Below are 191,502 nucleotides of genomic sequence, written 5' to 3'. Positions count from 1 at the left end.
TTTAGCAAAAACATAGGTCTCTGCTAAATCGAAAGATGATGTATAGGGGCTGACGCCTGCCCGGTGCTGGAAGGTTAAGAGGAGTGCTTAGCGCAAGCGAAGGTGCAAATTTAAGCCCCAGTAAACGGCGGCCGTAACTATAACGGTCCTAAGGTAGCGAAATTCCTTGTCAGGTAAGTTCTGACCCGCACGAAAGGCGTAACGATTTGAGCGCTGTCTCGACAACACACCCGGTGAAATTGTAGTACTCGTGAAGATGCGAGTTACCCGCGACAGGACGGAAAGACCCCGTAGAGCTTTACTGCAATCTGGCATTGAGTTTTGATCGTGCACGTACAGGATAGGTGGGAGACAAAGAATTTGGGACGCTAGTTTCGAAGGAGTTGCCCTTGGGATACCACCCTTGTACGATTGGAATTCTAACGAGTGGCCGTAATCCGGTCATCGGACAGTGTCAGACGGGCAGTTTGACTGGGGCGGTCGCCTCCTAAAAAGTATCGGAGGCGCCCAAAGTTACCTTCAGGATGGTTGGAAACCATCTCTTAGAGTGCAAAGGCAAAAAGGTGATTGACTGCGAGAGAGACATCTCGAGCAGAGACGAAAGTCGGGCTTAGTGATCCGGTGGTTCCGAGTGGAAGGGCCATCGCTCAACGGATAAAAGCTACCTCGGGGATAACAGGCTTATCTCCCCCAAGAGTCCACATCGACGGGGAGGTTTGGCACCTCGATGTCGGCTCGTCTCATCCTGGGGCTGAAGCAGGTCCCAAGGGTTGGGCTGTTCGCCCATTAAAGAGGCACGCGAGCTGGGTTCAGAACGTCGTGAGACAGTTCGGTCCCTATCCGTCGTGGGCGTTAGATATTTGAGAAGAGCTGTTCCTAGTACGAGAGGACCGGAACGGACAAACCACTGGTGCACCAGTTGTTCCGCCAGGAGCATAGCTGGGTAGCTAAGTTTGGAAAGGATAAGTGCTGAAGGCATCTAAGCACGAAGCCCCCTTCAAGATAAGATATCTCACCGAAAGGTTAAGGTCCCTGATAGACGATCAGGTAGATAGGCTGGATGTGGAAGTATGGCAACATATGGAGCTGACCAGTACTAATCGACCGAGGTCTTGATCCAAGATTTTATACACTATGCTGTTTCGAGTGATCGATGATCACCGAAAAGCAATTCATATAAATGCAATTATAATTAAATAGTTTTTAACTAGTCTAACTAGTTCCGTAATGATGGCGGAAGGGCCACACCTGTTCCCATACCGAACACAGAAGTAAAGTCTTCCAGCGCCGAAAGTACTTGGTGGGCAACTGCCTGGGATCCCATACCGAACACAGAAGTAAAGTCTTCCAGCGCCGAAAGTACTTGGTGGGCAACTGCCTGGGATCCCATACCGAACACAGAAGTAAAGTCTTCCAGCGCCGAAAGTACTTGGTGGGCAACTGCCTGGGAGGATAGGACATTGCGGGACTTTTGAATTTTTTGCCCAAATTTTGTAAAAATTTGGTATGCAGCTGAGCAGAGCGAAGCAAAGGTGCAAAAAAGAACGCAGTTGACGAGGGTTTGATCCGGACTAAGGATTAAACAAACCCGAGGAAACTACGATCAGTTAAACCGAAGCCGTGCAAAAAAATAGATATATGAATATTGATTCAAGTTTACTTGAAAATCAATGTTCATATATCTATTTTTTTATGGGGCGAAGCCCCAAACGCAGGCGTAGCACAGCGGAGACGGAGTTGCACGGATTCATTTCACGGCAGTAATTTTTAGAGCGTTTTGGAGATAAATGTATTTTCCAAGTTAGTATCGCCATCTTCGACTAGATGCTTAGCGGCGAGCTAGTTTCAGTAATTTCAAACAACCATACAGGCAATTGTCGTGTTGCAATTACCTGTACAATAATATTTCTATTAAGCTTATTCTACCTGATATTTTGTATTACAGGTTTTACAGCTGATTTCATATTTATATGAAGCAAGGTTCTTTTCCAGAATTGTTGCTAACGGAGATTTGTCTTCAGGACAACATAGACGATTCTTTATGGTAATCAATGATTGTTCACTACTGGTTTGCTCCGTACTTTGACGTTCAAATACGAGATGGACACTTCCGCAGTTTCCGCATTTGCATCGATAGTCGAATCGAAAAAGGTCATAAGTTACATAACACAGATAACCAATCGTCTTGTTGCAACCCTCACAATAGATCCAGCCACCGTAAGTATTGGCCAGTCGTGTGTTTATCAACTCTTTATATGCTGGTATTCTTGCCATAACGGTGTTCCATTATGCCTGACCCATGATGGTCGCCATGTTTTCAGAGAATAGTATATTTTGCAGAAAATCCTTGGTATTCTGGGGAGAACGATAGCTGGGCAATTTGGCAAAGATTGCCGATTCCATATCCATTTCTTCCATAGCTGCCAAATAATCTAACGCGACATCTTCATCCACTTTTTCAAGTTGATGGTACTCTAAATTGGCTGGATTTAAGCGGTGATTTGTGATGGCATAGCCGATTCGCTTTTGACAATTGCATTTTTCTGGTGAAGCAAGACCGCAATACTGCTTCAGAAAACCAGCCATTTTTTGACGAATTCGGGATAAACGCTGGCGGTATGCTTCCGGGGTAATTCTCAGAATCTCCCCACAAACCTTGCTGTCCACTTTAAACATGATGCCCAGGACATAGATCAGACGACTTTCCGGGTCAAAACACTGGAGCATCACGTTAGTACAGGACATTTTAAGTTCATGGGTTAAAATTTCCTCATCGACGCCATTCATCATACCCGGATTATTTCTCAAAAATCCGGCCTCAATGTCCGCCCCATAAAACTCAAAGCTAAGTGGTGGTTGTTTTGCAAAAAATGAATTTTTGTAGTTCAGCAGGTAATTGGTTGCGATGCGATACACCCAAGTAGAAAACGCACTCTCTTTCCGGAAAGAGGACAAGCCCGTCATTGTCTTGATTAAGATTTCCTGGGTGGCGTCCTCCGCATCATGGGGATTGCCGAGCATCCGTAATGACAGATTATACACCATGTCCTGCACACTGCCGAGCAGGAGTTCCAATGCCTGTTTGTCACCATTAAGGGCTAATTCAATTTTCTCATTTGCGTCATCGGTTTTGTTATTCATATTAATCTCCATTCTATGTAATTTTGCATTATACTAAATTAGACAATAGTTGATCATGGGTTGTGACAGAAATTTTTAACTTTTTTTATTCGCCTGGATTTAATTATAGGCTTTTATTTTAATGATTTTTTACTTCATTTGCAAGGAAAAAGCTAAGGGTTACCCTCAATAAAAGAACCGCTTGCATCCAAGCGAATACCGAAATATACTGTAAGAGGATAATTTAGTTTGCGTGGTTCGTGCTCACCAAACCTAAAGCAAAAATTAATAAAGGTTTTTAAATTCATAAATACATCGCTAAAAGAGAGGGACAATCATGAATAATATTCTACTGGTGGAGGATGATTTAAGTCTGATTGACGGACTAGTGTTTTCTTTAAATAAAAACGGATTTCAGGTTGAGGTTGTCAGAACTGTCAAAGCGGCGCTAGTCCAACTATCAACAACTCAATATGATCTTTTGCTGCTTGATCTGACATTACCGGATGGAACCGGATTTGAGATATGCAGGCACGTCAGGCAAGCGTCAACGGTTCCCATTATCTTTCTGACTGCATCAGATGAAGAAGTGAATGTTGTAATGGCCCTCGATATGGGTGGGGATGATTACATCACCAAACCCTTTAAATTGAATGAACTTATTTCTCGAATCAATGCCTTGTTTCGGCGGGCAAAACTATCAGCGACTTCCGGTAAAGAGTTAAAATCCAATGGCATCGTCATAAAACTCGATGAAAACAAGGTTATGAAAGAAAATCGGCTGGTTGAACTCACAGGTTCTGAATACCGGCTGTTATGCTTATTGATGCAAAACCCAAATATGATTTTAACCAGAACGCTAATGCTGGATCGACTTTGGGATGAAAGTGGCAGTTTTGTAGATGATAACACATTATCCGTCTATGTTCGCAGATTACGGAACAAAATTGAAGATAATCCTCAAAAACCGGTATGCTTATTAACGGTGAGAGGTATCGGATACAAATGGAATCACCAGAAGTGAGGAATGAAAATGTTAGGTTCAAACGATAATAATTTAAAGCAACAGGCAGTCATTACCATACTTATTTTGTTGGGAATGATCATAACGATGCAGATTGTCGTTATGCAGATGACAGAATCGTATAAAGAAAACATGATGACACACGATGCTGAGATAGCTGGACATTTGCTTAGCCATGGCGTGAATACGCATCAAATTAGGATGGCGTTCACTGACCAGAAAGTCGATGAAGCGGTAATTAATGGGGCAGCACTGTTAAAAACAGCCGGCTACCAAGAAGGTATGGCTAACAGCTTATTGCCGAAAGTCGATCAATTTTATCAAAAATATGCGGTCATTATGTTGGTTTTTACTTCAGTGTTTTCCTTGTTTCTACTGGCGGTATTTTATTTTTTTGCATTCCAACGAAATAAAAAGCTTGAAGATGCCGGTAAGAAAATTCAACGTTTTATGGATGGTGATGCATCGATTCGTCTGAACGATGGCGGCGAAGACGAGCTTTCTGTTTTTTTTTCTAAAGTGAATACGATGGCAACAGCTCTGACAGTCCACATTGAAAAAGAAAAGCATCACCGGATTTTCTTAAAAGAAACAATTTCTGATATTTCTCATCAATTAAAGACACCACTGGCGGCATTACAAATGTACAACGAGATTATTCTGGATGAAAAAACGGGCAACAAGGTAGTTGAAGATTTTGTGCAAAAAAGTCAGCGTGAACTGTTACGGATGGAGAACCTGATTCAAAATCTGTTGAAGCTGGCAAAGATTGATGCCGGCACTATTGTTCTGGAAAAAAACAGTCGCGAATTAAAGCCATTTTTGGAGGAATGCAGAATTGTGTTAATGACTCGAGCGGAACGTGAAAATAAAAAGATAAATCTTGTCTGTGACCCATCCATCAGGATGAGCTTTGACGAAATCTGGCTGGGCGAGGCACTGGAGAATATCATTAAGAATGCCCTTGACCATACCAAAGAAACCGATCAAATTGAAATATGCGGTGTGGAAAACAGTCTGTTAATTGAAATTACGATTAAAGATAATGGTGCTGGCATCGATCCGGAAGATATTCATCATATTTTTGAACGTTTTTATCGAAGTCGTTACTCAAAAGACCATCAGGGGATTGGCATCGGCCTGGCGCTTTCAAAAACGATTATTGAAAAGCATGGTGGCACCATCACCGTCTACAGCGAATTGGGCAAAGGCACAGTGTTTCATGTGATCTTTCCGAAACTTACAAATTTGTAAGAATGGATTCACGTGGGAGTCATGTGAGCATGCTATCATTTCAATAAAGAAAGGTGAGGTGTGAATAGTGAATATTTTATCAACGCTTAATTTGTGCAAAACATATGGTAAAGGTGATACAAAGGTAGCGGCATTGAATAATGTGTCGATTTCCGTGTCAAAAGGGGAGTTTGTATCGGTCATTGGACCATCGGGCTCAGGGAAGAGTACGCTGCTTAATATGGTTGGAGCCCTGGATCAGCCTACAACCGGAACGGTGACGATTGATGGCAAAGAGATTCATAAAATGAAGGAAGAGGAGCTTTCGATATTTCGGCGTCGCAACATTGGCTTTATTTTTCAGGCGTTTAATCTGATTCCTGAATTAAATGTCGAAGAAAATATGGTGTTGCCGATCTTGCTGGATTATCAAAAACCTGACAAGCACTACATTAATGAATTATTGGGCATCTTGGGGCTAGCAGAAAGAAAACAGCATCTGCCCAGCCAACTTTCGGGCGGTCAGCAACAACGGGTGGCAATCGGCCGGGCACTTGCTACCAAACCGGCGATTATTCTGGCTGATGAGCCAACCGGTAACTTGGACAGTAAAAATAGTCAGGATGTGATGAATTTACTCAAGTTGTCGGTAGACCAGTATAACCAGACGGTGATTATGATTACCCATAATCACAATTATGCATCCTTTGCGGATCGTGTATTTCAGGTAAATGATGGAATGGTCAGAGAACTTGGTGAGGGCAAAAGATGAGAAATTATCTTGATTTAGCACCCAAGTATTTGGCTGGATATAAAAATAAAACCCGGTTAACGATTTTTAGCGTCGTCATGGCGGTGGCACTGGTCGTTGGAATATTCTCGATGCTGGATGCCCTGGTAAAGTTTGAAACAGCACAGGTATTAAAAAGCGAAGGCAATTATCATATTCTCGTTCGTGATCCGACGCAAAATGAGATGGATATCATTGGAAGTCGAATCGACGTGGAAAATTCAGGGCTTTTAAAAGATCTGGGAGAGGGCAAAACTAATGATGAGATTTGTGCCTTGGGATATATAAGTGAAAATTTCGCCAGCAATTTAAATATCGACCTGATTGAAGGTAAGATGCCAAGAAATGATCATGAAGTCGTGCTTGAAAAATGGTACCTGGATCAACAGGTCTTAAATAGCGGCGACACGATAAAGATCACCCGATCTGACGGGACGGCCGAAGATTATGTGATCAGCGGTGTCATTAACGACTGGGGTGCCACCAAGGCCGCTGCGATTCCTTTTGTTTTTGTCTCAACGGAAACGGCAGAGAAACTGACTGTGGTAACCAGTCAATATTTTGTGCTGTTTAAGGCGGGGGTGAATATTTCGAATGCCGAAAAAGAAATAGTCACCGTTTTGAATATTCCCGAAGAGCGGATGGGTTACAATGAAGGTCTTCTGGCGCTGATGCTGGAAACTAAAAACAACCGGGTCTTAACCTTTTACCTCATTGGAGCGGTACTGTTCGGTTTGGTACTGGTTACCGCAGTCGTGATGATCTACAATACCTTTAATATATCGGTGATTGATCGGGTTCGACAATTTGGATTACTGCGGTGTATTGGTGCTTCAAAAAAACAAATCAGGCGAATGGTAAGAAGAGAAAGCTTGATTATTTCGCTGAAGGCCATCCCTTTAGGGGTACTGGCTGGAATGCTGCTAACCTTTGTCTGCTCGGCGGTACTAAAAATTTACAACCCTCAGCTCTTTGGTGATATTTCAATTATAAATATCAGTGCCATTGGCATCGGAGCAGGGACATTGACCGGTTTTCTGACGGTTTTTATGGCTTCCATGTTGCCTGCCAAAAAAGCTGCAAAGGTTTCGCCAGTCAATGCCGTTACCGGAAGTGCCGATCTGAAAATTTCGATCAGGCAGAAATGTGGTTTGCTCACCAGACTATTACCAGTTGAAATTGCAATGGGTGTGAACAACGCGGTGAGTAAAAAACGAACGCTAATCCTGATGACCAGCTCGATTGCCATCAGTATTATTTTATTCTTGGGATTCAGTGTTCTGGTCAATCCTGTTTTTATGGGGATAAAAACGGACAACCATGATACCGCGGATCTGACCCTAACATCGGAGCAGAGGATTTCGCCTGAATTATGGCAAGAATTATCCCAGTTGGACGGCCTTGAAATTATCGGGAATCCAACTGAGCATGCGATTGATCTCCAGCTGCGTGACAAAAATGACAACCAGAAAGTGGATGAAGTTAAGACAATGATTGATGAGACGATTACCCTGCACGATAAACGACAGATGAATGCCGAAGCAAACAATGCCTTTATGACCATCGCCGTTTTTATTTATGGATTTGTGACAGTCATCGCATTAATCAGTATTTTAAACATGATCAATACTATGAATACCAGTGTCGTGTCAAGAACCAAATATCTGGCGATGCTCCGGGCCGTGGGTATGTCAGATAAGCAACTTAATAAAATGATTCTGACGCAGTCAATTGCCTATAGCGTGACTGGTTGTATCATGGGTTGTATTTGTGGTGTGCTACTTCAAAAGAAACTGCTTGATTTTCTTGCTGCGGACTGGTCTTTTCCGTTATATCAGATCGTTGGGATAGCAGTCATTTGTATCATGACGGCAGCTTTATCAGTCATTGGTCCACTAAAGAAAATTAAGAAGCTGGGGATTTCAGAAGCGATGGCATCGATATAAGCTTTAAAAGCTGATGATAACGACTACGAATCCAATAACAAAGGAAACCCTCAATTTGATTTAACCGAAATCATGTAGATCCGCGGCAACAGAAACTTCATCATATCCCCTGGCATGTAATTGTCATTTTGAAACAACCCACTGCAGTAAAGTTTATTTCTAACTGATACAATAACACAAGTTTTCGCTGTGAACTGTATCTGCGGATACAGTTCACGACAATTAAAAAAATGTGACAGAAATTTTGGCATTGTACCGCTCAGAAGGATTATCGTTTAATTAAGTTTTGATAATTTGCGCGAAGCGTGGAGAGTTTTTCTAAATGCTCCAGTGAATGCTCAGAATGCGATGCGATTTCAAGGATTAAGGCATCGACGACAGACATTGGGGCAGTCATGGAGTGATACTCAGTGGGATCACCGCGATGACTATATAAAAAAGCCTGACATTGATAATGAAGATGCATCGATAAAAGATCGGTAAAGAGAATCAGATCAAAATTGATTCGTTCTTTTTCACTAAAAATAATATCGGTTTCGGCAAGGACACGACCATAGGAAAAAACAATGACTAAGTCAGTGGGCTCAAAATTATTGATGGTTTCATAAATTGCCGAACCACCATCGATGAGAATGAACTCAATATTCAGACGCTTTAATCGATAGCGGAGAATATAAGCGATACCAAGCGAAGCATCAGGGGCAAAGACATAAATGCGGTCATGGTAAAGGAACAGCTCAGCCGCAGCTTCAATGGCTTCATCCGTGAGTTGAAACAAGGTATGTTCAATCGATTCAATATTCTTTAAAAAAACGTTTTGGACGTTGCTATCGGTTTCTTTCATTTTTTCCAGGGTGGTCCGTACCTTTGAAGCCGGTGTTTGACCGGTCTGCTGAAGCATCGTTTTCTGAAAATGACGAATATTTTTAAAACCGATTTTTTTCCAGAAGCGACTAATGGTGGCGTTACTCACACTAATTTTTTTTGCGATCGCTTCAGAGCTTTCATAATAAACATTAGGGCTGCTTTTTAATAAGTAGTCCAGGATTAAATGGTCTTTTTTTGACAATAATTGTCGATCGATTTGACTGAGTTCAATCATACGATTCCTCCAGAATTTTTCTTTATTATAACATTTAAAATCAAAAATGCAATATAATTTTCAATAAATGCAGCATGAAAATAAATTAACATATTGTTAATTCGCATTTAACGGGTTGTTAATATAATTAAGATAGACTTGCTTTGAAATAGGAAAGGAGGTCGGTATGAAGAATCTCTATGTATCGTCGAATTTTTTCTTTAATACTGATTTAGAAACGATGATGAATAAGACGAAGCGCTATGGTTTTTCCGGCATTGAAGTTTGGGCCCAACAATTTGATTTGTCGCGATATTCACGAAAAGAATGCCGCACATTATCAGATCAATACGGATTAAAGAATTTTGTTCATGCCAAGAGTTGGGATCTTAACTTTGCTTCATTAAATCAGAACATCCGGAACACATCCATTGAAGAAATCAAACGATCGATTGATTTAGCGGATGCATTGGCGATATCAGAAGTCACGGTGCATCCGCCCCAAATGACCTTGGTGGGAGATCGTGATCGAAGTTTGCGATTGGGTAGAAATAGCTTGGCAGAAATTGTATCGTATGGTGAAAGCAAGAATATTGATGTTTCCATTGAGCTAATGGAAAAATTGCCCCATGAGCTGGTGACTTCTTATGAAGAATTTACTGAGCTTGCGGATGGTTTTATTGATCAGCTGAAAGTCACCATTGACATTGCACATTGTGACAGCCTGGAGGAGTTTGAGCACTACTTTGATGTATTTGATAATATCTCAAAAATTCATCTTAGCAATCGCAAAGGAAACGTCTTGCATACACCACTATATGAGGGTGATTATGATTTCAGTAGTTGCTTTGATACGATTTTAAAAAAGAACCTTCCAATTGTTCTGGAAGGGTTTGACGCTAGACCGGGTTTAATGCAGGTAAAGAAAGAAGTATCCTATATAAAAAAAATTATGGAGGAAAACAATGGTTTTTAAACGAAGAATAATGGTGATGGCACTGGTTTTAATTAGTTTGATGACTTTAACAGGGTGTCAGGAAAGTGTGGCAAAAACTGAGACGATCAAACAAGAGGGAAGCTTAACGATTTATACGTCGATGCCGGATGCCGATATTCAGGTATTATCCGAAGCCTTTAATAAAACGTATCCAGATGTCGAAGTCAGTGTTTTTAGAAGCGGAACGGAAGAAGTGGTCAGTAAAATAATGGCGGAAAAAGAAGTTGGTAACATCAGCGCCGATGTGCTTTTAATTGCCGATGCCGGAACCTTTGAAACCCTAAAAAATGAAGATCTTTTAATGAGCTATAAATCTAAAGAATTACAGGGCATCAGTAAGGAATACTATGATGAAGCGAACACCTACACCGGAACAAAGATTATTTCTACGGGTATTATTATCAATACGGATTTAGTTAAGCAAGAGGTGAAGGGATATCAGGATCTTTTAGCCCCATCATTTAAGGATCAGCTAATCATGCCGAGCCCATTGTATTCAGGCGCCGCGGCTTATAATCTGGGGGTTTTGACTCGGACAGATGGCATTGGCTGGGCATACTATGAAGGACTAAAAGATAATGGCGTGACTGTCGATAAAGGAAACGGAGCGGTTCAAAAGGCCGTCGTTGGGGGAGAGAAAAGTGCCGGTATTATTGTTGATTATATGGCCATTCGCTCCAAGGCTGATGGTGCACCGGTTGAATTTGTCTATCCCGAAGATGGATCACTTATTATTACCGAGCCAATCGGGATTTTAAAAGCGAGCAAAAATCCGGAAATAGCAAAGTTATTTGTCGACTATGCATTATCGGAGGCTGGCCAGGAAGTGGTATCACAAATTGGTTATACACCGATAAAAGAAGGTGTTTCAGCTCCGGAAGGATTTAAAACAGTGGGTGAATTGACCAATCTGACTTATGATTTGAGTGTGCTGGCAGAGAATCGAGATGCCGATAAAGAAAAATTTACAGCATTGTTTCAATAAAGCTTTTAACTTTAAAACTTCAACGTCGCGAATCCGGCGTTGAAGTTTTTATCAGAATGGAGTCAACATGCATACAAAAAAAACTACGTATCAAAGAATTGGAACGGCTCTTTTTTTTGGTGGGCTGGGCTTTTTATTGATACTACCCTTAATGCTGTTATTTTTACGCAGCTTTTCGACAGAAAGCAGTTCAATTTTTTTAAACTACGTGAGTCTGTTAGCTGAGCCGCGAACAGTAAGTGCGATCAAAAATACGATTATTATTGGGATCGGTGCCACGATTATTTCGGTAGGTTTAGGTGGTATACTCGCATTTTTGATGGCATATACAAATATTAAGCGTAAGAAATTGATCCAAACAATGATTATGGCCCAGTTTATCATTCCATCCTATGTGATTACTCTGGCTTGGAGCCAGCTCTTTCAAAAAACCGGAGTGATTAATCAATTTCTTGAAAAGATACGGCTTCCGATGGTTGATATTTATACCATTGGTGGAATTGTTTTTGTCTTGGGACTTTGCAATTTACCGCTTGTATATACTCTAACACTCAGTATGTTTCGAAAAGTACCAAGAGATTTGGAATGGGCCGGACGAATATCTGGATGTACCCAATGGCAGACAATGATAAAGATTAATCTGCCGCAGGTGTTGCCAGCATTAATTGGGGGAGGGATTTTAGCGTTTTTGGCCGCACTGGATAATTTTTCGGTGCCCGCTTTTCTGGGGATCTCCTCAGGAATTCCGGTTTTGAGTACCTATATTTATGAAAAAGCCATTAGCTTTGGTCCCAGTGCCTTTACACAAGCAGCAACCTTAGCCGTGATGCTGGCAATTATTTCAATGGTCGGCACCATTATTCAAGGAAGGTTGATTAAAAAAAGTTCAGGAATGGACAGCATTAAAGAAGATTTTAGTGAGCGAATCCTTTTTACTAAAACAAAGCGCCGCATTTTAGAATGGACAATTATTTCTGTTTTAGGGATGATCACAGTTATTCCGCTGGTTAGCATGATGATTTCGTCGGTGCAAAAATACTATGGGGCCAGTTTTGAAATCAAAAATTTTACCTTCAGCGCCTTTGAATTTGTGTTTACCAATGCGGCAGTGGCCTCAGCCGTAAAAAATAGTATTGTCTTTGCCGGTGTGGCCTGTTTGATCTGCGTTTTCCTGGGCACCGCCATCGGCTATTTAAAAGCCCGAAATAATGCTTTGTCAGTGAAACTAGTTGAGCTGGGAGCGACACTCAATTATGCGGTACCAGGTATCGTGTTGGCACTGGCTATGATCTTTTGCTTTGGTAAATTTCCAAATGTGTATAATACATCAAAAATTATTATTATTGCCTATGTATTTAGGTATCTGATTATCCAGATTAAAGGCAGTGCGACTGCTGTTCTGACAGTGGAGGCGTCCCTTGAGGAAGCGGCATTGATTTCCGGCACAGGAATTATAAGAAGATGGACGGACGTTTTGATCCCGCTGATTCGCCAACCGATTTTAATGAGTTCGTTTTTTATTTTTAACTCGGCTCTCACTGAATTGACGTTGTCCTCAATGCTGTCAGCAGCAGGGACGAAGACGATTGGCTTGACTATTTTTAATTTACAGCAGGCGGGGTCTTATAATCTGGCCGCAACAATGTCAACGGTTCTGGTTTTATTGATACTGGCAGGCTATTTATTGATTTGGATGATGCAGCGAGCCAGTCGTAAAAAGGCAGCAAAACAAGTCGCTGCTGAAAAAGTACTAACAAAGATAATTAACCCCTGTCTGGAGGAATAGAAGATGAGCTTGACTATACAAAATTTAAGTAAAACATACGGTAAAAATAAGGCCCTGGATAATATCAACCTTGACATCAATAAAGGCGAATTTATCGCCATACTCGGGCCATCAGGCTGTGGTAAAACCACATTACTTCGGATTATAGCCGGTTTTATTTCGCCGGATCAGGGAAAAATTTGCCTGGATCAAACCGTATTGACGGAAAATCAATGGAGTTTACCCGTTGAAAAAAGAAATTTGGGCATGGTGTTTCAGTCCTTTGCCTTATGGCCGCACTTGACGGTTCGGGAACATATTAAATTTCCCTTGCAAAGCCGGCGCAACAAGGCCCTTTCGGCGGACAAAAAAAAGGAATTATTCAAAAAAGCTGTACAGAGCACCGGGTTAGAGCCATATATTAATCGGCTTCCCGGCGAACTGTCAGGGGGACAGAAACAAAGAGTCGCGCTGGCCAGGGCGATTGTTGAATTACCGCCTGTATTACTGATGGATGAGCCGCTCAGTTCTTTAGATGCGGAATTAAAAATCAATATGCGCAGAGAAATAAAAGAAATCCATCAATTAACCGGTTCAACCATTGTCTATGTGACCCATGATCAAAACGAAGCCCTGGCGATGGCTGATCGGATTATTATTATGAAAGATGGAAAAATTGAGCAAATGGATACACCGGAAAAGATTTATAATCAGCCGAAAACAGAGTTTGTTGCGCGTTTTGTCAGTAAAAGCAATATCTTAAGTGGAAAATGGGATAGTGGTCGTTTTTATTGTACGGATCATGATTGTGAATTTGAAGGAGATGGGGTGGATCATTATTTTGTGACCCATAATATTTATCCGATTCGCCCTGAAGAAATGGAAATTAAACCCATCCATCAAAAAAACGAAGGCATCATCGGAACGATTCAGGATAAACAATATAATGGGCGCGAGATTCATTATATCGTAAAAAGCGTATCAGGATTTTTAAATGTTTACGCAAATAAGGATGAAGGTTTTAAAATAAATGATCAGGTATGTCTGATTAAGAAGGAAACGACTCAATGAAACTGCTAATGGATTTACATACCCATACAATTGCCAGCGGTCACGCTTACAGTACCTTAAAAGAAAATATTGATGAAGCGAAAAATAAAGGTCTAAAGATCCTTGGAACCAGTGATCATTCTTATACCATGCCGGGGGCTCCAGAACCTTTTTTTTTCGAAAATTATAAAACAATCAATCAAGAGATAAATGGTCTTCGAATTCTAAAAGGAGTTGAAGCGAATATCCTGGATTACGATGGAAAAATTGATGTCTCAGATAAAATGATACATAATGTGGATTATGTGATTGCCAGTCTTCACTCCCACTGTATAAAGTCAGGCTCAAAAGAAGAAAATACCGATGCGATAATTGGAGCAATGCATAATCCGGCGGTAAAAATCATTGGTCATCCTGATGATGGGCGGTTTCCGCTAAATTATTGGCGGCTAGTACAGGCGGCAAAAAAATCAGGTGTGATTCTGGAGCTGAACAATGCTTCGTTAATGAAAACGTCAGCTCGAACAAATACGGAGATCAATATGATAGCGTTAATAAAATTAATTAAAAAAAACAACATACCGGTGATTCTTGGTAGTGATAGTCATATTTATTATAATGTGGGACGTTTTAATGAAATAATAAAACTGATTCAGGAGCAGGGATTACCGGAAGAATTAATCATTAATTGCAGTATCAAACAACTCGAAGAAAAGCTGCAAAAATAACCGTTTGCAAAATAGAAAACCCGTAATAATGAAAGCCCGGCCGGATTTAACCCGGACCGGGCTTTCATTAAAAGGAGGGTGTGTTATCTACAGTGTCTTCCAAATATTTTTCTGATAGTCCAGAATCGCACGATCGCTGGAAAATAGACCGGAGTAGGCCACGTTGCTAAGGGACATTTCAAACCATTTGTTTTGGTCTTTAAATAGTTCATTGATACGGTCTTGTGCTTTTGTATACGCGTCAAAGTCTTTTAAGACGAAGTAGGTATCGTTATACAAAAGCAGCGCGTCATAGATACTTTGAAAATTGTCTAAATGGCCAAAGGTGCCATCGATGAGCTGACGCATTATTTTTTGTATGCGAGGATCGTTTTCATGAATCTGAACAGAACTGTAACCACCATATTTTTGGTAATGCGTGACCTCGTCAGCGGAGAGTCCAAAGGTAATAATATTGTGCTTGCCGACGGCTTCATGGATTTCAATGTTGGCGCCGTCCATGGTTCCCAAGGTAATGGCACCATTCATCATAAACTTCATATTACCAGTACCAGAAGCTTCTTTGCCGGCGGTTGAGATCTGCTCGGAAATATTGGCAGCAGGATAGATAATCTCACCCAGGGTTACGTTAAAGTTGGCCAGAAAGACCACTTTGATCTGATCACGGATACCGTTATCTTTATTGATGAGATCGGCAATATAATTAATCAGCTTAATAACTTCTTTGGCAAAATAGTATCCCGGAGCCGCTTTACCGGCAAAGATAAAGGTTCGCGGAACAATATCAATATGGGGGTTTGCTTTTAAGTAATTGTATAAGTGGAGAATCTGCAAGGCATTCAGGAGCTGCCGTTTGTATTCGTGGATTCGCTTAACTTGAATGTCGAAAATGGAATCCGGGTTGATCGTGATATGATTATGCTCCTTAATATAATTTGACAAATTGATTTTATTATCCAATTTGATTTGATTAAACTGATCGATAAACGGCGGATCATTCTGATAATCCATTAGCTTCTCAAGAGCAAAAAGGTTGTTGATCCAATCCGTGCCAATGGATTCAGTGATTAAGTCTCTTAAACCGGTGTTGTTATTAATCAGAAAGCGCCGGGGAGTGACCCCATTTGTGACGGAATGGAAACGTTCTGGGAATAATTGATAATAGCCATTGAAGGTTTCTTCTTTTAAAATTTTGCTATGGAGCTCGGCCACGCCATTAACCGAGTGGCTACAGATAATGGCCAGATTAGCCATGTTAACTTGGTTATCCTGAATGATTGATAAGGCATTTATTTGCAGTTCATTGAGTCCCGGTTCTAATCGCAAGTCTTCCTGAAATTGTCGGTTGATTTCTTCGATAATCATGTAGATTCGCGGCAACAGAAACTTCATCATATCCGCCGGCCATTTTTCCAGCGCTTCCGGAAGAACAGTATGGTTGGTAAAAGTCAGGGAGTTAATGGTGATTTTCCAGGCATCGCCCCAGCTTAAACCTTCTTCATCCATAAAAATACGCATCATCTCAGGGCCACACAGGGCGGGATGGGTATCGTTGATATGGATACATATCTTGTCGGCAAATTCATCCAGACAATCGTTGTTATAGCGCTTGAAGCGGGTAATCATTCGTTTTAAACCGGCACAGACAAAAAAATATTCCTGTTTCAGGCGCAGTTGCTTGCCATCGAATTGACTATCATTGGGATATAAAATCTGGGTAATCGCCTCGGCCTCGGATTTATGTCGAACGGCGTCGAGAAACTGGCCCTCATTGAAGCTGGGCAAATCAAATTCTTCGACGGGTTCGGCGCTCCATAGCCTTAGTGAATTCACGGTATTGTTGTGATAGCCTTTTACGGGAATATCATAGGGCACCGCTAAAATCGGTTCATAATCCTCAAGAACAAAGGTCAGTACGCCATCTATTCGCTCAGAACGAAGATGACCGTAAAACTTAACGACAACCGATTCGTGGGGTTTTTTAATTTCAAAGGGATAGCCATGGCGCAACCAGTTGTCGGCGACTTCAACCTGTTCGCCGTTAATAATTTTCTGTTCAAAAAGACCATGCTTATAATGGATACCATTGCCATGAAAGGGCAGTCCCAGGGTGGCAGAAGACTCTAAAAAACAGGCCATTAGCCGTCCCAAACCGCCATTGCCCAGGCCGGGATCAGCTTCCTGACTGAGAATAGTCTGATAATTCAAACCTAACTCAGCCATGGCAATTCTGACGGTTTCCTCCATCCCCAGACTATTGACATAGGATTTTAACAGCCGACCAATTAAAAATTCGATCGAGAACAGGTAGACCCGCTTGTGGGGAACCTCGTCGTATTGAGATCTTGTTTTAGCCCATTGGGAAGCTGTTTTATCCATAACGATTTCAGCGAGAGCCTGGTACTGATCGAGCACCGATGACTCAGCAAGATATTCACCAGAAACTTCCTGGATTTTTTTTATATATGAAGATTTGAAATCTTCAATTTCTTGTAGGCGTTGTGATGGTTTCATGAGGCTTCCTTTCAACAAACTTGTTTTAAAGAATCAGAAAATAAATTATAGTAGTGGTCACAACTTTTTTACCCCATATTTCCAAGATAAAACAAAAAAGATTGCGGATAACCGCAATCCTTTGAGATAGAGCGTCTAAACAGTTTGACAGGTGTCAGGAGTGATCATCACAATGGCGTAAGAAAGTGGTGGAAGAACAATGGGGTTTAGTGAGATCGCTTCCTCTGAGATTAAATCAAAACCCTTGCATCCGCTAAAATCCGGATGTTTAAACAGGTGAACCGCTCGGGCATTCCGGTTAAACAGGCAAAAACAGAGCGTGTCTTCATTCCGTCTTTCAAACACGAAAAGATCGTCACTGGCTTCGTAGGGTTGCCAGGAGCCGTTCTGAAAAACCGCATAATCAGCCCGAAGTTTTGTGATCTGGCGGTACCACGAAAGGAGATCCTGATCCTCATTGCCCCAGGGATAGGTACGTCGGTTGTAGGGATCTTCAAAACCCTGGACCCCAGCCTCATCGCCATAGTATAAGCAGGGGACACCTGGGAAGGTAAACTGAATCAGGCTGAGCAGTTTTAATCGTTTTACAGCGAGTGCGTAGTGGCTGTCATCCAGGCGATAGTTTTTTTGGCTATTCTTTCCCTGATGTTTATAGGCTTCCCCCAGGACGTTAAGAATCCGCCGCCGATCATGGCTGCCAATCAGGTTCATGTTTCCCATAAATTGGTCTTTGGGATAGTGCTCGTAAAGTGACATCATAATCCGGGCGGCCAGCCCGGAGCTTTTATCGCTAAGAACAAAATCGATAAAGGTTTCCCGGAACGGGTAGTTCATCACGGCATCCAGTTCATAACCGGAAAAATAGCTGCGCAGTTCCTCATAGGCTACTTTACGGGAGGCATCTTCCCAGACTTCGCCGATTAAGATACTGTCCGGGTTTTCTTCGATCATCGTCTCCTTAAGACCCATAATAAAAGGGTCTGGCAGTTCATCAGCGACATCCAGCCGCCAGCCGGAAGCCCCGGATTTCATCCAGTGACGAATGACACTATCCTTGCTTTTATAAATAAAGGCCTGAAAATTAGGATGCATTTCATTCGTGTTCGGCATGGCGTCAACCCCCCACCAACAGGTATAGGTTTTGGGATAGTCGGTGAAGGTGTACCAGGGATAGTATTTAGAATCTTTCGATTGATAGGCACCAACCTCCGGATAATTTCCATAACGATTAAAGTAAAGGCTATCGTCACCGGTATGGCTAAAAACCCCATCAAGTATAATCGAAATCCCTCGTTTTTGGCACTCTGAAGCCAGGGTTTCAAAACTTTCCTGGGTGCCCAGGGCCGGGTCGATGGTCATATAATCGCCAGTGTCATAGCGGTGGTTGCTTCGTGCCTTAAAAATAGGGTTCAGATAAAGAATGGTGACGTTTAAACTCTTCAGGTAGTCGAGCTTTTCGGTGATGCCTGCCAGGGTGCCGCCAAAAAAATCCCAGTATTTGATGCCACCATCCTTCTCACGGAAATAGTGGGGGTTATCATTCCAGTTGGGATGGAGGATGGCATTTTTATGAAAATTGGCAAGATCAAAGTCCGCACCCCGATTAAACCGGTCGGGAAAAATCTGGTACATAATTCCCTGGGAGTACCAGGCCGGTGACTGCCGTTTGGGATCATAAATTGTAATTTGGTAGGAGGGCGGTTTTGTTTCATAAATTCGGCCTTCGCCGCCCAAATGATCATGCCGGGTGCCATAGGCATAGGCGCGGCCCCGGGAGCAAAAACTAAAATCATACCAGAGGAGTCCAGGAATGACGGGCATCTCCAGGGTCACTTCCCAATAATCAGTTTCCCGGGATTTGATCATGGGATGCGAAGTTTCCTGGTTATTAAAATAAGTCCGCAACTTTAATTTGTCAATTTCAGTGGCATAAACGCGCAAGGTGACGGTACTGCCAATTGGTAATGCCCCAAAGGGCTTGCGATAGGCCAGCTCCCATGAATGATGACGAAATTTCATAATCTTATCACTCCATCAATTTATTATAATATGAAAGGTACGTATCAGCGGATTGCTTCCAGTCAAAATGGCTGTTGTAAGCATTTCTTACCAGCATTTTAAAAGATGCCGGCGCATCGTGGTAGAGGGCTACGGCATGCTGGATGGTAAAAAGCATATCGTGGGCATTGTAAGTTGCAAAACTTAAGCCATTGCCATTTTTGGTTTTGGGGTTAAAATAAGTGATGGTGTCTTTTAGGCCGCCGGTTTCCCGAACAATGGGGACCGCGCCGTAACGCATGGCAATCATCTGAGAAAGGCCACAGGGCTCAAATTTAGAAGGCATCAGGAAATAATCACTGGCCGCATAAATTTTTCTTGAGAGCGCTTCATCAAAATCGATGATGGCCACCATCTTATCCGGATAGTTGTAGGCAATGCTCCGGAAAAGATTTTCATAAACAGCATCGCCGGTCCCCAGAATAACGAGCTGCAGATTCTGCTGTAAAATCTCATGGATCACGTTGGACACCAGATCCAGACCTTTTTGTTCAACTAACCGGGTGATCATCGATACCATCGGAACATCCTCACGGACCGGCAGATCGAGATATTCCTGTAAGGCTTTTTTATTGTCGGCCTTCTTTTTTTCGGGACTGTCAAAGGGAACAAATAAGGCGGGGTCAGTCTCTGAATTATAAATGGACTCATCGATGCCATTGAGAATCCCCACTACCTGGTGACTGAGATGGCGGATTACCCCGTCCAGGCCTTCGCCATAGTAGGGGTCGGTTAGTTCATTTGCGTAGGTTGGACTGACCGTGGTGATTAGATCAGCCGTATAAAGAGCGCCTTTCATCAGATTAATCTTTCCGTAATACTCCAAGTCTGAGGGTAAGAAGCCCAGATGGAGGTAGGGGCTGATATCGTGAAAACCATAAACCCCCTGATAGCGGATATTATGAATGGTAAAAACCACCTTGGTGTCAGGAAAAGCCCGGCGATATTGATGCTTGATCAGATAGGGAACAGCGGCCGTCTGCCAGTCGTTGCAGTGAATAATGTCCGGAGAAAAATCCAGTAATGGTAGAGAATCCAATACGGCCCGGCAAAAAAAGCAAAACCGTTCGCCGTCATCGAAATAGCCATAAAGTGAGGGGCGCTTAAAAAAAGCTTCATTATCAATAAAATAAAAAGTGACACCTTCGTATTCACAGGTCAACAGGCCGCAATAATGCAGGGTATCCGACATCCATATCTGAAAGTGTTTGAGGGGTTTTATTTGTAGGCGTAATTCTTCTGGGATGGTGCTGTATAAGGGAAGGATAACCCGGGCATCGACATCTTCGGGAAATGATTTTGGCAGGGCGCCAAGGACGTCTCCCAAGCCACCACTTTTTGAAAAAGGGTAAGCTTCTGAAGCAACAAATAGGACATTCAACATTTAAATTACCGTGCCTTTCTTTAAAACAATGGGAGCGTGGGGTTTACCCACTAAGGTGGTATGGTCACTGATTTTAGTATCCTTATCCATGACCACATAGTTTAGATTAACATTTCTCCCAATTTCACACCGCTGCATAATGATACTGTTTTGGATGTGTGAGCCAACATTCATTTGGGTATCTCGAAAAATAATGCTGTGATTAATGGTTCCGTCAATGGTGCAGCCGCTACCGACAATGGAATTGTACACCTCGGCGGGATCGTTATAAAGGGTTGGGTGGTTGTCTTTTATTTTAGTATGAATGGAATTTTTACCCATAAAGAGTTCTTGCATAACGTCATATTCCAATAAATCCATACTGGTTTTCATATAGTTTTCCAGGCAGTTTACCCGTTTGATATAACCGCAATGCTGGGCACCGAAGACCCGGAGGGTGTCGATGTTGTATTTGATGATATCCATTAAGTCAAAGTCTCCGGTCCGCTCACTAAGATCCAGCAATTCCTCCAGAATGGATTTTTTAACAAAAAACATTTCAGCAAAAAAATGCCCAGTGGTATGTTCTCTTTTGTAGTGGAGACCGCTGACCCGATTTTTGGTAAACTCCAGGAAAAGATCATTGTCCCTGAGATGGTACAGGGGATCATCTTTTTTAAAGATCAAGGTAATATCACTGTCATTTTTTAAATGCAGATCATAAGCATTTTTAAAATCAAAGGTGGTAACCAGGTTAGGAGACGCAATCAACACATGTTCAGCAGTGGTGGCGTCCAAAAAGCCCCGGTTATTCTGAAGATTACGCAGATTAACCTTGATCAGACGCCCGATATGGTAATTATTAGAGCCTGAGAGAATCGAAAGATCCTGCGTTTTTCGACTTAGGGACCACTCCTTGCCGGTTCCCAGATGATCCACCAGGGAACTGTATTTATGGGAACCGATGACACCAATTTGAGATAAACCGGAATTAACCATATTGGAGAGGGTAAAGTCGATAAGACGATAACGTCCGCCGAAAGGCAGGGTGCTCAGGCTACGATGGGAAAGAAAATCTTTTAAGGAATCATCCTCACCATCCACATTTAAGATAAGTCCAACAGCATTTTTCATTTTTCCTTACTCCTTTTTAGTTATTGATGACATGTATTTCAGGAGTTGTATCGTCGGGGTCGGTAATGTAGCGGGCATCGCCTTTAATTCTGGCTCGGGCTCCAACGACACAATTTTCTAAAATGGCCCCATCTTCAATGATCGCTCCGGTGTGTACAATCACATTTTTCAAGCTGGTTTTTTTATGAATCACTACATCATGAGACAAAATGGAATTTTCGACGCGACCAAAGATAATGCATCCATCACAGATCAGACTGTTGATGATCCGGGCCTGGGGGCCGATGAATTGCGGATGTTGGCTGGTATTGTTCGAAAAGATGCGAAAGTTTCGATCACTGAGGTCAAAATCACAACTGGTGTCCAAAAGATCCATATTGGCATCATAGTAACTTTGAACCGTACCCACATCGCGCCAGTAGCCGGAGAAAGGATAGGCAAAAATTCGTTTGCCGCTTTCATGAAGCTCGGGAATCACATTATGTCCAAAGTCATGTTCAGATTCCCGGTTTCCGGCATCGTCTAGCAGGGCTTTTTTGAGTTCTTTCCAGGTAAAAATATAAATACCCATCGACGCCTTGTTACTTTTGGGATGTTCGGGTTTTTCCTGGAATTCTTTGATCGAGTGCTCTTCATCAGTGTTAACGATTCCAAACCGATGAGCATCTTCCCAAGGGACATCCATCACCGCAATGGTCAGATCAGCCTCTTTTTCTTTGTGAAAGGCCAACATTTGCGAATAATCCATCTTATAAATGTGATCCCCCGAAAGAATCAGCACATATTCGGGATCAAAACGGTCAATGAAGTCCAAGTTCTGATAAATGGCATCGGCAGTTCCCGAGTACCAGCGGCCCCCTTTTTGGCCCATATAGGGGGGCAGGATATGGACACCGCCCTGGACCTGATCCAGCGCCCAGGCCGATCCATCACCAATATAATTATTCAGGATATAGGGGCGGTATTGGGTCAGTACGCCCACCACATCAATATCCGAGTTCATACAATTGCTAAGCGGAAAATCAATGATCCGATATTTTCCCCCAAATAAAACCGCCGGTTTGGCGTTATTAAAGGTCAGGGAGCCCAAACGACTCCCCTGACCTCCCGCCAGGAGCATTGCGACACATTCAGTATTCAAAGTGATACCTCCTTAAATGATTTTCCAGATTTCCCGTTGATAGTCGGCAATCGAACGATCACTTGAGAAAATACCGGAATTTGCTACGTTGCTGATCGACATTTTGGTCCAAACGGTCGGATTGCGAAAGAGATGATCCACCTGATTTTGAGCATCGGTATAGGCATTAAAATCTTTTAAGACAAAATAGCCATCATTATACAAAAGCAGGGAATCATAGATGGCCTGGAAGCTGAGGCCATGTCCGAGGGTTCCATCAATCAGTTGGTGAAGGACCTGTTGTATTCGGGGGTCCTGCTCAAAAATATCGACCGATCGATAGCCGCCATATTTCTGATAGTGATGGACCTCGTCAGCAGACAGACCAAAGGTGACAATATTACTGGGACCAACGGCGTCCAGAATTTCGATATTGGCGCCGTCCATAGTGCCCAGGGTAATGGCCCCGTTCATCATAAATTTCATGTTTCCGGTTCCCGAAGCTTCTTTTCCGGCGGTTGAAATCTGTTCTGAGATATTGGCCGCCGGATAGATAATCTCGGCCAGTGAAACATTGAAATTGGCCAGAAAAACGACCTTTAGTTTGTCATGGAGGGACGGATCATTGTTAACCAGCTCAGCAATGGCGGTGATCAGCTTAATAACCGCTTTGGCATAGTAATACCCGGGTGCTGCTTTGCCGGCAAAGATAAAGGTACGAGGCGCCATTTCCAGATTGGGGTTTTCTTTAAGCCGATTATACAGATAAAGGACATGGAGAGCGTTTAGTAATTGTCGCTTATATTCATGGATTCGCTTGACCTGGATGTCAAAGATCGAGTCGGGATCAACCTTCACATTGTTATGGTGGGCCATATAATTGGCGAGTCGAACCTTATTGGATCGTTTGACCGCGTCAAACTTTTGATAAAAAACCGGATCATTGATGAAATTGAGCAGTTTTTTAAGATCAAACAGGTTGTGATCCCAATCCGGTCCGATCGACTCATTAATCAGTTCTTTCAGCTCGGGATTGCTGTTCATCAGAAAACGGCGTGGTGAAACCCCATTGGTTACCGAATAAAATCGCTTGGGGAAGACCTGGTAAAAACCATTAAAGGTTTCTTCCCGGAGGATTTTGCTGTGGAGGGTTGCCACGCCATTGATGGAATGACTCGATATAATCGCCAGGCTGGCCATATGGACGTAGTTGTCTTTGATAATCGAAAGGCTGTGGTTGCGGTCCAGATCATGAGGAAATTCGTTATCCAGATCCAGTAGAAAACGGAGGTTGACTTCTTCGATGATCATATAAATCCGGGGCAGCAAATCCTTCATCATATCGACCGGCCACTTTTCCAGAGCTTCTGGTAGCACCGTGTGGTTGGTAAAGCTTAGCGCGGCAACGGTAATTTTCCAGGATTCCTCCCAACCCAAACCTTCTTCATCCATCAGCACCCGCATCAGTTCAGGGCCGCATAGGGCAGGATGGGTGTCATTAATATGAATACAAATTTTATCGCTGAAACCGTCCATGGAGTTATTGTTGGATCGTTTGTAATCCACAATGATCCGCTTAATGCCGGCACAGACAAAAAAGTACTCCTGTTTGAGACGCAAAAGTTTACCGTCAAAACCATTGTCATTGGGATAGAGGATCTGGCTAATCGCTTCGGCTTCGGATTTATGCCTTACCGCATTTAAGAAATGGCCCTGATTAAACGAGGGCAGATCAAAGGCTTCAAGCGGCTCGGCACTCCAAAGGCGCAAGGAATTAACGGTTTCGTTGTGATACCCCTTGATCGGAATATCGTAGGGAACGGCCATAATAGCTTCATAATTCTCGTGAACAAAGGTCAGATTGCCATTGATGTTCTCAGAATGAATCTGACCGTAGTATTTGATAATGACTGACTTATCGGGATTACGGATTTCAAAGGGATAGCCATTTTTAAGCCAGTTATCCGCGACTTCAATTTGTTCGCCATTGATAATCCGTTGTTCAAACAGGCCATATTTATAACGGATGCCGTTACCATGGGCAGGCATTCCCATCGCCGAAGAGGAATCCAGATAGCAGGCCATTAACCGACCCAGGCCGCCATTGCCCAAACCCGGGTCGGATTCCTGGGCGAGAATGGCCTCATAATCCAGCCCCATTTCGGCCGAACATTCCTGAACCAGATCTTCAACCCCCAGATTGCTGAGGTAGGACTTCATCAGGCGTCCGATTAGGAATTCAATGGAAAAAAAGTAGACCTGTTTCGATTCGTTTTTGTTATAGAGCGTGTTGGTTTTTGCCCATTGGGAGGTGATGCTTTCCATTACCATTTCGGCCAGGGCCTGGTATTGCTTAAGCAGTGAGGCATCCGCCAGGCAGTTTCCGGAGACCTCTTCAATTTTTTTGGTAAAGGTGGCCTTATAGGTGGCTTTTAATTTTTCTCGTTCTGAAGAATTCATCGTAGTTCCTTTCAACAAAGCTAGTTTTATAAAGCATTTTTATGGTTATTTAGCAGTGCAGGTTTTATTTTTTAGGTTTCTTAGTTGTCTCTACTTTGGTACTTGTCCGGGGAACAACGCCTTTTAAGACAATGACCGACGAGGGCGGAATATTGAGAGAAACCGAATAGTCCTGGCCATGGAGGGGGATTTTTTGAGCCTTCATGGTCTTTTTCATTTTAAAATCGCTACCGCCATAAAGAGGGGCATCTGAATTAAAGGCCAGACGGTAATTGCCGGGGGCAGGGACGCCAATCTGATAATCGTTATAGGTAAGCGGACAAAAGTTGATGATGGTAATCAGGGTATCCTTTTGTTCGGTACCCAGGCGTTTAAAAATGAGAATACTCTGTTTGCTGTTGTTTGGTTCCAGCCATTCAAAACCGCCCCAGCTATGGTCATCGACCCAGAGCGCTTTTTCTTTTAAATAAAACTTATTCAGGTCTTTAATATAGGTGTGAATCTCGCGATGCTTTTGGTAATCAAGCAAAAACCATTCCAGCGATTCATCTACCCGCCATTCTAGGAAGGGGGCAAATTCGTTGCCCATAAAGGACAGTTTCTTTCCCGGGTGAGTCATCAAATATCCGAAAAGGATGCGAAACTGGTCAAATTTTAGATTGTAATCGCCAAACATCTTGTCGAGGATGGTTCGTTTGCTGTGAACCACTTCGTCATGAGACAGGGGCAGGATGAAATTTTCATTAAAGGCATAGGCCATCGAAAAGGTTAAGAGATTGTGGAAGCGGTTTCGAAACATCGGATCGGTTTTCATATAATCCAGGGTATCGTGCATCCAGCCCATGTCCCATTTCAGATTAAAGCCAAGACCGCCCTTATCCACCGGCCAGGTGACCATCGGGTAGGAGGTGGAGTCTTCTGCTGACATGATCGCAAAGGGAAAATCTCTAAAAATAATGGTGTTCAGTTCCCGCAGGAATGACAGTGCTTCGAGTCGATCGGTACCGCCCTCAATATTTCGAAAGGGTTCACCGTCTAAACCATGGTTAAGTTCAATCATGCTGGCCACCCCATCGATGCGCAGGCCATCGATATGGTAGCGGTTAAACCAGAAGTGGGCATTGGAAATCAAAAAATCAAGGACTTCGGGTTTGCCGTAATCAAAGACCATTGTCCCCCATTGCTGGTGTTCTGAAAACTCGTATTGGCTGGTGCCGTCAAAATGCCGTAGGCCCGGATCGTCTTTACAGAAGTGACCAGGTACCCAATCCAGAATCACACCGATACCGGCCTGGTGGCAGCAATCGATCAGATACATCAGCCCCTGGGGATCGCCGTAGCGGCTGGTGGCAGCGTAATATCCGGTGAGCTGATATCCCCAGGAACCGTCAAAGGGATGTTCCATAATTGGCATCAGTTCAAGGTGGGTGTAATGCATCTCCGTCAGATAAGGAACGAGTTGATCAGCCAGTTCATGGTAGTTCAGATACTCGCCCTTTTCATTGCGCTTCCAACTACCCAGATGGGCTTCATAAATATTAATCGGCATTTTTAGCCAATTGGTGTCGTTTCTTTTTTTGCACCAGCTTTCATCCTGCCAGTCATAACCATCGAGTTCCCAGATAATGGAGGCGGTTTGAGGCTTAACCTCACTGTAAAAACCGTAAGGATCAGCCTTATACGCCAATTCGCCATCCTGTTGGCGAACGGCATACTTGTAAAGCTGGCCTTGGAACAGTTCCGGGATAAAGCGTTCCCAGACACCATGGGTGCCGGAAACGAGTTTCATGGGGTGAGCTTGAATGTTCCAGCCATTGAAATCGCCGACAACGGAAACACTTTGGGCATTGGGGGCCCAGACCCGAAAAGTGGTCCCTTTTTCATTAAGGTGGGCACCAAAATAGTGGTAACTGAGAAAACGCCTGTTACTGGCTAAATCTGCATGGTCATCGATTTTATTCATGATAGTATACGTATCCTTTCAGTTTTGGTTGGAATCAAGTCGCCTTTGCATCTAACATTTTATCACAATCCCTTAATATTGATAGCGCATCTTTTTGAGCAAAGTAAAATCTTTTTAACAATTTCACTTAAAGTGCAACACCGGGCGCTTAAATAAAGAACGCTTTGTCCTGATATAAAGACCAGTACAGGTTGATCTTTCCGCCCAGATTCAGAATCACACAAATAAAGTAAATTGCTACCATCAGGGCAAAAAGTCCCCCCAGACTGCCATAGAGCGTGCTGTATTTGGTCGAATGATTGATAAACAAGGTGAAAATGCGAAAAGCAATATTAAGTCCCAGGGTTGCAAATAGGGCACCGGGAAGACCGCTTTTAAATTTTAGGTGCTGCGCTGGTGCCATGACGTAGATCATATTAAAAATAAAGGTTGATACAATCCATGAAAAAACAACAGCAAAAAAGCTCAGGACGGGATAATAATATGTATATAGCCCGATTTTCTCAAAAATAACAGCACCCACATCAGCACTAAAAAGATAAGCAAAAGCAATCAGTAAAATGGCCACAGTAAACAAAATGGTAAACAGAAATGAATAGAGCCAGATTACCTTTAGCGTCCGGGTTTCTTTCCGGCCATAGGTCTGATTGATACCAACCATGATGGCCCGGGCCGCCAGGGATGAAAAGAAAAAAGCGACCAGAATCAGGCTGTAATGAGAACCGGAAACTTGACTGATGATGCTGTCTAACAAGCTCGTCACGTAGTCATAAGAAAGATTGGGTAAAAAGGCTTCTAAAATTTCGTAAAGATAACTTTCAAAGGGTTTGATAAAACTCCCGATAAATGAAATCAAAAAGAGCAGCAAGGGAAAAAATGCCAGTAGCAGGTAAAATGACATCTGGGTGCAGATCCCTGAAAAATCGGTTTCCTCAAAATCTTCCATCAGAAAGAAAAGCAGCTTGACAATTTTTAGATCAAATAGTTGTTTAATCATTTTTAACCTCCAGGGATGCCTGTCTCAGTGATGATTGTTCAGCTCCGTAAAGATTAACGACGCCACCCAGGCTAAGGGTAAAACAGATCAGATAGACCATAAAAAACAATGAAAAGGGACCTTGAAGATTAAAGAAGAAGGCATTAACATCAAGGGGTGAGCTGGCGAACAGAGTATATAAAAAAATGATCACAAACCAGCTGATACTAACAAAAGCGCCGCCCGGGAGTGCTTCAAAAAAACCAAGATGGTTCTTGGGCGCATACATATAAATTAGGGTAAAAATAAACGTTGGTACGATGATCATATAAATCAGCGTAAAAAGAATGATGAAGACAGCAAAAAACTCAGATAAATTTAAGGTGCTAAAAATAAGGGCTAGCAGTTTCTCTCCGAAAAGATAGAAAAAAACCGTCAAAAAGATAATCAGTAGAAATAAGAATAAATAAAGAACTGCTTGAATCCAGAGCGCAACGATACCCCGGTTTTCTTCCTGTCCGAAGATTCGGTTTAAAGAGGAGATGAGCGAGTGCATGGCGGAAACAGAGACATACAAGATAAAAAAGCCCAGGATTAGGTTGGTTCCCCATGAAAAAGAAATGGTATTGGCGTTTTCCATCGCCAGATTAACATAATCCATAATCGATTGGGGCAATATTTTTGAAAGCACAAAAATAAAAGTTTCGTTCACACTTGCAGAAAACCAGTTGATGAAACTAGATAAAAGCATCAAAAAAGGAATAAAGGCGGCCAGGGTCCGGTAGGACATCTGAGCGGAAAGATTAATGATGTTGTTTTTTCTGCCCTGAACATATAAAAAGCGGCTGAAGCACTTAAGAAAAGTCATGATCCCCTCCAAATCCACTTATAGTAATGGTGTTGATTGAACCACAGTATAACATAGTTTAAATTCAAATTGAAGGGAAACTGCAAAAGTAAAAAAATGGAAAATTCGAAAAAAAAATGGTATAATAAACCAATCATGATTTATAAGGATAATAAAATCACACCGAGAGAATTAGAAAAATTGCAGTTCGGAAAGGAAATATTAAATGGGAAAAACATTAACAGAGAAAATTATTGCGGCACACCTGGTCGTGGGAGAAATGGTAAAAGGCGAGGAAATTGGGATTCGGATCGATCAGACTCTGACCCAGGACTCCACCGGAACGATGGCCTATTTGCAGTTTGAAGCGATGGAGGTACCGCGGGTTAAAACAAAAAAATCGCTGGCCTATATTGATCACAACATGCTCCAGGAAGGCCCGGAAAACATGGACGATCACCGCTATATCCAAAGTGTCGCTAAAAAACACGGTATATACTATTCAAAACCAGGTAATGGCATTTGTCACCAGGTTCAGATTGAGCGCTTTGGCGTGCCAGGCGACACCCTGCTGGGATCAGACAGCCATACCCCCACTGGCGGTGGTATCGGCATGCTGGCCATTGGCGCCGGTGGTTTGGACGTGGCCGTGGCGATGGCCGGAGACCCTTACTATATCACCATGCCTAAAGTCGTTAAGGTTTTATTAACCGGCAAGCTGCGTACCGGGGTATCCTCTAAGGATGTCATTCTGGAAGTGCTGCGTCAATGTACTGTAAAAGGTGGCGTTAACAAGGTCTTTGAATACATTGGCGAAGGGGTCAAAACGCTGACAGTTCCGGAACGGGCTACCATTACGAACATGGGTGCCGAGTTGGGAGCAACTACCTCAATTTTCCCATCGGATGAAATGACCAGGTTATTTTTGGAAGCCCAGGGCCGCGGCGGGGATTATATAGCACTGTCCGCTGATGCTGATGCCGTTTATGATGAAGTAGTCAAGGTTGATATGGATGTGTTAGAACCCTTAACCGCCTGTCCCCATAGTCCTGATAAGGTCGTAAAAATCTCCGAGATCGAAGGCCTGGTGGTCAATCAGGTCGCGATTGGCAGCTGTACCAATTCATCTTGGCTTGATCTGATGAAGGTTGCCGCCATTGTTAAAGGTAAAACCGTGGCTGAAAATGTCTCCCTGGTGATTGCCCCGGGATCAAAGCAGGTTTTAACGATGCTGGCTGAAAATGGCGCTCTGGCCGATCTATTAAACGCTGGTGCCCGGGTGCTGGAATGCGGTTGCGGCCCCTGTATTGGGATGGGGCAGGCGCCTTCTACCGATGCGGTTTCGTTGCGAACCTTTAACCGGAACTTCTTTGGTCGATCAGGAACCCCCTCTGCCGATGTCTATCTGTTAAGCCCGGAAGCAGCGGCGATATCCGCCCTGGAAGGGGTTCTTACCAATCCCTTAGGCAAAATCAGTCTGCCGCAAATTGCGATGCCGGACAGTTTTTTACAAAACGATACCATGGTGATGGCACCAGCCCCGGAAGGTACCGAAGTGGAAGTTATCAAAGGACCAAACATCAAACCGTTTCCGGCCACCAAACCGCTTGAAAACACGGTCGCCGGCAAAGCGCTGATTGTGGTCGAAGATAATATCACCACCGATCATATCATGCCTTCTAATGCAAAACTGTTGCCCTACCGTTCTAATATTCCCTACCTGTCAAACTACTGTCTGGCCCCCTGTGATGCCGAGTTTCCCAAGCGGGCACTGGATAACGGCGGCGGCTTTATTGTCGGCGGCTCCAACTATGGTCAGGGTTCCAGCCGGGAGCATGCGGCGCTGGCGCCGGTTTATCTGGGCATTAAAGGGGTTGCGGTTAAATCCTTTGCCCGGATTCATAAAAACAATTTGATCAATAATGGCATTCTGCCACTGGTATTTGAAAATGAAGCCGATTATGATACCATTGCCTTAAATGATGAACTGATCATTGAAAATGCCCTGGATGCGGTTAAATCGGGCAGGGCCAAGCTGGTGAATAAAACCAAAGGGTTAACCTATGTGATGCTTCTGGAAGTTTCGCAGCGGCAAAAAGAAATGCTACTGGCTGGCGGACTGATCAACCTGATCAAATTAAAAAAATAGTCAAAAAAAAAATAAATCGTCAATTTTGGGATAACTATCCACTAATTGGCGATTTTTTTGCATAATCATAAAATCAGGAGGAAGAAAATGAAGTATGAAATCAAGGGAGGTAATCTCCCGGTGGTAACAGTAAGTTTAAACAGTGGCGAATCGATGTTTACCGAATCCGGGGGGATGTCCTGGATGACTGAAAACATCCGCATGGAAACCAACACCAAAGGTGGCTTAATGAAGGGGCTGCGCCGAACGCTGGCCGGCGATTCGCTGTTTATGACCACCTATACGGCGGAACAGAATAATTGTCAAATTTCTTTTTGTTCCAGCTATCCGGGTGAGATCAAAGCCTTGACTCTACAAAAAGGGCAATCCATTATCTGCCAAAAAAGCAGTTTTCTGGCTGGCGAATCAACCCTGGATGTTGATTTGTACTTTAAAAAGAATATCGGGGTTGGTTTTTTTGGTGGCGAAGGCTTTATCCTGCAAAAACTTTCAGGGCCGGGAACGGCCTTTGTGGAGATGGATGGGGCGATGATTGAGTATGATCTGGCTCCCGGCGAAGTGATGAAAATCGATCAGGGTCATATTGGTATGTTTGAAGAATCGGTAAGCTTTGATATCCAGGCTGTAAAAGGCATGAAGAATATCTTTTTAAGCGGAGAAGGATTATTCCTGGCGACCTTAAAAGGACCGGGAAAGGTCTGGCTGCAAACCATGCCGCTGAGCCGACTGGTGCAACTGGTGGCCTCAAGCCTGCCACCAAGAGGGTAGAATTTTATTTATAGTGCAAATTCAAAATAACGGGATTTCATGGGATCACATTGACATAGTTTTCCGGCAGTTCATCAAAAAACATGATTCCCAGACAATGGGTGCCTATATGAACCGTTAAGGTTGAACCGGCTTTTTCAGGCAGTAAGAAGTTTTTAATCCCCAGTTCTTTTTCAAAATATTTTTTGGCCTTGTCCTGAAGATCCGGTGCGGTGCTCTGGATCATCCCGAGGACCTGTTCCCGGTTTGTCATTTTTTCTTCAATAATAGCAAAGAGCGTCTTTAAGGCTTTTTTCTGACCGCGAATTTTTTCATAAACCAGAATCTCACCATCTTTAAAGTATAAAATCGGGACGATTTTTAGCATATCCCCAAGCATCGCCGCATTACGGCTGATCCGGCCGCCCTGGGCCAGCCATTTGATGTCTCCCACCAGAAAAAAGATCTGGGCGTGATGGGCTAGAAAAGTCATCGTCTCAACGATTTCTTCATAAGGACGGTTAAGCTTGTTGAGTTTTAGACCCTGATAAAGAATCAAGGCCGAACCAGTGGTGGCAGAAAGGGAATCGACGATCGATACTTTCCGATCCGGATACTTTTCCAGTAAATCCTGAGCCAGCAGTCGGGCGGTCTGGTAGGTTCCCGAAAGCTTTGAAGATAGCACCAGATAAATGACATCATCACCGTTTTTAAGATGTTTTTCAATGGTGTTGGTAATATCCAGAGGTTGGATCTGGGCTGTTTTGGGAAAGAGTTTGCTGTTATTACTGACAAAATCGACCACCATCTCGGGGGTGATATTGATGCCATCAAAATAAGTTTTATCGTCAAGGGTTACCGGAAAGGGTAATATATCAAAATCATAGCGATTTAGGGTGTCGCTGTTGGTATCACACATGGAATCCACAATAAATTTTATAGCCATTAAAGTGACGCTCCTTTTTATTTTAGTAAAAAATATTCTACCATGAACCACATCTTATTACAATCATTCGAGGCGTCGGCCTTAAGCATAATAGTGGTTTTGCGGGAATGTTTGTGATTATATCAAAAAAATGTTAAACTAATCTTTGGAAAATAAAAACCAAAGCGATCAATTTAAAAGTGTAAGAAATGGAGAAGTTTGTGGAACAGATAATCAAGCAACTTGCAAAAGAATTTTCAATACGCCCTGAGCAGGTGGAAGATACCATCAATCTAATTGATGGGGGGAATACCATTCCCTTTATCGCCCGTTATCGAAAAGAGGTTACCGGGAACTTAAGTGATGCCCTGCTGCGGGATCTGGATGTGCGTTTAACATATTTACGAAAACTGGAGAAACGGAAAGAAGAGGTTACTGGTAACATTGAGGAACAGGGAAAACTGACCCCAGAACTTAAAAGCGCCATTTTAAAAAGCCAAACCCTTCAGGAAGTGGAAGATCTCTACTTACCCTATAAACAAAAAAAGAAAACCCGGGCATCGGTGGCCCGGGAAAAGGGGTTAGAACCATTGGCATTGCAAATCCTTGCACAAAAACTAACCGAAGTCGAGCTTGGCAAAGCAGCCCTTAATTATATCAACGCCGAAAAAGAAATCAATACCGCCCAGGAAGCCCTGCAATTGGCGATGGATATTATTGCCGAGATCATTTCGGACAATGGCACCTATCGGGGGGTGATCCGGAAATGTACCTACGATAAAGGGCAGATTAAGTCCACGGTGGTCAAGGGTAAAGAAGAGGAAAACCCGGAACTGGAAATGTACTTTGATCACACCGAAACCATTAAGGCCATCAAGGACCACCGGATTTTGGCACTTAACCGGGGCGAGAAGAAAAAGGCCCTGTCGGTTAAATTATTAGCACCTACCGAAGAAATTGAAGCTTACCTAGAAAAAGAGCTGGTAAAAGCCGAGCCCTCCAGCTATTTATTAAGAGCTCTTGGGGACAGTTATACCCGGCTGATTGCACCGGCCATTGAGCGGGAAATCCGGACTGCCTTAAAAGAGCGGGCTGAAGAAGGAGCAATTAAGATGTTTGCTCTTAATCTAAAAAAACTGTTGTTGCAGCCGCCGTTTAAAGAAAAGGTTACGATGGGCTTTGACCCGGCATTTCGAACCGGATGCAAGATTGCTATCCTGGACAAGGTCGGAAAGGTGCTTGATTATACCACCATCTATCCAACCTTTGGCAAGGGTCAGGCGGAGAAAGCGGAAAAAGAATTCCTCCAACTGATTGAACGCCATCAGGTCGATATCATTGCCATCGGCAACGGCACCGCTTCTCGGGAGTCGGAACAGTTTGTGGCTGAAACGATTAAAAAAACCACGGTACCAGTGCAATATATTGTCGTGAATGAGGCTGGCGCTTCGGTTTATTCGGCATCTGAATTGGGGACCGAAGAATACCCGGATATCAATGTTTCGATTCGCGGTGCCATTTCTATTGGCGGGCGGCTTCAGGATCCCCTGTCCGAATTGGTAAAAATTGATCCCAAACACATTGGGGTCGGTCAGTATCAGCATGATGTCAATCAGAAAGAACTGGAACGGGTGCTCGAAGCAACCGTTGAGGATGCGGTTAATAACGTCGGCGTCAATGTTAATCGGGCTTCGGTAGCGCTACTTAAATACGTAGCCGGGGTAAACAAAACCATTGCCAACAATATTTTAGATTACCGCAACAGTGCGGGCGCGATTAAGAGCAGAAAAGAACTCATGAAGGTCAAAGGTTTGGGCGCCAAAGCCTATGAGCAATGTGCCGGTTTTTTACGGATTGATGACGGCGATAACATCCTGGATAATACCGGGGTTCACCCGGAGGCTTACAAAAGTGTGGAAAAGCTCTTAAAACTTAAAAACATCAAAAAGGAACAATTGGGAAACCGCGAACAGCAGGACTTGTTTAACGACATGAACTATGGAGAAATGGCGACGCAGCTGGAAATCGGAATTCCAACCCTTTATGATATTGTCAAAGAACTACAAAAACCGGGCCGTGATCCCCGGGAGAATGCCCCCAAGCCGCATCTGCGCTCTGATGTGCTCTCGATGAGTGATCTGGAAGTGGGGATGGAGCTGATTGGCACCGTCCGAAATGTCATCGATTTTGGCGCTTTTGTGGATATTGGTGTCCATCAGGATGGGCTTGTGCATATCTCACAAATCACCGATCGTTATATCAAACACCCGTCAGAGGCGGTCTCTCTGGGGGATGTGGTAACCGTTAGGGTATTGGCTGTGGATTTGAAACGAAAACGGATCAGTTTGACCATGATTATGTGAAAAGCAAGTATAAATGTCAATTAAAATATGATTTTAAGAATATCTTAAGTTTACAAGAGTTGATTATAAACTTCGTTTGCTGTCATGTAATTAAACATCTTTCGAGGATAATTATTCAACCAATTTTCAACCTGCTTAATATAATCATCTGAATATTGACATATGTCAGATCCTTTAGGAATAAAGCGCCTGATTAAACGATTTGCATTTTCATTGGAACCACGTTCCCAAGAAGAATAAGGATGACAATAATAAGTTGTTGTCCTTTTCTTTTTATAATAAATTGATCGCTCAATACCATCTGTCCATTTAAATTCTGCTCCATTATCCATTGTGAATGATTGAAAAATATTGCTAAAATCTCTTTTCATTTTTATTTCAAGCCCATCTAAAACACGCATAACTTCAAATATTGTTTTACTCTCCAATTTGAATAATAGATTTTTTCGAGAAACCCGTTCTGTCATAACCAATAAAGCTGACGGTTCCTTTTTAGATGATTCAATACAATCCATTTCCCAATGATTTAAAACTTCTCGCTGGTTCACTTCTTCCGGTCTTCTCTCAATACAAAGTCGTTGATCATTCCGAACTCGTTTGGACTGTTGCCTGGATTTTCTAATCTTTCGTTTTTTTTTAACGGCAAATCACTCGATTCAACACCTCGTAATATACCTTTATCAATATAACTATAGATTGTACGAATGCAAACATTAATCTTAAATTGTTTGTTCTCTCGTTTAATTTGTGCCAGAACTGCTTCAGGCGAATACTTTTCATCTAAAATCATATGTGCAATATATTCATGTAATTCCGGATCTTGATATATCTTAGCCCGACTTCCTTTTTTACGCTTATTTTCTTCATACTTCAATTGAGCATGATCTGGACAATAAACATAATATTCCATCAAATGTGTATCGGATAAAAGAATTGTCCCACGCTTAATTTCACGGCGGATCGTGCGCGTTGATTTACCAATTTTTTCTGCTATTTCATCATACGTCAAGCCCATTTTTAAGTATGCTTCAATTTGATACCGTTCTTTTTCCGTTATATACTTTCCACCCATGTTTATACCTCCTAAATGGTAATTAAGGCACGTAGCACAGGCGGTATCATCCCAATTTCATTCCCGCGACAATAATATGTCAAAATACTGAAGTGCGTGAAGAGAAGTAGCACCGGGGGATTCATCCCCCAGACCCCCTATCTAAATGATCCTCCCGTACCGATGCTTCATGCTTAAAATAATTTTCATATTGTTCTTCCAAATACTGCCAATAAACTTTACTAAATCTTATCAATATTGGTACATAGACGATCAGTATTAAAACAACAAGTCCGTACCCATACCACCATTGTTCATATATCATCATTATACTCCTTATAGTATGATTTGAAAAACTCATAATTATCAACAAACTGCGATTTGCTAAACCGACCTTCAAAAGCCATTTCAAAATCAATCGCATCATATAAACATCCTTCTGAGATCAGTTCTGAGGTTTTAAGCCCCCTGGAACAATAATATAATTTTGCGTTTCGTTCAGACACGGAGTGATCTAGATCCTTAGTAATGTACTTTGTAATATACATGGATACCTTGATATCATCTTGAATTCGACCCAAAGAACAAAACCCAAACCTTTTCGCATAACTCACCCAGTTAACATAACCTTTACCCCGTAAACGCTTAATCGGGTGCGGTTCAATGTCTGTATTTACATCTAAACCACTAATCAATCCATGCATATGCCAATTCTTTCCATCTTTGTGCAACTCTGGTATTAAAAGATATTTAACGTCTGTAGTGTGCTTTTTCCGATAATCTCTTATAAACTGCCCCAAGTCTTTAATAAATCGCTTAAGATCATCACGCTCATATTTTTCTGGATCTAGCGTAAGCGTTACAAAAAAATCCCATTGATTACATATTGATTTTTCCAAAACATTTCGTTTTGCCCGGGAAATATTGTTTTCAAGTTTCTTTTCATGCTCCTGTTTTTCAACTTCCTTGATCTTATCTCTCTTACCTGATATAATCGATTTACAGACGGTAATCTTATAATAATCCGTATACTTTCGTACTTGCACCACATTCTTTTTCTGTGTCTGCACGGAAGTTTTCCCGTTAAGTGATACTTATGTGTACTTGCACCACATTCTTTTTCTGTGTCTGCACGGAAGTTTTCCCGTTAAGTGATACTTATGTTTAAGTGATACTTATGTCAAGTAGAGTATCACTCTCAGCATCGGCGGGATCATCCGTCTGAGGGAGGGGCCCCGCCTGCGGCACCCCTTCCGTCTGGCGGGTGATCCGCCCAGTACTGACTTTTTTTAAACTCTTGAAAAACGTATCTTTTTCTTTGAAAATATCCTCTGGTTCATCTCTGATGATTTCTGATTCACTTACTAATTTTTCTAATTCTTCATTACCCTGAAATTTATCAATTCGTGTAAAATCATAAAAGGTATCATAGAGCCTTCCGATTTTGCGACTATATAAGAAAAATTCATGCTCATTCTTTTCTTTTAAAGCTAGATTTTTCTCAACAGCAACAAACAGGGGAAAAGGTAACATCCGAAAATAAGAATAATTATTAAGCTTACGGTGTATAACCTCTATTTCCACGAGATCACGAATCTGTCGGTCTATTTGGCGTAAATTCTGACATACCATAACAATTGCATATCCAAACTTACGATGCTGAGCAAAGAAACTACAAAATTTTAATCGATCACGATCCATGAAGCCACAACAGTTAAATTTAACAGATGCTTCATCGATCATCAATAACGTTTGGTTTTCTTCATCTTCTTCATGGTACATGGTATAAAACTGATACAGATAGTCAACCGTGATTTTTTCATTGGGTACATAAAAATAACGACCAGTATATTTTTCTTCATTAAGTTCATTGATTTTAAGGGGAAAATTGGCAATTACATTTTTACCTTCAGAAAGAAAATCAAGAATCTTTCTGATACTGTGTAAGCTTTTGCCACTCCCTGGGACTCCGGTATAGCATCGAATCATAACTTCATCCTCCTAACAACATTCATTAATCAATTGCCTGGGTAACACGTAAAATAATCGTATAGGCGTAATAAATCAGCACAGCGGTTAACCATGCACCTGTAAATGCCAACATCTGACCAAAGGGCAGAAACCAGTTAATATAACCAAGATAAGGCGTTATAAAGCCGAAATCGGTAGTTGTCAAGATAGTTGGCGGTTTTTCTTGAATTAACCGACTGACTTATTGGTTTCATTGGTTTCATTTGTTTCATTTGATTCATCTTTTTCAGGATTTAACCATACTTCGTTTTCCAGAGCCCACTTGCGAATATTTTTAGTCCAGCGGTTTGGATTATTCTGCCGTGCGGCCTCATAAACAGCTGTGCGGTTTGAAAAAATCTCTTTATCCATTCCGGTATGCCGCTGATTTGGGGTCAGGAAATTAAGCCCACTGTGGCAGTGTTCAAAATTATAGTAATGCGTAAATTCCAGAACCCATTGTCTTGCTTCCGGGATTGATTTAAAGCCCTTGTAAGGGTAATCAGGGCGATATTTGCAGGTTTTGAAGATGGATTCGGCATAGGGATTGTCATTACTGACTCTCGGTCTGCTTTTGGATGAAACAATTCCCAGTTTCTGAAGGGTTTCCATCAACGAAGCTCCTTTCATCGGACTACCGTTATCGGAATGCAGAACCAGCGGCTGTTTAGCGGTTGAAATCGTTTCTGAAAGCGCTGCTTTTCGAACAAGTATGCTGGCATTTTGTGCGGATTCTTCCGGCCAGATTTCCCAGCCAACGATCTTTCGACTGTAAAGATCCAGAATCAGATAAAGATAATAGTGAAAACCCTTTACCGGACCCGGCAGCCACGTGATATCCCACATCCAGACCTGATTCGGCCCTGTTGCTTTGTGGCTTGTGATCGTGCGCTTCTGAGGTTTTGATGAACGACCCCGATGATTATTCATGCCGGCTTCTTTCATCACACGGTATATGGAAGATTCGGATGCAATATAGCGCCCCTCCTCATCTGCCAGACGGGGAACAATCTGACTGGGTGGCAGACTCTGATATTTTTTCGAATTCACGACTTTTATTATCTCTTTCCGTTCTGCTGGTGTCAGTTTATTGGAGGGAGTTGGCCGAATCGCAACGGGACGCTGATCTTCCAGCGGTGTTGCCGGATTTTTCCAGCGTGAAAAAGTACGTTCGCTGATATTCAGCTCACGGCATGCCATAAATTGGCGGGCTCCGTTTTGAATGGCTTCTTCGATTAAAGCAGCAGCGATTTTGCGATCTGAGGTTGGGATCATTCGTCCTCGGGCTCCCCCCAGATCGCTTGTGCCTTTTTTCTGAGCACCAGTAATGCTGCTGTTTCAGCCAATGCTGCTTCCTTTCGCTTCAGTTCGCGATTGAGTTGGGTCACCTGTTTTTTTGATTCGCTTAGATCTTTTTTAAGTCTCTTTGATTCATTGGCAACACTCCCATTGGCATTGATGCAGGCATCACGCCAGGCTTCGATTTGTTCAACATAAAGGCCTTTTTCACGGCTATATTCAGCCAGCTCAGCCTGATTCATACGGGCTGTTTCCAGGACGATCAGAAATTTATCCTCACTGGACCAGTCTTCTGAAGTTCCTGTTCCCGATGGTGCTGCCATTCCGGACGCTTTTGCCTGCTTCTTCCACTTGAAAAGTGTCTGCTCTGAAACACCGGTTTCATTATGCAGCTGACGAACTGATTTGCTGATCGGCGGCAACATCTGCTGTATAATATGTTCTTTGAATTCATCGCTATATTGTGTCATGTGATACTCCTATCCTTTTATATATTTACTATAATATAGTAAATTCAATCACCTGACAACTATCTTAACACATAGTGTATCATCAACCGTTGTAGTCATAGTATAAGATCCTCGATCTACATTAATAACCGTTCCATCTTCATTATAATTTGTTGGATTATCTACATTAGTAGCTAAATAATCCTTAAAATCATTATAAACATCACTTATTCCTATTTTTGCTAATTCGACCGCACCCATGGTTTTTGCTACTCCTCCAGCTAGGTAATCAGCCTGGGCATTCATCCATGCGGCTTTCTTAGTGGCATCAGCTTCTAAAGTTTGAGCAAATTCGTCTTTTAACTCGATTAAATCCGTTTCTGGTATTGTGAACGTACTTGACATATTGCCTTGCATATAGGCGGTAATGCCCATCATAACAAGCATCGCTCTAAAAAAATATGTACTAACAACTGATTCTTCAGCATAAACAACATTAACATTTTGCTTTGTTTCAATAATGGATAACATCGGCATATAAAGAACGGTAACCGCCAATATTAATGCGATGATTTTCTGTTTCTTTAGTTGACACATCTTAAAACCTCCGTTAAGATTAAAATATTATGGAAAGGAGAACAAATTTTATGTCCTCACTATTTCTGGTTCTTATGCTTTTATGGTTTCTATTTGATACAATATTATTTTTAGTAAATCGTGGTATTATCAAAAATAAATCAATTGAAAGTCTATTAGCATATTTTAAAATTAATAATATTCCATTCAATACTATTTCAACAATTATTACAGTTATACTTGTAATAACACTCATGGTTTCCGTAGCCATAAAGTAACCCTTATGAAAAAAACCTACCTATCAAATGCACTTGATAGATAGGCTTTTTTCTTGTCCATATGATTAATTTGTAGATCTCTTGAATGCTTTTGCAGCCAATTTATAAACAGCAAAGATAACAGTAAGGCCAAGTCCAGCAGTCATAATTGCAATTACAGGAGCAGACATGTCTCCAATAGCATCAGTAAATGCTGTTTGAACAGCCGTAATATTTTCAGCAGTCATATTTATCACCTCCTTTCATCGTTCTACTTCATCGAATTTTTAAACGCTCGTACTAATGACAAAAATGAAAATGACATTAACCAAACGCCTAAACCAAATACATAAGATATAATAAAACCTGAAAAAAAAGACTGTAATACCGAAATCATCGCATGGCCTTCATTTCAGATGTAGTTATCAAGGCCATAATTCCACCATATATAATACCTAGAAACAACGATATGTAATCCATATAAAGCGGTAATAAAAGCTTGATTTGATTAATAATACCGTATGTTAAAGACAATTGATCGAGTATAGCCTGATCCATTTTAAACCTCTTTAATAAAGATGGGCTTACCTTTGAGATCACAAAAGATATTAACTTTCTTACCAACAAGCCGATCCAAATCAACTCCCAACTTTGAAAGGGCATCAGCGGGCATGTATTTCTTGTCTGCTTTCATACCTCTGATATTTTCGCCTTTATGTGTAACAAAAATATTGTAGCCATCCATTTGCTTACCATCATCTGTCTTAAAGTCTAGTCTTTGGTAACCTACTAAATCATAGTTCAATACATCTTCCATTTTTTATATTCTCCTTTAAATTAATTTGCCCGTATTAAGCCGATAGCACAGCCGGATTACTATATTGCTTCTCTTACGTCTGTAATCATTTTAATCGCATCATCAAAGGTATCAAGAATATCAATAAAAATACTACATACATCAGCTTGATACTCTTTTCGCGTTCCGGGAACTTCATCACTAAAAGCCCGACGAAGTGAAATCATAATATTTCCATTATCATAATAACGCTGAATAACTGTAAACATTTTAGACCTCCTATATTAAATCATATGCTTTTTCTAATTCTTCAGCTTCTTCTAATGATATGATTTTGATATTGACTGAAAAATTAATAACTGAAGTACATCTTGACGTAATTAAATTAATCATCGTTATATTATTGATTCTCTGTTCTTCAATCAACCTATCACTAAAATACTCCAAATCACGAACTAGCACTGCTTTCATTTCTTCTTTGTTCATTTTCGTTAACCTCTAATCATTTATATTCCGCTATTCTTGCGGTCAATTAATGATACATCTTGCATTTGACCATGATTATCTAAATAAATATTGACAGCGGGATAAGTTTTTTATAAAATAAAAGGCTTATTCTTTTTTTATATGTTATAATGGGAAGAGAATCGATGATAGGAGTGGTTGAAATGTATAAAATTGGGGATAAAATTGTTTATCCGATGCACGGAGCAGGTATCATTGAAGCAATCGAAGAACGAGAAATATTTGAAGAAATAAAACCTTACTACATCATGCAGATAGTATCCGAGGGTTTGCAAATTTTAATTCCCGTTGATAAAGTTGATGATATTGGGGTAAGAACCATTGTGACCCAGCCAGTAATTGATGAGATGATCGAAACACTGAAATTACCAATGGACGAGATGGAAAAAAACTGGAATAGGCGCTATCGGGAACACCTGGAACGATTAAAAACCGGCGATATTTTTGAAGTAGCCAAGGTTGTTAAAAACCTTATCTTATTGGATCGCTTAAAAGGTCTCTCAACCGGAGAAAAGAAAATGTTGAATAATGCCCGAAATTTCATCGTCAGTGAAATGGTTTTAATTCAAGATAAGGACAAACAAGAAATATTAGATTTGATCAATAGTTCGGTACACAGTGAGGCGTGAATTTCACGCCTTTTGTTGTATTTAATAGTTTAATCTTAAGAATCAAGTGCTATAATTACATGGTAATATTATGAAAGGAGGTGAAGATAATGATACAAAAGATACTTCGCGTGTCGTTCGGAATTGTTGGAGTTCTGGTTGGGATGGCTTCAGCCAATGTATTGGTAACCAATACATGGATTTTAAAAACGCTAAGAATTAACCTGACTCCGGAATTGGAAGTTGCCCTTTATGCAGCTCTGATTGTTCTATTTGGACTTATATTTTTCATTCTATTCCCGCTGATGCTCAAGGGCGTAAAAAAACTCTCAAAAGTTGTTGAGACCAGCATGGAAAATGTCCGGCTCATTGACATTGGCCTGGGCATCGGTGGCTTGGTGATTGGCCTGGTGATTGCGATGCTAATCAGCTTTGCATTTTCGCAGATTCCGATTCCCTGGATCGGTGGACTTTTAACCATCACGATTTATATAGTATTAGGCTATATTGGTTTTTCCTTACCGATTAAAAAACGGGAAGACATTCTCCAGTCGCTTCAGAGTGTTAAGCGGGAAAAGGATGGCAATGTGCCAGTTGGTCAAAAGCGACCCACCAAAAAGAAGGGCGCGGCCATTCCCAAGCTACTCGATACCAGCGTGATCATTGATGGACGGATTTTTGATATCTGTAAAACAGGTTTTATTGAAGGTCCCTTAGTGATTCCGGTATTTGTGCTGAATGAACTCCAGTTGATTTCGGACTCAGCCGATGAATTAAAGCGGAATCGGGGTCGTCGCGGTTTGGATATTTTAAATAAAATTCAGACTGATCTGGACATTGAAGTGCAAATTACGGAAGAAGATTTTGAAGATACCCATGAGGTGGATTCAAAATTGGTAAAACTGGGAAAATCAACCAAAGGTAAGATTTTAACCAACGATTATAATCTTAACAAGGTTGCCACGGTTCAAGGGGTGGACGTGCTCAATATTAACGAGTTGGCCAACGCCGTGAAACCAATTGTTCTGCCGGGTGAAGAAATGAAAGTTCTGCTGGTAAAAGGCGGAAAAGAAAACGGCCAGGCCGTTGCCTATCTGGATGATGGAACCATGATTGTTGTTGAAAATGGCAAAAAATATATCGGAACCACCACCACGGTTATTGTTACCAGTATTCTGCAAACAGCAGCTGGACGGATGATTTTTGCAAAACCAAAGAAATAACGAACCAGCAATTATAAGTTCTCGACAAAAACACCAGCGCTTGCGCTGGTGTTTCTATTTCGGCGTTTTTTGACAAATTTATTGTAATTAACAGGGGCTTTACGTATAATGAAATAAGTATTGTTAACAATCGGCGCAGGGTCAGAGATGGCTTTGCAGAAAAATTTGCAGGAAAATGGGGATCATCATGGAACTACCTGAAGCGTTTAAAGAAAAAATGAAAAATCTGATGGGTGAAGCCTATGAGAGCCTGCTGGATTCTTATGATCAACCCGAAAGCAAAGGCATCCGAACCAATACCCTAAAGCTGGAACCTGAGGAATTAGCCAATAAATTACCCTTTAAAACCCAGGGTGTGAACTGGTGCAGAGAAGGATTTTATATTGATCATACGGTGCGGCCGGGTAAAAATCCCCACTATTACGCCGGGCTCTATTATGTCCAGGAACCGACGGCAATGGCGGCAGTTGAAGTACTTGATCCGAAACCCGGGGATTGGGTGCTTGATCTCTGTGCGGCCCCAGGCGGTAAGTCCACCCAAATTGGTGCCCGGCTTCAGGGTACGGGGGTGTTAGTTGCCAATGAGCTGGTTAATACCCGGGCTGGAATCCTGTCCACTAATATCGAACGGATGGGGTTAACCAACGCCATTGTCACCAATGAATTTCCCGAGCGATTGGTGGACTCTTTTTATCAAAGCTTTGATAAGATTCTAGTCGATGCGCCCTGCTCCGGCGAGGGCATGTTTCGTAAAGACCCGGGAGCTCTGGCCGATTGGAGTCTGGAACGGGTTGACCGCTGTATGGGTAAGCAGGAAAAAATATTAGAAAGTGCCCATCGGCTGTTAAAACCCGGCGGGGTGCTGGTCTATTCAACCTGTACCTTTTCGCCGGAAGAAAATGAACAGATGATTGAAGCTTTTATTGAGAAATACCCCTACACCCTGGAAACCATCGAGTTACCCGGGATTATCGATCATGGCCGGGTCGAATGGACCCACAAGCAGCAGCAGGAGATCGCTAAAACACTACGGATTATGCCGATGACGGTTAAAGGCGAAGGACATTTTATTGCCAAACTGATAAAATCAACCGTCGTTACTGATACCATTGAGATTAAACCGGGATACGCTAAATCACGGTTGAAAAAGGCCACCCGCATCGAGCTACAAGACTATAACGATTTTGCCAAAAATAATCTGGCAGCGGAATTTTCTAAAGCATTCGAAGACCGTCTTTATCTGCTGGGTGAACATCTCTATGCCATCCCGGAGGGGGTGGTGCTGGAGCGGATTGCCAATTTAAAACTCTTGCGGACTGGTCTTCATCTGGGAACCTTTAAAAAGAATCGCTTTGAACCTGGCTATGCACTGGCAATGGCGCTTAAGTTGTCGCAGGCTAAAAATGTCTGCGACTTAACCGATGAAGAGCTGGCTTATCAGTATCTAAAGGGTGAGGCATTAAACCTGGAAGCAACCAAAGGCTGGGTTTTGGTTGGCTATGAGGGCTATTCGTTGGGATTTGGAAAAGCCAGTGAGGGTTTGATTAAAAATCACTATCCCAAGGGGCTAAGAATCAGGAAAAAATAGGAGAACAACGGATGGGTAACCAGGCGAATAAAAAGCAGATTCACCCCAGTGCGGTAATTTCTAACGATGCCCTGATTGGAAGTCGAACCATCATTGGTGCCGGGGCAATCATCGGAGCGGGTGTAGTTATTGGTGAAGATTGCCAGATTGGCACCGGCGTAATCATCGAGTCAGACAGCAGGATTGAAAACAAGTGTGTATTGGAGCCCGGTGTGATAATCGGTAAGGCGGTAACGCTCAGTAAAAATACCAAAATTGGGATTGGTGCCCGGATTACCAATGGGGTAAGCGTTGGACCTGATTCGGTCATAAAAATTGGTGAAATCGTCTTAAAAGATATGATTTATAAAATGGTTTTTAAACGGGGTGCCTGGATTTACCGGGAAGACAGTTTAAATGATAAAAACGATGAGTGAGGGAAAAAATGAATCAAAAAGATTTTACTTGTTTAAAAGAAGCTTTGGAAAAGAAAAAGAAGATTTTAGTATCCAGTTGTTTATTGGGAATGAAGATAAACTATGAAGGAAAGGCCCATCCGGTGGATGAGCTGCGACAACTTTTTCTTCAGGGACAGGCGATTCCAATTTGTCCGGAAGTGCTGGCATCAATGCCGATTCCCCGAGATCCGGCTGAAATAGTCATAGTCAATGGAGAACGGAAAGTGTATAATAATAAAGAAGTTGACGTAACCGAAGGATTTCGTCTGGGGGCCCAGCGAAGCCTGGATACTGCCCGGACATCCGGGGCAAAAATTGCAATTATGAAAAGCAGAAGTCCGTCCTGTGGTTGTGGGGAAATTTATAATGGAACCTTTAGTGGAAATTTGGTTGCTGGGGACGGTATCGCCGTAGCCTTATTAAAAGAAAACGGCATTCGCGTCATCACCGAAGATGATTTTTTGGAGTGTTTGAAATAATTAGGCCTTTGCGAAGCAATTGGCAAAGCCGGCGTCAGTTTGTTATCGGTTTTACAAAATCATAACAAGGCGATCTCAAAAGAAAAGTGAGGAATAGTATGAAAAACAAACTCAACATTGGAGTGGTTTTTGGAGGACAGTCGGGCGAGCATGAGGTTTCAAGGGTTTCTGCATACAATGTTTTGGGTGTCATCGATCGGGATAAGTATAATATTGTCACCATCGGGATCTCAAAACAGGGGAAATGGTTTTTATATGCTGGCGATGCCGAGAAGATTAAAGATGGTTCATGGGAACAGGATCAGAAAAACCTTACCGCAGACTTTTCAATCTTTGACCATCCGGAAATATCCAAGATTGACGTTTTTTTTCCGGTTCTTCACGGTCCGATGGGCGAAGATGGGACGATTCAAGGGGTTTTTGAAATGCTGAATAAACCCTATGTCGGGTGTGGTGTGCTAAGCTCAGCAGTGGGAATGGATAAAGTTTTTTCTAAGATTATGTTTCAAAGTGTGGGAATCCCCACCGGGAAGTACATTTATTTCCGGGAAAATGACTGGAAGTGCGATCCCGATGCGAAAATTGCAGAGATTGAAAAGGCATTGGGGTATCCTATTTTTGTTAAGCCAGCGAACATGGGCTCCAGCGTTGGCATCACCAAAGCCCACGACCGAACTGAACTCGTCGCTGCGATTAAAGAAGCCTTTGTTTATGATAATAAACTGATTTTGGAAGACTTTGTCAAAGGGAGAGAAATTGAATGTGCGGTCCTTGAAGTTGGCGACGCTATTCGGGCCTCGATTCCCGGGGAGGTTATCCCTTCTAAAGAGTTTTATGATTATGAGGCCAAATACTCAGCCACAGAAGACTCCAAGGTGGTCATACCGGCAGATCTATCTCCGGAAATCACACAAAAGGTGAGGGATTATGCGATCAAAGCGTTTGAAGCCATTGAAGGCTCTGGGTTAACCCGGGTGGATTTCTTTGTTACCGAAGATGAGCGCATTTTAATTAATGAAGTCAACACGCTGCCAGGATTTACAAATATCAGTATGTACCCAAAAATGTGGGAAGCCACCGGAATTGGGTATATAGAACTTGTAGACCTGATTATTGCGTCAGCAAAGCGGAAACGCACTACTGTAAGCTAAGTCGTCCGGTTTCTTTATGATGCGTAATCCTAATAAAAACTTAAGAGGATAATTTTTCTTGATAAAAGAACCCATCAATGGTTTAATAGTGGAAGAAATTATACCTCTAGGAGGAGACCAATGACTGAAGAAAGAAAAAAAGTATGGTTATCCATTTCGGGAACCGTCAAAGATGAAGATGAAAAGGATAGCCTCGAGTTCCTGACCGAAGGAGACTTATATAAAGAAGCCAATCGATCCTGCGTCACGTATAATGAATCGGAAGTTTCCGGTATGGAAGGAACAATCACCACCGTCTGTGTTGATGCACAAAAAGTGTCAGTCATTCGTTTGGGAACAACCAACTCGATTATGGAGTTTGAACGTGGAAAGAGAAACCTGACCTGGTATTCTACCCCTTACGGGGATGTGACCATGGGGATTTTAACCAAGGATGTATTTGTAAACTATAATGAGGATGAAGAGCCGACCAAGGTCTCGATCGACTATAACATCGAAATTGAAGGCGTTACAAATTCTCAAAATATCCTGAATATAAAAATTACCCAATAGAAAATGGCAGCAATGTCAATCACTGGAGAAGCGCCAAGAGCGCTTCTCCTTTAAATTTCACTTGAGCGGGAATGACAAAAATGCGCAATGATCTGAATATAATCTAAACATAAATAAAAAGAGTGAGAGGAAATTAAGGATGTACATACGCGAAAAGATCACCGAACAACTTAAAAAGATCATCGGAGAAGCCCTTAATCAAACAATTGAATCGGGAGCATTGGCGATAGAAATCAAACCGGATCTTTTTCTGGAAATGCCCAGAGAAAAAGACCATGGTGATTATTCCACCAATATCGCCATGCAGCTTCCCAAACAGACGAAGAAAGCCCCGCGTTTTATTGCTGAAACCCTGGTGGCCAATATGAAAATTGCAGACTCTTATGTTGAGTCAATTGAAATAGCCGGGCCGGGTTTTATTAACTTTAAACTAAAACCCTACTGGCAGTATGCGGTTTTAGCAGAGGTAGCCGAGTTGAAAGCGGATTATGGCCGGAGTCAGAAAAATGCCGGGAAAAAATTCAATCTGGAGTTTATTTCAGCCAATCCCACCGGACCAATGCATATGGGAAACGCCCGAGGTGGGGCCATTGGCGATATTTTAGCGGCGGTGGCCGACTGGACTGGCTATTCTGTTACCCGGGAATTCTATATTAATGACGCTGGAAACCAGATTGTCAAATTTGGCGATTCCCTGGATGCCCGTTACCGACAATTAATGGGCGAAGAGTTCCCCTTTCCTGAGGATGGTTATCAGGGTGAAGACATTACCGAACATATGAAAGTTTTTATTGAAGTAAATGGTGATGTTCACCGAACCATGACCCCGGAAGAACGTAAACCGATATTGATTGATTATGCACTAAATAAAAATCTTACCCAAATGCGAAGTGATCTGGAAGCCTATGGGATCCACTATGATGTCTGGTTTTCAGAACAAAGCCTTTATGACAGCGGTGCTATTGAGAAGACGATTGAGCTGTTGGGAAAAGGCGGATTTACCTACGAACAGGAAGGTGCCTTATGGTTCAAGGCCACCGAATTCGGTTCTGATAAGGACGATGTTTTAATCCGCGCCAACGGACTGCCCACCTATTTTATGGCCGATATTGCCTACCATATGGATAAGTTTATTAACCGGGGCTTCAATCGCTGCATTAACGTCTGGGGCGCCGATCACCACGGCCATGTGGCCCGGCTTAAAGGGGCATTATCGGCGGTCGGTATTGATGCCGCTAATTTTGATGTGGTCATCATGCAACTGGTGCGACTGCTCCGTAATGGCGAAGTGGCAAGAATGTCTAAGCGTCAGGGAAAAGCCATTGCACTGACGGATCTCATCGACGAAGTAGGCGTCGATGCCACCCGCTTCTTCTTTAATCTGCGCTCGCCAGACAGTCATTTTGACTTTGATTTGGATCTGGCCATTGAGCAATCTAATGATAATCCAGTGTTTTATGTGCAGTATGCCCACGCCCGAATTTGCAGCATCATCCGTCAGATGAAAGAAGAATTGGATAATACGATTCCCCTGGATTACGGTCGACTGATCGCAAAAGAAGAATTAAACCTGATGGAAATCCTTTCAAATTTCCCAGATGAAATTGTGACGGCCGAAGATAAATTGGACCCCAGCCGAATTACCCGATATGCCATCGATTTGGCGGCGGCATTCCACAGTTTTTATAATGCCTGCCATGTCCGGGTTTCCGACAAGGCCTTGATGAAAGCTCGCGTTGCACTGATTGAAGCAACTAAGCAGGTGATTCAAAATGCTCTGAGTATTTTGGGCGTATCTGCTCCAGAAAGAATGTAAAATGAAAACAGAAGCAGGTATTTTTGATCGAACTGAGAAACTAATTGGACAATCTGGTTTGGATAGTTTAAAAAACTCACGCGTTATCCTGTTTGGTGTTGGCGGGGTTGGCTCATTTGTCGCTGAGGCGCTAATTCGTAGCGGAGTTGGTTTTTTAACCATTGTCGATAAGGACATCGTCGAGTCCAGCAATCTCAATCGTCAGATCATGGCCAATGTTAAAACCATCGGCAAGAAAAAAGTCGATGTGATGGCCAGAAGGCTGATTGCCATCAATCCGCTGTCCATTGTTCATCCCATGCATCGATGCTATACCCCGGAAAGTTCTCCGGAATTTCATCTCCAGGATTACGACTATGTCATTGACGCAGTGGATATGGTAACCGCAAAAATTGATCTGGTCATCAAAAGTCAGCAAAACAAGGTGCCGATTATCAGTTGCATGGGAACCGGAAACAAGATGGATGCCAGTCGTTTTATTATTACCGATATCTATGAAACCTCAATTTGTCCGCTGGCCAAAGTGATGCGTAAAGAATTGCGGGAACGGGGCGTAAAATCCCTAAAGGTTCTTTATTCCACTGAAGAACCATTAACCAGAGAAAACCCGCCGGGCAGTATTGCCTTTGTTCCCTCGGTGGCCGGACTGCTGATTGCCGGTGAAGTGGTACGGGATCTGCTGAGAAATGGAAATATAGAAGAAAATTAACAACAGATATTTGCTGCCAGATTAAATAGCTTAAAAACCTTTTGAGTTATTTATTTGGTGGCATTTTTTTTGGTTATTTATGTTATAATTCTAATGTAAATTGAAGCGCCCGGAAAATTCAAATCATCAGGGTTTAAGAATACAGCAGCGCAAACGACTAGAGCCTTAGAAAGCGTAAGTAACGTTCCAAAAGGTTTCATGATTTTTCTATTTGTAAAAATAAAATCAGTTGTCAACTGAATTGTTTTTTTGGATCGGAGCAGCTAAATATAAACATGCGCGAACGAAATAATCCTGTACAAATGGCTAAAAATATGGTTAAATCTACTTGTGAAAGGTGGTTGGAGAGGAGCAAGATGATACGGATTGGAAGCGGTTATGACGTCCATCGTTTAGTAAAAAATCGACCACTCATTTTAGGTGGTGTAAAAATAAAACATTCCTTGGGTCTGCTGGGACATTCAGATGCGGATGTGCTTGTGCATGCCATTATGGATGCGCTTTTGGGAGCGTTGGCGCTGGGTGATCTCGGCAAGCACTTTCCGGACACTGATAGCGCCTATAAAGATAGTGACAGTTTATTGCTGCTTGAGAAAGTGGGGCAACTGGTGGCCGAAAAAGGGTATCGGATCAATAACATTGATTCAACCATCATCGCCCAGGCGCCAAAGCTGGCACCTTATATTGACAGCATGGTGGAAAACATAAGCAGAACCCTGGGCTTATCTGGGAATTGTATCAGTGTAAAAGCCACGACCGAAGAAGGCCTGGGCTTTACCGGGAGCGAGCAGGGAATTGCTGCCAACGCAGTAGTGAGTCTTTTGAAAGGAGAAATAAGCAGATGATTGGTATTATTGCAGCCATGGACAGTGAGGTTCGTGACATCAAGTCGGCAATGGAAGATAGCATCAAGATCCACCACGGAGGGATGACTTTTTTTAAGGGAAAACTCAACAAAAAAGAAGTTGTAGCAGTTAAAAGCGGAGTTGGAAAAGTCAATGCTGCTATGTGCACCCAGATTTTGATTGATCTCTTCAAGGTAACAACCATTATCCATGTGGGTGTGGCTGGTGCGGTTCATCCCGATCTGGAAATTGGTGACATCGTCATCTCAGAAGATAGTTGTCAATATGATATGGATGCCCGGGCCTTTGGTCATCCCCGGGGTGAAATACCAAACATGGATATAACCTTTTTTAAAGCAGATCCGACTTTGATCAAGCTAGCTGAGGCCGCCGCCGAAGCGCTCCAGGTTTCCTACCAGACGGGTCGGATTATGACTGCAGATTTGGGGGTAGACTCCAATAAGCTTAAAAAAGAACTGCGGGAAGAATTCGGTGGTTTGTGTGTCGAAATGGAAGGTGCGGCAGTGGGCCAGGTGGCGATGCAAAACCAGGTTCCTTATCTGGTGATTCGCTCCATGTCGGATAAGGCCGATTCCAATTTGACCGATGATTACAAGAAAAACCTGGAAGCGTCGATTAAGAATGGGGTCGCAATGGTGCTTAATATGATTCCGGGAGTCGCGTAACGATGAAAGAATTGGCACTCCGCCCGACCTGGGCAGAAATAGACTTAGATGCACTGATTAGCAATTATGAAGAAATTCGCCGAATCGTCGGGCCTGACGTAAAAATCCTGGGGGTTGTCAAAGCCGATGCCTACGGACATGGTAGTTTGGAATGTGCTAAAACCCTTTGTGAAGCCGGGGTGGACATGCTGGCCGTAGCTTTTATTGATGAAGCCATTGCGCTTCGACAGGGGGGCATCACCGAACCGATTTTACTGCTGGGATATACCTCAAAAGAACATATTCCTGATTTGATCCGCTGGGATGTGATTCCCGGAACCTATCAGTTTGACTTTGCCAAAGCCTTATCAGAACATTGTCAGGAAAGCGGCATTTCTCATCCCGTCCATATTAAAATTGATACCGGTATGGGGCGAATTGGGATTGGCTGGCGCGAGGCCTCACAAGTAATTGACGCGATGAATCAATTGGAGGGCATTGAACTTCAGGGGTTGTATACGCATTTTTCGACCGCAGATGCTGCTGATAAAACCCACACCAAGGAGCAGATCAGGCGTTATCAACAGGTTCTTTCGGAACTGGAAAAGAAGAATATTGTCATTCCCATCAAGCATATGGCAAACAGTGCCGGAATATTTGATGTCGAAGGGGTTCATTTTGATATGGTACGGCCGGGGATTATTCTTTATGGGCTTTATCCATCAGCTGAGGTTGATCGGTCAAAAATTGATTTAAAACCAGTCATGACCTTAAAGTCAACCATTGTACACTTAAAAACCCTTCATCCGGGAGAAACGGTAAGCTACGGCAACCGTTTTGTTGCCGATGACGATCGGATTATCGGTACCTTGCCAATTGGCTATGCCGATGGCTACACGCGGATGTTAAACGGTCTGGCCAAGGTCTTTATTTCCGGCCAGCTCGTACCCGTGGTCGGTAGTATCTGCATGGACCAATGCATGATCGATTTAACCGATGTGGAAGCGGTTTCCCTTTATGATGAGGTGGAGCTTTTTGGTAACAACATTTCAGCCGATGTACTGGCTAATGCATTGGGAACCATCAATTATGAAATTACCTGTATGGTAAACAAACGGGTGCCCCGGGTGTTCATTAAGGACGGGGCTCTTCAGTCCATCAGACGTGACATTTTAGATCGACAAATCAACACAAACAGTGATATTTATTAAAGAGGAGAATTAAATGGCATTTTTAGAAGAAACCGTTAGGGGTATTCGCAAGGATATTGTAAAAATGATTGGTAAGGCCGCTTCAGGTCATCCTGGAGGCTCATTGTCGTCAGCAGAAATTCTGACCCTGCTTTATTTTGAACAAATGAATGTGGATGTAAACAATCCCCGCAAAGAAGATCGGGATCGTTTTGTGTTGTCAAAAGGACACGCTGCTCCGGTGCTTTATGCAACGCTGGCAGCAAAAGGCTTCTTCCCCAGAGCCGAGCTGGAAAACCTGCGACAACTGGGGTCGATCCTTCAGGGACATCCGGATATGAACAAGGTACCCGGGGTTGATATGTCAACCGGCTCTTTGGGACAGGGAATTTCGGTGGCTGCCGGGATGGCATTGGCCGGAAAAATGGACAATAAGGATCATAAGATCTATGCTTTACTGGGTGACGGCGAATTACAAGAAGGTCTGGTTTGGGAAGCTGCTATGGCAGCCAGCCATTACCAGCTTAATAATCTGATTGCCTTTGTGGATAACAATAATCTTCAGATTGATGGCGCTATTTGTGAGGTGATGTCACCATTTCCCATCGATGGCAAGTTTGAGGCCTTTGGTTGGAACGTGATTACAGTGGAAGACGGCCACGATTTTGATGAGTTGCGAACGGCTGTGGAAGTTGCAAAAAAATCAGAGGACAAACCAACCGTGATTATTTGTAAAACGGTCAAGGGTAAATGCGTTTCATTTATGGAAAACAATGCGGGATGGCATGGAAAAGGGCCGAATGCAGATGAAGTGAAACAAGCATTGGCAGAATTGGAGGCTTAATCATGGCAGATAAAAAATCAACACGACAGGCATATGGCGAATATTTAGTGAAGCTGGGCGAAAAAAACAAAAATTTGGTGGTTTTGGATGCCGATCTCTCAGGAGCAACAAAGACCAACGTCTTTAAAAAGGCCTGTCCCGAACGGCATTTCAATGTCGGGATTGCGGAAGCAAACCTGATGGGAATGTCCGCCGGTTTGGCAACCGCAGGAAAGATTCCTTTCGCCAGCACCTTCGCTATTTTTGGCGCTGGACGAGCCTATGAAATTATTCGTAACAGTATCTGTTACCCGAAGCTGAATGTAAAAATTGCCTTAACTCATTCGGGGATCTCAGTAGGTGAAGATGGCGGTTCACACCAGTCGATTGAAGATATTGCGCTGATGCGGGTAATCCCCAATATGACGGTTTTATCACCGGCAGATGCGATCGAAACAGAAAAGATGATGGATGCCGCAATGGAAATTGACGGACCTGTTTATATTCGTTTGGGCCGCAGTGACGTACCCGTTCTTTTCGATGAAAATTATAAATTTGAAGTAGGAAAAGCCGGCTTATTAAAAAGCGGTGATGATGTAACCATTATTGCCACCGGTCTGATGGTGGGACCAGCTCTGGAAGCGGCACAGCTTTTAAAAGCAGAGGATATTTCGGCCAGAGTATTAAATATGGGTTCCATTAAACCCATCGACGTAAATGCCATAAAAGACGCTGCCGTTGTTACCGGTGCTGTTGTTACGGCTGAAGAACACAGCATTATCGGCGGCCTGGGCAGTGCTGTTGCTGAAGTATTATGCGATGTCGCCCCAGTACCTCTGGAACGGGTTGGTGTTAAGGATCTCTTTGGACAATCCGGTAAGGTTACGCCATTGATGGAAAAATACGGTTTAACGGCGAAAGATATTGTAGCGGCTGCTAAAAAAGCCATCGGCCGAAAATAATAGCAAAAACCTAAGCAAAGAAGCAAAAAAACAGGGTCATCAAGACGCTGTTTTTTAGCGTTTTGCAGAAAAATTTGAATTTGTGGGTAATTAAGGTATAATGATTAGTATGAGGTCATACGAACAAATATTTTTTAAATAGAAAAGGAGTACTTACATGCCATTGGATTTTAAAGAAGCAATAGAGCAAAGGCGCTCGATATATGGAATTAGCGATGAAAGTACCATTACTGCGGAAGAAATAATGGAGATCGTCGACCATTCAACGAAGCACGTACCTTCGGCATTTAATTGCCAAAGTCAGCGGGTAGCAGTATTATTTGGAGAGAAACATCTGGAATTCTGGAGTATCGTGATGGAAACACTCAGAAAAAAAATTCTGGCTGATGAATTTCGGTCTACTGAAAATCGGATCAGCAGCTTTGCCGCAGGATGTGGAACATTGCTGTTTTATGATGATACGTCTGTTACTAAAAGTTTGATGGAAAGGTTTTCACCCTACCGGGATCGGATTCCGGATTGGGCTGAGCAGGGCAATGGGATGTTGCAGTTTGCCATTTGGACGCAATTGTCAGCAGCAGGTCTGGGTGCAAGCCTGCAACATTATAATCCGATCATCGATAATGATGTAAAGACTGCTTTTCTGATTCCGTCGGATTGGCGACTGATTGCCCAGATGCCCTTTGGTGTGCCTACCGAAGACCCTATTGAAAAAGTTTTCGAGCCCATTGAACGGCGCGTCATTGTCATTGAATAATCAAAAAAAAATGGGTTATCCGTGGTTTGAGGTTGTCGATAAACGACCGTACCGACCAATTGTTAATTTGTTGTTCGCTGCGGAATCGGACAGGCGAAGCAGTGTCCGCTCCGATGCGTACAACATGATGTAACAATTGTCGGTACGGGGTTATCTTTTTTGATAGTCTGAAAGCACCGGTTATCCGTGCTTTTTTTTGAGGGTAAGGCGATTATTCAAGCAGTAATAAACCATAGTATTTAACAAACTCATTCTTAGAAGCCAGTGTCTTTAAGGTTTCGCCGTTGTTTCTTACGGTTTCGAAGACATCAATGCCGGACCCTTCCATTGAGGGACGGCGATTTTTCGTGTTAAGACACGGTTTATCCAAATCACAGGCGGGGCAGATGTGACAGGGTCCGGACCAGAAGGCAAAGGCCTTGTGAAAACCGCCAATAAAGGCTAAGCGTTCTGCTTCTAAGATCTTTCGTTGAAATTCTCCGGTTCCCGGGGTTCCTTTAATTAGAAAAGCCCTGGTGTAGCGGGAGATTAATCGGCCGGTTTCTTCAAAGGGGATCTCGTTGGCCTGACAATGTTTGAGATTGGCCGATGAGCAACCAAAGGCACATTTGTTTTTGGCAAATTCGGTAACCACCACCGAATCGGTGGTAATTTCTAAGACATCATCAAAGCCGATGTTAAGGATTGGATGCTTGAGGCGTTGCATCGGTGTCAAAGCCAGAGCTTCCACAAATGATGGCGATTTTCCGGAAAAAATGACAGCAGTATCGGTTTCAAGCGGAATCAGAGCAGTGGTGGTGAGACCGGCTGCCTCAAATTTGTGGATGACTTCATTTGCGGAACAAACCTGGCCCTCAAAATGGATCATCCGATTGATTCCAGATAACCTGGCCATCAGGGTTGCATGCTCGTCAAAGGCGTCGTGAAGCATCAGGATACCATCTGGCTTAAGCATCGGTAAACAGGCGAGTACTTGATTTAGAAACAGCGGCTGATCCTTACTGATTGACAAACGGGTGAAGATAATCAGAGCATAGGCCTCATGATTTTTGGCAGAGGCAGCGCGCAGTTTATCAAAGGAACTGGTATCGATCGGCTGTGCTTGGGGATCATTAAAAACAGCAACGTCAATCGGAAAGGGATCATCGTCGCAAAGCAGGGTGATCTCCAGATCGGGAAAGGCATGGAGAAAACAATCTGCCATTGTTTGAGCTCCGGGACCGCCGATTAGAATTTTCCCGGACAAGGCGGGGAAGAATTTAACGCATTCAAGCGCTTTCATGCGAGTCAATTCATGGATTGCCTTAATCTTTAGTTGATTAAGCTGTTTATTGGCTAAATACTCCGGCCCACTATTTTGTTCAGTTGGTGTGTTTTTTAGTAGTGAAGATTTCAACTGACGCCATTTTTGAGATTGTAATTGCCGCAGTTTGATGGTGTCGCCCAGATAATCTGGACTGGATGAAAGCAGATAGCACTTGGTTATGATGGCATTGCTGTAACTGCCCTGATAACAAAAAAGAAGCCCCAGACTTTCCAGTAGCGGCAGAAATGACGACAATGCCGTGGCATCAGTTTCGATTTTTTCTGAAAGTGCTTGGGCATCGGCGCCATTATCTCCGAAGGAATTAAGAATTTCAAAAAGATCCAGTTCCAGGGCGGTAAATAAAGCTTCAGATGCCCAGTTGGCGGTTGAAAGGTTTGCCAGATACTGGCCGCCATGGGTATGGGGGTCATAGCTTTTTAAAGAGAAGTAATGATTTTTTTCTAAATTTTTCATCAGGATTTCCTATTCTTGAAATTTTTAGGGGGTAGAAATAACGAACAATTTTTATGCACATAAATTCCCGACTAAAATGCGGGCGCAGGACCAAAATGTTGATTGTTATTTTGATACTAATGTCATGATGTACATATTTGTAACAGCAACTTGTTTATTTTCAACTAGTGGTTAATGATTCATGCGTTATGATCATAGCAGGGCTTCTATTTGTTTTTTTGACCTTTTATCCAATATCTCTCCTAGTAATGCGTTTTGGATAAAGTTTTCTATTTTATCTGTTCGATGCTCTTTCCTGATAACAAGAAGTACCTTCAAGAGATCAAGCAGTATTGATTTTCGCATGGTTTCCTTAATGGACATGAGATTAAAGGTAATAAGTCTAGAAGCTATTTTATCATGTAAGTCAGGCTTAGATGAAGCTATTTCGCCCAATGACTGAATACATTGGCGTATCGTGATGGGTTTTTCATCGTTTTGGAGTTGTAGATATTTATCAATGGTATCGTCTATTTTGTTTTCGGTATCCCACTTTACATTGTTGGCAATCAAATTCAGTCCGATATTTCTTTGATAAGAATTTTCACTTTTTAGTTTGCTTTTGAAGGTATCCCAATACGGATAAACATCGTCAAAAAAGAATGATCTGTTTTGCAGAATGAGAAATACCTGATATCTAATGGTGTTATCTTTTAAGGAGAGCCATTCTACAAGCTGCGGAATATCATCTTTGTTTAATGTCTTTGACGCTTCTTGTAAGTCGCTTTTTGAAATCGACATAATTTGCTCTAGCGTAATCAATCTTTATCCCTCCAATTGAATATTAAATAAGCTGTTATATTTTTTATTAGCCTTATGATGCAAGAAGTTTTGTGTTAACTATAGCATATTTTACCATATAAAAAAAGATCGAGTACCCGCGGAGGGTACAAAAACAGATAAACCACAGTCAGGAGACCTTCATGCGCGGCTTTATGCTTAAAGAGTTCATTTAGAAATACAATCACGAGGCCATGCAATGAAACCGATCATCCAACTGGATATCAAAGAGCGATCCTTCGCTTTGGAGGATTGCTCTTTTTAGCGGAACTTAGAACAACCGGCTTTATATGAATTACCGGTATTTGGCGGTTTAAGATAAGAGTCTTAAAAAAGGATAAATTTTTGTGCTTTTGCATTTTTTCTAACTATTCCGCTGGGTTTTGTGTTATATTCAAATCATTCTAAATAAACTGACAAAATCGATGCATGGCATTGACAGAAAGGAAAACGAATGAGATTAACACAGGAATTACTAAAACAGGGAATCAGCGAAAAGCTGCTTGACGATATAAAATATTTCAAACACTTTTATAAACTGGAGGAGCGTCTTCAGGATCGGGTTCCCAGTACCGAAACTGTTTTTTATGGCAAGGACATCTGGTCGATGTGTATTACTGCCATTCTAGAGGGCGAGAACATTTTACTCTCCGGTCCCAAGGCCACCGGGAAAAATGTCCTGGCCGATAATATTTGCGAGCTTTTTAACCGTCCTCAGTGGAACACCTCCTTCCATGTCAACACCGACAGCTCCAGCCTGATTGGCACCGATACTTTTATTGATAATGAGGTACGACTGCGACGAGGATCGGTTTATGAGTGTGCCATAAACGGCGGCTTTGGCGTTTTTGACGAAATCAATATGGCAAAAAACGATGCCCTGGTGGTACTCCACTCGGCTCTGGATTATCGAAAGGTGATCGATGTGCCGGGCTATGAGAAAATCAAGCTCCACGACGCCACCCGGTTTATCGGCACCATGAATTATGAATATGCCGGGACTAAGGAGCTAAATGAAGCCCTGGTATCTCGTTTTATGACCATTGATATTCCCCAAATTGAGGAAGAAACCCTGATGCTGATTTTAAAGGATTATTTTCCGGATGCCAACCCGGAAATTCTGGCCCAGTTTGCCGGTGTTTTTTTGGATCTTCAAGCCAAGGCCAGAAATTCGGAAATCTCCACCAAGTCTGTCGATCTGCGGGGGATTATCGGGAGTCTGCGCACCATCCGCCGAGGCTTAAAACCGATGCTGGCGGTCGATATGGGGGTGGTCGGAAAAACCTTCGATCAGTTTGAAAAAGAAATCGTTCTGGATGTCATCAAAACCCGGATCCGGGAAAGCTGGGATTGTGCCGATGTTTTTTCCGGCTAAGGCCAGAATCGGCCCAACACCTGAAGAAGGGAGGAACAGGCCATGAAGGATGCAAAATGGATCTATCAGGACTATGAATTTGACAACCGGGTATCCAATCTGATGTGGACGGTTTCCGGTGATTACGATGAAAACATGGACGTCGGAGAAAAGAGCTTTATTTCAAAAAATGTGGCCCTTTACCATGCCGTAACTGCCGGGGGAAGGCGAAAGTTCATTAACTGGCCCAGTGTCAAGAAATACGTCATCAGTCGTTATCGGGCGGGTTTTAATAAGGATATTCTCCTGAGTCTTATTGCTATGGGGAGTGATGTGGTAGTGGAAGAAAAAATTATTGCCGAACGCCCCGGAGTTTATGATATCCGCAAAGATGCCTACGATGATATTCTTCGCAATTATTATAAGCTTCACACCGACGATCTGATGGAAAAGGTACGTCACGCGATGATCCTAAAAAAGATTGGTAAAGCGCCGATGATGGACACCGAAACCCGAAACATCGCCAGCGATCTGGAAAACCTACAGGATCGGGAGGATACCATTGAGTTATTAAAAGGCATTGAAGAAATCTATGTGAAATATTTTCCGATGTTTGTGGAGGGCGATAGCGGTGATTCCAGTGAATCGGGCCACAATAAAAATCATCTCCGCGGCGATTTTTCTGATTTTATGTTAGAAGAGATGTTTGACGAGCCCGAAGACCTGGACATTGAAGCCTCCATTGAAGACATTGCCGAGGCTCTGCTGGGAGAATCCCAAGGAGATCAGTCCAACGTATCCAATGATGCTGACAACCGGATTTTGCGGGTGCAGGAAGAGGATATCGAAAAAATCTATGAAAAAGTGGCTTACTATTACGGAAAATCGTTTTTGGATATCAGTGAAGTCAAAAAGCTTCAGAACCGGGTATGCAAAGACGCCCATGGCAGCTGCCGGATTCATATGACCGATGGCGTCGTCCGGAGTGACAGTGATAATGAATTTCAACAGAAATATGTGCAACGGCACCAGATTAAAAATACCGATGTGTTTCGCGCTAATTACAAGGTGTTCAAGCGCAACATTAATAAGCTTCGGGAAAGCATGTCCCGAACCCTGGTTCAGGAAGAAATTATCGACGCCATCCCTTCTGATGCCGGGAGGCTGATTCCCAGCAAACTCTGGCGGATTGGTCGTAGCAGTAATAACAAGGTTTTTGTAAAAAATATTGATAATAACAAGGGGAGCTTTGTGGTGGATATCCTTATCGATTCCAGTGGCTCCCAGCGACGTAACCAGTCCAATGTTGCGATTCAAGCCTATATTCTGGCGATGGCATTAACCCAACTGGGGATTCCTAATCGGGTGCTGGGTTTTTCCAGTTTTCTTGACTATACAGTCATCAAACGCTTCCGTGATTACGAATCGCCCCTTTCAGCCAATGACAACATCTTTGAATATTATTGCTCCGGCAACAACCGCGACGGTTTGGCAATTAAGACCACCTGTGAAGATCTCATTAAGCGAGGGGAAGATAATAAGATTTTAATTGTCCTCAGCGACGGCCGCCCCAACGACATTAAGGTGGGAAAGGGTCAGGTTAATAGTTTAACCCAGGCCTATCGGGGTCGGGTGGCTATTTCTGACACCGCCCGGGAAGTTCGAACGGCCCGCCAACAGGGTATTATGGTACTGGGGGTCTTCACCGGAAAAGAGCAGGATCTGATGGCTGAAAAGCTGATCTATGGCAAGGATTTTGCCTATATTAAAGACATTAACCGCTTTGCTGATTTGGTTATTAAGTATTTAAAGCAAATTATTGTAAGTTAAAAAATAAAACCGCTAAGCATCAACTGCTTGATGTCTTAGCGGTTTTTTTGGTACTATTTTGTTATCCTATAATTGTTATCCTCCGCCATAAAAAGATCAAACCGTTTTGTAATAAGATCGATTGACGCTCCTGATTGATAAAACGATGGGAAACGCTTATAGCGTATAGGAAATAATAATATTTTCGTCCAACGCGCGGAAGGTAAAGCTTTCGGTGATAAACAGTTTGACATTTTCTTTATCATAAGATTCAAAACCGATGGCAAAATCCTGTCCGATGGTCAGTTCAAAGTTTGGATTATCATAAGGGATCAGAAAAGCGCCATCAAGAACGGTGCTTAATAGTATTTTTCCACCAATGAGGGCTTCGATCTGTTTAATCAGCGGATACCCATGAGAGCTTATATTGAGACGATTATAAGCCACCTCACCAACAATTAATACAAAGGGACCGGCTTCAAATTTTTCTCTTAGTGTAACCAGGCCTTTTGAGATTGCTTCCATAATTTGGGAGTCTGTTTTACCAAAGGGTATTTTTTCATTAACGGTTACCGATTCCAGACCTTTAATCTGACCAGCTTCAAAGCCTTTATACACGACCGTTTCTTCAAACTCGGCAATTCTTTGGACAGCTTCTTCCAGATTAGTTAAATCAATATCCTTGGCACCACGCGTCAGGTTATCCATCTCCCAACGGTTTAAGGTGAAGCTTATTCTTGCTTCAACAAGTGGTTTGATCTTGAAAACACCGGTTTTAACAAGGTTTTCATCGTCATTAATTAATTCGAGTCGACCTTCCGATACGCTAGTAAAATCAAGACCTTTCGGTCCATTTACCGTGACGGCCTTTCTTGCTGTTAATCGACTTTTTAACACGGCTTCCGCTCGGCCATCAATTTCGCTCCAGGCGAGTTGAGTTAAGGGTGCGATTTCTCTTTTTAACATTTTTTCCTCCTTGATTAATGCGCGTTATTTTTTTAAATCACCGATATGGATACCGGATATATTTACAGACTCGGGTGCCGCTTCATTTTCTTCGGCTTCCAGAATTGAACCATCGACAAACAGGTACGTTCGCAGTTCTTCATCCCATTTGTCCATATTTCGTCTTAACCATTCAATGGCCATGCAGGCGTGTTCAATTTCTTCGTCCCGGTTATGCGCCATAATTCCTTTTAATTCAGGATCACTCGTTGCTGCCACGCGTTGGTTATACCAATCAACAGCTTCTAATTCTTCTTTTAAACTATTGATGGCCCGAGTGATGTTCATCGTTTTTTCATCTAATAATTCAATTGGTTCATGATACTGTGCCATAAAATTTCCTCCTACCTTCTAAATATTGGATATATAATAATTATACCCAAATGATTGTAGACTAACAGGATTTATGTTATCTTTGCAAAAAATTGTTAGTTTAAGTGAAAGCGATTAAGATTTTTAAAGAATCAATGTGTATTGTATCAATGGGTAGATAGCAGGCGCTAATGCTAAAAAAGATCATCCTGATTACGCTCAGGAAATTACTATGATCGGTCAGAATAAACCCTTGCCAAAAAATACGTTTTAGATTAGTATAGAGTCAAACCATGACAGAAGGAATGCGGTGGGAATCCGCAACAGTTTCTTTGCTACTGTAAGGCGATCATGGGTGCAGGTGGTCATTGGGTTATCCGAGAAGGCCGTTTGCAACAAGCCCCGCCAAGTCAGGATATTTCCAAATGGTTAAGATGTTTGAAGCTTCAAAGAAGGCTACAACGTGTGAGACCATTTAGAAATACAGGATTTGGAGAAATTTTTTCCCTTATCTGGACAAAAATATGGCACACATTTTGTAAACCTTTTAAAAAGGTTTTTTTAGCTTTTTGTAGATGTCGAGAAAGAGGAAGAGATGGAAAAAATTAGGATAATAGAGTTACCGGTTGATGTCAATATGCCGATGCTGATGAAAAAAATGAAATTAACATGTGATTCACCAGTTTATGATGAATACCAAAATGCGGTGGAGCTTTTAAGAAACCAGATAAAACCGATGGCGATCATTAAAGCCTGTCCGGTTGAGACGTTTTCGAAGCATTTAGTTGTGATGGATGGGATTAAGTACAAGAGCAAAACCCTTCATTATTTGTTAAAAGACCACGAACAGGTGTTTTTGTATTTGTTGACAATCGGTGAAATGCCAACAAAGCTTCACCAGATTGAACATTATTTTTTGCAGTCGCTTAAGTTGCCAATTATGTATGGTGCCATGAAGCACTTGAAAGCGGCAGTTCGGGAAGACAATCATCTTAAGCAGGTGGGAATAGCGAATCCCGGTCTGATCCAGGATTGGGCAATTCAGGATAGCAAAGCTATTTTTGACAGCTTTGGCAGTGCCTCCCTGCAGATCGGACTAAAGATGGGTAAAGGCTACATTATGCGTCCTGTCTACAGTTCTTCCGGGATTCTCTTTGATGATTTTCAAAATTATTGCGATTGTGCAGCGTGCAGCATCGATGGCTGCATTGCCAGAGAGGAAAAGATGACGGACGACGAAAAAAAGATGGCAAGTGTTGGGTGAAGGCAAACAGCGCGCGATCTTTTATAGAAGTGCCATTTGCGACAAAATTGTGATAAAATAGAAGACAAAACGACAAAGGATAATGACAATGCAAATCAATCGATTGCTAGAAATGGTCTATATTTTATTTGAAAAGAAAAAGATAACGGCGAGCGAATTAGCCGACTACTTTGAAGTGTCTCAGCGTACCATTTACCGGGATGTGGAGTCTCTAAGTGCGGCTGGGATTCCTGTTTATGCTGAAAAAGGTAAGGGTGGAGGAATTCGGCTGCTGGATAACTACGTGATTAAAAAATCACTGCTTTCAGAAAAGGAACAGGTCAATCTGCTGGCATCGCTACAGGGGATGAATGTGCTAAACGGACCGGAGGTCGATCCGGTGCTGAGAAAACTGGCGACCCTGTTTGAAAAAAAAGATGCCGACTGGATTGAAGTCGACTTTTCCCATTGGGGCGGTGATAGCGATGAACGGGAAAAATTTAATGTGCTGAAAAACGCCATCCTTGAAAAAAACAGAATTGCTTTTGACTACTTTAGTGCGACCGGAGAAAAGACCGGGCGCACTATTGAACCGCTAAAGCTCTTGTTTAAGGGGCAGTCCTGGTATGTTTATGGATTCTGTTTAAGTAAAGAGGCGTTGCGCTTTTTCAAGGTCAGTCGGATCAGGCAGCTCCGGCAGTTATCGGAGGCTTTTTCCCGGACCCTGCCGGAGGGCCCTGTTTTTGAAAAACCGGAGATAAGCGCTTCCCAAATCAGGTTGATCCTGAGAATTGACGCGAGCATGGCGTTTCGGATCTATGATGAATTTGATCCGGCCGCGATCACAAAAAATCAGGATGGGTCCTTTGTGGTAGCGAGCCGCTTGCCCGAGGATGGCTGGGTGTATGGCTATATTCTTTCTTATGGTGATGCTGCTGAGGTGTTAGAACCCCAGTGGTTGCGGGAGGCAATTAAGAAAAAATTGGAAGATGGTCTTAAAAAATATCTTTAATATGACATTAGGTGTCAGGTTAAAGGGTGTATACTGAATTTATTAATAAGTTAGAAAGAGGTATACACAAATGGATTATGAATTGGTACAACTAACAGAAAAGCAAGTGGCGGGGCTGAAAATACGCACCAGTAATACCGATCCCCAGATGGTTGAAAAAATTGGTGCCACCTGGCAGCGTTTTTATGGGGAAGGAATTGAAGCCTCCCTGACCGGCAGAAAAAATGAGAAATGTATTGGTCTTTATACCAATTATGAAAATGGTGTGGCCGGCACTTATGACGTGGTGGTTGGTTGTGAAGTTGATGCTGCAGCTTCGCAATCAGAGCGGGTTGAAACCGTAAGCATTGCACCTGGTAACTATGCAAAATTTGTTGTCCATGGTGATGTGCAGCAGGCCGTTGGCGACTTATGGGTGAAGCTTTGGGATATGAAGCTCGACCGGAAATTTAGTAGCGATTTTGAGGAATATCAACCCGGGGAAGACATGGCCAACGCCGAGATCCATGTCTATATTTCACTGAATTAAGGGAGACGCAAACGATGGACAAAGTCGATTATAAAAAGCAATTTAAAGCCTTGTATTTACCAAAGTCTCAGCCGTCAATCATTGCGGTTCCGGCGATGCACTTTGCTATGTTAGACGGTAATGGCGATCCCAATGGGGAAGCGTTTGCGGAGGTGGTGGGGGCGCTGTACAGCTTCAGCTACGCAGTAAAAATGTCCTATAAGAGCAAGACCATTCCGGAGGGCTATTACGACTATACCGTTTTCCCCCTGGAAGGGGTCTGGGATCTGGTCGACACGACCAGAACCAGTGCGGATAAAAGTAACTATGCCTATACGATGATGATCCGCCAGCCGGATTTTCTGACCGCTGAACTGGCTGCCCGGTTTATCACGGAAGTCAAAAAGAAAAAGCCCAATGACTTCCTCGATCGTATCCGGCTTGGGGAAATAGAGGAAGGCACCTGCTGCCAAATGCTGCATTTGGGCAGCTATGATGATGAGCCGGCCAGCTTTGCGCAGATGGAAGCTTTTTGCAGTGAGCATGGCTATCGGCGCAGTGATAAAACCCATCGGGAGATTTATGATCCCCGCCGGACCGAGACGAATAAGTTAAAGACGGTGTTGCGGTTTAAGGTAAAAGCTGATCAGTAAGGCTGATCGGTGATCTGATTAAGTATCGTGGTAAGTCGTATAAGTGCCTAAAGAGGCCCCTGATTCAGGATGAATCAGGGGCCTCTGAGTTTTTTTGCAGCCGGGGCAAGCCACGACCGGGCTGGCTATAGGAGTTTTAGTAAGCGTAGAGCATCAGGGTGCTGCCGTCATAGACCAACAGGGAGTTTTTAAAGCCGCCTGGGAGGGTGGGGCCTGAGCTAGCATCGATTGTCTCTTGGTCTGAACCAGAAATAACGCGTTTAATCGCTTTGTTGTTATTGTCTTGGTCCTGACAGATCAGATAGACGCCGGTGTTGTCAGAATAATAGGTGGAATTGATCGGAATGATGTTGCTTATTTCCGGATTGTTGGGATCAATATCAACCCATCCGCCTGACCAGGAGTAAATCTGGTAGTATTTATTGGTGTTTACGTCTTCGGTGTAGTTTCTGTCAATCGCCAGCAGACCATAGCTATCATCGATACCAATCAACTGTTTGCTGCCGTCCAAAGTAACCTGAGCACCGCTTGTCCAGGTACTTAAGTTGGTTGAGCTGTAGATCTGACCAGTACTGTCATAGCCGTAAAAAGTCGTCGCACCCGCTTGCTTGGCGTAAAAGAGTTTAAAACCATCAGCTGGTGCGGTCAGGCTGCCGGCCGGAGTCCAGGCGGTGTTATTGTAAGGGGTGGAGATAACCGCATTGGCATCAAGAATTTGGCCATTACTTGAATAAACATAATCAGCCATAAGGTAATTACTGGCATGGTTGCCGGTTAAGGTGCCGTTCAGTTTGATGGTGTAATTGTTGCCCACGTTACTGGTTTTGTTGTTACTGCTATCGTAATAGTCAGCGCTGTAGGTTGCCAGATGCACATCTTCCTGCTCTACACTACCAGCAATATGGGCAATAGCGTCCGTACCGTTAGCTGGATTTTTAGACGGATTAACTCCAGCATATGTGACCGTGATGCTGCTGCTGCCATCGGCTTTTTTTACGGTGGCCAGATTGACATTGACATAACCCAGGATTCTTGGTGTAATCGCCGCCGTTTTTGAGGTATCTGGATTCGGGGCCAGGTAGTTTTTGGCGGCCTCGCCGTCAAGGGTAAAGTGGATGGTCACGGGTTTGGCACTGCCGTCACTGGTGACATTTTTAGTATCGTAGCTGGCAGTGGCTTTGACCGTCACGGCATCGTTATTGATTAAGCCGCTAACGGCATCAGCAGCAAGGGGATATTCCGATAATTTAGTTGTGTTATCGGCCAGATAAACATCGGTAGTGGCGTCATACTTACGGGTCGCTGCGATGGCCGGCAGCTTGGTGCTGACGACGGTCAGCGGCAGCGGGGTAATGGTAACTGTGGTGGTCTGATTGGTAATCAGATAGTTACCGCTAGTGTCACTGGTGGAGTAGCTGATAGTGACAGTTTGCTCGCCGGCATCTTTATCGTTGTATGAAAGATTAGCTGTCACAGCTATGCTTTCACCTACAGCAAGCCCGCTGATTTGCGAAGCAGCGACCGTATATGATGATATTTCCTTACCATCCGAATCATAAACCTTACTGGTGCCGTCATAGGGGCGGGAGGTCTTGATAGCCGGTGGGGCGATGGTCAAGGTTTTTGGGGTAATACTGCCGCCGGAGATCGTACCGGTAATGCTGCCATCGGATGCGGCATCCGCCAGGCTGAAATTGTGGGCTGCCGTGCCACTGAGTTTATAGGTATAGGCGATCGTATAACCGCTACCGACGTTACTGGTTTCGCTATTATTGTCTTTATAGACAGCAGTGGTATCAAATGTCAGCGTCCCGTTTTGGATCGCTTCCTGAACGATCGGTATTTGATTAGTATCGGTAACTCTGACGGTGACGAGGGCATTGCTGGTACCGTCATATTCCTTAGTCTTATCACTATCTTTGACAATGGGAGTGGTGGCAATCGACAGTGGGGTAATATCAGCAGTTTTGCTTTGATCATCCGGCAGGGGCTGATAATTTCCTGCGGCCTCGCCGGCAAGGGTGTAGTGAATGGTAATGTTTTTATTGGGATCGACGTCTTTACCGTCATCATAGGTGGCGGTCGCAGTGACCGTCACTTTACCGGCGTCAGCAGCGGCAATATTGCCGGGTGTGACCGGCATATTATAGATTTTCTCGGTATTATTGGCCGCCGTAAAGACATCGGCGGTGCCGTCATAAGCTTTGGCCACCGGGGTGGGAGCTACTATCGTCAATGGTCGCGCGGTAATGCTGGCCCCGATTGTTTCGGTCGCTGCGATCTGGTAGCGTTTATTAGCAGGGCTACTATCAATTGTATAGCTAACTGTAATGGTCCGGTTGCTACCGGCGTTTTGATTATCATAGACTGCGGTGGCTGTGACATTAATATTGGGGTCGGCTGCTACACCGGTTGCCACACTAATCACGTTATTGCCGGCGGCAATTTTTCCCTTGTTATTAAACACATCGGTGGTGCCATCATAGGTTTTGTTTTTATTGATATTCAGGCTGGCGGCGGAGACCATCAGATTTTTCTTCGTAATGATCCCGATTTCCGCGTGTTCCGCCGGTGCGCTGTAATTACCGGCGTCGGTTCCCGACAGGTTATAGCTGCATAGCACTGGTTTATTCGTACCCACTTCAATCGCATCCGTTTTACCGCTACTGTTCTGATAGGTAGCGGTCCGGGTGATCGTCAGTGTATCGGCGTTAAACTGGCCAAGGGCTTCGGTAATCACGGTGTTAAGCGTCGCTGTTCCGTCAAATTCCTTTGCGATGGCGGTTGTCGTCGCATTACTCAGAGGTTTTTGCGTAATCTCACCCTTTATGGTCGTGGCGGCTGGCGGATTGTACTTATTGGCATTGGTACCGGAGAGGCTGTAGGTGACGGTAATATCTTTGTTGTTGCCGACGTTTTTATTGTCATAAGTGGCGGTAGCACTTACGGTCACGTTATCGCCAGAGATAATTCCGGTAACCGCCGTAGCATCAAGAACCTTGTTAGTCACATCGGTATCCGTGGTACCGTCATAGGTTTTAGACAAGATAATGGTTGGTGCAGTGACCACGCTCAGACTGATTTTGCTTGGTGGTGTATAACCGCCACCACTATCGCCGCCGGGTTGTGGTTGCGGTGTTGGGATTACTGGGGGAATAACGACTTCGGGATCGACAGTATAGTTCCCGGGTGCTTTTTCAAAGCTGACATTGTCCGAGGCAATTTCAGCTTTGCTGACGGTGCCCGTCCCGGTTACTTTGACGGGAGCCTTTACAGAAAGGTCGGTAACGGTTGTCTGGCTGCCCAGATTCACCGTGCTGTTTTTGGCTTCCGGCGCGATAATAAGCTGCTTGATGCTTGTCTGTTTGTCGGTTTTAACCACGGCATCCGGGGCATTTACGGTTACCGAATCAAAATTGCCTTCTAGAATCACTTCTTGACCAGCGGCGACTTCGCTTAAAACAAATGGAGTCCCATCGAGTCCAGTGACCACAATCCGCACGACGCCGGTGGGGGTTTTCTCCACCAGGATGTTCTGATAATCGCCACCGTTAATATGAATACTGTTTTTACCGCCGCCGCGAACCCGCAGCTCGCCGGAGACGGTGACATTATTCAAGGTGACATCGCCGTCACCAACGGCTTCATCAATAATCAGGTTGCCATCAATGGTCAGGTTCTGCAGGATTACTCCGGTAGCGGTGATGATCACATCCTGGTTGATCGGTTCTGATCCGTTAGTTGGGCCATAGGTGCCGGCTTTATCGTAGACTGTGGATGTGCTTAATTTTTCAAGCTGTTGGATCGCTGTTTCAATGGCTTTAACGGCATCAGCCACTTCTTCCGCTGTACTTTTATCGGTAACGACGTGATTCTTTATAACCGTCTGCAGATTAGCCCAGGAGGTTTGGGTATAATCAGACTCACTCAAGTCATCAATTTGTTCAAGAAGGCTATAGTAGGTGCTTAATTCACTGTTTACATCGGTGTCTTTAACAATTTCCAACTTCAACGCTTCCAGGCGCAAAGAACTGCCAACAGTCCCAAGCTGTTCACCATCGGCAAACCATTGTTCTGAATCTGCAGGCAGATCACCAATGTTCTGGACATGGCCCTGGTAGCGGATATGATAGCCGATGGCCTTATTACCGGTGGCATCAAGCAGGATAATTTTAATCGCCTCAATTCGCAACCCACCGCCCCGGGTTCCGGCATACTCGCCGTTTTTGGCCCAGGTGGATGGTTGGCTCTCATCATAGAGCCAGCCGATGTTCTGGACATGGACGTTGTAGCACAGCGAAAGATCTGCCGGCAGCTCGCTGTCAGGCTTTAATTCAAAGCCTTCAATTCGTTTGCTTTGGCCAACGGTACCAATCCGATTAGGGCTCGCAACGAAAGAACCATCGGTTGGGTAATCGCCCAGATCTTGAATGTGGCCCCGGGAAAGAACCGGGATCGTTTCGGTATCGACTTGGGCAAACACAGAAGGAATCGGAATAATCAGGCAAAACGCCAGTAAGACGAATATAAATTTTTTCACTTTTTCTCCTTTTTTAATGGTTTGAATGCGGATTAATTTAATCCAGTAATTTCTGGTGAATGAATAGGCAAATTTGGTGACTCTTAAATGTAGTTTATTCTAACAGTTTATCAGCTTTAATAAAACATCAATTGACGAGTAAAAAGTGCTGTTCGCGAATGGAGCGCTTTCTATAGGAGCAGTAATAAAAAGATTTTAGCGAATGAAAATTATTAGCAAGAATAAAATCCGCTTGACAAAGTTTACTAGCCAGGATAACATAACGGTGTTATCTAATGAGCGGTGGTGATTGAACGTATCAGTGCCTTCAGGTAACGCAACTACGGTTATCGATAGTGCAAATGAAATGATAAAGCGGGGAAGTTAAGTGAAAGACAATAAAGAAACCAAAGAAAAGCTGCTGACGAGTGCCAAAAAAGAATTTATTGAAAAAGGCTACCTCTCGGCATCGCTGCGCAATATCTGTAAGAATGCCGGGGTTACCACCGGGGCCTTGTATTTTTTCTTTGAAGATAAGCAAGACCTGTATGGCGCATTGGTTGCCGAACCGATAAAAAAACTTCATGCAGTAATGAATCGTCACTACGCCGAGGAACAGGCTCAGATTAATGCCGGACTCCTGATGGAAACGGACCGGGATGATGATGTCGAAGCGGCCATCGCAATCTTGCGTTGTCTCTATTTGCATCGGGATGAATTCATGATGTTGCTGACAAAAAGCCAGGGTTCCTGCTATGAGAAAATCACCGATGATTTTGTGATGATCACTGAAAAACACTTTAGACTGATCGCCGACAATATGGAAAAATGTTATGGTGCTCCGCGGGTGGCTGATTATCTGATCCATTGGATCGCCCATATGTTAATTGATGCCTTTATTCATATTTTGACCCATGAGGTATCAGAAGAAGCGGCAGTGGTGCATGTGCAACAGGTCATTAAATATATGATCGGTGGTTGGTTCGGTCTATTTGCACCTGAGATGAAGGATTAATTATAGTAGCTAAGCCCCTGCTTCCTTTGGTGAGGATCTTAATCAGGAGCAATTTGGGAATTGCTAAAGTGAGCAGGAGTAAGAAACAAAAAATTTTAGGCTTAACATAACGGTGTTATGTTAAGCCGAGGAAGAAAGAGGGAAATAAGATGTTTCTGGAAATAAAAAATTTAAAGAAGAGCTTTGGTAAAAACGGCAGTTATGTGGAGGTACTTAAGGGAATTACCACAACGGTAGAAAAAGGCGAAATGTGTGTGATTCAGGGGGCCAGTGGTTCGGGCAAATCGACTCTGCTTAATTGTATCGGGGGCTTGGATACACCCGACAGTGGTGGTGTAACGGTTGACGGCAAAGAAATTGTGGGACTAAAACCTGAGGCCTTGTCTGATTATCGTCGGGATTATTTGGGGTTTATCTTTCAATTTTATAACCTGGTACCGAATCTAACCGTTAAGGAAAACGTCGAGGTCTGCGGCTACTTATCCCCAGAACCGATGGCAATGGCAATGCTTTTTGAGGTCTTGGGTTTAACCGAACATCAGAACAAGTTTCCTTCCCAGTTGTCTGGTGGCCAGCAACAGCGTTGTGCGATTGCCAGAGCTCTGGTTAAAAACCCAAAACTCTTGTTGTGCGATGAGCCTACCGGAGCACTGGATTCCAAGACGGCAAAAGACATTTTAATTCTGATGGAAAAAATCAATCAGACCTTTGGTACCACCATGATCATCATCACCCATAATAATGCCATTAAGGACATGGTCAATCGGGTCATTACCATTAAAGATGGCACTATTTCTAATACTTATCAAAACGAACAACGGATTCCGGCGGCGGATCTGGAGGAATTGTAAGATGCAGAAGATACTGAGAAAGCGGATACTTCGCGACTTAAAGGCAAATCTTTTTTACTATCTGGCACCGGGGTTTTTGATTGTGTTGGGGATGTATCTGGTTGTCAGTTTTGTCGGGGCAGCCGATACCGTGATTACCGGGGTAGCCGAAAAAAACCAGCTTCTTCAAGTCGAAGATGGCCAGTTTTCAGTGTTTGTTCCGTTGACAGAAAAAGAAGAAAATGACTTGGTGGCGGCGGGGATCACCCTGGAAGAGCAGTTTTATCTTGATTATCATGGAAGAAATAATAGCGTAGTCCGGCTTTTTAAGAACCGCAAGGCGGTTAATTTGGCCTCAGTTGATGAGGGCCGAATGCCGGTAACAGCGGGCGAAATCTTTCTGGAAAAACACTGTGCGAGAAAGAATCAGCTGACAACGGGTAGCCAAATCACAATTGCTGGAAGCCTTTTTAAGGTCACCGGAATCGGCACCCTACCAGATTATGACGCCGTTTATCAGGAGCTGTCCGATAGTATCGTTGAAAGCGAAACCTTCGGGTTTGGACTTGTGGTACCCGCGGATTATGAAATGATGAAGACCGCAGGACAGGCCATCAAATCAAAAAGTTTTACCTATGCATATCACTTAAACGGCACCATGGATGATAGCGATCTAAAAAAGAAGCTAAAGGATACTTATTATGATCATAATAAGCTGACGGCGTTTATAACTGCGGCAAATAACCCCCGTATTGCGGCTTCAGCAGATGATCAGGTGATCACTAAAATTGCCGGGCTGATTGCCGGAGTCGTTGTGATGATTCTATTTACGTATATTATTTCTGTTTTTGTAATTCATACGATTGATCGGGAGCGACCCGTTATCGGAGCCCTTTATGCCTTGGGGGTAACTAAAAAAGACCTGATGCGATACTATCTTACCTTGCCGGTAATCATTACTGTTTTAGGTGGCATGATCGGGACCGCGATCGGTTACAGCCAATGGGGGGTTAGTCTGCAAATGGCTGAGTCGCTGAATTATTTTTCGGTCCCCAATCTGGCCACGGTTTATTCATTACCGCTCTTACTCTATGGGATTGTGATGCCGGCGGTTGTGGCCGCTGTTGTTAACGCCCTGGTGATTCGTAAAAAGCTTTCCAAAAATGTTCTGGATCTATTGTCAAATCGGGAAAACAGTGAGCAGGCAGCGACGATCACGCTTAAACGCTTTGGCTTTGTCCGGCGTTTTCAAATCCGGCAGATGATCAGGGAGGCCCGGACCAGCCTGACGGTTGTTTTTGGTTTGTTCATTGCCTTGTTAATTATGATGCTGGGACTAAACTGTTATGCGGTCTGTAGCCACGTCGGTTTAGAAAACAAAGCCGATACCCGTTTCGAATACATGTATAGCTATAAGTTTCCAACCGAAGCGGTACCAGAGGGCGGCGTGGCCGCTTTTGGAAAAACCCTGAAAAAAGAAGTCTTTGGCTACAACCTGGATGTGACGCTTTTGGGAATTGATGCGAGTAATCCCTATTTTGATGCCGCGGTTACCAAAGGACAAAATAAGGTTATCATTTCTTCGGCAGTGGCCAGGAAGTTTGGCCTTGCGGCAGGAGATGTGCTCGTGTTAAATGATGAGGAAGATGAAAAATTGGCAGCATTTACCGTTGACGGGGTGACAGCCTACGCATCGGGGCTTTTTGTTTTTATGAATTTGGCGGATATGCGGGATTATTTTGGTGAAACCGACACATATTATAACATCGTTTTTTCGGATCAGCCTTTGAATCTGGAAACTGAGCGACTAAATAATGTTACCACCAGGGAAGATAGTGTTAAGAGTGCCAATGTTTTTATTAGCCAGATGACCTCTTTGATTATTACGATGGTGGCGGTATCTCTAATTTTGCTGGCAGTGGTGATGTATCTGATGATGCAGGTGATGGTGGATCGTTCCGCTTTTGGGATTGCGCTAATGAAAATATTTGGCTATCGGTCCAAAGAACTTAGAAAGCTCTATATAAACGGTAATTTCTATGTCATTGCAGTAGGTGCCGTTATCAGTATTCCCCTGGCTAAATGGGTGATGGATCAAGTCTACCCGATCCTGGTTTCTAATGTGGCGGTAGGCTTTAATTTAAACTTTCCATGGTGGCTCTATGCCGGGGTATACGGTATGATTCTATTTTTATATTTAGTCATTAACACATTACTGTTGCAACGGCTTAAAAAAATAAGTCATGCTGAGGTATTAAAGAATCGCGAATAAGGGAAATGTTCTTAATAAAAACAGTTCGATGGTTGACAATCCCCATTGGAACGGGTTATACTCACATAAACACAAGAAAATATCAATGTGAAATATTTAAACGAAATAGAATGCACCTAACATAATTAAATAGTTGCGAATGGATGATGGCTACGGGAGAGACTGCTTAAAGTGCAGCACCGAAGGATTAAATTGATAGAATAGCTCATATCAATGATGATCTCAGGTAAAAAGGACCGTAACCGGACATAACTCTGGAAAGCGTAGCACCGAAGGGGCAACTTCCATAATGGAACGAAACTCTCAGGTTAATAACAGAGCAGAAGGCGTAAGCCTTCTGTTTTTTTGTTTATAAAATTTCAGAACGGGTATTGAATTTACAGAAACTAAACAAAGTGGAGGAGAAAAAAGATGAAAATTATTGAAGGTTTAAAGTATTCAAAAGATCATGAGTGGGTAAAAGTTGAGGGCAATCTGGCCACCGTTGGCATTACTGATTATGCCCAGCATTCCCTTGGTGATATCGTCTTTGTTGAATTACCAGAAATTGGTGATGTAATTGGCAAGGAAGAAGCCTTTGGGGTAGTGGAATCGGTAAAAGCTGCCTCAGATATCTATTTACCAGTATCGGGCACCGTTGTTAAAATAAACGAAGCCCTGGTTGATGAACCGGAACTGCTCAATACTGATGCCTTTGAAAACTGGATGGTGTGTGTGGAAATGGATGATCCGGCACAACTGGATGAACTGATGGACGCCGCAAAATACGATACTATTTGTCAGGATTAAAACGCAGAAAACAGGAGATTAAGAAATGGGAAATTTAAAACACACCCTCTTTTATGACAATCATGTCAAAGCCGGAGCAACCCTGGTCGATTTTGGGGGCTGGGAAATGCCCATCCAATATCCGGCTGGCATTGTTGATGAACATATTCATACCCGCATTAAATCTGGAATCTTTGATGTCTCCCATATGGGAAGATTCATCGTCTCCGGGAAGGAAGCGATCGCCTTTTTGCAACATGTGTTAACGAACAATGTATTAGCCCTGGACCTGCTTCAGGCCCAATACACGATGATTCAGAACAGTAATGGCGGGGCATTGGACGACGCCTATCTGTACCGTTTTTATGAAGACGAGTATCTGCTGGTGGTTAATGCTGCCAATGCCGAAAAAGACTGGCAGCACTTAAATAAAGAAATTGTCGCCTTTGATGCCCGGATTATTGATCAGTCCGCTGAAATTGCGATGATCTCGCTGCAGGGACCGGACTCAAAAACAGTGCTTAAAAAGCTCCTCGGCAGCGAGAATCTCACCGAACCCCTTAAGAATGCTTTGGCGATTTTAGACTATCAAGGTGAGGGCTTACTAATTGCCCGAACCGGCTACACCGGCGAACCCCTTGGCTTTGAGCTTTTTGCTAAGGCCGCACAGGGCCCGGCAATCTGGGAAAAGCTGCTTGACCTGGGTGCCATGGCGATTGGTCTGGGTGCCCGCGATACCTTAAGACTGGAAGCGGGTCTGCCTTTATATGGTCATGAACTGGGGCTTGATAGCGACGGGAACGAAATTCCCATTTTTTCCTGCCCGCTGGCTAAATTTGCAGTCAGTTTTGCCGCGGTCAAAGGCGACTATATTGGCCGGGAAGCCCTGGCGAATCAATATATTGGCTTTAAAAAAATTATGGAGCGGGATCTGGCTGATCTGTCCCATCTGGCTCGGATTGTCAGGCCAATTGCCATTACCGGTCGCGGCATTGCCCGGGCCGGTTGTAAGGTGTATAAAGATGGCAAAGAAGTCGGCACTGTCACCAGCGCTACGATGGTGCCTTATTTAAAGGCGGTAGGATATGGGCTGGACAGTAAAATCACCGACGAGAAAGCGATGCGGGCCATTGGTTTGGCCCTGATTGACGGTGATGTGGAACTAAATGATGCGGTAGCGGTGGAAATTCGCGGTAAGATGGTACCGGCGGTGATTGCCCCCTACCATATGAAAAGTGATGCACCGCCTTTTGCCAGACCGATCCTTTATGGGGTCGAAGTAGAGCGCAAATTTGATAGTCCCCGGGATTATGAAACCAAGGCTCTTAATCTGCTGGAAAAAAGCTATGACAATACCATCTTGAGACAACATCAAACCATTAATTTGATTCCTTCCGAGCAGACCCATTCTGCGGCGGTGCGGTTATTATCGATAATGGACCCTTCCTTCCGTTATGCAGAGCACAAAAAGACAAAATCATTTTATGATTATGATGTCTTCTATTATCAGGGTACCGCCTTTATTGATGAGATTGAATACTTGTTGATGGAAGAAATGAAAAAATATCTGCGTTGCGCCGAGGTAGAAACCCGGGTGATTAGCGGCCAGATGGCCAATGTCGCGGTCTTTAGTGCGCTGATGGATTATAAAAATCGGGTCAACCGGAAGGTCGATGCCAAACGATTAGGTTATGTGATGAATAACCACATTATCCGCGGCGGTCATTTAAGTGCTCAGCCGATGGGCGCGCTCCACGATTACATCGCCGTCGATCCGGTTACGGAAAAAACGGCAGTGGTGAATTTTCCGGTGGAAAAAGACAACCCCTTTAAGATTGATGTAGCGGAAACTAAAAAGGTCATTGAACAATATAAGCCAGAGCTGATTATCTTTGGTAAGAGCATGGTGCTTCACAAAGAACCCGTTCGGGAAATTCGGGAATTTATTGATGCGCAAAAGCTCAGTTCGATCATTATGTATGATATGGCCCATGTCCTTGGTCTGGTCGGGGATCATTTCCAGGACCCCTTTGCCGAAGGGGCGGAACTGGTCACCGGCTCGACCCATAAAACCTTCTTTGGCACCCAACGGGGCGTTATTGCTGGGAATTATGACAAAGACGATTATAAGTATGGTCTCTGGGAAACCATCGAAACCCGTGCCTTCCCCGGCAGCGTCAGCAATCACCATTTAGGAACGATGCTGGGTCTGCTCATGGCAAGCTACGAAATGAACTGCTTTAAGGATCTTTATCAGAAAAATGTCATTGACAATGCCAAGTATTTTGCCAAATGTCTGGCAGATTGCGGCCTGGAGGTGGCAGGAGACCCGGCCATTTCCTATACGGAGACCCATCAGGTGGTGGTGCGAGTGGGTTATGGCAGCGGTCCCGAAGTGGCCAATCGCCTGGAAAATAATAATATCATCATTAATTATCAGGCCACCCCGGAAGAAGAAGGCTTTACCGCTTCTGGTGCGATTCGCATCGGGGTTGCAGAAATGACCCGGTTTGGTTTTGGCAAAGAAGCCTTTGCCGAAACCGCAGCTTTGATGGCGGATGTGATTTTAAGAAATAAAGATGTTAAAGAAGATGTCAAGCGGCTTAGAGGCCAGTTTACGAGTCTTAAATATTGCTTCGATGATGAAGAAATTGCAGCACAGCTGGAAAAATTAAAAAATACGTTTTAAATAAAAAATAAGTTTAAAAGGGGGAAAAAGCGTGTCATCCTATTTATCCCATACCAAAGAAGAACAACAAGCGATGCTAAAAGCGATGGGAATCGCTTCGATAAACGAACTTTTTGCCGACATTCCAAAACAAGTGCGCTTAAACCGCGAGCTTCTATTACCACCGGCTCTATCAGAGATGGAACTGACTAGTTATATGCAAAAGCTGTCACAGCAAAATGCCAATCTGGATGCTTATAGCTGTTTTCTGGGAGCCGGGGCCTATGATCATTTCATCCCCAGCGTGGTCGGCAATCTGACTGCCCGACAGGAGTTTTACACGGCCTATACCACGTATCAGCCAGAAATCAGCCAGGGTACCCTGCAGGCGATCTTCGAGTTTCAATCGATGATCTGCGAGCTCACCGGGATGGATATTGCCAATGCCTCGATGTATGATGGTGCCACCGCCCTGGCTGAGGCGGTCGCGATGGCCTGTAGTCATACCAGAAGAAATGAGATGCTCATTGCCAGCACCGTTCATCCGGAGAGTCGGGAAGTCATAAAAACCTATGCCCGATACAAAGGCATTGAGGTCAAAGAAATTGACTATGATAATGGTAGCATCGATTTCGGTTGTCTGGAAGCAGCGTTATCGGATCAAACTGCGGCGGTTATTGTCCAGAATCCCAATTTCTTCGGTATCATCGAAGATCTGGGCCAGGCCGCCGAACTGGCGCACCACCATAAGGCCCTGCTGATTGCCAGTGTCGATCCGATTTCGCTGGCAATCTTAAAATCCCCAGGCGAACTGGCGGCCGATATTGTGGTTGGGGATGGTCAATGTCTGGGTAATCCGATTAGCTTTGGCGGTCCCGGCCTTGGTTTTATGGCCACCTCTAAGGCATTAATGCGGAAGCTGCCGGGTCGCGTCGTTGGTCAGACCACTGATCTTGATGGCAAACGGGCCTTTGTGCTGACCCTCCAGACCAGAGAACAGCATATCCGTCGGGACAAGGCTACTTCTAATATTTGCTCCAACCAGGCCTTAAATGCTCTGGCTGCGACTATTTATATGACGGTTCTTGGTAAGGAGGGTTTAAAAGAGGTAGCCAATCTATGCTTTAATAAAGCTCACTATCTCTATGATCAACTGATCCAATCGGGGAAATTTACGCCTGTTTTTTCAGCTCCCTTTTTTAAGGAATTTGCTATAATCAGCAGTTGCGAAACCAAAGCCCTGAATACGGCGTTGCTCTTGGACCAAATTATCGGTGGCTATGAGTTGGAGAAATCGTATCCGCAGCTAAAAAACGGCTGGTTGCTGGCGGTGACCGAAAAACGGACCCGAACCGAGATCGATAGTTTAGTAGAAAAGGCGGTGAATTATTGTGATTAAGAGCGAAGCACTGATTTTTGAAAAGTCAGTTTCAGGTCGAAAAACGGACCTGTTACCAGCCTGTGATGTTCCTGAATTAGATCTTGGCAGCGCCATCCCCGCCGGTTTTTTAAGGGCTCAGTCGCCGGAACTCCCGGAGGTCAGCGAAGTCGATACGGTTCGCCATTTTACGGCCTTATCGAAGATGAATCACGGGGTCGATTCCGGCTTTTATCCGCTGGGTTCCTGTACCATGAAGTATAATCCCAAGGTGAACGAGGAGGTGTCCAAATTTAGTGGCTTTGCCCGGATGCACCCGTACCAACCTGAAAAAACCGCCCAGGGTTGCCTGGCGGTTTTATACGAAACTGACATCATGCTGGCAGAAATCACCGGAATGGAGCGGGTATCCCTGCAACCGGCGGCTGGCGCTCATGGGGAGATGGCGGGACTGATGATTATCAAAGCCTATCATCAGAACCGCGGCGATACTAAGCGACAAAAAATCGTTGTGCCGGATTCATCCCATGGCACCAATCCGGCTTCGGCGTCGGTGGTTGGTTTTGATGTGGTTGAAGTGAAATCCAATGCATTTGGCGGCGTTGATATCCCGTCACTAAAGGCGGTGATGAGTGATGAAATTGCCGGACTGATGCTTACCAATCCCAGTACCCTGGGCTTATTTGAAGAAAATATTACCGAAATAGCTCAGATTGTCCACCAGGCGGGCGGCCTGCTTTATTACGACGGTGCCAATATGAATGCCATCATGGGTAAGACCCGGCCTGGCGATATGGGCTTTGATGTGGTCCATCTTAATCTGCACAAAACCTTCAGCACTCCGCATGGCGGTGGCGGCCCCGGTTCAGGTCCGGTGGGCGTCAAAAAAGAGTTAGTTCCCTTTTTGCCTGGTCCGGTGGTGGAACGGGTCGAGGATCGCTATTATCTGGATGATAACCGGCCCTTATCGATTGGCCGGGTTAAATCTTTCTATGGCAATTTTGGGGTGGTCGTTAAAGCCTTTGCTTACATCCGCTCCTTGGGGGCTGCGGGCCTTCGGGAGGCATCAGAGACAGCGGTACTTAATGCCAATTATATCCGTGCCAGACTGCAGGATGATTACGAATTACCGTTTGGCAAAATCTGTATGCATGAGGTGGTTTTCTCGGCTCAAAAGCAGAGCAAGTTTGGGGTTTCGGCGCTGGATATTGCCAAACGGCTGATTGATTTTGGTTATCATCCGCCAACGATATATTTTCCCTTAATCGTCAAAGAAGCGCTGATGATTGAACCGACTGAGACTGAAAGTAAGGAAACCCTGGATGAATTCATCGTGGCGATGCAACAAATTGCCAGCGAAGCGCAGACGAATCCGGAGCTTCTAAAGGAAGCACCCCATGACAGCATGGTAAAACGGCTCGATGAGGTTGCGGCAGTACGAAAACCGATGCTTCGGTATAACAAAGTCTAGATAATCCGATGTAAATCGGGTATTAATAACGCAAGAATACACCAGAATCAAATAGTGGTGCCTGAAAAAGTGGTTGCCCCAAAGTGGAGGTTGGCATGAATGTATTTGATATTATCGGACCGATTATGGTGGGCCCGTCCAGCTCTCATACTGCCGGAGCGGTGCGAATCGGCAAAATAGCCCGAGTGGTCGCAGGCGGACAGCCGGTTGCGGTGTCCATTGAACTCTATGGCTCCTTTGCCCAAACCTATAAGGGACATGGAACGGATAAAGCGATTATTGCCGGCCTGCTGGGCATGGCACCAGACGATGAGCGGATTAAAGACAGTCTGGCGCTGGCCAGGCAGGCGGGAATGAGTTTTAAATTTAGAAAGTCCGGTAATCAAGCGGTTCACCCCAATACGGCCTTGATTTCATCGGTCGATCAATTGGGAAAAAAAACAATTGTCCAGGGATCTTCAGTCGGTGGTGGCAGAATTGTAGTCAACCGGATTAACGAGATCAATGTCAAATTCAAGGGCGACTATTATACTCTGCTGATTCCCCACACCGATACGCCCGGGGTGATTGCGGCCGTAACTAAACTGCTGGCGGATCATGGGATTAACATTGCTGAACTGAATATGTATCGTTCCCATCGCGGCGGTGAGGCGATGATGGTGATTGAAACCGATCAGGCGGTTAAAGGTGGATTGGTTTGCTCAATCGAAGCGGTGAAGACGGTAAAAAAGGCAGTATTAATTGAACCGATCTATTAGGAGTGAAGATGATTAGTTATGATTCGATACAGGAACTGGCAGATAAGGCCACAAAAAAAGGGAAGCGAATTTCGGAGCTGGTCCTTGAGGATCAGGCCTTGCATATGGAACAGTCAAACGATGAACTCTTTGAGCTGATGCGTAAAAGCCTTCATGTGATGGCGGCCGCAGCAGAAAAGGGACTCACTTCACAGAGTTTGTCGGCAAGCGGTTTAAGTGGCGGTGATGCCAATAAAATGAAACAGGCGGTTGATGCCGGCAGAGCCCTTAGCGGGAAGGTGCTGAGTGAAACCCTGGCAAAGGCGTTGGCGATTGCTGAAGTGAATGCCTGCATGGGTAGAATTGTCGCGGCGCCGACGGCCGGTTCCTGCGGGATTATTCCGGCCCTCTTGCTGACCTTAAAAGAAGAACACCATTTAGCTGAGGATCAGGTGGTGATGAGCCTTTTTACCGCCGCCGGACTCGGCATGGTGATTGCCCAAAAGGCCAGCGTTTCCGGTGCGGAGGGAGGCTGTCAGGCAGAATGCGGCAGTGCCGCGGCAATGGCCGCAGCCGCGGCGGTTGAATTAATGGGTGGTACCCCACAAATGTGTGCCCATGCCTGTGCGATGGCCTTAAAAAGTGTGCTGGGATTAGTTTGTGATCCGGTTGCCGGGCTGGTGGAGGTGCCTTGTATCAAGCGTAATGCCAGCGGAGCAGCCAATGCCCTGGTTGCGGCAGAGATGGCTCTAGCCGGGATAAAGAGTACTATCCCGGTCGATGAGGTGATTGGTGCGATGAAAGCCGTTGGCGATGCGATGCCCAAAACATTAAAAGAAACGGCAGAAGGGGGTCTGGCCGACACACCCACCGCGAAGAAAATTGCCCGGGAAATTCGGCGCTGACCCAGGATCGGATAATTCGAGTCAATCACATTCAATTAAGGATTGGTGGGATCGTCTTGTCGGAAAAGATTTAGGAATATCTGGAAATAAATTGCACTAATTTTCACCTTTTTTTAACATATGCTTAAGTAAATGCATGTTTACAGAGAGCGTTAAGTTTAATGCGTTAGAATCTGTGATGTGAGAAAAGTTTCGACATCTTTTTTCACTTCACTATCACTGGCAGCTGTTCATTGAACGGCTGCTTTTTTTATTGGGTTGACAAAGGGCTTGGATTCGTTTATGATATATAAAATATCAAAAAGACGCTGATGAGGAATAGTAGTTATTGGATGATTTTCAGAGATCTGCTGGGTGGTGTGAAGCAGAAATCAGAAGACGATGAACTCACCTCTGAGTTGCTTGCTGAAATAGCGCTGATGATACGATCCTGATACCAAATTCAGTGAAAAAGTAGGTTAAGACGGAAGCCCACCGTTATAAGGGATGGATATCGGTTTTGTTAAACCCGTATTGAAGATCGTCGTATAAAATAGAGTGGTATAGCAGATTTTTCGTCTGTCTCGTTTGAGACAGGCGTTTTTTTGCGTGAAGGCAGTCGCCAATCGCAAGCTCGCTTGCAGTTGGCGACTGCCCACGAACCAAAGATGAAGCGGAGCGGAATCGTGGTTGCAAAATTTTTATACAAAGAATCTTCAGGGGCAGGATAAAGGGTATCGATAAAGTGCATACAGTCGTCTGTGTGAATAAGAGTGGTACCGCGGAAAGCTCCCTTTTCGTCTCTGATTGAGATGTCAGGGAGCTTTTTTTACCCAAAATTCATAAAAGGAGAAAGCGTATGTCACGAAAAATTTATGTCTTTGACACAACCTTAAGAGACGGTGAACAGGTACCGGGAGCCAAATTGAATCTAAGCGAAAAACTGGAGGTGGCTGAGCAGATTGCCAAAATGAAGGTCGATATGATGGAGGTGGGCTTCCCTTCGTCATCCCAGGGGGATTTTGAGGCCGTTCGGGCGATCAGTCGCAAAATTGGCCAGGACGTCAGGATTGCCGCCCTGGGTCGGGCGGTGCAAGCGGATATTGATTGCATTTATGAGAGTATTCGGGAGGCTGAGAATCCGCTGATTCATATTGTTTTAGGGTCGTCGGATGTACATGTCGCTAAGAAATTCAGAAAAACACCGGCGCAAGTCATTGAGATGGGGGTCGGCGCAGTTAAATATGCCAGCAGCCTGCTGCCCCAGGTTCAGTATTCGCTGGAAGATGCCAGCCGCTCAGAGTTTGAGTATCTCTGGCAAACCATTGAAGCGGTGGTTAAGGCGGGCGCCACCATCATTAATGTGCCGGATACGGTCGGTTTTGCCATTCCCGAAGAATTTGGCAAGCTGATCTACCGCATTAATGACCGACTGAAGAATCTTGACCCTCAGGTGATGCTCAGTGTTCACTGTCATAATGACACTGGTCTGGCCACCGCCAATACCCTGGCAGCCGTTAAAAACGGGGCGGATAAGGTGGAGTGTACCATCAATGGCATCGGTGAACGGGCTGGAAATACCGCGCTGGAAGAAGTGGTCATGGGGATTTCGCTCCACCCGGCTTATTATGGCGGACATACCACGGTGGATACCCAAAAAATTTACGAAACTTCGCGGATGGTCAGTGCCACCATGGGGCTGGATCTTCAGGTGAACAAGGCCATCACGGGAGAAAATGCTTTTGCCCATTCTTCGGGGATCCATCAGGATGGACTGCTTAAATCAAAGGATGTTTATGAAATTATGGATCCGGAAACCATCGGGGCGCCGGCAATGGAAATTGTCCTCACCGCCAGATCAGGCCGACATGCCTTTATGCATGTCACTCAGGGTCTGGGCTTTGATATCCCCGAGGAATCAGTGGCAGATTGCTATCAGCAATTCTTGACCATGGCCGATGCTAAAAAAGAAATCTATGATAATGACGTGCTGACCCTGCTAAAAAACAGTGGTGTCCCCAGCAGTGGCATTAGCCCGGAATTATGGCAGCTGGTCGATTATCAGCTACAGGTGACCAGCGGCTTACCTTCAGCAACGGTAAAGCTGGCTCGAGGTGATAAAAAAGTGGCAGTCAGCCAGAGCGGCTCCGGTGTCATTGATGCTCTTTATGGGGCCATTATGGAAGCGGTCGGTGAACCCATTGAACTCATCGATTATCGGATCAACAGCTTAAGCCGGGGTAAAGGGAGCCTGGGAAAGGTCACCACCCAAATTCGCTGCAATGAGCAGTTGTTTTCAGGTAAAGCCATCGAACAGGATGTGATGCACGCCAGTGCCTTAGCACTAATTAACGCTGTGAATAAGATGCTGCTCAAATAAGTTTTGCAGAAGGAAATGAAGAAGTCTTTTTATGATCGCTTGTGGATCGTTGCTTTGCAAGATTCACAAGGGGACATAAGAAGACAATATAAGGCGACGTAAAATGAGCCCCAAATGTATTATTCCTCCTGGGAAAACGCAATCCCCCGGTGTTCTATCGAAGTCGAAAAGACAATCAGTGTTTTGGTTCGGCCAAATTGTTGCAGCTCCCCAATGAAGCTGTCCAGTTCACTGGTGCTGGGGAAAAGAACTTCCAGCAGCATCGAATAATCCCCAGTGACACAATTGCATTCAATCACATTGATGCAGGTCTTAATGTAGGGATAAAATTCTTTTTTGCGAACGGGTTCAACCTCAAGATTAACAAAGGCCTTGATATGATAACCCATCTTGATGGGATTCACCACTGCCTGATAGCCGCAAATATAATCGTTTTTCTCCAATTGCTCAATCCGTGAAGAAACTGCCGGTGATGAGAGGTAAACCTGGGCAGCTAAATCTTTGATTGAAATCCGTCCGTTTTTTTGTAACAGATTTAAGATCTGCAGATCGATGGAATCCAGTAACTTGTTTTTCATGGTTTTAATCTCCTGAACGCGTTGAAAATAATTGAAAATATACTGTTGATGTAAAAAACGTACATTCTTTACACTAGTGTAGCATAATTAAATTAAGTAGAAAAGCGAAAAAACTTTTTAAATTAGGGATATACACTTAAAATAATTAGGTATCATCGTTTTACATTGAGTGATTGACAATGTAAATGGTTTAAGTTTATGATTGTTTTCAGTTGATGTTCACAACAAATCATAAACAGGAGACAAGTATATGAGAGAATTTTATGATCCATATTTAAACGTGGTCGATGTAATGACAGAGGCAATGAAAATTGGCGGGATGAATCAATATATGTTTGAGATCATTAAAAATCCTCAGCGGGAGACAAAGGTCTATTTACCAGTCGAAATGGATGATGGAGCGGTAAAAGTGTTTGAAGGCTATCGGGTTCAACATTCCAATATTCGGGGACCCTTTAAAGGTGGAATCCGCTTTCATCAGGACTGTAATTTAAATGAAGTAAAGGCTTTGGCGACCTGGATGTCGCTAAAATGTGCAGTGGTCAATATCCCCTATGGTGGGGCTAAAGGCGGGGTGCGGGTAGATCCCGATACCTTGTCGCTGCGGGAACTCCGTAAACTGACCAGACGCTATGCCTTTGCCATCGAACCACTAATTGGTGCTGATACCGATATTCCAGCACCGGACGTCAATACCAACGCCCAAACAATGGCCTGGATTCTGGATACCTACAGCATGCTAAAGGGCAAGCCCTGTCCCGGCGTGGTTACCGGAAAACCACTGGAGCTGGGTGGTTCAAAAGGACGAAATTCGGCTACTGGTCGAGGGGTGGCTATCAGTACCAAGCTGATTCTGGAACGGGATGGCAAGACGCTTGCGGATATTTCAGTGGCAATTTCGGGGATGGGCAATGTTGGCGGCAATGCAGCCCGGATTCTTTTTCATCGCGGTAGTAAAATTGTGGCTTTAAGCGATGTCTCCGGGGGCATCTACTGCGAAGAAGGTCTGGATGCGGATGAAGTCTCAACGTTTCTGGAGATTAAATGTAATCAGTTAAAGGATTATCAGAAAGCGGGGGTCAGCCATATTTCCCATGAGGAGGTACTAACCTGTAAATGCGATGTGCTAATCCCGGCGGCACTGGAGAATCAGATTAATGCTGAAAATGCTCCAAAACTGCAATGCTCGTATATTGTTGAGGGCGCTAACGGACCGACTAGTGTGGAAGCCGATGCGTTGCTAAAAGAACGGGGTATCGTGTTGGTACCGGATATCTTTGCCAATAGCGGTGGGGTCATTGTCTCTTATTTTGAGTGGGTACAAAATATTCAAATTCTAACCTGGAATCGGGAGCAGGTTAATAAAACCTTGGAAAAGATCATGTCGGCCGCCTTTATTGAGATCCAGGAAGAAAGTCAGCAGTCCCAATGTTCATTACGGATGGCTGCTTATATCATTGCCTTAAAACGATTGATTTATGCAGAAGAAATAAAAGGCATTTTCCCTTGATCAATCGTGTTATTTGATAAAGTTTGAAGAGGTCACTCTTTTTCAACTTTATTTCAAGGTTCATGAATTAAATTATTTAGGTAGTAACATCCACCTCAACCAAAGAAAAAACAGCGGACTTTATATCAGTCGGCTGTTTTTTTGTGCTAATTTTGAAAAGTGATAATAAATACAGTGATTCCACAACGATAAATGCTATAATAAAAAATATGATAGTGCAGGTGAAACAGTCAAAAATAGAGGAGGTTTCCATGGATGAATATTTCGACATTATGATGCAAAATCCTCGCGTTTTGCAACTGGTTCTGGTGGTAGCAGGCGTGATCCTAATTTTGACGGCGAAAAACTTGATTCGGTCTCGCCTGAGCAGACACATCAACGATCAAAATAATTCCTATCGAACCAGAAAGGCCATTAACCTTGTGGGCTATTTTCTCATTCTACTGTTGATCTCAATTATTTATCGCGAGAGCCTGGGATCGTTAACAATTTTTTTGGGGATTGCCGGAGCTGGGATTGCTTTTGCACTACAGGAAGTTATTACAAGCATCGCTGGATGGATGGCGATCTTGTCCAGCGACATTTATAAATCTGGGGACCGGGTATTGATGGGCGGAATCAAAGGCGACGTGATTGATGTCGGTGTGCTGCGAACCACCATTATGGAAATAGGCGAATGGGTAGAAGGGGATTTATACAATGGCAGAATTGTTAGAATCTCCAACAGCTTTGTATTCAAGGAACCCGTATACAACTATTCCGCAGATTTTCCTTTTTTATGGGATGAGATTAAGGTTCCGATTCAATATGGAAGTAATTACACTCTGGCAAGAGAAATTCTCTATGATGTAGCTCAGGAAGTGGTAAGCGACTATTCTGATGAAGCGGAGAAGCATTGGGAGATCATGGTACAAAAATTTCTGATTGAAAACGCCTCAACCCATCCGATGGTAAATATTATTGCCAATGATAACTGGGTAGAGTTTAGCCTTCGTTATGTGGTGAACTATAAAATGCGTGTGGGTGTAAAGGATCAGCTATTCACAAAAATCCTTGAGAGGGTAGAAAGCAGTTCAGGTCAGGTTAAGTTTGCCTCAGCAACTTTTGCGTTAACAAAAATGCCTCCCATTGAAGTAAAATCGAACAATGAGATCAATAGCCCATAGGTGGTGTTAGTTTTGATGAGAATCAAAGCAATGGCAAATTTTGGCGGTTTCGTTGCCATTATTGCGCATAAATAAAAAATGCTTTTGATAAATAATGAAAGTAGGATGATTGAATGAAAAAAATAATTAATAAGATTCGAACAAGCATCTGGTTGTATCCAACGATTTATAGTTTGTTTGCGTTCGTACTCTCGATTAGTATTACAATCATCGATAAAACGTATACTGATGAATCATTGAACTATGTAAATGAGCTATTTTATACGACATCTTCTTTAGCCCAGGCAGTATTGAGTATTATTGCAGGAGCGTTTATTACAATTTCGACCTTTACTTTTTCGACAACGATGGTAGTGTTGACGATGTATTCTTCACAGTTTACACCACGCGTTGTAGAAAATTTTTTAAATAATAAGACAACAATGAAATCTTTTGGTATTTTTCTGAGTGGATTTATCTATGCGATTACTTCGTTGTTGTTTATTGACACAAATAAAGATGGTAATCTTGTAATTGCGGCCAGTGTAGGTGTTATTTATATCATAGTCGGTCTGGTATATTTCCTATTATTCATCCATAATGTTTCAACCCATATTCAAGCCAGTGATTTAATATCTAGACTTCATGAAGAAGCAATCGGAGAAATTGAAAAGTATACTAATTTTGCAAAAGAGTCAGAAATTATTTCAGAAGTCAAATTGGAAAAAATAATAGACAAAAAGAATTTTATTAAAATATTTGCTCGGTCCGATGGTTATATTCAAGAAATAAATTACCAAAGATTAAAAAAATTTGCACAGAGATATAAGTGTATTGTTTGTTTTAAAAAAGTTGTCGGGCAATTCGTTTCAACGGAAACGAGGATTTTAATAATTTATTTCGAAGGTTTTGAAGATTTTACTGAAATCGTATTAAATGAACTTCATCAATGTATTTTGATCGGAAATAAAAAAACGCAGGCTCAAGACTTTAGTTTTACAATTCAAAAGATCGTTGAAATCGCTTTAAAAGCACTTTCGCCAGGGATAAATGATCCAAATACGGCAGTTCATTGTCTTAAGATCATGGGTGTTTTGTTAAGAAATTTAGCAAATATCGAAAAAGGATATATTATCTTAAAAGAACAAAATGAATTTGGCTTTATAATCTACGAAGCTTTTGATTTTGAAGTGCTGCTGTATGATGCCTATAATCAAATTATGTTTTATGGGCAAAAGGATGTATCCATTGTGGTGGCAGGATTTAAATCGTTGCGATTTATAAAAGCCAAGGCAAGCCAGAACAATCGTGAAATAATTGATGAATATGCAAAACATGTATTTAATAAACGCGAAAATAAAGCTTTTGGCAAATTAGAATTTAGTAAAATTCAAAAAGAATTTAATGATTTGCTTAATTTCTAGAAGAACCGATTTTTTTCAGATCTTATTTCATGTGACGAATGAATTATAAAAGTTATAATATTCCTCTCACCCCAAGAAAAACAGCGGGCTAACAGTCAGCTGTTTTTTTGCGTGATTAGCTGCAGTTGGTTAAAAAAGAAAAGGTTCAAATTGTGAGTAAAGATCGAAAAGATTAATAAAATACTTAAATTGCAGAAGTTTTCTGGATCTTTATCAATTCCTTATCTTTGCTTTGTAAGATTATTAGTAAGCAAACTTAGTAATTTAACTAAATAAACAAACAAATTGGAGGAACTCATGGAAAAAATAATTTTAGAAACAAAACAATTGACGAAACAGTTTAAAAATCAAAAGGCGGTCAATGACCTGTCGATTAAGGTTAAAGAAAACTCTGTCTATGGTCTGCTGGGGCCAAATGGGGCCGGGAAGTCAACGCTGTTAAAAATGATCACCGGATTGATTAGGCCGACGGATGGGGAGATCTTGTTTGAAGAAACACCCTGGGAAAGAAAAGACTTAGCTAAAATTGGGGCCCTGATTGAAAACCCGGGCATTTATCCCAATCTGACTGCCATGGAGAATTTAAAGGTGGCGTGTACCCTCTATGAACTGCCCAGCTCAAGAGCTGAGGAAGTGCTAGCGCTGATTGGTTTAGAAGGTGCCGACAAAAAGAAAACCAGAAATTTTTCGATGGGTATGAAGCAACGCTTAGGAATCGGTTTAGCCATTATTAATACGCCGCGGCTGTTGATTCTGGATGAACCAACCAATGGCCTGGACCCGGTGGGGATCGAAGAATTGCGAGAATTAATTCGTTCCTTCCCATCCCATGGGATCACCGTCATTCTTTCTAGTCACATTCTATCGGAAGTGGCACTGGTTGCCGATGAGGTCTCAATCATCGCGAATGGGGTCGTCGGTTATCAGGGCGCCGTCCAAAAAGGTGAAGACTTGGAAAAGATATTTATGGATGTGATCCGAAAAAACAAGGGTGAATACATATGTTAGCCATCATAAAATCCGAGTTTCAAAAAAGTAAACGGTCAGCGGTGAACAAGTTTGTTATTCTGGCACCCCTTATGACGCTCCTGCTTTGCTATTTTTTAGGTGGGGGACAAAACGGCGCCTATAATTGGTGGGTGGTCATGTTTCTGCCCGGGCTCATCGCTATTTTAGCGGCGATGGTCATCGGTCGTGATAAGAATCTTGAGTATAAAGGGCTGTTTCTCTATCCAAGAGAAAAAGCCTTATTCTGGATTGGCAAAACACTTTATGTCAGTTTACTGTTTTTAGGCTCCAGCCTGATTTTTATGTTGGGCATTGCCATGATGGGATTAATTGATCAAGCGACGATCTCCTTACAGGCCAACTTATTGGCCATGAGCATATTAATTTTAACCTTTCTTTTTCAGATTCCGATTTGTATGTTTCTGGCGGATCGTTTCAATCTTTTTGTGGCAACGCTGTTTAACGTCGGCATGGTTATTTTATCGGTGGTATCATTTGGAAGTGAATCAATTATAAAGTACTCCCCCTATGGTGTTGGTGTGGCCTTGATGTGCCCGATTCTCCATATTTTGCCCAATGGCTTACCGGTTCCCGAAGGCAGTCCATTATTAGCTGACAATGGAATCTGGAGTGCGGCACTCGGTTGTATGCTCGTTTTTATCATGCTAGTGGCAGCAACGGCCTGGTCCTTTAAAGAGCGGGAGGGAAAATAATGAAGTTTAAAAATCTGCTGATTACTGATATAATAAAACTTAAATCAACCCCGGTTCTGTGGCTGCACGTGCTGGTGCCAGCGCTAGGGTTGATGGTGTTTTTGAGTTATTATGCGGTGAGTCCAATGGACGTCTTTATGAAACAAAAAACCTATATTACAGTGATTTGTGTGGCGTTTCCGATTCTTTCTGGTGTGATTACCGCCATGGTTGCCGAAGCTGAAGACCAGGCCGGGAATTACCGCAACCTGTTAAACGTCTATCCGTTTAAGTGGCCGGCTTTAATGAGTAAATACCTCGTACTAATTGTGCTTGGAGGGCTTAGTACCCTTATTGCCGTGATTGGTTTTTATCTTGGCATGTCACAAATGACCGAGACATTGACGATTGGAACGTATTTTGCATTGACCGGCATTTTATTTGGGTGCAGTTTGTTTTTGTACGCATTTCATTTATTTTTAAGTCTGCGTTTTTCAAAATCGGTTTCTGTTGGTATTGGGATCTTTGAAGCCCTCATTGTGGCCCTTTTCAGAACCGGAATGGGGGATGGCCGGTGGGCCTATTTCCCCTGCGCCTGGAGCATCCGTTTTACCTGGACGACGATGACCCAAAGTGGCAAAGGTGTCATGATCCAGGACCCGATGATGCCGCTTGGCATTGTTTTGAGTATTGTGGTGACGATTTGGGGGGTGGGACTGCTAATGGTGTGGTTTTCGAGGTGGGAAGGCCGTAAATCGGAAGAATAGGAGCGGGTGATGGCAAACATATTAGTGGTCGATGATGACCCCGGGATGTTGGATTTAATCGCCAATGTCTTGAGTAAAAATGGTCATCAGATAAAAAAAATTGAAATACCGGAAGATGTTTTAAAAGAAAAATTGGATTATTATCAGCTGATGATCCTGGATGTGATGATGCCGGGGATGAGTGGTTTTGAATTATGTCACAAAATCAGAAATCAGGTCGATTGTCCGATTCTCTTTTTAACGGCCAAAGCGGAAGAAGCGGCCATTATTTATGGTCTTGGTCTGGGGGCCGATGATTATCTGACTAAACCATTTGTCATTGCCGAACTGCGAGCCCGGGTTGACGCCCATTTAAGACGGGAATCACGCCAAAAGAGCCATGCTTTTACGGTCGGGAATTGTCATTTTTTTATGTCCCGCAAAGCCTGCTATGTTGATGATACTCCCGTTGTACTAACGAAAAGTGAGTATGAAATATCGGAGCTGCTGGCACTTCATCATGGACAGGTGTTTTCCAAAGAACAGATTTATGAGTCGGTTTTTGGTGCTTTTGGCGAGAGTTATAATAGTGTAATTGTCGAACATGTCAAAAACATTCGCGGTAAATTTGCATTAAGCAAAGAGGAGCCCATCAAAACGGTTTGGGGAGTGGGCTACAAATGGGAAGCATAAGGGGTAAAAATAAATCGTTGCGGCGGATATTTATCTACTTTCTGGGGTGCATGCTGGGATTTAGTTTACTCATTATCGGAGTCAATTATGGACTTTTAAACTATGCGCTTGATTCAAAGATTGTATATCCGGCAAATTACGCTGAATCCTTTATTCAAAAAAATAGTGCGACACTAAAAAGAGCAAGTACCATTACCCTTGACATGATTCCCGACGGGTCTGATTTTGGGGTCTATGATGTAACTGGTAATTATCAATATGGTTCATTTCCAGAGAATGGACCAGAGCATCTTGAAAAAATCGGGCAGATATGGAAGAATTATGAAAATGGCGATTCATCGTTTAGTGGATCAGAATTTATTTATGTGATCCAAAGAGAAAATGAAGTGCTCCTAATTACCTATCCAATCTCATTGCAATTTAGTGATATGCACTTGCGTCAGGCATTTCCGAAGCTGGAAGCCCTTTGGATTGGAGTCTTTGGACTTGAAATAGTTATCCTGATTTTGATTCTATCCATCAATTTTGGTAAATACTTAGGCAAAAAAATAGCGGTTTTGCAGCAGGCTTCTTGGAATATTGAAAATCAGAATCTGGATTTTGATCTGGGTGGCAGCGATGTGTGTGAAATCAATCAGGTACTGGACAGCCTGTACCATCTCCGGGATGCGTTAAAAGAGTCGTTGCTGCAGCAATGGCAGATTAAAAAAGGAAAGCAGGAACAAATTTCTGCTTTAGCCCACGATATCAAAACGCCATTAACGATTATTAAAGGAAATGTGGAGCTGTTGGGTGAAACGACCTTAGATCAGGAGCAAATGTTGTATCAGAAATATATCATTGAAAATGCGACTCAAATAGAAGGCTATATTAATAAATTAGTTGAGCTTTCAAAATCGGAGACACCGCAAGGGCTGACGCTTAAAAAGGTAGCAGTTAAAGATTTGCTTGATGAAATTCATGAACAGACTAAGGGTCTGATTATAAAAAAGAACATTAAACTCAACTGGCAGGAAATAGATATAGCTAAGGAAGTGATTCAAGCGGATCTGGAAAAGCTATATCGGGCGATCATGAATGTGATGGGAAATGCCGTTGAATTTACACCGTCCCAGGAGACCATTGCAGTAACAGTAAAGAAAAAAGACGGTGAACTTATCTTGACCATTTGTGATGGTGGAAAAGGCTTTGGAGCCCAGGCATTACGCCATGGGAAGGAGCAATTTTTCATGGGAGATACCAGCAGAACCGATCATAAGCACCACGGGATGGGACTTTATATTGCCGACAACATTGTGAAGCAGCATGGCGGTCAGCTTGTCGTTGGCAACACGGCCCAAGGTGGTTTGGTAACCATCACCCTTAAAGTTTAAGCCATGTATTAAAAATTAGAAAGAGAGATGACGATGGAACAAGATAATTACAAAAAAGTGTGCGAGTATTGGCGACTCAAGGCGCTTAAGTTTGACTACGAAGAGCGCTATGCTGCTCTGGGGCTGCCCGGGTATAATGCGGCTAATTTACCGATCACTTACTTTGGCGTTAACTACGAAATTAAACGCACCGATGCCAGCATTAGCCGCGTTGATAAACCGGAAGAAGTGCCGGATTTTTACACCCAATCAGCCATCTACCACTTATTTCATTTTTCGAAACAAGCACCGAAAAATTCCGGCAATTTTATTCCCCTTCATGAGCTCCGGGGCGCAGCGCCGTTTAGTCCGGCATTTAAAAAATCGACTCTCGCTCCTTTTGCTAAAACATTTGAAGGCAAAACCCAGCAATTGATAGATACCGCGGAAAAGCTGGGGTTTGAGCGGCTGCCTAATTCAGACGCCGGTTTTCAGGCGATGGCGTTTGTCTGTATGCCCATCCGGTTTCTATTTTGGGATGGCGATGATGAACTTCCCGCCCAGGCAACCATTCTTTTTGACGAAAAAATCACGGATTTTACCCATGAGGAAACCGTCATCGGAATCGGTTCGGATCTGGTGAATCGCTTGATCGATGCGGCGGGGTTAAAACGATTGGTATAAATAAAACCGATTGATCAGGATCATCTTGATTTTAAGATCAATGGGTATAAAAAAGCCACCACCACGTAAAGTGATGGCTTTTATTTTGGTAAGGAACAGGAAAATTATCGCAGTTGAAATTGGTCAATCATTTGTTTTAATAAAACCGATTGGCCGGATAATTCTTCACTGGCCGCCGCACTTTGTTCGGCTGTGGCCGAGTTTTGCGAAACAACATGGGCAACTTGTTCAACGCCCATATTAATTTGGGCAATGCTGGTAGCTTGTTCATTGGAAGAGCTGGCAATATTACCAATCAGGCCCGTAACTTGACCAATGCCAGCGACAATTTCATCCAGCGCTGCTGCTGTTTCATCGGCGATCTTGGTACCTTCCTGAACCTTGCCGATTGAACCTTCGATAAGTTCGGTTGTTTCTTTTGCAGCATCAGCACTGCGAGCGGCTAGGGTTCTTACTTCTTCGGCGACGACTGCAAATCCCTTGCCATGTTGTCCGGCCCGAGCGGCTTCAACTGCAGCATTTAGGGCTAAGATATTAGTCTGGAAGGCAATATCATCAATGACTTTAATGATTTTTGAAATATCATCAGAAGACTTGTTAATATCGACCATTGAACGCTGCATTTCGGTCATCTGATAATTACCTTTATCAGCATTTTTAGCGACTTCTGTAGCTAATTCATTGGCACGGTTTGCATTAACTGCATTGTGCTTAGTCTGGTCGGCGATTTCAGCGATGGATGCTGTTAATTCCTGAATTGAGCTGGCTTGTTCAGTGGAACCTTGAGCCAGCGATTGGCTGCTGTCAGAGATTTGGTTGGCACCGGCATTTACTTGCTCAGCCGCATCGTTGATATTACTCAAAAGCGTGTTTAATTTTTTGATAATCGTATTGAGAGAAATAGAAATGGCATTAAAATCGCCTTGATAGACTCTTACATCGTTAATACTAAGATTTCCATTGCCAATTTCTTCAGTAACTGCCGAAATTTCAGTCATGACTGTTCTGAATCGGCTTCCCATGGAGTTAACTGATGTTTTTAGGGCTTCAAAACGTCCTTGATAGGTGCCATTCACGGAAACGTTTAAATTTCCCTCGGACATCTCATCCATCGTAGCAGCAACTTCATTTATTGGTTTTGAAATTTCTTCAAGAATAGCATTCATACCCTTAATCAATTTTTGCCAGGAACCACCGAAGCTTGTTTCATCAGCCCGGGTATCCAGTTCACCCTGGATAGCTGCCCGGGTAAGCTGGGTTGCATCTTCGATGAGAACACTAATTGAATCTTTTACTTTGATTAAGTTGTTTTCAATAGTCATAAACTGTTCGTAGGTCTCATTGGTATAGTCATTTGGCTTCTGAATATCCAGATTGAAATCCAGATTTCCAGCCGACAATTGTTCTAAGTTCTCTTCTAAACGGAGGACTTCTTTTTTTGTATAGTGGGCAACACTTTCGCTTGGCGTTGTATCGTGAGAAACTTCCAGATAACCAATCGTTTCACCGTTTTTATCTACAATAGCCGTTGTGTCCATCCGGTAGTATCGGTCCCTGAATTCAAACGGATATTCGATTCGGCCACTTTTTTTAAATGCTGTAACACCACAATTTTCGGTTTTGCACATTTGTAGATTACAGTCCGAACAGTTAGTGCCATACATGTCTTCACGATGTTCGGCAGTTCCGGTTTTTTTCATCAAATCCCCCAGGGCTTTATTAAGAAAAGTAATCTTCGAATCATTATCAACGGTGGTAACACGATATGGCATTGCATCAAGAATAGCCATAAAGAAATCCTTTTCATTTAAGACTTCTTTTATGGTCAAATTGAGTTGTTCGATCGCACTTTTATAATCTCCGCTCAAATCTACTTCTGCTGTCGCGACTTCAGGTAGTGTTTTTAGACAAGTAAAAACGTTTTCAACGGATTTTTGGATGCTCAGTAAACTATTTCCCATTAGATCGCTCTTAGAGGTTGGCGTGATGACAACCGATAAATCGCCATTACCAAGGCGATTAGCAATGTCAATCTGTGATTTGAGATCTGCCGCAATTTCATTTAAGATGTAGCCTAATCGTTCTAACTCATCACGTGGTTGTACGGTTTCGGAGTTAACGTCAATATCACCATCAACGATTCGATTGGCAACTTTGATAAGATGCGATATTTTGTTAGAGGGGTCTTTCAAGCCAAGTACAATCACACCAACGATCACAACCAATCCGATGGTATTGATGAGGATCATGGTGTTTAGAACACTTGCAAATTGATCAATGTTCTGACTTAAAACATACATAGAAACGCTAACGGTTGCTAAAAAAATCAAAGCAACAGGTAAAACAACCGTCAACAGGATCTTTGACAATAAACTTATTTCATGCTTCATTTTTACTCCTTTTTAGTATGGATTTAAATGTGTTTAAACAACAATTCAGGTTTAATTCACCACTTTTCTTTGAAAGACTATACCACTGATCAATGCGCGCATCGATGCTGTTACTCTTCACAGCAAGGGTATTCAATCGAATCTGTTTATTAACATCCAACATTATATCCGATCGTTTTAGCAAACTCAATCATATTTTATGCATTGCATGATTTAAATTCATTTAATTCACAATAGGAAAATTTGTCAGAATGGTTTCCTTACCCATTGGCCGTCGTCATTTACCCGGAATGTTGTGGATTGATAATGTTCGAAAAATATGATTGACAACACAACGAAAATAATTTAAGATAAGATTGACTAGTCAATTGTAGAAGGAGAGAATACATTGGAAATTGAAAACATGCATTTTATTATGCTCAACAATAAAATATTTAGAAACAATCAGATTCAACTGGACAAGGTGATGAAAAAATATGATTTAAGCAGTGGTTCGATGTCCTATCTCTTTATTCTGGAAAAAAGCGAGGGTGTCAGCCTTCATCAACTCAGTATAAAAATCGGTAATGACAAAGCGATGACCACCCGCACCATCAAACGCCTGATTGAGCTGAAATATGTTTATAAGGTCGGAAAAGACGGGGATTGTCGAGCTTATCAGCTTTATCTGACAGAAAAAGCTAAAGCGATACTACCTCAGATGCACAGGGAAATTGAGGAGATTGTGGACTTAATCACAGTAGATTTATCCCAAGAAGAAAAAGAAGTAACCCTGGCAGCGATGAAAAAAATATTTATGCGAACCCAGCAGATAAGAACTGAGGAGGAAGTAAATGGAAAAAAACTATGAAAAAAATAAATGGCCGATTCTGCTAATTGTGGTGATGTCCACCTTTATGGCAACCCTGGACAGTAGTATCGTCAATGTGGCTCTGCCCCAGATGGCCCGGGCAATGGATGTTGACACATCTCAGATTCAACTGGTGGTGACCAGCTATCTGATTGTCATTGTGGGGATTATTCTCATTTTTGGAAAACTGGGAGATATGCTGGGTAAAACCAGGATCTTTACTTTCGGTATAGCATTGTTTACCGTTGGTTCGTTGCTTTGCGGTATCACCAGTTCATTTCCGGTACTTATCGGTGCCCGGATTGTTCAAGCGGTTGGTGCTGCGGCAACCATGGCCAATAATCAGGGCATCATTACCCAGGTCTTTCCAGCAACACAGCGGGGTAAGGCCCTGGGTTTAACGGGTACATCTGTGGCGTTGGGATCTCTGGTAGGGCCTGGTTTGGGAGGAATTATAGTCGGTGCTTCCAGTTGGGAGTATATTTTTTTGATCAATGTACCGGTGGGGGTGGTGGTCTTGTTTTTTGCCATTAAGCTGCTACCGAGAAGCAATAAAAAGGCAACAGTGAGACTGGATGCACTGGGGGCTGTTCTGTTTATGCTAAGCATCGTGCCATTATTTGTGGCACTGGGTCAGGTGCAAAGTCTGGGTTTTACCAATCCGCTGATTCTGGCTGGCTTTATCGTGTCGATCGGATCATTTATCGCATTTATACGGGTTGAACAAAAACGCGAAAACCCGTTGATTCCGCTTTATATTTTCAAAAACAAACTGTTTTCACTGAGTATATTCTGTGCCTTTATTACCTTTGTGGGACTCTTCTGCAACAATATTATTCAACCATTCTATCTCCAGGATGTGATGATTTATTCTCCGGAGCAGGCGGGTTTAATGATGATGATTTTCCCGCTCGTTTTAGCGGTGCTGGCACCAGTTAGTGGTCATGTGTCTGACAAAATTGGATCAGAATTGCTAACCTTCATTGGCTTACTGCTGATCAGTTTGGGTTTGTTCCTGATGTCCACCCTGACTGAGCAGTCCACCCTGACAACCATGGTTATTTTCATTGTTGTCTTATCGGTAGGGATGGGTTTATTTCAATCGCCAAACAATTCTTTGATCATGTCAACCGTAAAAAGAGATCAACTGGGGATTGCCGGGAGTATCAATGCTCTGGTCCGAAATATGGGCATGGTTACCGGGATTGCTTTGGCAACCACCCTGCTTTATGGCAGCATGAGTGCAGAGCTGGGTTATCGTGTAACAGATTATGTGGCCGGTCAAAATGGTGCCTTTATTAACGGTATGAGCAACGTTTATATTACCGCGGCAGTCATTTGTCTTTTTGGTGCGGTGTTAACATTTTTGCGACTGCTGAGAAAAAAGTCAGGGGCGATCGAACAAGCCGTGATTTTGGAGAATGAAATAAGCGGCAACCGGAAATAAGCCCAACCAGAAAACAGTATTCTAGTAGTTTTTGTAGTAAATATATCCAACTTCAGGTGCCTCGGTTTTGGTGATGGTCACATCTGTTAGCATCGGTACAGGATGGCCATTGTATTGATAGGAAGTGATGGTTCCGGTAACCATAATCCATTCTTGGTCAACCAGTTCATTTCGCAGATTGCTTTCACAAATTATGCCATAGCCGGCCAAATCGGCGGCACAACAAACCATAAAATTTCTTCCTGCTAAAAACTGATTATCTTTAAAATCATCCATTGAAAATACTTGAGCCAAATACTGGTACCTTTTTCCGGTAAAGTCATCAAGATGAGCATAGGTATCAAAAAACCAGGCGGAAAAAACATCATCGTTAATTTGTACGACGTCATCGACCTTATAGTGTTCATATTTTTCAGAAGCATCTTCATTCGAATCAGATTGTTCTTCAATAGTATCGGTTGTGGTAGGTTTGTTTTCTGCTATCGGTTGTTCACTGGTTGTCGTTGAAAGACTACTTTCGATCATGGTCACGTCCTTACTGATGACCTCTCCGGAGGGAAAGAAAAGAGCAGCGGCGAGGGGAATGATAAAAATCAGATAAGGACTGATACTCACATTATGTCTTGCTTTTTTAATTTTAGGGATTAAACTTAGAGCAAAGAAGACCAGTATAATTATAGAAAGCCATAATCCCAGGTAATACCTTGGATGGACATAGGCGTTTATTTTCTTGGTAATTAAGGCGTAACTAAGCAAAACAACAGTAAGGATCAGAATGATCAATTGGATAAGTGCATCCGTATTTATTTTTTTGTTCATATCAAACTCCTTACAGAAAATAAGCTAAGGTGCTAAATACGACGGCGCCTTCTAGAATTACCAGAGTGGCAAGAACAATCAAAAAGCGCTTTTTTAATACACCGGAAAGCATCAGCATGTTTTTTAGATCCAGCATCGGTCCCATGACAACAAAGGCTAAAATAGGTATGGTAGAAAAATTATTCGAAAAACTTTTCCCAATAAACGCGTTTGACGTGGAACAGGTGGACATAAAGATGGCGGCGGCAACCATAATCATAAATTGTAACAAGGGGTTGCTACTAATTAAGTGCATTAGTGTTTGTGGCAGAATCGTCTGTAAAATTGCCGAAACCAAGGCACCGATGATGACATATTTCGACACTCTGAAAAATTCACTTTTTGCGCCGGCAAAAACCGCCTCGATTTTTCCTTTGGTCCCTTCAAATTTTAAATCAAGAATATCCTTGCCGATCGTTTGGAAGTAGCGGCTGTCCTGAATAACAGCACTGGTTTCCAGATGGGCCAATTTTAAGATGATTCCAGCAACAATACCAATTACTACGCCAGTTATCACACGGATAACAGCCAGGTAGGGTTGCTCGGGAAAGGCATAGAGCATGGAAAGAAAAACAATTGGGCTGACGGCTGACGAAGCCAGCCAGAAGGTAATTGTTTGCGGTAAGGGAGTACTTTTTTTAAGTAAACCAGAAACAATAGGAACTAATCCACAGTCGCATATCGGCAAGAAAAAGCCAGCACTGGCAGCAATTAAAAAAGAAGTCCAAGTTCCCTTGGATATTTGCGTGATAATCCAATTTGATGAAACAAATAGCTGGATAATGGCTGAAAAAAATGCCCCAAACAAGATAAAGGGTAGTGCCTGAATCAGAATACTTAAAAAGATCGTGGTGATCGATTGAATGTAGTGATAGTCATTAAAATCACTAAATATCAGAATCACCGAAACACATAAAAGCATCAACATGAATAGGTTCAATTTGATCAGTGAATTTAAGGGACTGTTTTTCTGGTTGTCGGGTTTACCAAAATAGGGATTTAATGCTTGGGTAGGTGCGACGGCTTCAGCAAAAACCGTTTTTGTTTTCGGATTAATACTTTTTATATCTTGGACTATTTTTTTTAGGATCTCCGGAGCCATGGTTTCGTGTCGGTTAAAAACAGTGACATTGCTATTTTGAATATGAGGATGCATAAGGGTAACCATATTGCTTAATTGATTTCTAAAAGTTCCGGTTTCGCTGATAAAAAAAACATTTCGGTAGCGATAATCAGGGTCCATTTTCAGACCTAAAAGTCGGGAAATATCCCAGGTTCCATTATATTCGACAATGATGTAGTCGGGATGAAATTTTGCGTCAATCTGTTTAAATAAGTCATCATTTAATTCAGTGGGGCTCTCTAAAATGATGCTTTTGATATTCTTCTGCACAAATAATTCTTGATCATAGTCAGTAAAGCCCTCTTCGCAGATAACCAGGACGATTGAATTGAAATCCGAAACTTGGCCGTTGTTTAATATATTTTGAATGAATGTGGTTTTTCCGCTTTCTAAAAATCCCGTAACAATATCTATATAAGTTGCCATAAGGATCGCTTACAAACCGAATAATTCAGTAATCTGGACATCATTGATCTGTTCTCCAATGACACAAATTCGTCCAATGTAATCGGGTTTGATATCTTTTATAAAGGTTTCGTCAGGCACATAATCAAATTGAAGCCATTGATTTTTTTCGACCTTGATGATACCTTTGGCCCGGAGAATCGTTCCTTCTAAATGCTTTAATTGTTTTAAGACCGATTCAATTTTGTTACGTTCAAATGTTTTAGCCGTCTCTCGTCCCCAGACACTAAAAACTTCATCAGCGTGATGATGACTCGCATGGGTATGTTTGGTTGGGTTGATTAAAGAATGGAGAGCTTCGATATTATCTGTGAGTTCGCCAATTTCTTTTATTTTGCTTCCGTCTAATTCTTGCCAGTCAGTACTAATGATTTGGGCATGGGGATTGATTCTTCGCAGATCTTTGATGATCATTTCTATGGTATCTTCGTTAACCTTTTGACTACGGCTTAAAATAATCGCTTTTGCATTGGCCAGTTGATTCGTATAAAATTCAGTAAAATTTTTGACGTAGACCTTATACTTTGTCGCATCCACAACGGTAACACACATATTTAATTGAGCAGCAGCTCCTTTTAAGGCGTTTTGACAGCCATTGATTACATCAGAAAGCTTGCCAACGCCGGAGGGTTCAATAATGATTCGGTCAGCCGTATCAAGTGCTAATATTTCTTTTAAGGCGGCACCAAAGTCCCCGGCAATGGAACAGCAGATGCATCCGGAATTCATCTCGGTTATCTGGATTTTGTAATCTTTAAAAAGTGCGCCGTCGATGCCCACTTCCCCAAATTCATTTTCAATGAGCACGACTTTTTCTTCAATAAATGCTTCTTCCAGTAATTTCTTGATCAATGTCGTTTTGCCAGCACCCAGAAAGCCTGAGATAATATCTATTTTCGTCATTGGTATATTCCTCCCGAACTATTTATCAGTATTAAACAAGCAGTGTATATTGATAGCGATTGTAACTGCATGAACTTAATTATAATACAGATTAAGGCAGGAAAACCTTAAGTGCAAATACGAATCATTTGCAAATGAAAATAGAATGTTTTATTCGTGTTTGCCTCATTAGAAGGCCAGATATCGAAAGATCATATAGACTGTTGCGATCAGGATCGTAAAGATCATAAAGGGGAAAGCGACTCTGAAATAGCGGCCAAAGGTAATCCGGTAACCTTGTGCTTCGGCAATCCCGATGGCGACTACATTGGCACTGGCACCAATAACGGTTCCGTTCCCTCCCAGACAGGCGCCCAGGGAAAGTGCCCACCACAGCGGGTAGATATCAATGCCGGAGAGATGCCCCATTTCCATGATCATCGGAATCATCGTGGCGACAAAGGGGATATTATCGATAAAAGCTGAGGCAATTGCAGAAACCCATAAGATCGATAGCGTTGTCATGAAAACATCGCCATGAGTTAAGAGCAGTACCTCTTTGGCCAATATTTCGATGACGCCGGTGGCTTCAATACCACCAACCAGAATGAAGAGACCGATGAAAAAGAAAATGGTCTTCCATTCCACCTCGTGAAGAATTTCTTCCGAGCTGATACCTGAAATTAAGATGAGGATAACCGCTCCCGATAAGGCAATAGTCGGTGATTCTATGTGGAGCACCCCATTGAACAAAAAACCAAGAATAACAAGGGTAAAGACAATCATCGATTTTCGTAGTAGCGGTAAATCAGTGATGGCATCTTTTTCATTAACGGATAAAACCTTGGCTTTGACAGATTCATCGGCAATCAAAACTTTTTTATATAAAAGCGCAAATAGAATGGATGTCAGCAAAAGAATTGGCAGCGCGATGACAGAATTATTAAGCAGAAAATCATTGAAGGTAAAACCAACCTGACTTCCAATCATAATATTGGGCGGATCGCCAATCAGTGTAGCAGTGCCACCGATATTGGAAGCGAAAATTTCAGCAATGATAAAGGGGATTGGATCAAGCTTTAAGTCTTTGGCAACGCTGAGCGTTACTGGTATAATCAGCAAAATTGTGGTGACATTATCAAGCAAGCCCGATAAGACACCGGTAATCAGTGAAAGCAGAATAATCAGACGCTGGGGATCGGCTTTGGAAATTTTTAATACCTTAATGGCCAGGTATTCAAAAACGCCGGTTCGACGCATGACCATAACAATCATCATCATCCCGATTAAAAGGGTAATGGTATCGAAATCAACCGCCTCGATGGCAGATTCCTGATTCAGAATTCTCAGAATAACCATCAGCATGCCGCCGCCTAAAGCGACAAGGGTTCGATCGAATTTGTCCCAGATGATTAAGGCATACACAATTAAAAAAATAGCGATCGATACAAAAAAATAATTACTTTCCGTCATTTCAGTTCTCCTCAATTTACAATGTGTGAAGCAGCCAACCGATCCTCACATCATTTAAATCGTCTGAATGCCATTACCCATTATCGTGTTAACGGGGTGATTTGTCAATCGATTTTGTGTTTTTTTTGAAGTACATTATAATAAGAAGAAACTTTAACGTTTGCAGCCGGAGATACCGAAGGTGGTTAGTAAAATAGTCATTGCAATTTTAGAAAAAAATCGTTATCATGAAGCTAACTAAATAATACAGGGAGGCACCATATGAAAAAATTACTTGTTCCCATTGATGGCTCGCCAATATCAACAAAAGCGGTACTGGAAGCAAAAAAACTGGCGGAAGCCTTAGGCTCGGATATCGTTTTATTGTCGGTTGCCAATATTACCACACCCAGTGGAACGGATGAGTCCAATCTATTAATCCAATCCGGCTTGGAAGTCCAGGCCTATGTATCTCAGTTTAAACTTAATGCAGAGCGCAACCTTGCTGACGCAAAGGAAATGCTAAAAGATTTGTCAGTCAATGTGGAAACCGTTTTGCTCTATGGAGATCCGGCCGATCAGATAGCCGATTATCTCGATGAAAATGAGGTGGAAATGGTAATTATGGGTTCTCAGGGGGTTGGCATTTCACGACTGCGCCAGGTGTTTATTGGCAGTGTCACCTCAAAAATAGTGCGTCATTCCAAACAGCCGGTTCTGGTCGTTAAATAAACGAAAAAAGAAATGGCTGATGTTTAAAAAAGACAATGGAGTTTCTCCCATTGCAACCATTAAAGCGATAAAAAAACCCAGAGAAGCAGCTTCTCTGGGTCAAATATTTCCTCGTTTAATAATCTCAGCCCTTCTTTTTTTGGCATGCTTTGCAATAATAGGTACCTCTGCCACGAACCATTTCTTTGGTAATTGCACCACTACATAGCGGACAAAATTTTTGTGTATGTACCTGCAACTGCACCTGAAACAAACCGTTAATGCCATTGGCGTCAAACGAGTGAATCGTTGTTCCGCCTTGGGCAATGGCCTGCTCCAGGATTTCTTTTGAAACAGCAATTAATTCCACTACCCGCTTTTTACTGACCCGTTTGCCTGGGGTGGTAGGATCTATTTTTAATCTAAAACAGATTTCATTGGCGTAGATATTGCCGATTCCTGTCATAATGCTTTGATCAAGTAGCAGCGTTTTAATCGGCAGATTGCTCTTATGTATTTTGGCGTAGATCGCTTTAGGATCAGCATCCCATGGTTCGGGACCAAGCTTGCAAAGCGGTAAATCCTGACGATACGTTTTTTTGTTGACGCGCTCAAGCCGACCAAATTTGCGGGTGTCCTGATAACGTAATTCGGTGCCGTCACGAAAGACAAAGGTCAGATGTTCATGTTTGTTAAGCGGCTTTGAAGCATCGACAAGATTATATTTGCCTTCCATTCGCAAATGCGAAATAAACGCATCGCGATCGAGAATAAAGACCAAATATTTTCCCACTCGATCAATATCCCGAATGGTTTGTCCTGTTAATGACGTCACAAAGTTATCCGTATCCCCGACGACAATCTTATCGTAATGAACCTGGATTTCCTTGATTTCTTTGCCAATAATAAAGTTTTTTAACGTTCGGCGAACGGTTTCGACTTCTGGTAGTTCGGGCATAAATTTTCACCTGCTTTAATGGATTTAAGTAAAGTTAACAAATAGAAACTTCCTTAGCTGATACTTACGCGATATATTCGCCGACGATGGGAAGATCAGCTAGTACCCTTTCACCATGGGAGAACCAGAAAGAGCCTGGGTTAAATCATTGTCGGCTATTGCCATTGTGTTCACCGTTTACCCATTGTGATACGTTCGAAACATCATAAACCACGTTTTTGTAAGCAACATAGGTGGGATTACCGTCTTTACCATTAAGCTGGCAAGTCATCCTTTGTAAAACGCGTTAATTGACGATCCGCTTCGGTTGACCGAGTGTCTGTTTCCGTCGATTGTACCGCTGAGGTTGCGGGTTGCAGCAGTATACGGTTAAGTGAATACGGAGCCAATAAGTGCAAGAGAATTCCGATTATGATCAAAACGGCAATTAACCGGTGGGCAACAAACCACGCACCCTTGCGCGGCTTGTGAGCACGCGTAGCGTAGATCCCTAAACTGACCTGGGAAATAATTAAGATGGCCGCCAGGGCGCCAGTTAGATTAATGCCATAGCGGCTAAACTGAATGGTAAAATGTGTCAGTAGCAGTGCGGCAGTCAGGAAACCAAAAAATTTGTGATTCCGAACAAAGACGGTCATCAGTAATTTCATCGTTTTTTTGCCAGAACTGTTGCTGGAAATCGTCTTGCCCCATTTTTTATTAGCAAATTTTACGAGATAGTTAAGCAGGGTGCACGCGAATGCACCAATTAAAAGCCAGCCAAAAAAACCACCTAATTCTTCAAACATTTTACTTTCCTTTCTTGAACAAATCGTTATTGATAATCATTATAACATGTTTCATCATGATAAACACCCTTTGTTCACTTAAATTTATCTTTGGCATCGGTGAGTTTCGCGATTTCTAACAGGTGAGGATGAGCGATTTAATTTTTAGCCGGTAGCCTATTTTGTAGATTTTATGGTCATTAAAAAATATCTCTAGAATGAGGAGGATAACGAATTGAAAACAACACTGCGTAAATGGGCAGAAGAAGATGCCAATCAGTTGGCAGCAGCCCTGAATAACAAAAAAATTTTGGATAACCTGCGGGATGGCTTACCATTTCCCTATACAGTTGAGGATGCAAAAGAATATATCAAGGCCATGCAGGATTCACAAGCCGATAATACCTTTGCCTATGCCATTACCGATGAGGGTCGGGTTATTGGGAGTATCGGTGTATTTCGCAAAGATAATATTCACTTTCGAACGGCTGAACTGGGTTATTATATTGCCGAACCCGATTGGGGACAGGGACATGGAACTCGGGCAGTAAAACAGATCTGTGAACTTGTTTTTGAAACAACCGATATCATCCGAATTTTTGCCGAACCTTTTGCCCGGAACCTGGGTTCGTGCCGGATTCTTGAAAAAGCTGGTTTTCAACTAGAAGGACTGCTTAGAAAAAATGCCATTAAAAATGGTCAGACAGAAGACATGAAATTGTATGCGTTAGTTAGAGAATAAAGAAAAAAAGGAGCAAAAACCATGATTTCTTATCGTAAAGAATTGCATTTTAATTTGCCTAAACGAAGAGGCCTGGTCAATATCACCGGTGATGTAGAAAAAGCCCTGGCTGAGAGTCGGATAAGTGAAGGACTGATTTTAGTTAATGCCATGAACATTACCGCCAGTGTTTTTATTAATGATGACGAAGGTGGATTACATCAGGATTATGAAGACTGGTTGGAAAAACTGGCACCGGAAAAACCATATAGTCAGTATCATCATAATGGATTTGAAGATAACGCTGATGGTCATCTCAAACGAACCATTATGGGCCGCGAAACAGTGGTGGCAGTAACCAATGGCAAGCTGGATTTTGGCAGATGGGAACAAATCTTTTACTTTGAATTTGACGGAAAGCGAGATAAACGGGTTTTAGTTAAAATAATTGGAGAGTAGGGGGCTTGTCATAGCGGACCAAATTGCAATCTTGCTGATGCGTTTGTTTTTTTTTAGCGCATTCATATTTATCATGCGAAGTGCGATGGCGGATTGGGTAAAGCGACCTGAGACGCAAAAAGAAAACTAAATGTCCCCTTATTATTAATTACAAAGAGAGACGCTTCCCTTGCGGGCCACGTCTCTCTTTTGCGTTTGCGTATTAATTGGGGGAATGGGTTCAGTAAATTTTTGATTAAAGCAGTCACATAACGACAAATTCTAACAAACTCTTAACGCAATCTTTACATTGGCGAAATACTTAAGCGGGTTTTCTGGGGTACACTAAACTGAATCCATCCATCGATTTTGCGAAATTCTTTTGTGAAACACTTGAATGAAATGGGGTAAAGAATGGTGTTAATGGGCGTACAGCCGATTATCTTTTTAAAAGCTGAAGAGTGTTTTATTATCTCAGTTGATTTTACAGTTGGGAGGAGTCGATGAACTTTTTTAACAAGCTATCTAGCATCCGAACGAAAATGTTGATTGTATTCATCCCGATCATCTTACTGGCAACTGTATCGATTGCGGCTGCCTCGGTGTTAAAAACAAAGGCGGGATTAGAAGAACAAATCGAAGCAAGAGTAACAGAAGCCCTCAATACCATCGAAGCATCGATTGAGTCTGAATTTACCACGAATAGACAAATAGCAGAAGCCGTCGCTGCTGTTTATGAAGTCCAGGCAAATACGCTGACAAAGACGGATTATCGCGGCATTATTGAGAAATTCCTGGCGATGAATAAAAACACCCTCGGCAGTGGACTGTGGCTGGAAAGCGGGGTTTATGATAAAAACATCCGATATTTTGGGCCTTATCTCCACAAAGAAGGGGAGACCATTGTCTATAGTGAAGCGTACGAGTCAGAAGATTATGATTATTTTAATACCGACTGGTATCTTATCGGGAAAAACACCGAAAAAGGAGTTGGCTGGACAGATCCATACTACGATGAGGTGACAAAAATCTCAATGGTTACTGCAGCAGTCCCGATAAGCACCGAATACGGCATCATCGGTGTCGCTTCGGCTGACTACGACTTGACAACGATCCAAAAAATCATTAAAGAAGTGAAATTGGGTGAGTCCGGTTATGCCTTTCTGATTGATACAAAGGGACGCTTTATTGCGCATAAAGACCCCCAAAAGGTCATGAAGCTAGCAATTGAGCAGGATCAGGAATTAGGCGTCATCGCCGATACCATTATGAATAATAGTGAGGGGTCAATCAATGTTGCATTAGGCGGCCAGGATTTTAGAGCCGATTATTTAACCCTCGCAAGCACTGGCTGGAAATTAGTTGTGATGACGCCCTTTGCCGAATTGTTTTCTTCGGTGAGCGATATGATTGCCAATGCCATTATGATTACGCTAATCATTATTGCTTTGACTGTTGGGCTGATCATCATTTACAGCACTTCTTTTTCCCGGGAATTCAAGCAATTTGTGGATAGTTTGGGTTTTGTTGCACAAGGTGATTTTACACGAGCAATTGAAGTGAAGACCAAAGATGAGATCGGGCAAATGGGCGCTTACTACAATCATGTCCTGGTGGAATTAAGGAATATGGTTGATACGATTAAAGAAAAGGAACAGCATATTCAATTTCTGGCCGATCGCGACCCGATGACAGAGTTATACAATCGCCGGAAATTTAATGAGTTGCTCACTAGGGACTTATTAAATAATGTGCACGGAAATATCGTCTTATTGGATATTGATAACTTTAAAACAATTAACGATACTCTTGGTCATAATTACGGGGATCACTTATTGCGTTATGTAGCCGAGATCCTGCGTGAAAAGATGTGTTGTGATAATACGATCCCCTTCCGATTGGGAGGCGATGAATTTTTAATCTGGCATCGAAACCAAAGTGAAAAATGTGACGTTCGTCATTGCATGGAGGTCACAATGGCTGCTAAGCTCAGAGAGAAAATCAACATTGAAGGGGTCGTGATTCACATTACCGTAAGCGCCGGAATTGCCGCTTATCCAGCTGATGGGCGGACGGTGGATGAGCTGCTTGTTAAAGCCGATATTGCTATGTATAGTGCCAAAAATAATGGCAAAAACCGGTGCATGATGTTTGATGAGCAGATGACGTCCGCCTTCCATGAGCGTTTTAAAATTGAAAAAATACTCCGAGAAGCACTGGAATATCAGCGATTCCGTTTACTATATCAACCCGTAATCGACGCCCAAACCGGAGCGATCGCTTATTTTGAGGCACTAATTCGGATTCAGGACAGCTCGCTTTCGCCAGCCGTCTTTATCCAGGTGGCAGAGGAGTCCGGTTTAATCATTCCCATTGGCAGATGGGTCATCCAGGAAGCAATCTGTCAACAAAGAAAATGGATCGATGCAAACTATCCAGTCAAAGGGATCGCGATTAATATTTCGGGAAATCAGTTTTATGATGAAAATCTGGTTGCATATATCGCAAACAGCCTCGATGAACAAAAAGTTGATCCAGCGTTGATCGAAATAGAGATAACCGAGAGTGTGTTAATCGACAATAAGGAAAAGGCCATTAATATTATGAAAAAGTTAGAAGAAATGGGGATCCGGATCGCCCTGGATGATTTTGGGACGGGTTTCTCATCCCTAAATTATTTAGCCTTTATGCCGGTGGATAAGATTAAACTTGATAAAAGTTTAAAGGATAAGTTCATTCGGATGGAGAGTATTCAGGTGATGGAGGGGATTGTTTCCGTTGCCCATGGTTTGGGATTAATGGTCGTTGCTGAAGGGGTTGAGGAAGAAGTAGAGGCTAACCGTTTGAAACGCGTAAAGTGTGATTACCTGCAGGGCTACCTCTACAGCAGACCGCTTAGGAGTAATGATGTTGAACGTTTGCTGAAAATTCAAACAAACTTGTTTGGGTTCACAGAAAGAGTACTGTGATATAGGAATTGAATTAAGTGGCGATGAGATAAGTAGACTGGCAAAAAAACGTCCTGTCTACCAAAAGGTTTTGGGTTCAAAGCGGTGCACGTAGCACGTCAAAACTCAAAAAACCAGTTGGATCAGTTTAAGCATCAGTCCCAGACCATAAAGTATAATAATAATACCGCAAACCAGATTGATATACCGTAAGGTTCGGCCTTTGATAAGATTGCCGGAATAAGATACAACAAGGGCGAGCCCGGTAAACCAGATCAGCGAGGCAAACGCCACACCGATGATAAAGTACTGGGCATCATCCACTGGCAGGGAGACACGGAAGGCACCAAGCATCATGGTTCCGTCAATCAATGCCTGGGGATTAAACCAGGTCACCACAAATGCTGAGACAACCATCTTACGGATCGATAAAACCGCACCTTCGGTTGGTTTGTTTTCAGTCTTCGCCAGAAGTAGTGTGACGCCAATATAAGTAACGATTAAACTGCCGCAAAACAGGATCAGCGCTCTTAGCCCGCTATAATAGTCCATAATGGCACCAATGCCATAGAAACAGGAAAAGGCCAGAGCTACATCAAAAAGTGTCACGGTCAGCCCAACCAAAAGCGCCTGTTTCCGGCTATGAGCCAGAGCGCCATTAATCACAAATAAATTCTGCATCCCGATTGGAGCGACATAAGCCAATCCCATGAGAAGGCCTTGTAAAAAGTATTGCATAGAAACTCCTTTTAATTATATTTCTAACCTTTATTTCTGATATAATTTGATTATACTTATATCATAAATAGAAACTGGTGTTTTGTAACCAGCCATATGTTAGTTTAAAACCAGCCAAAAGGAGTAATAACAGCGTAATGAATAAAAAACAGACCTGCACTTTTGAGTGGTTACCTGATCGCAGTTCAAAGATACCAATCTACCGGCAGATTATCCACTTTATTAGCGCTCAAATTCAATCCGGTGCCTGGGAAGTCGGGACTCAGTTGCCCTCTCAACGGGATCTGGCCGCTAAGTTGGGCGTTAACCGCAGTACGATTACCACTGTCATGGATGAGCTGGCCGCCGATGGGATCATTGAGAGTAATTTTAAGGGCGGAACCCGGATTATCAGCAATACCTGGACGCTGTTATTGTCTGAAAACAGCATCTGGAATCGTTATGTGAACCTGGGTAGTTTTAAGTCTAATCATGCCATGATTCAAGCGATCAATCGACTTGAATTTACGCCAGGCATCCTTCGTCTGGGGACCGGGGAATTGGATCCGGCTCTGTTTCCATCAGAACTATGGAAAAAAGCAGTAAAACCGCTGGAGAATATTCCGTCCTTGAATTATCTGGAAGCTTCCGGTCTTTATCAGTTGCGTTGTGCGATTGTCAGGTATGTAACAAAATTTGGGATTATAGCTACCCCGGATCAGGTTTTGATAACCTCCGGATCTTTACAGGCACTACAACTCATATCCGTCTGTATTCTTTCGGCAGACTCGGTAGTCTACACTGAAGCACCAACCTATTTGAAATCCTTGCAGATTTTTCAGTCAGCGGGAATTACGCTGGAAAGTATCCCCATGGATGAGGAAGGCATTTTGCATCACCGGCTTCCCAGGACGGATCAACGGACCCGAATCCTCTACACCATTCCTACCAACCATAACCCCACTGGTATCACAATGTCGAATCAACGGAGGAAGGCTCTTTTCGAATATTGTGGGGTCAATCGCATTCCGATTATTGAGGATGGTGCTTATGAAGAATTATATTTTGATAAACAACATCATCAGCCCATTAAACAAATGGATCTCAACGGCGATATTATTTACCTCGGCACAGTGTCAAAAACGTTGTCACCGGGCCTGCGAATCGGTTGGGTGATTGCTTCGGAGCCAATTATTGATCGTCTGGGAGATGTGAAAATGCAAATGGACTATGGTGCCAGCTCAGTTTCACAGTGGATCATGACCGAATTTTTGAACAGTGGCATGTATGAACAGCATCTGGAACAGATCAGAACTGAAATGGAGAAGCGCAGAGACCATGGGGTCCGGGTACTCAGGCAATATCTGGGTGATCGGGTATCCTTCAAATCACCGGCCGGCGGTTTTTATATCTGGATGCGCTTTAATAAAAAAATACCGATGCAAAAATTATTTGAAGAAGCCGTAAAAGTAGGGGTTCTCCTGAATCCCGGAGATATCTATGACTATGCTCCGACAAATGCTCTGCGGATTTCTTATTCTTATTTGAGCTGCGGGGAATTTGAGGAAGCCGTGAAACGATTGGCTGGTATTACCAAAAGATGGTTTGAAGTGTGACTACAACCAATTGACAAATTCGCTAACGACCGGGCGATTCGCAAAAACCTTATCGCCGTGAGGCAAAGCAGAAAAACCTTGACACTGTTAAGGTTATTAGATAATATAATCATACAAACTAGATCATGTGCTAAACGTAATTATATAATATCGGGAAGTATGACAGATAATGTTGTTAAATGAACATCCCTTTTTAAATTGAACACACACTATATTGACTCAAATCATAACTTGGAAATTAATGAATGAAAAGAGGATTATTCTATGGAAAACGAACATGAAAAAGATGTAAGAATATGTGTGTTTGGAGATTCCATTGGAAAAGGAGTCATCCAGCAAAATAATTCCGGCCGTTATGGACTGGTGAAAATTGATTTGAATGCCTTGGTCGGACAGAAGAATATTATTCTTGATAATTTCTCGAAGATGGGGATCACCGTTTCGAAGGGGCTATCCATAGTCAAACGCCATGCTGCTAAGCTCTCAAATTATGACCGCATTTTTCTGGAATTTGGTGGCAACGACTGTAGCTATGCCTGGAATGAGATTGCCGAAAATCCTCAGGATGAACATATCCCCAAAACACCGACCACAGTATTTGAAGACCTCTATACCGAAATGATTGAAGAAATAAAAACCAATGGAGGTAAACCCATTATGCTCTCGTTGCCACCGCTTGTGCCGGAACGATATTTTGAATGGTTTTCAGAAAACTTAAACAAAGAAAATATCTTAAAATGGATCGGTAGTGTTGATGTCATTTATCGTTGGCAGGAAATGTACAATTTAAAGGTTGTTTTACTGGCGAAGAAGCTGTCAATTCCACTCATTGACATACGCAGTGCGTTTTTAAGCAAACGCCAGTATAAGGATTTTCTATGTGAGGACGGCGTTCATCCAAATAAGTCGGGTTATAAATTGATTTATGAAACCGTAATAAAAGCGATACTGGACCAGAAGATGATCCCGAATGGCGCAACTGATTAGCCCGCACACCATTTCTCGGGATGATCCGGGCAAACGGTGTCAAGAAAAAATAAACTGAACCGAAATGATTGTGGAATAGATTGCGGCAGCATTATTGGGGTAATCTTAGCCATGTTTATTTAGTTCTGACTGGCTGAAATGAACCGGCCGCAACAACACAATTTGTTAACGAACAGCTGGAGAAAAACACAAGCCCCTCTGCTTACTATTTTTTTATGCTGACTTGAAAATACGTTTTATTTGCAAATGCAAGCACGGCTGATTTAAGAATAATCAGTTCGGGCGCTTTTATTTGATTGCTCGGTTGAACTTTCGGAGAGAAAACCTCTTTGATGGCACTTTCCAGTTCATCACAGAATAAATTGTAGGCATAATCGATTTTGTGCTGGCTGATTAAATAGGTAATCAGATCACCAGTTTCGGAAATACTGAGAACCCGTTTCATGATACAAATCACAAAAAAATAGGCAAGGTGGCTCCGGTTATAGCGCTTTTTAATTGGCGGCTCAACGACTTTTTGCTTAACATAGTTATTGATCATCATGGAGGTGATAATTTTTTCACCCCAAATTTCTTCGAAAATAACCAGATTCTTTTCTAAAATACTGACTAACTGATCCATATATAAATCAATGTCGGGAAGTTCAAGCCATCGCGGACAGTGAAAGTTAAGGAGTTCCTCTGATATTGTTTCCATTTTCTGATACCTCTTTCAATAAGACTCCTCTTAATTATAAGGTAATATACAAGATGATGTCAAAGTTAATAAAAAGAATTGGTTTGTTATAGCAATCATCTTATCTGGTGCAAAAAACGGGGTTAGCCTGGATAAAACTAATCGCGGACCTTAAAAATATGTCTTTGTATTGCCTGGCAATACTCTGGGCTTTGCAGTGAATTCAGGCCGGATGGCCGGAAAAAATGCGGTGACGTATATTAAAGAAGAATTGGCTGAATAACGCTCAAATGGGCAGGAGACTGAGCATCGGGTGGTTTTGTCTTTGATTGCAATGGGGTGCTATTTATTCTTAAGTGGTTCTAAATTATCGTAAAAAAAAGCTAAGAGCAGGGACACAAAATCCCTACTCTTAACTTTCACAGTGCCCCAATCGGCGCTATTTTTTTGTCTGATTTAGAAGATGGTATATCCGCCGTCTACAGCCAGACTGGCACCGTGAATAAAGGAGGCATCGTCGCTTGCCAGGAAGAGAATCGCCTTTCCAACCTCTTCTGGTGCACCCGCTCTTGTGGCCGGGCTCATTTTAATCTTCATACAAACCGGATGTTGGGGGATGGTTAAAACCCGGGCAATCATTTCGGTATCGATGGGCCCTGGAAGGACTGCGTTAATACGGACGCCGTTACGGCCATGGTCCATCGACATTTGACGCGTCAGACCCAGAAGTCCGTGTTTAGCGGAGGTATAAGCAAGGCCACCTCTTCCGGCACCGGTGGACGCCATTGATGCGACGTTAACGATGGCACCGGAACCTTGTTTTTCCATCACTGGGATGATCTTTTTACAAAGCATGAAGGGAGCGGTTAAATTGGTAGAAAGGACAGTATTCCACTCATCACTGCTGATATCATTCATATTTGCCGTGGTGCCGCTGACGCCGGCGTTATTGACCAGGATATCAATCCGGCCGTAATGTTCCATGGTGGCGTTTACCAAAGCATCCAGGCTGGCCTCATCGGTTACGTCAGTTTGCTGGAAAAAACCTTCGCCTCCGGCAGCCAGAATTTCCTTTACAGTGGCATCGCCTCTTTCTTTGTTGGTCCCGACAACGACAACCTTTGCACCTTCCGCCACAAAAATCATGGCGGCAGCTTTTCCGATGCCTTTCGTTGAGCCGGTAATAATCGCAACTTTATTTTCAAGTTTCATAATCAAATTCCTTTCGTATTTTGGTGATTTTATTTTTGCGTTCAGGTTTTACGAGGGCTTATTTCCGGCCAGTTTCCATAAATGCGGTGCGGTCGTAGCGTCCGGCCATTAAATAGGGGACAATATCTTCGGCATTCAGGTTTTCGACCAGATTTAGCTTATGGACAAGTAAACTGTTTACAGAGTAAGCACCGCCGACGATTGTGTTTATCGGCAATTCACCCCAGGGGTCGTCGATGCTGGAACGAAGCTTCAGACTGGCAAAACCCGGCTCCCAGGATTTGTAAGTGTACTCACAGAGATTCTGAAGCAAGGCACCATTGGTAAAATGGGACACCCCTTCTTTATCCGGTTCGCGGTCAAAATGAAAATAAAAGCCACCACCATAGGTCTGTTTTCCCGCTTCCGGGAACTGATACATGGCACCAGTCAGCGGACTATTGGTCTCACCGAGTTCCAGTTTTGCTTCAATTAACTGAACACCCCGACGGGTGACGCTGGCCATAACGGTATTTCCCGTCTGGCGAATCACAAACTCTGCGCCCATTTTTTTGGGAATGCTGCCATTATCACGACCAAGCTGAACAGCCATCTCGGCTCCGGGGCCGCCGAGAACCAGACTAAGGGGATAGAGCCCCAGTTCTTTTCCGTACATTGCATAGACGCCCAGGATTGCTTCATAATAATCATCGGCAAAAGAGGGATTGTGAATATGCGCAATCGACAGGGTTACCACCGGCATTGAAAAAGGTTTAAGTGGTGGAGGTAACAGGCGCGCGATAACAGCGGGATCGGTGAGAAAGCAAAGATACAGACCTTCCTGATTATCCATCAGAGAAAGCTTGCCAAAGTTTTCCAAGTCTTCTTTTGGGGTCAGAAAACTGGTGGCTTTGGGTTTGTCGATAAACAGACAGCGGCCTGCTTCAAAGCCGGCCCGGATAGCCGGTTCAATGCGGTCAACTTTAAGGGCATCACCGATAATTTCCACTCGTTCGAATTTTTTCTTTAGTTCTTCGGCAAGGCTATTATTGGAGCAATAACCCATCGACAACACAACCGCGTCAGCTGGTATCTTGATTTCCGAGTGATCTTCCATTTTTTCGAGAATCACGCCATCCGGTGTGATTTCTTTTAACGCATGGGATAGCATGTAAGTCGCACCATATTTTGCCAGACGTCCGGTAACATCTAAAACATTCGTGCCATTTCCGTCGGGTGCGACCTTGTTAAGCATATCAACGATGGTTAATGAATTTCCGGCGGCACACAGATACTCGGCGGTTTCAATTCCACTCATCCCGGCACCGATGAGTACCACCTGTTTATCTTTTAATCCGGTGGCTCCGGATAGGACACGATCAATTCCAAAGACATTTTCGCCATCGACTCCAGGGATGCGTCTGGGTACAACGGGGGTACTGCCAGTAGCCAGAATGACCGCATCGGGTGCCATTTCTTCTAATACAGAAAGAGTCGCTTCGGTATTTAGTTTCACTGCGACATTCAAACGATCGAATTCATTTTGATAATACTGGCAGATCCAGTCCATGGCACCTTTATGAGGAGGCATTTTAGCAATATTAATAAGCCCACCAAGAGTATTTTCTTTTTCAAACAAGGTGACATGAATACCGCGAAGTGCCAGTGTGCGGGCTGCCGACATACCAGCGGCACCACCACCGATAACCGCTACTTTATGGTCGAACGAATCGTGAGCGAGGTTGCCAAGCTGTTGTTCCCGGGCAAGACGTGGGTTTACCGAACAAACCAGCGGAAGACCAACGGCATTATTTTCGTTTAAGCTTTCGAAGCAGCGCAGGCAGGAGATACACTTGCACAACTGCTTTTCCCGTCCTTCTTTTACCTTTAAACCCCATTCTTCATCCGCCAGCCAGGCGCGGCCTAAGGCCACAAAATCGACGATACCGTCGGCCAGAAACTGTTCACCGACAGCCGGTTCGCGAAAGACGGAAACAGCGATTACCGGAATCGCAACATGATCTTTAACCGCTTTGATCAGATCCCGGCGCCAGCCCTGGGGGAACGAAACCGGTTCGACACAAACCGAGCCAGTTTCATAAATACCACAGCTTACATTGATGACGTCGATTCCCAGTTTTTCCAGTGCCATGGAAATTTTGACACCATCCTGAATATGAATATAATCATCGGTGACTCCGACATTGCTTAAAAATTCCTCGACAGAAAGACGGACACTAATAGGAAAATCAGGACCACATTCGTTTCGTATACCGGCGATGATTTCGGCAATAAAACGCAGCCGGTTTTCAAAACTTCCGCCGTATTCATCATCGCGTTTATTGGTATAGGGGCTTAAAAACTGATTGATCAGATAGCCATGAGCGGCATGCAGTTCAACACCGTCACAACCTGCTTTCTGCACGCGAACAGCACCGGCGACAAACTGCTGAACCAGTTCCTTGATTTCAGCATGTTCAAGCGCTCGTGTTGGCTGCTTAAGAAAATTACAGGGAATTGCCGATGGCGCAGCGACGGGTCCTCCGACCAGCGAGGTCATCGTTTCACGACCGGGGTGATGTAGTTGAATAAAGATTTTCGTCCCATGTTTATGCACCGCTTGCGCCAGTCTTGATAGTGGTTCAATGTGACGATCTTTAGTAACAGAAAGCTGACGCAGCATTCCGGCACCGTGCACATCATTTACACGGGTAATTTCAGGGATGATTAATCCGGCGCCACCAATGGCACGGGCCTCATAAAAAGCGATCATCTCTTGCGTTGGTGAACCGTCCAGCTCAGCCAGCCCAATCCCCATTGGCGACATAACCAAACGATTTTTAAGTTTCAGTTTTCCAATGGTTCCTTCGAGAAACAGTTTTTCATACATAGGTTTCCTCCTTATTATTAACGAATTGCGTTTATAATAAATAGATTATACTGTGTTCGTTGGAATTTGCCTATATTGACGGGAAACGATTTCACATTGACAATTTGTGTATGATGCACTATTCTAATTTTAACGTGTAGACATAAAAATAATTTAATCTGGAAGTGATAAGTATGAAATTTAATGACCTAATCACAAAAATAGCGATTAATTTACCGATCACAAAGGCGTCTTGTGAAAATCAGGCTGAGATTATCGACATCGCCTTAATTGATGGACGACAAAATTCATTTCAAGGAAATATTCTATACTTTGGTTATAGCAGCCAATTAGCAAAAAGTGAAAATCTACCCTGTCACTGTGTTCTTGTTAAAGATGACAAAGCTCGGACTGATGAGATTAAAAATCTCGCTCTGGTCGAGTCATCAGAATTATTTTCGGCGGTCAATCTGGCCCGGACATTGATGAAAAATTCTGGGGGAGGGCTTATTTATGAAGAACTCGTAAAGCGTGCCAATGAGACCAGGGATCTTCAGGCGGTTGTTAATACAGCCTCAATCATGCTCGGAAATTCGCTGATTTTTAGCGATGTCAATTTCAAAATTCTGGCTCATTCCACGTCGATTCCAGTTACAGACGACTTATGGAAGGACAATATCAGACGGGGGTATTGCAGTTATGATTTTATCAAGGCCGTTCAACAGCTTAAGCCGATACAGCAGGCAGCCCACACAACCGATGTTGTTGAAGTTTCATGCACTGAATCACCCCATCGAAAGCTGAGCAGTAAGGTATTTCATAATGGCATCCAGGTCGGTTTTATCCTGATGATTGAAGGCGAAACGCCGGTAACGCCGGAACATATGGAAATTCTGGAGATTGTCAGTCATGTGATCAGTTATACTATTACTCATTATTTTGCTTATCTGTTTCAGACCGGCACGCTTTATCAACAGTTGCTGTATGAACTGCTTATCGGTGCACCGCCGGAGAACATTCCGATTTGTTTTCCCGGCTTAGAGTTTGCCTCCAAACTGATCGCACTTTCGGTTTTTCCGATCCGCTACCTTGGCGAGCGACATTTAAAAGATCATATCGTTCCGGCTTTAAAAGGAGTTTTAACGGGGTCACATGTGACTTATCATGAGGGGAAGGTGGCGGTTTTAGTGCCGCTCTTAAAAGATGATTGTATCGAGGGGGAACAATTAAAAGCGTTGCAGAATTTGGTAGATAATGAGCATCTTCGCATTGGTGTCAGCAATGCGTTTGATCATGTTGAAAGTTTTGCGAAATATTATCATCAGGCGGTTTCTGCTCTGAATCTGGGCAAACGGCTGCAGCCTGAAAATCTCATTTGCGATTACATCGATTATCAGTTCTATGATTTGCTTGATCATGTGGATGCTCCGTCGCGACTCGGTTTGTTCTGCCATCCGGCGTTAAGCATCCTGCGGCAATATGACCGAAAAAATGAAGCCAGTTTGTATTCGACACTGAAAGTCTACTTAAATTGTGGCTGCAGTATCAAGCGGGCTTCAGAAAAATTGTTTGTTCACAGGAATTCTCTGGCGTATCGGCTGGAGCGGATCGTAGAAATTAGTCATATCGATCTGGATGACGCATATATTCGGTTCCTGTTAAGGATGTCTTATCTGATTGACTGTTATAAAGGGCAGGATGCCTAAATACAAACGCTCATCTGTACCAGACGGCTCGCAAGCATATTAAAAAAAATATTGACGCCGTTAATCTTATTAGATAACATGGTTATATAAATTAAGTTGCATGTAAAATACAATTAGATGTAGCTGGAAGTATGACGGATATTGTCGTTTAATTGTTGACCTCTGTTTGCAATTGAACATACTAGAATGTGATGAGAGCTGGTGCAAATTTTTGTCAAGTAACAATGTTAGTGAAGAAATTTTAGAATTGATTAATCATGGTGATAATAATCGGGTGGCGTTCAGGCGACACACTGGTGGACCCAATTTGTTAAGTAAGATCCTTTCATCGTTTGCAAATGCATCGGGCGGTAAATTGATTATCGGTGTTGGTGATGAAGGTAAAATTTATGGCTGTAAAAAAGACTCGGTGGTCGAGACATTTAATAAGGCAAAAGAGAAATTAACACCCTGTCCAAAGATGTTGATTGAATTTGTTGAGTTGGAAAAGAAGCAAATCGCAATTATTTCAATTGATAAAACCGAAAAAATTGTTGCTTCCAGCTTAGGTGTATTCAAAAGAGCTGATCATTCAGATGAAATAATGCCAACAGAAGAAATTTCAGAAAAAATTCTAAACACAACAGCAGATGATTTTAAAAGTACCGTTAACGAAATGGCGCAACAGATTACCCAACTTACCATTTCCTTGGAGGATACCGTCAAGCGGTATCAAGAAAAAAATAAACTAAGCCGAAAGATTATAGAATGGGTGGCCTGTGGTATTATTGGGATTGTTTTATCGATGACGATTAATTTTTTGATTGGCTAAACTAAATCGGATACAACAACCCAATTCGCTTAACAACCATAAGGGGAAAAAGCATACGCTCCTTATGGTTGTTTTGCTGTCTTAAAATTACATTTTATTGGCAAAAGCAAGCACAGTTGATTTAAGAATAACCAAGCGGTTGTGATGTTACAATTATGATGCATTGAATTTATAACGAATCAGAAGTGATCATGTGCAGTAAAAAGCATAGCAATTCCGGTGTAATTAATGCACTGACAAAAATGGAGGCCAGAATGAAAAAAACATTATCGATACAGGAAAGCATCATAATTTATTATATGCGTGCCGTAGAACGTGAGGGTTGAAACAGATGGATTTTTTAGTAGATGAGATGGGATTTGTTTTGGTGCTTTCACGAAAACAGCCGATGATAACTTTCATCGGCTGTTTAAATGTATCAGCGCCACAAAGGCGGGAATGTCGAAAATTATATGCCGCTTCAAGCGCATCGCCCCACGGTAGCCGATTTGAAAGGTGGACGAAATGAAATATATCACCTTCGTTGTCCCTTGTTATAATTCAGAAGACTATATGAAACGCTGTATTGATTCACTTTTACTTGCCGGGAGTGATGTGGAAATCATCATCGTCAATGATGGCTCAAAAGACAAAACCCGTGAAATTGCCGAGGATTATAACGTCAAGTATCCCGACATCATTCGGGTCATCAATAAAGAAAACGGCGGTCATGGTTCGGGTGTAAATGTTGGATTGGAACAGGCAACCGGGATTTATTTCAAAGTTGTGGATTCCGATGACTGGCTGGACCAACAGGCGTTGGATCAATTGATGTTTAAAGTGAGAAGTTTTTGTCAGTTGAAACAAAAAGATAACGCGTTTGTTATTCCTGATTTGTTCATCTGCAATTACGTCTATGACCATTTGCATGAGGAAATACGCCATGATATTTCTTACAAGAATGCGTTGGATGAAGAAAAACTATGTACATGGCAGGATATTGGTTTTTTTAAGCCGTCTCAATACTTGCTTATGCATTCTCAAATCTTTCGAACGTCAGTTTTGAGAGAAAGCGGCGTAAAACTTCCAGAGCATACGTTCTATGTTGACAATATTTTTGCCTATCAACCACTACCCTATGTCAAATACTTATACTATATGAATATTGATCTTTATCATTATTTCATTGGCCGTGATGACCAATCTGTGAATGAAGATATCATGCTCAAGCGAATCGATCAGCAAATCCGGGTAACCGAACAAATGCTGACCTGTGTAAATTTACAGGTTGTCAAAAAGAAAGAACCAAAACTTGCGTCATATATGTGTCGATATCTTTCAATCATCATGTCCATCACAAATATCTTATTGTTAATGATTAACTCCGAAGAATCCATGCTTCAAAAAAACAAATTATGGAGCCAGCTCAAAGCACTAGATAAAGGTCTTTATCTAAAACTGAAATACACATCCATGAGTGGATTGACCAACATGCCCGGTGCCATTGGTCGGAAACTAACAATTTCCGGCTATCGCGTTGCCCAAAAGCTTTATAAATTCAATTGAAGTTATCTGTATTGAAAGGCTGGTGAATGACTATAAAAGTAAATAAAAACCTCTTTTATCTGCTCTTTTTCCTGTTCGTCATGGGGTTGACGATGTATACGATGCTTAAAGGCAATGACATTACGGCGATCCTGCTGGCCATTTCCAGTATGAAAATCGGTTACTTGTTCCTAGCCATGTTGGTGGCGCTGCTTTTTGTTATCCTTGAGGCGGTTATCATTTGGTATTTAATGCGTAGTCTTGGTGAACCGAACAGTATACTACGATGTGCGGCTTATTCGTTTATCGGCTATTTTTATTCAGCCATCACACCGACTGCTGTGGGAGGGCAGCCAATGCAGCTTTATTATATGCGGAAAGATGGAAACTCTTTATCGAAAAGTTCTGTGATATTAATAATATTGGCGCTGTTTAGCAAGCTGGTACTCGCGCTTATCGGCATTGCGCTTTTGGTCTTTTGTTATGCGCCGTTGGTTTACTATCTTAAAAACTATATGTTTTTATTTTATCTGGGCCTGGCACTTAATATTATATCCGTCGCCGTTTTGCTTGCTGCCATGTTCATCCCAGGAATTGTTCGCCAAATTACGCGATCGATTGATGGATTTCTAACTCGAATCCATATCCTTAAATTTTCGCCGGAACGTCAGCAAAAAATCGAAAACTTTATTGAAGGTTACCATAGCGCTGTCAATTTTTTAATGCTTAACAAAAAGAAAGTTCTGGTTGTTTTTATCTTGACGTTTCTGCAACGAAACTGTTTGTATGTTCTTACCTATTTTGTATACCGGGGATTTTCTATGAGTGGAACTTCAATGGTCACGATTGTATTACTTCAGGCGGCAATTTACGTGGCAGTCGAAATGATGCCCTTACCCGGAGCTCAAGGTATTACCGAATTGATGTACTATGCCGTCTTCCAAGGGGTCTTTACAAACGCATTGTTAACGCCGTCACTGTTAGTAACCCGGGGGTTGGACTTCTACTTCCTGGTGATGATTAGTTTGGTTGTTGTCATTGCCAAGCCGTTACTCTATCAGAAAAACGCGATATCATTAAAAAGAGTAAAGAACACCTGATCAAAAATCGATCGATCAAGAACGAAGTAAAATGAACGAAATAAAACGAACGATCCGAAGCAAAATTATGCTTAATCATACAACCATTTATTAACCAGAATCATCATTCATAAAAATGCGAAATAAAAGCAGACGCTAGATTGCAAGGCTGTCGTTTCATGCCATATATTATTTTCTTGCAAATATTATACGAGGAAAATCAAATGAAAGTAAACTATCTCATTGTTGGAGCAGGTTTGACAGGACTGACCTTTGCCAATCTGTTGGCACAAAATGAAAATAATAAAATACTGATCATTGAAAAACGCCATCATATCGGTGGCAACGCTTATGACAGTTATAACGCAAATCATATCCTGATTCACAACTATGGCCCTCATATCTTTCATACCAATAATCAGACGGTTTGGGATTACCTGAGTCAATTCACCGAATGGTGTGATTATCAGCATCGGGTCTTAAGCTTTGTGGACGGACAGTTTATTCCCATGCCCATTACGCTGGAAACCATTAATCAGCTCTATAACACCAACTTTTCGCAGTTTGAGATGGTTGATTTTATTGAAAGCCAAAAGGAAAGCGTGGTACCGATTAAAAGTAGCGAGGATGTGGCCTTAAACAATGCGGGTAGGGACATCTATGAAAAATTCTTTATGAACTATACCACGAAACAATGGGGCGTGGCGCCAAGTGAATTGGACCCGGCGGTTATATCCCGAATACCTTTTCGTTTCAATCGCGATACCCGTTATTTTACCGATCGCTATCAGGGGATTCCCAAAGCGGGTTATACTAAAATGTGTGAGCAAATGATCGATCGTCCGAACATAAAAGTAATGCTGAATACGGATTATAAAGAAGTGCGCGACGCGATTGACTATGACAAGATGATCTATACCGGTCCAATTGATTATTTTTATGACCATCAATTCGGTAAACTGAAATATCGAAGCGTTCGTTTTGAGATGGAAGATCATGATTGTGAATCGTTTCAAAAATCCGCGGTCGTCAATTATCCCAACGATTATGATTTCACTCGAATTACCGAATACAAAAAAATAACAGGACAGCAAGGCCGTAAAACCACAATCATGAAAGAATTTCCGTGTGATGGAGAAGAGCCTTTTTATCCATTTCCGACAAAGGAATGGCAAGAACTTTATTTACTGTACAAAGCAAAAGCCGATGCCGAAAAAAACGTTATTTTTGCCGGTCGGCTCGCGGAGTATCGCTATTATAATATGGATGCTGTGGTTGACCAGGCGATGCGATTTTTTGAAATGCGATTTTTATAATCGGTGGATTGAGGACTTTTTCCGTTCTCACCGAAGAAGCAAGAGCAGAAATAGTGCCGGGTTAACTCTGGGTGCTTTTTTGTGCAGGTTAACTAGAAATTTAGCAACGATTAGAGTACAATGGACAACAATAATATGTATAAAGGGGTTGTGATGGATACTGCATTGGTTTTACGGCTTGCTGTTGAAGATAAAAGAAGTCCCGATGGGGATGAAGTAACCAATTTATTAAACCAGTCAAAACTGGTAGCCAAACTCACCAGTGATTTTGTGGATCATCCGTTATTTGTCGTATTTCGTTTGTTAGGATTAAGCGAAATACCGTTTATTCAGGACTTGCCCTACACTAAAAAATTACTGAGTTATGTAAATGAAAACATATCAACGCCCCAGGGTTTTTCATGCTTGGGAGGAGTTGCTGAACTGGTACCATGCTATAATGCCCTTCTTTTGGAAGCTTATTGCCGATTTGGTTTGGCAGACAGCAAAGAAGCAAAAGCAGCCCTTCATTGGATTAAAAGCTACCAATTATTTGAAAGAGATTGCAGGACGACCTGGCGCTATAAAGGCGTGTGTAAACATGGCGGTTGTTTAGGAAAGGTGCCTTGTTATATCGGAATCGGGAAGACGATCCGCGCGCTAATCACTTATTCTGAATCGGTTGATTACACCGATAATGCTGTGGAAGAATTGATTGATAAAGGCATCACTTACATGCTGCGTCACAATATGTATCAGCGTTTGTCGAGTGGAGCACCGATTAGCGCCCATATTACCGATATTATGATGCCTCAAAGCTATGCGCTTTCGCTTACCGACTTAACCTATATTGCCGGCAAACGGAAATTAACCGATAAACCAGAATGCGCCTCATTAATGAAGCTTATCAATAACAAACAAATTTCTGAAAACCAGTGGAAAATTGATTATCGCTATACCTATAGGGGTTATATGGGATTTGAATCAAAAATCAGGGCATCAAATTGGATTTCTAATTTATTCCCGTTGTGGTTGTCATAGATAAATATCCAGATGAAGAAATGCGTTTTAAGTAGTTACAGTTTCCTGGATCAATTCACTTTCAGTTTCTGATTTCCCGGCAGCGCAAATGAGCGTGGAAAATCTACCGTAGGTAATGGAGCAGTTTGAGATAAACCGAGTTAATAAGGTAAATGAAAAAGATAAAAAATGAACATGTTTCAGGAGGATGGGAAAAGCATACTACTGCATTTTTAAGCAGCTAGGATCATTATATAAAAGAAACCCAGGTTTTTAAACCTCGGTTTCAGACAGAAAACAAAGGTCAGGAAATCCGGACCTCTTTTAATTTTTTGAATTCATATGACCTGAGACGTTTTATTTGTCATATTCGACAGACATTTGGTAACTGTTTAAAAAACAAGTAGTGCAATTAGTTATCATTTAACTTTGGCGTTGATGCAAATTTAATCACCTGTTTGGGGCAGATATCTGCACACTCTAGACAACTGATGCATTCATTTGAATCCATTTGATTGGTTTTAACCATTTCCACAACATCAAGGCTCATCGGGCACTTTTTGCTGCAGCGTCCACAGGAAATACAATTCTCAGTTTCGGCTTTAAGTCTGAACCGGGGAATGTGCAATAAATCCGCGCATTTTTCTCCGATGATCATAAAAGGTGCCATCCAACATAAGCTATGACACATACCCCTTTTTCCCGTTGCCAATGCAAAGATATAGATTAGGGTGACAACAATCATATAGATGACAAAAATATGGCTGTCCAGACTATACATACTAAAAAAATTGACAGCGAGGGGACCGTTGCTGATCCATAAAAAGACAACAAAAGCTAACAAGAAAAACCAGATTATGTATTTTGAGCTGTTTTTCCATTTCCCATTCCAGGCTTTGCTGTTGGAGTGCGCGGCCTGTTCCTGAATGGCACTCCCTGGATAAAGCCAGCCACAGAACAGGCGACTTCCGACTATCGAGAACAGCAGCAAGAATCCAAAAAACAAGGCGCTACCGTTTGCTATACCATTGGTGGCCGACATGATAATGACATAAGGCGACATAAAGAAAAAGGTTAGGGAAAAAAGCAGGGCTGAATAGGTGAGAATACCTTTACGTATTTTTTGTTTCATGTTCTAATTCCTTTTGATCCAAGATCTTTTTTTTCGCTGCCACAGCTCAATCTTTCATGGCTATGTATAAATATTTTCTGCAAAGTGCTGTCAGTTCGCTCCCCAATCGATCTGACGTTTTAGTTCGGTCTGGCTTTTTTATTACATGTCTTTGTCTACGCTAATAGATCATTATGATATATTAGCGTAGACGGGTGGATTTGTAAATAAATAGATGCGTTGCTTAACATATTTGTAGACGTGGGGTTACTGAGCGCTTATTGGTGTCAAATCAGCTTGAAGATTTTTGGAATGCGATGAAGGAAGTACGAACGAATCAGTTCAAATGAACTGATTCGTTGTGCGCTATTGCGCCTGTTTTTCATAGACCGTGTTAATTGCCAAGCATTGGGATATCACGAGAATGGCTTTTTTTATCATAAGGTTGCGATCATCGCTCAGTTAGGCGTATAATAAATAAAGTACATTAAATACAAATAACCAAAAATAGCAAGAGAAAGGATTTAAATAATGAAACTATGTGTTTTGTCAGGTAATCCCAAAAAAGATGGGTTATGTCAGTCTGTAATTGATGCGGCAAAGCTGGGTGCAACCGATGGCGGAGCCGAGGTAGATGAAATAAGATTGTGTGATTACGAACTAATACGATGCAAAGTATGTGGTGACGGTTGGGGGCCTTGTCGAGATGAAAATTTCTGTACGTTTGGAAATGATGGCTTTGATGAAATTGTCGCTCGGATCGAAGCAAGTGATGCCATCATTTTGGTCTCACCTGTCTATTGGGGAGAAACAACCGAAGCATGGAAAAGCTTTATTGATCGACTTCGTCGTTGCGAATTTAATGGGCAAAAAGTCTTGCGTGATAAGCAGATTCTAATGATTGCTTCAGCCGGAGGAACCGGAAATGGACTCTTAACCAGTCTTGAACAGATGGATCGTTTCTGTCGACATACCGGTATGGTTATTTTTGACTATATTGGCGTGAACCGTTGGAATAGTGATTATAAACGAGTTGCAGCGAAAGCCGCCGCTTATGCAATCGCAAGTGGCCGAAAAACGGAGAAAAGATGAAAGAAAATATAAACAAAGCGAAGAGTAACTGGAATATATTATTGGTCATTTTAATGGCAGTATTTGTCATGGTGATTGATACAACCGCAATGAATGTATCGATAGAAAATGTCGTAAAGGATCTAAATACAAACGTTAGTACGGTCAAGGGGGTAATGTCATTATATACATTAGTCATGGCATCCTGTATGCTTTTAGGAGCGAAACTGTCTGATATTATCGGAAAGAAAAAAGCATTTATATATGGATTATTGATTTACTGTGTGGGTACCTTAACGGCGGCATTGAGTGCAAATATCATGATGTTAGCAATTGGATGGTCGGTGATTGAAGGGATTGCAGCAGCAATCATGATGCCGGCAGTTTTATCAATACTAATCAGCAATTACGAAGGCCGTGACCGTGCAAAAGCAATGTCTATATATGCGACAGTTGCAGCAGTAGCCTTGGCAGTCGGACCGATTATCGGCGGAGCAGTAACCACATATTTATCATGGCGCGTTATCTTTGGTGGTGAAGTGATGGTTGCTATAATTGCATTAGTATTTTCAGGGGTGATACCAAAAGATTTTATTGTAAAAGAAAACCGACCGAAAATAGATTTTGTGGGTTTTTGGTTTTCAGCTTTAGGATTGTTTTTGATTGTTTTAGGACTATTAACAGCACAGGACTATGGCTGGTTTTATGCCAAGCAGCCATTTGAAATTGGCGGGGTTACTCTCTCATTATTTGGATTATCGGCCTCTTTTATCATGATCTTATTCGGAATTGCATTTTTGTTTATGCTTTTAATGTGGTTGAGAAAACGGGTAAAAAACAATAAAGCGGTTTTATTTCATCCCCAGATATTTAGTAACCGTATATTTTCACCCGCCATATTCGTGTATTTATTTGGGCAGATGACATTTTCAGGAATTATGTTCTGCATGCCAGTATTTATGCAAAATGCATTGGGTTATAATGCGTTCAATACCGGGATCAGTTTAATGCCACTGTCGATCGCACTGTTGATATCGTCATTATTTGTGACACGATTGATTTACCGTTTTTCACCTAAAATTATGCTTGTTGCTGGTTTAATTTCGTTGCTGACAGGTATTACCTTGATGAGGATGCCGTTTTGGGGGAATTTTACCGATATCAGTGGTAGCAGTTTTATTTCCGCCTTTCTTTTTATCGGGTTTGGTGTGGGGATTGCATTCAGTGTGGCCTATAACCTCGCATTATCAAACGTCAATATAGAATGGAAAAACGAAGGCTCAGGATTATTAACGACATTTCAGAACCTTGGTGCATCTGCTAGTGTCGCAGTTTTAGGAACAGTATTGTTTTCAAGTGTATTTGGTTATATTGCCCAGGGGATACTTGATTCAAGTATTTTAAATACTACGGATATGACAAAAAATGAAATTCGCGAATTACTCATTCAGAATGTAGAGACATTTAAAGAAGTGGTAGAACCGAAAATAGCGAGTATTGTAACCAATGCAATGTCGATGTCAATGGATTTAGTAGGAATTGTTCTTACGGTAATTGTAAGTATCGGATTACTGCTGGCAGTTTTCGTATTACCAAACGTAAAACTGAAAGAGTAGTAATAAGAGGTATAAATGGCCTTTTGAATGACGGCATTGTTGTTATTGCAATGATCCAGAACCTTGGCTTCCTTAAATTCAGGAGGTTCTTGATTTGTTTTTTGATTACCTTTACAAAGGTTATACATAATTTTGAAGAATTTAAGGAGAAGATGATTTGAACGTTAATAAATTATCAATCGCATTTTTAAATGGAACTGTTGCAACAACGAATGGTATATATCGTATCAGTGATATTGATTTTGAAACGGCTAGGAGGTTAGTTAAAGAAAGTCCATATATTTCAGCAATTGGTCATGAAGGTACAGCAGAAATTATGACAGAATTACTAGGTGTGGAAATTGCTTTTAATCGAATCCAATTTGAACAAGAAGTAAATCAAATAGCGATTGTATTTAAATTAAATAAAAGACCGATTGAAGGGGTTATCTTGTCTAGGCAAGAAGTTATAGAAGTTGGTTACAGTTTAAAGTTAATGGAACGATTAGAATAGCATGGACTGGGGGCATCGGGTGAAAAATAACAGGGAGGTTTTAAAATGCTAAAAGAATTTAAAGAATTTGTATTGAAAGGTAACGTCATGGATCTTGCCGTTGCGGTGATCATTGGTGCAGCTTTTGGGAAAATAGTCACATCATTGGTTAATGATATTTTAATGCCAATAATCGGGATTCTATTAGGAGGGATTAATTTTGAAGATTTGAAATTTATCATTACCCCTGCAAGTGGAGAGGTTGTTGAAGTGGCCATTCGCTATGGCGCATTTATCCAGTCGATGGTTGATTTTTTAATTATTGCAGTTTCTATTTTTGGGATTATTAAACTCTTTACATTTAGAAGAAAAAAAGAGTCTGAAGAAGCGATTGCCTCTGAAGTGCCGAGCAAAGAAGCGCTTTTGCTTGAAGAAATTCGCGATATTCTCAAAACAAAATAGTTTAAATAGCGTGTTCGTTTAAAACTCTCGAAAAATAGCCTCGAATTTCTTGGCTGGTGGGAATCCTTGCATAATTCAGATTTTAACCCCCTCGAATTCGAGGGGGTTCATACTTTGAGATGAGATGTCCTTTTCGTAGTTTGTTAACGATTACAACTCCGAAATTTGGTTTTAGTACGGTACGGACAATAAACATATGGGACGTTATTAGGCAAAGGCAGCACAAAAAAACGTCCCCGTGTGCTCCTTGGGCATTATCCACGGCTTAAACAATTCTTTTATTAAAGAATAACTTCTTTTTTTTCAACACTGGTAGCGGATGGGGTATCATCCATCGTGACACTCATCTGTGTTTCATAAGATTTCCTTTCAAAATCAGACCAGCTAACGCCTTGTTCGACAGTATCGCTTTTGCTTGTTTCTTCATTGTCTGTCATTCCAGTATCAGTCTGTTTTTCTTGTCTTTCTGCCATCATCTTTGCAGCCATTGCCATCGCATAAAGCTGCGGACTTGTGTCCATCAATTTTTTTAGGTCAGAACTGGATACTTTTCCGCCTGCGGAAATTTTTGCGGCTATTTCAATCGCTTCCGCTAAATCTTTGTAGGCACTTGCCCATGCTTCACTTTGTTGTTTGGAGACTGCCAGATCATGTGCCATAATATATTGATAAAAAGCAGCTTCACGGTCAACTTGGGCCTGATTATCTATTTCAGTTAATTGTTTTTTCAAATCATCTGAAAGCTGGATATCGACACCGTTAACGGTTAGATAGCCTCTCGAAATAGCTCTGCTTACCATCGCTGAATCAGAAAAATGGATAATATAACTGTTGGCGTTCTGGCCTTTTGTTATTCCAAGCGAGTCTTTTCCAGATGTGGCAGACATCGTCTCGTCACTTACCGCCGTTTTATAGGCTGCTTTTGAAATATCAAGCGTATCCGTTTTTTTTGAAACGGCCGGATTGAACGGTTCGCTTTTCTCCATCACTTTTTGCCTTGTTGTCATTTGACTGTAGCTGTTATACAAATTTTTATCAATAGAATTTATTTTCATCGAAACATTGTCTCCTTTTTGTAGATAAGTGTGTCTTTATGTTCAATATCTATTGTCGGCAATAAGGCTAATTTCTTTAATATCGCCAACAGTTAATCCGAAATGTCATAGGTCCCGAAACGTCCCCACGTCACCTCCCAATACGGTACAAACCACTAAAAAAGGGGTGATTTTGTTGTGGCATATTGATCAACTAACACTAGTGAAATTCCGAGAATGAGAACAAAAAGGGCTGCGAAATTTTCGATTATTTTCAAACGTAAACGAGCCGCCTTTTTTTATTGATGTGAATGAGAGCAAGTGACAGGATCAGAGCGATCACGGCACTAACCGTATGGATGAAGACAATTCCATTTACCCATTTTTCTTCAAGGAGGGTTTCGGCGTAAAACTGATGATAAAATAAAAGATGTGTGCCAGATTGACAACTCCAATAGCTGGAATTAGTAAAACAAGGCGACTGGCATTTTAGCAATCACTTCATCTTCAACGGATTGATTCAGCTTTTTTTCTTTCGAAAAGTATAGTTTTATTTTATTAAAATAGACGTTTAATTGACGAATAATTATTCCAGGACAATGATAATAAGATTGGTTTTGCTTTTAGACTTGTTAAGCCAGTACTTTTATCCGAGTGGAATGGTCGATGATTGTAATGATATTTTATCATTTTAGAAGTGTGGAAACAAGAATAAACACATTGCAATTCGGGAGGCTTTATGGTCTCCCGAATTGCAATTAAAAAGAAAAATAAATGGAGACTAAAGAAAACTTCGCAATTGGTTGAGACGGAAACATCCTGGCGGTGGTATAATGTAAAAAAATCACGAGCAAAACCAAATTTGAAACAATTAAAATTTATAGTCATGGATTAGGAGCGCAACGGGATGTTATTTAAAGAATTTGGAAATAAGCAGAATAAATCGATCATTCTCATTCATGGATATGGCATATCCTGGAGAATGTGGAAACCTCAAATAGATGTTTTAAGTAATGATTATTTTGTTATTGTGCCGGTATTGGATGGACATGACATAGAAAATAATTCGACGTTTATGACGGTTGAAAAAGCGGCTACCGATATAAGTGATTATGTTTTACAAACATATGGGAAACATGTCTTTGCAATTTGCGGAGCATCGCTGGGGGCTACAATTGTGGTTGAGATAATTGTTCAAAACAGACTTGAAATTGATAAGGCAATTGTTGATGCAGGGCCGATCGTTCCAATGAATAAATTTTTGTTGGACTTGTCTGTAAATTATCGAATAAGGCAAGCGCATAGCATGAAAAAAGGAAGCAGGCTTTTGAAGCATCTACTAAATCGAACCTTTTATCCCCCGGAAATGGTTGATGACGTTTTTCGAATTGGGGCAAATATGACAGGTCAAAGCTGCAGAAATGCCCATGTGTCGGTTTTTAGTTATGCCCTTCCAGATTCAATTGTTGACTCCAAGACCGATATCGCATATTGGTATGGTTCCAAGGAGGCGTGGCTGGGAAAAAAATATGCAAATTGCATATTATCAAAATCCCCCAGTGTTAAGATCAAGGTTTTCAAAGGATTTGATCACGGGGAATTGTGTGTCGGAAACCCGGATTTATATCTAAAAGAAATGACCGAATTTTTAAAATCATAGAGTGAAATAAAAATGAGAGGTGAAAAACCATGCCGAAAGAAAATCGTGTTATGGCCATCGAGGGAGGAAAGTGTCTGATTATTGTTCATTCTTATCATCACAACAATACCGCAAAAATTGCTGATGTATTTGCCGAAGTATTACATGCCCCGGTAAAAAGAATTGATCAGGTCACGCTGAAAGATCTTGAGGATTATGACCTGATTGGCTTTGGAGCAGGCATCGACAGTGGCAGTCACTATAAAGAATTACTGGATCTAGCTGATCAGTTGCCGGAAGTGTCTAAAAAGCCTTGCTTTATCTTCTCTACCAGTGCGATTATAGGAGAAGATAAGGTAGTAAAAGATCATTCGGTACTAAGACAGAAACTTGTGTCAAAGGGATACATCGTAAAAGGGGAGTTTAGCTGCAAAGGGTTTAATACCAACAGTTTTCTTAAATTCTTTGGTGGAATGAATAAAGGTAGACCAAACAGTGAGGATTTAAGGAATGCAGCGGAATTTGCCTTGAACCTGGAATTGTGACAAATGAAAAGTCCTCGATGTCTCTAAGCCCCCGGCGTTGTCCGGGGCTTTTTCAGTGCGATGCGCAAGAGGTCAACGTAAATATTTAATATACTCGCTGGAAATGGTTGAAATGGGACAGATGGTACACCAGGTGCGCGGTTTGTAAACCAGCGACAGGATCACACCGATAAACGTGGTAGTCAGCATCATGGAATAAAAACGGTAGGACAGATGTGTCAACCAAGCTGGTAGCCTTTCAAAGATGATCAATTGAGGCATTTCAAATGGCAGGGGAATCACAATCAGAAAACGAAGGTATTCCAAAGCGGGTGAAAAGCCTAGTCCAACACGAACGGTGGACATGGTGATAAAGATTAGGCTGATGCCAAAATAGATAAGCATAATCCGTTTCATCTTACCTTGGATAAAAAAGGCTGGTGTTTTCAACGAAAATTTCGAAGTAAGTTTGCCAGTCGTGCTCAGCAGGCTGGCCCGGGGGCAATAGCCTTGACACCAGGTTTTTTTGCGGTTTTTAAATAATAAAATAAAGGGTAACATCATGCAGACGAGACCCAAAATGGCAAAGTGAATATTGACAAATCCCAACGCAAAATAAGTCAGTACCAAGAGGAATAAGAATTGATTGTTTTTCATACAACAGCACCTTTAATTTAAAAGGAAGAACTGATCATAAAACCAAGAATGGCGCCATAAATCGCAGTTCGATGGGGTTTGGCAGTAATGGGGCAACTGCCGTTGGAGCAGCCAACCAGTTTATAATAGAGAAGTCCCAATGCGCCACCGACAAGTGAGCCTATTATTTTAATATACATTTGATACCTCCGAATAAAAAATTGATAAATGAAATGAATGCTTCTTATTGTATCAAAGACTTTTTTTGAAATCGGTGATTAGATCACAGTAAATAAACGGATAGTTCAGAAGCCCTGTTGCCAGGGGGACTTATGCTTATTTGAGAAATACACCATAAAATAACCGTCCCCTCAAGCTAAAAAATAAAACCCAACAAATGGGGCCTAAATTGAAAAGGCCCCGTTTGTTGGGTTTTTATTTTTCTTGATATTTTGAGTTTTAGAGACTATAATTACACATAGAGCAAACCCAACAAATGGGGCCTAAATAAAAAAGGCCCCGTTTGTTGGAAAAGAAAAATCGGAGATGAGATAAAGTGAACGATAAATTAAGAACTGCTGAATTGATTAAAGAATTCGGGGATAAACCGTTTGCAAGTAATCAACTTTACCAATTCTATTTAGAAGAAGAGCCGGATTTAAAAGAAACGACTTTTAGGTGGCGGGTTTATCATTTGAAAAAGGAACAAGTAATTCAGAGTTTAAAAAGAGGATTATACACAGCAACAAGAAAAAGTGATTTCTCCCCCCCTATCGACAAGAAAATGAAGAATCTTTACAAGAAGATTAAAGTACAATTTCCATATAGTGAAGTGAACATATGGGATACAAGCTGGTTAAATAAGTACATGGTTCACCAACCTATTACTAGTAACATTATTATTGAAGTTGATAAGGATGCAGTATCATCGGTGTTTGCTTTTTTACAGGAATCAATGAAGAACGTATTTATAAATCCAGACAATCACGAGATAGAAACATATATGATACCAGGACAAAAGAATGTTATTGTCAAGAATTTGGTGGTAGAATCACCAGTTGAAATAAGGGAAGGGATCAGCATACCCGGAATTGAAAAAATAATGGTTGATCTGTTTGTGGAAGATCAATTATACGTGACTTATCAAGGTGGAGAATTAAAGAATATCTATGAAGTATTTTTTGAAACCTTTAGCATTAATCAGTCTAAACTGAACCGCTATGCAACGAAAAGAAAGGTAAAAGGGCGTTTTTTAGAATTTCTAAAAAAAGAAACGGCTATCGATCAGAAAGAGATTTACATTTGAGGTAACTAAATGATCCATAACAATACATTTTCTGAAGAATGGATTCAGAAAATCAGCAATGATTACAAACGTGGGAGCAAGAAAGCAGATCCTGCATTAATTGAAAAAGTGACAAAAGCACTGTACCTTCTCGAAAATTTATCGCAAACTGAGCTAGTGTTTATCTTTAAAGGCGGAACCGCCTTATTGCTGCTTCTGGATGAAATGCATCGTTTTTCTATTGACATTGATATCATCATCGAGAAAAATAAGAAGGATGTCGATTTGGACGCGATTTTGAGTAGGGTCGTCGAGGCGAGTCATGTATTTAATCGATTTGAAGAAAATAAAAGAAACGGGAGTAATGATGTACCCAAAGCCCATTATAAGATTTTTTACAAATCGGCACTGGATGAATCAGAAAGTTATGTTCTATTGGATGTATTATTTGAAAAGAGCCATTATGCTGAAATTATTGAGAAAGACATTAATTGTAAATTCATTGATTATGAAGAACCATGCAGATTAGTCAAGATCCCCAATATTGATTGTATTCTGGGTGATAAATTAACAGCCTATGCTCCCAACACAACGGGCATTCCTTACGGAAAAAACAAAGAACTAGAAATTATTAAACAGCTGTTTGATGTGGCCAACTTATTTGATAGAATGGAAAACATAAAAGTAGTTGGTGATACATTTAAAATGATGGTCCAGCAGGAGTTGATGTACAGAGGAATGGATGATTACACATATATTGATGTGCTTGACGATATTTTTCTGACCTCGAAAATCATTGGAGAACGCGGGCGGATCGAGAAAGAAACATTTGAGTTATTACAGACTGGCATTAAAAGGATAAAGAATTATATTTTCTCAATAAATTATATTGCCGATAGAGCGGTGAACAGCGCTTCAAAAGCGGCTTATCTATCATTGCTGATTAAGTATGGGATATCTGATATTCAACGCTTTGATAAGACAATTGATTTAAGGATGTTGGTGATTAAAAATCCGGAATATAAAAAATTTAAAACAATAATGAAATTTGATCCTGAAGCGTATTTTTATTGGTATAAAAGCATTGAAATACTCGACCAAGAAGAATTTTCCAAACGACCTATTTCTAGGTCAAATGAAAATTGAGAAGGAGCGTTGTTATGGAAAATTACACCAATGAAGAATTAACTGCTGCGCTTTGGGAAGTAGCTTCAACGATTAGCAAATGTGAAAAAATGCAAGGGAAATTTGCGCAAGGAACCTCCCAGTGTTCACTGCTTAGAAATAGAATCAAAGCAATGGATATCTCAAAGCTATTGATAGAAAATAAACTAGCTAAAAAGGAACAAAAAATAATTGAACAGTACACAAAAGAAGAATTAATAAAAGCACTTAAGCCAGTCGTTTCAGTTATTAGCAAATGTGAAAAAGCACAGGGGAAATTTGAAGAGGGAACCACGCACCACAGACGTCTTGAAAATTTAATCAAAGCAATGAATATTTCTAAAGGCTTGCTCGAGGAACAGCTTACTTTGATGGAATAAATAGCGGTTTGTCATAAATATAAATGGACAAAATAAGAAAACGGCTCCTTGGTATTGGATGAATATGACGAACGAATCGTCTCCACATCGTTAGGACAAAGGAATTTGCACAAAAGAACCGTCCCCTTGTGCAATGGGTACTTCAGGAATCACCGTTTACAAATAAGGGAAGTGTTGTGGAAATCTTTACGGATTTGAATGTGTGGATGGGGATAAGGAAGGTTATTGAAGAGATTAATGTAAATGCAGTGGCGTAAGGAATAAACAAAAATAAGAGAAGAGTGGATTATATGTGGGAAATAGCATTAAGTACGACCCCAATACAAGAGTCTGAAAAAAATATTATAGAAAAAATTGATGATGGATGGTTTGGTATTATTGCAAGCTTTTTTAGCAATATGTTTACATGGCTAGCTATTTTAGGAATAATAATATTATGCATAGCTGTCGTGATAACAATTGCTCGCTATAGAAAACGTGTAAATGGAAAAAGTAAAGAAAAAATAGATCAATTAGTAAAAGAGAAAAAATATATACGAGGATTATTTATTGAATTAAACGATTCAAAAGAGAACTTACGATATTTCTTGTATAGGGGGAAATGGAAAAAAAGAATCATACAAGATTTTAATAGTGTATTTGATGATGAATATGGTGATTTACTAAAAGAAGTTTTTCGTGATAATGGAGATGTTTTATTTTCATTAGGTATGTATAGCAAAATTGATAAGGTAATTGAGACAATAGAGAAAACTAGACGGTTTTTGAATGACGTACATAATGACCAGGTTGAATATCCATCAAAGTATCAAGATTCTATGGTTATATTTCGAATTTACTCTAATAAATATGATGAAATTCTGTTGCCACTAAGTAAAAAAGCTGAATATATAAAAAATAATTATGTGATTTTATCTGGAAGCGCTGGAAATGGTAAAACTAATCTTCTTTGTAGCTTTTCGGAGCTACTCTTTAGTCTAAAATATCCTTGTGTATTTATGAATGCAAAAGAGATGGAGAATGACATTGAAAGATATTTTGAAGAACAATTGAACTTTTTAAAATTAGTTGAGAAACATGAAAAATGTATGATTGCAGTTGAAATATTAAGTAGATTAAGATTTAGACCAACATATGTCATTATTGATGCAGTAAATGAAAATAACAATAAAGAATTTTTAGAAAAGTTACCGGTGTTTTTGGATAAATTATTAGATAAAAAATATATTCGTGTACTTATTACCTGTCGAAGTGAATATTTTGAGGCAAGATACAAGAAAATTTTGCTTGAAAATATGAGACATATAGCGTTATACGATAACATACAAGAGCAGATGTATTCTAGGAATGCTGTAAATAGAATGTTTGACATATATTCAAAGGAATTTATATTTAATGGTGTATTATCGTTGTTTGTAAGAAACAAATTAAGTCAACAGTTATTACTTATGCGTATGTTTTTTGAAACGCACGTGGGTACAAAGCAAATAGTTAACGATATGGATTATTATATGCTTTATGATAAATATATTAATCAAATTGGGGAACAGAAACAAGTTGATATCAGAGCCTTTTTAGATAAAATTGTTAAGATTATGACTGAACGAAATGATTATGGTTTTGTATCCGATAAGTTGATTAGTGAAAAAGATGAACATATATATGAAAAAGTTGATGGAACTATTTTGTTATCGAAAACACTGATACATCATGAAGATTCAATATTAAAAAATGAAGAAGGCGTAATATATTTCGTGTTTGATGAATTGAGGGATTACTGTATAGCAAGATACAATTTGATGAGAATGTGTAAAAGTCAGGACGATCTACCAGAAAAAGAACAGATTATACAATATCTTGACGGGCTGTTCCAAGAGGAGGCTGTTTGTTTTGAAGGAGTAGTAAATTATATATACAGAGATTATAACAGTAGGAACGATGAACAGTTGTGTAGTGAAATAATTGAAAAGTTTATTAAACCAGCTGATGTTAAAGCTAATGGAAGAAATTATATGTCTAATGAACGGTTAAAAGGATGGGGATTAAGGCTGATATTTCAAAATAGTCAAAAACAATTGGTATGTGAAGAAGAATATTTGAAATATATTGTATACGAGAATCCAGGGAACTTATTATCATCTCTTTTTAGTTTTTTAGTTCTTCAGGAAAAAGAACATGGTCCATATTCATTGGAGATATTGTTTCATTTTCTTAGAGATATTCACGATAAAAAGGTATTTATCAAAGTTATAGATAATTGTGTAGGTGCATTTGGAAGAGACTGTATTAGCCATACAGATTTTTTCAAAATCGATGAAGAATTACATGACGTTTCTAAAGAAGCGTTGGCAAGATTTAGACACTTTGAAGTCATATTTATGATGCTTTTTAAATGGGAAGGAAGGAAAAAGTTAAAAGAGCAAATAAAAAGAGATTGCGATATTGATGCTGTTAAAGAAGAAATAAGACAACAATATTATTTTGACGGAGAGGGGAATGATGATTATTATTAAAACGAATGGGTTCTGTTTCTTTGATAAAATTAGTATTGGAGCAAAAAGAAAAATGCAGAAATATTATGGTGTAAAAAACAATACATATGCTGGTAAAACAATTGGACGTATATATAATCAATATTTTGGAAATGCATATAGAGTCAGTAAACTTTATAGAAAGTATTATCGTAAAGAATTTCCTTCTTGTAAAGATTTTTTGATATGTAGGTTTAATCTGAGTCAGGATTTGGTAGAAGAAATTATTAATAAAAATTTGCAATGTACAAATATGGAAATCAAAAGAGATCAAATTGCTTACTCATTTAACTATGATGATAAATTGGTTGATACATTTAAGAAATACGTGGGAGGAATTCGCAATGAAGATTAGAATAGGATATGTCACGAATAGCTCATCTACAAATTTTCTTATATTATCAAAAAAAGAATTAACACCGGAATATTTGTTTAAAAAACTAGGTTTTAAAAAGGGATCTATTATAGAACAACATGCGTGGGATTTATGTGAGAATATTATTAATGGAACATTTAGAGGGTTAAGATATTTTGATTTTGATGAAATGAATTATGAAAATGTGAAAGAAGTATTTGGTGAAGAAGCTGCTGAAAAGTATAAAAAATATAAGGGAAAAGGATTTTACACCTACATGGGATATACAAGTAGTGATGAAGATACCTTAACTAGTTTTTTCACAACTGATACTTTTGAACTAGAGGAGAATGGTATATATATTAATGGAAGAAGCTGCGTGTGGTAAATATTTATGAAAATTTATGTGGATAAAAAATATCATTTTTATGAGTTGTTTAATGAAAAAAATGGAACTTTAATAAGAAGTAATATAGAAGGAACAGATATAGATGCAAAATGTAGGTCATTTCCGGAATTGATTGATATTGGAATAATGGGAAGCTGTATATCGGGAAAAACAGGTATATGTAAAAATGCCGGAATTGATTGTTATCAAAATGCAATATCTTCGTGTAAACCAGACATGTCATTAGATGGCTATGAGTGGATTGTTAGTCAATGTAAAGATAAGGTGTTTCAGGTTGCATTAGGTGGAGCTGGAGATCCAAATAAACATAAAGATTTTGCTGATATTTTAGAAGTTACGAGGTATAATGAAATAATTCCCAATTTGACGACAAGCGGATACCTGCTATCAGATGAAGAAATAAACTTAATTAAAAAATATTGTGGGGCAGTTGCTGTCTCTTATTATTCAAGATTAGAAAGAGATAAAGAAAGTAATTATATAACATGTGAAGCCATAGAAAGACTTATAAAGGCTGGATGTATTACGAATATTCATTTTATTATATCGGATAAAACCATTGAAGAGGCAATTTATAGATTGGAAAATAATATTTGGTCAAAAGGGATAAGTGCAATTATATTTATTCTATATAAACCAGTAGGGTTAGGCGTTGAAGAGAAGACAGTGAAAGTTGATGACCGGTTTAAAAAATTTATGAATCTTGTGCTAAATAATAAATATCCATTTAAAATTGGATTTGACACTTGCTTCACTCCTGCATTATGTAATTATGAAGAGAAAATTAGTTTTCAATCAATTGATGCATGTGAAGCGGCAAGATTTTCTATGTATATAGATAGTGAACTTGCGGCATATCCTTGTTCATTTGATAATCAAACAGGACAATATAAAGTTGAATTAAAGCCAGCATCCATACAAGAAGCATGGGATAGCGAAATGTTTGAAAAGTTTCGAAGTAACAACAAAGAAAAATGTGCTAGTTGTGATAAGGGAAATATATGCAATAGTGGATGCCATTTGGGCTTAGGAATTGATTTATGTTGATAAGAAATTTATTTATTCTGTAGAAAAGGAGATTTATGAAACGTAATTTACGCAGAAATAGAAATATTGTAATTATAGTATTGTTACTTGTATTTATTTTAGATGTGATAAACATTTCAGATATAATAAATATACCGTTCAATAATATTAACTTGGATTTATGGAACATTTTGATATTTGTGATCTTATATATTTTGACTTATGAAATTATTGACAAAAGAGATAATAGAAGAAAGAAAAATCAAGAGGAGATTGCAAGAATATTATTAGAAGAAACCTATAATGAATGCGATAAATATAAGAATATAATAGACAATGAAATTTTTAAAAAAGTGTGTCCAAAACGTTTTCCTGGAGATCAAACAGTCGAAAATAATGTGGCATATCATGATATGAGAAAAGCTCCATTTGAACATGATTCTATAATTTTTTCTCTGGGAGAAGAAGGGATTATTTCTGCTTCAGAGATACTGAATTACATAAATGTAAAAAATAAGTACAGCATATATTTTTCAAACGTCGTGTGTTTCCCTGATATAGATGAGATAACAAATCCTTTAAAACAAGATTTGGAAATCGCGATACATAAGGCATTTAGACGATTGAAAATGTAGAAATAGTTGTGTTGACTAACTACGAATTTGGAACATATAAACAAAATAGTGGGAGCATTTAAATTGGAGATATATAATGGATGAAATTAATTTTTTTTTGGATATTGAAAAATCTATAATGACGAACAAATATATATGTGAACTTTGCATCTAGGTTACACTAAGTCATAAAAAACTGTGTGAGAAAGTCTCAAAACCCCAGTAAAATCAAGGAAATTCACTTGCAAAACGTAGAAAAAAGTAGTATAATTTTAGTGTAACAGTTACACTAAAGGAGGCTGCTCATGTACTACGATTACACAGTCAAAATCCCTTTGGTTAGGGGCAAGATAATCACCAAGAAAAAGGGCGATTCAACTTATGTCCTTTTTCAATACGGCCAACAATACAATGTCGAAAAGAAATATGCCATACCCCAACGTACCATCATCGGAAAGATTCATTCAGATAATCATGATGTCATGTATCCGAACGAGAAATTTCAAGATTACTTTCCGGAGGTTACCCTTCCAGAAGAACTGCCGGATTCTTATCGAAGCTGCGCTTTGAAGATTGGTTCATATGCGGTAATCCAAAAGGTTCTCCAAGAATATAAGTTAGAGAATCTTCTGAATACATGGTTTCCAAAAGACTGTGGATTACTACTCGATCTAATGGCATATCTGATTGTTGATGAAGAAAATGCAGGCCAGTACTATCCTGATTTTGCATTTAACCACCCACTGTTTTCGGAGGGAATGAGGATATACAGCGATTCAAAAGTAAGCCGGTTCCTTAAATCAGTTACTCGGGAACAGATTATTGGCTTCCTAAATGACTGGAACAAAAAACGTGATCATAAACAATGCATTTACATTTCGTATGATTCAACAAACAAGAACTGCCAAGCCGGTGATATTGATCTTATAGAATACGGCAAAGCGAAGGATGAAAAAGGACTTCCAGTGTTTAATCTTGCATTAGCATTTGATAAGACCAACCGAGTTCCGCTATTTTATGAGGAATATCCAGGTTCAATAACCGATGTTTCCCAGTTTGAGTATATGGTAGACAAGGTGAAAGAGTACAATTATAAATCGGTCGGTTTTATTCTGGACAGAGGATATTTCAGCAAAGCCAATATAAAATACATGGAAGATAATGGTTACTCCTTCATCATCATGGTTAAAGGCCGTAAAAATCTCGTATCTGAGCTGATAACAGCGAACCGAAATACATTTGAAACTGATCGTGAGTGTGCTATCCGTTCATACAGAGTTTATGGAAAAACAGTTTTAGCTAAGTTGTATGAGGACGATAATACTCTTAGATATTTCCATTTATACTTCAACCCTTCCAAACAGGCTGCTGAGAGAGAACAGCTGGAGCAACTGATTGAAAGACTTGGATTGTATTTGGAAAAACATATTGGAAAAGATATCACACTTGGGAACGTATATCACGAATATTTTGACCTTCGCTATAACAACAAGCATGCGCTTGTCTCGTATACAGAAAAAAAGGATGTCGTTCGGAAAAAGTTGGAGCAATGCGGTTATTTCTGCATTATCACCTCTACTGAAATGACTGTATCACAGCTGTCTCTTATACACATCTAGATGTGTATAAGAGACAGAGCTTGCAGGAGCTGATGACATTTTTAGATGTCTGAGGCAACGGTTTTGAGTTTCAAAAAGTATTTAGTGTAACTTTTATGCAAAGTTGAGGATATAGAATTGCTGGATAGTTATGAGAGAAAAATGATATATTTTTTATCTAGATTTACATCTACTTGTGTGTTTGTACTGATTAACAAAACAATAATATTTCATAATTATAATATGGATTGTAAGCAAAATGATTATGAAAAATACGAAAGAGGAAAACATTGCTCATTAAGGATGTTATTAAGCCTGCCAGAATACTATTATAAAAATATAGTGGTATGTGGGAATGAACAAATACTAGATTATGATGAAATGGTAGATGAGTTGTTAGAACATTTAGTGTGTCTTGAAATGATTTACTACTATTATCCTTGTCGAAATCAAACAAAGGTTAACATGGATTCAAACACTGAATTTTATATGAATTACTTTAAGTCATATTATTTTGATTATCCGGAAATCAGTGCAGAAAAATACATTGATTTTTTTGAAGAAAATGCTGCAATATCTCAGAAAGTGTTTCAAGTAAAGAATATCAAAGAAACAATAATGGAAGCATTAGTCTTCCAAGAATTTGAAAAGAATTTATATAGTATTAGGGGAATTCAAAGATTCATTTGTAAAATACGTCACAAAGTAGATTTTAAAAAAGAAGGTATTTGGTTAACGTTTCCAATAAGTATTATTCAATTTTTATTTACTGTTAAAAATTTGAGATATGAAGAGTTCATAAAAAAATATGTATATAATATTACGGATAAGCGAAGTGTTCAATATTCAAGAATGATAGATGTGATTGCATCTGAAGATACAAGAATTGCATTAATAAGTAATAATAACATCTGTTTTCCAAGAAATTATTACTGGATTAATAGGTGGTATACTTATGTTTGGAAAAGTTATGAAATTAGCAAGAATAATGAAGATGGAAAAACTTATAAAAGTGATAAACATGAAAACGAAATCAAATCAGTGTTAGAAAAATATTTTGCAAAGGATAAAGTATATTCTGGCGTGTATTTAAAACGAAAAAAAGGTCAATACGCAGAAAAAGATTTTATAGTTGTATTCAATGATTATGTTATATCATTTGAAGCAAAATCAAAATTGTTACCTGCTCCATTTTTGGGAGTTGAGGATGGATTGGAAGATATAAAAATAAAATGTAATGAGGCAATCGAAAAAGCTATTCAACAAGGCAATGAAATAAAACAGGCGATAGCTGAAAAAAAAGCGTTTTTCTATGATACAAATGAAAAAGAAGGCAAAGTTGTATTAGATTTAAATGGTTATTCTGAAAAAAAATTTATACAAGTCGCTTTAATGTATGAAGAGTTTTTGAATGTAGAAACAAATATTGAACATATATATAAGGATAATATCAACTTTTGGCTTTCAGATGTTAAAACGTTGGATACTATTCTTCGGGATACATTTGGAAAAGGTGAGGGGCAAAAATTTATTAATTATATTAACAAGAGAATGAATGCTTATGGTCTAATAGATGTGCAATCAGGTGAAGAGTTAAAAATGTATCAAGCATATAAGACTTTTCCAGTATTCTTCGAAGAAAGACGTCCAGATATTGGGATTAAGGTTAGAATATAATTTGCTAAGAATTCAAGAAGATTCATTTCATAAATCAATTGTATAATTGTTGTATTCGTTGAATAATCTTAGTATAATTACTATCGTAATACAATTTCAAGTGTCTGTTTTGCAAGGAAAACACAGTGCGTTTGGAGAAAATGTATCGAATTTATTCGGGCTATAAAAAATTTCAAAGCCATAAATTATAGAACGAAAAATTTGAATAGAGAAATGAATATTTCGGTCTGAAGAACCAGCCTGTCCGGAAGAACCAAGGTTCGTTTCAACAGAACCGGATGCAAGTTTCACATGATTCGGCTTAGTCCAAACCATACCTTAACCATTATAATTACTTAAAACATGAAGCATTTTGCTCTGTCAAGGACAGAGCCGCAAAGCGGTGCGAAGCATCCTTGATTGAGCAGAATGCTTCATGTATACTCAAAGAATAATGGTGAATTTGGACTATTGGAACCAGTCCGGAATGATTGAAACGGAATTCCGGAAGCATTGGCACGAATTTCCGGTTCGGTGAATATTTCACGGTAATGATACCAACGATATTCAATTGGATACCGGTAGCACACACATTGATACCGTGGACGATTCACAAATCAATACTGGCTATTCATGGAATGATACTGCTGCCTTATAATGTATATCAGGGAATAAATATCCAATATTCCTTAATACATTATAAAGGAGGACATAAATATGTCCAGAAAAATTGCCGTGAAGCTCATTATGGAATTGCGTGCTAATGGGCTTTCGCAATCATCAATCGCACGCAGCCGACACATGTCAAAAACTTCTGTTAATGAAGTTTTCCGTATTGCTGAAGAACAGCATCTTTCTTATGATGAGATCAAAGACCGGTCTTCAGACGAAGTCTATCATCTGTTCTTTCCGCATAAACATGCTGAAGAAACCGTTTATGCGCTGCCGGATTATGACTATGTTCATAATGAGTTGACCAAAGTGGGCGTCACCCTCAAAATTCTCTGGCAAGAGTATCGGGATCAATGCACTGCCACGTCACATCTCAACGTTGGTTATACGAAATTCTGTAATGGTTATCGCGATGAAGTGGCGCGTAAAAAGCTAACCAATCATCTGACCCATAAGCCGGGTGTGATCGCCGAAGTTGACTGGAGTGGCAAAACCCAAAAGCTGATTGACCAGGTGACCGGTGATGAGATAAAAGTTTATCTCTTTGTTGGCACCTTGCCTTACAGCCAGTATACCTATGTTGAACCATGTTTAGATATGAAACAAAATACCTGGCTCAATTGTCATGTGCACATGTATGAATACTTTGGTGGTTCAACGGTTCGCACGGTTTGTGATAATCTCAAGACGGGTGTTGTTACGCATCCCAGGGAAGGTGACATCATTCTCACTGAAGCTTATGAAGCTTTGGGTGATCACTATTGCACGGCTATTATGCCCGCCCCGGTGCGAAAACCAAAAGCAAAGGCTTCGGTTGAAGGCAGCGTTGGTAAACTCGCCACGGCGGTGATTGCCAAACTTCGAAATAATGTCTACTACACCCTTGCCGACTTGAGAGTCGATGTCCTGGCGGCTCTCAAAGTGTTTAATGACCGGCCTTTCCAGAAACGGCAAGGCAGTCGTACTGAAATCCACGACACCATTGAGCGCACCTGTTTGAGACCATTACCGGTGCATCCCTATGAGCCAGTTACCTGGTTTTACAACAATAAAATCTATTCGGATTGTCATATCGTTTTTGAAAAGAATCATTATTCCTGTCCTTATCAGTTTGCGGGTAAAAAAGCCGATTTACGTGTCGGTGATTCATTTATTGAGATTTATTGCCACAATGAGCGGATTGCCAGTCATCATCGTTTCCCATACTATACCATTGATGGTTGGTCGACTCATGATGAAGATTTGCCTGAAAGTTTTAAACAGGCGGAATGGAATCAGGAACGTTTTATGAAAGAAGCACAGAGCATCGGTGCTTCAACTTTGGCGGTGATTCAGCTGATTTTCGAAAATACCCGGCTCCCGGAAAGAGCTTTTAATCCGTCAAAGTCGGTACTGAAACTGGCTAAAAAATATTCGGCGGTACGGCTTGAAAATGCCTGCGAAATGGCCCTCAAAACGCTTCGTTCGCCGAGATACAAACATCTCGAACCGATATTAGCCGCTGGCGAAGATATCCTTTATGCCAAAGACCGGGATGCCGCTCATCAAGCTGAAACAGCGAGTACCACCGGTTTTATCCGTGGGGCATCTTACTACGGCGGTTACGACAATGATTAATGACGAAACCCGACGCAAACTCCGCGAAATTCAGCTTGAGGAAATGATTCAGGTGATTGACAGACAGGCCAAAGATACGATTTATGCCACCCTCTCTTTTGACGAACGCATGAAAATGATTGTTGATTATGTTTATCAGGAAAAGCACAACAAGCGTGTTGCAAGCCTTATAAAACGGGCTCGATTCAGAATTCCGAATGCCGCCATTCAGGATGTTTTCTTTGCTGAACGACATCTTGATAAAGATCTGATTCTGGAAATTGCTACCGGTACTTTTATCAGCAACAATCAGAATATCATCATTTGCGGGTTCACTGGCTCGGGAAAGTCGTATCTGGCTTGTTCCATTGGAAAAGAAGCCTGTAAACAGGGCATTCGCACCCGGTATATTCGCTTGCCCGACCTTCTGATGGAATACGGCGAAGCAAAGAACCAGCCGAATGGGCAAAGCAGGGAACTCAAAAAATATACGAACTATCCCTTATTGATCCTTGATGAATGGCTAATTACTGATCTTTCTGATGATGAACTCCATTTTCTTTTTGAACTGGTCGAACGCCGTTATGACAACGGTGCTACCATTTTCTGCACGCAGTATAAGATCGAGGAGTGGCATGCTCGTCTCGGTGGTGGTGTTCTGGCTGATTCTATTATGGATCGCATTATACATGGTGCTCACATTGTCAGCTCAGGCAGTATAAATATGCGTGATTTTGTATTAAACCTTTAATGAACCCATTTTAGGGAATGCCGGTATTACCGGTATCATTTTGTGAACCAATGGTATCATCTCAAGTACTGCCAGTATCATTAGCGTGTACTGGCGGTACTCTTAGCGTGAAATAATCAGTTCGGTTGGAAGTTTCGACCGAAATACTCACAATACCATAAATTTCCCGCATGGAGCGATCATGCTCCTTGTCAATATACTGAATTTCGATGCTGTGTGAATTGTGAATAATCCGATCAAGTATGGCATCGGCGACAGTTGCTTCAGGAAATTTGCTGTACCAGCCGAGTGGAGCAAACTGGGAGCAGAAAATCGTGGAAACTTTTTTATGACGGGCATGGATAATCTCCAGTAAGTCCCTAGCTTTCGTTTCTGGACTCGATGGACCCTAGACACCATGTATATTAAATAAGAAACCCCAAGCTTAAAAACCTGGGGTTTCATTTACAAAATTTGTGTCTTACGACTTCAAATGATCTAAATTGAACTTGCCTGAAATCGCATGATACCGTAATAAATGGGGCTATAGCCTACTTACTTGCTTCCTCAATCGCCACCGCAACAGATACTGTCGCGCCAACCATTGGGTTGTTACCCATTCCAATTAGTCCCATCATTTCAACATGGGCGGGAACAGATGAAGAACCGGCGAATTGGGCATCGGAGTGCATTCGTCCCATGGTGTCGGTCATCCCGTAGGAAGCTGGGCCTGCTCCCATATTATCAGGATGCAGAGTACGGCCGGTACCGCCGCCGGAGGCAACGGAGAAATATTTTTTGCCTTGTTCCAGGGCTTCCTTTTTATAGGTGCCGGCAACAGGGTGTTGGAAACGGGTCGGGTTGGTCGAGTTTCCGGTGATGGAAACATGTACCCCTTCGTGATGCATGATGGCAACGCCTTCTTGCACGTCGTTGCAGCCGTAGCAGTTAACAGCAGCTCGTTCGCCGTCTGAATACGGTGTTTTTGAGACGATGTTGAGTGCGCCGGTTTTAAAATCATAATCGGTTTTAACATAGGTAAAGCCGTTGACTCGAGAAATAATCAGAGCGGCGTCTTTTCCCAAACCGTTTAAGATAACCCGGAGTGGTTTGATCCGAACCTTGTTGGCCGAGCGGGCGATACCGATGGCACCTTCAGCAGCAGCAAAAGATTCATGTCCGGCGACGAAAGCGAAACATTCGGTTTCTTCTCGTAGCAGCATTGCGCCTAAGTTACCGTGACCTAAACCAACCTTACGTTGTTCGGCAACCGAACCGGGAATACAGAAAGCCTGTAAGCCTTCACCGATTACTTCAGATGCGTCGGCAGCATTGGTAATACCGCGTTTAATCGCCAGAGCAGCACCTAAGGTGTAAGCCCAACAGGCGTTATCAAAACAGATGGGTTGAATGCTTCTAACAATTTCAGCCACATCAATGCTTTTTTCATCACAGATCGCCTTTGCTTCTTCTAAAGAGGCAATGCCGTTGGCAGCTAAAACTTCTTCAATTTTAGCGATTCTTCTTTCATAACTTTCAAATAATGCCATGTGATTTCCTCCTATTCTTTTCTTGGATCAATGTATTTGACAGCATCGTCGAATTGTCCGTATTTACCAGAGGCTTTTTCCAAAGCGGCTGCTGGCTCAACACCGTTATTGATACTTTCCATCATTTTTCCAAGATGGACGAAGGAGTAACCAACAATCTCGTCATTTTTGTTTAACGCCAATTTCTGGATATAACCTTCGGCAATTTCAAGGTAGCGCGGTCCTTTGGCAAGGGTACCATAGGTAGTCCCAACCTGGCTTCGCAAACCTTTACCTAAATCTTCTAGTCCGGCTCCGATGGGGAGTCCGCCTTCGGAGAATGCCGTTTGAGTACGACCATATACGATCTGTAAAAACAATTCCCGCATTGCGGTGTTAATTGCATCACAAACTAAATCGGTGTTAAGTGCTTCTAAAATTGTTTTGCCTGGCATGATTTCAGAGGCCATTGAAGCGGAATGCGTCATTCCTGAACATCCGATGGTTTCAATCAGACATTCCTCGATGATGCCATCCTTTACATTAAGTGTTAGTTTACAGGCGCCTTGTTGCGGGGCACACCAGCCAATACCATGGGTTAACCCTGAGATGTCAGTTACGTCTTTTGCCTGAACCCATTTTCCCTCCTCTGGGATTGGTGCACAGCCATGATTTGCGTTATTTCCAACGACACACATGCTTTTAATTTCGTGAGAATATTCCATTCATTAATCTCCCTTCAAAAAATTACTCCTTTAATTATAAGCTTTAAATTTATAAAAAAACAGGTAATATTTTGTTAATTCGTGAAAATGGAGAAAAATACCCGAATTGGACAAAAAGTTTAATTGAAGAAATGGGTAAATCGATGTAGAATAGGGCAAGAGCCTAAAATAGGTGAATTTTATCTTTGGTTCGGTAACTTATCTTAACAATTAATTAAATATAATGATACATAATTGGTTGATTGATCTTCAGATTGATTGAGAAGGGATGTAAACGAATGGAATTGAAAAACAAACTTAGCCTGGGAGCAAAACGAGTGGAGTACTTAATGGAAGAGTATTTCAATCGCGAAAAAACACTGGGCTATTGCAAGGCATGTCCAAACTTTTCTAAGTACTGGTCCTGTCCCACCTACGCATTTGATGAAGTAATCTTTTTAAAACAGTTTAAATATATGCATATTATTGGCAGACAATTCGAGGTTCCTCGAGAGGATTTAAGAAATGTCCGTGATCCGGAAGCGGTTAAAAACTATAGCACCGATAAACTTCAGGCCATTAAGGTGATGACCTGGAAAACCCTGCTGGAAATTGAAAACGAAGTGGATGGTGCCATGGGTCTGATACCCGGTAATTGCCCGATTTGTGAAACCCAGGGGATGGAGTGTGCCAGAAAAACAAACAAGCCCTGCCGTAACCCGAGCCTGATGCGTTTTTCATTGGAGTCTTTAGGTTTTAATGTCGCGGATCTGCTAAAATATGAGGTGGGTATGTCGATGAAATGGGGAGACACCTACCGCTTACCGGAGGTGCTGACTTCCGTATCGGCGATCCTCTGCAATGAAGAAATTCCCAAGGCGATTCTCAAAAAATATTTCCCGGATAAAAAGAAAAGCTGGGAAAAGAAAGATCAAAGAAATCCGGCGATGGAATTTCATACCTCAGAAACTATCAAACCGGAAGAAACCATCCACGGTGGAAGTGCCGCAGTTAAGGCTAAGGCAATAATCATCGATGATGAGATTCCCCCTTATCGACCGCAGAAAAGCTGGGTTGGCTACAAAGCTGATAAAAATCCCGAAGAAGTAGCCATGAAAATGGGCTACACAGTCACCATGCAAGGTGTCGAAGAACCGATTCCACAAAAAACGACGGAAGAAGTGGAAGCTCAAAAAATCTATGATGAAGAGTCCGCCCCGGAAGTCAAACCAGAAGAAGCGGCGACAGTAGCACAGACACCTGAACCGGAAGAGGCACAAATTGCGAAAGAAGAGGATGATACCCAGTATCAATGGTTGGGCTTTAAAGCCGCTCTTGACGACGATGAAATAGTTAAACGTCCGATCCCGAAAATGACCGAGCTGATTCTGGAGGGTGAAGCGGTACCGGCGGCAAAAGAAGAACCAGTTGCAAACATCGAAGTTGCACTAGAAGATGATTGCACCCCGTATTATGATCAAACCGAAGCGGAACTGACGGTGAATGACAAAAGGACTAAGGAACCGGCCGAAAATTTGGCGGTAGTTGAAGAGCCAGTTGAGGAAAAACCAGTCGAAGAAGAGCCGACTGAAGAAGAGCCGACTGAAGAAGAACCAGTCGAAGAAGAGGATGATTCCAAATATCAGTGGCTTGGTTTTAAAGCCCTACTTGATGATGAGGATGAACCGATCGTCAAAAAATCGACTCTGTCCACCCTTAACATTCCTGAATAAAATAATGGTGACAATCTAGATTGTGTTTGGGATGGAATTTTGCCGTTTCGGGCACAATCTAATTTGCGCTAAAGCAGTTGTCATATTAATAAACAGATAATATAGTAAAAGAGAGTCGTGTGAAATACTTAAACAATTAGAAGGAGAGAAATCATGTATTATTCAGCAGATATTGGCGTTATTGGTGGTTCAGGTCTCTATGAATTAAGTGCAGACGTGAAGAAAATTGAAGTGGATACCCCTTATGGTAAACCTTCGGATGACATCAGCCTGGTCAAGGTAGGCGAAAAAACGGTGGCATTTTTGCCACGACATGGAAAAGAACATACCTTGAACCCTTCAGAAATTAATTACCGGGCCAATATATACGCCTTAAAAAGCCTGGGTGTAAAAGCGATTATTTCACCTTGTTGTGTGGGCAGTCTTAAATTTGAGATCAAACCCGGCGATTTTGTGGTAACCGATCAGTTTATCAATATGACCTCCGGCCGTAAAGATACTTTCTTTGAAAAACCAAAGGTCAACCATATCAGCTCGGCTCATCCCTATGACCAGAAGCTCAGAGTGCTGGCCATGGAAGCGGCGAAAGAGTGTGGAATTACCGCCCATTTTGGTGGTACCGTGGTGATTATTAACGGGCCTCGCTTTTCAACCGTGGCCGAAAGCCGGATGTTTGCGATGATGGGTGCCGATGTCGTTAATATGACCCAGTATCCCGAAGGCTATCTTTGTATGGAACAGGAAATACCGGTGGTGAACATTGCCCTGGTGACAGATTATGATGCCGGACTGGAAGATCATCCGGAGATTAAACCGGTAACTAACGAGGATGTCATCCGGGTTTTAAATGAAAATACCGAAAAAGTAAAAGCGCTGATCTTTAAGCTCATCGACAAGTTAGAGGTGTAGGCTTGAAACCCGTTTATTTAGAAGATGGGGAGCTTAAGCTGATTGACCAGACCAAGCTTCCCACCGAGTTTATTGTCCATTCTTATACCGATTATCGGAAAATTGCCAAAGCCATTGTCGATATGATCGTTCGAGGCGCACCGGCCATCGGGGTAACCGCTGGCTACGGTGTTTATTTTGGTGCTTTGGAATATGAAAATGAACCAAAAGACGTTTTTTATGATAAAATGAAAGAAGTTTGCGTATTACTGGCGTCCACCCGCCCCACCGCCGTAAATTTATTCTGGGCCATTAAGCGGATGGAAGATGTGATGGTGGCCAATGCCGATAAAGAACCGGTAGAGCTGGTTGCGATATTAAAAAATGAAGCCCAAGCTATCTGTGCTGAAGACATTCAGATGTGTCGTGACATGGGCAGGCATGGCGCCGAGTTGATCCATCAAAATGATACCATCCTGACCCACTGTAATGCCGGTGCTTTGGCGACGGCTGATTACGGGACAGCCCTGGGTGTGATTCGGGCAGCCCATGAAGCGGGTAAAAACATTTCCGTCTACGCCGACGAAACCCGACCTTTTCTACAGGGTGCCCGGTTGACGGCTTATGAGCTTCACGCTGACGGCATTCCGGTAACCCTGATTACGGATAACATGGCCGGTTGGATGATGAAGCAGGGCAAAATTGACGGTGTTATTGTGGGAGCAGATCGGATTGCTTCTAATGGTGATGTGGCCAATAAGATCGGCACCTATTCGGTTGCGGTATTGGCTAAGGCCCATGGCATCCCGATGTATGTAGCAGCGCCCACCTCGACCATTGATTTTGCCATGAAATCCGGAGATGAGATCGTCATTGAGCAGCGGGATTGCCGGGAGATCAGCCATATTGGCGGGGTTCAAGTGGCACCGGATGGGGTGACCATGGAAAATCCGGCCTTTGATGTCACTCCGCACCAGAATGTCACCGCGATCATCACTGAAAAAGGGGTGGTTTACCCGCCCTATGATATCAATATTCCCAAACTAAAAGAATCGTGAATGAATAATATATAAGTAAAATTAGCATTAAGTAGGGGCGATTATTAATGACCAGGGGGTCAGACTGCACAAGTTCAATTTGCAAAATTCTTTAATCCAATGTATATAGCAATAAAACAATAAAGCTAAAGGATGAATCATGAAAGTAAATATATTATTTCCCGTTCTCGATGAAGAGCGGCGACTGGAAAAGGGAATTTTAAAAACCCTGGTTTTTCTCAAAAAAAACAAGCCTTTTGATTATCAACTAACCATCATTGATAATGGCTCCACCGACGCCACCGAGGCCATCAGCCGACGATTGTGTCAAACGTACAAAGAGGTCCATTATCTAAAAACACCCGAGCGGGGGGTTGGGGTTGCCCTGCGAACCGGAGCGGCGGATAACAGCTGTGATATTATCGGCTATATGGACATTGATCTTTCCACCAAAATTGTGCATCTCGAGGATGTCAAAGAAATTTTTAAAAACCAGCCTGAGGTGCAGATCATTAAAGGCTCCCGGCTGATGCAAGCTTCCATGGTGGTTGGTCGTAAACCATCCCGCGAATTTACCTCCCGGGGACTAAATGGACTCTTGCATGTGGTTTTTAGAAATAAGTTCACCGATGCTCTCTGCGGCTTTGATTTTTACCGGAAAGAGACCTTTGACGACTTGATTGCCGCTTCCAGCCAGGACAATGGCTGGTTTTATTGCGTTGAGCTGTTGCTGCGAGCCGAGCGTCAGGGCATCGAAGTCCACGATATTCCGGTGATTTGGGAAGATGATTATGATACTAAGGTAAAGGTTATTAAAACTGTGGTATCCTATCTCAAGCGGATCAAATTTTTAAAGTCAGAATTTATTAAAGAAGATCGTCAGAAAAAATTGAATTAAAAAAATTTCAATTAAAATCGCGAGACAAATCCTGACAACGGAGGAGGCAAGATGAAGGTACCAGCAAATAATTTACTACGGCATTTTGAAGAACACCAGCAGGAATACGAAAATAAAGCGTTGGAAATTCTAAGAAGCGGCAACTATATTCTCGGGAATGAAGTAGAACGCTTTGAAAAAGATTTTGCAAACTATATCGGCACCCATTACTGCGTTGGCCTGGGGAACTGTTTAGATGCCCTGTGGCTTTCTTTTCGTGTTTTGGGCATTGGCGCCGGAGACGAGGTCATCGTTCAGGCAAACACTTATATTGCCAGCGTGATGGGGATCACCATTAACGATGCCACCCCGGTTTTTGTCGAGCCGGACGCTTACCATAGTATCGATGCGGATAAAATTGAAGCAAAGATCACCAAAAAGACCAAGGCCATTCTGGTGGTACACCTTTACGGAACCAGCTGCGAAATGGATAAGATTGTGGCCATTGCCAGAAAACATAATCTCCGGCTGGTGGAAGATTGTGCCCAAAGCCATGGTGCTACCTATCAGGGTCAGGTTACCGGTTCGTTTGGCGATATTGGCTGTTTCAGCTTTTATCCATCAAAAAATCTTGGTGCTTTTGGTGACGGCGGTGCCATTACCACCAACAGCGCCGAGCTTAATCAGGCCTTTCGGATGTATCGCTTTTATGGTAGCGAAAAGCGCTATTATAATAAGGTCGTCGGCACCAATTCCCGCTTGGATGAGCTCCAGGCCGGGCTGCTTAACATTAAGCTTCGCTATCTGGATCAACTCAATGCTGACCGCAACCGCGTTTGCATGACCTATCTTAACAAAATTAGCAATCCGGTGATCCATTTGCCCAAACTGCGGGACCATTCAACCACGGTCTGGCATCAGTTTGTCATTACCACCGCCTATCGTGACGAATTGAAAAATTATCTGGAAGCTGCGGGCATCGGCAGCATCATTCATTATCCCATTCCGCCACATCTGTCGGAAGCCTATGCTTATCTAAACATAGGAAGAGGCAGTCTGCCGATTACTGAAAAACTGGCGGATCAGGTTTTATCCCTGCCATTGTTTTATGGAATGACCGACGGAGAAATCGACACCGTTGTTGCTGCCATTAATGCCTTTGTACCAACGGCACTGGAGCAATAAGATGATCTTGAACAAAAACAATTCGAACAAAACCAGTTGGGACAAAATTATTATCGGCGCCGGTCTTTACGGCCTTTACGCTGCTAAGACCTGTGGCGAGCGGGGTGAGCGGGTATTGGTGCTGGAATGGGAAGAATCCCCTTTTCAGCGGGCTACCTTTATCAACCAGGCCCGCGTCCATATGGGGTATCACTATCCGCGGTCGTATGCTACGGCAATCAAATCGGCTCATTATTTTAATCGTTTTATCAAGGATTATGATTTCTGCATTCACAGTGAATTTGAGCAGGTTTATGCCACCAGCGGTAGTTTTAGCTGGACTAACCGGGAACAGTTTACCCAGTTTTGTCAAGCGGCGGAAATTCCCTGTGATGAGGTGATTCCCGAAAAATATTTTAAAAAAGGCCTTTGTGACGGGGCTTATCTGACCCGGGAGTACACCTACGACGCTGGGATTCTGGGACATTTTTTTGTCGATCAACTAAAAATGCGAAAAAATGTGGAAATAAAATATGGGGCCCGTATTGCGTCGATAAAAAAGCAGGGCGATACCTTTTTAATCACCTTAAAAACGGGAGAGCGATATGAGACCGGTTTTCTGCTAAATGCCACCTATGGTTCAACCAATCAGATTCTTTCTTTGGCAGGTTTTGAGCCGTTTAAAATTAAGTATGAGCTTTGCGAAATCATTCTCTGCCAGCCAGAAGAAAAGCTACCGGAGGTGGGGATTACGGTAATGGATGGGCCGTTCTTTTCGGTGATGCCCTTTGGCAAAACCGGGTATCATTCTCTGACTTCGGTGACCTTTACCCCCCATCTGTCATCCTTCGACAGCTTGCCAAAATTTAATTGTCAGGAAAAAAGTCGGGGTTATTGCAGCCCCGAACAACTGGGGAACTGCAATGATTGTATCGCCAAACCAAAATCCGCCTGGCCCTACATGTCCAATATGGCCAAGAAATATCTAAAGGAAGATTACGGCTTTAGCTATGTCGGATCGCTCTATTCCATGAAGCCCATTTTAAAGGCTTCCGAGGTGGACGACTCCCGACCCACGGTACTGCGAAAGGTCAGCGAGAAACCAACCTTTGTATCGGTGCTGTCCGGAAAAATCAATACCGTTTATGATTTGGATGAGGTGTTAAAAAATGACTGAAAAACGAGCAAGTAAATTTGAAATACAAGATAATGTGGAAATCCAGGACAAAGAAAAAAACTTTGTTTCGGCGGTGATTTATATCTATAATGATGAGGAGCGAATCCGGGATTTTCTGGGAGAAATTAATGCGGTTTTAAATGCCAATTTCTACAACTATCAGATTATCTGCGTCAATGACGCCTCGGATGATAACAGTCTGGCAGTCATCAGGGAGATGGGGAAAAGCATCGCCGGGACGGTCATCAACGTGGTCAATATGAGTTTTTACCAGGGTGTGGAGCTTTCGATGAATGCCGGAATTGATCTGTCCATCGGCGATTTTGTTTTTGAATTTGACAATATGGTGATGGATTATGATACCAACCTGATGATGGCGGTGTATAATCACAGCCTCACCGGTTTTGATATCGTCAATGCCGCTCCCAAAAAATGTGGACGCAGAACATCCCGGCTTTTTTACACCGTGTTTAACCGTTATTCCCACAGCCCCCATCCGCTGCGAACAGAAAACTTTCGGGTGCTGTCCAGACGGGCAATCAATCGGGTTCATTCGATGAGCAAGACGATCCCCTACCGCAAGGCGGTTTACGCCAACTGCGGCTTAAAGATTGATACCATTGAGTATGACAATGATTTATCCTGTGCCAAGGCCCAGAACAAAGAAACCCGTTACCAGCGAAAAGAGATGGCAGCGGATTCTCTGATTTTATTTACCAACGTGGCCTATAAGATGACCTTGTTGGCAGCGGTTTTTATGATGGTGGCTACCTTTGGCATCGGTATCTATACACTGGTCAGCTATGTTACTGAAGAAGTGGTTTCTGGTTATACCTCGATGATGCTCGTCATCGTCTTTGGATTCTTCGGCGTCTTTGTAATTTTAGCGGTAATTATCAAATATTTATCGATGCTGATGGAGCTGGTCTTCAGCAAACAAAAGTACACCATCGAGTCAGTCGAAACCATTAGTGAGTAAGGATTATAGTTACTTAATCTCCACCTCGGCGTCGGGATCAAAGGGGTTGGTACGCAGGGAAAAGGAGTACAGGAAAGGGTAGGACTTTCGCAGGTGGTTCATATAGATCAGCCATTCTAAAAGCAGCAGCTTTTGAGCCCGCTCAATATCCGTCATCAGGTGGGCGTGATCCTTATCCTTAAGCTGGTTAAGATCCTTGCGGTTGGCCAATTCCTGCTCGGCATGGGTCAGAGACATAATCAGATCGGAAAAGGTTTCATGCTCAATCAGGATCGGGTTTTCTAACAGCGTTAGTAAAAGTTTCCGTTTAGAGGTGAGAAAGCGGCTGAGATTTGACAAACAGGGACCCTGGAAGTTTAAAGGGGTGTCCATTTTCTTAATCTGCTTAATGGCGTTTTTGTAATCCCGCGTATCCCATTGGGGTTCGATTAATAAAACGGCTTGCAAATCTTTTAAATGCGTATCTTCTTTACGGAAAAAGCCCATTAATTCAACACCGATCTCAGAAAAGAAGACACTGACGACCATGTTCACCTTTTTGAGGCGTTCGTCTTTATCTTTGTCATGGATGATTTTGTGAAAAATAATTGAAACCAGTAACACATCCACCGGTAAAAAAGCGATGTCACCAAGAAGGTAAATAAAGATATGGTGAGGATCATTAAATATTAAGAAGTGCAAAAAATAAAGAATGACGGACAGGGTAACAAAGCTTAATGCCATAAGAATACCCTTGTAATGTTTTTTCATAGATTGTCTCCAGTTTTTAAATTTGTTAATTCTTATATCTTTATTATAGCGCAGTTTAATAAAGATAACTAGGGACTGCTGGTCAGACAAAGTTAAAAATGCGTTACAGTAAGCAGATACTATATAAGTTAAATTAAATTTAATGTAAGGGCGATTATTAATGACCAAGGGGTCAGACCCTCGCCCGCACAATTACCAGTTTCATTGGCAAAATTCTTTAATCGAACATAGAACAGCGCCAAAGAATTCTAAAATGATCAGAGAGAAGGTAGGACACCGATGAATTATAGTATGTTTTCCTGGTTTGGTTACTTTATGCCTTTTGAAGAGCGGATTAAAATTATTGCCGGTGCCGGTTTTGATGAGGCGATGATTTCGTGGGAGGATGAGTTTGAGCCGTGGCCCCTGAAAAAAGAAGAGTTCCCGGAAATTGTTAGAAAAAACGGCTTGGGTATTACCAATATTCATGCCCCCTTTATCGGCTATAGCGATATCTGGACGGCCTCCCGGACGGAGATAAAACCCAAGCTCACCGAGTTTATTGGATTTATTAAGGACTGTCAGGATTTTGAAATCCCGGCGATGGTGATGCACACCAATGATCTGGATGAATTTACACCGGATCTGGATAAGGGTTTGGCTTTTTTCTCCGAGCTGGCGGATGCCGCCGAGAAATATAACGTTGATCTGGCGGTGGAAAATGTCTCCCGGCAGCATCTGCTTGATTTTCTGCTGGAGCAGATTAATGCGCCCCGGTTTGGCATGTGCTATGACAGCTCCCACGATTTTCTGGAAGAGCAGAATCGCGGCCGGATTTTAAAAAAACATAAGCATCGAATCAAGGCCTTGCATCTTTCTGATAATGATTTTAAGGAAGATCGCCACTGGATTCCCGGCGAAGGCAGCATTCCCCTAGATGAGGTGCTGGCCGAGATTTTAACCGTGCCAACCATTAACACCATCTCTTATGAGGTGCTGGCCAATGAAGCCTGGCGCGAAAAAGAGCCCCTGGATTTTGCCGTGGCGGTTAAGAAGAGTTTGGCAAAAAAATAAAATTGAAAGATAAAATTAAAAATTGTGTCATAAAGCCAGTAGTAAAACCGCTGCCGTGAATCAGAGCGATTCGCGGCAGCGGTTTTTTTGTGGTCATTTGATAGTAGCGTCTGTGCCGTGGCCGGAAGGCGCCGTACTATTTCAAATATGCTCCCGCTTGTACACACAAGTATCAAAAAACACAATAAAGCAAAAATCAGGAGGATCTTTTTATTACCATTGAAGACAACGGTAAAGGAAAAAGTGGGATAAGGATCCTGACCGAGTCGCATCCGGAAGAACTCTTTTCTGAAAACAATCTCATTCAGACCATCCGTGATATCTTAAAGCGTCTGGTGGATACCTATGGCAGCGAGTATGCGGTGGTCATTGAAAATAAAAAAGGAAAAGGGACCTGCTGTCGGCTGACGTATCCCAAAGACCTTAGGGCGAAGGTGGGATAGTGATGCCAAAGGTACTTGTGGTTGACGACGAGCATTTAATGCGGGAAGCCTTGACCCGAATGATCAAAAAAATCGACGGGTTTGATGCGGTTTACACGGCAGATACCGGCAGACAAGCGGTGCAAATTTGCGAAACAGAAGCCATTGACATTGTTTTTATGGATATCATGATGCCGGAAATGAATGGCATTGAGGCCGGACGCCGGATTAAATCAATCGACAAAGACATCAGCCTCTATATGCTCACGGCCTATAACAAATGGGATTATTTACAGGAAGCCATGAAAATGAAAGCTGAGGACTATCTGTTAAAGCCGATTTCTCAGTCGAAAGTTAAAGAACTGCTGATGCAGCAGTTAATAAAGACCGGAGCCACTCAGCAACCTGAATGCTGCATCAACGCACTACAAAATTATAAAAGCTACCGGGAAATGTATTATGGGGTGCCCGTTTTTGTGAAAAATCTGTCAAGTAGTAGCCAGATGCTTTACCGGGAAATCATCGGCGAGCTGGTAAAAGCCAATGGCCTGTCTGAAGAAAGGATTTTACGACAAGCTAAAAAAATTTTAGCCATAAAAAAGAATTTGAACACGTTCTGCTTCAAACCATGGATCAGATTTACCGGGACTCAGCCACCACCAAACACCCCATTCTGATGGGAGTCTTTGACTATCTGGAAGTTCACCTTACCGAAAACATTGGGCTTAAAGAAATCACTCAGGACTGCAATGTGAGCCAGGGGTATCTTAGCCGGATCTTTAAAGTGGAGTTTGGCGTCAGCGTGATGGAGTACATTCATATGCGTAAAATGATGCTGGCCAAGTGGTATTTTCTGGACAATAGAGTGAGTCTGACCGATGTGGCCTACCGTCTGGGATACAACGAGTCCAGCTATTTCAGTAAGGTCTTTAAAAAATACGAACATGTTACGGTTTTAGAATATAAAAAAAGCTTATAGCATAAGGAGGCGAACTAATTGAATGAATACCTGGTCACATCCGAATCAGTGACTGAGGGCCATCCGGATAAACTCTGTGATCAAATCTCAGACGGCATCCTGGATCGGTATCTGGAACAGGACCCGGACGCCCGGGTGGCAGTGGAAACCATGGTATCTAAAAATACTATTATGATTGCCGGAGAAATATCGGCCCGGGTGGAACTGGATGTGGTCGAAATCGCCAGAGAGATCGTTCAGGGCATCGGCTATGATAATGAAATAAAAGGGCTGGATTTTAAAACCTGTCTGGTGCTGACTAATCTTAATCACCAATCGTCCGACATTGCCAGAGGGGTGGAACAGTTTACCACGCACGAACCGGCCCGATGGGTACCCGCCAGCCGAGGCTGCCGCTGGGTTAAACAAGAAGTGGTAGTAGATGGCCAGATAAAAGGTTTAGGAGCTGGCGATCAGGGCATTATGTATGGCTATGCCAGCAATGAAACGGCCAACTATTTACCGTTGACTATGGATCTGGCTAGTAAGCTGGCCCGGCGGCTTGGCGAAATCAGAAAAACCGGCCAGGTTGTCTGGCTTTATCCCGATGGAAAAACTCAGGTTACGATGAAATACGACGAAAAAGGGCGGCCCCTTACCATCACTAGCGTTGTCATCTCAGCTCAGCATCAGGACGGGACTAGCGAAAGCGAGATTGAAGCAGTTATCTTAAACCGGGTGATCCGTCCGGTCATTGACGAAAAGTGGCTGACCCCGACCACCAGAATTCACATCAATCCCACCGGCCGTTTTGTTATTGGCGGTCCACTGGGGGACACCGGCCTGACCGGCCGAAAAATAATGGTCGATACCTACGGCGGGGTGGGCAAGCACGGCGGCGGGGCTTTCTCAGGGAAAGATCCCACCAAGGTGGACCGCACTGGTGCCTATATGGCCCGGTACATGGCCAAAAATATTGTCGCTGCCGGTCTGGCTGACCGCTGTGAGGTGTCCCTGGCCTATGCCATCGGCCTGCCCGAGCCGGAAGCCATTGGCATTAACACCTTCGGTACTGAACACATCGACCGGGCCATTATTGAAAGTCGGGTCAGAGACCGTTTTTCCTTTTCGGTTAATAACATGATCAAAACCCTGAAGCTAAAGCGCCCGCAGTTTTTAAAAACTGCCGCCTATGGTCACTTCGGTAGAGAAGATGAGGGCTTTGCCTGGGAAGAACTGGATCGGGTAGAATGTTTGTTGGGGAATGAGTAAAGTAGCTTTTAATTTTAAAGAGTAACGGTGCAGGGTGGGTTTACTGGGCTGTTGCTTTTTTAGTCTATGGATTAACCGCAGGTAATCAATTTTCACCGTTGCCCAAAAATTTATGGCATCTTAAAAGCAGATCAGGTACAATAGAAATATTATAATCAGCCAAGAGATGAGACCGAAAGGAGTGATTAGTTGGAACGAACACAGGCAGCATATCCGCAGCAAACCCAAGTATGGCGGGCTGATCACGATGAGGTAAAACGTCAGACCTTTAGTGAACAGGATGTAAAAAAATTAAAGGGCAAAGAAATACGGGTGGGCGATGCCTATACCAGAATCGCTTATGGGGCATTTAAAAACATTACCAAGGTTAAGCGCATTGTTCTATCCGAAAACATTGCCTATATTGGTGATGAGGCGTTTCGGGGGTGTACGATGTTAAATACCATCAATTTACCTGCTAAGCTTAGGCGGATTGGCAAAGGTGCTTTTTATAATTGTTGTCGCCTAAAAACTATTATCATTCCGCCAACGGTTAAACGCATTGAACCTAAAACCTTTAAGCAATGTCGTGGGATGAAAGCCATCAGCCTTCATGATCAGATCGAAGCGATTGGCGACAGTGCCTTTCTGGAATGCGAGAGCCTGGAGGAAATAAGAATTCCTGAACAGTGCCGTGAAATCGGCTTTCGCAGCTTCTGCTATTGCGATAGTCTTAAAAGTGCTTGCTTTCCGGAGGGGCTACTGCGAATTGGTCGGGAAGCCTTTTATCGTAGTGGTTTAACGTCGCTTAAGCTAAATGAACAACTGGAAGTGCTGGAAGAAGGGGCCTTTTTGCGCTGTCTGGGATTGCGGGAAATCACAATCCCCAAAAGCGTCAAACAGATTGATAAATGGGCTTTTCATGGCTGTGACAATTTGCACTGGGCGGTTTTTGAGGGTGATCCGGAGATACTGGGTAGTGGGATCTTTAATCGTCTGGATACAACGGTGGTGTGTAAAAAAGGCTCCCGGGTAGATCGCTATTGCCGGGAAAATGGGTTTACGGTGGAAAACCAAAGCGATGTAAGTTGAAGTAAAAATTGTAACGTCATGTCGATCCGTGATTGCCCGCGAACAGATCAATTGCCAGTTTGATTCAACCGAGATTACAAAAAAGAATTAAAAAACGGTTGCAATTTTTAAAACCGAATGTTAAAATTGCCTTGTAACTTAAATGAGATTAAGATACGAGCAACAATAAACTAAATATTATGAGATGATAAAGCCGCCGAATCATATCGGCTATGGTAAAAACAGTGATATTTTTACCGCGAGGAATCGGGTGAAATTCCCAAGCAGATGCGCTACCGTGATTGCCGCAAGGCATCAGTCGGGAACTCAAGCTTTATCGACAGATACGATTCAACGCAGAGTGGATCAGATCATAAAAGTTCTACAGCAACACTGGAACTTCTGTCTAAGGCCTTTTTTGGCTTTGATGGGAGTTCTTTTTTTGTATAAAAAACAGAAAATTGGAGGTTTCAATGGCGACCAGAAAAACAATTGTAAAAACCTGTCCGTCCTGTGGCGCATTTTTTAATACTGAAGCCTATGAGGTAATTAATGCTACTCTAGACACTGCATTAAGAGACGAGGTCATTTGGGGGAGGATTTTTGATTTTACCTGCCCATCCTGTACGCATCACTTTAGAAGCCCTTATTCCATGGCCTATAAGGAAATGGAAAAGGAGTACATTATTTTTCTGGAGTTGGACGAGGACGCCAGAGATGAAGACGAACGGATCAGCAAAAGTCGAATAACTGAAGATCAGATTGCCGAGACTCGGGAGCTCTTCCCCACCTACCGCATTCGGGTGGTCCACGATATGATGGATCTGATTGAAAAAATCCATATTTTCAGTGCCGGTCTTAATGACAAGATTATTACCTATCTGGGTTATAAAATTAAGGATGATGTCACCTTAAAGATGAAAACAGCTAAACCACCGATCCGGATAAACAAAGCCCTGTTTGATTCCATTAGAGGGAAAGAAGGGGAAATTAACTTTGGCTTGCTGAGTACCTCACCAAAACCGATCTTTGTGACCACGCCGACCCGGGATTATGAATACCTGCTTAAAAAAAGTCCCATCCGGCAACAATTTGAAGAAGCCGAGGGGCTGTATCTAGTCGATGAAGGCTGGGCCGCCGGGATTGACAAGGTGCTGATTGCCTGAATTAACTAAAAAACAAGGGTTGACTGTGTTGGCATAAAATCAAAAATAACTGATCGCATCAAATGTGACAGCGTATTCAATTAAATAGACAGAAAAATCATTGAAAACTAAAAAAGTCAAACGCTCTTAAAAAAGATGCTCCAGGTGGCTACACACCTTGAGAATAGATGTGAAGCATTGGGCTTCATGGTTTGGTTAACAAACAGAAAGGGGGCGCGTGTGAAAAAGCAGGATGAGCAGAACTGCAGTCTTATCCGATTGGAGGAACCGGCCAATTGACTGCAGCAGAATCGGTTCAAAAATTGGTTTTTGGTAACGAGGGCAAATAAAAAACCTCAGGAATTGGGAGATTCCCGAGGTGGGTGACAACAAGTCACATTAGATAATTATAATTTAGTTTACCCTCTATTGATAGTGATGTCAAGATTCAAATTGCTGTTTAAGCAAAATTTATGGAGGATTAAAATGAGTAAAAGTATTAGTTGGATGAGAAACAAGGCAGTGATGGTGGGTTCAGCCGCGTTATTGACAGCAGCAATGCTAGCATTACCAGGAATGGGGGTAGTTAAAGCCGCTACGCCAGTAAATGCCACCGTTACAATTAAGACTGCAGTAATGGACGGGGGGACATTGGTTAATGCCCAAGCGGTTACTGTTAACAAAGACAATCCAACCTTAAAAGATGCCATTGAAGCGGCAGAAGTTGCCACCGGCGTTGATGTGGATATTGTACAAACACAATATGGCTATTATGTTAAAGCCGTGGAAATCGATGGACATTCTTCCACCAATAAATTCTTTGATGACAATGGTACTGCCAGCTATGATGCGATTTCGCCAGATAATGTAGACTATGCCTTCAAAGGCAATGTTGACAACATTACTGCACCGGCTTTTATCGGCAATCATTTTTGGACTAACACCGTTGCAACCACCGATTATTTAACCGAAAAAGATTATAATTATAATTCCGGTTGGATGGTTGAACTGAATAATGATAACTATGCCAATTATGGTATTGATACCGCTTTAACGAATGGCGATAATATTGAGCTTGACTTTACCATGTTTGGCAGTGCTGATTTGGGTGGAACGGCTTATGTATTAGCACCTACTGCTTTGGATGCGAATGGCCCTTGGGTAGCAGTCAGCGCATTCTAAACCAGTTATAAAAAACTGTGTTAGGATAAATTGTTTTAGCAAAAATGCTTAATGTAAAGCCCCGGTTAATTCCGGGGATTTAATAAAATAAAGAGGAGAACACGAATGGAAGGGAAAAGCTTCAAACATTACGGAATTTTATTAGGTTTATTACTGATTATTGGATTGATATTTCCACTAACTGCTTTTGCAGCAGACTATACCCCCAGTCTGACTAAAACAGATGGGGTTTACACGATTAGCACATTGGCGCAATTGGAAAGCTTCCGGGCCGATCTGGCAGCTACCGGTTCAACCGGTTACCTTAATGAAACTGTAGTTTTAACAGCAGATATTCAAATCGAAGAAGGTAATGAGTTAAGTATTATAAATAGCAATAATAGCAATTTCAACGGTACTTTCGATGGGCTAGGGCATAAAATCACATTAAATAATCTGGAAGTTGTTGCTCAACGTTCGATTATTCCAAGAAACTATGGGATCATAAAAGACCTCAACGTGCTTGTTAATGATGGGACAACAAAAACAGAAACAACGGCAGCGCGTTCACCGTTATGTGATGCCAATTATGGAAGAATTGAGTATGTTAAGGTAGAAGGTAACATAAAAATAGCTGCCGCCAATACAAAAACAATAACAGTAGCTGGTATTACTGGCTCAAACGGTGCTGGGGGAGAAATAATTGAAAACTCCATTAGCAGCATCAATTATACATTAGATGGAACACCTGAAGAAATCGAAGCATATCAAGGCAGAACACAAGGGGTCTCGCTTTACCAATTCTATGCAAGTGGTCAAGGGGATTTAAATAAATGCTATTCACTGGGTAAAGTAACAAATTCAGATTTTGCCAAACCAACGGCAACAAAGGGGAGGGTTGCAATTGGCTTAGCGGTGTATTCATCAGGAACTGGACAAGGGGTATCGTACTATAACAGCGAAAACTTGACACCGGCAGTTGTATTTGGAAGTGATGTGGCATATAAAGATACGCCAGAGAAGGTTATTGGTAAGACAACGGCAGAGCTAAAAGATCAATCCACGTTTTCTGGATGGGATTTTGATAAAATATGGAATATTTCACCAGAAACGAATGATGGATACCCGTATTTAGATATACGAACCGCTGTTAAAAGGTTGTCCGTTAAACCAACCTTTGAAGAAAAAATATGGAATGACGGCAGTGATTTGACCGCCAAAGTAACCGGGATGGAGTTTGCAGGACTGAGCGAAGCGGAAAAAGCATTGGTAGAAAAATATAAAATTACCATAAACTTTGATCCAACCAACGATATCAAAAGCGCCGTATTTAAGAGCATGCAGAATTTGGGTTGGCGGGATGTTACAGTAGAATATAATACTCAGCCTACCATTACCGTTGGTGAAACAGAAGCAGCCAGTACTGATGGCTATACCTTTGTTTTTGATGGCGCTGTTACTGGTCAAGCAAGAATTGTGGATAACGGTGCCGCCGGTCCAAATAAAACCGAACAGGATGCGCAAATTGCCAAAGCCAAGGAAGCCAACACCATCATCTTTGAGAAATATATCGGCGATGGCAGTGCCTATTTAACGCCGCTTACTGTGAATGACAGTCCGGTTGGTGACAAAGAATTCATGCAGGATTTTTGGGCCATGTTCTCTGCAGCCCGGGGCGATTATGTCCCCGGTGGGGATACCGCGTTCTATGACAAGTGGTTTGCCAATGTCAAAACCAGCCTTCATACCCTTAAGGAAGGCGGCCTAGAGGCAACCGATATGAAGGTGACCGCCTGGACCAAGCTGGTGCTGGCCATCACCGCTGCCGGTTATGATGCCCGGGATATTGAAGACTATGACCTGATTAAGATCATTTCAGATAAGTCGTATCTGAACAATAGCTTGATACTGCAAAAAGAGACCGCCATTCTTGCCCTAGTTGGTGGGGGCTATCCAGTTACAACGGAGAATCCCATCGTTGATTTTGCAACCATCGCGCAAAATGGTGCAGCGTATATTAACGGATGGCAAGACAGCAGTCTTACAAATGGGGATAACGCCATGTTTATCCAGTATTACGGTTTTTACATGAATGATAATACGGATTTAAAGGCAGCGATTGAAAACCTGATGTATAACCGCGTGGGTGGTGACAATCCAATCCTTCAAAATGGAGACGGCTCCTTTACCACTACCGGTTATGACTTAAATGCCTATAACAATGCCCAGATGATGATTGCCTTGGGTTGTTTTAATATGAACGTGTTTGATGACCATTTCATTCAAAACGGCAACACGGTTCTGGATTCGCAATTTAATTTCATCGATTTTGACAACAAGAATTATGGTGGATTGACTTATGAAATCACCCAGCTCACTCGGGGTTTTACCGCCGTCATTCGCCAGTATGAAGGTCGCAACCAGATCTTTGATACCAGTGATATTGTCGGGGCCACCAAACCGGTAAATGATTTGCTGAATGCACTAACTAGTACGAGTAGTACTGATGATATCAAGGCTGCAAAAGATGCTTATGAGGCTTTGAGTGATGTAAAAAAAGCTTCAATTGGCAAGGTGAATCAGGAAAGAATAACGGCTTTGGGTATTGTTGATTTAATTAATAACTTGCCTGCGAAAGACGATCTGAAAGCCAGCGATAAAGCTGATGTTATGGCAGTTCGCGCAGCTTATAAAGCATTAACGAGTTCGCAAGCGCAGGAACTGGTAACGAACTTAAGCGACTTGGCAGCGCGGGAAGCAAAAATTATAGAATTGTTAAAAGAATCAAGTATAAAAAATGATGCCACTGGCATTGAAGTCGTTGGTTTACCAAATACTGTAACGGCATTGACCATAACAGATAAAATTAGTGATGTCGATCTGAAAAAAGCAGCAGCAGACGCAGCCGAAAAAGAAGGGTTAAAAAATATCGAAATCGTAACTTTGTACGATATCAAACCAGATATGAGTCCTGCAGATCTGGAAACCTTTAATAACTCAACAGATACCTATGTGACCATTATCTTGCCGATACCTGATGGACAGCAAGGAGCGACCAATTATCGGGTATACCATCAGAAAGCTAATAGTACCACCGAATGGATAACCCCGATTATCTCAGATGATAGCAAATCGTTAATCTTTAAAGTCAATTCTTTTTCAACCTTCGGAATTACTAAAAGTCTATCGGCTGATGAGATTGCAGCCAAGGTGGTAAGCGATCAAATCGATGCTTTGCCGGCAAAGGATCAGTTAAAACTTACGGATGAAGCGGCTGTTGTAGCCGCCCGAAATGCTTATAATAACCTTTTGCCTGATCCACAAAAATTGGTCACCAATTTGGCGAAACTGAAAGACCTTGAAGATCAAATAACGGTCCTTAAAAATGCTGGAACAGGTGAAGAGCCAGGTGGTGAAACTGAAGAGCCCAAAGCGATTACGATTACGGTTGACGTGGAACGTTTCACCATTGGCCAGGGTTTTTATGTGAAACCAACGACCCTGTCAATTAAAGAAGGTGATACGGCGAGAACAGCCATTGAAAAGTTGTTGGGTAGCGGGAATCTGCTTGGCAACGTGGGTTATCTTGCCGGAATTAAAGGTGCTGATACCGGAACGGCTACCATTCCTTCGTACATTGTAAAAGAATTAAACGCTGGAGACAGCAGTGTTGCCAATGCCTATGGACAGAAATACACTGGCAGTGACCTGGAAGAATTTGACTATAGCTCTTATTCCGGTTGGATGTACTTTGTCAATAATAATACACCTAACGTGGGTATGGATCAAAAAAAATTAAACGATGGTGATGTGTTGCGATTAGCCTTTACCTATTGGGCAACCGGTGCTGATTTAACCGGAAGTGGCTATATCGGAAGTGGAATAGATCGGACTCCGATTAAAATGAGTTTTACACCGGCCAATAAAGACGGTCTGCTTGAAGCCATTGCCAAGGTTAACGGAAATTCCGCGTACTTAAGTGATGCAGCGATCAGTGAAGCCTATGAAACCGCCATGACGGTAGTGCAGGACATGACTTCGTCGCCGAGTGTCACCAATAACGCTACCACTAATTTAAATAAAGCCATATCTGCATATAAACCAGGTGGAGACACAGCTAATGATGCCAAACTGGCCAAAGCAGTCAGCGATCAGATCGCCGGATTGCCGGCAATAACTAAACTGGCACTGACTGATAAAGCTGCGGTAGTAGCTGCTCGAACTGCTTATGATGCATTAACGAGCGCTCAGAAAGCGTTGGTTAGCAACCTGAGTAGCTTAACTGCCGCCGAAACCAAGATCACCGAGCTTCAGACCGCCGCCGATAAGGTTGCTGCCAAGGCTGTTAGTGATCAGATTGCCGCTTTACCGGCAGTGGATAAGCTGGCACTGACCGACAAAGATGCGGTTGCTGCCGCCCGGGCTGTCTATGACGCGTTAAGCGAAGCCCAGAAAAAGCTGGTCACGAATCTTAGTACATTGACGGCCGTCGAAACACAAATGGCCAAGCTGCTGGCTGGCGAAGCCACCGAAGCCGACAAGGCCGCGGCTAAAGCTGTCAGCGGACAGATTAGTGGATTGCCATCTGGCGACAAACTGGCCCTGGGCAGCAAGGCTGATGTGGTTGCTGTTCGTGTTGCTTATAATGCTTTATCGGATATTCAAAAATCTCTGATTACAAACTTGGATACTTTGGTTGCTGCCGAAGCGAAATTAGCCGAGTTAGAAAAGGCTACTCCGCCGGTAAAAGACGAAGCGACCGGCATTGAAGCGGTCGGATTACCCAAAGGCGTTGGTCTGAAGGTTGAACCCGAAACAAATGATACCGACAAAACGGAAGCAGCTAAAAAAGCGGCGAAAGAAGCGGATATCAAAGATGCTAAAATCGTCAGTCTCTATAGCATCAAGCCGGATATGAGTGACGAAGATCTGGCCAAATTTAATAACGATCCGGAAAGTTTTGTGACCTTGACACTGCCGTTGGGGGATGATCAACAGGGGTATAACAGTTACAAAATCTATCACAAAAAAACTGACGGCACGGTGGAATGGATTACCCCAACCCTGTCTGCCGATGGGAAATCGCTGATCTTTAAAGTGAGTGCTTTCTCGGAATTTGGCGTAGTGGGAACAGAAGCACCAACTGAAATCCCCACCGTTGATTTCAGCTACCGCACTCATGTCCAGAATGTAGGCTGGCAGGATTGGAAAAATAATGGGGCTATGAGTGGAACCCAGGGTCGATCGTTACGATTGGAAGGGATCGAAATCAAACGGACCGATACTGCTGACGTGGATCTCGGGATTCGTTACGAAACCCACATAGAAAATATCGGCTGGGAAGATTCATGGAAAGCTGACGGCATCATGAGTGGTACTGAAGGCCGGTCATTAAGACTGGAAGCGATCCGGATTGAATTAACCGGAGCCGATGCTGAAAACTATGATGTCTATTATCAGGTTCATGCTCAGAACACTGGTTGGATGGCCTTTGCCAAAAACGGTGAAGATGCCGGAACAGCAGGATTTGGCTATCGCCTGGAAGGGATTCACGTGATTGTGGTACCCAAAGGTCAAGCTGCACCGACACCTGAAGACGGAAGCATTGAGACCGCTTTTCTGGTTAAAAACTGAGTAATAAACGAATCAGTTAAAGCAGTAAACAAACACAGACCCCTACGGGATGGAGGCTTAGCCTTCATCCCAAAATATAAAATGGTTTAAAAAGGAACCGTCTGGTATCGACTGGCTGACTTTTTAGATAAAATCCTTCTTTCTTTTTAACACGGCAAAACGTTTGTAACACTAAGCCGGGCAGCGGTACAGGGGTAGTCACCTGTGCCGTTGCTTTTTTTGTCTATGGATTAACCGCAGGTGATCAATTTTATCGTTGTCCAAAAATTTGTAGCATCTTAAAACCAGATCAGGTACAATAAAAACTAAGATTTAAATGAGTAAAAGATAAAATTGAATAGAGAAATACTGGAACTGATCCGTGACATGAGCAACTAACCATTGAGGATTTTCTGCACCGGGCGGTTTTTGAGGGTGATCCTGAGATACTGGGTAGTGGGTTCTTTAATCGTCTGGATACAACGGTGGTGTGTAAAAAAGGCTCCCAGGTAGATCGCTATTGCCGGGAAAATGGGTTTACGGTGGAAAACCAGAAATGAAAAAATTAACGAAAAACGGTTGCAATTTTTAAAACCGAATGTTAAAATTGCCTTGTAACTTAAATGAGATTAAGATACGAGCAACAATAAATTAAATATTATGAGATGATAAAGTCGCCGAATTATATTGGCTATGGTAAAAACAGTGATGTTTTTACCGCGAGGAATCGGGTGAAATTCCCAAGCAGATGCGCTACCGTGATTGCCGCAAGGCATCAGTCGGGAACTCAAGCTTTATCGACAGATACGATTCAACGCAGAGTGGATCAGATCATAAAAGTTCTACAGCAACACTGGAACTTCTGTCTAAGGCCTTTTTTGGCTTTGATGGGAGTTCTTTTTTTGTATAAAAAACAGAAAATTGGAGGTTCCAATGGCGACCAGAAAAACAATTGTAAAAACCTGTCCGTCCTGTTTTCAGTGCTGGCCTCAATGATAAGATCGTTACCTATCTGGGCCACAAGATCAAGGATGATATTACCCTGAAAATGAAAAACGCAAAACCGCCAATCCGGGTCCATAAAGCCCTGTTTGATTCCATAAAAGGCAAAGCAGGAGAGCTTAACTTTGGGCTGCTCAGCAGCTCCCCCAAACCCATCTTTGTTACCACCCCGACCCGAGACTATGAGTATCTGCTCAAAAAAAGCCTCCTCCGCCATCAATTTGAAGAAGCGGAAGGACTGTACCAGATTGACGAGGGCTGGGGCGCGGGGATTGATAAGCTGCGGATTGTCTAAACCTTATGAGCGACAAAGCGGATACAGCTTAATAAAAATCCACAAACACTACAAAATGATGCTTACGGTGAAATCAAAAGAACTTAAAAAAGATCTACAAAATCAATAAGAAGGCTTTTGGTTATCACATTAAGATAAAGAAAAATAAATGATCATTGAAAACTAAATAGTACAACCTCTTAAAAAGATACTCCAGGTAGCTACACCTTGAGAATAGATGTGAAGCATTGGGCTTCATGGTTTGGTTAACAAACAGAAAGGGGGCGCGTGTGAAAAAGCAGGAAGAGCAGAGCTGCAGTCTTATCCGATTGGAGGAACCGGCCAATTGACTGCAGGAGCACCGGTTCAACGATGGTTTTTGGCAACGAGGGCAAATAAAAAACCTCAGGAATTGACAGATTCCCGAGGTGGGTGACAACAAGTCACATTAGATAATTATAATTTAGCTTACCCTCTATTGACAGTGATGTCAAGATTCAAATTGCTGTTTAAGCAAAATTTCAAAATTTATGGAGGATTAAAATGTTTAAAAGTTTAAGTTTGCAAAAGAATAAGTTGATGATGTTGGTACTAGCGACGTTGCTGACATTAGCGATGGTGGTATTGCCGGGAATGAATGTGGTAAAAGCAGCTACTCCGGTAACTGTGAAGGTTTCTTTTTGTGAAGATGGTGTGCCCATTGATTCATCACTGGAAGATATGTCAGTAACTGTTGATGATACAGCTGCGGTTTTAGCACCACTTCCAGCAAATTATCCCAATTCTGGAACGCCAACAGCTTTTGATGCAACCATCTCAGCTTATTATGATGCAATGGGATCTCAGTCACTCGACGGAATGACATATGGTTATGATTCTGTAGGCACAGGATATTATGTAAACGAGTTTTTTTATACACCAATGAGCGAAGTTGAATCATATTATAGCGGGACACCAGGTCAGTCTTATTGGCATGGTTATAGCTGGGTATTGTATATCAATGGTTCGGAAAGCAATCTTTACGCTAGCAATGTTGTTTTAGATGATGATGATACGATTGTTTGGGATTATAAATATGTTGAAACTACTTGGTAGAATGAATTAACTGTGTAAAAAAACGAACAGGTTATATAAGTTTTTATATAGCCTGTTTTTAAGTATAAGCTATTAATTATTTTAGGAGAAAAGTGAATGAAAACAAAGAAGTATATAGTCTTTTTTTCGGTATTTTTATTATTGTTTATATTAGGGGGAGTAATTCCTCAAATGATTCATGCCGAGGAGTTGGATGATAGCGCCCCGGTTGTTTATTCATCAGAGCTAAAAAGTTTAACCATTGGAACTACAAAGAAATCAGCGATGCCTTACACTGATTTCAATATGTACCAAAAAATTAGCGCGTTCAGAACGACGTATTTTCAGCCCCAATTGCTGGATGGTGAACATAACATTTATTATGCAGATATAAAAGATAATACTAAAAATTGTTATCTGTTTATTGCCGGTGAACGAAAATCGCCCACTGCAACCGTAGAAATTAGTGATTTGTCTGATCCAAATAATCTGAATGAAAAGAATCTGGCGATTGATTATACCATGGGTTATACGGGGGCAGGCATAGCTTTAGGGGCAACGCCTATTGAGCCGGAAAACCCTTTTATTACAACTGGTCCAGTGCCAAGTCCTGATAATTTTCTTAGCGTTCATTATGGAATGACCTGCTTTAAAATAACTGTCACAGATAACAATGAAAGCGAGGTCTACTATTTAATCTTAAATGATAACGGAACGGGTATTTCTCCAGCATCACATAGTTCTGATCGAAAAATCGATTATCAAGATATTACGCTCTATAATGGGGAAACAAAGGCGGTACTCGAAGATGACTATCAGTACGTGAAAGCGGATAGTTATGCTGGAATCAATTTGGAAAATCAGTTGCCGGATGAGATTAGATCCATTCGTTTATCTTTAAAACGTGGATTAGTCACGACAACCTATCCCTATGTTGAAAGTGGAGAGTATTTAAGTGAGTTTTATCAACAGAATAGTAATTATGTCTCTATTAATGGGGGAGCATGGTCTCGTGTTGATGGTAACGGAACGGGCATTAGTCAGGAGCTGGTATTAAATCAGGGACTGAATATCTTACAGATTAGAAGTAGAAGTGATGGTGAAGTACGACCATCTTCATCTTATAATATACCAATCAATTATTCAACCCGAGTGATTTTATTAATGCGTGAAGGTGATAATACCTACTTGGTAACACCTGGCGAAGATGTTTCACTAAAAGAGCCGATTCAATTATATCGGGCGCTGGCACCAAATACAAATAAACCCGGTGAAGTTTTTAAAGAACATAAGATTTATGAAGAAAATGGGAAAAACTATATTGATTTAAAAACCACGGATCAATACTTGTGTGCGAAAGTTTTGCCAACTGATACGAACGCTATCATTGGGATTAATGGCGCTACACAAAAAGTTGGCGGGAGCTATCTTCTTTACCTTGATCCTGACGTATTAAACGAAGAAACGCCTATTTCGATTAGTATTACTCCGGCTAATGGGGATGAAACAAAAGAAGAGCTCCATGATATCTATATTAAGTGGACGCAAGGTGGAGCCAATATGGAAGGGGTAGAAATCACTAATGCGACCTTGGATCAATCATTTAAAAGTGACTTGTCTCGCTATCTGGTAACCTCAACAGGCAGTGAGGACATAAGTTTTACATTTACGCTAACAGAGGGAGCGAAGATTTCGGCAATTTCCAAAAACTGGACGGAACTCGATGTTACCGATACAACAGTATTAAATAATAATACAATCACCGTGGGTGCTGACACACAGGAGTTAATCGTTACGGTCGACGCAACTTCCGATGGAGTTTCCTTTAGCAATGCTTACTATTTCGAATTTCCCCTGGTTAAAGAAACTGTTTCAGACGATACTAAACAGCGGGCAAAAACGTTACTGGATAAATCCATAAAGAATTTTGAAGCAAGTCAAGGAGATCAACTGACCAATACTTATTGGGATGTTTTTGCATATGCGGCAGCCAATGGCGATCTGAACAGGAAATATGCCTATAATGTCGAAACCCACAACTCCACATCAGCAACCAGTTATGGTGCGATTATTTTGGAGCTGGTACTCAGCGGCGAAAACCCGTATAATTACCATGGTATTAACTATGTCGAAAAGCTCTTAGGAGAGCAAGGGGAAGGCGGCAGTTTTGGTCCGTGGGGGAGCAATATCTGGGCCTTGATGGCCCTTGATGCTGCCGGGGCTCAATACAACAAACAGGATATACTCATAAATAAAGTAGCTTCGGAGGCGGCCAGTAGCAGTTTTGATCTGGATATGCGGGGGTGGGCCTTGATTGCATTGGCCAGCCATAACGATGTCCCGGGAGTCGAAGCTAAAATCGTTTCAGCAGTTCGTGATATTAAGAATTACCAGGAAACTGAAGGGGACTATAATGGTGCTTTCCAAAATCCACAGTATACGAACTATAATATTTTAACTCATTCTTGTGTGGTATCTGGTTTGGCGGCCTCGGGATTAGATATTAACGGAGCGCTATGGGCAAATGGCGATAAGAGTGCCCTAACTTATCTAGAGAGAGATGAGTTTGTCGGTCTTAATAGCACTCAATATATTATTGCGTTAGGTGACGTTTATAACGGCAGCAGTGTCTGGCAGCGGGCCGCTTTGACACGAGAAGAGGTCGATCAACTGGTTGCACAGGCGGAGACAGCACTTGCTTCTGCAGATGATGGATTAAAAAAGGACAATCTAAAAGAAAAATTAACGGCCACAAAAACAGCCGCCCAAAGTGTTGGCGAAAATATTGTAACTGGTTTAGGTGAATCCTACTATGCCTTAAAAAATGCTCTTGCATTAGTTGACTCAACCATCAAACCAGATGTAACTATTGGCAGTGATCAGGTTCAGGCAGATTATGTCATTGGTTTAATAAGTGCGTTGCCGACAGGTGCAACTTCAGATGCAAAAAAGCCGACCAGGTTGGCCTATTATGCCCTTAACGATACCCAGAAAAAACTTGTCACAAACCGCAGCTTAATTCTGGATGATAGTGACATTGCCGGGGAAGTAACGATTTTGATTAATGCCTTACCTTCACTGGAATCGATCACCATTGATCATAAAACGGCGGTTATGGGAGTAAGAAGTGCCTATGATCTCTTGACGGAAAGTCAAAAGCTGCTTATCAGTGCGACAACACTTCAAAAATTGACTGATAGTGAAGCGAAAATTAAAGCATTGGAAGGGGCAGGAGAAATTAGTGCCGATCAGAAGGCTGCTAATGCAGTGATTGAAAAGATTAACGCATTGGGTAGCATTTTAAGCTATAGTCAAAAAGCAACTGTTGATGCGGCCAGAGCAGCTTATACATCACTTACCACTTATCAGAGAAATTTAGTTACGAACCTCAGCCAGCTGGAAGCAGCAGAAGCAAAAATCATTGCCCTAACACCGGAATGCACGATTACTGTAACCATTGAGCGCTTCACTATCGGGCAGGGCTTCTATATTGAACCTCAAACCCTAACTATTAAGCAGGGCGATACTGCCTGGGATGCCGTTGAGAAGTTGTTAGGTGCCGAGAATATGGTTATCGGTAATGATCCCGGATATCTTGCAGCAATTAAAGGTGCGGATTCTGGTGCTGTCTCCATACCGAAGTATATAATCGATGAGTTAAATGCCGGCGATACCAATGCAGCTAAATCGCATGGGAAAACGCAATCAGGCAACACCCTTGGTGAAAAAGATTATAGCGATTATTCTGGCTGGATGTATTTTGTCAATAATAGTTCCCCAAGTGTTGGGATGAAAGGTAGCACCTTAAAAAATGGAGATGTACTTCGTTTGGCCTTTACCTATTGGGGAACCGGGGCGGATGTAACGGGAAAAGGTACTGACGGAAATAATGTTACTTACGAAATGAGCTTTACTCCTGAAAATCGAGATTCCCTTCTTAAAGCATTGGCCAAGGTCAATGGCAATACCGCCTACCTAAGTGACGCGGCCATCAGTGAAGCTTATGAAGCAGCCATGACTATTGTACAGGATATGACTGCAAAAATAAAACCGATTAACGACGCAACCACCGCCCTGAACAAAGCCATTGCCGACTATAAACCAGGAGATCCGGCAAATGATGCTAAGCTGGCCAAGGTTGTTACTGATCAGATCGCTGCACTACCGGCAGTGGCCAAGTTGACCTTAACTGATAAAGCCGCTGTCACCGCCGCTCGGACCGCCTATGATGCGTTGACAACGGCCCAGAAAGCACTGGTGACCAACCTTGGCACCCTGACAGCCGCTGAAGCCAAGATCACCGAGCTTCAGACCGCCGCCGATAAGGTTGCTGCCAAGGCTGTTAGTGATCAGATTGCCGCTTTGCCAGCAGTGGATAAGCTGGCACTGACCGACAAAGATGCGGTTGCTGCCGCCCGGGCTGTCTATGACGCGTTAAGCGAAGCCCAGAAAAAGCTGGTCACGAATCTTAGTACATTGACGGCCGTCGAAACACAAATGGCCAAGCTGCTGGCTGGCGAAGCCACCGAAGCCGACAAGGCCGCGGCTAAAGCTGTCAGCGGACAGATTAGTGGATTGCCATCTGGCGACAAACTGGCCCTGGGCAGCAAGGCTGATGTGGTGGCAGCTCGCACTGCCTATAACAAACTGACCGACATTCAAAAAGCGTTGGTCTCCAACCTGGATGCGTTAGCTGTGGCTGAAGCTCGGATTGCCGAGCTGGAAGCGGCAACGCCACCGGCAAAAGATGAAGCCACCGGTATTGAAGTGGTTGGTCTCCCTGAAGGCGTTGGCCTGAAGGTTGAACCCGAAAGCGGCGACGCCGACAAGACCGACGAAGCGGAAAAGGCAGCTACAGAAGCCGGCATCAAAGATGCCAAGGTCGTCAGCCTCTACAGCATCAAGCCAGATATGAGTGACGAAGCGTTGGCTGAATTTAATAACAATCCCGACAGCTTTGTCACCCTGACGATGCCGTTAGGCGATGACCAGCAGGGTTATGACAGCTATAAGATTTATCATAAGAAAACCGACGGCACCGTGGAATGGATTACCCCAATCCTGTCCGCCGATGGAAAATCACTGCTCTTTAAAGTCAATGCCTTCTCCGAGTTTGGCGTCGTGGCAACAAAGGCTGTTGAGATCCCCACCGTTGATTTCAGTTACCGCACCCATGTTCAGAATGTGGGCTGGCAGGACTGGAAGAATAACGGTGCCATGAGTGGAACCCAGGGACAATCTCTGCGGTTGGAAGGGATCGAAATTAAGCGAGCCGATACCGCTGACGTCGACATGGGCATTCGCTACGAAACCCATATCGAAAATATCGGCTGGGAAGACAGCTGGAAAGCCGATGGCATCATGAGCGGTACCGAAGGGAAAGCCCTGCGACTGGAAGCGATCCGGATTGAACTAACCGGAGCCGCTGCCGAAAACTACGATGTTTATTATCAGGTGCATGCTCAAAATACCGGCTGGATGGCCTTTGCCAAAAACGGTGAAGACGCCGGAACAGCAGGATTTGGCTACCGCCTGGAAGGTATTCACGTGATTGTGGTACCCAAAGGACAAGCCGCACCGACACCAGAAGAAGGAAGCATTGAGACCGCGTTTCTGGTTAAAAACTGAGTAATAAACGAATCAGTTAAGGCAGTAAACAAACACAGACCCCTACGGGATGGAGGCTTAGCCTTCATCCCAAAATATAAATAGGAGTTCTTTTTTTGTATAAAAAAAAGAAAATGGGAGGCTTCAATGGCGACCAGAAAAACAATTGTAAAACCGGTCCGTTCGGTAGTACTTAAATAAAAAAAGAGCAGCGTGTTGGCTGCTCTTTTATGCTATCATTTTATTGAGCTTGCTTTTTTCTCAGTAAAAACACTTCTTTTTCATTTAGCAATTCTTTGTGTAAAATGAAATTAAGCGTCTCTTTGGTGTCGGTGAAATATTGCTCGGTATCAGTTTTGAATTCGGTTAAAACAGCAACCTGATCGGCGACAGCATCTAACTTAGTTTTGACACTAGTTAAATCAGATTCCAAGGTATCAAAGCGACCCTCCATGGTATCAAACTTTTTTAGCACAATGGTTTGAAACTCTTCGTTAGTCATAAATTCCCCTTTCAACGATCGGATATGTCGAGTCTCTTCGTTAGTCATAAATTCCCCTTTCAACGATCGGATATGTCGAGTCTCTTCGTTAGTCATAAATTCCCCTTTCAACGATCGGATATGTCGAGTTCATCTTGCAGATCATTTTAATTTATATTATTATACCTTAGTTTGTCAAAAATTAAAATAGTTATTTGAGGATTATAAACTCAAAACGACACCAATTATTTTCGAGTGATGATATTTTAAAATGAAGCAATTGTTAATAAAAAATATTGCAATTTCATACAGCAGATGATAAGCTTTATATAATAAGATGCAAAGCTGTTTGTTATACAATCAGTGGTGTAAAATTTAATCATGTCATAAAGAATGCCGGGAATGGTGTTAGTCAATCACATTATTCCATTAGGCTTAAGCAGGCAAGGCCTTTTTGTTTGCTTCAGGGGAATCCGGGTGAAAATCCCGAACAGATGCGCTACCGTAATTGCCAAAAGCATAAGCCGGGAACCTATTCTTTAGCAACAGCAATCGACCTTCGCAATTAAGGCGGTTGAGCAACAAAAAGTTCTACAGCAACTACTGGAACTTCGATCACAGGTCATTTTTTGACTTGGATGGAAGTTCTTTTTTTGTTGATTTTTCGCTTATATCATTAAGATAAAAATCAGTTATTGTAATTAGTACAGTTTGGAACAAGGAGGGATAGAGAGGGAACAAAGCTTGAGTCAACGGTTTGATAATCATTTAAAAAGAAGGAGAAAAAGCGAAATGAAAATGTTTAAGAAATCAAATGGGGTTTTGGCTATTCTATTGGTTTTAGGGATGTTCACACCCTTGTCGGTTATGGCAGCGGTTAACGAGGTGGAAAGCGGCAATGCCGGTGGTTCGGTTGTTATTGATATGGAGCGGTCAACGATTGGCCAGGGATTTTTCATCGAACCGGTTAAGATCAACTTTACAGAAGGTGAAACCGTCTTTGATCTGGTTTCACGATTGGCTGGGCCTGACAACATTATCGGGAGTAAGGTTTACATCAATGGTATTAAAGGAACTGATGCCGGAGTAGAATCGGTGGTGATCCCCAATTATATTGTCGAAAAGCTTGGCGGTGGTGATACCGCAACAGCCAAAGCCTTTGGAAATGCTGGCACGGATAATGCATTAGGGACCACCTCTTACAGTCAACAGGGAGGATGGATGTATTTAGTCAATAACCTCAGTCCGGATGTCGGTATGGGCGATTATGTGGTTAAAGACGGCGATGTTGTCCGGATTGCTTTTAGTTACTGGGGCTATGGAGCTGATCTGACTGGTTATGAATGGGGCTCACCGGAACCGAAGGTGATAATCGGTAATAAGGATGCCCTTTTAAAAGCAGTTGCTATCGTTAACACCGAGATGAAAGAAATTTATTTAAGTAATGATATCATAAAAACGGCCTATGACAATGCCATTGCAGTATCGACAAACATGGTTGCATCACAAAACGAAATAAATGTCGCAACCGCAGAACTTAACAATGCCGTTGCCGCCTTTAGTGTTAACGCTAGTTATCGGACTCATGTACAAAATGAGGGATGGCAAACGCTAAGGAAAAACGGGGAGGTAAGCGGAACGATTGGCGAATCACTGCGGCTGGAAGGGATTGAGATAAACCTGGAAGAAAATGCCGAGTATGACCTTGGTGTGGAATACAAGACCCACATTGAAAATCTGGGCTGGGAAGAGCAATGGAAAAGCAATGGGCAAATGAGTGGCACAGAAAAACAGGGTTTACGTCTGGAAGCCATTGATATTCAATTGACTGGCGCTGATGCCGATCAATTTGATGTTTATTATCAGGTGCATGCCCAGAATGTGGGTTGGATGGGTTATGCTAAAAACGGTGAGAGTGCCGGAACGGCAGGTTTTGGTTACCGACTGGAAGGTATAAAAATACAGGTAGTATCCCATGGTGCACCGGCACCAGTGGCGGCTGAGGGCACTGCGGGTAATGCATTTATAACTAAGTAATGAAAGGTGAAAAAATGAAAAGCTTGTTAAAAGACGTTAAAAGAAAAAGCTGGCTAATGGCCGGTTTGCTGATTTTAGTTTTGGTGTCTGCCCTAGGGTGGATGATGCCGGTCAAAGCCGCCGATAACAAAACAGCCATTGCGGTGAAGGTGGTCTACACCATCGAAAACAAGGTGGTTCCGGCTCAGGGAATCAATGAGAATTATGATGAATTCCTGCTAGCCAGCTACACGACTAAGTTAGTGGCGGCAGATGGTACCAGTGCGAGTCAGGCAATTATTGATAAAAGTCAGGCCAAACTGGTCCCGATGTACCCGGAAAGTACAATCCAAAATCCACTGATGTTTAGTGGGCTGGAATCAAAAGCTTATGATTTTAGTGGCGCTATTCCGGCACTTTTGAATCAGTACCTCATTGAGTATGACGAAGCACTGGCTGGTAACTATCAATTGACCTACTGGTACGAAGAAGAACGAACACCCTTAGCTGGGAAAGATTTTGAAGCCAACATGCCTTCGCTTAGCTATAATGGCAACACAACGGTACCTGATGGCGCTAAACAGGAAGCATTGATCAGTTCGGCTGAAAAATTGATTCAGGATTCACTGGTTTACCGCTTGCCGTCTACGGTATCGGGACAGGATGCGGTATTTGGAACAACAACCCAGGCCTATGGCTCATGGTTGATCTTTACGGCAGCCCGGGCCGATTATACGCCACACAGTGGCTTTTATGCCGAATGTTATGATGCCTTTGTGCAGAAATATCAGAAATCAGACAAAAAAGATGCTCAAGGCAAGCCTTTAAACGAAGGCTTTGATGCCAATGAGGTAGCCAAGGATGCCCTGGCAATCACCGCCATGGGTTATGATGCCAGAAATGTTGGCGGCTATAATCTGATTGAAATGCTGACCAATGGCAAGAACCCATCCGATGGGTATTTTGTTAAACAGGTCAGTGAATTTGCCATTGATTCTTATAATTACTTGCCGGACCGTGACCATGACTATATTCACGAACTGGCAGCTAATGCGTTAGCGGGGTCAGTTTCACACAGCGATCCATTAGTTGATATGTATATCATGGAGTTTCAACCGATTGCACCATTTTATGATCCCAATGCCAAGGTTGGCGATGAGTTTTACGATGTAAAACAGGCAATGGAAACGGTGCTTATTCCTTATTTCACCAGGATTCAAGGTTACACGGGTCTCTTTTACAGTGGTATTGAATATAATAATGCCTGGTCCAATGCCCAAAGTTTTATCATGTTAGGAACCGGAAATGTTGATATTTTTCAAGCAGAGTTTATAAAGAATGGTTACACCATGTTGGATCAGTTGACTGACATAAATAAATCCTTCTCTGCCGATGAAGGTCAGATCGCCAGGGGTTATGAAGCCATTGTGCGAGCTTATCGGAATCAGAATAAGCTTTTTGACTGTACCGATGTCAGCAATTCTACCGTTAAGGTGAATGACGCCATTTGGTCCCTGCCAGAGGCCTCTGCAATCACGGCAGCCAACAAGGCAGCAGCTCAGCAAGGCTTGGATGCGGTGGATGCAGTACTTGGTTCGCTCGATTTAACGGCGAGTCAGAAAAGCAACATTGATATGACAAAGTATAATGCGGTTAAAGCGAAGGTTGAAGCAACGGAAGATCCCACCGACCCCGTTGAACCAACGGTTCCGACCGTCAATTGTTTGTATCGAACCCATATTCAAAATGATGGTTGGGAAAAAGAGTTTAAAGCCAATGGAAAGATGAGTGGTACCGCTGGCCGTTCGCTTCGCTTAGAAGGCATTGAGGTAAAACTACAAGGTGATGCAGACCTGGGTATTGAGTACAAAACCCATATTGAAAACATCGGCTGGGAAGACGCATGGAAAGCCAATGGCGACATGAGTGGTACCAAAGGACAGGGATTACGCCTGGAAGCCATTGACATAAAACTAACCGGAGCCGATGCCGATAAATTTGACGTGTACTACCGTGTTCATGCGCAAAATTCTGGCTGGTTAAACTGGGCTAAAAATGGTGATAGTGCCGGAACCGCCGGTTTTGGTTACCGACTGGAGGGCATCAAAATTGTGGTGGTGCCAAAAGGTGAAACACCTCCGGCGGTAGAAACAGGAACCAATGACTTAGCCTTTATCAACAACAACTGATGTTAAGGTAAACTGGGTTATAATGCCAGCATAAATCAAGGAGGTGAGCATTAGATGATTCTGATGAATATTTCAAATTACTCCGGCGATCTGGAAAAATTTGAAGGCGACTGGAAGAATGTGCAGAGTTTTTTAGAAAAACACCAACTGGATGGTGTGGAGTTGATTTGTTATGAAGAAGATTATCTGGATACGCTACCACGACAGATATTAAAAGGACTTCACTTGAAATATTTTCCCACCTGGCTGGAATTTTATCAAAATGATATGGCAAAGGTGTCGGAGATGTTTGGTGGGATGAAGGGGGTTCGTCAATATTATGGCGGTACCCATCCTGACATTCTGGTGGAGGCCTTTCGGCAGGAATATCAGCGAGCCCGGGAATTTGAGGTGGAGTATATGGTCTATCACGTTTCCCACGTAACCACGGAGCATTCATTTACCGGGGCTTTTGATTACACCGATGATGAGGTACTGGATGCAACTGTGGATCTGGTCAACCGGGCTTTTGATACCAATAGTGATGTACTGCTGCTGTTCGAAAATCTATGGTGGCCGGGGTTAACCCTCTTAGATAGGGACAAAGCCCAGCGGTTTCTGGATCAGATCAACTATGAAAATAAAGGCATCATGCTGGATCTCAGTCATTTGATGATCACAAACCCCAAGCTAAAAACAGCTCAAGAAGGTGCCGAATACATATTGGATTGCATTGAGAAGCTGGGTAGCTTAAAAGACTGGATCAAGGGCGTACATGTGAATCTGTCATTACCAGGAGACTATCTGTTATCAGATCATCGTACACAGTATCAAGAAATCCTGGCAACTGAAGATCAGTTTGAACGCTATCTTAAAACGGTGGGACATATTAAAAAAATTGACTGGCATGTGCCTTTTGATCATCCACTGGTTAAAAATATTATTGAGTCGGTGACGCCTGAATATATCGTGTATGAGTTGTTGGCCAAAGATTATGAAAGTCTGGATGCCTACATGGCGATTCAAAATCAGGCTATGGGATGTATTTGACCAGAGCAGAATAATTACTGAAAAGAGAATAATAAATAGTTTTTTGTTAAATGGTACTAATTAATGGCAATAAAAACTAAAAAACGGTTGCAATTTCAGATTCCTGGTGTTAATATTTAATTGATCTATTAAATGCGGTTAATTACTGACTGGAATTTAATTGGAGTTTCGTTATTCAAAATACGAAGTAAAAAGATTTTGAATAAGATTATTTTGACAACTTAATAATTGTTATAAAGAATGCCGGGAATGGTGAGTTTGATCTCAGTCAATTCTATTAGGCTTGATAAGGTGATCAGATTTATCGATCAAATTATCTTAGGGGAATCCAGGTGAAAGTCCTGAACAGATGCGCTACCGTAATTGCCTTTGGGCATGAGTCGGGAACCTATTCTTTATTAACCGGTATAATCCTTCGCACTTGAGGATACATGCCAAACAAAGTTCTACAGCATATTCTGGAGCTTCTGTCGTCAGTCATTTTTTGATTGAGACGGGAGCTCTTTTTTTGTAATTGTTTGGAAAATGTAAAAAAATTTTGATTAATGAAGTGAGGGAGAAGATGAAGAAGTTAATGAAGAAGATGTTGATGCTGGGATTAATGATGACCGTCCTGCTTTTTTCAGGACCGGTGCAAGCCGAAGAGAATGTGCCGGTTCAGGAAGAGGCACAGACCGGAACCATCAGTATTTCGGTGGAAAAATTTTCCTTGGGCGAAGGTTATTATGTCGAACCGGTGCAAATCCCTATTTATACTGGGGATACCGGAATAACAGTGTTAAACCGTTTTTTAGGAAGCGATAAAATTGTATGGAAAAGTAATTATCTGGTTGGCATTTACGGTGCTCAGACTGGAGAACTCAATGTACCCGCCAGTATCTCTAAAATGGAATCCCATCAGGATTTTGGCGACGCACCAACAACAGAAACGGCCCTGGCCGAAGGTCTGACTTACCCGGATCGGCTATCAGAGAAAGATTACAGCCCCATGTCCGGATGGATGTATTCGGTTAACAATGTTTTTCCCGGTTATGGACTGGACGGGTATACGCCAGCTAATGGCGATGTTTTTCGGTTGCAATTCACCCTCTGGGGTTACGGTGCCGATTTAGGTCAGGATTTTATGGGCGGAATGGCACCCATTAATCAAACGGACAAAAGCGATCTGACAAAACTGCTGGCAGAGATTAACTCCAGCAGCAAAAAAAGTCAGTATCTACAGGATACTCAGTTTAAAACATTGTATGATCAGGCCTACAAAATGATGATGAATTTTGAAGCAACGACAAAACAAGCGCGTGAATTATATAATGAACTAAAAGCCGCTATTCCCGTGGTAACTGAGCCCGTCAGTGCCACCTATCATACCCATATTCAAAACGTTGGTTGGGAAGAAATCTGGAAAACAGATGGGGTGATGAGTGGAACCTCCGGTCGGGGCTTACGACTGGAAGGGATTGAAGTTAAACTCAGTGGAACTGAAGGCCATGATTTAGGCATTCGGTATAAAACCCATATCGAGAACATCGGTTGGGAAAACGATTGGAAAGCTGATGGTGTAATGAGTGGCACCAAGGGACGGGGCCTGCGACTAGAAGGGATTGACATTGATCTGACAGGGGCAGATGCCGGGCAGTTTGATGTATATTACCAGGTTCATGCCCAGAATTTTGGCTGGCTGGATTGGGCTAAAAATGGTGAAAGTGCCGGAACCGCGGGCTTTGGCTACCGGTTGGAAGGCATTCGGATTGTGGTTGTACCCGCTGGCGAAGCAGCACCGGGCTCAACGGAAAGACCTTTTGTTACCAATAACTAATCAAGCCAACAGAAGTAAATGATGCTTAAGCGGGCTGGAGTTGTCAGGATAGAAGTTAATCAATGATTGCGTTGAGATGAAAGTGATGTGAAAAAATGAAACACAATTTAATAAAAAAAGTCAGCTCCTTTGTGTTAAGTGTAACACTGTTGCTCACATCCAACGCGATGGTATTAGCAGTCGGAGAGGTTAAGCCACAGCAGAGTAGCGTGACGGTAACGGTGGAAAAACTGACGCTAATGGATGGGTTTGTTTTAGCACCGACTAAGGTAACCGTTGGCAGCGGTGAAAGTCTTGGCAGTATCCTGGATCGGGTGGTCGGAAACCAGATGATCTGGCAAGGTGATCGGCTTTATGCGGTGGTTGGAGCGCAGTCTTCAGGCGATTCGGTACCTACTGTTATTTCGGCAATGGGAGTTAACGAAAATAATGAGGTATCGCCAACCCAGGCTAGCTTAAATGAAGTTGGACTTTTGTCCCCTGGACAACTCGGAGAACGCGATTACAACTCCATGTCGGCGTGGATGTGCACGATTAACAATCAACTGATCGGCAGCGAAATGGCAGGCTATGTTCCGAATCCTGGCGATGTTATCCGGGTGCAGTTTTCATTATGGGGAAACGGTGCCGATCTGGGGCAGACTCTTTCTGGAAACGTACCAGCTATCTTTGTGGCGGACAAAGACCCACTTTTAGAAGCCTTAGCTCAAGTACGGAACAGCCCGTATTTTAATCAGTTTATGACCGATGCGGCTTTTAGTGATGCCTATGATCAGGCCATGAGTATAGCGAAGAACTTACAGGCCTCACAGGGGGCCGTCGATGCGGTGACAGATCAATTAAAAACGCTACAGCCAATTCCCGCTGAGTCAATCACGCTATCGGTTGGAAATCTGGAAATGAATGTGGCTCAAACCTATGAACTAAAGGTGACGGTTTATCCGGAAAACGCGACCCTTGGCAAAGTAGTGAACTGGCAGTCCGCTAATCCGGACGTGGCGATGGTTGATGATAATGGTGTGGTTACCGGGATGGGGCCAGGTCTGACAACGGTTTTGGCAACAACACAAAGTGGCGATTTAAGCGCGACCTGTTTGGTCGATGTAAGAGCCATCCCGATGACCGGTATTAAGCTTAGTTTAAATGGATTGGCCCTGGAGACGGCGGGAATCCATCAGTTGAGTGTCTTTTATACGCCGGAGAGCACAACGGACGCAAAAGAGGTGCGATGGTTAAGTTCGGATACTGGAGTTGTGGAGGTATCCACATCGGGTTTGGTTACGGCAACTGGCAAGGGAACGGCAACGATTACTGCCCAAACAGCCGGTGGCCACACCGCGAAGTGTGAGGTGACGGTGGCCACGCCGCGGGAATTGGCGGATGGCATCACGGCAAAAATAAACGCTTTACCAAAAATTAAAGCGTTGGTGCTTTCGGATAAGCCGATGCTGGAAGCGATCAAAGCCGAGTACGAGGTTAGTCCCGAAAATACCAAGCGGCTGGTGAGTGTTTCGGCAATCGAGAAGCTGACGGCTTTGCTCAATCGGATGGCTGAACTGGAGGTAAATCAGGCGCTGGCAAATCAGGTGATTGCCGCCATTAATCTGCTCCCAGAGCCCGATCAGACTAAGCTAATAAACGAAGCGGCAGTGGTATCGGCGAGAGCTGATTTTGTCAGTGGATTAACCGCTGAGCAACAAAGTCTTGTTCCCAAAGAAGCACTTGATAAACTGACGGCCTGCGAAAAAATGATCAAGCTGATCAAAAAAAACAATCAGAATGCTGCAAGAATCGTCATGGCAACCATTGCAGACTTACCTCAAGCATTAACGCTGGCTGATGTTAAACAGGTATCCGCTGCCCGCAAAGATTATGAAGCATTAAATACCGACCAGCAGGGGCTGGTTGAAAATAGTGAGATCTTAAATACGGCGGAACTAGAGATTGTTAAGCAGATCCAGCTTGCGACTTCAGACATTGATGAGCAGACGTTAACGATTGGTTCTTATCAGTTTTTAACATTCTTAGAACTGGGAAAAGCATATGACTGTTTAGCAGAAAGTCAGCAGAGACTCCTGGACACCAGCGTGAAAGATAAAATTCTGGGGCTTCAGAAACGAGTGAAAGCACAAAATAAGGCAGGCGGCGATATTGTTGTTGATACGCCCTGGTATGTCAGTCAACAGGTGGATCAGGTTAAGGTTACACAGATAGCCTATAGCAAATTTATCGAGCTGCTGAAAAACGAAAAAATTAGTTCGGAATCAACCCAATTATTAAATTTATACACCATATCCTTAAAAGATATGACAAACTACAACCTGGACTATATGCCTACTTCAGATGAGCGATTAACCATATCATTATCGGTGAGTAACGATGTTCTGGCTTATGATCAGTTAAGCATTGTTACCCAGCAAAAAGATGGAACCGTTACAGTGATTGACAAAGACCAGTATACACTTTTAGAAAATCGAATTGAATTCAAAAGCGTCAATCCTTCACTGCTGGGAATTATCGTGGATAGAACTTCCCTTAAAACCTTGCAAACAACGATCAATACCGAACAGATTAATCCGTTGGAACCGGAAATCACCAAAGCGCTGGAGAAAACATCGGATTATATGCTAATAGCAGCGGCAAATCCGACCATTCAAAGCGGTCTCTGGGAAACCGTCTGCTTTGCCAGAGGGGGGTATGCGGTGCCGGAAGGCTATTATGAACTGTTCTACAGTAATGTGGTAAAGGAGTTAAACGAAGGGGGCGGATCAATTTCCGGTGATCGGACCAATACCGACTATTCAAAAACCATTTTGGCTTTAACTGCCATTGGCAAAGATCCTACCGATGTTGGTGGTTATAATCTGCTGAGTAAACTGTCCAATTTTACCCAGATTAAGCGGGGTGGCATGATGGCCTATGTTTGGGCACTGATTGCGTTGGATTCAAATAATTACGAGATACCGCTCAATACAACGGGTGTGCAAACCACCCGGGAACTTCTGATTCAAACCATTCTGGATCGGGAAGTGGTAACCAGTGCCGGGGTCCGGGGTGGCTTTTCA

At 42.3% G+C, this 191,502-nt stretch carries 157 protein-coding genes, 3 rRNA genes, 1 pseudogene, 3 riboswitches and 1 other annotated feature (2 of these 165 only partly in view); of the genes and pseudogenes, 110 read left to right on the top strand and 51 right to left on the bottom strand.

The features are described from left to right. The 3 genes from DOZ58_RS10505 to rrf (DOZ58_RS10495) form a co-directional block, all read left to right on the top strand. A 23S ribosomal RNA gene (locus tag DOZ58_RS10505) occupies nt 1-1,120 on the top strand (it extends 1,741 nt beyond the left edge of the window). Nucleotides 1,121-1,220: 100 nt separating this feature from the next. After that, a 5S ribosomal RNA gene (gene rrf / locus DOZ58_RS10500) occupies nt 1,221-1,331 on the top strand. 15 nt (nt 1,332-1,346) lie between these two features. Continuing rightward, nucleotides 1,347-1,469, top strand: a 5S ribosomal RNA gene (gene rrf, locus DOZ58_RS10495). Between the two features lie 448 nt (nt 1,470-1,917). Here the strand turns inward: rrf (DOZ58_RS10495) and DOZ58_RS10490 are convergent. Both DOZ58_RS10490 and DOZ58_RS10485 read right to left on the bottom strand, forming a co-directional pair. Continuing rightward, nucleotides 1,918-2,274, bottom strand: coding sequence for a hypothetical protein (locus DOZ58_RS10490; protein WP_111888241.1), 357 nt, complete (start codon nt 2,272-2,274; stop codon nt 1,918-1,920). 12 nt (nt 2,275-2,286) lie between these two features. Further along, complete coding sequence (locus tag DOZ58_RS10485) at nt 2,287-3,141, bottom strand: RNA polymerase sigma factor (protein WP_111888240.1); 855 nt, start codon at nt 3,139-3,141, stop codon at nt 2,287-2,289. A 316-nt stretch (nt 3,142-3,457) separates the two neighbouring features. On the opposite strand from DOZ58_RS10485, the gene DOZ58_RS10480 reads away from it, so the two are divergent. The 4 genes from DOZ58_RS10480 to DOZ58_RS10465 all read left to right on the top strand — a co-directional run bounded on the left by DOZ58_RS10480 (nt 3,458) and on the right by DOZ58_RS10465 (nt 8,113). Next, a complete protein-coding gene (locus tag DOZ58_RS10480) occupies nt 3,458-4,144 on the top strand; it encodes a response regulator transcription factor (RefSeq protein ID WP_111888239.1) in 687 nt (228 codons plus the stop codon). 9 nt (nt 4,145-4,153) lie between these two features. Further along, nucleotides 4,154-5,398, top strand: coding sequence for a sensor histidine kinase KdpD (locus tag DOZ58_RS10475; protein ID WP_242988476.1), 1,245 nt, complete (start codon nt 4,154-4,156; stop codon nt 5,396-5,398). A 67-nt stretch (nt 5,399-5,465) separates the two neighbouring features. After that, nucleotides 5,466-6,149, top strand: coding sequence for an ABC transporter ATP-binding protein (locus tag DOZ58_RS10470; RefSeq protein WP_111888237.1), 684 nt, complete (start codon nt 5,466-5,468; stop codon nt 6,147-6,149). Continuing rightward, entirely contained in the window at nt 6,146-8,113 is a 1,968-nt protein-coding gene (locus DOZ58_RS10465) for an ABC transporter permease (RefSeq protein WP_111888236.1), read from the top strand. Before DOZ58_RS10470 ends, DOZ58_RS10465 begins: the two co-directional genes overlap by 4 nt. A gap of 268 nt (nt 8,114-8,381) precedes the next feature. Here DOZ58_RS10465 and DOZ58_RS10460 read toward each other — a convergent pair whose 3' ends face one another. Continuing rightward, nucleotides 8,382-9,215: a MurR/RpiR family transcriptional regulator gene (locus tag DOZ58_RS10460; RefSeq protein WP_111888235.1), complete on the bottom strand. Its 834-nt coding sequence runs from the start codon at nt 9,213-9,215 to the stop codon at nt 8,382-8,384. 166 nt (nt 9,216-9,381) lie between these two features. Between DOZ58_RS10460 and DOZ58_RS10455 the strand changes: the two genes are divergently transcribed. The 5 genes from DOZ58_RS10455 to DOZ58_RS10435 all read left to right on the top strand — a co-directional run bounded on the left by DOZ58_RS10455 (nt 9,382) and on the right by DOZ58_RS10435 (nt 14,719). Then, nucleotides 9,382-10,170, top strand: a complete 789-nt coding sequence (locus DOZ58_RS10455; RefSeq protein WP_111888234.1) for a sugar phosphate isomerase/epimerase family protein — start codon at nt 9,382-9,384, stop codon at nt 10,168-10,170. Further along, nucleotides 10,160-11,176, top strand: coding sequence for an ABC transporter substrate-binding protein (locus tag DOZ58_RS10450; protein WP_111888233.1), 1,017 nt, complete (start codon nt 10,160-10,162; stop codon nt 11,174-11,176). The genes DOZ58_RS10455 and DOZ58_RS10450 overlap by 11 nt, the downstream gene beginning before the upstream one ends. A gap of 67 nt (nt 11,177-11,243) precedes the next feature. Next, nucleotides 11,244-12,962: an iron ABC transporter permease gene (locus DOZ58_RS10445; protein ID WP_111888232.1), complete on the top strand. Its 1,719-nt coding sequence runs from the start codon at nt 11,244-11,246 to the stop codon at nt 12,960-12,962. A 3-nt stretch (nt 12,963-12,965) separates the two neighbouring features. Continuing rightward, nucleotides 12,966-14,012: an ABC transporter ATP-binding protein gene (locus tag DOZ58_RS10440; protein ID WP_111888231.1), complete on the top strand. Its 1,047-nt coding sequence runs from the start codon at nt 12,966-12,968 to the stop codon at nt 14,010-14,012. Beyond that, complete coding sequence (locus tag DOZ58_RS10435) at nt 14,009-14,719, top strand: phosphatase (RefSeq protein ID WP_111888230.1); 711 nt, start codon at nt 14,009-14,011, stop codon at nt 14,717-14,719. The genes DOZ58_RS10440 and DOZ58_RS10435 overlap by 4 nt, the downstream gene beginning before the upstream one ends. Nucleotides 14,720-14,806: 87 nt before the next feature. Here DOZ58_RS10435 and DOZ58_RS10430 read toward each other — a convergent pair whose 3' ends face one another. The 9 genes from DOZ58_RS10430 to DOZ58_RS10390 form a co-directional block, all read right to left on the bottom strand. Then, the gene (locus DOZ58_RS10430; protein WP_111888229.1) at nt 14,807-17,233 is read right to left on the bottom strand and encodes a glycogen/starch/alpha-glucan phosphorylase; all 2,427 of its coding nucleotides are present in this window, start codon (nt 17,231-17,233) and stop codon (nt 14,807-14,809) included. 135 nt (nt 17,234-17,368) lie between these two features. Continuing rightward, nucleotides 17,369-19,252 (bottom strand): glycoside hydrolase family 13 protein, encoded by a 1,884-nt coding sequence (locus DOZ58_RS10425; protein WP_111888228.1) that lies wholly within the window; start codon nt 19,250-19,252, stop codon nt 17,369-17,371. Between the two features lie 7 nt (nt 19,253-19,259). Further along, a complete protein-coding gene (gene glgA / locus DOZ58_RS10420) occupies nt 19,260-20,672 on the bottom strand; it encodes a glycogen synthase GlgA (RefSeq protein WP_204355513.1) in 1,413 nt (470 codons plus the stop codon). Between the two features lie 3 nt (nt 20,673-20,675). Further along, on the bottom strand, nt 20,676-21,788 hold the full coding sequence (gene glgD / locus DOZ58_RS10415; protein ID WP_111888226.1) for a glucose-1-phosphate adenylyltransferase subunit GlgD: 1,113 nt from the start codon (nt 21,786-21,788) through the stop codon (nt 20,676-20,678). A gap of 16 nt (nt 21,789-21,804) precedes the next feature. Then, entirely contained in the window at nt 21,805-22,929 is a 1,125-nt protein-coding gene (locus DOZ58_RS10410; protein WP_256372193.1) for a glucose-1-phosphate adenylyltransferase, read from the bottom strand. Between the two features lie 12 nt (nt 22,930-22,941). Further along, complete coding sequence (locus tag DOZ58_RS10405; protein ID WP_111888225.1) at nt 22,942-25,368, bottom strand: glycogen/starch/alpha-glucan phosphorylase; 2,427 nt, start codon at nt 25,366-25,368, stop codon at nt 22,942-22,944. 64 nt (nt 25,369-25,432) lie between these two features. Then, nucleotides 25,433-27,331, bottom strand: a complete 1,899-nt coding sequence (gene glgB, locus DOZ58_RS10400) for a 1,4-alpha-glucan branching protein GlgB (protein WP_111888224.1) — start codon at nt 27,329-27,331, stop codon at nt 25,433-25,435. 148 nt (nt 27,332-27,479) lie between these two features. Continuing rightward, nucleotides 27,480-28,328: a YihY/virulence factor BrkB family protein gene (locus tag DOZ58_RS10395; protein ID WP_111888223.1), complete on the bottom strand. Its 849-nt coding sequence runs from the start codon at nt 28,326-28,328 to the stop codon at nt 27,480-27,482. Next, entirely contained in the window at nt 28,321-29,175 is an 855-nt protein-coding gene (locus DOZ58_RS10390; RefSeq protein ID WP_111888222.1) for a YihY/virulence factor BrkB family protein, read from the bottom strand. Before DOZ58_RS10390 ends, DOZ58_RS10395 begins: the two co-directional genes overlap by 8 nt. Nucleotides 29,176-29,380: 205 nt before the next feature. On the opposite strand from DOZ58_RS10390, the gene DOZ58_RS10385 reads away from it, so the two are divergent. Continuing rightward, entirely contained in the window at nt 29,381-31,303 is a 1,923-nt protein-coding gene (locus DOZ58_RS10385) for an aconitate hydratase (protein WP_111888221.1), read from the top strand. 87 nt (nt 31,304-31,390) lie between these two features. Beyond that, nucleotides 31,391-32,071 (top strand): TIGR00266 family protein, encoded by a 681-nt coding sequence (locus DOZ58_RS10380; RefSeq protein WP_111888220.1) that lies wholly within the window; start codon nt 31,391-31,393, stop codon nt 32,069-32,071. 37 nt (nt 32,072-32,108) lie between these two features. Here the strand turns inward: DOZ58_RS10380 and DOZ58_RS10375 are convergent, their stop codons facing one another. Further along, a complete protein-coding gene (locus DOZ58_RS10375; RefSeq protein ID WP_111888219.1) occupies nt 32,109-32,996 on the bottom strand; it encodes a DegV family protein in 888 nt (295 codons plus the stop codon). A gap of 200 nt (nt 32,997-33,196) precedes the next feature. Here DOZ58_RS10375 and DOZ58_RS10370 point away from each other — a divergent pair, with 200 nt between their 5' ends. Further along, nucleotides 33,197-35,338 (top strand): Tex family protein, encoded by a 2,142-nt coding sequence (locus DOZ58_RS10370; RefSeq protein WP_242988475.1) that lies wholly within the window; start codon nt 33,197-33,199, stop codon nt 35,336-35,338. A gap of 50 nt (nt 35,339-35,388) precedes the next feature. Here the strand turns inward: DOZ58_RS10370 and DOZ58_RS10365 are convergent, their stop codons facing one another. The 12 genes from DOZ58_RS10365 to DOZ58_RS10310 form a co-directional block, all read right to left on the bottom strand. Further along, complete coding sequence (locus tag DOZ58_RS10365; RefSeq protein WP_111888217.1) at nt 35,389-35,961, bottom strand: IS30 family transposase; 573 nt, start codon at nt 35,959-35,961, stop codon at nt 35,389-35,391. Then, on the bottom strand, nt 35,883-36,410 hold the full coding sequence (locus tag DOZ58_RS10360) for a helix-turn-helix domain-containing protein (RefSeq protein WP_111888216.1): 528 nt from the start codon (nt 36,408-36,410) through the stop codon (nt 35,883-35,885). Before DOZ58_RS10360 ends, DOZ58_RS10365 begins: the two co-directional genes overlap by 79 nt. A 293-nt stretch (nt 36,411-36,703) precedes the next feature. Beyond that, on the bottom strand, nt 36,704-37,459 hold the full coding sequence (locus DOZ58_RS10350) for a hypothetical protein (RefSeq protein ID WP_111888214.1): 756 nt from the start codon (nt 37,457-37,459) through the stop codon (nt 36,704-36,706). A gap of 94 nt (nt 37,460-37,553) precedes the next feature. Beyond that, complete coding sequence (locus DOZ58_RS10345; RefSeq protein WP_111888213.1) at nt 37,554-38,378, bottom strand: zonular occludens toxin domain-containing protein; 825 nt, start codon at nt 38,376-38,378, stop codon at nt 37,554-37,556. Nucleotides 38,379-38,403: 25 nt separating this feature from the next. Continuing rightward, on the bottom strand, nt 38,404-38,565 hold the full coding sequence (locus DOZ58_RS18690; RefSeq protein WP_204355388.1) for a hypothetical protein: 162 nt from the start codon (nt 38,563-38,565) through the stop codon (nt 38,404-38,406). A 23-nt stretch (nt 38,566-38,588) separates the two neighbouring features. Next, complete coding sequence (locus tag DOZ58_RS10340; protein WP_111887543.1) at nt 38,589-39,674, bottom strand: IS3 family transposase; 1,086 nt, start codon at nt 39,672-39,674, stop codon at nt 38,589-38,591. Beyond that, nucleotides 39,671-40,168: a transposase gene (locus DOZ58_RS10335; protein ID WP_111887542.1), complete on the bottom strand. Its 498-nt coding sequence runs from the start codon at nt 40,166-40,168 to the stop codon at nt 39,671-39,673. Before DOZ58_RS10335 ends, DOZ58_RS10340 begins: the two co-directional genes overlap by 4 nt. A gap of 48 nt (nt 40,169-40,216) precedes the next feature. Beyond that, a complete protein-coding gene (locus tag DOZ58_RS10330; RefSeq protein WP_111888212.1) occupies nt 40,217-40,744 on the bottom strand; it encodes a hypothetical protein in 528 nt (175 codons plus the stop codon). A 322-nt stretch (nt 40,745-41,066) separates the two neighbouring features. Continuing rightward, the gene (locus DOZ58_RS18550; RefSeq protein ID WP_162624496.1) at nt 41,067-41,228 is read right to left on the bottom strand and encodes a major capsid protein; all 162 of its coding nucleotides are present in this window, start codon (nt 41,226-41,228) and stop codon (nt 41,067-41,069) included. A 311-nt stretch (nt 41,229-41,539) separates the two neighbouring features. Continuing rightward, entirely contained in the window at nt 41,540-41,797 is a 258-nt protein-coding gene (locus tag DOZ58_RS10320) for a hypothetical protein (protein ID WP_111888210.1), read from the bottom strand. Between the two features lie 59 nt (nt 41,798-41,856). Next, on the bottom strand, nt 41,857-42,045 hold the full coding sequence (locus DOZ58_RS10315) for a hypothetical protein (RefSeq protein WP_111888209.1): 189 nt from the start codon (nt 42,043-42,045) through the stop codon (nt 41,857-41,859). A gap of 10 nt (nt 42,046-42,055) precedes the next feature. Further along, nucleotides 42,056-42,262 carry a hypothetical protein gene (locus DOZ58_RS10310; protein ID WP_111888208.1) on the bottom strand — a complete coding sequence of 69 codons (207 nt, stop codon included), beginning with the start codon at nt 42,260-42,262 and terminating at the stop codon, nt 42,056-42,058. 182 nt (nt 42,263-42,444) lie between these two features. Between DOZ58_RS10310 and DOZ58_RS10305 the strand changes: the two genes are divergently transcribed. The 15 genes from DOZ58_RS10305 (at nt 42,445) to DOZ58_RS10235 (ending at nt 56,106) form a co-directional block, all read left to right on the top strand. After that, nucleotides 42,445-42,930, top strand: a complete 486-nt coding sequence (locus tag DOZ58_RS10305) for a CarD family transcriptional regulator (protein WP_111888207.1) — start codon at nt 42,445-42,447, stop codon at nt 42,928-42,930. 89 nt (nt 42,931-43,019) lie between these two features. Then, nucleotides 43,020-44,132, top strand: coding sequence for a PIN/TRAM domain-containing protein (locus tag DOZ58_RS10300; RefSeq protein WP_111888206.1), 1,113 nt, complete (start codon nt 43,020-43,022; stop codon nt 44,130-44,132). A gap of 187 nt (nt 44,133-44,319) precedes the next feature. Next, nucleotides 44,320-45,720, top strand: a complete 1,401-nt coding sequence (locus DOZ58_RS10295; RefSeq protein ID WP_111888205.1) for an RsmF rRNA methyltransferase first C-terminal domain-containing protein — start codon at nt 44,320-44,322, stop codon at nt 45,718-45,720. Between the two features lie 11 nt (nt 45,721-45,731). Then, nucleotides 45,732-46,136, top strand: coding sequence for a DapH/DapD/GlmU-related protein (locus DOZ58_RS10290; protein WP_111888204.1), 405 nt, complete (start codon nt 45,732-45,734; stop codon nt 46,134-46,136). 8 nt (nt 46,137-46,144) lie between these two features. Beyond that, nucleotides 46,145-46,636, top strand: a complete 492-nt coding sequence (locus DOZ58_RS10285) for a DUF523 domain-containing protein (protein ID WP_111888203.1) — start codon at nt 46,145-46,147, stop codon at nt 46,634-46,636. Between the two features lie 98 nt (nt 46,637-46,734). After that, nucleotides 46,735-47,787, top strand: a complete 1,053-nt coding sequence (locus DOZ58_RS10280; protein WP_111888202.1) for a D-alanine--D-alanine ligase family protein — start codon at nt 46,735-46,737, stop codon at nt 47,785-47,787. Nucleotides 47,788-47,907: 120 nt separating this feature from the next. Then, nucleotides 47,908-48,339: a DUF1934 domain-containing protein gene (locus DOZ58_RS10275; RefSeq protein WP_111888201.1), complete on the top strand. Its 432-nt coding sequence runs from the start codon at nt 47,908-47,910 to the stop codon at nt 48,337-48,339. 139 nt (nt 48,340-48,478) lie between these two features. Further along, the gene (gene argS / locus DOZ58_RS10270; protein WP_111888200.1) at nt 48,479-50,155 is read left to right on the top strand and encodes an arginine--tRNA ligase; all 1,677 of its coding nucleotides are present in this window, start codon (nt 48,479-48,481) and stop codon (nt 50,153-50,155) included. A 1-nt stretch (nt 50,156) separates the two neighbouring features. Then, nucleotides 50,157-50,864 (top strand): ThiF family adenylyltransferase, encoded by a 708-nt coding sequence (locus tag DOZ58_RS10265; protein ID WP_111888199.1) that lies wholly within the window; start codon nt 50,157-50,159, stop codon nt 50,862-50,864. A 359-nt stretch (nt 50,865-51,223) separates the two neighbouring features. After that, nucleotides 51,224-51,709 carry a 2-C-methyl-D-erythritol 2,4-cyclodiphosphate synthase gene (ispF, locus tag DOZ58_RS10260; protein ID WP_111889742.1) on the top strand — a complete coding sequence of 162 codons (486 nt, stop codon included), beginning with the start codon at nt 51,224-51,226 and terminating at the stop codon, nt 51,707-51,709. Continuing rightward, the gene (locus tag DOZ58_RS10255; protein WP_111888198.1) at nt 51,706-52,395 is read left to right on the top strand and encodes a 5'-methylthioadenosine/adenosylhomocysteine nucleosidase; all 690 of its coding nucleotides are present in this window, start codon (nt 51,706-51,708) and stop codon (nt 52,393-52,395) included. The genes ispF and DOZ58_RS10255 overlap by 4 nt, the downstream gene beginning before the upstream one ends. A gap of 2 nt (nt 52,396-52,397) precedes the next feature. Continuing rightward, on the top strand, nt 52,398-53,585 hold the full coding sequence (gene alr / locus DOZ58_RS10250) for an alanine racemase (protein WP_111888197.1): 1,188 nt from the start codon (nt 52,398-52,400) through the stop codon (nt 53,583-53,585). 13 nt (nt 53,586-53,598) lie between these two features. Continuing rightward, nucleotides 53,599-54,408: a transketolase gene (locus tag DOZ58_RS10245; RefSeq protein ID WP_111888196.1), complete on the top strand. Its 810-nt coding sequence runs from the start codon at nt 53,599-53,601 to the stop codon at nt 54,406-54,408. A 2-nt stretch (nt 54,409-54,410) separates the two neighbouring features. Next, nucleotides 54,411-55,349, top strand: coding sequence for a transketolase family protein (locus DOZ58_RS10240; RefSeq protein ID WP_111888195.1), 939 nt, complete (start codon nt 54,411-54,413; stop codon nt 55,347-55,349). A 157-nt stretch (nt 55,350-55,506) separates the two neighbouring features. After that, entirely contained in the window at nt 55,507-56,106 is a 600-nt protein-coding gene (locus DOZ58_RS10235; RefSeq protein ID WP_111888194.1) for a nitroreductase family protein, read from the top strand. A 211-nt stretch (nt 56,107-56,317) separates the two neighbouring features. On the opposite strand, the gene DOZ58_RS10230 is transcribed toward DOZ58_RS10235, so the two are convergent. After that, a complete protein-coding gene (locus tag DOZ58_RS10230) occupies nt 56,318-57,886 on the bottom strand; it encodes a DUF2284 domain-containing protein (RefSeq protein WP_111888193.1) in 1,569 nt (522 codons plus the stop codon). 192 nt (nt 57,887-58,078) lie between these two features. Then, a complete protein-coding gene (locus tag DOZ58_RS10225; protein ID WP_111888192.1) occupies nt 58,079-58,687 on the bottom strand; it encodes a hypothetical protein in 609 nt (202 codons plus the stop codon). A 472-nt stretch (nt 58,688-59,159) separates the two neighbouring features. On the opposite strand from DOZ58_RS10225, the gene DOZ58_RS10220 reads away from it, so the two are divergent. Further along, a complete protein-coding gene (locus DOZ58_RS10220; RefSeq protein WP_111888191.1) occupies nt 59,160-60,080 on the top strand; it encodes an AAA family ATPase in 921 nt (306 codons plus the stop codon). A gap of 42 nt (nt 60,081-60,122) precedes the next feature. After that, on the top strand, nt 60,123-61,889 hold the full coding sequence (locus DOZ58_RS10215) for a nitric oxide reductase activation-like protein (RefSeq protein ID WP_111888190.1): 1,767 nt from the start codon (nt 60,123-60,125) through the stop codon (nt 61,887-61,889). Between the two features lie 156 nt (nt 61,890-62,045). On the opposite strand, the gene DOZ58_RS10210 is transcribed toward DOZ58_RS10215, so the two are convergent. Together DOZ58_RS10210 and DOZ58_RS10205 are read right to left on the bottom strand one after the other, a co-directional pair. Beyond that, nucleotides 62,046-62,834, bottom strand: coding sequence for a family 1 encapsulin nanocompartment shell protein (locus DOZ58_RS10210; protein WP_111888189.1), 789 nt, complete (start codon nt 62,832-62,834; stop codon nt 62,046-62,048). A 24-nt stretch (nt 62,835-62,858) separates the two neighbouring features. Further along, on the bottom strand, nt 62,859-63,206 hold the full coding sequence (locus DOZ58_RS10205) for an encapsulin-associated ferritin-like protein (RefSeq protein WP_111888188.1): 348 nt from the start codon (nt 63,204-63,206) through the stop codon (nt 62,859-62,861). A 233-nt stretch (nt 63,207-63,439) separates the two neighbouring features. Continuing rightward, a riboswitch (cobalamin riboswitch) is annotated at nt 63,440-63,626 on the top strand. Nucleotides 63,627-63,780: 154 nt separating this feature from the next. Here DOZ58_RS10205 and DOZ58_RS10200 point away from each other — a divergent pair. The 4 genes from DOZ58_RS10200 to DOZ58_RS10185 all read left to right on the top strand — a co-directional run bounded on the left by DOZ58_RS10200 (nt 63,781) and on the right by DOZ58_RS10185 (nt 66,601). Then, complete coding sequence (locus DOZ58_RS10200) at nt 63,781-64,449, top strand: hypothetical protein (RefSeq protein ID WP_111888187.1); 669 nt, start codon at nt 63,781-63,783, stop codon at nt 64,447-64,449. A gap of 88 nt (nt 64,450-64,537) precedes the next feature. Continuing rightward, complete coding sequence (locus DOZ58_RS10195) at nt 64,538-65,440, top strand: YafY family protein (protein WP_111888186.1); 903 nt, start codon at nt 64,538-64,540, stop codon at nt 65,438-65,440. A gap of 70 nt (nt 65,441-65,510) precedes the next feature. Then, nucleotides 65,511-65,969 (top strand): GyrI-like domain-containing protein, encoded by a 459-nt coding sequence (locus DOZ58_RS10190; protein WP_111888185.1) that lies wholly within the window; start codon nt 65,511-65,513, stop codon nt 65,967-65,969. Between the two features lie 14 nt (nt 65,970-65,983). After that, nucleotides 65,984-66,601, top strand: a complete 618-nt coding sequence (locus DOZ58_RS10185) for a GyrI-like domain-containing protein (RefSeq protein ID WP_111888184.1) — start codon at nt 65,984-65,986, stop codon at nt 66,599-66,601. A gap of 136 nt (nt 66,602-66,737) precedes the next feature. On the opposite strand, the gene DOZ58_RS10180 is transcribed toward DOZ58_RS10185, so the two are convergent. Then, nucleotides 66,738-71,141 carry a YDG domain-containing protein gene (locus DOZ58_RS10180; RefSeq protein ID WP_111888183.1) on the bottom strand — a complete coding sequence of 1,468 codons (4,404 nt, stop codon included), beginning with the start codon at nt 71,139-71,141 and terminating at the stop codon, nt 66,738-66,740. Nucleotides 71,142-71,508: 367 nt separating this feature from the next. On the opposite strand from DOZ58_RS10180, the gene DOZ58_RS10175 reads away from it, so the two are divergent. The 10 genes from DOZ58_RS10175 to DOZ58_RS10130 all read left to right on the top strand — a co-directional run bounded on the left by DOZ58_RS10175 (nt 71,509) and on the right by DOZ58_RS10130 (nt 85,523). Next, nucleotides 71,509-72,135: a TetR/AcrR family transcriptional regulator gene (locus DOZ58_RS10175; RefSeq protein WP_111888182.1), complete on the top strand. Its 627-nt coding sequence runs from the start codon at nt 71,509-71,511 to the stop codon at nt 72,133-72,135. Between the two features lie 149 nt (nt 72,136-72,284). Beyond that, nucleotides 72,285-72,986, top strand: coding sequence for an ABC transporter ATP-binding protein (locus DOZ58_RS10170; protein ID WP_111888181.1), 702 nt, complete (start codon nt 72,285-72,287; stop codon nt 72,984-72,986). A 1-nt stretch (nt 72,987) separates the two neighbouring features. Beyond that, nucleotides 72,988-75,237: an FtsX-like permease family protein gene (locus DOZ58_RS10165; protein WP_111888180.1), complete on the top strand. Its 2,250-nt coding sequence runs from the start codon at nt 72,988-72,990 to the stop codon at nt 75,235-75,237. A gap of 143 nt (nt 75,238-75,380) precedes the next feature. Continuing rightward, a riboswitch (glycine riboswitch) is annotated at nt 75,381-75,486 on the top strand. Nucleotides 75,487-75,648: 162 nt separating this feature from the next. Further along, nucleotides 75,649-76,026, top strand: coding sequence for a glycine cleavage system protein GcvH (gene gcvH / locus DOZ58_RS10160; protein WP_111888179.1), 378 nt, complete (start codon nt 75,649-75,651; stop codon nt 76,024-76,026). 25 nt (nt 76,027-76,051) lie between these two features. Then, nucleotides 76,052-78,694, top strand: coding sequence for a glycine cleavage system aminomethyltransferase GcvT (gene gcvT, locus DOZ58_RS10155; RefSeq protein WP_111888178.1), 2,643 nt, complete (start codon nt 76,052-76,054; stop codon nt 78,692-78,694). A 31-nt stretch (nt 78,695-78,725) separates the two neighbouring features. Continuing rightward, nucleotides 78,726-80,072 carry an aminomethyl-transferring glycine dehydrogenase subunit GcvPA gene (gcvPA, locus tag DOZ58_RS10150; protein ID WP_111888177.1) on the top strand — a complete coding sequence of 449 codons (1,347 nt, stop codon included), beginning with the start codon at nt 78,726-78,728 and terminating at the stop codon, nt 80,070-80,072. Continuing rightward, nucleotides 80,065-81,522, top strand: coding sequence for an aminomethyl-transferring glycine dehydrogenase subunit GcvPB (gene gcvPB / locus DOZ58_RS10145; RefSeq protein WP_305781824.1), 1,458 nt, complete (start codon nt 80,065-80,067; stop codon nt 81,520-81,522). Before gcvPA ends, gcvPB begins: the two co-directional genes overlap by 8 nt. Before the next feature lie 95 nt (nt 81,523-81,617). Then, nucleotides 81,618-82,280: an L-serine ammonia-lyase, iron-sulfur-dependent subunit beta gene (gene sdaAB, locus DOZ58_RS10140; RefSeq protein ID WP_111888175.1), complete on the top strand. Its 663-nt coding sequence runs from the start codon at nt 81,618-81,620 to the stop codon at nt 82,278-82,280. Between the two features lie 8 nt (nt 82,281-82,288). Next, nucleotides 82,289-83,164 (top strand): L-serine ammonia-lyase, iron-sulfur-dependent, subunit alpha, encoded by an 876-nt coding sequence (sdaAA, locus tag DOZ58_RS10135; protein WP_111888174.1) that lies wholly within the window; start codon nt 82,289-82,291, stop codon nt 83,162-83,164. Between the two features lie 299 nt (nt 83,165-83,463). Next, nucleotides 83,464-83,951 (top strand) — a binding site (T-box leader). 51 nt (nt 83,952-84,002) lie between these two features. Further along, nucleotides 84,003-85,523 carry a 2-isopropylmalate synthase gene (locus tag DOZ58_RS10130; RefSeq protein ID WP_111888173.1) on the top strand — a complete coding sequence of 507 codons (1,521 nt, stop codon included), beginning with the start codon at nt 84,003-84,005 and terminating at the stop codon, nt 85,521-85,523. Between the two features lie 119 nt (nt 85,524-85,642). On the opposite strand, the gene DOZ58_RS10125 is transcribed toward DOZ58_RS10130, so the two are convergent. Then, complete coding sequence (locus tag DOZ58_RS10125) at nt 85,643-86,086, bottom strand: Lrp/AsnC family transcriptional regulator (protein ID WP_111889741.1); 444 nt, start codon at nt 86,084-86,086, stop codon at nt 85,643-85,645. Between the two features lie 265 nt (nt 86,087-86,351). Here DOZ58_RS10125 and DOZ58_RS10120 point away from each other — a divergent pair, with 265 nt between their 5' ends. The 9 genes from DOZ58_RS10120 to DOZ58_RS10080 all read left to right on the top strand — a co-directional run bounded on the left by DOZ58_RS10120 (nt 86,352) and on the right by DOZ58_RS10080 (nt 95,355). Continuing rightward, a complete protein-coding gene (locus tag DOZ58_RS10120; protein WP_111888172.1) occupies nt 86,352-87,611 on the top strand; it encodes a Glu/Leu/Phe/Val dehydrogenase in 1,260 nt (419 codons plus the stop codon). Between the two features lie 251 nt (nt 87,612-87,862). Continuing rightward, entirely contained in the window at nt 87,863-88,777 is a 915-nt protein-coding gene (locus tag DOZ58_RS10115) for a mechanosensitive ion channel family protein (RefSeq protein ID WP_111888171.1), read from the top strand. A 113-nt stretch (nt 88,778-88,890) separates the two neighbouring features. After that, entirely contained in the window at nt 88,891-90,180 is a 1,290-nt protein-coding gene (locus tag DOZ58_RS10110; RefSeq protein WP_111888170.1) for a DUF2254 domain-containing protein, read from the top strand. A 297-nt stretch (nt 90,181-90,477) separates the two neighbouring features. Beyond that, nucleotides 90,478-91,188, top strand: a complete 711-nt coding sequence (locus tag DOZ58_RS10105) for a lantibiotic protection ABC transporter ATP-binding protein (protein ID WP_111888169.1) — start codon at nt 90,478-90,480, stop codon at nt 91,186-91,188. After that, nucleotides 91,182-91,901, top strand: a complete 720-nt coding sequence (locus tag DOZ58_RS10100) for a lantibiotic immunity ABC transporter MutE/EpiE family permease subunit (RefSeq protein WP_111888168.1) — start codon at nt 91,182-91,184, stop codon at nt 91,899-91,901. The genes DOZ58_RS10105 and DOZ58_RS10100 overlap by 7 nt, the downstream gene beginning before the upstream one ends. Continuing rightward, a complete protein-coding gene (locus DOZ58_RS10095) occupies nt 91,901-92,647 on the top strand; it encodes a lantibiotic immunity ABC transporter MutG family permease subunit (RefSeq protein WP_111888167.1) in 747 nt (248 codons plus the stop codon). Before DOZ58_RS10100 ends, DOZ58_RS10095 begins: the two co-directional genes overlap by 1 nt. 9 nt (nt 92,648-92,656) lie before the next feature. Continuing rightward, nucleotides 92,657-93,319 (top strand): response regulator transcription factor, encoded by a 663-nt coding sequence (locus tag DOZ58_RS10090; protein WP_111888166.1) that lies wholly within the window; start codon nt 92,657-92,659, stop codon nt 93,317-93,319. Continuing rightward, entirely contained in the window at nt 93,307-94,692 is a 1,386-nt protein-coding gene (locus DOZ58_RS10085) for a HAMP domain-containing sensor histidine kinase (RefSeq protein WP_111888165.1), read from the top strand. Before DOZ58_RS10090 ends, DOZ58_RS10085 begins: the two co-directional genes overlap by 13 nt. A gap of 33 nt (nt 94,693-94,725) precedes the next feature. After that, a complete protein-coding gene (locus DOZ58_RS10080; protein WP_162624495.1) occupies nt 94,726-95,355 on the top strand; it encodes a DUF3786 domain-containing protein in 630 nt (209 codons plus the stop codon). Between the two features lie 104 nt (nt 95,356-95,459). Here the strand turns inward: DOZ58_RS10080 and DOZ58_RS10075 are convergent, their stop codons facing one another. Further along, nucleotides 95,460-97,745, bottom strand: a complete 2,286-nt coding sequence (locus DOZ58_RS10075; RefSeq protein ID WP_111888163.1) for a methyl-accepting chemotaxis protein — start codon at nt 97,743-97,745, stop codon at nt 95,460-95,462. A gap of 388 nt (nt 97,746-98,133) precedes the next feature. On the opposite strand from DOZ58_RS10075, the gene DOZ58_RS10070 reads away from it, so the two are divergent. Both DOZ58_RS10070 and DOZ58_RS10065 read left to right on the top strand, forming a co-directional pair. Beyond that, nucleotides 98,134-98,595 (top strand): MarR family winged helix-turn-helix transcriptional regulator, encoded by a 462-nt coding sequence (locus DOZ58_RS10070; protein ID WP_111888162.1) that lies wholly within the window; start codon nt 98,134-98,136, stop codon nt 98,593-98,595. Further along, the gene (locus DOZ58_RS10065; protein ID WP_111888161.1) at nt 98,579-100,042 is read left to right on the top strand and encodes an MFS transporter; all 1,464 of its coding nucleotides are present in this window, start codon (nt 98,579-98,581) and stop codon (nt 100,040-100,042) included. The genes DOZ58_RS10070 and DOZ58_RS10065 overlap by 17 nt, the downstream gene beginning before the upstream one ends. Before the next feature lie 21 nt (nt 100,043-100,063). Here the strand turns inward: DOZ58_RS10065 and DOZ58_RS10060 are convergent, their stop codons facing one another. The 4 genes from DOZ58_RS10060 to DOZ58_RS10045 all read right to left on the bottom strand — a co-directional run bounded on the left by DOZ58_RS10060 (nt 100,064) and on the right by DOZ58_RS10045 (nt 104,843). Then, complete coding sequence (locus DOZ58_RS10060) at nt 100,064-100,861, bottom strand: TIGR03943 family protein (protein ID WP_111888160.1); 798 nt, start codon at nt 100,859-100,861, stop codon at nt 100,064-100,066. A gap of 10 nt (nt 100,862-100,871) precedes the next feature. Further along, on the bottom strand, nt 100,872-102,449 hold the full coding sequence (locus tag DOZ58_RS10055; protein WP_111888159.1) for a permease: 1,578 nt from the start codon (nt 102,447-102,449) through the stop codon (nt 100,872-100,874). A gap of 9 nt (nt 102,450-102,458) precedes the next feature. Then, nucleotides 102,459-103,391, bottom strand: coding sequence for a GTP-binding protein (locus DOZ58_RS10050; protein ID WP_111888158.1), 933 nt, complete (start codon nt 103,389-103,391; stop codon nt 102,459-102,461). A gap of 168 nt (nt 103,392-103,559) precedes the next feature. Then, a complete protein-coding gene (locus DOZ58_RS10045) occupies nt 103,560-104,843 on the bottom strand; it encodes an ArsB/NhaD family transporter (RefSeq protein WP_111888157.1) in 1,284 nt (427 codons plus the stop codon). Between the two features lie 261 nt (nt 104,844-105,104). Here DOZ58_RS10045 and DOZ58_RS10040 point away from each other — a divergent pair, with 261 nt between their 5' ends. Next, the gene (locus tag DOZ58_RS10040; RefSeq protein ID WP_111888156.1) at nt 105,105-105,554 is read left to right on the top strand and encodes a universal stress protein; all 450 of its coding nucleotides are present in this window, start codon (nt 105,105-105,107) and stop codon (nt 105,552-105,554) included. Nucleotides 105,555-105,678: 124 nt separating this feature from the next. Here DOZ58_RS10040 and mutM read toward each other — a convergent pair whose 3' ends face one another. Further along, a complete protein-coding gene (mutM, locus tag DOZ58_RS10035) occupies nt 105,679-106,491 on the bottom strand; it encodes a DNA-formamidopyrimidine glycosylase (protein ID WP_111888155.1) in 813 nt (270 codons plus the stop codon). A 254-nt stretch (nt 106,492-106,745) separates the two neighbouring features. Continuing rightward, nucleotides 106,746-107,279: a hypothetical protein gene (locus DOZ58_RS10030; protein WP_111888154.1), complete on the bottom strand. Its 534-nt coding sequence runs from the start codon at nt 107,277-107,279 to the stop codon at nt 106,746-106,748. 214 nt (nt 107,280-107,493) lie between these two features. On the opposite strand from DOZ58_RS10030, the gene DOZ58_RS10025 reads away from it, so the two are divergent. From DOZ58_RS10025 to DOZ58_RS10015, 3 genes are all read left to right on the top strand, one after another. Then, complete coding sequence (locus DOZ58_RS10025) at nt 107,494-108,000, top strand: GNAT family N-acetyltransferase (RefSeq protein ID WP_111888153.1); 507 nt, start codon at nt 107,494-107,496, stop codon at nt 107,998-108,000. A gap of 21 nt (nt 108,001-108,021) precedes the next feature. Continuing rightward, the gene (locus DOZ58_RS10020; protein ID WP_111888152.1) at nt 108,022-108,438 is read left to right on the top strand and encodes a secondary thiamine-phosphate synthase enzyme YjbQ; all 417 of its coding nucleotides are present in this window, start codon (nt 108,022-108,024) and stop codon (nt 108,436-108,438) included. Nucleotides 108,439-108,920: 482 nt separating this feature from the next. Then, a complete protein-coding gene (locus DOZ58_RS10015; protein WP_111888151.1) occupies nt 108,921-111,386 on the top strand; it encodes an EAL domain-containing protein in 2,466 nt (821 codons plus the stop codon). Nucleotides 111,387-111,491: 105 nt separating this feature from the next. Here the strand turns inward: DOZ58_RS10015 and DOZ58_RS10010 are convergent, their stop codons facing one another. Continuing rightward, a complete protein-coding gene (locus DOZ58_RS10010; RefSeq protein ID WP_111888150.1) occupies nt 111,492-112,103 on the bottom strand; it encodes a LysE/ArgO family amino acid transporter in 612 nt (203 codons plus the stop codon). A 137-nt stretch (nt 112,104-112,240) separates the two neighbouring features. On the opposite strand from DOZ58_RS10010, the gene DOZ58_RS10005 reads away from it, so the two are divergent. After that, nucleotides 112,241-113,698 (top strand): PLP-dependent aminotransferase family protein, encoded by a 1,458-nt coding sequence (locus DOZ58_RS10005; protein ID WP_111888149.1) that lies wholly within the window; start codon nt 112,241-112,243, stop codon nt 113,696-113,698. Nucleotides 113,699-113,962: 264 nt separating this feature from the next. Further along, nucleotides 113,963-114,685, top strand: a complete 723-nt coding sequence (locus tag DOZ58_RS10000) for an SGNH/GDSL hydrolase family protein (RefSeq protein WP_111888148.1) — start codon at nt 113,963-113,965, stop codon at nt 114,683-114,685. 205 nt (nt 114,686-114,890) lie between these two features. Here DOZ58_RS10000 and DOZ58_RS09995 read toward each other — a convergent pair whose 3' ends face one another. From DOZ58_RS09995 to DOZ58_RS09985, 3 genes are all read right to left on the bottom strand, one after another. Continuing rightward, nucleotides 114,891-115,382: a DUF1836 domain-containing protein gene (locus tag DOZ58_RS09995; RefSeq protein ID WP_111888147.1), complete on the bottom strand. Its 492-nt coding sequence runs from the start codon at nt 115,380-115,382 to the stop codon at nt 114,891-114,893. A 435-nt stretch (nt 115,383-115,817) separates the two neighbouring features. After that, on the bottom strand, nt 115,818-116,573 hold the full coding sequence (locus tag DOZ58_RS09990) for an SDR family NAD(P)-dependent oxidoreductase (RefSeq protein ID WP_111888146.1): 756 nt from the start codon (nt 116,571-116,573) through the stop codon (nt 115,818-115,820). A 58-nt stretch (nt 116,574-116,631) separates the two neighbouring features. Continuing rightward, nucleotides 116,632-119,442: an FAD-dependent oxidoreductase gene (locus tag DOZ58_RS09985; protein WP_111888145.1), complete on the bottom strand. Its 2,811-nt coding sequence runs from the start codon at nt 119,440-119,442 to the stop codon at nt 116,632-116,634. 173 nt (nt 119,443-119,615) lie between these two features. On the opposite strand from DOZ58_RS09985, the gene DOZ58_RS09980 reads away from it, so the two are divergent. The 6 genes from DOZ58_RS09980 (at nt 119,616) to DOZ58_RS09955 (ending at nt 126,877) form a co-directional block, all read left to right on the top strand. After that, entirely contained in the window at nt 119,616-121,127 is a 1,512-nt protein-coding gene (locus tag DOZ58_RS09980) for a CdaR family transcriptional regulator (RefSeq protein ID WP_111888144.1), read from the top strand. 211 nt (nt 121,128-121,338) lie between these two features. Continuing rightward, the gene (locus DOZ58_RS09975; protein WP_162624494.1) at nt 121,339-121,938 is read left to right on the top strand and encodes a helix-turn-helix domain-containing protein; all 600 of its coding nucleotides are present in this window, start codon (nt 121,339-121,341) and stop codon (nt 121,936-121,938) included. A 504-nt stretch (nt 121,939-122,442) separates the two neighbouring features. After that, nucleotides 122,443-123,483 (top strand): glycosyltransferase family A protein, encoded by a 1,041-nt coding sequence (locus DOZ58_RS09970; protein WP_111888142.1) that lies wholly within the window; start codon nt 122,443-122,445, stop codon nt 123,481-123,483. A gap of 26 nt (nt 123,484-123,509) precedes the next feature. Continuing rightward, nucleotides 123,510-124,562 (top strand): lysylphosphatidylglycerol synthase transmembrane domain-containing protein, encoded by a 1,053-nt coding sequence (locus DOZ58_RS09965; protein ID WP_111888141.1) that lies wholly within the window; start codon nt 123,510-123,512, stop codon nt 124,560-124,562. A 203-nt stretch (nt 124,563-124,765) separates the two neighbouring features. Continuing rightward, a complete protein-coding gene (gene glf / locus DOZ58_RS09960; protein ID WP_111888140.1) occupies nt 124,766-125,857 on the top strand; it encodes a UDP-galactopyranose mutase in 1,092 nt (363 codons plus the stop codon). 120 nt (nt 125,858-125,977) lie between these two features. Further along, nucleotides 125,978-126,877, top strand: coding sequence for a hypothetical protein (locus tag DOZ58_RS09955; protein WP_242988473.1), 900 nt, complete (start codon nt 125,978-125,980; stop codon nt 126,875-126,877). A gap of 391 nt (nt 126,878-127,268) precedes the next feature. On the opposite strand, the gene DOZ58_RS09950 is transcribed toward DOZ58_RS09955, so the two are convergent. After that, nucleotides 127,269-127,988 (bottom strand): 4Fe-4S dicluster domain-containing protein, encoded by a 720-nt coding sequence (locus DOZ58_RS09950; protein ID WP_111888138.1) that lies wholly within the window; start codon nt 127,986-127,988, stop codon nt 127,269-127,271. Between the two features lie 510 nt (nt 127,989-128,498). On the opposite strand from DOZ58_RS09950, the gene DOZ58_RS09945 reads away from it, so the two are divergent. The 4 genes from DOZ58_RS09945 (at nt 128,499) to mscL (ending at nt 131,588) form a co-directional block, all read left to right on the top strand. Further along, a complete protein-coding gene (locus tag DOZ58_RS09945) occupies nt 128,499-129,059 on the top strand; it encodes a flavodoxin family protein (protein WP_111888137.1) in 561 nt (186 codons plus the stop codon). Continuing rightward, the gene (locus DOZ58_RS09940; RefSeq protein WP_111888136.1) at nt 129,056-130,654 is read left to right on the top strand and encodes an MFS transporter; all 1,599 of its coding nucleotides are present in this window, start codon (nt 129,056-129,058) and stop codon (nt 130,652-130,654) included. Before DOZ58_RS09945 ends, DOZ58_RS09940 begins: the two co-directional genes overlap by 4 nt. 157 nt (nt 130,655-130,811) lie before the next feature. Beyond that, complete coding sequence (locus DOZ58_RS09935) at nt 130,812-131,147, top strand: YddF family protein (protein ID WP_111888135.1); 336 nt, start codon at nt 130,812-130,814, stop codon at nt 131,145-131,147. Between the two features lie 45 nt (nt 131,148-131,192). Further along, nucleotides 131,193-131,588, top strand: a complete 396-nt coding sequence (mscL, locus tag DOZ58_RS09930; RefSeq protein ID WP_111888134.1) for a large-conductance mechanosensitive channel protein MscL — start codon at nt 131,193-131,195, stop codon at nt 131,586-131,588. Between the two features lie 281 nt (nt 131,589-131,869). On the opposite strand, the gene DOZ58_RS09925 is transcribed toward mscL, so the two are convergent. Next, nucleotides 131,870-132,643, bottom strand: a complete 774-nt coding sequence (locus tag DOZ58_RS09925) for a hypothetical protein (RefSeq protein ID WP_111888133.1) — start codon at nt 132,641-132,643, stop codon at nt 131,870-131,872. An 886-nt stretch (nt 132,644-133,529) separates the two neighbouring features. Here DOZ58_RS09925 and DOZ58_RS09920 point away from each other — a divergent pair. Together DOZ58_RS09920 and DOZ58_RS09915 are read left to right on the top strand one after the other, a co-directional pair. Next, the gene (locus DOZ58_RS09920; RefSeq protein WP_111888132.1) at nt 133,530-134,282 is read left to right on the top strand and encodes an alpha/beta fold hydrolase; all 753 of its coding nucleotides are present in this window, start codon (nt 133,530-133,532) and stop codon (nt 134,280-134,282) included. A gap of 29 nt (nt 134,283-134,311) precedes the next feature. Continuing rightward, nucleotides 134,312-134,806: a flavodoxin family protein gene (locus tag DOZ58_RS09915; protein ID WP_111888131.1), complete on the top strand. Its 495-nt coding sequence runs from the start codon at nt 134,312-134,314 to the stop codon at nt 134,804-134,806. 72 nt (nt 134,807-134,878) lie between these two features. On the opposite strand, the gene DOZ58_RS09910 is transcribed toward DOZ58_RS09915, so the two are convergent. Both DOZ58_RS09910 and DOZ58_RS09905 read right to left on the bottom strand, forming a co-directional pair. Continuing rightward, the gene (locus tag DOZ58_RS09910) at nt 134,879-135,442 is read right to left on the bottom strand and encodes a hypothetical protein (RefSeq protein WP_111888130.1); all 564 of its coding nucleotides are present in this window, start codon (nt 135,440-135,442) and stop codon (nt 134,879-134,881) included. A 17-nt stretch (nt 135,443-135,459) separates the two neighbouring features. Continuing rightward, nucleotides 135,460-135,621: a DUF6132 family protein gene (locus tag DOZ58_RS09905; RefSeq protein WP_111888129.1), complete on the bottom strand. Its 162-nt coding sequence runs from the start codon at nt 135,619-135,621 to the stop codon at nt 135,460-135,462. Nucleotides 135,622-135,977: 356 nt separating this feature from the next. Here DOZ58_RS09905 and DOZ58_RS09900 point away from each other — a divergent pair, with 356 nt between their 5' ends. From DOZ58_RS09900 to DOZ58_RS09845, 12 genes are all read left to right on the top strand, one after another. Beyond that, a complete protein-coding gene (locus DOZ58_RS09900; protein WP_111888128.1) occupies nt 135,978-136,727 on the top strand; it encodes a DUF6577 family protein in 750 nt (249 codons plus the stop codon). A gap of 9 nt (nt 136,728-136,736) precedes the next feature. After that, complete coding sequence (locus tag DOZ58_RS09895) at nt 136,737-137,852, top strand: nucleotidyl transferase AbiEii/AbiGii toxin family protein (RefSeq protein WP_111888127.1); 1,116 nt, start codon at nt 136,737-136,739, stop codon at nt 137,850-137,852. A gap of 14 nt (nt 137,853-137,866) precedes the next feature. Continuing rightward, entirely contained in the window at nt 137,867-138,250 is a 384-nt protein-coding gene (locus tag DOZ58_RS09890) for a hypothetical protein (RefSeq protein ID WP_111888126.1), read from the top strand. Between the two features lie 290 nt (nt 138,251-138,540). Continuing rightward, nucleotides 138,541-140,763 (top strand): ATP-binding protein, encoded by a 2,223-nt coding sequence (locus DOZ58_RS09885; protein WP_111888125.1) that lies wholly within the window; start codon nt 138,541-138,543, stop codon nt 140,761-140,763. Further along, nucleotides 140,747-141,136, top strand: a complete 390-nt coding sequence (locus DOZ58_RS09880) for a hypothetical protein (RefSeq protein WP_111888124.1) — start codon at nt 140,747-140,749, stop codon at nt 141,134-141,136. Before DOZ58_RS09885 ends, DOZ58_RS09880 begins: the two co-directional genes overlap by 17 nt. After that, the gene (locus tag DOZ58_RS09875; RefSeq protein ID WP_111888123.1) at nt 141,126-141,524 is read left to right on the top strand and encodes a hypothetical protein; all 399 of its coding nucleotides are present in this window, start codon (nt 141,126-141,128) and stop codon (nt 141,522-141,524) included. Before DOZ58_RS09880 ends, DOZ58_RS09875 begins: the two co-directional genes overlap by 11 nt. 6 nt (nt 141,525-141,530) lie before the next feature. Next, nucleotides 141,531-142,592 (top strand): SPASM domain-containing protein, encoded by a 1,062-nt coding sequence (locus DOZ58_RS09870; protein WP_111888122.1) that lies wholly within the window; start codon nt 141,531-141,533, stop codon nt 142,590-142,592. A gap of 35 nt (nt 142,593-142,627) precedes the next feature. Next, entirely contained in the window at nt 142,628-143,206 is a 579-nt protein-coding gene (locus DOZ58_RS09865) for a hypothetical protein (RefSeq protein ID WP_111888121.1), read from the top strand. A 284-nt stretch (nt 143,207-143,490) separates the two neighbouring features. Continuing rightward, a complete protein-coding gene (locus DOZ58_RS09860; protein ID WP_242988472.1) occupies nt 143,491-144,804 on the top strand; it encodes a transposase in 1,314 nt (437 codons plus the stop codon). A gap of 117 nt (nt 144,805-144,921) precedes the next feature. Further along, on the top strand, nt 144,922-146,460 hold the full coding sequence (locus tag DOZ58_RS09855; protein WP_162624493.1) for a hypothetical protein: 1,539 nt from the start codon (nt 144,922-144,924) through the stop codon (nt 146,458-146,460). Nucleotides 146,461-147,156: 696 nt separating this feature from the next. Continuing rightward, nucleotides 147,157-148,728 carry an IS21 family transposase gene (gene istA / locus DOZ58_RS09850; protein WP_111887007.1) on the top strand — a complete coding sequence of 524 codons (1,572 nt, stop codon included), beginning with the start codon at nt 147,157-147,159 and terminating at the stop codon, nt 148,726-148,728. Beyond that, nucleotides 148,721-149,458 (top strand): ATP-binding protein, encoded by a 738-nt coding sequence (locus tag DOZ58_RS09845; RefSeq protein ID WP_111886795.1) that lies wholly within the window; start codon nt 148,721-148,723, stop codon nt 149,456-149,458. Before istA ends, DOZ58_RS09845 begins: the two co-directional genes overlap by 8 nt. A 61-nt stretch (nt 149,459-149,519) precedes the next feature. Here DOZ58_RS09845 and DOZ58_RS09840 read toward each other — a convergent pair. The 3 genes and pseudogenes from DOZ58_RS09840 to DOZ58_RS09830 all read right to left on the bottom strand — a co-directional run. Continuing rightward, nucleotides 149,520-149,813 (bottom strand): annotated as a pseudogene (locus DOZ58_RS09840) (ATP-binding protein); the annotation flags it as partial. Nucleotides 149,814-149,988: 175 nt separating this feature from the next. Then, nucleotides 149,989-150,987, bottom strand: a complete 999-nt coding sequence (locus tag DOZ58_RS09835) for a GGGtGRT protein (protein WP_111888118.1) — start codon at nt 150,985-150,987, stop codon at nt 149,989-149,991. Nucleotides 150,988-150,998: 11 nt separating this feature from the next. Further along, nucleotides 150,999-151,691, bottom strand: coding sequence for an iron-sulfur cluster assembly scaffold protein (locus tag DOZ58_RS09830; protein ID WP_111888117.1), 693 nt, complete (start codon nt 151,689-151,691; stop codon nt 150,999-151,001). A gap of 278 nt (nt 151,692-151,969) precedes the next feature. On the opposite strand from DOZ58_RS09830, the gene DOZ58_RS09825 reads away from it, so the two are divergent. The 7 genes from DOZ58_RS09825 to DOZ58_RS09795 all read left to right on the top strand — a co-directional run bounded on the left by DOZ58_RS09825 (nt 151,970) and on the right by DOZ58_RS09795 (nt 159,525). Further along, complete coding sequence (locus DOZ58_RS09825; protein ID WP_111888116.1) at nt 151,970-153,403, top strand: DUF2284 domain-containing protein; 1,434 nt, start codon at nt 151,970-151,972, stop codon at nt 153,401-153,403. Between the two features lie 153 nt (nt 153,404-153,556). Further along, nucleotides 153,557-154,312 (top strand): S-methyl-5'-thioadenosine phosphorylase, encoded by a 756-nt coding sequence (gene mtnP / locus DOZ58_RS09820; RefSeq protein ID WP_111888115.1) that lies wholly within the window; start codon nt 153,557-153,559, stop codon nt 154,310-154,312. A gap of 2 nt (nt 154,313-154,314) precedes the next feature. Next, entirely contained in the window at nt 154,315-155,349 is a 1,035-nt protein-coding gene (mtnA, locus tag DOZ58_RS09815; protein WP_111888114.1) for an S-methyl-5-thioribose-1-phosphate isomerase, read from the top strand. A gap of 139 nt (nt 155,350-155,488) precedes the next feature. Further along, on the top strand, nt 155,489-156,226 hold the full coding sequence (locus DOZ58_RS09810) for a glycosyltransferase (protein ID WP_111888113.1): 738 nt from the start codon (nt 155,489-155,491) through the stop codon (nt 156,224-156,226). A 51-nt stretch (nt 156,227-156,277) separates the two neighbouring features. Beyond that, nucleotides 156,278-157,390 (top strand): DegT/DnrJ/EryC1/StrS aminotransferase family protein, encoded by a 1,113-nt coding sequence (locus DOZ58_RS09805; RefSeq protein ID WP_111888112.1) that lies wholly within the window; start codon nt 156,278-156,280, stop codon nt 157,388-157,390. A gap of 1 nt (nt 157,391) precedes the next feature. Beyond that, the gene (locus tag DOZ58_RS09800) at nt 157,392-158,546 is read left to right on the top strand and encodes an FAD-dependent oxidoreductase (protein WP_111888111.1); all 1,155 of its coding nucleotides are present in this window, start codon (nt 157,392-157,394) and stop codon (nt 158,544-158,546) included. Next, nucleotides 158,539-159,525 (top strand): glycosyltransferase, encoded by a 987-nt coding sequence (locus tag DOZ58_RS09795; RefSeq protein WP_111888110.1) that lies wholly within the window; start codon nt 158,539-158,541, stop codon nt 159,523-159,525. The genes DOZ58_RS09800 and DOZ58_RS09795 overlap by 8 nt, the downstream gene beginning before the upstream one ends. Before the next feature lie 9 nt (nt 159,526-159,534). On the opposite strand, the gene DOZ58_RS09790 is transcribed toward DOZ58_RS09795, so the two are convergent. After that, entirely contained in the window at nt 159,535-160,275 is a 741-nt protein-coding gene (locus DOZ58_RS09790) for a hypothetical protein (RefSeq protein ID WP_111888109.1), read from the bottom strand. 279 nt (nt 160,276-160,554) lie between these two features. Between DOZ58_RS09790 and DOZ58_RS09785 the strand changes: the two genes are divergently transcribed. The 11 genes from DOZ58_RS09785 to DOZ58_RS18920 all read left to right on the top strand — a co-directional run bounded on the left by DOZ58_RS09785 (nt 160,555) and on the right by DOZ58_RS18920 (nt 180,927). After that, on the top strand, nt 160,555-161,328 hold the full coding sequence (locus DOZ58_RS09785; protein WP_242988471.1) for a sugar phosphate isomerase/epimerase: 774 nt from the start codon (nt 160,555-160,557) through the stop codon (nt 161,326-161,328). 445 nt (nt 161,329-161,773) lie between these two features. Continuing rightward, the gene (locus DOZ58_RS09780; protein WP_111888108.1) at nt 161,774-162,427 is read left to right on the top strand and encodes a response regulator; all 654 of its coding nucleotides are present in this window, start codon (nt 161,774-161,776) and stop codon (nt 162,425-162,427) included. Further along, complete coding sequence (locus DOZ58_RS09775) at nt 162,379-162,729, top strand: AraC family transcriptional regulator (protein WP_111888107.1); 351 nt, start codon at nt 162,379-162,381, stop codon at nt 162,727-162,729. The genes DOZ58_RS09780 and DOZ58_RS09775 overlap by 49 nt, the downstream gene beginning before the upstream one ends. Nucleotides 162,730-162,747: 18 nt before the next feature. Further along, nucleotides 162,748-163,980, top strand: a complete 1,233-nt coding sequence (gene metK / locus DOZ58_RS09770) for a methionine adenosyltransferase (protein WP_111888106.1) — start codon at nt 162,748-162,750, stop codon at nt 163,978-163,980. Between the two features lie 189 nt (nt 163,981-164,169). After that, nucleotides 164,170-165,051: a leucine-rich repeat domain-containing protein gene (locus DOZ58_RS09765; RefSeq protein WP_111888105.1), complete on the top strand. Its 882-nt coding sequence runs from the start codon at nt 164,170-164,172 to the stop codon at nt 165,049-165,051. Between the two features lie 452 nt (nt 165,052-165,503). Then, nucleotides 165,504-166,196, top strand: coding sequence for a CpXC domain-containing protein (locus tag DOZ58_RS09760; RefSeq protein ID WP_111888104.1), 693 nt, complete (start codon nt 165,504-165,506; stop codon nt 166,194-166,196). Between the two features lie 465 nt (nt 166,197-166,661). Next, nucleotides 166,662-167,357 (top strand): hypothetical protein, encoded by a 696-nt coding sequence (locus DOZ58_RS09755; RefSeq protein WP_111888103.1) that lies wholly within the window; start codon nt 166,662-166,664, stop codon nt 167,355-167,357. A 105-nt stretch (nt 167,358-167,462) separates the two neighbouring features. After that, a complete protein-coding gene (locus tag DOZ58_RS18925; protein ID WP_242988470.1) occupies nt 167,463-172,970 on the top strand; it encodes a DUF4430 domain-containing protein in 5,508 nt (1,835 codons plus the stop codon). A gap of 1,027 nt (nt 172,971-173,997) precedes the next feature. Beyond that, entirely contained in the window at nt 173,998-174,246 is a 249-nt protein-coding gene (locus tag DOZ58_RS09735) for a hypothetical protein (RefSeq protein ID WP_111888101.1), read from the top strand. Between the two features lie 522 nt (nt 174,247-174,768). Next, nucleotides 174,769-175,320, top strand: a complete 552-nt coding sequence (locus tag DOZ58_RS09730; protein ID WP_111888100.1) for a hypothetical protein — start codon at nt 174,769-174,771, stop codon at nt 175,318-175,320. Nucleotides 175,321-175,416: 96 nt separating this feature from the next. Further along, nucleotides 175,417-180,927, top strand: a complete 5,511-nt coding sequence (locus DOZ58_RS18920; protein ID WP_242988469.1) for a DUF4430 domain-containing protein — start codon at nt 175,417-175,419, stop codon at nt 180,925-180,927. Between the two features lie 220 nt (nt 180,928-181,147). On the opposite strand, the gene DOZ58_RS09720 is transcribed toward DOZ58_RS18920, so the two are convergent. Next, nucleotides 181,148-181,456: a hypothetical protein gene (locus tag DOZ58_RS09720; protein ID WP_162624492.1), complete on the bottom strand. Its 309-nt coding sequence runs from the start codon at nt 181,454-181,456 to the stop codon at nt 181,148-181,150. Nucleotides 181,457-181,809: 353 nt separating this feature from the next. Then, a riboswitch (cobalamin riboswitch) is annotated at nt 181,810-181,942 on the top strand. Between the two features lie 237 nt (nt 181,943-182,179). Between DOZ58_RS09720 and DOZ58_RS09715 the strand changes: the two genes are divergently transcribed. The 5 genes from DOZ58_RS09715 to DOZ58_RS09695 form a co-directional block, all read left to right on the top strand. Further along, complete coding sequence (locus DOZ58_RS09715; protein WP_242988468.1) at nt 182,180-183,424, top strand: DUF4430 domain-containing protein; 1,245 nt, start codon at nt 182,180-182,182, stop codon at nt 183,422-183,424. Between the two features lie 14 nt (nt 183,425-183,438). Beyond that, nucleotides 183,439-185,592, top strand: a complete 2,154-nt coding sequence (locus DOZ58_RS09710) for a hypothetical protein (protein ID WP_242988467.1) — start codon at nt 183,439-183,441, stop codon at nt 185,590-185,592. Nucleotides 185,593-185,646: 54 nt separating this feature from the next. Beyond that, nucleotides 185,647-186,621 (top strand): TIM barrel protein, encoded by a 975-nt coding sequence (locus DOZ58_RS09705; RefSeq protein ID WP_111888098.1) that lies wholly within the window; start codon nt 185,647-185,649, stop codon nt 186,619-186,621. Nucleotides 186,622-187,183: 562 nt separating this feature from the next. Further along, nucleotides 187,184-188,437, top strand: a complete 1,254-nt coding sequence (locus DOZ58_RS09700; RefSeq protein ID WP_242988466.1) for a DUF4430 domain-containing protein — start codon at nt 187,184-187,186, stop codon at nt 188,435-188,437. Nucleotides 188,438-188,532: 95 nt separating this feature from the next. Next, on the top strand, nt 188,533-191,502 hold the 5' portion of the coding sequence (locus tag DOZ58_RS09695) for an Ig-like domain-containing protein (RefSeq protein ID WP_111888097.1). Its footprint extends 840 nt past the window's final position; the window shows 2,970 of its 3,810 coding nt (coding positions 1-2,970); its start codon is at nt 188,533-188,535; the stop codon falls past the right edge of the window.

This window comes from Acetobacterium sp. KB-1, from assembly GCF_003260995.1.
GTDB classification, from domain to species: Bacteria; Bacillota; Clostridia; order Eubacteriales; family Eubacteriaceae; genus Acetobacterium; species Acetobacterium carbinolicum.
Note: the sequence above shows the minus strand (reverse complement) of the source record. Positions and strands in the feature narration are given on the sequence as shown.

Bases quoted from the DNA above. Each gene is read 5' to 3' on its own strand.
- DOZ58_RS10490 (WP_111888241.1), bottom strand. From the start codon at position 2,274: ATGGCAAGAATACCAGCATATAAAGAGTTGATAAACACACGACTGGCC.
- DOZ58_RS10485 (WP_111888240.1), bottom strand. From the start codon at position 3,141: ATGAATAACAAAACCGATGACGCAAATGAGAAAATTGAATTAGCCCTT.
- DOZ58_RS10480 (WP_111888239.1), top strand. From the start codon at position 3,458: ATGAATAATATTCTACTGGTGGAGGATGATTTAAGTCTGATTGACGGA.
- DOZ58_RS10475 (WP_242988476.1), top strand. From the start codon at position 4,154: ATGTTAGGTTCAAACGATAATAATTTAAAGCAACAGGCAGTCATTACC.
- DOZ58_RS10465 (WP_111888236.1), top strand. From the start codon at position 6,146: ATGAGAAATTATCTTGATTTAGCACCCAAGTATTTGGCTGGATATAAA.
- DOZ58_RS10460 (WP_111888235.1), bottom strand. From the start codon at position 9,215: ATGATTGAACTCAGTCAAATCGATCGACAATTATTGTCAAAAAAAGAC.
- DOZ58_RS10455 (WP_111888234.1), top strand. From the start codon at position 9,382: ATGAAGAATCTCTATGTATCGTCGAATTTTTTCTTTAATACTGATTTA.
- DOZ58_RS10450 (WP_111888233.1), top strand. From the start codon at position 10,160: ATGGTTTTTAAACGAAGAATAATGGTGATGGCACTGGTTTTAATTAGT.
- DOZ58_RS10445 (WP_111888232.1), top strand. From the start codon at position 11,244: ATGCATACAAAAAAAACTACGTATCAAAGAATTGGAACGGCTCTTTTT.
- DOZ58_RS10440 (WP_111888231.1), top strand. From the start codon at position 12,966: ATGAGCTTGACTATACAAAATTTAAGTAAAACATACGGTAAAAATAAG.
- DOZ58_RS10435 (WP_111888230.1), top strand. From the start codon at position 14,009: ATGAAACTGCTAATGGATTTACATACCCATACAATTGCCAGCGGTCAC.
- DOZ58_RS10430 (WP_111888229.1), bottom strand. From the start codon at position 17,233: ATGAAACCATCACAACGCCTACAAGAAATTGAAGATTTCAAATCTTCA.
- DOZ58_RS10425 (WP_111888228.1), bottom strand. From the start codon at position 19,252: ATGAAATTTCGTCATCATTCATGGGAGCTGGCCTATCGCAAGCCCTTT.
- glgD (WP_111888226.1), bottom strand. From the start codon at position 21,788: ATGAAAAATGCTGTTGGACTTATCTTAAATGTGGATGGTGAGGATGAT.
- DOZ58_RS10405 (WP_111888225.1), bottom strand. From the start codon at position 25,368: ATGAATTCTTCAGAACGAGAAAAATTAAAAGCCACCTATAAGGCCACC.
- glgB (WP_111888224.1), bottom strand. From the start codon at position 27,331: ATGAATAAAATCGATGACCATGCAGATTTAGCCAGTAACAGGCGTTTT.
- DOZ58_RS10395 (WP_111888223.1), bottom strand. From the start codon at position 28,328: ATGATTAAACAACTATTTGATCTAAAAATTGTCAAGCTGCTTTTCTTT.
- DOZ58_RS10390 (WP_111888222.1), bottom strand. From the start codon at position 29,175: ATGACTTTTCTTAAGTGCTTCAGCCGCTTTTTATATGTTCAGGGCAGA.
- DOZ58_RS10385 (WP_111888221.1), top strand. From the start codon at position 29,381: ATGGGAAAAACATTAACAGAGAAAATTATTGCGGCACACCTGGTCGTG.
- DOZ58_RS10380 (WP_111888220.1), top strand. From the start codon at position 31,391: ATGAAGTATGAAATCAAGGGAGGTAATCTCCCGGTGGTAACAGTAAGT.
- DOZ58_RS10375 (WP_111888219.1), bottom strand. From the start codon at position 32,996: ATGGCTATAAAATTTATTGTGGATTCCATGTGTGATACCAACAGCGAC.
- DOZ58_RS10360 (WP_111888216.1), bottom strand. From the start codon at position 36,410: ATGGGTGGAAAGTATATAACGGAAAAAGAACGGTATCAAATTGAAGCA.
- DOZ58_RS10345 (WP_111888213.1), bottom strand. From the start codon at position 38,378: ATGATTCGATGCTATACCGGAGTCCCAGGGAGTGGCAAAAGCTTACAC.
- DOZ58_RS10340 (WP_111887543.1), bottom strand. From the start codon at position 39,674: ATGATCCCAACCTCAGATCGCAAAATCGCTGCTGCTTTAATCGAAGAA.
- DOZ58_RS10335 (WP_111887542.1), bottom strand. From the start codon at position 40,168: ATGACACAATATAGCGATGAATTCAAAGAACATATTATACAGCAGATG.
- DOZ58_RS10330 (WP_111888212.1), bottom strand. From the start codon at position 40,744: ATGTGTCAACTAAAGAAACAGAAAATCATCGCATTAATATTGGCGGTT.
- DOZ58_RS18550 (WP_162624496.1), bottom strand. From the start codon at position 41,228: ATGACTGCTGAAAATATTACGGCTGTTCAAACAGCATTTACTGATGCT.
- DOZ58_RS10320 (WP_111888210.1), bottom strand. From the start codon at position 41,797: ATGGAAGATGTATTGAACTATGATTTAGTAGGTTACCAAAGACTAGAC.
- DOZ58_RS10315 (WP_111888209.1), bottom strand. From the start codon at position 42,045: ATGTTTACAGTTATTCAGCGTTATTATGATAATGGAAATATTATGATT.
- DOZ58_RS10310 (WP_111888208.1), bottom strand. From the start codon at position 42,262: ATGAACAAAGAAGAAATGAAAGCAGTGCTAGTTCGTGATTTGGAGTAT.
- DOZ58_RS10305 (WP_111888207.1), top strand. From the start codon at position 42,445: ATGTATAAAATTGGGGATAAAATTGTTTATCCGATGCACGGAGCAGGT.
- DOZ58_RS10300 (WP_111888206.1), top strand. From the start codon at position 43,020: ATGATACAAAAGATACTTCGCGTGTCGTTCGGAATTGTTGGAGTTCTG.
- DOZ58_RS10295 (WP_111888205.1), top strand. From the start codon at position 44,320: ATGGAACTACCTGAAGCGTTTAAAGAAAAAATGAAAAATCTGATGGGT.
- DOZ58_RS10290 (WP_111888204.1), top strand. From the start codon at position 45,732: ATGGGTAACCAGGCGAATAAAAAGCAGATTCACCCCAGTGCGGTAATT.
- DOZ58_RS10285 (WP_111888203.1), top strand. From the start codon at position 46,145: ATGAATCAAAAAGATTTTACTTGTTTAAAAGAAGCTTTGGAAAAGAAA.
- DOZ58_RS10280 (WP_111888202.1), top strand. From the start codon at position 46,735: ATGAAAAACAAACTCAACATTGGAGTGGTTTTTGGAGGACAGTCGGGC.
- DOZ58_RS10275 (WP_111888201.1), top strand. From the start codon at position 47,908: ATGACTGAAGAAAGAAAAAAAGTATGGTTATCCATTTCGGGAACCGTC.
- argS (WP_111888200.1), top strand. From the start codon at position 48,479: ATGTACATACGCGAAAAGATCACCGAACAACTTAAAAAGATCATCGGA.
- DOZ58_RS10265 (WP_111888199.1), top strand. From the start codon at position 50,157: ATGAAAACAGAAGCAGGTATTTTTGATCGAACTGAGAAACTAATTGGA.
- DOZ58_RS10255 (WP_111888198.1), top strand. From the start codon at position 51,706: ATGATTGGTATTATTGCAGCCATGGACAGTGAGGTTCGTGACATCAAG.
- alr (WP_111888197.1), top strand. From the start codon at position 52,398: ATGAAAGAATTGGCACTCCGCCCGACCTGGGCAGAAATAGACTTAGAT.
- DOZ58_RS10245 (WP_111888196.1), top strand. From the start codon at position 53,599: ATGGCATTTTTAGAAGAAACCGTTAGGGGTATTCGCAAGGATATTGTA.
- DOZ58_RS10240 (WP_111888195.1), top strand. From the start codon at position 54,411: ATGGCAGATAAAAAATCAACACGACAGGCATATGGCGAATATTTAGTG.
- DOZ58_RS10235 (WP_111888194.1), top strand. From the start codon at position 55,507: ATGCCATTGGATTTTAAAGAAGCAATAGAGCAAAGGCGCTCGATATAT.
- DOZ58_RS10230 (WP_111888193.1), bottom strand. From the start codon at position 57,886: ATGAAAAATTTAGAAAAAAATCATTACTTCTCTTTAAAAAGCTATGAC.
- DOZ58_RS10220 (WP_111888191.1), top strand. From the start codon at position 59,160: ATGAGATTAACACAGGAATTACTAAAACAGGGAATCAGCGAAAAGCTG.
- DOZ58_RS10215 (WP_111888190.1), top strand. From the start codon at position 60,123: ATGAAGGATGCAAAATGGATCTATCAGGACTATGAATTTGACAACCGG.
- DOZ58_RS10210 (WP_111888189.1), bottom strand. From the start codon at position 62,834: ATGTTAAAAAGAGAAATCGCACCCTTAACTCAACTCGCCTGGAGCGAA.
- DOZ58_RS10205 (WP_111888188.1), bottom strand. From the start codon at position 63,206: ATGGCACAGTATCATGAACCAATTGAATTATTAGATGAAAAAACGATG.
- DOZ58_RS10200 (WP_111888187.1), top strand. From the start codon at position 63,781: ATGGAAAAAATTAGGATAATAGAGTTACCGGTTGATGTCAATATGCCG.
- DOZ58_RS10195 (WP_111888186.1), top strand. From the start codon at position 64,538: ATGCAAATCAATCGATTGCTAGAAATGGTCTATATTTTATTTGAAAAG.
- DOZ58_RS10190 (WP_111888185.1), top strand. From the start codon at position 65,511: ATGGATTATGAATTGGTACAACTAACAGAAAAGCAAGTGGCGGGGCTG.
- DOZ58_RS10185 (WP_111888184.1), top strand. From the start codon at position 65,984: ATGGACAAAGTCGATTATAAAAAGCAATTTAAAGCCTTGTATTTACCA.
- DOZ58_RS10170 (WP_111888181.1), top strand. From the start codon at position 72,285: ATGTTTCTGGAAATAAAAAATTTAAAGAAGAGCTTTGGTAAAAACGGC.
- DOZ58_RS10165 (WP_111888180.1), top strand. From the start codon at position 72,988: ATGCAGAAGATACTGAGAAAGCGGATACTTCGCGACTTAAAGGCAAAT.
- gcvH (WP_111888179.1), top strand. From the start codon at position 75,649: ATGAAAATTATTGAAGGTTTAAAGTATTCAAAAGATCATGAGTGGGTA.
- gcvT (WP_111888178.1), top strand. From the start codon at position 76,052: ATGGGAAATTTAAAACACACCCTCTTTTATGACAATCATGTCAAAGCC.
- sdaAB (WP_111888175.1), top strand. From the start codon at position 81,618: ATGAATGTATTTGATATTATCGGACCGATTATGGTGGGCCCGTCCAGC.
- sdaAA (WP_111888174.1), top strand. From the start codon at position 82,289: ATGATTAGTTATGATTCGATACAGGAACTGGCAGATAAGGCCACAAAA.
- DOZ58_RS10130 (WP_111888173.1), top strand. From the start codon at position 84,003: ATGTCACGAAAAATTTATGTCTTTGACACAACCTTAAGAGACGGTGAA.
- DOZ58_RS10120 (WP_111888172.1), top strand. From the start codon at position 86,352: ATGAGAGAATTTTATGATCCATATTTAAACGTGGTCGATGTAATGACA.
- DOZ58_RS10115 (WP_111888171.1), top strand. From the start codon at position 87,863: ATGGATGAATATTTCGACATTATGATGCAAAATCCTCGCGTTTTGCAA.
- DOZ58_RS10110 (WP_111888170.1), top strand. From the start codon at position 88,891: ATGAAAAAAATAATTAATAAGATTCGAACAAGCATCTGGTTGTATCCA.
- DOZ58_RS10105 (WP_111888169.1), top strand. From the start codon at position 90,478: ATGGAAAAAATAATTTTAGAAACAAAACAATTGACGAAACAGTTTAAA.
- DOZ58_RS10100 (WP_111888168.1), top strand. From the start codon at position 91,182: ATGTTAGCCATCATAAAATCCGAGTTTCAAAAAAGTAAACGGTCAGCG.
- DOZ58_RS10095 (WP_111888167.1), top strand. From the start codon at position 91,901: ATGAAGTTTAAAAATCTGCTGATTACTGATATAATAAAACTTAAATCA.
- DOZ58_RS10090 (WP_111888166.1), top strand. From the start codon at position 92,657: ATGGCAAACATATTAGTGGTCGATGATGACCCCGGGATGTTGGATTTA.
- DOZ58_RS10085 (WP_111888165.1), top strand. From the start codon at position 93,307: ATGGGAAGCATAAGGGGTAAAAATAAATCGTTGCGGCGGATATTTATC.
- DOZ58_RS10080 (WP_162624495.1), top strand. From the start codon at position 94,726: ATGGAACAAGATAATTACAAAAAAGTGTGCGAGTATTGGCGACTCAAG.
- DOZ58_RS10075 (WP_111888163.1), bottom strand. From the start codon at position 97,745: ATGAAGCATGAAATAAGTTTATTGTCAAAGATCCTGTTGACGGTTGTT.
- DOZ58_RS10065 (WP_111888161.1), top strand. From the start codon at position 98,579: ATGGAAAAAAACTATGAAAAAAATAAATGGCCGATTCTGCTAATTGTG.
- DOZ58_RS10060 (WP_111888160.1), bottom strand. From the start codon at position 100,861: ATGAACAAAAAAATAAATACGGATGCACTTATCCAATTGATCATTCTG.
- DOZ58_RS10055 (WP_111888159.1), bottom strand. From the start codon at position 102,449: ATGGCAACTTATATAGATATTGTTACGGGATTTTTAGAAAGCGGAAAA.
- DOZ58_RS10050 (WP_111888158.1), bottom strand. From the start codon at position 103,391: ATGACGAAAATAGATATTATCTCAGGCTTTCTGGGTGCTGGCAAAACG.
- DOZ58_RS10045 (WP_111888157.1), bottom strand. From the start codon at position 104,843: ATGACGGAAAGTAATTATTTTTTTGTATCGATCGCTATTTTTTTAATT.
- DOZ58_RS10040 (WP_111888156.1), top strand. From the start codon at position 105,105: ATGAAAAAATTACTTGTTCCCATTGATGGCTCGCCAATATCAACAAAA.
- mutM (WP_111888155.1), bottom strand. From the start codon at position 106,491: ATGCCCGAACTACCAGAAGTCGAAACCGTTCGCCGAACGTTAAAAAAC.
- DOZ58_RS10030 (WP_111888154.1), bottom strand. From the start codon at position 107,279: ATGTTTGAAGAATTAGGTGGTTTTTTTGGCTGGCTTTTAATTGGTGCA.
- DOZ58_RS10020 (WP_111888152.1), top strand. From the start codon at position 108,022: ATGATTTCTTATCGTAAAGAATTGCATTTTAATTTGCCTAAACGAAGA.
- DOZ58_RS10015 (WP_111888151.1), top strand. From the start codon at position 108,921: ATGAACTTTTTTAACAAGCTATCTAGCATCCGAACGAAAATGTTGATT.
- DOZ58_RS10010 (WP_111888150.1), bottom strand. From the start codon at position 112,103: ATGCAATACTTTTTACAAGGCCTTCTCATGGGATTGGCTTATGTCGCT.
- DOZ58_RS10005 (WP_111888149.1), top strand. From the start codon at position 112,241: ATGAATAAAAAACAGACCTGCACTTTTGAGTGGTTACCTGATCGCAGT.
- DOZ58_RS10000 (WP_111888148.1), top strand. From the start codon at position 113,963: ATGGAAAACGAACATGAAAAAGATGTAAGAATATGTGTGTTTGGAGAT.
- DOZ58_RS09995 (WP_111888147.1), bottom strand. From the start codon at position 115,382: ATGGAAACAATATCAGAGGAACTCCTTAACTTTCACTGTCCGCGATGG.
- DOZ58_RS09990 (WP_111888146.1), bottom strand. From the start codon at position 116,573: ATGAAACTTGAAAATAAAGTTGCGATTATTACCGGCTCAACGAAAGGC.
- DOZ58_RS09985 (WP_111888145.1), bottom strand. From the start codon at position 119,442: ATGTATGAAAAACTGTTTCTCGAAGGAACCATTGGAAAACTGAAACTT.
- DOZ58_RS09980 (WP_111888144.1), top strand. From the start codon at position 119,616: ATGAAATTTAATGACCTAATCACAAAAATAGCGATTAATTTACCGATC.
- DOZ58_RS09970 (WP_111888142.1), top strand. From the start codon at position 122,443: ATGAAATATATCACCTTCGTTGTCCCTTGTTATAATTCAGAAGACTAT.
- DOZ58_RS09965 (WP_111888141.1), top strand. From the start codon at position 123,510: ATGACTATAAAAGTAAATAAAAACCTCTTTTATCTGCTCTTTTTCCTG.
- glf (WP_111888140.1), top strand. From the start codon at position 124,766: ATGAAAGTAAACTATCTCATTGTTGGAGCAGGTTTGACAGGACTGACC.
- DOZ58_RS09955 (WP_242988473.1), top strand. From the start codon at position 125,978: ATGGACAACAATAATATGTATAAAGGGGTTGTGATGGATACTGCATTG.
- DOZ58_RS09950 (WP_111888138.1), bottom strand. From the start codon at position 127,988: ATGAAACAAAAAATACGTAAAGGTATTCTCACCTATTCAGCCCTGCTT.
- DOZ58_RS09945 (WP_111888137.1), top strand. From the start codon at position 128,499: ATGAAACTATGTGTTTTGTCAGGTAATCCCAAAAAAGATGGGTTATGT.
- DOZ58_RS09940 (WP_111888136.1), top strand. From the start codon at position 129,056: ATGAAAGAAAATATAAACAAAGCGAAGAGTAACTGGAATATATTATTG.
- mscL (WP_111888134.1), top strand. From the start codon at position 131,193: ATGCTAAAAGAATTTAAAGAATTTGTATTGAAAGGTAACGTCATGGAT.
- DOZ58_RS09925 (WP_111888133.1), bottom strand. From the start codon at position 132,643: ATGAAAATAAATTCTATTGATAAAAATTTGTATAACAGCTACAGTCAA.
- DOZ58_RS09920 (WP_111888132.1), top strand. From the start codon at position 133,530: ATGTTATTTAAAGAATTTGGAAATAAGCAGAATAAATCGATCATTCTC.
- DOZ58_RS09915 (WP_111888131.1), top strand. From the start codon at position 134,312: ATGCCGAAAGAAAATCGTGTTATGGCCATCGAGGGAGGAAAGTGTCTG.
- DOZ58_RS09910 (WP_111888130.1), bottom strand. From the start codon at position 135,442: ATGAAAAACAATCAATTCTTATTCCTCTTGGTACTGACTTATTTTGCG.
- DOZ58_RS09905 (WP_111888129.1), bottom strand. From the start codon at position 135,621: ATGTATATTAAAATAATAGGCTCACTTGTCGGTGGCGCATTGGGACTT.
- DOZ58_RS09895 (WP_111888127.1), top strand. From the start codon at position 136,737: ATGATCCATAACAATACATTTTCTGAAGAATGGATTCAGAAAATCAGC.
- DOZ58_RS09890 (WP_111888126.1), top strand. From the start codon at position 137,867: ATGGAAAATTACACCAATGAAGAATTAACTGCTGCGCTTTGGGAAGTA.
- DOZ58_RS09885 (WP_111888125.1), top strand. From the start codon at position 138,541: ATGTGGGAAATAGCATTAAGTACGACCCCAATACAAGAGTCTGAAAAA.
- DOZ58_RS09880 (WP_111888124.1), top strand. From the start codon at position 140,747: ATGATGATTATTATTAAAACGAATGGGTTCTGTTTCTTTGATAAAATT.
- DOZ58_RS09875 (WP_111888123.1), top strand. From the start codon at position 141,126: ATGAAGATTAGAATAGGATATGTCACGAATAGCTCATCTACAAATTTT.
- DOZ58_RS09870 (WP_111888122.1), top strand. From the start codon at position 141,531: ATGAAAATTTATGTGGATAAAAAATATCATTTTTATGAGTTGTTTAAT.
- DOZ58_RS09865 (WP_111888121.1), top strand. From the start codon at position 142,628: ATGAAACGTAATTTACGCAGAAATAGAAATATTGTAATTATAGTATTG.
- DOZ58_RS09860 (WP_242988472.1), top strand. From the start codon at position 143,491: ATGTACTACGATTACACAGTCAAAATCCCTTTGGTTAGGGGCAAGATA.
- istA (WP_111887007.1), top strand. From the start codon at position 147,157: ATGTCCAGAAAAATTGCCGTGAAGCTCATTATGGAATTGCGTGCTAAT.
- DOZ58_RS09845 (WP_111886795.1), top strand. From the start codon at position 148,721: ATGATTAATGACGAAACCCGACGCAAACTCCGCGAAATTCAGCTTGAG.
- DOZ58_RS09835 (WP_111888118.1), bottom strand. From the start codon at position 150,987: ATGGCATTATTTGAAAGTTATGAAAGAAGAATCGCTAAAATTGAAGAA.
- DOZ58_RS09830 (WP_111888117.1), bottom strand. From the start codon at position 151,691: ATGGAATATTCTCACGAAATTAAAAGCATGTGTGTCGTTGGAAATAAC.
- DOZ58_RS09825 (WP_111888116.1), top strand. From the start codon at position 151,970: ATGGAATTGAAAAACAAACTTAGCCTGGGAGCAAAACGAGTGGAGTAC.
- mtnP (WP_111888115.1), top strand. From the start codon at position 153,557: ATGTATTATTCAGCAGATATTGGCGTTATTGGTGGTTCAGGTCTCTAT.
- DOZ58_RS09810 (WP_111888113.1), top strand. From the start codon at position 155,489: ATGAAAGTAAATATATTATTTCCCGTTCTCGATGAAGAGCGGCGACTG.
- DOZ58_RS09805 (WP_111888112.1), top strand. From the start codon at position 156,278: ATGAAGGTACCAGCAAATAATTTACTACGGCATTTTGAAGAACACCAG.
- DOZ58_RS09800 (WP_111888111.1), top strand. From the start codon at position 157,392: ATGATCTTGAACAAAAACAATTCGAACAAAACCAGTTGGGACAAAATT.
- DOZ58_RS09795 (WP_111888110.1), top strand. From the start codon at position 158,539: ATGACTGAAAAACGAGCAAGTAAATTTGAAATACAAGATAATGTGGAA.
- DOZ58_RS09790 (WP_111888109.1), bottom strand. From the start codon at position 160,275: ATGAAAAAACATTACAAGGGTATTCTTATGGCATTAAGCTTTGTTACC.
- DOZ58_RS09785 (WP_242988471.1), top strand. From the start codon at position 160,555: ATGAATTATAGTATGTTTTCCTGGTTTGGTTACTTTATGCCTTTTGAA.
- DOZ58_RS09780 (WP_111888108.1), top strand. From the start codon at position 161,774: ATGCCAAAGGTACTTGTGGTTGACGACGAGCATTTAATGCGGGAAGCC.
- DOZ58_RS09775 (WP_111888107.1), top strand. From the start codon at position 162,379: ATGGATCAGATTTACCGGGACTCAGCCACCACCAAACACCCCATTCTG.
- DOZ58_RS09760 (WP_111888104.1), top strand. From the start codon at position 165,504: ATGGCGACCAGAAAAACAATTGTAAAAACCTGTCCGTCCTGTGGCGCA.
- DOZ58_RS09755 (WP_111888103.1), top strand. From the start codon at position 166,662: ATGAGTAAAAGTATTAGTTGGATGAGAAACAAGGCAGTGATGGTGGGT.
- DOZ58_RS18925 (WP_242988470.1), top strand. From the start codon at position 167,463: ATGGAAGGGAAAAGCTTCAAACATTACGGAATTTTATTAGGTTTATTA.
- DOZ58_RS09735 (WP_111888101.1), top strand. From the start codon at position 173,998: ATGAAAAACGCAAAACCGCCAATCCGGGTCCATAAAGCCCTGTTTGAT.
- DOZ58_RS09730 (WP_111888100.1), top strand. From the start codon at position 174,769: ATGTTTAAAAGTTTAAGTTTGCAAAAGAATAAGTTGATGATGTTGGTA.
- DOZ58_RS18920 (WP_242988469.1), top strand. From the start codon at position 175,417: ATGAAAACAAAGAAGTATATAGTCTTTTTTTCGGTATTTTTATTATTG.
- DOZ58_RS09720 (WP_162624492.1), bottom strand. From the start codon at position 181,456: ATGACTAACGAAGAGACTCGACATATCCGATCGTTGAAAGGGGAATTT.
- DOZ58_RS09715 (WP_242988468.1), top strand. From the start codon at position 182,180: ATGAAAATGTTTAAGAAATCAAATGGGGTTTTGGCTATTCTATTGGTT.
- DOZ58_RS09710 (WP_242988467.1), top strand. From the start codon at position 183,439: ATGAAAAGCTTGTTAAAAGACGTTAAAAGAAAAAGCTGGCTAATGGCC.
- DOZ58_RS09705 (WP_111888098.1), top strand. From the start codon at position 185,647: ATGATTCTGATGAATATTTCAAATTACTCCGGCGATCTGGAAAAATTT.
- DOZ58_RS09700 (WP_242988466.1), top strand. From the start codon at position 187,184: ATGAAGAAGTTAATGAAGAAGATGTTGATGCTGGGATTAATGATGACC.